This is a genomic window from Pseudomonas nitroreducens TX1 (assembly GCF_000313755.1).
Lineage (GTDB): Bacteria > Pseudomonadota > Gammaproteobacteria > Pseudomonadales > Pseudomonadaceae > Pseudomonas > Pseudomonas nitroreducens_A.
Map to the genome: position 1 here is coordinate 56,172 of NZ_AMZB01000121.1, position 220,246 is coordinate 276,417.

The 220,246-nt window shown below is 58.4% G+C and carries 262 protein-coding genes and 1 pseudogene (2 of these 263 only partly in view); 47 read left to right on the plus strand and 216 right to left on the minus strand.

Going from position 1 to position 220,246, the window contains the following annotated elements; translation table 11 throughout:
• The 5 genes from C167_RS0118615 to C167_RS0118635 all read right to left on the minus strand — a co-directional run.
• Window positions 1-979, minus strand: partial view of a ParB/RepB/Spo0J family partition protein gene (locus C167_RS0118615; RefSeq protein ID WP_017519804.1) — the 5' portion only. The gene continues 155 nt to the left of window position 1, outside the view; the window shows 979 of its 1,134 coding nt (coding positions 1-979); it begins with the start codon at window positions 977-979; its stop codon lies off the left edge, out of view.
• Window positions 979-1,881, minus strand: a complete 903-nt coding sequence (locus C167_RS0118620; protein WP_017519805.1) for a ParA family protein — start codon at window positions 1,879-1,881, stop codon at window positions 979-981. Before C167_RS0118620 ends, C167_RS0118615 begins: the two co-directional genes overlap by 1 nt.
• A gap of 175 nt (window positions 1,882-2,056) precedes the next feature.
• Window positions 2,057-3,466 carry a hypothetical protein gene (locus C167_RS0118625; RefSeq protein ID WP_017519806.1) on the minus strand — a complete coding sequence of 470 codons (1,410 nt, stop codon included), beginning with the start codon at window positions 3,464-3,466 and terminating at the stop codon, window positions 2,057-2,059.
• A 124-nt stretch (window positions 3,467-3,590) separates the two neighbouring features.
• Complete coding sequence (locus C167_RS0118630; RefSeq protein ID WP_024763846.1) at window positions 3,591-4,448, minus strand: ParB/RepB/Spo0J family partition protein; 858 nt, start codon at window positions 4,446-4,448, stop codon at window positions 3,591-3,593.
• 62 nt (window positions 4,449-4,510) lie between these two features.
• Entirely contained in the window at window positions 4,511-5,176 is a 666-nt protein-coding gene (locus tag C167_RS0118635; protein WP_024763845.1) for a hypothetical protein, read from the minus strand.
• A gap of 142 nt (window positions 5,177-5,318) precedes the next feature.
• Here C167_RS0118635 and C167_RS0118640 point away from each other — a divergent pair, with 142 nt between their 5' ends.
• Genes C167_RS0118640 through C167_RS0118665 form a run of 6 tightly spaced genes read left to right on the plus strand, consistent with a single transcriptional unit; the run spans window position 5,319 to window position 15,666 of the window.
• Window positions 5,319-5,705, plus strand: a complete 387-nt coding sequence (locus C167_RS0118640; protein WP_017519810.1) for a response regulator — start codon at window positions 5,319-5,321, stop codon at window positions 5,703-5,705.
• Window positions 5,695-6,183, plus strand: a complete 489-nt coding sequence (locus tag C167_RS0118645) for a chemotaxis protein CheW (RefSeq protein ID WP_017519811.1) — start codon at window positions 5,695-5,697, stop codon at window positions 6,181-6,183. The genes C167_RS0118640 and C167_RS0118645 overlap by 11 nt, the downstream gene beginning before the upstream one ends.
• A gap of 11 nt (window positions 6,184-6,194) precedes the next feature.
• Window positions 6,195-8,195 carry a methyl-accepting chemotaxis protein gene (locus C167_RS0118650; protein WP_017519812.1) on the plus strand — a complete coding sequence of 667 codons (2,001 nt, stop codon included), beginning with the start codon at window positions 6,195-6,197 and terminating at the stop codon, window positions 8,193-8,195.
• On the plus strand, window positions 8,192-8,977 hold the full coding sequence (locus C167_RS0118655; protein WP_017519813.1) for a CheR family methyltransferase: 786 nt from the start codon (window positions 8,192-8,194) through the stop codon (window positions 8,975-8,977). Before C167_RS0118650 ends, C167_RS0118655 begins: the two co-directional genes overlap by 4 nt.
• Before the next feature lie 3 nt (window positions 8,978-8,980).
• On the plus strand, window positions 8,981-14,740 hold the full coding sequence (locus tag C167_RS0118660; RefSeq protein ID WP_017519814.1) for a response regulator: 5,760 nt from the start codon (window positions 8,981-8,983) through the stop codon (window positions 14,738-14,740).
• Window positions 14,737-15,666 (plus strand): chemotaxis protein CheB, encoded by a 930-nt coding sequence (locus C167_RS0118665; protein ID WP_017519815.1) that lies wholly within the window; start codon window positions 14,737-14,739, stop codon window positions 15,664-15,666. The genes C167_RS0118660 and C167_RS0118665 overlap by 4 nt, the downstream gene beginning before the upstream one ends.
• 35 nt (window positions 15,667-15,701) lie before the next feature.
• Here the strand turns inward: C167_RS0118665 and recA are convergent, their stop codons facing one another.
• The 4 genes from recA to C167_RS0118685 form a co-directional block, all read right to left on the minus strand.
• Window positions 15,702-16,739 carry a recombinase RecA gene (gene recA, locus C167_RS0118670; RefSeq protein ID WP_017519816.1) on the minus strand — a complete coding sequence of 346 codons (1,038 nt, stop codon included), beginning with the start codon at window positions 16,737-16,739 and terminating at the stop codon, window positions 15,702-15,704.
• A gap of 47 nt (window positions 16,740-16,786) precedes the next feature.
• On the minus strand, window positions 16,787-17,083 hold the full coding sequence (locus C167_RS0118675; protein WP_017519817.1) for a hypothetical protein: 297 nt from the start codon (window positions 17,081-17,083) through the stop codon (window positions 16,787-16,789).
• Window positions 17,084-17,147: 64 nt separating this feature from the next.
• Window positions 17,148-18,143: a TraU family protein gene (locus C167_RS0118680; protein ID WP_268744095.1), complete on the minus strand. Its 996-nt coding sequence runs from the start codon at window positions 18,141-18,143 to the stop codon at window positions 17,148-17,150.
• 53 nt (window positions 18,144-18,196) lie between these two features.
• Window positions 18,197-18,742, minus strand: coding sequence for a hypothetical protein (locus C167_RS0118685; RefSeq protein WP_017519819.1), 546 nt, complete (start codon window positions 18,740-18,742; stop codon window positions 18,197-18,199).
• A gap of 119 nt (window positions 18,743-18,861) precedes the next feature.
• Between C167_RS0118685 and C167_RS0118690 the strand changes: the two genes are divergently transcribed.
• On the plus strand, window positions 18,862-19,335 hold the full coding sequence (locus tag C167_RS0118690; protein ID WP_017519820.1) for a hypothetical protein: 474 nt from the start codon (window positions 18,862-18,864) through the stop codon (window positions 19,333-19,335).
• Here the strand turns inward: C167_RS0118690 and C167_RS0118695 are convergent.
• The 16 genes from C167_RS0118695 to C167_RS0118775 all read right to left on the minus strand — a co-directional run bounded on the left by C167_RS0118695 (window position 19,302) and on the right by C167_RS0118775 (window position 34,126).
• Window positions 19,302-19,655, minus strand: a complete 354-nt coding sequence (locus C167_RS0118695) for a hypothetical protein (protein WP_017519821.1) — start codon at window positions 19,653-19,655, stop codon at window positions 19,302-19,304. The genes C167_RS0118690 and C167_RS0118695 overlap by 34 nt on opposite strands.
• Window positions 19,652-21,217: a sigma factor-like helix-turn-helix DNA-binding protein gene (locus C167_RS0118700; protein ID WP_017519822.1), complete on the minus strand. Its 1,566-nt coding sequence runs from the start codon at window positions 21,215-21,217 to the stop codon at window positions 19,652-19,654. Before C167_RS0118700 ends, C167_RS0118695 begins: the two co-directional genes overlap by 4 nt.
• Window positions 21,218-21,241: 24 nt before the next feature.
• Entirely contained in the window at window positions 21,242-22,348 is a 1,107-nt protein-coding gene (gene dnaN, locus C167_RS0118705; RefSeq protein ID WP_017519823.1) for a DNA polymerase III subunit beta, read from the minus strand.
• A 172-nt stretch (window positions 22,349-22,520) separates the two neighbouring features.
• Entirely contained in the window at window positions 22,521-23,510 is a 990-nt protein-coding gene (locus tag C167_RS0118710; protein WP_017519824.1) for a hypothetical protein, read from the minus strand.
• Window positions 23,507-24,259, minus strand: a complete 753-nt coding sequence (locus C167_RS0118715) for a hypothetical protein (RefSeq protein ID WP_017519825.1) — start codon at window positions 24,257-24,259, stop codon at window positions 23,507-23,509. Before C167_RS0118715 ends, C167_RS0118710 begins: the two co-directional genes overlap by 4 nt.
• Window positions 24,249-25,658, minus strand: a complete 1,410-nt coding sequence (locus C167_RS0118720) for a hypothetical protein (RefSeq protein ID WP_017519826.1) — start codon at window positions 25,656-25,658, stop codon at window positions 24,249-24,251. The genes C167_RS0118715 and C167_RS0118720 overlap by 11 nt, the downstream gene beginning before the upstream one ends.
• A 475-nt stretch (window positions 25,659-26,133) precedes the next feature.
• Window positions 26,134-26,925, minus strand: a complete 792-nt coding sequence (locus C167_RS0118725) for a PRTRC system ThiF family protein (RefSeq protein WP_017519827.1) — start codon at window positions 26,923-26,925, stop codon at window positions 26,134-26,136.
• 3 nt (window positions 26,926-26,928) lie between these two features.
• The gene (locus C167_RS0118730; protein WP_017519828.1) at window positions 26,929-27,624 is read right to left on the minus strand and encodes a PRTRC system protein B; all 696 of its coding nucleotides are present in this window, start codon (window positions 27,622-27,624) and stop codon (window positions 26,929-26,931) included.
• Window positions 27,614-29,014 (minus strand): hypothetical protein, encoded by a 1,401-nt coding sequence (locus tag C167_RS0118735; protein WP_024763844.1) that lies wholly within the window; start codon window positions 29,012-29,014, stop codon window positions 27,614-27,616. Before C167_RS0118735 ends, C167_RS0118730 begins: the two co-directional genes overlap by 11 nt.
• A gap of 102 nt (window positions 29,015-29,116) precedes the next feature.
• Complete coding sequence (locus C167_RS0118740) at window positions 29,117-29,329, minus strand: PRTRC system protein C (protein ID WP_017519830.1); 213 nt, start codon at window positions 29,327-29,329, stop codon at window positions 29,117-29,119.
• 10 nt (window positions 29,330-29,339) lie between these two features.
• Window positions 29,340-29,843, minus strand: a complete 504-nt coding sequence (locus C167_RS0118745; RefSeq protein ID WP_017519831.1) for a PRTRC system protein E — start codon at window positions 29,841-29,843, stop codon at window positions 29,340-29,342.
• A 32-nt stretch (window positions 29,844-29,875) separates the two neighbouring features.
• Window positions 29,876-31,714, minus strand: a complete 1,839-nt coding sequence (locus C167_RS0118750; protein WP_017519832.1) for a PRTRC system ParB family protein — start codon at window positions 31,712-31,714, stop codon at window positions 29,876-29,878.
• 159 nt (window positions 31,715-31,873) lie between these two features.
• Window positions 31,874-32,275, minus strand: coding sequence for a hypothetical protein (locus C167_RS0118755; RefSeq protein WP_024763843.1), 402 nt, complete (start codon window positions 32,273-32,275; stop codon window positions 31,874-31,876).
• Between the two features lie 392 nt (window positions 32,276-32,667).
• Complete coding sequence (locus tag C167_RS0118765) at window positions 32,668-33,132, minus strand: hypothetical protein (RefSeq protein ID WP_024763842.1); 465 nt, start codon at window positions 33,130-33,132, stop codon at window positions 32,668-32,670.
• A gap of 8 nt (window positions 33,133-33,140) precedes the next feature.
• Window positions 33,141-33,494, minus strand: coding sequence for a hypothetical protein (locus tag C167_RS0118770; RefSeq protein ID WP_017519836.1), 354 nt, complete (start codon window positions 33,492-33,494; stop codon window positions 33,141-33,143).
• Window positions 33,491-34,126: a hypothetical protein gene (locus C167_RS0118775; RefSeq protein ID WP_017519837.1), complete on the minus strand. Its 636-nt coding sequence runs from the start codon at window positions 34,124-34,126 to the stop codon at window positions 33,491-33,493. The genes C167_RS0118770 and C167_RS0118775 overlap by 4 nt, the downstream gene beginning before the upstream one ends.
• 194 nt (window positions 34,127-34,320) lie before the next feature.
• Between C167_RS0118775 and C167_RS0118780 the strand changes: the two genes are divergently transcribed.
• Entirely contained in the window at window positions 34,321-34,599 is a 279-nt protein-coding gene (locus C167_RS0118780; RefSeq protein WP_017519838.1) for a hypothetical protein, read from the plus strand.
• Window positions 34,600-34,921: 322 nt separating this feature from the next.
• Here the strand turns inward: C167_RS0118780 and C167_RS0118790 are convergent, their stop codons facing one another.
• From C167_RS0118790 to C167_RS0118805, 3 genes are all read right to left on the minus strand, one after another.
• A complete protein-coding gene (locus C167_RS0118790; RefSeq protein WP_017519840.1) occupies window positions 34,922-35,317 on the minus strand; it encodes a hypothetical protein in 396 nt (131 codons plus the stop codon).
• 892 nt (window positions 35,318-36,209) lie between these two features.
• Window positions 36,210-36,893: a hypothetical protein gene (locus tag C167_RS0118800; RefSeq protein ID WP_017519841.1), complete on the minus strand. Its 684-nt coding sequence runs from the start codon at window positions 36,891-36,893 to the stop codon at window positions 36,210-36,212.
• 252 nt (window positions 36,894-37,145) lie between these two features.
• Window positions 37,146-38,324, minus strand: coding sequence for a replication protein (locus C167_RS0118805; protein WP_235154332.1), 1,179 nt, complete (start codon window positions 38,322-38,324; stop codon window positions 37,146-37,148).
• 44 nt (window positions 38,325-38,368) lie between these two features.
• On the opposite strand from C167_RS0118805, the gene C167_RS0118810 reads away from it, so the two are divergent.
• Window positions 38,369-38,725: a histone-like nucleoid-structuring protein, MvaT/MvaU family gene (locus tag C167_RS0118810; protein ID WP_017519843.1), complete on the plus strand. Its 357-nt coding sequence runs from the start codon at window positions 38,369-38,371 to the stop codon at window positions 38,723-38,725.
• 47 nt (window positions 38,726-38,772) lie between these two features.
• Here the strand turns inward: C167_RS0118810 and C167_RS0118815 are convergent, their stop codons facing one another.
• Window positions 38,773-39,216, minus strand: coding sequence for a hypothetical protein (locus C167_RS0118815; RefSeq protein WP_017519844.1), 444 nt, complete (start codon window positions 39,214-39,216; stop codon window positions 38,773-38,775).
• Between the two features lie 158 nt (window positions 39,217-39,374).
• On the opposite strand from C167_RS0118815, the gene csrA reads away from it, so the two are divergent.
• Window positions 39,375-39,551: a carbon storage regulator CsrA gene (gene csrA, locus C167_RS0118820; RefSeq protein ID WP_017519845.1), complete on the plus strand. Its 177-nt coding sequence runs from the start codon at window positions 39,375-39,377 to the stop codon at window positions 39,549-39,551.
• A gap of 172 nt (window positions 39,552-39,723) precedes the next feature.
• A complete protein-coding gene (locus C167_RS35165; protein WP_235154333.1) occupies window positions 39,724-39,873 on the plus strand; it encodes a hypothetical protein in 150 nt (49 codons plus the stop codon).
• A gap of 23 nt (window positions 39,874-39,896) precedes the next feature.
• Here the strand turns inward: C167_RS35165 and C167_RS34570 are convergent, their stop codons facing one another.
• The 20 genes from C167_RS34570 to C167_RS0118925 all read right to left on the minus strand — a co-directional run bounded on the left by C167_RS34570 (window position 39,897) and on the right by C167_RS0118925 (window position 52,161).
• Entirely contained in the window at window positions 39,897-40,400 is a 504-nt protein-coding gene (locus tag C167_RS34570) for a hypothetical protein (protein ID WP_128082515.1), read from the minus strand.
• 85 nt (window positions 40,401-40,485) lie between these two features.
• Complete coding sequence (locus C167_RS0118835) at window positions 40,486-40,929, minus strand: hypothetical protein (RefSeq protein ID WP_017519848.1); 444 nt, start codon at window positions 40,927-40,929, stop codon at window positions 40,486-40,488.
• Window positions 40,926-41,597: a hypothetical protein gene (locus C167_RS0118840; protein WP_200860164.1), complete on the minus strand. Its 672-nt coding sequence runs from the start codon at window positions 41,595-41,597 to the stop codon at window positions 40,926-40,928. Before C167_RS0118840 ends, C167_RS0118835 begins: the two co-directional genes overlap by 4 nt.
• Window positions 41,598-41,642: 45 nt before the next feature.
• Entirely contained in the window at window positions 41,643-41,888 is a 246-nt protein-coding gene (locus C167_RS0118845) for a hypothetical protein (RefSeq protein ID WP_017519850.1), read from the minus strand.
• 42 nt (window positions 41,889-41,930) lie between these two features.
• Window positions 41,931-42,851 (minus strand): recombination-associated protein RdgC, encoded by a 921-nt coding sequence (gene rdgC / locus C167_RS0118850; RefSeq protein ID WP_017519851.1) that lies wholly within the window; start codon window positions 42,849-42,851, stop codon window positions 41,931-41,933.
• A gap of 103 nt (window positions 42,852-42,954) precedes the next feature.
• The gene (locus tag C167_RS0118855) at window positions 42,955-43,182 is read right to left on the minus strand and encodes a hypothetical protein (protein WP_024763838.1); all 228 of its coding nucleotides are present in this window, start codon (window positions 43,180-43,182) and stop codon (window positions 42,955-42,957) included.
• 11 nt (window positions 43,183-43,193) lie between these two features.
• A complete protein-coding gene (locus C167_RS0118860; RefSeq protein ID WP_017519853.1) occupies window positions 43,194-43,397 on the minus strand; it encodes a hypothetical protein in 204 nt (67 codons plus the stop codon).
• Window positions 43,398-43,452: 55 nt separating this feature from the next.
• Window positions 43,453-43,860, minus strand: a complete 408-nt coding sequence (locus C167_RS0118865; protein WP_017519854.1) for a helix-turn-helix domain-containing protein — start codon at window positions 43,858-43,860, stop codon at window positions 43,453-43,455.
• Window positions 43,857-44,315 carry a hypothetical protein gene (locus C167_RS0118870; RefSeq protein ID WP_017519855.1) on the minus strand — a complete coding sequence of 153 codons (459 nt, stop codon included), beginning with the start codon at window positions 44,313-44,315 and terminating at the stop codon, window positions 43,857-43,859. Before C167_RS0118870 ends, C167_RS0118865 begins: the two co-directional genes overlap by 4 nt.
• Window positions 44,312-45,019, minus strand: a complete 708-nt coding sequence (locus tag C167_RS0118875; protein ID WP_017519856.1) for a hypothetical protein — start codon at window positions 45,017-45,019, stop codon at window positions 44,312-44,314. Before C167_RS0118875 ends, C167_RS0118870 begins: the two co-directional genes overlap by 4 nt.
• Before the next feature lie 145 nt (window positions 45,020-45,164).
• The gene (locus C167_RS0118880; protein WP_024763836.1) at window positions 45,165-45,566 is read right to left on the minus strand and encodes a hypothetical protein; all 402 of its coding nucleotides are present in this window, start codon (window positions 45,564-45,566) and stop codon (window positions 45,165-45,167) included.
• 92 nt (window positions 45,567-45,658) lie between these two features.
• Window positions 45,659-46,039 carry a WGR domain-containing protein gene (locus C167_RS33850; protein ID WP_081596695.1) on the minus strand — a complete coding sequence of 127 codons (381 nt, stop codon included), beginning with the start codon at window positions 46,037-46,039 and terminating at the stop codon, window positions 45,659-45,661.
• 137 nt (window positions 46,040-46,176) lie between these two features.
• The gene (locus C167_RS0118885) at window positions 46,177-46,419 is read right to left on the minus strand and encodes a hypothetical protein (protein WP_017519858.1); all 243 of its coding nucleotides are present in this window, start codon (window positions 46,417-46,419) and stop codon (window positions 46,177-46,179) included.
• A gap of 144 nt (window positions 46,420-46,563) precedes the next feature.
• Window positions 46,564-47,019, minus strand: a complete 456-nt coding sequence (locus C167_RS0118890; protein WP_017519859.1) for a hypothetical protein — start codon at window positions 47,017-47,019, stop codon at window positions 46,564-46,566.
• 71 nt (window positions 47,020-47,090) lie between these two features.
• Window positions 47,091-47,483, minus strand: coding sequence for a response regulator (locus C167_RS0118895; protein ID WP_017519860.1), 393 nt, complete (start codon window positions 47,481-47,483; stop codon window positions 47,091-47,093).
• Window positions 47,484-47,789: 306 nt separating this feature from the next.
• On the minus strand, window positions 47,790-48,110 hold the full coding sequence (locus tag C167_RS0118900) for a hypothetical protein (RefSeq protein WP_017519861.1): 321 nt from the start codon (window positions 48,108-48,110) through the stop codon (window positions 47,790-47,792).
• 525 nt (window positions 48,111-48,635) lie between these two features.
• The gene (locus C167_RS0118910) at window positions 48,636-49,748 is read right to left on the minus strand and encodes a tetratricopeptide repeat protein (RefSeq protein WP_017519863.1); all 1,113 of its coding nucleotides are present in this window, start codon (window positions 49,746-49,748) and stop codon (window positions 48,636-48,638) included.
• Between the two features lie 97 nt (window positions 49,749-49,845).
• On the minus strand, window positions 49,846-50,142 hold the full coding sequence (locus tag C167_RS32720) for a hypothetical protein (protein WP_235154334.1): 297 nt from the start codon (window positions 50,140-50,142) through the stop codon (window positions 49,846-49,848).
• A 601-nt stretch (window positions 50,143-50,743) separates the two neighbouring features.
• Window positions 50,744-51,364: a TetR family transcriptional regulator gene (locus C167_RS0118920; RefSeq protein ID WP_017519865.1), complete on the minus strand. Its 621-nt coding sequence runs from the start codon at window positions 51,362-51,364 to the stop codon at window positions 50,744-50,746.
• An 11-nt stretch (window positions 51,365-51,375) separates the two neighbouring features.
• Entirely contained in the window at window positions 51,376-52,161 is a 786-nt protein-coding gene (locus C167_RS0118925; protein WP_017519866.1) for an IclR family transcriptional regulator, read from the minus strand.
• A gap of 213 nt (window positions 52,162-52,374) precedes the next feature.
• On the opposite strand from C167_RS0118925, the gene C167_RS0118930 reads away from it, so the two are divergent.
• The 4 genes from C167_RS0118930 (at window position 52,375) to C167_RS0118945 (ending at window position 58,694) form a co-directional block, all read left to right on the plus strand.
• The gene (locus C167_RS0118930) at window positions 52,375-53,523 is read left to right on the plus strand and encodes an efflux RND transporter periplasmic adaptor subunit (RefSeq protein WP_017519867.1); all 1,149 of its coding nucleotides are present in this window, start codon (window positions 52,375-52,377) and stop codon (window positions 53,521-53,523) included.
• Between the two features lie 14 nt (window positions 53,524-53,537).
• Entirely contained in the window at window positions 53,538-56,678 is a 3,141-nt protein-coding gene (tbtB, locus tag C167_RS0118935; RefSeq protein WP_017519868.1) for a multidrug efflux RND transporter permease subunit TbtB, read from the plus strand.
• Window positions 56,675-58,105, plus strand: coding sequence for a multidrug efflux RND transporter outer membrane channel subunit TbtM (gene tbtM, locus C167_RS0118940; RefSeq protein ID WP_017519869.1), 1,431 nt, complete (start codon window positions 56,675-56,677; stop codon window positions 58,103-58,105). Before tbtB ends, tbtM begins: the two co-directional genes overlap by 4 nt.
• 70 nt (window positions 58,106-58,175) lie before the next feature.
• Entirely contained in the window at window positions 58,176-58,694 is a 519-nt protein-coding gene (locus tag C167_RS0118945; RefSeq protein ID WP_017519870.1) for an acyloxyacyl hydrolase, read from the plus strand.
• Window positions 58,695-59,025: 331 nt separating this feature from the next.
• On the opposite strand, the gene C167_RS0118950 is transcribed toward C167_RS0118945, so the two are convergent.
• The 4 genes from C167_RS0118950 to C167_RS0118970 all read right to left on the minus strand — a co-directional run bounded on the left by C167_RS0118950 (window position 59,026) and on the right by C167_RS0118970 (window position 65,499).
• Complete coding sequence (locus C167_RS0118950) at window positions 59,026-60,330, minus strand: HEPN/Toprim-associated domain-containing protein (protein WP_017519871.1); 1,305 nt, start codon at window positions 60,328-60,330, stop codon at window positions 59,026-59,028.
• A gap of 34 nt (window positions 60,331-60,364) precedes the next feature.
• Complete coding sequence (locus C167_RS0118955; RefSeq protein ID WP_017519872.1) at window positions 60,365-63,343, minus strand: TrlF family AAA-like ATPase; 2,979 nt, start codon at window positions 63,341-63,343, stop codon at window positions 60,365-60,367.
• 666 nt (window positions 63,344-64,009) lie between these two features.
• Window positions 64,010-65,044 (minus strand): serine/threonine-protein kinase, encoded by a 1,035-nt coding sequence (locus C167_RS0118965; RefSeq protein WP_017519874.1) that lies wholly within the window; start codon window positions 65,042-65,044, stop codon window positions 64,010-64,012.
• Window positions 65,041-65,499 carry a hypothetical protein gene (locus C167_RS0118970; RefSeq protein WP_017519875.1) on the minus strand — a complete coding sequence of 153 codons (459 nt, stop codon included), beginning with the start codon at window positions 65,497-65,499 and terminating at the stop codon, window positions 65,041-65,043. Before C167_RS0118970 ends, C167_RS0118965 begins: the two co-directional genes overlap by 4 nt.
• A gap of 297 nt (window positions 65,500-65,796) precedes the next feature.
• Between C167_RS0118970 and C167_RS0118975 the strand changes: the two genes are divergently transcribed.
• Complete coding sequence (locus C167_RS0118975; RefSeq protein WP_017519876.1) at window positions 65,797-67,233, plus strand: IS1182 family transposase; 1,437 nt, start codon at window positions 65,797-65,799, stop codon at window positions 67,231-67,233.
• Between the two features lie 909 nt (window positions 67,234-68,142).
• On the opposite strand, the gene C167_RS0118980 is transcribed toward C167_RS0118975, so the two are convergent.
• Window positions 68,143-69,876, minus strand: coding sequence for a peptidoglycan D,D-transpeptidase FtsI family protein (locus C167_RS0118980; protein ID WP_017519877.1), 1,734 nt, complete (start codon window positions 69,874-69,876; stop codon window positions 68,143-68,145).
• Window positions 69,877-70,183: 307 nt separating this feature from the next.
• Here C167_RS0118980 and C167_RS35170 point away from each other — a divergent pair, with 307 nt between their 5' ends.
• The gene (locus tag C167_RS35170) at window positions 70,184-70,513 is read left to right on the plus strand and encodes a four-helix bundle copper-binding protein (protein ID WP_015475640.1); all 330 of its coding nucleotides are present in this window, start codon (window positions 70,184-70,186) and stop codon (window positions 70,511-70,513) included.
• Window positions 70,514-70,556: 43 nt separating this feature from the next.
• On the opposite strand, the gene C167_RS0118985 is transcribed toward C167_RS35170, so the two are convergent.
• Window positions 70,557-70,967 (minus strand): DUF1330 domain-containing protein, encoded by a 411-nt coding sequence (locus tag C167_RS0118985; protein ID WP_015475641.1) that lies wholly within the window; start codon window positions 70,965-70,967, stop codon window positions 70,557-70,559.
• Between the two features lie 117 nt (window positions 70,968-71,084).
• The gene (gene nhaA, locus C167_RS0118990) at window positions 71,085-72,443 is read right to left on the minus strand and encodes a Na+/H+ antiporter NhaA (protein ID WP_015475642.1); all 1,359 of its coding nucleotides are present in this window, start codon (window positions 72,441-72,443) and stop codon (window positions 71,085-71,087) included.
• Window positions 72,444-72,734: 291 nt separating this feature from the next.
• On the opposite strand from nhaA, the gene C167_RS0118995 reads away from it, so the two are divergent.
• Window positions 72,735-74,708 (plus strand): BCCT family transporter, encoded by a 1,974-nt coding sequence (locus tag C167_RS0118995; RefSeq protein WP_015475643.1) that lies wholly within the window; start codon window positions 72,735-72,737, stop codon window positions 74,706-74,708.
• Window positions 74,709-74,727: 19 nt separating this feature from the next.
• Here C167_RS0118995 and C167_RS0119000 read toward each other — a convergent pair whose 3' ends face one another.
• The 5 genes and pseudogenes from C167_RS0119000 to C167_RS35480 form a co-directional block, all read right to left on the minus strand.
• Complete coding sequence (locus C167_RS0119000; protein ID WP_017519880.1) at window positions 74,728-75,135, minus strand: DUF1850 domain-containing protein; 408 nt, start codon at window positions 75,133-75,135, stop codon at window positions 74,728-74,730.
• Complete coding sequence (locus C167_RS0119005) at window positions 75,132-77,159, minus strand: TRAP transporter permease (RefSeq protein ID WP_015475645.1); 2,028 nt, start codon at window positions 77,157-77,159, stop codon at window positions 75,132-75,134. The genes C167_RS0119000 and C167_RS0119005 overlap by 4 nt, the downstream gene beginning before the upstream one ends.
• A 48-nt stretch (window positions 77,160-77,207) precedes the next feature.
• Window positions 77,208-78,161: a TAXI family TRAP transporter solute-binding subunit gene (locus tag C167_RS0119010; RefSeq protein WP_017519881.1), complete on the minus strand. Its 954-nt coding sequence runs from the start codon at window positions 78,159-78,161 to the stop codon at window positions 77,208-77,210.
• A gap of 113 nt (window positions 78,162-78,274) precedes the next feature.
• Window positions 78,275-79,630, minus strand: coding sequence for a chloride channel protein (locus tag C167_RS0119015; RefSeq protein WP_017519882.1), 1,356 nt, complete (start codon window positions 79,628-79,630; stop codon window positions 78,275-78,277).
• Window positions 79,631-79,742: 112 nt separating this feature from the next.
• A pseudogene (locus tag C167_RS35480) lies at window positions 79,743-80,898 on the minus strand (IS3 family transposase).
• A gap of 137 nt (window positions 80,899-81,035) precedes the next feature.
• Between C167_RS35480 and C167_RS0119035 the strand changes: the two are divergent.
• On the plus strand, window positions 81,036-81,926 hold the full coding sequence (locus C167_RS0119035; RefSeq protein WP_015475651.1) for a LysR family transcriptional regulator: 891 nt from the start codon (window positions 81,036-81,038) through the stop codon (window positions 81,924-81,926).
• 132 nt (window positions 81,927-82,058) lie between these two features.
• Here C167_RS0119035 and C167_RS32730 read toward each other — a convergent pair whose 3' ends face one another.
• The 14 genes from C167_RS32730 to C167_RS0119105 all read right to left on the minus strand — a co-directional run bounded on the left by C167_RS32730 (window position 82,059) and on the right by C167_RS0119105 (window position 90,816).
• A complete protein-coding gene (locus tag C167_RS32730; protein WP_017519884.1) occupies window positions 82,059-82,397 on the minus strand; it encodes a hypothetical protein in 339 nt (112 codons plus the stop codon).
• A 108-nt stretch (window positions 82,398-82,505) separates the two neighbouring features.
• The gene (locus C167_RS0119045; protein WP_017519885.1) at window positions 82,506-82,742 is read right to left on the minus strand and encodes a YheU family protein; all 237 of its coding nucleotides are present in this window, start codon (window positions 82,740-82,742) and stop codon (window positions 82,506-82,508) included.
• Window positions 82,743-82,751: 9 nt separating this feature from the next.
• Window positions 82,752-82,955, minus strand: a complete 204-nt coding sequence (locus tag C167_RS0119050; protein WP_017519886.1) for a hypothetical protein — start codon at window positions 82,953-82,955, stop codon at window positions 82,752-82,754.
• Window positions 82,956-83,032: 77 nt separating this feature from the next.
• Window positions 83,033-84,097: a hypothetical protein gene (locus C167_RS0119055; protein WP_017519887.1), complete on the minus strand. Its 1,065-nt coding sequence runs from the start codon at window positions 84,095-84,097 to the stop codon at window positions 83,033-83,035.
• Window positions 84,097-84,429, minus strand: a complete 333-nt coding sequence (locus tag C167_RS0119060; protein ID WP_017519888.1) for a hypothetical protein — start codon at window positions 84,427-84,429, stop codon at window positions 84,097-84,099. The genes C167_RS0119055 and C167_RS0119060 overlap by 1 nt, the downstream gene beginning before the upstream one ends.
• Before the next feature lie 81 nt (window positions 84,430-84,510).
• Window positions 84,511-85,149: a hypothetical protein gene (locus tag C167_RS0119065; protein ID WP_017519889.1), complete on the minus strand. Its 639-nt coding sequence runs from the start codon at window positions 85,147-85,149 to the stop codon at window positions 84,511-84,513.
• Between the two features lie 352 nt (window positions 85,150-85,501).
• On the minus strand, window positions 85,502-85,819 hold the full coding sequence (locus C167_RS0119070; RefSeq protein ID WP_017519890.1) for a helix-turn-helix domain-containing protein: 318 nt from the start codon (window positions 85,817-85,819) through the stop codon (window positions 85,502-85,504).
• Between the two features lie 211 nt (window positions 85,820-86,030).
• Window positions 86,031-86,249: a hypothetical protein gene (locus tag C167_RS0119075; protein ID WP_235154336.1), complete on the minus strand. Its 219-nt coding sequence runs from the start codon at window positions 86,247-86,249 to the stop codon at window positions 86,031-86,033.
• Window positions 86,250-86,334: 85 nt separating this feature from the next.
• Window positions 86,335-87,249, minus strand: a complete 915-nt coding sequence (locus C167_RS0119080; RefSeq protein WP_024764819.1) for a hypothetical protein — start codon at window positions 87,247-87,249, stop codon at window positions 86,335-86,337.
• The gene (locus tag C167_RS0119085) at window positions 87,237-88,298 is read right to left on the minus strand and encodes a type IV toxin-antitoxin system AbiEi family antitoxin (RefSeq protein WP_100227293.1); all 1,062 of its coding nucleotides are present in this window, start codon (window positions 88,296-88,298) and stop codon (window positions 87,237-87,239) included. The genes C167_RS0119080 and C167_RS0119085 overlap by 13 nt, the downstream gene beginning before the upstream one ends.
• 256 nt (window positions 88,299-88,554) lie before the next feature.
• Window positions 88,555-88,983, minus strand: coding sequence for a hypothetical protein (locus C167_RS0119090; protein ID WP_017519894.1), 429 nt, complete (start codon window positions 88,981-88,983; stop codon window positions 88,555-88,557).
• Window positions 88,984-89,023: 40 nt separating this feature from the next.
• The gene (locus C167_RS0119095) at window positions 89,024-89,497 is read right to left on the minus strand and encodes a hypothetical protein (protein ID WP_017519895.1); all 474 of its coding nucleotides are present in this window, start codon (window positions 89,495-89,497) and stop codon (window positions 89,024-89,026) included.
• Between the two features lie 80 nt (window positions 89,498-89,577).
• Window positions 89,578-89,919: a hypothetical protein gene (locus tag C167_RS0119100; protein ID WP_017519896.1), complete on the minus strand. Its 342-nt coding sequence runs from the start codon at window positions 89,917-89,919 to the stop codon at window positions 89,578-89,580.
• Window positions 89,920-90,375: 456 nt separating this feature from the next.
• Window positions 90,376-90,816, minus strand: a complete 441-nt coding sequence (locus tag C167_RS0119105) for a hypothetical protein (RefSeq protein WP_017519897.1) — start codon at window positions 90,814-90,816, stop codon at window positions 90,376-90,378.
• Window positions 90,817-90,984: 168 nt separating this feature from the next.
• Here C167_RS0119105 and C167_RS0119110 point away from each other — a divergent pair, with 168 nt between their 5' ends.
• Window positions 90,985-91,254 (plus strand): hypothetical protein, encoded by a 270-nt coding sequence (locus C167_RS0119110; protein ID WP_200860165.1) that lies wholly within the window; start codon window positions 90,985-90,987, stop codon window positions 91,252-91,254.
• Between the two features lie 109 nt (window positions 91,255-91,363).
• Here the strand turns inward: C167_RS0119110 and C167_RS0119115 are convergent, their stop codons facing one another.
• From C167_RS0119115 to C167_RS0119125, 3 genes are all read right to left on the minus strand, one after another.
• Window positions 91,364-91,891, minus strand: a complete 528-nt coding sequence (locus tag C167_RS0119115; RefSeq protein ID WP_017519899.1) for a hypothetical protein — start codon at window positions 91,889-91,891, stop codon at window positions 91,364-91,366.
• A gap of 491 nt (window positions 91,892-92,382) precedes the next feature.
• Entirely contained in the window at window positions 92,383-92,583 is a 201-nt protein-coding gene (locus C167_RS0119120) for a hypothetical protein (protein ID WP_128082531.1), read from the minus strand.
• Between the two features lie 306 nt (window positions 92,584-92,889).
• Entirely contained in the window at window positions 92,890-93,450 is a 561-nt protein-coding gene (locus tag C167_RS0119125) for a hypothetical protein (RefSeq protein WP_017519901.1), read from the minus strand.
• Between the two features lie 148 nt (window positions 93,451-93,598).
• On the opposite strand from C167_RS0119125, the gene C167_RS33865 reads away from it, so the two are divergent.
• Complete coding sequence (locus C167_RS33865; protein ID WP_017519902.1) at window positions 93,599-94,315, plus strand: YcbK family protein; 717 nt, start codon at window positions 93,599-93,601, stop codon at window positions 94,313-94,315.
• Window positions 94,316-95,020: 705 nt separating this feature from the next.
• Here the strand turns inward: C167_RS33865 and C167_RS0119145 are convergent.
• The 3 genes from C167_RS0119145 to C167_RS35180 all read right to left on the minus strand — a co-directional run bounded on the left by C167_RS0119145 (window position 95,021) and on the right by C167_RS35180 (window position 96,664).
• A complete protein-coding gene (locus C167_RS0119145; protein ID WP_017519905.1) occupies window positions 95,021-95,680 on the minus strand; it encodes an OmpA family protein in 660 nt (219 codons plus the stop codon).
• A 134-nt stretch (window positions 95,681-95,814) separates the two neighbouring features.
• On the minus strand, window positions 95,815-96,165 hold the full coding sequence (locus C167_RS35175) for a hypothetical protein (protein ID WP_235154337.1): 351 nt from the start codon (window positions 96,163-96,165) through the stop codon (window positions 95,815-95,817).
• Entirely contained in the window at window positions 96,155-96,664 is a 510-nt protein-coding gene (locus C167_RS35180) for a hypothetical protein (protein ID WP_235154338.1), read from the minus strand. The genes C167_RS35175 and C167_RS35180 overlap by 11 nt, the downstream gene beginning before the upstream one ends.
• Before the next feature lie 10 nt (window positions 96,665-96,674).
• On the opposite strand from C167_RS35180, the gene C167_RS0119155 reads away from it, so the two are divergent.
• Entirely contained in the window at window positions 96,675-97,073 is a 399-nt protein-coding gene (locus C167_RS0119155; protein WP_200860166.1) for a hypothetical protein, read from the plus strand.
• Between the two features lie 389 nt (window positions 97,074-97,462).
• Here C167_RS0119155 and C167_RS0119165 read toward each other — a convergent pair whose 3' ends face one another.
• The 7 genes from C167_RS0119165 to C167_RS0119195 all read right to left on the minus strand — a co-directional run bounded on the left by C167_RS0119165 (window position 97,463) and on the right by C167_RS0119195 (window position 102,139).
• On the minus strand, window positions 97,463-97,741 hold the full coding sequence (locus tag C167_RS0119165) for a hypothetical protein (RefSeq protein ID WP_017519908.1): 279 nt from the start codon (window positions 97,739-97,741) through the stop codon (window positions 97,463-97,465).
• Between the two features lie 55 nt (window positions 97,742-97,796).
• On the minus strand, window positions 97,797-98,543 hold the full coding sequence (locus tag C167_RS0119170; protein WP_017519909.1) for a hypothetical protein: 747 nt from the start codon (window positions 98,541-98,543) through the stop codon (window positions 97,797-97,799).
• Window positions 98,544-98,761: 218 nt separating this feature from the next.
• The gene (locus tag C167_RS0119175) at window positions 98,762-98,959 is read right to left on the minus strand and encodes a hypothetical protein (RefSeq protein ID WP_017519910.1); all 198 of its coding nucleotides are present in this window, start codon (window positions 98,957-98,959) and stop codon (window positions 98,762-98,764) included.
• A 72-nt stretch (window positions 98,960-99,031) separates the two neighbouring features.
• The gene (locus C167_RS0119180) at window positions 99,032-99,532 is read right to left on the minus strand and encodes a hypothetical protein (protein ID WP_017519911.1); all 501 of its coding nucleotides are present in this window, start codon (window positions 99,530-99,532) and stop codon (window positions 99,032-99,034) included.
• 389 nt (window positions 99,533-99,921) lie between these two features.
• Window positions 99,922-100,254 carry a hypothetical protein gene (locus tag C167_RS0119185; RefSeq protein WP_200860167.1) on the minus strand — a complete coding sequence of 111 codons (333 nt, stop codon included), beginning with the start codon at window positions 100,252-100,254 and terminating at the stop codon, window positions 99,922-99,924.
• Between the two features lie 102 nt (window positions 100,255-100,356).
• Complete coding sequence (locus C167_RS0119190; protein WP_017519913.1) at window positions 100,357-100,953, minus strand: glutathione binding-like protein; 597 nt, start codon at window positions 100,951-100,953, stop codon at window positions 100,357-100,359.
• An 88-nt stretch (window positions 100,954-101,041) separates the two neighbouring features.
• Window positions 101,042-102,139 carry a hypothetical protein gene (locus C167_RS0119195; RefSeq protein ID WP_100227289.1) on the minus strand — a complete coding sequence of 366 codons (1,098 nt, stop codon included), beginning with the start codon at window positions 102,137-102,139 and terminating at the stop codon, window positions 101,042-101,044.
• A 151-nt stretch (window positions 102,140-102,290) separates the two neighbouring features.
• On the opposite strand from C167_RS0119195, the gene C167_RS35385 reads away from it, so the two are divergent.
• Window positions 102,291-103,067 (plus strand): cold shock domain-containing protein, encoded by a 777-nt coding sequence (locus C167_RS35385; protein ID WP_017519915.1) that lies wholly within the window; start codon window positions 102,291-102,293, stop codon window positions 103,065-103,067.
• A gap of 8 nt (window positions 103,068-103,075) precedes the next feature.
• On the opposite strand, the gene C167_RS0119205 is transcribed toward C167_RS35385, so the two are convergent.
• From C167_RS0119205 to C167_RS0119285, 16 genes are all read right to left on the minus strand, one after another.
• Window positions 103,076-104,257, minus strand: a complete 1,182-nt coding sequence (locus C167_RS0119205; RefSeq protein ID WP_017519916.1) for a phosphoadenosine phosphosulfate reductase family protein — start codon at window positions 104,255-104,257, stop codon at window positions 103,076-103,078.
• A 77-nt stretch (window positions 104,258-104,334) separates the two neighbouring features.
• Window positions 104,335-104,934 (minus strand): hypothetical protein, encoded by a 600-nt coding sequence (locus C167_RS0119210; RefSeq protein WP_017519917.1) that lies wholly within the window; start codon window positions 104,932-104,934, stop codon window positions 104,335-104,337.
• Window positions 104,935-105,067: 133 nt separating this feature from the next.
• Entirely contained in the window at window positions 105,068-105,823 is a 756-nt protein-coding gene (locus C167_RS0119215; protein ID WP_017519918.1) for a hypothetical protein, read from the minus strand.
• An 88-nt stretch (window positions 105,824-105,911) separates the two neighbouring features.
• A complete protein-coding gene (locus C167_RS32740; protein ID WP_017519919.1) occupies window positions 105,912-106,313 on the minus strand; it encodes a hypothetical protein in 402 nt (133 codons plus the stop codon).
• 15 nt (window positions 106,314-106,328) lie between these two features.
• Window positions 106,329-106,616, minus strand: a complete 288-nt coding sequence (locus tag C167_RS0119225; protein WP_017519920.1) for a hypothetical protein — start codon at window positions 106,614-106,616, stop codon at window positions 106,329-106,331.
• Between the two features lie 61 nt (window positions 106,617-106,677).
• Window positions 106,678-106,917 carry a hypothetical protein gene (locus tag C167_RS0119230; RefSeq protein ID WP_017519921.1) on the minus strand — a complete coding sequence of 80 codons (240 nt, stop codon included), beginning with the start codon at window positions 106,915-106,917 and terminating at the stop codon, window positions 106,678-106,680.
• Complete coding sequence (locus C167_RS0119235) at window positions 106,914-107,510, minus strand: hypothetical protein (protein ID WP_017519922.1); 597 nt, start codon at window positions 107,508-107,510, stop codon at window positions 106,914-106,916. Before C167_RS0119235 ends, C167_RS0119230 begins: the two co-directional genes overlap by 4 nt.
• Window positions 107,511-107,594: 84 nt before the next feature.
• Window positions 107,595-107,828, minus strand: coding sequence for a hypothetical protein (locus C167_RS33870; RefSeq protein ID WP_081596696.1), 234 nt, complete (start codon window positions 107,826-107,828; stop codon window positions 107,595-107,597).
• Between the two features lie 459 nt (window positions 107,829-108,287).
• The gene (locus C167_RS0119250) at window positions 108,288-108,503 is read right to left on the minus strand and encodes a hypothetical protein (RefSeq protein ID WP_017519925.1); all 216 of its coding nucleotides are present in this window, start codon (window positions 108,501-108,503) and stop codon (window positions 108,288-108,290) included.
• 136 nt (window positions 108,504-108,639) lie between these two features.
• Window positions 108,640-108,831: a hypothetical protein gene (locus C167_RS0119255; protein ID WP_017519926.1), complete on the minus strand. Its 192-nt coding sequence runs from the start codon at window positions 108,829-108,831 to the stop codon at window positions 108,640-108,642.
• Window positions 108,832-108,997: 166 nt separating this feature from the next.
• A complete protein-coding gene (locus C167_RS0119260; protein WP_017519927.1) occupies window positions 108,998-110,356 on the minus strand; it encodes a hypothetical protein in 1,359 nt (452 codons plus the stop codon).
• Window positions 110,357-110,546: 190 nt separating this feature from the next.
• A complete protein-coding gene (locus C167_RS0119265) occupies window positions 110,547-111,260 on the minus strand; it encodes a hypothetical protein (RefSeq protein ID WP_017519928.1) in 714 nt (237 codons plus the stop codon).
• Window positions 111,261-111,340: 80 nt separating this feature from the next.
• Window positions 111,341-111,781 carry a DUF6283 family protein gene (locus C167_RS32745; RefSeq protein ID WP_037006226.1) on the minus strand — a complete coding sequence of 147 codons (441 nt, stop codon included), beginning with the start codon at window positions 111,779-111,781 and terminating at the stop codon, window positions 111,341-111,343.
• 282 nt (window positions 111,782-112,063) lie between these two features.
• Window positions 112,064-113,065: a nucleoid-associated protein YejK gene (yejK, locus tag C167_RS0119275; RefSeq protein ID WP_017519930.1), complete on the minus strand. Its 1,002-nt coding sequence runs from the start codon at window positions 113,063-113,065 to the stop codon at window positions 112,064-112,066.
• A 103-nt stretch (window positions 113,066-113,168) separates the two neighbouring features.
• Window positions 113,169-113,915: a hypothetical protein gene (locus C167_RS0119280; protein WP_017519931.1), complete on the minus strand. Its 747-nt coding sequence runs from the start codon at window positions 113,913-113,915 to the stop codon at window positions 113,169-113,171.
• 133 nt (window positions 113,916-114,048) lie between these two features.
• Window positions 114,049-114,498, minus strand: a complete 450-nt coding sequence (locus C167_RS0119285; protein ID WP_017519932.1) for a hypothetical protein — start codon at window positions 114,496-114,498, stop codon at window positions 114,049-114,051.
• Between the two features lie 163 nt (window positions 114,499-114,661).
• Between C167_RS0119285 and C167_RS0119290 the strand changes: the two genes are divergently transcribed.
• Window positions 114,662-114,964, plus strand: a complete 303-nt coding sequence (locus tag C167_RS0119290) for a hypothetical protein (protein ID WP_017519933.1) — start codon at window positions 114,662-114,664, stop codon at window positions 114,962-114,964.
• Window positions 114,965-115,023: 59 nt separating this feature from the next.
• On the opposite strand, the gene C167_RS32750 is transcribed toward C167_RS0119290, so the two are convergent.
• From C167_RS32750 to C167_RS0119355, 12 genes are all read right to left on the minus strand, one after another.
• The gene (locus C167_RS32750) at window positions 115,024-115,668 is read right to left on the minus strand and encodes a hypothetical protein (RefSeq protein WP_017519934.1); all 645 of its coding nucleotides are present in this window, start codon (window positions 115,666-115,668) and stop codon (window positions 115,024-115,026) included.
• Between the two features lie 96 nt (window positions 115,669-115,764).
• A complete protein-coding gene (locus C167_RS0119300) occupies window positions 115,765-116,418 on the minus strand; it encodes a hypothetical protein (protein ID WP_026079149.1) in 654 nt (217 codons plus the stop codon).
• A 351-nt stretch (window positions 116,419-116,769) separates the two neighbouring features.
• The gene (locus tag C167_RS0119310) at window positions 116,770-117,639 is read right to left on the minus strand and encodes a hypothetical protein (RefSeq protein WP_017519938.1); all 870 of its coding nucleotides are present in this window, start codon (window positions 117,637-117,639) and stop codon (window positions 116,770-116,772) included.
• Between the two features lie 184 nt (window positions 117,640-117,823).
• Window positions 117,824-118,162: a hypothetical protein gene (locus C167_RS0119315; RefSeq protein WP_017519939.1), complete on the minus strand. Its 339-nt coding sequence runs from the start codon at window positions 118,160-118,162 to the stop codon at window positions 117,824-117,826.
• 90 nt (window positions 118,163-118,252) lie between these two features.
• Window positions 118,253-120,148, minus strand: coding sequence for an AAA family ATPase (locus C167_RS0119320; protein ID WP_017519940.1), 1,896 nt, complete (start codon window positions 120,146-120,148; stop codon window positions 118,253-118,255).
• Between the two features lie 103 nt (window positions 120,149-120,251).
• Window positions 120,252-120,938, minus strand: a complete 687-nt coding sequence (locus C167_RS0119325; protein ID WP_017519941.1) for a hypothetical protein — start codon at window positions 120,936-120,938, stop codon at window positions 120,252-120,254.
• 94 nt (window positions 120,939-121,032) lie between these two features.
• The gene (locus C167_RS0119330) at window positions 121,033-121,527 is read right to left on the minus strand and encodes a hypothetical protein (protein ID WP_017519942.1); all 495 of its coding nucleotides are present in this window, start codon (window positions 121,525-121,527) and stop codon (window positions 121,033-121,035) included.
• 173 nt (window positions 121,528-121,700) lie between these two features.
• Window positions 121,701-122,021 (minus strand): Arc family DNA-binding protein, encoded by a 321-nt coding sequence (locus C167_RS0119335; RefSeq protein ID WP_017519943.1) that lies wholly within the window; start codon window positions 122,019-122,021, stop codon window positions 121,701-121,703.
• 146 nt (window positions 122,022-122,167) lie between these two features.
• Complete coding sequence (locus C167_RS0119340; protein WP_017519944.1) at window positions 122,168-122,557, minus strand: hypothetical protein; 390 nt, start codon at window positions 122,555-122,557, stop codon at window positions 122,168-122,170.
• A 24-nt stretch (window positions 122,558-122,581) separates the two neighbouring features.
• Window positions 122,582-124,399 carry a phosphoadenosine phosphosulfate reductase family protein gene (locus C167_RS0119345; RefSeq protein ID WP_017519945.1) on the minus strand — a complete coding sequence of 606 codons (1,818 nt, stop codon included), beginning with the start codon at window positions 124,397-124,399 and terminating at the stop codon, window positions 122,582-122,584.
• Between the two features lie 138 nt (window positions 124,400-124,537).
• Complete coding sequence (locus tag C167_RS0119350; protein ID WP_017519946.1) at window positions 124,538-125,032, minus strand: hypothetical protein; 495 nt, start codon at window positions 125,030-125,032, stop codon at window positions 124,538-124,540.
• A gap of 47 nt (window positions 125,033-125,079) precedes the next feature.
• A complete protein-coding gene (locus C167_RS0119355) occupies window positions 125,080-125,739 on the minus strand; it encodes a hypothetical protein (RefSeq protein ID WP_017519947.1) in 660 nt (219 codons plus the stop codon).
• Window positions 125,740-125,911: 172 nt separating this feature from the next.
• Here C167_RS0119355 and C167_RS0119360 point away from each other — a divergent pair, with 172 nt between their 5' ends.
• Window positions 125,912-126,478 carry a hypothetical protein gene (locus C167_RS0119360; RefSeq protein WP_017519948.1) on the plus strand — a complete coding sequence of 189 codons (567 nt, stop codon included), beginning with the start codon at window positions 125,912-125,914 and terminating at the stop codon, window positions 126,476-126,478.
• A gap of 256 nt (window positions 126,479-126,734) precedes the next feature.
• Here the strand turns inward: C167_RS0119360 and C167_RS0119365 are convergent, their stop codons facing one another.
• From C167_RS0119365 to C167_RS34575, 21 genes are all read right to left on the minus strand, one after another.
• On the minus strand, window positions 126,735-127,142 hold the full coding sequence (locus tag C167_RS0119365; RefSeq protein WP_200860168.1) for a hypothetical protein: 408 nt from the start codon (window positions 127,140-127,142) through the stop codon (window positions 126,735-126,737).
• Window positions 127,139-127,402 (minus strand): hypothetical protein, encoded by a 264-nt coding sequence (locus C167_RS0119370; RefSeq protein ID WP_017519950.1) that lies wholly within the window; start codon window positions 127,400-127,402, stop codon window positions 127,139-127,141. The genes C167_RS0119365 and C167_RS0119370 overlap by 4 nt, the downstream gene beginning before the upstream one ends.
• 119 nt (window positions 127,403-127,521) lie before the next feature.
• Window positions 127,522-127,833, minus strand: a complete 312-nt coding sequence (locus C167_RS0119375; protein WP_017519951.1) for a hypothetical protein — start codon at window positions 127,831-127,833, stop codon at window positions 127,522-127,524.
• A 16-nt stretch (window positions 127,834-127,849) separates the two neighbouring features.
• Window positions 127,850-128,464 carry a YkgJ family cysteine cluster protein gene (locus C167_RS0119380; RefSeq protein WP_037006249.1) on the minus strand — a complete coding sequence of 205 codons (615 nt, stop codon included), beginning with the start codon at window positions 128,462-128,464 and terminating at the stop codon, window positions 127,850-127,852.
• A gap of 40 nt (window positions 128,465-128,504) precedes the next feature.
• A complete protein-coding gene (locus C167_RS0119385) occupies window positions 128,505-128,744 on the minus strand; it encodes a hypothetical protein (RefSeq protein ID WP_017519953.1) in 240 nt (79 codons plus the stop codon).
• A gap of 193 nt (window positions 128,745-128,937) precedes the next feature.
• Window positions 128,938-129,354, minus strand: a complete 417-nt coding sequence (locus C167_RS0119390) for a hypothetical protein (protein ID WP_017519954.1) — start codon at window positions 129,352-129,354, stop codon at window positions 128,938-128,940.
• Between the two features lie 272 nt (window positions 129,355-129,626).
• Entirely contained in the window at window positions 129,627-130,664 is a 1,038-nt protein-coding gene (locus tag C167_RS0119395; protein WP_235154339.1) for a hypothetical protein, read from the minus strand.
• Entirely contained in the window at window positions 130,661-131,074 is a 414-nt protein-coding gene (locus C167_RS0119400; RefSeq protein ID WP_017519956.1) for a hypothetical protein, read from the minus strand. Before C167_RS0119400 ends, C167_RS0119395 begins: the two co-directional genes overlap by 4 nt.
• A 91-nt stretch (window positions 131,075-131,165) precedes the next feature.
• Window positions 131,166-131,789, minus strand: a complete 624-nt coding sequence (locus C167_RS0119405) for a hypothetical protein (protein WP_017519957.1) — start codon at window positions 131,787-131,789, stop codon at window positions 131,166-131,168.
• A gap of 196 nt (window positions 131,790-131,985) precedes the next feature.
• Window positions 131,986-132,720: a hypothetical protein gene (locus tag C167_RS32755; RefSeq protein ID WP_037006229.1), complete on the minus strand. Its 735-nt coding sequence runs from the start codon at window positions 132,718-132,720 to the stop codon at window positions 131,986-131,988.
• A gap of 10 nt (window positions 132,721-132,730) precedes the next feature.
• Window positions 132,731-133,336: a hypothetical protein gene (locus C167_RS0119415; RefSeq protein WP_017519959.1), complete on the minus strand. Its 606-nt coding sequence runs from the start codon at window positions 133,334-133,336 to the stop codon at window positions 132,731-132,733.
• Window positions 133,337-133,381: 45 nt separating this feature from the next.
• Window positions 133,382-134,359: a hypothetical protein gene (locus C167_RS0119420; RefSeq protein ID WP_017519960.1), complete on the minus strand. Its 978-nt coding sequence runs from the start codon at window positions 134,357-134,359 to the stop codon at window positions 133,382-133,384.
• Between the two features lie 92 nt (window positions 134,360-134,451).
• Window positions 134,452-135,075, minus strand: coding sequence for a hypothetical protein (locus tag C167_RS0119425; protein ID WP_017519961.1), 624 nt, complete (start codon window positions 135,073-135,075; stop codon window positions 134,452-134,454).
• Window positions 135,076-135,150: 75 nt separating this feature from the next.
• On the minus strand, window positions 135,151-135,414 hold the full coding sequence (locus tag C167_RS0119430) for a hypothetical protein (RefSeq protein WP_235154340.1): 264 nt from the start codon (window positions 135,412-135,414) through the stop codon (window positions 135,151-135,153).
• Between the two features lie 83 nt (window positions 135,415-135,497).
• A complete protein-coding gene (locus tag C167_RS34885; protein WP_017519963.1) occupies window positions 135,498-135,662 on the minus strand; it encodes a hypothetical protein in 165 nt (54 codons plus the stop codon).
• 129 nt (window positions 135,663-135,791) lie between these two features.
• Window positions 135,792-136,286, minus strand: coding sequence for a hypothetical protein (locus C167_RS0119440; protein WP_017519964.1), 495 nt, complete (start codon window positions 136,284-136,286; stop codon window positions 135,792-135,794).
• Window positions 136,287-136,297: 11 nt separating this feature from the next.
• Window positions 136,298-136,798 carry a hypothetical protein gene (locus C167_RS0119445; protein ID WP_017519965.1) on the minus strand — a complete coding sequence of 167 codons (501 nt, stop codon included), beginning with the start codon at window positions 136,796-136,798 and terminating at the stop codon, window positions 136,298-136,300.
• Between the two features lie 347 nt (window positions 136,799-137,145).
• Window positions 137,146-137,376 carry a hypothetical protein gene (locus tag C167_RS0119450; protein WP_017519966.1) on the minus strand — a complete coding sequence of 77 codons (231 nt, stop codon included), beginning with the start codon at window positions 137,374-137,376 and terminating at the stop codon, window positions 137,146-137,148.
• A 177-nt stretch (window positions 137,377-137,553) separates the two neighbouring features.
• On the minus strand, window positions 137,554-138,261 hold the full coding sequence (locus C167_RS0119455) for a hypothetical protein (RefSeq protein WP_017519967.1): 708 nt from the start codon (window positions 138,259-138,261) through the stop codon (window positions 137,554-137,556).
• A 143-nt stretch (window positions 138,262-138,404) separates the two neighbouring features.
• Complete coding sequence (locus C167_RS0119460; RefSeq protein ID WP_017519968.1) at window positions 138,405-138,770, minus strand: hypothetical protein; 366 nt, start codon at window positions 138,768-138,770, stop codon at window positions 138,405-138,407.
• 55 nt (window positions 138,771-138,825) lie between these two features.
• Window positions 138,826-139,059: a hypothetical protein gene (locus C167_RS34575; RefSeq protein WP_017519969.1), complete on the minus strand. Its 234-nt coding sequence runs from the start codon at window positions 139,057-139,059 to the stop codon at window positions 138,826-138,828.
• Window positions 139,060-139,277: 218 nt separating this feature from the next.
• Between C167_RS34575 and C167_RS0119470 the strand changes: the two genes are divergently transcribed.
• On the plus strand, window positions 139,278-139,979 hold the full coding sequence (locus C167_RS0119470) for an ERCC4 domain-containing protein (protein ID WP_017519970.1): 702 nt from the start codon (window positions 139,278-139,280) through the stop codon (window positions 139,977-139,979).
• Window positions 139,980-140,044: 65 nt separating this feature from the next.
• Here the strand turns inward: C167_RS0119470 and C167_RS0119475 are convergent, their stop codons facing one another.
• The 16 genes from C167_RS0119475 to C167_RS0119550 form a co-directional block, all read right to left on the minus strand.
• Window positions 140,045-140,224, minus strand: a complete 180-nt coding sequence (locus tag C167_RS0119475) for a hypothetical protein (RefSeq protein ID WP_017519971.1) — start codon at window positions 140,222-140,224, stop codon at window positions 140,045-140,047.
• Between the two features lie 196 nt (window positions 140,225-140,420).
• Window positions 140,421-140,768: a hypothetical protein gene (locus C167_RS0119480; protein ID WP_017519972.1), complete on the minus strand. Its 348-nt coding sequence runs from the start codon at window positions 140,766-140,768 to the stop codon at window positions 140,421-140,423.
• The gene (locus tag C167_RS33355; protein ID WP_017519973.1) at window positions 140,765-141,172 is read right to left on the minus strand and encodes a hypothetical protein; all 408 of its coding nucleotides are present in this window, start codon (window positions 141,170-141,172) and stop codon (window positions 140,765-140,767) included. Before C167_RS33355 ends, C167_RS0119480 begins: the two co-directional genes overlap by 4 nt.
• A 15-nt stretch (window positions 141,173-141,187) precedes the next feature.
• Window positions 141,188-141,559: a hypothetical protein gene (locus C167_RS0119490; RefSeq protein WP_017519974.1), complete on the minus strand. Its 372-nt coding sequence runs from the start codon at window positions 141,557-141,559 to the stop codon at window positions 141,188-141,190.
• Window positions 141,560-141,688: 129 nt separating this feature from the next.
• A complete protein-coding gene (locus C167_RS0119495) occupies window positions 141,689-141,982 on the minus strand; it encodes a hypothetical protein (RefSeq protein ID WP_017519975.1) in 294 nt (97 codons plus the stop codon).
• 46 nt (window positions 141,983-142,028) lie between these two features.
• Window positions 142,029-142,220, minus strand: a complete 192-nt coding sequence (locus C167_RS0119500) for a hypothetical protein (protein ID WP_017519976.1) — start codon at window positions 142,218-142,220, stop codon at window positions 142,029-142,031.
• Window positions 142,221-142,223: 3 nt separating this feature from the next.
• Window positions 142,224-142,514, minus strand: a complete 291-nt coding sequence (locus tag C167_RS0119505) for a hypothetical protein (protein ID WP_017519977.1) — start codon at window positions 142,512-142,514, stop codon at window positions 142,224-142,226.
• Between the two features lie 126 nt (window positions 142,515-142,640).
• On the minus strand, window positions 142,641-143,966 hold the full coding sequence (locus C167_RS34890; protein WP_017519978.1) for a hypothetical protein: 1,326 nt from the start codon (window positions 143,964-143,966) through the stop codon (window positions 142,641-142,643).
• 47 nt (window positions 143,967-144,013) lie between these two features.
• Window positions 144,014-144,538 (minus strand): hypothetical protein, encoded by a 525-nt coding sequence (locus tag C167_RS32770; RefSeq protein ID WP_017519979.1) that lies wholly within the window; start codon window positions 144,536-144,538, stop codon window positions 144,014-144,016.
• A gap of 87 nt (window positions 144,539-144,625) precedes the next feature.
• Window positions 144,626-144,970, minus strand: a complete 345-nt coding sequence (locus tag C167_RS0119520; protein ID WP_017519980.1) for a hypothetical protein — start codon at window positions 144,968-144,970, stop codon at window positions 144,626-144,628.
• 25 nt (window positions 144,971-144,995) lie between these two features.
• Complete coding sequence (locus C167_RS0119525) at window positions 144,996-145,757, minus strand: GIN domain-containing protein (RefSeq protein ID WP_017519981.1); 762 nt, start codon at window positions 145,755-145,757, stop codon at window positions 144,996-144,998.
• 57 nt (window positions 145,758-145,814) lie between these two features.
• Window positions 145,815-146,090: a hypothetical protein gene (locus C167_RS34895; protein ID WP_017519982.1), complete on the minus strand. Its 276-nt coding sequence runs from the start codon at window positions 146,088-146,090 to the stop codon at window positions 145,815-145,817.
• 429 nt (window positions 146,091-146,519) lie between these two features.
• The gene (locus C167_RS32775) at window positions 146,520-146,996 is read right to left on the minus strand and encodes a hypothetical protein (protein WP_017519983.1); all 477 of its coding nucleotides are present in this window, start codon (window positions 146,994-146,996) and stop codon (window positions 146,520-146,522) included.
• A gap of 87 nt (window positions 146,997-147,083) precedes the next feature.
• Window positions 147,084-147,473: a hypothetical protein gene (locus C167_RS0119540; protein ID WP_017519984.1), complete on the minus strand. Its 390-nt coding sequence runs from the start codon at window positions 147,471-147,473 to the stop codon at window positions 147,084-147,086.
• A gap of 9 nt (window positions 147,474-147,482) precedes the next feature.
• Window positions 147,483-148,304, minus strand: a complete 822-nt coding sequence (locus C167_RS0119545; RefSeq protein WP_017519985.1) for a DUF6094 domain-containing protein — start codon at window positions 148,302-148,304, stop codon at window positions 147,483-147,485.
• Between the two features lie 94 nt (window positions 148,305-148,398).
• Complete coding sequence (locus C167_RS0119550) at window positions 148,399-148,632, minus strand: hypothetical protein (RefSeq protein WP_017519986.1); 234 nt, start codon at window positions 148,630-148,632, stop codon at window positions 148,399-148,401.
• 187 nt (window positions 148,633-148,819) lie between these two features.
• Here C167_RS0119550 and C167_RS0119555 point away from each other — a divergent pair, with 187 nt between their 5' ends.
• Window positions 148,820-149,644, plus strand: coding sequence for a hypothetical protein (locus tag C167_RS0119555; RefSeq protein ID WP_017519987.1), 825 nt, complete (start codon window positions 148,820-148,822; stop codon window positions 149,642-149,644).
• Window positions 149,645-149,784: 140 nt separating this feature from the next.
• Here C167_RS0119555 and C167_RS0119565 read toward each other — a convergent pair whose 3' ends face one another.
• The 4 genes from C167_RS0119565 to C167_RS0119580 all read right to left on the minus strand — a co-directional run bounded on the left by C167_RS0119565 (window position 149,785) and on the right by C167_RS0119580 (window position 151,840).
• Window positions 149,785-150,024 (minus strand): hypothetical protein, encoded by a 240-nt coding sequence (locus tag C167_RS0119565; protein WP_017519989.1) that lies wholly within the window; start codon window positions 150,022-150,024, stop codon window positions 149,785-149,787.
• Window positions 150,021-150,218 carry a hypothetical protein gene (locus tag C167_RS0119570; protein ID WP_017519990.1) on the minus strand — a complete coding sequence of 66 codons (198 nt, stop codon included), beginning with the start codon at window positions 150,216-150,218 and terminating at the stop codon, window positions 150,021-150,023. Before C167_RS0119570 ends, C167_RS0119565 begins: the two co-directional genes overlap by 4 nt.
• Window positions 150,219-150,299: 81 nt before the next feature.
• Entirely contained in the window at window positions 150,300-151,298 is a 999-nt protein-coding gene (locus C167_RS0119575) for a ParB/RepB/Spo0J family partition protein (protein ID WP_017519991.1), read from the minus strand.
• Between the two features lie 185 nt (window positions 151,299-151,483).
• Window positions 151,484-151,840, minus strand: a complete 357-nt coding sequence (locus tag C167_RS0119580) for a hypothetical protein (protein WP_017519992.1) — start codon at window positions 151,838-151,840, stop codon at window positions 151,484-151,486.
• A 485-nt stretch (window positions 151,841-152,325) separates the two neighbouring features.
• On the opposite strand from C167_RS0119580, the gene C167_RS0119585 reads away from it, so the two are divergent.
• Complete coding sequence (locus C167_RS0119585) at window positions 152,326-152,991, plus strand: hypothetical protein (RefSeq protein WP_017519993.1); 666 nt, start codon at window positions 152,326-152,328, stop codon at window positions 152,989-152,991.
• A gap of 204 nt (window positions 152,992-153,195) precedes the next feature.
• Here C167_RS0119585 and C167_RS0119590 read toward each other — a convergent pair whose 3' ends face one another.
• The 8 genes from C167_RS0119590 to C167_RS0119625 form a co-directional block, all read right to left on the minus strand.
• Window positions 153,196-153,402 (minus strand): hypothetical protein, encoded by a 207-nt coding sequence (locus C167_RS0119590; protein ID WP_017519994.1) that lies wholly within the window; start codon window positions 153,400-153,402, stop codon window positions 153,196-153,198.
• A 79-nt stretch (window positions 153,403-153,481) separates the two neighbouring features.
• Window positions 153,482-154,330, minus strand: coding sequence for a hypothetical protein (locus C167_RS33360; protein ID WP_017519995.1), 849 nt, complete (start codon window positions 154,328-154,330; stop codon window positions 153,482-153,484).
• 5 nt (window positions 154,331-154,335) lie between these two features.
• Window positions 154,336-154,755, minus strand: a complete 420-nt coding sequence (locus C167_RS0119600) for a hypothetical protein (protein WP_017519996.1) — start codon at window positions 154,753-154,755, stop codon at window positions 154,336-154,338.
• A 74-nt stretch (window positions 154,756-154,829) separates the two neighbouring features.
• On the minus strand, window positions 154,830-155,993 hold the full coding sequence (locus tag C167_RS0119605; protein WP_017519997.1) for a hypothetical protein: 1,164 nt from the start codon (window positions 155,991-155,993) through the stop codon (window positions 154,830-154,832).
• Window positions 155,994-156,128: 135 nt separating this feature from the next.
• A complete protein-coding gene (locus C167_RS0119610) occupies window positions 156,129-156,380 on the minus strand; it encodes a hypothetical protein (protein WP_017519998.1) in 252 nt (83 codons plus the stop codon).
• Complete coding sequence (locus C167_RS0119615) at window positions 156,368-156,727, minus strand: hypothetical protein (RefSeq protein ID WP_017519999.1); 360 nt, start codon at window positions 156,725-156,727, stop codon at window positions 156,368-156,370. The genes C167_RS0119610 and C167_RS0119615 overlap by 13 nt, the downstream gene beginning before the upstream one ends.
• A 46-nt stretch (window positions 156,728-156,773) precedes the next feature.
• Window positions 156,774-157,508 (minus strand): hypothetical protein, encoded by a 735-nt coding sequence (locus C167_RS33365; RefSeq protein WP_157791856.1) that lies wholly within the window; start codon window positions 157,506-157,508, stop codon window positions 156,774-156,776.
• A 293-nt stretch (window positions 157,509-157,801) separates the two neighbouring features.
• A complete protein-coding gene (locus C167_RS0119625) occupies window positions 157,802-158,263 on the minus strand; it encodes a hypothetical protein (protein ID WP_017520001.1) in 462 nt (153 codons plus the stop codon).
• A 316-nt stretch (window positions 158,264-158,579) separates the two neighbouring features.
• Between C167_RS0119625 and C167_RS34580 the strand changes: the two genes are divergently transcribed.
• Window positions 158,580-160,694 (plus strand): hypothetical protein, encoded by a 2,115-nt coding sequence (locus tag C167_RS34580; protein ID WP_157791857.1) that lies wholly within the window; start codon window positions 158,580-158,582, stop codon window positions 160,692-160,694.
• A 144-nt stretch (window positions 160,695-160,838) separates the two neighbouring features.
• Here C167_RS34580 and C167_RS32790 read toward each other — a convergent pair whose 3' ends face one another.
• The 8 genes from C167_RS32790 to C167_RS0119670 all read right to left on the minus strand — a co-directional run bounded on the left by C167_RS32790 (window position 160,839) and on the right by C167_RS0119670 (window position 165,912).
• On the minus strand, window positions 160,839-161,393 hold the full coding sequence (locus tag C167_RS32790; RefSeq protein ID WP_017520003.1) for a hypothetical protein: 555 nt from the start codon (window positions 161,391-161,393) through the stop codon (window positions 160,839-160,841).
• Window positions 161,394-161,678: 285 nt separating this feature from the next.
• On the minus strand, window positions 161,679-162,515 hold the full coding sequence (locus C167_RS0119640; RefSeq protein WP_017520004.1) for a hypothetical protein: 837 nt from the start codon (window positions 162,513-162,515) through the stop codon (window positions 161,679-161,681).
• Window positions 162,516-162,590: 75 nt separating this feature from the next.
• Entirely contained in the window at window positions 162,591-162,827 is a 237-nt protein-coding gene (locus tag C167_RS0119645) for a hypothetical protein (protein ID WP_017520005.1), read from the minus strand.
• Between the two features lie 47 nt (window positions 162,828-162,874).
• A complete protein-coding gene (locus C167_RS0119650; RefSeq protein ID WP_017520006.1) occupies window positions 162,875-163,636 on the minus strand; it encodes a hypothetical protein in 762 nt (253 codons plus the stop codon).
• A 72-nt stretch (window positions 163,637-163,708) separates the two neighbouring features.
• A complete protein-coding gene (locus tag C167_RS0119655; protein ID WP_017520007.1) occupies window positions 163,709-164,137 on the minus strand; it encodes a hypothetical protein in 429 nt (142 codons plus the stop codon).
• 13 nt (window positions 164,138-164,150) lie between these two features.
• Window positions 164,151-164,441, minus strand: a complete 291-nt coding sequence (locus C167_RS0119660) for a hypothetical protein (RefSeq protein WP_017520008.1) — start codon at window positions 164,439-164,441, stop codon at window positions 164,151-164,153.
• 64 nt (window positions 164,442-164,505) lie between these two features.
• Complete coding sequence (locus tag C167_RS0119665; protein WP_017520009.1) at window positions 164,506-165,279, minus strand: hypothetical protein; 774 nt, start codon at window positions 165,277-165,279, stop codon at window positions 164,506-164,508.
• 126 nt (window positions 165,280-165,405) lie between these two features.
• Complete coding sequence (locus tag C167_RS0119670) at window positions 165,406-165,912, minus strand: hypothetical protein (protein WP_017520010.1); 507 nt, start codon at window positions 165,910-165,912, stop codon at window positions 165,406-165,408.
• Between the two features lie 132 nt (window positions 165,913-166,044).
• On the opposite strand from C167_RS0119670, the gene C167_RS0119675 reads away from it, so the two are divergent.
• Entirely contained in the window at window positions 166,045-166,860 is an 816-nt protein-coding gene (locus tag C167_RS0119675) for a hypothetical protein (RefSeq protein ID WP_017520011.1), read from the plus strand.
• On the opposite strand, the gene C167_RS0119680 is transcribed toward C167_RS0119675, so the two are convergent.
• A complete protein-coding gene (locus C167_RS0119680) occupies window positions 166,840-167,964 on the minus strand; it encodes a hypothetical protein (protein WP_017520012.1) in 1,125 nt (374 codons plus the stop codon). The genes C167_RS0119675 and C167_RS0119680 overlap by 21 nt on opposite strands.
• Window positions 167,965-168,178: 214 nt before the next feature.
• Here C167_RS0119680 and C167_RS0119685 point away from each other — a divergent pair, with 214 nt between their 5' ends.
• The gene (locus tag C167_RS0119685) at window positions 168,179-169,714 is read left to right on the plus strand and encodes a sensor domain-containing diguanylate cyclase (protein WP_017520013.1); all 1,536 of its coding nucleotides are present in this window, start codon (window positions 168,179-168,181) and stop codon (window positions 169,712-169,714) included.
• Between the two features lie 48 nt (window positions 169,715-169,762).
• On the opposite strand, the gene C167_RS0119690 is transcribed toward C167_RS0119685, so the two are convergent.
• Genes C167_RS0119690 through C167_RS0119710 form a run of 5 tightly spaced genes read right to left on the minus strand, consistent with a single transcriptional unit; the run spans window position 169,763 to window position 173,886 of the window.
• Window positions 169,763-170,989 carry a hypothetical protein gene (locus tag C167_RS0119690; protein WP_017520014.1) on the minus strand — a complete coding sequence of 409 codons (1,227 nt, stop codon included), beginning with the start codon at window positions 170,987-170,989 and terminating at the stop codon, window positions 169,763-169,765.
• A 13-nt stretch (window positions 170,990-171,002) separates the two neighbouring features.
• Window positions 171,003-171,503: a hypothetical protein gene (locus C167_RS0119695; RefSeq protein WP_017520015.1), complete on the minus strand. Its 501-nt coding sequence runs from the start codon at window positions 171,501-171,503 to the stop codon at window positions 171,003-171,005.
• Window positions 171,496-171,813, minus strand: a complete 318-nt coding sequence (locus C167_RS0119700; protein WP_017520016.1) for a hypothetical protein — start codon at window positions 171,811-171,813, stop codon at window positions 171,496-171,498. The genes C167_RS0119695 and C167_RS0119700 overlap by 8 nt, the downstream gene beginning before the upstream one ends.
• Window positions 171,806-173,176 (minus strand): hypothetical protein, encoded by a 1,371-nt coding sequence (locus C167_RS0119705; protein WP_017520017.1) that lies wholly within the window; start codon window positions 173,174-173,176, stop codon window positions 171,806-171,808. Before C167_RS0119705 ends, C167_RS0119700 begins: the two co-directional genes overlap by 8 nt.
• Window positions 173,158-173,886 (minus strand): hypothetical protein, encoded by a 729-nt coding sequence (locus C167_RS0119710; protein WP_017520018.1) that lies wholly within the window; start codon window positions 173,884-173,886, stop codon window positions 173,158-173,160. The genes C167_RS0119705 and C167_RS0119710 overlap by 19 nt, the downstream gene beginning before the upstream one ends.
• 414 nt (window positions 173,887-174,300) lie before the next feature.
• On the opposite strand from C167_RS0119710, the gene C167_RS0119715 reads away from it, so the two are divergent.
• Window positions 174,301-174,654, plus strand: coding sequence for a hypothetical protein (locus tag C167_RS0119715; protein WP_200860169.1), 354 nt, complete (start codon window positions 174,301-174,303; stop codon window positions 174,652-174,654).
• Window positions 174,655-175,258: 604 nt separating this feature from the next.
• Here C167_RS0119715 and C167_RS0119720 read toward each other — a convergent pair.
• Entirely contained in the window at window positions 175,259-175,714 is a 456-nt protein-coding gene (locus C167_RS0119720; protein ID WP_017520020.1) for a hypothetical protein, read from the minus strand.
• A gap of 512 nt (window positions 175,715-176,226) precedes the next feature.
• On the opposite strand from C167_RS0119720, the gene C167_RS0119725 reads away from it, so the two are divergent.
• Genes C167_RS0119725 through C167_RS33370 form a run of 3 tightly spaced genes read left to right on the plus strand, consistent with a single transcriptional unit; the run spans window position 176,227 to window position 178,865 of the window.
• Window positions 176,227-177,246, plus strand: a complete 1,020-nt coding sequence (locus tag C167_RS0119725; RefSeq protein WP_017520021.1) for a hypothetical protein — start codon at window positions 176,227-176,229, stop codon at window positions 177,244-177,246.
• 10 nt (window positions 177,247-177,256) lie between these two features.
• Entirely contained in the window at window positions 177,257-178,306 is a 1,050-nt protein-coding gene (locus C167_RS0119730) for a ParM/StbA family protein (protein WP_026079154.1), read from the plus strand.
• Window positions 178,307-178,313: 7 nt separating this feature from the next.
• Window positions 178,314-178,865 carry a hypothetical protein gene (locus C167_RS33370; RefSeq protein ID WP_017520023.1) on the plus strand — a complete coding sequence of 184 codons (552 nt, stop codon included), beginning with the start codon at window positions 178,314-178,316 and terminating at the stop codon, window positions 178,863-178,865.
• Between the two features lie 80 nt (window positions 178,866-178,945).
• Here the strand turns inward: C167_RS33370 and C167_RS0119740 are convergent, their stop codons facing one another.
• The 27 genes from C167_RS0119740 to C167_RS0119865 form a co-directional block, all read right to left on the minus strand.
• A complete protein-coding gene (locus tag C167_RS0119740; protein WP_017520024.1) occupies window positions 178,946-179,380 on the minus strand; it encodes a hypothetical protein in 435 nt (144 codons plus the stop codon).
• 57 nt (window positions 179,381-179,437) lie between these two features.
• Complete coding sequence (locus C167_RS0119745; RefSeq protein ID WP_026079155.1) at window positions 179,438-179,986, minus strand: hypothetical protein; 549 nt, start codon at window positions 179,984-179,986, stop codon at window positions 179,438-179,440.
• On the minus strand, window positions 179,983-180,945 hold the full coding sequence (locus C167_RS0119750; RefSeq protein ID WP_017520026.1) for a hypothetical protein: 963 nt from the start codon (window positions 180,943-180,945) through the stop codon (window positions 179,983-179,985). Before C167_RS0119750 ends, C167_RS0119745 begins: the two co-directional genes overlap by 4 nt.
• Window positions 180,946-181,050: 105 nt before the next feature.
• Window positions 181,051-183,063, minus strand: coding sequence for a hypothetical protein (locus C167_RS34585; protein WP_157791858.1), 2,013 nt, complete (start codon window positions 183,061-183,063; stop codon window positions 181,051-181,053).
• Window positions 183,056-184,453: a hypothetical protein gene (locus C167_RS0119755; RefSeq protein ID WP_017520027.1), complete on the minus strand. Its 1,398-nt coding sequence runs from the start codon at window positions 184,451-184,453 to the stop codon at window positions 183,056-183,058. Before C167_RS0119755 ends, C167_RS34585 begins: the two co-directional genes overlap by 8 nt.
• On the minus strand, window positions 184,450-185,343 hold the full coding sequence (locus C167_RS0119760) for a TlpA family protein disulfide reductase (RefSeq protein ID WP_017520028.1): 894 nt from the start codon (window positions 185,341-185,343) through the stop codon (window positions 184,450-184,452). Before C167_RS0119760 ends, C167_RS0119755 begins: the two co-directional genes overlap by 4 nt.
• An 8-nt stretch (window positions 185,344-185,351) precedes the next feature.
• Window positions 185,352-186,155: a sel1 repeat family protein gene (locus C167_RS0119765; RefSeq protein WP_017520029.1), complete on the minus strand. Its 804-nt coding sequence runs from the start codon at window positions 186,153-186,155 to the stop codon at window positions 185,352-185,354.
• Window positions 186,127-186,837, minus strand: a complete 711-nt coding sequence (locus C167_RS0119770; protein WP_017520030.1) for a transglycosylase SLT domain-containing protein — start codon at window positions 186,835-186,837, stop codon at window positions 186,127-186,129. Before C167_RS0119770 ends, C167_RS0119765 begins: the two co-directional genes overlap by 29 nt.
• Complete coding sequence (locus C167_RS34590) at window positions 186,834-187,493, minus strand: hypothetical protein (protein ID WP_157791859.1); 660 nt, start codon at window positions 187,491-187,493, stop codon at window positions 186,834-186,836. Before C167_RS34590 ends, C167_RS0119770 begins: the two co-directional genes overlap by 4 nt.
• Window positions 187,474-188,754: a hypothetical protein gene (locus C167_RS0119780; protein ID WP_017520032.1), complete on the minus strand. Its 1,281-nt coding sequence runs from the start codon at window positions 188,752-188,754 to the stop codon at window positions 187,474-187,476. The genes C167_RS34590 and C167_RS0119780 overlap by 20 nt, the downstream gene beginning before the upstream one ends.
• A gap of 1 nt (window position 188,755) precedes the next feature.
• The gene (locus tag C167_RS0119785) at window positions 188,756-189,133 is read right to left on the minus strand and encodes a hypothetical protein (protein WP_017520033.1); all 378 of its coding nucleotides are present in this window, start codon (window positions 189,131-189,133) and stop codon (window positions 188,756-188,758) included.
• Window positions 189,114-192,059 (minus strand): VirB4 family type IV secretion system protein, encoded by a 2,946-nt coding sequence (locus C167_RS0119790; protein WP_017520034.1) that lies wholly within the window; start codon window positions 192,057-192,059, stop codon window positions 189,114-189,116. Before C167_RS0119790 ends, C167_RS0119785 begins: the two co-directional genes overlap by 20 nt.
• Window positions 192,052-192,531: a hypothetical protein gene (locus C167_RS0119795; protein ID WP_017520035.1), complete on the minus strand. Its 480-nt coding sequence runs from the start codon at window positions 192,529-192,531 to the stop codon at window positions 192,052-192,054. Before C167_RS0119795 ends, C167_RS0119790 begins: the two co-directional genes overlap by 8 nt.
• Complete coding sequence (locus C167_RS0119800) at window positions 192,519-192,842, minus strand: TraV family lipoprotein (RefSeq protein ID WP_017520036.1); 324 nt, start codon at window positions 192,840-192,842, stop codon at window positions 192,519-192,521. Before C167_RS0119800 ends, C167_RS0119795 begins: the two co-directional genes overlap by 13 nt.
• 9 nt (window positions 192,843-192,851) lie before the next feature.
• Complete coding sequence (locus tag C167_RS0119805) at window positions 192,852-194,363, minus strand: hypothetical protein (protein ID WP_017520037.1); 1,512 nt, start codon at window positions 194,361-194,363, stop codon at window positions 192,852-192,854.
• Window positions 194,360-195,157, minus strand: a complete 798-nt coding sequence (locus tag C167_RS0119810; RefSeq protein WP_017520038.1) for a hypothetical protein — start codon at window positions 195,155-195,157, stop codon at window positions 194,360-194,362. The genes C167_RS0119805 and C167_RS0119810 overlap by 4 nt, the downstream gene beginning before the upstream one ends.
• Window positions 195,154-195,786, minus strand: a complete 633-nt coding sequence (locus tag C167_RS0119815; RefSeq protein WP_017520039.1) for a hypothetical protein — start codon at window positions 195,784-195,786, stop codon at window positions 195,154-195,156. The genes C167_RS0119810 and C167_RS0119815 overlap by 4 nt, the downstream gene beginning before the upstream one ends.
• 1 nt (window position 195,787) lies before the next feature.
• Complete coding sequence (locus C167_RS0119820) at window positions 195,788-196,165, minus strand: hypothetical protein (RefSeq protein WP_017520040.1); 378 nt, start codon at window positions 196,163-196,165, stop codon at window positions 195,788-195,790.
• A 2-nt stretch (window positions 196,166-196,167) separates the two neighbouring features.
• Window positions 196,168-196,548 (minus strand): hypothetical protein, encoded by a 381-nt coding sequence (locus tag C167_RS0119825; protein WP_017520041.1) that lies wholly within the window; start codon window positions 196,546-196,548, stop codon window positions 196,168-196,170.
• Window positions 196,549-196,551: 3 nt separating this feature from the next.
• The gene (locus C167_RS0119830; RefSeq protein WP_017520042.1) at window positions 196,552-196,902 is read right to left on the minus strand and encodes a hypothetical protein; all 351 of its coding nucleotides are present in this window, start codon (window positions 196,900-196,902) and stop codon (window positions 196,552-196,554) included.
• Between the two features lie 101 nt (window positions 196,903-197,003).
• The gene (locus C167_RS0119835) at window positions 197,004-197,345 is read right to left on the minus strand and encodes a hypothetical protein (protein ID WP_017520043.1); all 342 of its coding nucleotides are present in this window, start codon (window positions 197,343-197,345) and stop codon (window positions 197,004-197,006) included.
• A gap of 36 nt (window positions 197,346-197,381) precedes the next feature.
• The gene (locus C167_RS0119840) at window positions 197,382-199,193 is read right to left on the minus strand and encodes a type IV secretory system conjugative DNA transfer family protein (protein WP_017520044.1); all 1,812 of its coding nucleotides are present in this window, start codon (window positions 199,191-199,193) and stop codon (window positions 197,382-197,384) included.
• Window positions 199,168-201,378: a helix-hairpin-helix domain-containing protein gene (locus C167_RS0119845; RefSeq protein WP_235154341.1), complete on the minus strand. Its 2,211-nt coding sequence runs from the start codon at window positions 201,376-201,378 to the stop codon at window positions 199,168-199,170. Before C167_RS0119845 ends, C167_RS0119840 begins: the two co-directional genes overlap by 26 nt.
• A 2-nt stretch (window positions 201,379-201,380) precedes the next feature.
• On the minus strand, window positions 201,381-201,872 hold the full coding sequence (locus C167_RS0119850) for a hypothetical protein (RefSeq protein ID WP_017520046.1): 492 nt from the start codon (window positions 201,870-201,872) through the stop codon (window positions 201,381-201,383).
• 147 nt (window positions 201,873-202,019) lie between these two features.
• Window positions 202,020-202,295, minus strand: coding sequence for an HU family DNA-binding protein (locus tag C167_RS0119855; protein ID WP_017520047.1), 276 nt, complete (start codon window positions 202,293-202,295; stop codon window positions 202,020-202,022).
• Window positions 202,296-202,408: 113 nt separating this feature from the next.
• Complete coding sequence (locus tag C167_RS0119860; RefSeq protein WP_017520048.1) at window positions 202,409-202,729, minus strand: hypothetical protein; 321 nt, start codon at window positions 202,727-202,729, stop codon at window positions 202,409-202,411.
• Between the two features lie 49 nt (window positions 202,730-202,778).
• Window positions 202,779-203,126: a hypothetical protein gene (locus tag C167_RS0119865; protein WP_017520049.1), complete on the minus strand. Its 348-nt coding sequence runs from the start codon at window positions 203,124-203,126 to the stop codon at window positions 202,779-202,781.
• A gap of 156 nt (window positions 203,127-203,282) precedes the next feature.
• On the opposite strand from C167_RS0119865, the gene C167_RS0119870 reads away from it, so the two are divergent.
• The 4 genes from C167_RS0119870 to C167_RS33375 all read left to right on the plus strand — a co-directional run bounded on the left by C167_RS0119870 (window position 203,283) and on the right by C167_RS33375 (window position 206,318).
• Window positions 203,283-203,708, plus strand: a complete 426-nt coding sequence (locus tag C167_RS0119870) for a TraR/DksA family transcriptional regulator (RefSeq protein ID WP_017520050.1) — start codon at window positions 203,283-203,285, stop codon at window positions 203,706-203,708.
• A 123-nt stretch (window positions 203,709-203,831) separates the two neighbouring features.
• Window positions 203,832-204,395: a hypothetical protein gene (locus C167_RS0119875; RefSeq protein ID WP_017520051.1), complete on the plus strand. Its 564-nt coding sequence runs from the start codon at window positions 203,832-203,834 to the stop codon at window positions 204,393-204,395.
• 275 nt (window positions 204,396-204,670) lie between these two features.
• A complete protein-coding gene (locus C167_RS0119880) occupies window positions 204,671-205,495 on the plus strand; it encodes an MBL fold metallo-hydrolase (RefSeq protein ID WP_235154342.1) in 825 nt (274 codons plus the stop codon).
• Window positions 205,496-205,583: 88 nt separating this feature from the next.
• Window positions 205,584-206,318: a cold-shock protein gene (locus C167_RS33375; protein WP_017520053.1), complete on the plus strand. Its 735-nt coding sequence runs from the start codon at window positions 205,584-205,586 to the stop codon at window positions 206,316-206,318.
• Window positions 206,319-206,360: 42 nt separating this feature from the next.
• Here C167_RS33375 and C167_RS0119890 read toward each other — a convergent pair whose 3' ends face one another.
• The gene (locus tag C167_RS0119890) at window positions 206,361-207,014 is read right to left on the minus strand and encodes a hypothetical protein (protein WP_017520054.1); all 654 of its coding nucleotides are present in this window, start codon (window positions 207,012-207,014) and stop codon (window positions 206,361-206,363) included.
• 154 nt (window positions 207,015-207,168) lie between these two features.
• On the opposite strand from C167_RS0119890, the gene C167_RS0119895 reads away from it, so the two are divergent.
• Window positions 207,169-208,371 (plus strand): GNAT family N-acetyltransferase, encoded by a 1,203-nt coding sequence (locus tag C167_RS0119895; protein WP_017520055.1) that lies wholly within the window; start codon window positions 207,169-207,171, stop codon window positions 208,369-208,371.
• 31 nt (window positions 208,372-208,402) lie between these two features.
• Window positions 208,403-209,479, plus strand: coding sequence for a hypothetical protein (locus C167_RS0119900; RefSeq protein ID WP_235154343.1), 1,077 nt, complete (start codon window positions 208,403-208,405; stop codon window positions 209,477-209,479).
• A gap of 15 nt (window positions 209,480-209,494) precedes the next feature.
• Here C167_RS0119900 and C167_RS0119905 read toward each other — a convergent pair whose 3' ends face one another.
• The 4 genes from C167_RS0119905 to C167_RS32805 form a co-directional block, all read right to left on the minus strand.
• Entirely contained in the window at window positions 209,495-210,247 is a 753-nt protein-coding gene (locus C167_RS0119905) for a hypothetical protein (protein WP_017520057.1), read from the minus strand.
• A gap of 45 nt (window positions 210,248-210,292) precedes the next feature.
• Window positions 210,293-210,823 (minus strand): hypothetical protein, encoded by a 531-nt coding sequence (locus C167_RS0119910; RefSeq protein WP_017520058.1) that lies wholly within the window; start codon window positions 210,821-210,823, stop codon window positions 210,293-210,295.
• A gap of 133 nt (window positions 210,824-210,956) precedes the next feature.
• Window positions 210,957-211,496, minus strand: a complete 540-nt coding sequence (locus tag C167_RS0119915; RefSeq protein WP_017520059.1) for an OB-fold protein — start codon at window positions 211,494-211,496, stop codon at window positions 210,957-210,959.
• A gap of 599 nt (window positions 211,497-212,095) precedes the next feature.
• Window positions 212,096-212,356 (minus strand): hypothetical protein, encoded by a 261-nt coding sequence (locus tag C167_RS32805; RefSeq protein WP_017520060.1) that lies wholly within the window; start codon window positions 212,354-212,356, stop codon window positions 212,096-212,098.
• 187 nt (window positions 212,357-212,543) lie between these two features.
• Between C167_RS32805 and C167_RS0119925 the strand changes: the two genes are divergently transcribed.
• From C167_RS0119925 to C167_RS0119950, 6 genes are all read left to right on the plus strand, one after another.
• The gene (locus C167_RS0119925; RefSeq protein ID WP_017520061.1) at window positions 212,544-213,464 is read left to right on the plus strand and encodes a hypothetical protein; all 921 of its coding nucleotides are present in this window, start codon (window positions 212,544-212,546) and stop codon (window positions 213,462-213,464) included.
• Complete coding sequence (locus C167_RS0119930; RefSeq protein ID WP_157791860.1) at window positions 213,461-214,129, plus strand: XRE family transcriptional regulator; 669 nt, start codon at window positions 213,461-213,463, stop codon at window positions 214,127-214,129. The genes C167_RS0119925 and C167_RS0119930 overlap by 4 nt, the downstream gene beginning before the upstream one ends.
• Before the next feature lie 189 nt (window positions 214,130-214,318).
• Complete coding sequence (locus C167_RS32810; RefSeq protein ID WP_017520063.1) at window positions 214,319-214,834, plus strand: hypothetical protein; 516 nt, start codon at window positions 214,319-214,321, stop codon at window positions 214,832-214,834.
• 76 nt (window positions 214,835-214,910) lie between these two features.
• Window positions 214,911-215,660, plus strand: a complete 750-nt coding sequence (locus tag C167_RS0119940) for a hypothetical protein (protein ID WP_017520064.1) — start codon at window positions 214,911-214,913, stop codon at window positions 215,658-215,660.
• A 66-nt stretch (window positions 215,661-215,726) separates the two neighbouring features.
• Entirely contained in the window at window positions 215,727-216,266 is a 540-nt protein-coding gene (locus C167_RS0119945; protein WP_017520065.1) for a hypothetical protein, read from the plus strand.
• Window positions 216,267-216,460: 194 nt separating this feature from the next.
• Window positions 216,461-217,267: a hypothetical protein gene (locus C167_RS0119950; protein WP_128082541.1), complete on the plus strand. Its 807-nt coding sequence runs from the start codon at window positions 216,461-216,463 to the stop codon at window positions 217,265-217,267.
• 7 nt (window positions 217,268-217,274) lie between these two features.
• Here the strand turns inward: C167_RS0119950 and C167_RS0119955 are convergent, their stop codons facing one another.
• From C167_RS0119955 to C167_RS0119970, 4 genes are all read right to left on the minus strand, one after another.
• Window positions 217,275-217,850 (minus strand): hypothetical protein, encoded by a 576-nt coding sequence (locus C167_RS0119955; protein ID WP_017520067.1) that lies wholly within the window; start codon window positions 217,848-217,850, stop codon window positions 217,275-217,277.
• Between the two features lie 141 nt (window positions 217,851-217,991).
• The gene (locus C167_RS0119960; RefSeq protein ID WP_017520068.1) at window positions 217,992-218,237 is read right to left on the minus strand and encodes a hypothetical protein; all 246 of its coding nucleotides are present in this window, start codon (window positions 218,235-218,237) and stop codon (window positions 217,992-217,994) included.
• A 343-nt stretch (window positions 218,238-218,580) separates the two neighbouring features.
• The gene (locus tag C167_RS0119965) at window positions 218,581-219,489 is read right to left on the minus strand and encodes a hypothetical protein (protein WP_017520069.1); all 909 of its coding nucleotides are present in this window, start codon (window positions 219,487-219,489) and stop codon (window positions 218,581-218,583) included.
• 222 nt (window positions 219,490-219,711) lie between these two features.
• A protein-coding gene (locus C167_RS0119970; RefSeq protein WP_017520070.1) for a hypothetical protein crosses the window boundary here: on the minus strand, window positions 219,712-220,246 show its 3' portion. Its footprint extends 149 nt past the window's final position; the window shows 535 of its 684 coding nt (coding positions 150-684); the start codon falls outside the window, past its right edge; its stop codon occupies window positions 219,712-219,714.

A 220,246-nucleotide genomic window follows, 5' to 3' on the forward strand; every position in this document is an offset into this window, starting at 1 on the left:
TGTCGTCCAAGGCCACGCGGATTCCAATTACCTGCCGGTCCGCGGTGATGGGGGTATACCCCTTCCCGTTTGCCTTTTTGGCAGCTGCAGGGGCCGGAGCTGCTTGAGCCCCATTTATCGGCTGGCTTTGGGGCGCTTGTGGTGGCTGATGACCGCTGCCATTGACCGGCACATCTTTCCCTGCCGGTTTAGCATGCGAAACCGGGACTTGATCGGGAGACGCAGGCGGAGGTGGGGGAACTTCCGCCCCCTTCCCTGCCTCTTTACCACCTACTGGCTTACCCTTCGCTAGCCGAACGGCATCACGCACCAATTGACGGCTGATCGATCCTTCCGCATTAGCTTTTTCGATGAAAGCGTTGAAGGTCTCCGGCTGGAGAGTCTTCAACTGCTTCATTTCGCGCAATACCTCCGGGTCCGAAGTAATCCCAAACTTGATGAGGTCAACCAGCTCCCCTGGCAGATCCGCAAAGCCCAAATGGATCGATACATAGGACTCGCTTCGGCCGAGATATTTGGCGATGGCCTGGTTGCTCAAATGCTCACCCGCTGCCTTTGCTTCTGCTTTAGCGTCAGCAATTGCACGGCCCATCTCGTAAGGATTCAGACCTTGGCGCTGATCGTTTTCGATAACTTGGGCGAGAATGCCCTTGGCCTTCGAACGTTGCTTTGCATCGACGATTGCCTTTAGTTTGAAGCCCGGACGAAGCACCGCAGCAGCGTAGCGCCGGCCACCCATTTTTAGTGGGTACTTTCCAGTGTTTGGGTCTTTGGGCCCAACAATGATCGCTGTTTGCTGCCCTTCTTCGTCAAAGCTAGCAGCGAGTTCCTCAATGTCTTTGAAGTCCTTTCGGACCTGAGGTTTGACCTCAATCTGGTCAACGGTCAGCAGAATGACCTGATTTTCTTGCGAGGCATCAGCGAGATCGGTGAGATCCTTCAACCGCTGCAGGCTCGACATATCAAGGCTTTTGACCATTAGTTAATCCCCACTTTTTTCGCGCGTGCTTTGCTCTTGGTTGCGAGCGCTTTGGTTGGCGTCTTGGCAACCGGAGTGGTCACAGCCGGCTTCACTTCTACCCCCGCCAGGTGTGCCATTTCCTCCATCAATTTTCTCATCTCTTTGCCTGCTTCACGGTCAGCCCCCGCGCGCCGCAACGTCCAAACGGGGCGGCACTGCTTCAACGCTTTGTCGATAGCCCCTTTGATGGAAAGGCTGCTCTGAAGGATCTTAGGCCCAACGACCTTACGAAGGTCCTCAAGGGACTCTCGGTGATCTTCCAGCCGAGTATTGAATTTGTTGCAGATGATCCCGGTTGGAGAGATTCGGGTGCCCATCTGCGGGCCAACCATGTCGAAGGTCTCGATCAGCGAGATCACACCATCAACGGCAAAAGCTGCCAGTTCTACCGGGACAAAAATGTGATCGGAGATTACGGAGGCCGCAATCATCCGAACTCCGTTAGTCGGCGGCGTGTCGATGATTATGTAGTCGTAGTCTTCTGCCAGCTTCTGGATGTGCTTGGCGAAGTTCGGCACTACAGACAAGCCCATTTGCTCTACCGAGCTCAGTGCGTCGTCCTTGTTAAGGGCGTAGATCAGGTCAATGCCGAGCTCAGTTTTGAGCGGCTGAAGATCTGGCAGCTCTTCCTGGAACAGGTAGGCACTACGGAGGCCACCGACACGTCCATCGCGAGAGAAACGGCTCGAGAAGTTACCCTGAGCATCGAGGTCGATCCCCAGCACTCGATAACCCTCTTCAACCAGGTACAACGCCCAATGGAAATCAATGGTTGTTTTGCCAACGCCGCCCTTCTGGTTCGTTACCGAGTGAACGTCGGCGGGTTGCTTTCTCTTCTTAAACGGGACGACGACGGCCATTTGTGGCTCCTTATCTGAGATGGGAACCACTCTAACCGCATTGCTACCCAATTCAAGTCAAAATGTCTGCTTTGCGAAAATAAATCTATTGGGAAGCTGCAATGCAAAAGGGGAAGGATTCTCACCCCTCCCCTTTCGCTTGATTTCGCATGCTAAACCAGCTTCTGGTTAACCCCTACATCGCCACCTCTTGTGGATGCACAGTGGCGTGGTTGGTATTGGTTGTACGGTTTAGGAAATCCACGCGTCGAGCGGCGGCCAGCTTGTCGTAGAACCGACCCATGTAGAGGTAGAAAGAACCATCCTTGTGAACCGGCTCGTAGTCATTGATCCCATAAGCCTCCAGATAGCGCTGAAACTTCTTCCAGCTCCCCTCGTCCTTGTAGACGTATAGGACGTCGTAGATCATCCGAGATTTTGGTGCTACTACGATTGGAGCCGGGCTCTGAACTGCGGTTGTCACCGGTCCACCTGCAAGCATTGCACTGCCGGTGTCGGAGCCCCGCTGAATTACAACTGGCGAAATCCTCGGTTCGAACTTGCTGACCGTGGCGATCGCCTCTTGTTTGACTGGGGCAGCAAAGGGTTTAGCAAGTGGTTTTTGTTGGGGTGGATCTGCCTTCACAAAGGTGGTGGGTTTCTCGCCATAAGAGCCAGCGTACACTGCACGGCCAGTCACTACTGGCGCAACTACGCTAGCCTTGATGATCTCAGAGCCAGCGGTAATCCCAGCGACCTCAGTCCGCGCCCTGGTGGTGATCTCGGTTTTTTCCTTAGCCAGCCTCGCCTTGATTTCAGCGATTCGGGCTTCAGTCTTGGCATCAGTACCGGGTTCATTGGCGCTAGCAACCGCAATTGGAGCTTGTAGCTGCTTAGATAGCTCGGCCAACCTCTGATGTTCTTTCTGGGCCTGAGCGAGGCTCGCTTCCAGACCAGCAAGCTGTCCCTTCACTTCCGAGATTCGGGCGTTGATCTCCTCAACGGTCAGTGCTGCCTTGCGCTCAGCTTCGGCATTCGCCACGGCCATAGCGAATCGTTGCTTTTCCAACGTACGTGCACTTTCCGCTTTCTCGGCCGCTGCTTTGGCTTGCAGAGTGGCGGTGTTGGTCCTCAATTGTTCGATTTCAGCCGCTGCCCGTGTTTCTGCTTCGAGGACAGCCCGATCACGGTCGTTCTCAATGATGGACTGACGGATTGTTGCCTTGGACTTCTCTTCTGCTACGCGAGCTTGTGAAGCCTGGGTTGCAGCTTGAAATTCCTGCATGCGACCGGCTTCAGTAGACGGGGCATGGCCGGAGTTGATGTCCTGCTCATATGCAGTAGTAGACAGCGATGCTTCAAGGGCCTTCTTCTGGCGTTCAAGCGAGTCGATCTGATCTTTGAATTCGTTCAGCCGCCGCATGTAGAGGATCTGAGACTCGGTGTACTTCTGCCCACCAAGGCTGTCCTGCATGCGCTGATCGTATTGAGACGTTGGCTCGATCGTCGCCAGCTCTGCCGGCTCATGTGTAGAGCTGCAGCCGGACAACACCGCGGCCAAGGCTATGGCCAGCAGGGTAGGAACCGGAAATGGTCGGTTTAGCATGCGAAATTTACCTTGAGGCCCAATGCACCCCGCGAGCAACGCGGTCAAAAGAAGGCAGGGCCATGAAAATGGCTTTCTGACTAAATAGTGGGAGGGGAGTGCTCAATATCGGGAGTGAGGCCAATCACTCGTCGACTTTGATCCCAAGGCGCTCGATGAGGCCTACAAACTGGTCGTCGCCAGTCATGATGAATCCCATCTGCCAGTTGCCACTCGGTGTCTTCTTGATAACGCAGGGATAGCCGGTGTGTTCTGAGATGAGCCGGGTAAGACGCTCAATATCAGCGTCCTGACGTGGAAGCCCTACCTTGGGTTTGGGCTTACTGAGGTGGCGGGAAACCTCATCCTCGATCCGCTTAACGCTCCAGCCAAGTCGGACAGCCTGGGTGGCAATCTGGCGCTGTAGGGCTTTGGCCTCAAGCGAGCAGAGCGGACGGGCCTGGGTAGCGGTGAGCTTTCCGTGAATCAGGAAATCCTTGACTGTGAAATCGAGGGAAAGCAGGCGGATGTAGTTGGACACATGGGACCGGCTTTTACCCAACTCCTTGCCGATCAGGTCATGCGAAAGGCCGGTCTCTTGGATGTCCGCGTAGGATTGGGCTTCTTCGATAGGGTTCAGTTGAACCCTCTGGAGATTCTCAACCGCGCAGATGAAGCGGGCTTGGTCATGCGTGTAGTCGCCGATAATGCAGCGGAGACGCGGAATCATCTTGAGTTGGGCGGATCTCCAGCGCCGCTCGCCACAGATGATGTAGAACCCGCCTTGAGCGCGAGGGCACAGTACCAGCGGGATGGCGTTACCGCCTCCTTTCACCATGCTGTCGCCAAGCTCTTCCAACTCAGCAGGATGGAAGCTGCGACGGGTTTGCCAAACCCCAGGGTGCATGAGGTCTACATCAACATCCCGGTGCTCAACCGGGACCAAGTTGATCCCTAAGCACTCTGATGTTTCTGGAGTGATTCTGGCCTCAGATTGATACACGTGAAACCCCTCGCGTCTGCGTGAAACATGATACACGAGGGATAACATCCTGCACCTGTTTTTCAATCCCCCAAGGATCGGGATGCCCGAATCGTCTCTTCCGATATCAGGCCCCAGGGGTGCTCGGTTGGCCGGAAGGAAATCACAAGCCCAGGCGTTTCCCCTCGCTCAGTGTAGGGCAGAGGCTGGGCAATATGCTTTTGATCGTCATCTGGAAGAAACCCGTTGGATACGAAGGCATCAATAACGGGTTTGCAAGCAGCTGTGACGCTCTCATGGTCAAGTAAGCGGGCTTCGCCGGTGATGTAGATCTCCTCGACGAGTAGGGGGTAGCCCGCTGTTCGCCGCCACTCGTCGTAGATCTCCCGATTCTCATACATCAGGGCTTCGATGCGCTTGAACCATGTCGCCTTGAGCCTGGTGGCTTTTGCATCGTGAAGCCTGAGCATGGTGTTGAGGGAAAGCAACTTTGCCCCCGGGAATGAAACGGTCAGCACACGGTTATCCCTGTCGAGTATCAGTGAGTCGCGCCTCCCGTCTTGGTTCGCATGCTGAACTCGCTTGAGCCGCTCTGCAGCCTTGCTTGGTTTCCGCTCGGTAGCTGGTGGCTGATCCGCTACATCTTTCGATGGCAGGGAAGGGGAGTGGGCTCCCTGAAGTTGACGCGCGATGCGTTCTTGAAATTTTGGGTCTTGAGCAAATGCAGCTCGATGATTTGATCTGCGCATGGGTCCTCCTATTGGCCAGAGGACCATAACCGCGATGCTTGAAATACCTAGTTGGCCGGCATCCAGGCGCAATTGGAACCCACCTCCCTGAAAGGGGGCACCTCCTGACCACTATTAGGACAAGAATCAGGAGTTGTTCCGTATGACCAATATTCGATCCGTCTGCATCGTCGACGACTCCCCAGGCATGCGAAAGATGGGGGCCAGCTTTCTGCAGAAGGCGGACGTAGAGGTCCACCTGGCGAAAGATGGTTATGAGGCGCTGCACGTAATCCGAGAGGCACGCCCAGACGCCTGCTTCATCGACATCGAGATGCCAAATCTGGATGGGCTGAAGCTCGTCTCAATTCTTCGCGCTTCGCCGCTGTTCAAGAGCATGCCGATCGCCGTGCTCTCCAGTGCTAGCTCCCCATTTGACGTTCAGAAAGGGCTATTGGCGGGGGCCGATCGCTATCTGACGAAGCCTTTCACTGGAGACAAGATCGCCCAGGCGCTGGCTGATATGGAAGCGATCATCGATGAGCAATGACATCAACAGCGGGCGGTATCGCTGCATCGGATACCGGATCGGAAGCACCTACTGCTTGAGCCCTTCGCTTGCGGTGAACGCCATCACTCAGGTCCCAGATAGCCCCACGCAAGTCCCTGGAACCAAACCTTGGCTGTTCGGTGCAACCAAGATGGACGGAGACATCATCCCTTTCGTGAACATCGCCAGGTTCCTCTCAATCCCCCAGCAGGGTGGGGTAGGGGAGTCGGACAAGCCAGTGGCGTTGATCGTTCGCGGGGGAGCTGACGTCGGGGATGTTGGAGTGATCGTGGACCAGGTGGTGGGTTTTATCCCATCTGGAGAGCTGGAAGACGCACCCAACTCCGAACTGAAGATTCCTCCTGGCCTTGGGGCCTGCCTAGTCGGTGTAGTTGCGGACTCCGAGAGAGCCTGGGCTGTTATCGACATTCAGGCCCTGATAGCTGACCCCAAAATGCAATCGATTGACCTCACTTGAGAAAGGACCGCATGAGCAACAATTTTTCCTTCGTTCCCCTTACTGCGGTCCTTCTGATCGCAACCGGTGGCGCGGCTGGGTGGACGGGGTACAGCCTTCTCCAGGACAGCAAAGCCGACTCCTTCTACATGTCCGAAAGCTACGAGTTGAGAGCGGCAGCCATGCAGACGATCTATCTGTCCGATAAGGCAGCGGTCGATGGTTCATTTGCCACGCAACTGTCTGATGCCGAAAGTCAGGTAGAACGAGCCTTAATGCATCTTCGCAATGGCGATCCTGTGAAGGGGATTCCAGGTGCCCCTGAGTCTGTTCTTCGCAGTCTCGAAGCACTGAGCGTGTCGTGGGATGGCATTGCCCCGTCGATCGCCAAGCTTCTCAGTGGTCAGTCCGGAACTGAAGCATTCAGTCGCGCGGCCAAGGACGCCAAGGTCTCCATCCAGAAGGCCATCGACAGTGGCAGGGCGGCGGAGACATTGTTGGCTGGCTTGAATGCCTCCACACAACAAAAAGGACAACTTACCCAGGCCCTCAATGATCTTGAGGCGGATGTTGCGGGGGTGGTCTCTGCGACGGTTGTTGATTCGGCGGCACTGCAGGGTGCTGAGGCCGGGGTTAGCAAATATCTGGGCGCACTCACTGCATTCGGAAACTCGTTGCCTCGTGACAAGACAATGATGGACGAGTTGGTTAAGAGCTACCGCGGCGCAACCGCTGCCCAAGGGCTCATTGATCAAGCAAGCCGGCTCTCCACTGGTTCGGCCCAGAATCTTCCGCATGCGAAAGAAATCTGGCAGGCCCGGGACAAGATTGTGTCTTCCACCGACGCACTTTTGGCATCTGTGAAGGCATTGCCTGATTCGCGGGCAATCACACCGTTGACTGTTGCAATCCTGGGCTCGATGACGATCGCCCTAGCCATCCTCAGCATGCTCCTGGTTACCCGCGTTTCCGTGTCGCGTGCACAAGCCGTGGAAAATCGCGGAAGCACCATTGAAGGAAGCCAGCGAGAGCGTTCGAAAGAGCTGAGCTTGCTGTTGGCTGAAATCGAACGGGTAGGGCGGGGCGAGCTCGACCTGGAGCTGACCGATGACCGCGACTCGACAAAGGACATCGCCCAGCGCCTGAACACTGTGTTCTCACGTTTCCACGAGATCTTCACTGAGACCAGTGAAACGGTAATGGGCCTGGCCGCAGCCACTGAGCAAACCATCACCACGGCTCGGAACGTCGATCGTAACCGTGATGAACAGTTCCAGGCGATCGAGCACATCAGCTCGCTGATCGCAGAGATGGGTACCTTCATCAATCTTATCCAACAGCTTATGGGCGACACCCAGCGAGTTGCCAATGGCGTTGCCCATAAAGTCCATGCCGGAAGTGACTCGGTGAATGGGGTGCACGAAGGCATCCTTGTACAGACCCAGCACCTCAATCAGATTCAGCATCGCAACAAACACCTGATTGAGCGCTTCCAGATGCTAGAGCGCATCAGCGAATTCGTGAAACTGGTGGCCACGAAGTCTCAGATCGTTGCCTACAACGCTTACCTACTGGCGGATCAGATCGAAGGTAATTCTGAGATTTCGCGTGCGATGGCGAAGAGCGGTGAGGCTGTCCAAGACCTCAGCATTCAATCCCAAGCAGTTGTCACCGAAATCGCCCAGCTACTCAAAGACATGAACGAAGCCGCACGCGATACCCAAGTCGCCGTGGATATTTCGCTCAATGAGATGCAAAGCCTTCAGCACCGATCTAACGCCGCCCTTGCATCGCTGAAGGATATCCAGGTGATCACTGAGAGTCTGACCACCAATGTCGATGATGTGAATCAACGAACTACAAACCTACTCGCGCAGTCGGCCGAGGTTGCCGACACGATGGGGTCGATTCGCCACTACGCAACCGAGAACTCGGCCGCAAGTGAGCAAACGGCATCGGCCATGAACAACCTGAACCGCCAAGCGCAGAGCCTGCACACCGGCATTCAGGCCTTCTACAGCAAGCGCGCATGAACACACTCGATGATCTTGATGAGGAGATGGCCAGCTCTTGGATGAAGATCATCGAGGAGCGCTTTGCCATTGAAATTGCAGAACACCGCCAGGCTGCTTTCGCCAGGGCCCTCTCCAGTTTCGCATGCGAAACTGGAGAGACACTGGAGGGTCTCCTGGGGCTCTTTGTCAGCGGTAGGTTGGATGAGGCTCAGCGGTTCCAGATCCTTCATTTGGCAACCAACCACGAAACACGGTTCTTCCGGTACCCACCATCGCTGGAAGCTATACGTGAAGTTTGCTCCGGGATTCGTCATGCCCCGAGAGTTCTTTCTGTTGGGTGCTCCACTGGGGAAGAGCCCTACAGCATCGCTTGCACTTTGCTGCGAGCAGGTCGGGCAGCGTTCCAGGTGCACGGCTCCGATGTATCTCACCCATGCATTGAAACAGCGCGCCGGGGCATCTACCGCAGTCACCCGGACCTACGGAGCGATGTCTGCATCCCGCGGGGAGAGAACACCATCAAGTTCCATTCCTGGTTTCGCGACATGGTCACCTTCGAGCAGCACAACATCCTCTCGGATAGGCCAGTCGGCTTCTCGAATCCGGACCTGATCATCACGCAGAACATGCTCATCTACTACCGCGTGGAAACGCGCCACCTCATTTTGCAGAAGCTGGCAGCCATGCTGCCGGTGGGGGGCCATCTGCTTACGGGGCCAGCCGAAGACGGTAACTGGAACCCGATCGGGCTCAAACGCCTGCCCAATCATCTGCTCAATCTCTTCGTAAAGGTTGCCTAGGTAATGCCGAAGAATGTTCACGCTGCACATCTGTCTTGGATTCGGCCCCCGGTCATCCGGAGCGTTGAGATAGCAAAGGCGTCCATCGACAGCTACTTCAAAAAACACGCCGACCTCCAAAACCCTCCAGCAGGTGCCCAGCCTGAGTGGTTTGCGAATCAGAAAAAAGCGATGGAGGAGGCGTTCCAGGTCGTCGGTGAGCATGCTCGGCTCATCCATTCGGCACTGACGGTCTGTGGTAGCACTGGCGGTTCTGCTTTGTCGCTTGAGATACAGGTGGTTTGTACCGGCATTCAAGAGGGACTGATCCAAGAGGAGCGTGCCTCTGCAGCAGTCCTTGCCATGATGTCCGGCATGGTGATGCTGCCGAACTACCTCAAGATGGTCATTGATGGAGCGCCTGATGCACCAGGCATCTTGGCGAAGCAGATCAACGAGATTCGTGAGATTCGTGGCGTTCCCTTGTTGGTGGAAGATAGCCTCCCGCCGACCATGCACTCCTTCGAGTTTGTTGTTCCCCCGCATAAGAGTCTCACCGTAAGCGACAACCAGCAGCAGGAAGTCTTCTCATCCTCATCCCGTCGCTTCCAGTCGGCGTTCAGTTCGTACATTGGGACGCAGAACAAAGGTGCTCTGGCCGACATGCGCCAGGTCCTGCGTGAATTGCAGGAGGTCTCCCATAAGCCGGAGGTAGGCGACTTTTGGTGGGTTGGGGAATGCCTCCTCGACGCGCTTTCCATTGGTGGTCTGCGGAGCGGTGGAAACACGGTTTCTCAAATCCGCATGCTCTCGGTAGCTGTCCAGAAGATTGGCCTGGGAGGTGAGGAGGCCGCCTTAGAGGTGCTGGGGGCTGAACGATTCAAGTCTCTTCTCTATGTCCTCAGCCTCTCGACCAAGACTGCGCCCAGCATCGAGGCAGTGATGCGCGTATTCAAAATCGGAAAGTCGGTAGACGCCGAGGCGCTTGCAAAGCTGCAGAATCGGCTCGAAGCCGCCGAGGCCACGACCATCGCCGATGTGGTAACAGAGCTGAAGCCCTTGCTTGATACCGCAATGGTGTCGTTGGGGCGGGCTCTCTCGGCGAAGTCGGATGACGCCTTCAAGATTCAGTTGGAGGCGTACAGCGGAGCCATGCGCTCTACCGCCAACGTGTTCTACATGGTTGGCGAGGACGAGCTGGCAGGAGTTGCGAACAAGGCAGTATCTGTTACTACAGGAGCCGCGACTGTTGCTGCTATCAGCTCAGCGATGGTCGAGGATCTGAAGTCTTACATTTTGTTCCTGGATGAGCGTATCAACCTCATCAACGAGAACGACGCCACCAAGGCATTGAACATCGAAGGTGTCAGTGCAGACGTCTTGGACACCCTTGTTGCTGAGTCCTTGGTCGAGGTCGTCAAGACTCGACGCTCGGTGTCGCTCCATGTTGAAAGCGGCATGGGGCAGGATGAACTCAAGGATGGGTTGGAGTCGCTGGTGAATACTGCCGCGGCTCTAAAGTTCTCCGGCGCAGAACATGTCGGTGGATTGCTGACAGCAGTGTGCTCCGGCTTGGTTGGTCTGCTAGAAGATGGCGAGCTGACCTACAGCCCTGAACTGGATCTGCTAGCAAAGGCCTTGGTGGCGATTGAACTCTACCTGGAAGCCATCCATGCGAAGTTGGAACCTGACCCCGACTATCTGAGGAAAGCCGGTGATGCACTCCGCGAAAGGGGAATTGATTTCACCGAGGTAGTTCCTGTGACCTCCAACGAGTTGCTTCTGAAGTTCGAAGCGGCCCAGGGTGTACAGACCGAGGAGGAAGATCCATTCCTTACTGAACTGTTCGAGCTGCGAAACGTCTTCGAGGACAGCTACACCAGCCTTGATCTTCGCAGTCGGCAACGAATGGACGAGTTGTACAGGTCTGCCGATCGCCTAGCTATGGCTGCGCGTATGCACGGTCACGAATCGTTTGGACGGATCGCAACCGCCGTTGCTGCCTATACGAAAGACGTGACCAACCGCTCGATGAAGGAGGAGTTCGATTACACCCAGGAGCATTTGCTCCTTCGCTCCGGGGTCGAAATGTGCATCCGTTGCATGGATGAATACTCCCTCCGGAACAAGGTATCCCTCTTTGTGAAGGATACGGCTGATGCTCTCTTGGCGAAGGGTGATCCTGAAATGACTCTGAGCACTCGTCCCCAGGACGAGCAGGGAGGTGAGGGAGCCACTGCAGAGGCGCCGATAGAGACCAAGCCCGAGTCGGTCCCTGATCCGGAGCACGCCCCCGGCCTCATGACAACTGAGCCGGATGCTGTGATTCTCACCCATGAAGACCCGCTGCGTGAGATGCCCGAGGGTGTGGACCCTGTTCTGATTGACCTCTTCAAGCAAGAGTTCAGGGAGCAGCAGTCTGCGATGCTCGGTTACCTGCAGAGTGGACGAAAGGACATCAACGAAGCGTTCTGTCGCATTGCCCACTCACTGAACGGGATATCTGCAAGCGCAGAGTGCCGGCCGCTAGTGAGTGTTTTCGCCGCTCTCGAATCGAAGCTGTTCCAACTCCGTAGCCAGGAGGTGAACCTACTCGACAGCGATGTCACTGCACTGATCGACACCCTTACTGAGGTTGACCAGTTCCAGCAGGGATTCCCCTGGAAAACTGAAACACCGGCGCTTCATGCCTGGCTTTCGGTTGTGGACGGATTAGGCAGCGAGACCAGTGAGGCGGAGTTTGTTGACCTGGTGGCCGAGCCTAAGCGGGACCACGAATCTGTAGCAGCAAGTGCCCCTTCTGAAGCACCAATTGTCGCTGCCGAGGAAGCGACGCCGGTTTCGCATGCTAAACCGGGACCGGTTTCGCAGCCGTCGACCCCACGAATTACTCCCGCGCTGAACGCCACTCTGCCCGCGATTGAATACAGCATGGAGATGGCTGAGTTCTACACAGAGGAGGCTGAAGAGGTTCTACCGCAGCTGCAGGTGAACGTTGAACGGTGGATGGGCCGAATGGATGACCCTGAGTTGGTCTCCACCATCAAGCGGCAGATGCACACCCTGAAGGGCGCCGCTGGCATGGCCGAAGCAGCCTCGATCAGGTCCATCACCCACAACATGGAGAGCCTGTTCGAAAGCCTCGCGCTCAACATCATCCCTGCGTCTGCAGACTGCTCCAAGCTCGTGGAGTACGTGCTGGTTGCCCTTGAACAGATGACGAGCAGCATGCGTCGGTCTGTCGGATATGAGGTCCCGACCGCGCTAATTCGTTGCGTAGAAGCAGCAGTACAACAGAACCGGGTCGACCTGGCCTTGCTCAATGAGGATGGCCTGGACGGCGAGGCAGAAGAAGGTCCGGTCGAGCACATTCCTGAGGTATTGGCAGAAACCACGCCTGAAGCTGTCTTCGAGACTCACCCAGCTGGTGAGATTCCCACAGATAGTCCGGCCGAAGAACAGTCGGTGGTTACTGCGTCGCCTACAGTGCAGGCCGATGGGGAGGGGAGTAGCCAGCACAAGAAGACTCGCCGCAGGTCGCGCGGTAAGGGCGGCGAGAAGCGCCATGCAGCGCGTATTGCGGCACAGCAGGTGGTGGACAGTGGTGCGGGCCAGATTGAGGGTGATGAAGTCCGGTATGAGTCAACCACCATCGCTCCTATGGCCGATCACCCTGAAGAGGTGATCGCCGAGGAAGTCTTGATTGAAGTCGAGGCGCCGGTGATCGTGCAGGCGGACTCCGCCGAGGTTGTCTGCGACCAGGGTGAGAATCAAGTCGAAGTCACGAAAGAGCCGCTGCAAAGCAGCCTGCGTGATTCTGTCGTGGGGATCACCATGGAGTCGGAACCGCTCAAGCCAGTTAAGAGCTCCGTCATCCGCGAGATCATTTTCAAGGCCTACGACTCGATCCACGGAGCTGACGACAAACGCCGGAATAGAGCATCGGAGAAAATCAAAGTGGACCAGCGCTTGCTGGACACCGCGGTTGAACAATCGAACGAACTGACGGCGGCTCGTTACCGCCAACAGTCGTTGCACTCCGACATGATGATGCTTTCCCGTGTCATCCGGGAGAAGCTCGAGGCCCAGCAACTCAACCATACGAAATTCACAAGTGCTCTTCGGGTCTATATCAACCAACCCGTGCCGGCGGATATGGCTCATCAGACAGCTACGGAGTTCAACCTCGAGCGGTTCAATGACTTGTCTGCGTTGAACGTGACTATGGGGGCGCAACTCGCCCAAACCATCCAAGACGTTGAGGAGATGTTCGCCCAGGGCAAGCAGATCAAGGACTCGTATCGACAGCAGGGGGCCCTGATTAAGGGCCTTCAGCGAGATCTTCTCGACAGCCGCCTGGTCCCGTTCCAGAACCTACGGCCAGCACTTACCTCTCTCATTGAACGTGAGTCGAGCAAGCTCGGGAAAAAGGTAAGGACCGAGTTCAGCGGTGTGGAAGTAATCGTCGACAAGGTGATGCTCGACGCTATCCGTGATCCCCTCGTCCACCTGCTCAACAACGCACTGGATCACGGCATTGAGTCTGAAGACCAACGTGTTGCCCTGGGTAAGCCTGGGCAGGGTCGCCTTGAAGTCAACGTGTTCCGCCGAGCTAAGAACATCGTCATCAACGTCAAAGACGACGGGAAAGGAATCGACACCTCGGTTATCAAGGCCAAGGCAATCGAAAAGGGCATCATCAGCAAAGACGACAAGCTGACCGAGTCAGACATCCTCCGTCTGATCACACACAACGGATTCTCTACAGCTACCAAAGTTTCCCAGCTGTCGGGACGCGGCGTAGGTATGGATATCGTTGCCACCACTGTCGAGGGTTTGGGCGGTCGACTCATCATCGAAAGCACCCTGGGGCGGGGCACAACTTTCACCCTGGAGATGCCTTTCACCATCGGCTCGAACCGGGCAATCCTTTGCAGGACTGGTTCCCAGTGGTTCGCAATCCCCAGTTACTCGATGTCCCAAATCATCAACTGCAAGCGAAATGAGCTTGATCAGCAGCGCGCTCAGAAGGGCCAGGCGGTGATTGAGCATGAAGGCAAGGTCTTCGAGGTGGTGCATCTGGCAGACCTTCTCGCAATGCCTGAGATGCGTGCGAGCCACGAAACGGAGCAGGACGTGCTCGTGATCCTTTGCCAGCAAGGGGAGACGCGTATCGCGGTAGAGGTTGACGGGACCGACTCGATGCCCGAGATCCACATCCGGAAATTGGACGGCATCCTCGCCAAGGTCCGAGGCATCATCGGTGAGACTGAAATGCACGATGGCTCCCCGGTGTTCGTCATCGACGTGGCGGAGATGGTCCGACTCAACCTCAAACGGACCGATACGGGTTACAAGCTGCGCCAGAATCGCGTGAAGACAGTCAAACGCGACTTCAAGCCGGTCTGCCTCGTGGTCGACGATGCAACGAGCTATCGCAAGCTCCTCACCAAGCACTTCGAGGGACGGGGATATACCGTAGTAACCGCGCGCGATGGCCAGGATGCGCTCGACATGCTGCCGCTGGAACGCCTGCCTGAGATTGTGATGGTCGACATGGAAATGCCTCGCATGAACGGCCTGGAACTCACCAAGGCGCTTCGATCTCGTGCTGAGTTCAAAGAGGTGCCGATCATCATGCTCACCACCCGCACCAACCTTGAGGAGGAAGCCTTGCGCGCCGGCGTAAACGTGTATCTAAACAAGCCATGTGACAGCGTAGCCCTGGACGATGCCGTCAATGAAGTCCGCCCTGATCACGTCCAGCGAGGAGCAGCAGCATGAGGGTCGGGCTGGTAAGCACGAGTAACGTTCAGGTAGCGCTCATCAAAGAAGTGCTCGGTCCCATCGTCGGAGACATCACGGTCTACGATCTGAGCCATGCCGAGAGCGGGGACTTGGCTGCAACTTCTGTGCATGCACTTATCGTGGATTTCAGCGACTCCGGCATCCTTGCATCTGAGGATGTGCTCGAAATGGTGAGTCGCGAGGAGCCAGTGTGCGTGCTCAATGAACGTGAGCTGTACACCATGAGCCCACCAGAGCGTCAGGCCTGGTGCAACAAGATCGTGGAAGAGTTGAAGAAGAGCCTCCCGGACTTGGCAGATGGTCTGGAGGCCAACAAGGCAGAGATCGACTCCCGTAGCGCGAATGATACGTGGGTGATCGGTTGCAGTTCGGGAGGCCCAAAGGCCATTCGTGACTTTCTCTCGGAGCTACCGGCTTTGCCGGTGAGCATCTTCCTGGTTCAGCATCTGACCGAATCCGCGTTCAACACCTATGTTCACCGTGTAAGGGAATGCACTACGAGTTGGGGTGTTGTGCCAGCCGAGAATGGTGCCAAGGTGTGCGCCGGAGTTATCTACGTGGTTCCTCGTGACCAGACGGTTGAGATCAGGGGGGGGACGATCCAGCTGAGGCCGGTGAAACCGAATACCTACAGTCCCTCAATCAACTCCGTCGTCCGGTCTGTCTACAGCTCAATCCCTGGCAAGCTGGGGGTTATCATCCTCACGGGCATGGGGGATGACGGCGCATCGGCCATCCGAGATCTGAAAGGGAAGGTCAAGGTGGTGATGGCGCAGGATGCTGAGTCCAGCCAGGCGCGGTCCATGCCCGATGCAGCCCGGGAGACTGGAGGGGTTTCCTTCTCCGGCAAACCATCTGATCTGGCTCGGCAGATGAGCGGCATGTACGGCATCGGCGCGTAAAGCGAAAGGCCGCCCGAGGGCGGCCTTCTATTGGATCAGGCGACGTCCTGGTCACTCTCAGGTTCTTCTTGCCCCTGTGGCACAACGGTCTGGATCTTCTGCTCGAGGATCTTGGCTTCGATTTCTTCACAGATCGCCGGGTTGTCCACCAGGTACTGGCAGGCATTTGCTTTGCCTTGGCCGATCTTATTGTCTTGGTAGCTGTACCAGGCACCGGCCTTTTCGATCACCGCCGCGGCCACGCCGAGGTCGACAATCTCACCGTGTTTGTGGATTCCCTTCCCGTAGAGGATCTGGAACTCTGCCTGACGGAAAGGCGGTGCGACCTTGTTCTTCACGACCTTGACGCGGGTTTCGCTGCCGACCACCTCGTCTCCTTCCTTCACCGCGCCGGTACGGCGGATGTCCAGGCGGACGGAGGAGTAGAACTTCAACGCGTTACCGCCGGTGGTGGTTTCCGGGTTGCCGAACATCACGCCGATCTTCATGCGGATCTGGTTGATGAAGATGACCAGGCAGTTGGCGTTCTTGATGTTGCCGGTGATCTTGCGCAGAGCTTGGCTCATAAGGCGCGCCTGCAGACCGACGTGTTGGTCGCCCATGTCACCTTCGATTTCGGCCTTCGGCACCAGCGCGGCCACGGAATCGACGATGATGACGTCCACGGCATTAGAGCGTACCAGCATGTCGGTGATTTCCAGGGCCTGCTCCCCGGTATCCGGCTGCGAGACAAGCAGGTCATCAACTTTTACGCCGAGTTTGCCGGCATAGTCCGGGTCCAGTGCGTGCTCAGCGTCGACGAATGCGCAGGTTGCGCCAGCCTTCTGGGCTTGGGCGATGACCGACAGGGTCAGGGTGGTCTTACCCGAGGACTCCGGGCCATAGATCTCGACGATACGCCCCCGTGGCAGGCCACCGATGCCAAGCGCAATGTCCAGGCCCATAGAGCCGGTAGAGATTGCCGGGATGGATTGACGCTCCTGATCACCCATCCGCATGACGGCGCCTTTGCCGAACTGACGTTCGATCTGACTCAGTGCTGCTTGAAGTGCTTTTCCGCGGTTGTCGTTCATGGTTTCAACTCCGTAGGTTGATAGACGCGATGTGCGTGAGTTCACTTTCACTTGAGTTGGTGCGTGCCAGAACCCAGCACTTCTCGAACGGCCTTGGCTTGGTCTCCAAGGCACTTGTCGAAGGACTGGTCCAGCAGTTGGGAGGCGCCAGGATTAGCTCGGCTGATGAGGTCGCGCAGGAAGTCTTCCTGCAGGTCCTGATCCGAGGGGAACGTCCTCTGATCGAAGTCGGCGCGTATGATGGTGGCAACCCCGAGCTTCGTGGTCACCTGGATGGTTTGCGGATCGAGTCGAGTGGCGAACTGCCGAAGGAGCGGAGAGGTGGTGATTTGGAAACTGTCCATAGAATGGCCCTCGGTAAACACAGGGCCAAGCTATGTGCAGTTGAGGAGTGACAGAACCCGCTGATTACACGCTGCAGATTTTTGGGGTACACCAACCCATGATGTCCTCGTAGTCCTTGCAGCAGACGACAGGTGTCCACCATACGAATGCATACATCTCCTCCAAGGACACTGGATAGAGCCGCATCGCGGTATCGAGGAGTTGGCTTCCAGCCTTAAAACCGACAGTGGGCCAGGGCTTCGTTTGCTGCAGCTTTCCTACCGACAGAGCTGCGCTGAACGGGAAGGTACCGATCGTGAACCCGCTGAGGTGGATCGCGCGATAGGCCGCAATCCCGGCAGCGATGGAGGCATTATCGTTGTGAGATGCCATCTGGCGTGGATAGAGGCCACCCCACTGGCCGATGCAGACCTCCATACCTGGTACGGAAAACGACCCTGTCAGAGGGTTGCAGACGACGCCGGCGATCGCCTCCGCGGCCACTATGTCACGACAACCGGTGTTCCAGGTGGGATCAAACTCCGTGCTGTAGAGCAGCTTAGGGAAACAGTTCGGGAGAGCACCATTGAAGGCGCTGACCGCTTTCGACACGACCGGGTTTGCGGCTGCACCGCACATGTCGAATTTGGACGAGAGCGAGATGTTGTGCCTTCGGGCCGCTTTCACACCGCAAAGCTTGCACGACTGCCCACCCATCGCGACATCGATTGCCCAGTCTGGCAATTGCCAAATCCGTACGGCCATTGTCGTATAGGAATTTCGATCGGTACCCACGCTGAAGGGACCTCCGACAGGCTGGCCAATAACGCTATCGCCCCCGCCTTTTATGACCTCAACCAGAGCCACTGGTTGGTAGTGCGAGACGATGAGATGGTCCGGGCAGAAATGGCAGCAGGGGCCGAAGATCTTGTACTCCAGCGTCACCGGGTCGACGATGATGAGCGAAGCGATACTGGCGCTCATGGCCGCGGCTTCGGCTGATCTCACCCCAAAGCCCAGGGCAGCTGCAGCACTCGCTGTTGCTGACATCTTCACGAAACGCCTACGAGAGACTTCCAATTCAATCCACCTGAAGAGTGAGGGTTTGCCCTAATAGTCGCGAGCGAGTGCCCTCAGTTGACACTCCAGCACATGTCGGGGAACGCAACGCTCACCATCGGCAACTGCCCCTCTGGTTGGAACTGATCCTCTCCGGATGGTGACATGACGTTTACTGTGGCTTCGCCTTCCTGGACGTTGACCATCACCATCACGTGCTCGCTGTCGTTCCCGGGCTTCCGTCCAGTGATGTAGACCCCCTCACGCGATACGTAGGCTGTTAGCCTGGCTCGCAGGCGATCCGCGCCAAATTGGCCGGCGGCGGGAGCTACGGCCACCATTGCCCCAGAAACCTGAAGGGCCAGGTCATGACGTACTTCAAAAGTGAGTTCGCCGACCCTGGCCTGGCCTTTTGTACTCCAAGCTTCACCGGTGAACTCATAGGAGCAGTACCCGGATTCCCCGAAGTGAGTGGTCTGGCTCAGCCGAGATTTGAACTGCTCGATCGCCAGCTTTTCTGCGTCTTCGGGGTGGGTGCTTCGTGGGACTCGCACCTTCATCATCCCATTGAGGTTCACAGGTACTTCGATCGTTTGGAAAGCATCATCGTGGTCAAGCATTGGAATAGCTCCTGTGTCAGATGATGCGATTGTCAGCATTCGCAATGGTGCCACCAGCACACCCACGAAATAGGGCACAGCCGCGCGACTATTTGGGTAAGGAACTCGAGGAACAGAATTTGGAAACCCAGATCATCAGTATCATCGGCTCTGTCCTTTTGCTTGGTGCGATCGCAGCCCTTTGGATAGGTAGGCTCAACAGCGCCGCGGGAAAGGCACCCGGCTTGGATGATGGGCATGGTGCCCAGGCCGGAGCGGAGGAGGGGATGCACCCGGAGCCGGTCCGAACAATGAAAATCGAGATGATCCCCCATTCATCGCCAGCCGAAACGCCTCGTCAGCCGGCAAAGACCGAGGAGGTGGCCGTTGTACCAGAGCCGGTGGTCTCGGAGATCCTTGAGGTGACCGAAGTCCTACCTCAGGAAGATTGCGCCGATGCGGCCCTCAACCTGCAGCTGGCTGATCAGTTGAAGGTTGTTGGCGATTTCGAGGGTGTGGCGGAGTACGCCAAACTCGTTCTCGAGATGAAGACGTCTTCAGCACGGCAACGAGCCCGTGCTCAAAGCCTGTTGAGACGAGAGATGGCCCGCTGAAAATTATGAACAGCAGCTGCCGTACGCGCATGTTGAGACGTCGGGTGAACAACGTACCCTTGTTCGTCCGTCACATCGAATCCAGGCTTATTGCGCCATAGGCAGTGCTGTTTCGAAACCTGCACGAGCTGATCTGTGATCTCTAGGGTTGAATGTCCGCCGGCGGCGGCCTTTTCCCTGATCAGTCGAGCATTTTGGCTAGTGCTCCTGAGTGTGAGGAACACTTCCCCTGTATCCATCACATCAGCACCAATGAAGGTGCCGAGCACACCGAAGGCCTCGATCTCAGCCCCGTAAATCGGGAGGGTCATGTGGATCATGCCAGCAGCTCCAGCAGAGCGCCTGCAAACCGGCTGTCCTTCAGCTTCTTCAGCGCCTCATTTTCGATCTGACGAACTCGCTCCTTGGATACGCCCATCTTTTCAGAGAGGGTAGCCAGGGTCTGGGCTTCCCCGCCGCCAATACCGAAGCGTGCGGTAACCACCTGCAGTTCACGCTCAGTGAGCACATCTCCCAGGACATCAGCCATGTAGGCTGCGGTGTTCTCTTCAATGACTTCGTCAGCGAAGCAGTTGTTCTGGTCGGCCAGGTGCTCGTGCATCCCTTCGGCTTCTGAACTCCCGCTCTCCTGGAAGGTGGAGTCCAGCGACACCGGCTTACCGGAGCCCACGAAGAACAGCAGATTCTCGACGTCGTCCAGGGACAGGCCGGTCATTTTGCTGAGGCGCGCTTTCGATGCGTTCGGATGCTCCTTCAGGGCCGCGTTCAGTTTGCTCAACGCCCCATGCGATCCTTCAGGCAGACGGATCAGCTCCTGCTGAGTAAGGTCCCGCAGGATGGTTTGGCGTATCCAGGTCATGCCCAGGGTTGAGAATTTGAAGCCCTTTTCCGGGGCATAGCGATAGATGCTCCGTACCAGTCCCAGTTGGGCAGCCGAGCGGACTTGCTCCAGATCATTTGCAAACCGATATCCGGAAACGACCTGATCCACCAAGCGGATGTTGGCACTCGCGAAGAATCCAACAGACTCGTGCACGACACGTTCGGCCGAGTTGAACTCTTCGAGGGCGGCCAGGAGATCTTCGGCGGGGATGTCAGCTGTCGAAGCCGCCGAGTAGATCAGGCGCTGCTGGTCGACAATGGCCTGGCGCAGACGCCGGAGTTCTTTCTGAGGATAGAGGCGGAGCTCGTAACCACCAGAAAGCATCAGCGAGGGCATGAGCTTTGGCGAGGTCCATTTGCCGTTGATGATCCGACTCACCGACCGACGCGGAATTCGCACCTCATCGGAGATGTACTTGACCAGGTCTTTGCACAGACCGGAGATGTCTTTGCACTTCGCGCGGAACTCGCAGGCCGCCCGATTGAGAACCAGGTCGTATGGGAGGATTTCCAGGACCTTCCTCTGCAGGTCAGCACGCACGGCCGCCACGAACAGATTGTCTTCCAGGCCTGGCTCAGCGAACGCTTTCAGTTCGGCGATCAGGGTCTGGATTGTGTTGAGTTTCTTGCGGAGCAGAGAGGCGAACTCAGCATCAGGTATAGCGCCCGCACGGACCCACGCTCCGTCCTGGAGGATCATCGCCGCAGCTTTGTCCACGCTCTCGTTTTCACCGATTGCGTTCCAAATGTCCGAGACCAACCCCTGCAGGATGCTGGTGTCATTCGAGATCGCCTTGAGGACCCCGAATTGGCCGAGGATGATGCGATACCCCAAGGCTTGCTCCTGGGCCAGGGACAAGAGCGATTTGGCCCCCTCCAATACCGGCATTGCCGGTAGTGTGGAGGGGAGCAGGAAGCCCTTGCTGGGCTCCTGCAGGTCGTTGGTCCGAGATGTGTCGGGTACGTCCTCGGGTGCTGCGGTGCGGTCGATGGTCATCATGGCTGGCCCCTTCAAGAGTCCGCCTCAAAGGCGGACTGGCATGAGAATGAATTTCTGATGGGGACAGTCTTTGGCCATCACCAGCGTGCCAGAAGCATTGCCGCTATAGAAAAATTGGAGTTCGTTCGTTTCGACCGCCCGAAAAGTCTCCTGGGCGTACTTGCTGTTCAGGCCCACCTCGAACGGATCACTGGAGAAGTCGCAGGGGAGCAGGTCCTCGGCCTCCTCGACCTCCGAGACACCGTTGGAGACGGACAGAACCTCAACCGACTGCTGGCCAAATTTCAGCTTCACGGCTTGGGACTTCCCATCCGAAAGCAGGCTGACGCGAGCCACGGCGCTGGTAATTGCATCCCGGCTCATTTTGATGGGCGTTCCTTGCTCTGCTCGGGTGATCAGGTCGGCGTAGTTGGGGAACTTCCCGTCGATGAGTCGAGATGTGAGGACTCCGTGCGGCCCGATGAAAGCTACGAGATTGCCCGAGTGCTGAATCTCGATTTCCCCCTGGGAGGCGAATGTGGCCACGTCTTCGAGGCACGCAACCGGGAGTGTGAACTTGAGGGTGTTTTCGGTAGGGACCTTAATCTCGGCTGTTCCCATCCGATGCCCATCGGTCCCGACCAGAGTCAGCTTCCCTTCGCCGACATCGAACAACATCCCATTGAGGTAGGTCCGCACGTCACGTCGGGCGACACAGAAGGCAATGCGCCGGATACCGTCCCGTAACGCCTGAGCGTCGATGGTCAGCGCCCGTTGGGTCTGATCCTCCGGTAGGAGTGCTTGTGGAAAGTTGGAAGCCGGGAGGGTAGCGATGCTGAAACGAGAACGACCGCAGGTGACTGTTGCCTTGTCCTCACCTACGGTCACGGTCACTTCCCGGTCAGGAGGAAGGGAGCAGACGATCTGCTCGAACTTTTTGGCAGAGATACAGATGTCCCCTGCAGCGAGCACATTGACCTCAAGGTAGTGGAGAGTCATGTGCTGTTGCCCATTATGGGCGGTTACATCGAGCTGGCCTGCCTGTGCCGAGAGCAGCAGATTTCCGGCTATGTCGCTGGCCTTATCAGATGCGATTCGACCACTCTGCTTGAGGACGTTGGCAAGACTTTCAACGCGGGCAGTGAACTTCATGGGTGGCTCCAGGCTTGTGAATATGCCTCTATTGGAGCCTCGTCTGAGTGGTGACAGAACCAGTGGAAAGCTTGGGCTTTGGTTACTTTTTGTTCAGCTAGTGTGCGTAGCGCTGGGTCCTTGCGTTGGCAAACTTATCCTCCGAGTTACACACAGATTCGGTTGATAACCATCATTTCGCGTATCGCAGGAAATCCGCAAAACTGCTGGCTACTTCGGTCCTGTTTCCCTTGAAGCTCGCTTTCTGAGTGAAGCGCGAAGCCTCAACGAGCATCGACGCGACCATGCTCTTGTTGCCGATATTCCGGTAATACCTGGCGAGCACCAGGTAGGCCTTCAGCCGCGCTTTGTCGGTGCTGAACTGATAGAAGTCGTCAGGTGTTGGGTAGTACCCCTCGATGACTTGGCCCACCAGATTGAACAGCTTCAGGTTGTCCGCCGAAGTGACACCCGGTATCTCGCTACTTGCTTTGGCAAGGAAGTCCCTTGCGTCAAGCTTCAGCCCATTCGAAAGGTAGGAGATAACCATGTCGCTGGCCGGTTCAGTCCCGGTCGAGGGGTCTTTGGCGAAATAGTCCAACAGGTGATTCTGCAGTGCGGTCGAACGCTCCAAGTCACCTTGGTTGAGCAGCACCTGCAGTCGGATTAGCAGAGCGTCCATGTAAGCACGCTCATTGTCCTTGCTCAGGGCATCCATTGTCTGAGCCAACGCTCGGTCGTTCTTTGCCTCGGACGAAACTTGAACGAGCTGGGACAGCGAGAAATCTCGCGCATCTCGGTCTTCGATTTGGCTGATTGAGGTGAGGGCCTGGTCAAATCGCCCCGCCTTGGCCTCTTGGACGGCCTCTGAGGCCTGTTCCCAGTAAAACCCTTGGGCTGTACAAGCGAATCGCTCAGCGTCGTTCTGGAGGGCTCTGAGAGCTTCCGGCTCATTTGTCCCGGCTATGCGAACTGCCGCAGTGGCCTTCCAAATTGCTTCATCGCGGGTTGGACCACCAGGAGTCTTGGTCAGGTGGGCTGAGATGAGATCAGCGAGGCAAGCGTCGTCTGCTGTTTGGTAGCAGTATGCATGTGGCCTATCTGTTATCCACGTCGGCTGTTCAACGGCGCACCCACCAAGCATCACGAAGGTGATGGCAAGGCCGAGTGGCTTCCCGATCACGCGGACAGCTCGACCTGATGTGCAATGAGTCCGGTTTCGCATGCTAAATCGTATGACGCCTGGGCAAAGGTTGAAGGCTTCCCCCGTGTTACAAGCGAGAAGACATGTGTTGCTACGCCGCATGCACTTTTGGCGAAGTCAGCAGCGTTGGAGGCAAGCGGGATGATTCGAAGCGGGATGTAGCGACTTGCTGCGTACTCTGCGGCCTGGGAGGCTAAACCTTGCTCAGCCGACACGATGATCTCGTCGGGCAGTCTCACGTTGAAAATGTGGTCGAGGACGTCTCGCAACTCACCAGCGCTGCACGCCTCAGCGCCGCTTGCTCCGACCAGAAGAACTTTCCGAAGCGGGTCCTCCGACTGAAGTCGTCGAGCGATGTCTTTGATGGCCATTTCCACCAGGCCAACTGGGCTTGAGCAGCTGGGGTGTAGGATCAAGGGCACCAGTGCTTCCTTGTTCTGGACCAGTTGCATCCATAGTCCGGCTCGGACCATCGATACCTTGATGTCCTCCCAATCCGGGCGACGAACACCTTGTGTGACTCCGGCCGTTTCCAGTAGAAAATCGTCGCGGTCATCAATGCTCAGGATGTAGCGCCGGTAACCCTCGTCAATGCCCCTGAACTTCTCCGCCTCTATGAAGTGCATCAGCGACAGGTAGGTCTCTACCTGCGCGCCGGCCTCGTTCAGGTATCCCTTGAACGACCTGAACTCATAAGGATCGAGGCTCGGTGGAGTGTCAGGTGTCATTGATCATGCCCTTCAAGCGGAGAAGTCGATCCCGGAGCCCGATGATTCCAGGGGCTGTCGGGTACTGCTGTTCCATATCCTCCGCGTGTTTAAGGTGAGGTTCCAGCCGAAATGGGGGGCTGGAATCCCCGGAGACCCGTTGCTCCAGGTGTTGTAGCCAGAGGTCCTTCTCCCCTGCAGTGAGGGCATCAACCTGGTAGCGCCCAAGCATTCTCCCGCCAAGCTCGCGCAAGCGGCGGTCAGTACCCTTGATCAACATGGAAGGCCACGCGTTGAAGTCAGTCGCGTGGAGTTGACGCATCAGGGCCAAGTCTTCAATGGGAAACTCACCGGCCCATAGCCGGAAGTCTGCATCGACGGGTTGCGGTCGGAGTTGCAGGACAGGTTCCTCCCTCAACCTTCCGACGAGGTGGTTGGAGTTGGAGAGCAGCTTGATGTTCTGCTTCACGACCGAGATGTCGATCCCAAGGCGTTTCGCGTCAACTGGTCGAATGGCGCTGATCGGCGCAACAAATGGGATTCGATTCAGGCTGATGTGAAACAACGGGGCCGCTCGATCCCCTTTATTGTTCCTGGCCAGGTTCTGCAGGTTGACCGTTGACTCCGAACATAGCTTGGAAAGATCGCGCTCGAGGTCCACCATGCAAATCAGGTCCGGGTAACTCACATCGGCCGCCACGGGCATAGCGAGGATTGCTCCACGCTTATCCGGTAGAGAGGGATGCACCATAACCACCGGCTTCACACTCTTAAGGTCCCAGACCTCCCCCTCATCCATCCCCATCATTGACTTGATCTGCGCTGGTGAGCTGACCGTCAAGGCGTGGTTTGCGAGCTTCGGGCTGGCCTCTAGGATCGACCCGAGCAGCTCTTTGACCCGAAACGCTCTGTTCTCAGGCCCAAGACCGGCTTCCCACATCAGGAAGTTGTACAAGCCATCGATGCCCTCCTTCAGGCCGTCAGTGGGCCACGGCAACTCGTCTGGACGGATCAGCTGTATTGCACGCAGCAGAACGTCCAGGTCGAGGAAATGGGAGTTGGCCGGCAGCGCCAAGCACGGATGGGGGAGCAGGTTCCGGTAAAAAGTCGAGCGGATGTAAGGGTCATGCCGGGTGGATGAGCCAAACCCTACATGGAGGGTGTGAGGGCGGGTGAAAATCTGAATGGCGCTCCTGGCCCATTCCAGTTCGCTACAGCCTTGATCAAACGGCCACAGCGCCAGGTCGGAGTCCAGCATTGAGACTGGATCGAGAAATAGGTCATCTCGCAGCCGAATATTCGTGGTGGAGCAGAGGGCCTCACCCTCCAGCGGGAGGAGCGCTGAGTCAAAGCGCAAGACCTGTCCTTCGGACGGAGAGCGGCCGGCAGTGAGCGTGTCGTAGAAATGGATGGCTGGCATTAAGATTCTTCACCTGGTTCATCCCAATAGTGGGGACCAAGTGCCCTTCCAACCGGTGGCGAGGTTTACTTCTGGATTTCGGGTTTCCTGAGATGCCCGATGGCTGGAACGACGGAGACGGCTCGATATACTCGTCACACGTATTCTTCGAGGTAAAAACCGTTGGACGGGACCGGTTCCATTGCATTGGTGTGCCTGCAAGGCCGGGTTCATCTCGTCCAGGTGCAGAGTGGCGAGGGCCAATGTTGCAGTTCAACCTCGATCTGCGGAACTGAACTGGCGGGCTTTCCTCCTTTCGCCCGAGTCGCACCGGAGGATGTACCTCACCTCCATACCTTCACCATCTGCTCGGCCTGCGCGTCGGCCTACTTGAAGGCGGGGTATCGTGAACGGCTTCTCTCCACGTTACCGACTCAGCCACCCGAGCTTGGTGCTCAGGTGGCAGTTGAGAGCCTCGCGGTGGCTCGGAACCAACTCACACTGTTTTGAGGGTTCCACGTTTGGGGATCGGCTGCGGGAACGGATAGGTCATCTGCTCACCGGAAGCGAGGTTCAGGACAAGCCAGTGCTTCTCGGTCTGTCCATAGCGCAGCAGTTCCCACACGATTCCCATCCCTGCCGTGGTAACAGAACGGTTGACCAGACAGTCCTGAGTGCGGATAGCGTCCGCTGCTGAACAGGACTTGGTGTGATCGTCCTCCAGACTGGGGATTTCCGGGTAGGCGTCCAGTACGTTGGGGTAGGTTTTCCGCATTGCTGCACTGATGCCGCCGAAGACAACCTGCCCATGCCGGTGGGCGTTACCAAGATCAAGCCACATGCAGTTGTGCTTCACGCTCTGGCACGCACCAATGGCCACGCGGGCAGAGGGCAGGTCCACTGCGGAAATGATCAGGTCCGCTTTGCTAATGGCGGCAGTGGTCTGAGGGGAGGGGAACCGGAACGGAAGCCCTTCCCATCCCATCCCAAGCATCAGGTTGTAGCGGTTGGCGAGGCAGACAGCTTTGAACTGGTCGAGGTCGCATGGCCAGAAGCGCTGGCGAACGAGGTTCGCCTCACGCACCACGGAGTCATCAATGATGGTGACGTGCAGCCCGTGCTGATGGCCAAGGGAAACCATTGCGTGATGGAACTGCGCAAGGCAGTCCACAACCTCACTACCGTTGCCACCGGCACCGATGACGACGATACGCGGCGCTGAACTGCGCCAAGCCTCGGGGGTCTTGAAGGTGATCGCCTGTGCAGCAAACTTCTCAGCAGCAGCCATGACTCACGCCTCCCCGCCAATAGCGGCTTTCAGGGTCAGATGGTCGTGGTTGGCCAGTGCTGCTTTGAGGCGCTGATCGGGGAACTTCCTCGCGTTCTTCGAGGCGAGGGTGCGGTAGAACTGGACCAGTTCGCTGAAGTCTTTGATTTTGGTCAGCGGGATCACGCCACCGCCGTGGGTGTTGGTGCTTTCCAGCACAAAGCGCTGCCATACCGGGATGTTCTCGATGAGAACCTCCCTAGGAAGTTTGACGTTACCTGAGCAGAAGCTGCCGTTGGCGTAGGTGTTCCCGAAAGGGGCGTAGTAAAGCTCCGTTTCAGCCGTTGGACGGGCTTTGCCCTTGTACGAGAAGCAGCGGAACGATCCGTTACCTGCGATGTACACAAGGCCCGGAATGGGGGCTTTGATCAGCTCGTTGTTGAACGGGACTTCGATTACCTGGGGAGCGGTGTACCAGACAAGACGGTTGCGCCCCTTCACCAGAAGATTCGGTGGGATGAACTCGCAGTTGGGTTCTTCCTCGCGCAGCAGATCAATCAGCACCTCTTTGTCGAGGCTGGAGAACGCACGGCCAGCACCGAGGGTAAAGTTCTTCCCACCATCCAGAGGGATCACGGCATGGGAAGTAATATCGAGGCGCTTGGTTTCCTTGTGATGGTGGATGAGCATCGCACGGCATTCGACTTTTTCACTGAGCATGTTCAAGGTCCTCAAGAGACTTGGTGATTCGCTGGAGCAGCGCAAAGCACTGCTGCGTTTTCACCAGTATCGGTCGGGTCTGCCGTGACAGAAGCTCCTGATCGAGCGGGAACGAAATGTAGATGTCACACAGACCTTGGACGCGCTCGTCGAAACTGTTGAGAGCTTGAGACTCAAGGCTTTGGTACTCGTCTTTGACGAAGACCACCAGTGTTTCAAACAGGCCGCATCCTTCCTCGGCGGAACCAGTCAGCTCATGTTCGCTGGTGGCGCGGTCCTTGTTGTCAGCGTGATGGAGACAAACTTCGAATGCGTCCTTGATGACGGACAGGACGGAACTGAACTTGCTACCAGCGGAGATTGAATCCCCAATTTGGGCAATCAGTTCTCTCATTTCCTCGCTCGGGTTGGACCCTTGATCGTGGTTCAGGGTGAAGTGAGTGTCTTGGGTTAGCTGATCCATCTCTTTGAGCAGATACGCAGCTTCCGCCACGATTTCTTCGTCGCGGTCATCGTCATCTTCAAATCCCAAAGCCCAGGTCTCAAAGGGCAACTGAGCGACGGGAGTCTCCATCAGATAGCTCGTCAGTTCGTCAGGCGTGGAGTTCCGGACGCGATCTTTCAATTCACCGTAAGCGTCGGCGTAACCATTAAGGTCATAGCTGTGGACACCCATGAAAGTTGATGGGGTGTGGAAGTGAATGAGGAAGGAAGACATCGCGTCCAGCGCTTTGAACAGGAAGACTCGGACCTCCTGAAAATCCAAGCAATCTGTCGGGGGAAGGGGCAAATCAAAACGATGCAGCATCTTCGCACTGACGTTGAAGCTTTCCCCATAGACCTCCATAGCCAGCCATTTCTGCATCTCAGGGCAGTCAGCGCTGGTCACATCGATGAGGGTTTGCTCGACCTTTTGAATGAGGTGGTAGGCGCAGTCCGGCCCCATCTTCACTAAGTCGGCAACAGCATCAGCCGTGAACAGCCCTGCTTCAATGCAGGCCATTGCTTTCTGCGCAGCGGGTTGAAGCTCGTAAGCAGGGGTGCCCAGCAGTTTCGACCGTCGCTTTACGCCACGGATCAAGCCAGTCTTCGAGAAGGACAGCCGAGACTCAACGGCTTCGACGACCTCTTGCGTAACCAGGTGCAGCCCATAGTCGTTGGGGTACGCGGTCAGCCAATCGAGTGCGTCGTCACCGATGATGCCGCCCTCGTACGCATCGAGGCAGAAAGCGGCGTGGTTCTTGCGATCAACCAGATGACCGTACTCGCCAAAGGCGAGGCCATGTGCCTCCCGCACGGCCATAGAGACCTGCGGGAGAGCAAGTGGGGTCATCGCGGAACGGGGAAATTGATAGTTCCGGGGGAGGTAGGAGAGTTCAGGAGCGCCCATAGCCGCCTCAGCTGATCGTTGTTCAGGTCGTGATCGGGGTTTGTCGGCGCGGAGCGGGCGGTTTTGTCACCGTCCGCCCATGCCTTGAGGGTAGCGAGGGCGTCAGCCCTTGGCTCCGAAGCTGGCTTCACGGAACTCGTAGACATGGCGGTCGCCCTCGATAATGGGTTCAACGATCTTCGCGCCCATCAGACGCGGGTATTGGCGAGCGAAGTGTTTGAGCACTTCGGTGGGTTCCATGCTGGGATCAGGATCGTCAAGATCGAGGCCGGCATAGCGGAAAACACGGTCGAGGGTCAGGATGGCGATGGTCATGGGGCGGTCCTCAGAATTTGCCAGCGAGAGAGGCGAATGCACCGTTTTCAACGGGGGCGACGGGTGCCGCCTCGGCTGCGGGGGCACTGTCCGCACCGCCGTTCAGTTCGTCGTCTTCCACGTCATCATCACCTTGCGATGCAGCGCTCGCGGGAGGCTGCACAGGCTTCGCAGCGGACTTGCTGGGCTTGGCAGCCTCCACGGCTGCAGCACTCAACTTGCGGATTTCATCCAGCGCGCTCAGGCCGGTATTGACCACTTCGGCATGGGCCGACACGCGGGCATACAGGGCTGTTTCCACTTCCTCGGGAGTACCCGACAGGACCATCGGTTTGGCGATGGCAGCGCGCAGCTTCTTCTCTGCGGGGGAGGCGCTTTCGGGCGTGACGCCAATGTTGGCACTGAGGGTGACTTTGATCCGGCCTCCTTCGAGGCCAGCGATGTCGATGTTCAGGTGCTTGCTGCTGTCGGTCAGGGCTTGGCTGACTGCGGTAAAGAAGGTGGCGGTAGTCATTGGGTTTCTCCTTGTTTGCGATGGGGAAAGTTTCAGCCTTTGGTGCGCGTGCCAGAACCGTCCTGTGCAGAAATTTCAAACGCTTCGGGGAGATACCCGGCCCAAGAAAAATCCTTGAATGCCAGTACCGCTTTGATGAGGTCGTCAGTCTTCTCCGCAGCCAGTTTGGTGAAGGCTTTGTCACCCTTGACCTCGTTGTAGTGGGCCTCGAAGCCAGAGCGCTTGCAGTCTTCGATGATCCCGGCCTTCACCAGCGATTTCAGATAGCTCTCGCTCATCTGGAAGTGTTCAACGGGCTTCATGCCTTCGTGTTTGATGTAGGCGATGGATTGGCTACCCGAGAGGGAACGCTCGAAGGCGTCTGCGTTGTCGTTGCGGAATGGGGTGACGGAAGCGAGGTTGGTCAGCAACTCCAGCAGTTCGGATTCGTCCTGCTCTGCGAGCTTCACCTCGACCTTGCAACGGTCGCTATCGGAGACGAAATCACCGATGCCGAGACGTTTCTTGATGCGGGTCGTCAGTTCGCTGGGCAGGGAGCTGCGCATCTCCAGGTACATGCTGACAATGGCGATGGACAAGGCCAGTTTGCGATTGCCTTGAACTGCCTTGCAGGCCATCTGGCCGTAGAGGTTGAATGCCTCACGGCGGATCGACTTTTTCAGTGCCTGCGGTTGCGCAGGTTTGGAGGCCCCTTTGCCCGCTGCCGGTTTCTGAGCGGGGGACGACGGGGTGCGTCCAGACTCAGGATTGGTCCCGGTTTGTCCAGCCTCGTTGCCGGTTTGCTCAGTCGCAGCCTGCTGTCCAGTCGCCTCAGCCAGCGCGGCTTGATAGGCGGTCTGCATCTGCTTGTTGCAGTTGCGGTCGAAGCAGTACCCGCCCGACACCGCACCTTCCTGCCCAGCACTGGTGCTGACGACAGCGCCATACTTCTCGCAGGACAGGCACGCGCCGAGTTGATGCTCACCGACACCGTTCGTGCCTTTTGCCTCCAAACGAACGTATCCATCCTTGGGCAGAGTCAGATCGGTGTGGACGACGCCATAATCTGCCTTCGCCTCGATGATCTTCACTTGAATCAGGTCGCTGGTCTTCTGATTCCAGCATGTTGCGTTCTGGCACTTGGCCCCGCTTACTGCGGTTTCGAACAGGTCGATGTAGGCCGCAGAGTTGTGCGGGCAGGCTGCGCAGTCCTTGGTATCGAAGCGAGCGGTCGAGATGTCGCGGGAGATGGCGAACAAGCGATCTTGAGTTTCTTTCACCGTCAGATTCTGTTCGATGATCCGCGCCAAGATCGGAGCCTGATCGCTGTCTTCCAGACGGCAGAGAAGCTCGGCGTGGCCGATCTTGATCTGACCCTGCAACAGTGCTTCTTCAACCTCCGCACAAGCGCGGGAGAGCAGGATGCGACCATCGAGACGGGTCCGCGACCATCCGAGTAACTTCATAACCTCGGCGTGGTCATTGCCGCAGTCAGCCAGCACCACCATCGCGTGTTTACCCTCCTCGATGGGGGTCAGGTCAGCACGCTGCATGTTCTCGATGGCGGCGATAATGCGCGCCTCGGCATCGGTCAGATTGCGGATGATCGCCGGGATGGTTGGGATTTCCAGGTCTACGGTGCATTGCCACCGGGTGTTGCCCGCAACAACCTCGAAGTCGAAGTCGGGGTCGTCAATCGGGCGAACGATGATCGGCTGCTGCACGCCGTGCTGACGGATGCTTTCTTTGATCTGGAGGTACAGAGCAGTGTGGCGGCCCTTGCGGGGGTCAACACTAGGATTGCGGCGGACGCGGGCAACTACAACGTGCTGCATGGCCGCTTGTGCGGTGGCGGCGTCTTGGGTGGGCAGTTGCTGGATCACGGCGTTCATGTTGGATGCCTCTGTGTGTTTGCGATGGGCAAACTTTCAGGGGCATCGGGGTGTGCCAGAACCGGCTGATAGAGTTTTTTCTGACCCACCTACCCACTAAGGTGGAGACAGCAGAGGGAGATTCAGAACCTATCCTGTGGCGCGAATGGACCTGCCCAGTTAGGCCTTCCGACGCATGAAATCGGGAAGTACCACGCCAGCGAACACGTTTTCATCCAGAAGGGGGAAGTCATCGTGTCGTTTACGGACGTGAGCGCCCCACTTGTTAATTCCGGCGATCTGGCCAGCGCTGAGGGACCAGTAGCGGTGCAGGCTGAACAGCATACTTTCCAGGAACTCTCTACGTTCAACGCTTGTGTACTGAACAGCCTCTTTGAGCCAGTGCTCGAATCCGATGCACAGCTTCACGTTTGCCGGACTGAGAACCGTATTGTCGGCTGACGCATTTCGCATTGCGCCAGCAACCATTTTCTCCACGTCCTCGCTTATCGCTCCTGTGGCTTTGTACTCGTCATGGGCCTGTTTCAGAGTTTTCGAGACCGCAAACTTGAAATCAGTCATCAGCTCACAACGGAAGCGAACGTACTGCACTACAGCATCAAGGGGGGGAGGGGAGGGCGCGAGGTTGCGGTTCGCGCTTTCGACTCAGCCCCGTCATTCGGGCCCGAGTTCTGAGAGGGAGTGGGTGCAGAAGCAGGATCAGCTGCAGCAGGCTCATCGGCAACCACGAGCAGGGCGAGACTGGTGACATCAAGCAAGCGTTCTTCTGGCTGGCCGAGGTGCTTCTTTGCGCAACTTGGCCCAGTGTAGGCCTCGGTGCCGTCTCCATCGGCAATGACGATGCCTTGCTCGCTGTGCAAAGGCCTGTGGCAGAAGACACAGGTAGCGTCAGAAGGGAGGAAATCGCGTCGCAGGTAGCTCCAGGTCATCTCACTCCCTCCTTCCCTAGTGGGTTACGGCTGCAACTTGATCAAAACAGTCCACTTGCCGTCAATAACCATTGGCTTGGTCTTGTTAGGGGCCAACCGAAGCATCTCGGACAAGGACCTGTTCGCCAGATTAACCTCCTGGTTGGTGCCGCATTTCAGGGCGGCACCATTCGTGATGGAGGACAGGGTGGTGACCATCCCCACAACTTCCAGAGGCTGTTCAGCTCCTTCATTAGGGAGCGAACGCATCTTGAGGACCAGGCCAGTCTTGTATTCGCCATCGCGGCAGATCACGCGCTTGGTGGCCGGATCAACGAATGCAGCGCTGTAGCGGTGGGCGTCTCGGAGATCCATTTCGTGGATCTGTCCGTCCAACGGAACAAGAAACGACTCTGGCTCGTTCGTGCCGACAATGACGGAGACTTGGGCCTGGCTCGCCGCGGCCGCGCCGGAGAAAGCGAGCAGCAGGGGAAGAAGACACTTGATCACGTTGGGCCTCACAGGTTCTGGGCAAAGGTAAGTGTGATGAGCCGCCAGGCTGCTTGTTCCATGAAGGATTCATGGTCGAGTTGCTGCTTGGGGGTTGGCTGCAGGTCCTCTGTTGCCAGAATCAGTTCATCGACCTGGCCCTTGCTGGCGGTGGGGTCCAGGCCATAGCCATCCTTGAGGATGCGGTAGAGAAACTCCTCTTTGCCCTCTTGATAGGCCACAGCCATGAACGGGGGGTGCAGACTCTCGTAGTAGCCCAGGATGTACTCCAGCAGCTCCTTGGCCGTCAGCGTGCTGAATGGGCATGCGATTCCGCGTTCACCACTGAAGATTAAGACTGACTGCGTAATCGGCGTGGTCATAGCGCCTCCGCGGAGACTGTCACGCGGATCGGTTCGATGGAGCCAAAGTCATACTCGATGGTTTCACCACTCACGCCGGCAAACCGTACGTTGAGCCGATCCAAGCGGATCAGTGGGTTGGTGCTGCTGTTGAGGTCGACCTGAGGTACGTACATCCGATCAACGCCCAGGCAGAAGCTGATGGTGTTCTCTTTGATCTGAGGGCTTGCTGCTCGGATGAAGAAACCCTCGGGGTAATGGAAGATCTCGCCTGTCTTCACCAGTCCATTGGTTTCCGCCCCCAACAACCAGGTGCGTTCTTTCTGGAAGTCCTTCATCACGACCTCATGGCCGTTGTTGGAGGGCAGAACCACGTCCAGAACCTGGCCATGGCTGGAATCGGAGCCACTGTGGAGATTTACCTTCAGCCGGAAGCCGGTCATCTGCTTGATGCCGGTCGGGTTGTAAGGTTCGCCATCCCGCCAGAAGTTGGGGCATTCCACGGACGGGCCGTCCGTACGTTCAACAACCTGGACTGTGCCCGAGTGGACCTTGGATTCGTAGCTGTAGGAGGTCTCCTGCAGATCCTTGTTCGCGCAGCCGGAGACGGCTACAGCGAGGGCCGCAACAGGGATGAGCATGATGATTCGCATTGGGGGTCCTTTACGGGTGCCAGGTTCCTGGAAGGTCTGGGGCACGGTTGGTGTTGACCAGTAGTCTGCCCAATTCTAACGACGCTCCTTCGGGATTCACGCCAAAGTGAGGGGCTGAAATTCCGCCCCGAGTGTTGGCTTGTACCAGCTGCCAACGCTGGCAGAGTCATGCCTTTCAGGTTGGAGCGATCGGTATGAGTGTGATGCGAGAGATGGCCTGGCTGACGACGATGTCCGTGCCGGCGTTGAGCGGGGAGGAGAAGTTCGTCCGGCTCTCAGGTTTGCCTGAGAGTCGGAGAAAGGAGGCCTGGAAAGCGATCACCGCTGAAAGACCTGCGCTTGCCGAGCTGCTTCGCTCTCCCGATCTGCAAGCGATGGTCGCCTTCTTTGACGCTGAGATTTTCGTCGACTCTGACGTTGTACCAAGCCTGCCTTCGGAGCCATTGAAAGGCCGTGCACGTGCAGAGGCTTAGAAGGGCCGTTCTAGCTCCTCTCTGAGGGTTTCAAAGCGCTGGCGTCGCTCCTCAATCGAGATGGGGGCCAGGGCCTCATCACTGACAGGGAATAACGACCCATAGTCCAGTTGGGCCGCTGTTGGGGGCTCCGGAAGAGCTACCTCCGGGGTATCCCCGAACTGGCTCATCAGCAGCTGGATCGCCGCTTGAAGCTCAGCTTGTCCCTTCTTTGATCGGCACCCGACCAACTGATGGCAAAGGTTGTCGATCGACTGTCTGATCTCGTCAGGGCCTGGTTTCTCGTCTGTGAGCCACTGCCGAGCCTGCTCTAGAGCATTCATCACGCAGAAGCCTGCTTTGGCCGGCCCAGGATCGCCCGGATCTCCTGGAGCGCCTTGGCCTTCTGCTCCTTGGTGAGAGGTGGGCCTGGCGGAACGTCAGGGCTGAGCGGTGAAAGATCGATCTTGTGCGAAGAGCAATGGCTCTCCTGGTGGGCCTGTGTAGGCGGTACCAGAGGCGCCTGTTCCTGATAGAGATCGAACATGTCGCCGCCGGCGTCGACATAGCCCTCAATGAGCTCACCAAGGGCAGCTTTCCCGTCTTCAGGGTCTACTGAGGAATCCCTATCGATTTTTCCCAGCAGCTTACTGTGGGCGTCCTGGATCTCGGCGAGGCCTCTGGGCGTTTCGAGCCAGGCCTTGGCCCGGGAAGCGAGGGATGCTTGGGTGGCGGTCATGGATTCAACTCCTCCTGATTTGGTGTGTGAATTCCCGCACGCTCCAAGTTGTGCCACTACCCTCTGCACAAAGGAAAATAATAGGAAAAAGGAAAAGAAAAGGAGGCTGGTATAAAGTCTATATATATCAATAGGATATGTTCATAATCGTGGAGCAAACCCAACTAGATTCGTGGGCCAAACCTGACTGTGCGCGGGGAAAGGTCCATCAGATCGTGGAGTAATCCTCCACTGTATGGATTGAAACCGTGAAGCAAACCTGACTACTGCCCTTCTCAACGTGGAGCATTCCTCAGTAGCCCGATGCACAAGTCCTGACTGCTCCTGATCAGAGAACGCACAGAAAACCCTCCGGTGGAGCAAACCTGACTACAACCGTGAGCCATACCTCACTACTGGATAGCGCTGTGAGTGGGTCATGGGTGGGCCCGGAGAAATGGTCCAGAGTCAGATTCGTGAACGGAAATTCGGGGGAGTACAGGCGAGGGAATGAGATGTGCGGAGAGGCCTATCAGGAAGATCGTTCCTGGATCAACCTGAGGATCGCCACCCAACAATCGTGAGGCAAACCTGAGTAGGAATGGTTTGGCTCAGTCTGGGCTGCGGGAGGATTTCAGCGGTCCCTTGCGGGAAATAATGGGGTATTCCTCAGTAACAGCTGAGCAATTCTTGCACTTGGGAACTGAAGCCGCTGAACGACTTTGGCTTTAACGTGGAGCAAACCCTACTACCTAGAAGCAGGCTGCAGGTGTCGATTTGGGGGTGATGTTCAGCAGCGTAGAGCCTCCACTGGTGGGACGGACTTTATTCTCATAGCGCGCCTGCCAAGATGATCACGCGCAACGTGGAGCATTCCTCACTACGTTTTCGAGCGAGATACCAGGCGGCCGAGTCAGACTGCAGCGGCCAAAGGGGTCGATCCGTTGGACCAGTCGGTAACGTGATTCAATCCTGACCTTAGGGCACCAGGTGCAAGGATTACTGGCCGAATGGAGCCTCGGCCAATATCTACGGCCGGCAGTTTGGCGAGCATTCGACGGAGAATCTTGCGGACGCCTGGCGTGCCAAGTCTCCGGCGGGACTCCCGCCAATTCACCTCGGATATTGTCCGGTCCTCGCACATGGACATGACGGCGCTGCGGGCATGTTCGAGCACCTTTTTAGCTTCCGGGACCTCGAGCGCCAGCTCGAAGACTGCAACACGGCAGGCCGTATCCAAACAGAGCCAGCCGGCCTCGTTGATCAGTTTCTCAATGCTGCAGGTAGGATGCGTTGGGCTCATCTCACGATGATCCCACCGGTCGTACATGTAGTTGTGATGCGGAGCTGCGTATAGGGCTGAGGGGAAGTCGCTGTCGACTCTGCCGAACACGTAACCTGGGCCTGTGTAGGCCACTACCTGGTAGTAGTCGAGAGCCCTCTCGATTACGAAGCTGATTGCCCTTCTGATGCTGGCCGCGGTGACCTCATTGACCATCCCCAGTTGCGCCCTGAGCTTCACCCGATTGATTGGGCGAAGAGTGCCTTCCTGTTGGGCACCGGCGATGGTTTTGGCTGCGGACGGTTGATCGGACATGCTTGCGGGCTCCTGGCTGACATCAGGAATGATCCATGACCTGAGTTGGTGCCAGAACCCTGTCCGGGAAGTTTGAGCATCGTGTGCCATTCCTCACTACCAGAAATCGGGCGCAAGGTGGCAGAGCGGTGAGAAGAGGGCAGGCTGAGTGCTGGGGGGACGACAGGGGGAGGAAATGGTGGGACGATCCTCTGTAGCCCCAGTGGGGCCTACTGGGTGGTACCGGCGGGTCTTCCCGCCGGCGGGGGATATTCAGCGAGCGCGTTGAGCGAGTCTCTGGACCTCACGACGTGCCTCCGCCTGGTGTCCCTTGACGATCGTGGTAACGAACTCGTTCGTTGGCCAGACGCGGTATTTGTAGTCCGCGGCGCCTTTACCCTTCGGCAAGCGAACCTTGGTGTGCTCATAGCGCTGGATAGCCTTCTCTTTCACCAACTGCTCGAGAGCAATGTTCATAGCACGAAAGTCTTCAGGCATACGCTTTGAAAGGCCTCGCGCCGTTCCAGAGAGAAACTCTACCAGGGAGAACGAGAACGGGTGATTTGGTGAGGCATTTCGCCATTTGAACGAAAGCATTCTGAATAGGGCCCGGGCCAAGCCGTTAGTTAAACTCATCGACGTGGCGTATTGGTAGAGCCGGAAATCACCTTTAGCGATGCTTTGGGAGATCAACGGATGCAGTACCGCCTTGCAAAGAACTGCGCTTTCCGGGTCTTCACCAGGACCTGGCTCTTTGTATGCGGCGCTTCTTTTGTTTCTGCTTCGAACCGCTAGGAAAGGGAGGTAATTGGAGGATATGTCGATTTCCTCCCCATCGCTGGTGCGGGTTTGAATCAGAATCCACGAAGCGCTTAGTATAGCCAGCGCCTCCCGAAGTTCAGCGTATGTGTAGGTGTGCTTTTGGCTCTGGAGTTCTTTCTGTAGCTCGTAGAGCGTGAATTGCACAGAACACTCATCTTCATTGAACTTGGGACTTCCTTGAGTTGAGAATTTGCGGAGGGCCTCCTCCACAAATTCCTCCCTCGCTCCGGGGAAAACCCCGACGTGCTCAGGCTCTTGGGAAAGCTTGCCCTTGACCTTGAGGCGTTTCGACATTGCTACGGCATGGATTTCAACCCTGAACGGCTCTCCATTGATGGTGCCTTCTTTGACCATCTTCATTTCCTTAATGGAGTGGACAGTTTTTCCAGACCAGGCAAATCGAGGCAACGCGTCGTAGATATTGACCAAATTTCCTAGGTCGCTGTCATCAAGGGTGATCTGATATGCAGAGAACAAAGGAAGGGAGGATGGGACCAGAGAAACTGGTTCTTTACGACCTGATCCCCTGTTTCGGATTTTATTTATCCTGGCAGTTACACCGGTCTCTGTTCGTGACAGCGATTGCGAATTACAATCCAAACCAGTGAGCAAGTCGTTGTGCGAATCCATTACGTCCATTTCGGCATGCCATTAACAACAACTGGAAGGGGAAGATGATGGTTTCGAAGGTCCAGCAAGTCGCAGACATCGACGCACAAATCGCCGAGCTGCAAAAACAACGTGAAGAGATCATCAGCAGCCCGGGCTACCAGGCCGAAGCGGAATTCAGCGGCAAGCTTCGCGAGCTGATGGGTTCTTACGATAAAAGCCTTCGCGACGTGATTAAGCTGCTCGATCCCGAAGCGCGCGCTGAAAAGCCGGTGCGTACGCATAAGCGTGTGCGTACCCTGAAACGCTACAAGAACCCGCACACTGGCGAGGTTGTTGAAACGAAGGGCGGCAACCACCGCACCCTCAAGGCCTGGAAAGACCAATACGGGGCAGAAGCCGTAAACAGCTGGATCGAGTAACTCAGCTGATCTGGAAGGGGCCTTGATGGCCCCTTTTTCATGCCTGATCACTTTGCAGCCCGATCAATCAATGCCAGAACGCGGTAGCTGCAGTCCGACACCCCATCCGGGGAAGACAGCGCGCGATCGACTACTGCCTTGAACTCACTGGCAAAGGGACGGGGCTTATCGAGCATGCGAGAGATCTCGATGTACTGCTCGGCGGTGATCTCTACTTTCTCAGCACAGATGTGGTATTCGCCCTCGATGGTGACCCCGGCCAGTTCCTTCGCAGATGCATCCAGGTCAAACTGGCCTGGGGCGCTGAGGTACCGTTTCTGAATGCGTGCTTTGGTGATCTCATCGCTCGACACGCTGGCATCACTGCTGCCTTTAGGGCTGACCTGTGGAGTGGATTGGCCATGGAAGGTGACTGCTGCAGCGCCAGCTCCGAGGGTCGCGACGAAGCCGACAAAGAGTGTCAGTCGTTTGAGAGAGAGAACCTGCTTCACATACTAATCCGGCCATTGGTGATGGCCCGAGATTAACCAGCGTGGAGGTGTTTCCAAGCCAAAGTGGGGGGCTGAAATCCCGACGGGCGACTTGGATGGAATAGAGGGAAGCGCCTCGATATGGTGATTGAAGGATCAACCACCCAAGGAAGCGCAAGATGCTCATTCTGACCCGCACCGCCGGCGAGTCCATCAACATTGGAGACGACATCATTGTCACGGTTGTCGCGAACAAACAGGGTCACATCCGGATCGGTATCGACGCCCCAAAGGATGTGCCCGTACACCGCGAAGAGATCTACCGACGGATTCAGGCCAAAAATGTTGCCTCGTAACCTTTTCCGGCCAGCTCTCCTTGGTGGCATATTCCTGGTTGGCGGGTGCTCCTCAGCCTGGATTGCGAACCCGAGCCCGACCACCCGTAACCTCGTTGATGATCTGAAGCTCGAGGGCTATGTCTGCAAGGCGCTCCGGACGTCGATCGAGTGCCGGCAGGAGAAGCCCTACATGAAGAAAGCCCCGAAGGTGTGCACATCGAGCACCGGTTGTGTTGAGCAGCCCGGCGAGATGGTCACCAACGTGTATTCCATCGAGCAGGACGACTATGGAATCCCGGGGGTCATTCAATGGGTCGAGACGAAGCCCATAGAAAAATGATGAAGCCCAACAAAAAGCCCGACCTAGAGTCGGGCTTTTTCTATCGTGCAGGCTGCGAGTTCAGCAATTCGTGTGTCAGCTGAGACCTCCTCTTCATGCCAGTCCCCGCTTTCCGTGCCGACGGCCTTCAAGATCGCCAGTGTGAGCGGAGTGCCTGTCGACCTCATGCTTATGGCGATCGCCTTGGGACCCTGCTCCTCGCTGCTATTTGACCGGTTGAACACCATGCGGAGGGAGTCGGCTACGTCCCCCTGCACAATGGCGCCGATGTAGCTCCGGCCCAACTCCTTGGAGAGGATGTTGAACGCGGGGATGGCCACCGCGGACCTCCAGTCAGCAGCACCACGATGCTCACGATGAAGGTTCTGCCTGCGATGCTTGGCCAGGCTGAGCCGGGACTCAATTCGCCCGCCTGATGCCTTGGACGCGGACTCAAGACGGCTGATTTGCGAATCGAGCTGAAGTTCGTGGGATGTCCGGCGTTCAACACTTTCGTTGAAGCGGCTGATCAAGAGTGTGAAATTCACCTTCCCCTCTCTGCCGCGCGGATAGGAAGCGCGGCAACTGCTGTGCGGGCCCGTCAGATGATCAAGCACGCATCGTTTGTTGGTGTTACTTGGCGGTGTGATCCGTGGACTTGATGAACGCGATCAGGCCCGGGAGGTCCTCACCCATGGCATAGACGTCTCGCTTCAGGCCGGCCATCTGGAAACGCCCGTAGACCTTCTCGCCGGCGGGCATTTTCAAGGGGTTGGTGAGGGTAGCCATGGCGGTGACGTTCACTTTCTGAGGTTCCTTCTCCAGGACACACTCCCCGGCCTGCTCAAGAGCGGTCGCAGCGGCCTGGAAATACGATTGGAAAGCCTGTTTCCCGCCACCCTTCATAGCCACTGCACTGGCCTCGTAGAGCAGGTACAGAGATTCCGGCGACTTGCAGAGTACGGCTTCTACTCGAAGGTTGGAGGTGACCGGGGTCTTGAACTCGATGACCTCAGCCGCACTGGCCAGGAGCGGGGTCAGGGTGAGGAATGCGGTAGCAACCGCGCGGGAGATCATAGGAAGTCAAATCCGCTGGTAGATAGGAAGGCGACGTAGCAGCCACTGTGGCAGCGATAGATCGTGGGTGAGTACCCGAGATCCCTTGCCTGCTCTGCTGCTTTGAAAGGGCTAACAGTGGGCTCCAGCTCGATGAGTTCGGCTTTCCCCTCGGCCTGATGCCAGAGCTTGAAATAGACCTTGCCAGGCTTGTCAGCCGCGGTGTTGCTGGACATCAGCATGACCAGGGCTGCGCGCGGAAACCGCTCGATCGGTCCCGACATCGCGTATTCGGCAGAGAAGTTCTGGATAGATTCGACTTGTTGGTAGGTCAGATCGCCGAAGGCATACTCGACCAGTTCATTGATCGTGGTTGTCGGCGGCAGGTACACGAAGGTGACCTCACACTCTGCGGCGGGAGTTGCTGATGGCTTGCAAGCCATGAACTTCGCGCCCACCTGCAGGGGGAAGACCGCCATCCCGGGCTGAGTGCGTTCCAGTGGCCGGAGCCATAGCGAAGTGGAAACGCCCTCTCGTTCGAGCGTCAGGACTACCTCTGAGGCTTCGCGCTCCTCCACTTCGGTAACCACCACGCCGGCGTAATTCAGCAGGACCTGAATCCCTTGAACCACCTGCAGGTAGCCGGGCAAATCGCCATGACTGCGCTCGCGTCGGAGGGCATCAAGCATTGGCAGAGACCCAAGGCTAGGTACAAAGGCCTGTGTCATCGTGAATCAGTCCTCATCATTGGTCAGGGCCCTGCGGGCTGTTAGCGTGATTACCGGGTCCTTCGACGTGGCTTCGATGTCAGCCAGGGCTTTCCGGAGACTACTGATCCTGGATTCGTCAACGTCGCTTCGGGCGTCTATAGCAGCAACGTGGCTCGCGCTGAGGAGCTCAAGGACCTTACCGATTGGAAGTGTGTCGGGAAGCTCGTCGGTACCGAGTTGGGTCAGGGTGAATTGCTTTGCGTTGAACATGGGGAGTCCTCTAGAAGTGCCCGCCGAAGCGGGCAGTCTAGATCAGATGCCTTCCGGCACTTGGAGCCCGCCCAGGGCCGCGAACAGCGCCGGCAGGAAGTCAGCGAAGGTCAACATCATCAGGGTGAAGGTGGCGTCCAGCTGGGCCATTGCATCGTCGCCACCATCCTTCAGAGCCTGTTCCTGGAGCAGGTCCTCGAAACGGATTCGGCTGATGGCGAGCTTCTCATCGAGCACGAAGCTCAGCTTGTCCGACCACGCCAGGGCGAGCTGGGTTACAAGCTTGCCGGCAGTCAGGTGCAGCTGGATCTCTTCGCTCGTCAGGTCCTGATCTTTGCACTTCACCGAGCCACCCTCTTCATGGGTGTCGCGGAGCGTACAGTCGGCCAAGACTTGGAAGTCGCCTGGGGCTTCCTGGGCTTTCACCCACTCGGTGAGGGTCGCGCTCGGTGCAACCATGACGGTGACCGGGCGAACCGGGAGGGAGCCGATCGCCTCACGCAAGGTCGAGAGCAGGTCCTCTGCTTTTTTGGCAGAGGAGGTGGCGACCAGGATCAGGCCCAGGCTCGGCGCGATGGCGGCATGGGTGGTGGAGCGGCGAATGAAGGCACGTGGCAGCAGGGTCTGAACAATTTCGTCTTTGAGCTGATCGCGCTCCTTCTTGTAGACCTTCCGTTGCTGCTGCGTGGAGATCTCCTCGATCTTGTCCTTCAGGGCGTCGCGGACAACGCTGCCCGGAAGAATGCGTTCTTCCTTGAGGGTGGAGATCAGGAAGAAGCCTTGGCTTGCGTGCACCAACGGCGCGTCGGGGCCCTTGCCCAGGGGAGCTGTGAAACCGTAGGTAGTCAGTTCTTGGCTGGCACAGGGGCGGGCCGGTTTGCTCTTCAGGGCTTCTTCGAGGGACTCAGCGTTGAGCTGCAGATCCTGGGTGATGTGGTACGTGAGGAGTTGCTTGAACCACATGTGGCTGCCTCGTAATCAGGGGAGGCAGCCAGAGTAACGGCGCATGCGGCGGGTTCAACTCGATGCAGGGGGCTGGAATTCATTGCGAGAGAGGGGGGCTCAGTCAGAGCTTCAACGCGTCCAGCTTGGCCTCTGCGAGTGTCGGATGACGATCGATCCGGCCTGTATGGAGCTTCAGCACCCAATGGGGGTGAGATACACCACCGCCCTGGGTTGCAAGACTCGTTTGGTCGACGAAATGGATGGTAGCGACGCTGGGACCGTCTTTGGTGACCTGGTAGCTAGGCTTCCCGTTGATGTCCCAATCCTTCATAAACGTGATTCGAGCCATTTAGATGCCTATCAGTGAACGGTGATAGGAGTGGACATCGATTCGTCATCGATCTGAATGGCCTCAAAGCGCATGCCGAATTTGGCCTGAGGATCTTCGACGGCCTGCACGAGGCGGCTAGACATGTGGGATTTCGCGAAATCCATCATGGCTGCGCTGATGTCGCTGTGTTGGTACTGCTTAGACGGGCCGTTCGGGACGCTGAGGATGATCATGTCGTTGTTTCCTGGTTGATTCGATTGCCGCCGGCGGAGTGCCTTCGGGATGACGTCATTTTGCTCGGACGCGTGCGTGCCAGAAGGGGGCCTGCAGCTGAAGGGCCAGACCGATCATTGCGACCGGTAGCCAGGCGGGTGGTCGCTTTGCCTCCCAGGTCCTAACAGTCCTCACGTGAACGCCGAGATGATTGGCCAGGTCGGCTTGCTCTATGCCCAGCTGCGCCCGGGCAGCTACCAAGTCATTTGCTGAAATCGCGGGGACAGGTTGCTTAAGCACCAGTGTCGTAGGGATGCCGAGGCACACCAGTGGTAGCCAACTTGGCTGTTTTCCCTTCTCCCAGTCGATCACCGTGGAGCGGTGGACCCCCAGGAGGTCGCCGACGTCATCCTGCCTCAAGTGGAACACTTCCCTGAGTTCAGCCAGGTCGATGGTTTTCGCTACTCCGGACGGGGCTTTCATGCTGCAGCTCCCAGCACCTGGATCGCCGTCGCGCGCAAGTACATCAGCAGATCTGGAGATCGAGCCCAGTCTCTGACTGGCAAGAACCAGTCCCGACTGATTCGAATGGCCGGCTCGAAGAGGCCATTGGCTTCAGGGACCATCACCGGTGTTGACGAGTTGGCACGGAGCAGGACTTTCAATGGACAAGAGGTGCCGTCCAGGAAAAGGCCTAGTGATATCCCAACATCGGGCATGAAAGCACCGGAGCGAGGCTCATGGTAGGTCTGGACAACCACCTGGCCATCCAGGAACGCGGAGTGCATGCAGAACCCGCTGTCCAGGAACTGGTCTTGAATGACCTCGCCGGCAACCTCGACCAGGTTCGAGGTAACACGACCATAGTGGAGATCCGGATGGTTGCTCGACATCAGGTGCTGGATCACCTGGTGATTGAGCGACTGGTCAATGTTCATTTGGTGGCCTCGCCCAGAACCGAACAAACGCCCCGGAGCACCGCCTTGCCGATAAGGTTCGGTGTGCCGCCGGCGATGCGCCCTTCGCGTTGAAGGCGCTTCACTTTTCGAGCAATGAACGCGATCTGGGCGGCCTCATCAGCATCCGGCAGACCGGGGGTACGCGGGAGATCCATCAGCTTGAAAGACCAGTTCGAATCCAGCTTTCTGCCTTCGTAAACGCTTACCTGGAAGGTCGAGCCCTCCAGGCTGATTTGGACCTTGAACTCGTCGTCTGCAGTCAGTCGCCCAGAAGACAGCTGAACCTTCAACTTCTCCAGCCGGGCGGCCAGTTGGCCGGCCAGGACATCCTTGACGTACTCCGGCGCTCTCTCTGGGAGACGGGAGATCGGGGCATAGCGGAAGCCCGGCCGGCGGAGACCTTGGCGGCCGTCCTCACTCTCATAGAGCTCGGTGTGCCCAGTCCTGATCGCGAAGTCGACCAGGTTGCGCCAGGTCGTGATGCCCTGCGAGAGGACTCGATCGTCGACCACCATGTCCGAGAGCTCGGCAGCAGCGCTGCGCTTCGGGGCGCCCGGCAGCTGATCCTCGTCGTTATCGGTGACCTTGGACGCGGTGCTGTTCACCGAGACCCGGCCTGGCTGCTGGAAGCTGAAATCCAGGGCCATTTGCGGGGCCTGGAAGGTAGAACGTTGAGTTTTCATGCTTACGCACTCCTCTGAAGATGACTCCATTGGAAATGCGCTTTACGCGTGCCAGAACCGGCCCACGAAAGAATCAGGTTGTCGTGGGTGTGAGGAGAGGGAGGAGGGCCGACGAGCTCCTTGCGATCGCCGGCAGGAGATCAGGTCAGTTGCAGGAAGGGACCGGCACGGTGCTGAGGAATTCAAGCTTCTTCAGCGCGAGCACCGCTTCGTCAGAGGTAGCAGGGTTCGCATACGCGGCGATGAAGCTCTTGATGACCGCTATCAGGAGCAATCCTGTTCCCTCGCAGCGCAGGGTCGACATAAGGCAGAACTGTTCAAGGGGAACCGATCCAAGACGATCGAGGAGATCTTCGCCGACGGCGCCGGCCAGATCCTCGATCAGGATGCGAAGGATGTGGTCTGGACCCGCTTCGCTGTGGTCGGAGGCTTGCTCGGGCAGGTCTGAGAAAGATAGGAAGCGGCCTGAGCCGTGGCCGTGGGGGAGGTTGCGGAGCGCATTGAGGTGGGTGTCGATGCGCTCATCGAGGGTCGAGCCTCTGGTCATGTGGGATCTCTGCATTCGCGATCTTTAAAGGCTATCAGTCGGAATGAAGGGGTTGTAGCGAAAGCGGGGGGCGCCGCTGAGGTGCGGAGCCGCTACAGCAGCAGACTCATCGGATTCAGTGTGATGACAGGCGCGGGAATGGCGGACAGTAGGGCGTGGCGTTGGCGTTTGGCTTCGAGTGCAGCGAGGGAGTTGGCAGGGTTAGGAGCTATGGGGGATGCAGGAACCGGAGACGAAGATCCAGCAAGGTAGTAGCCGCGCTTGAGCCTCTTATTGCATGCCTTTTCAAATACGGTATGGGCCTCTGTGTAGGAGGTTGCAGGCTGAACCACCGCGCGTTTGCCTGACGTACCAGAGCGACCGTAGTGAGAGAGGACTTCCCAAGTGTTGCCAGTGGCGACCAGGCTGAGGGTGTAGAACTTGTCGGAGTTTCCAGACTGGTACAGGTAGTTGCGGGTGATGCTGCTGGACATGGCATTTCCTCTGTTCGGAGTACACAGGATCAGCCAGGTAGTGGAGTGACAGAAGCGGTGGAAATGCTGTTTCGTGAGGCCCCGGCTGCTATGCCGCCAGATCGGATCTGGTGCATGCAGCCGGTGTGCGGAAGGGCTTAGGCGGCTTGGGTTACCGCCGAGCCGGCCAGGGTTTTGCGATGAGCCTGGCTGAGGCGAGTAGCCCAAGTGACCAGCATCACCAGGAGGAAGAACGCCAGCCACAGGCTGCCGATGCAGAACCACTCGATGGGGGAGAGCGGGCCACCTTTACCGAACATCAGGGTGGTGGTCAGAGCGCAGGCCACAACGAGCAGGGTCATGGCGATGTAGGCGGTACGGAGAAACGCTTCAGAGATCATGTTGGTAGCTCCTTCGCTATCCTGGTGGAACCGATCTGTGTCGTAGCCCGGCAAAGTGCACCGGCTATGTTGGCTGTATAACCGCCAGTTTCGGGCTTTCAAGGACCGAGAAATGAAAAGCCCCGCCGAGGCGGGGCTTGTTGATCAGCTGCAGAGACGATCGACGTCGAAGAGCGGGTTCACTCGGGAGAGCAGCGTGTCCATCTGTCCTTCGGTGTATCCGGCCTTCAGGTAGCTGATCGTGGCCGTCAGGGTCTGGTGTAGGAGGATGTAGGCGAACATCAAATCATTGTAGCTGGGGCATTTGGTTGCAGGCTTTTCAATGGCGACCTCCCACTTGGGGACGTCGTGGACGCTCCAGAGAACCTCATCGATAAGGCAGCTGGCACCTGCTTCGGTGATCAGGACCTGTCGCCCGTTCATCTTGGCAACCTCTTGGCCATTCCAGTCGACGATGGACTCGGTGCCTTCTTCGATCGTGGTGACGCCGTCAGTTCTGGAGATCTCACAAGGAACAATCGCAGTGAGCGTGTCCAGTGTTCCGATGAGGGGGTCGCCAGAAACTGGATGGTAGGCGTAGAGGCGAGGGGTCTTAGACATTTGGTGGCTCCGTCTTTGCTGGAAAGTGGAGCCATTTTTCGGTCAGTTCGAGCGTGCCACCACCGTGTAGCTCACAGCGCCGGCGTGAAGTTCGGACAGTGTTTCCTTACCGCTCCAACCAGGTCCTCCTGATTGAACGGCTTGGTGATGTAGTCGGTCGCACCGTTCTTCTTTCCCAGGGCGATATCGAACAGACCGTCCTTGGAAGACAACATCACGATTGGAACCGCCTTAAAGGCGTCTCGGCTACGGATCAGTTGAGAGGTCTGGTAGCCGTTGAGTCGCGGCATGAGAACGTCGATGAAGAACAGATCAGGCTTGAAGTCCAAGGCCCGGGCCAGACACTCGAAGCCATCCACCGCGCAGAGCACTTCGCAGCCGGCCTTCTGGAGCATGACCTCACCGGTTTTCCGGATAGTCCGGGAATCGTCAACTAGCATGACGCGCAGGGGGGAGTTGCTCATACGGTTCCTCTGAAATCGTGCCTTCGATGGCAAGACCGGCGAATAGTCGCCGGTCTGATACCTGGATTCCAGCGAAGTTGGCTTGCTACTTTCCCAGCTGGCGGCCAGGGAGGGTCGCCTGAGCAATAGGCATTGCTTCGCTCATCGAAGGCAGGCCGGAATACCTGGTTCCGTCCGCACAGCAGGTCTCCCAGTGCAGCGGCGCCTGGCCTGCACGGCTCGGTGCAGCACTGCTCCAGATCCGAGCTCCCGACTCATGTTGATAGATGCCCGGTCGAGTACGCTTCCATCCCTGAATGGCCTTGCTCACGAGTTCACCTCCGACTGCAGCGGGAGGCCAGTAGCCTGGTGCATGATCACTTTGCGTTTTGTACCAGCCTCCAGGCGATAGATCTCAACTTGCCCAGCGGCGATGGCGTCCCGCAAATCCTGCTCTTCCCGCGGAGTGACTTCAGCAGTCAGGTGGGCCGCGACCACTTTGTGCAGTTTTCCATCTGCCATCAGGGTGAAGGTCGGACCTGGGCAGATCTTTGCGAAGCTTGCCGAGTGGCTTTGTGCCTGGTGCTTCCAGCCGAAGAGCACACCGTCCACGGTGTCAGAGAGCTTCGGGCGCTGAGTCTTGGTCATTGGATTGCCTCGTTGTTGAAGATTCGAGGCGTATTGGAATTCTCATCCTCGCGTGCCAGAAGCAGGAAAATGAGCCCGCCTTTTTGAGTTGTATCAGGCGTTTAGATGGCGACAATCGGAGCCTGACCATTACAAAGCCCCCTCGATATGACGCCACTCACCCAGATCAAGATCGCCCGCGGCTTGTTCAAGGCCCCTCGCCAACTCACTGAGATTGATCGAGCTGCACTGGCAGCAATCAGTCGGTTGGGAGGTGTTGTATCGGATGCAAGGGCACTTGGGGAGCTGGTGGGTTCAAGCGAAGCGAACCCCAGAAATCAGCGAATGCAGGGTGGCAGGATGATCAAGCGGCTCGAAGGGATGGGGTTCTTGGAGCGCCAGACTCAGACCGGTGACGCAGAACACTACGCATTGACCGAGTCAGGAAAGTCGGTTGCCTGGTCATCCGCGAGCTTCGGTCCGGAGCATCAGGCACTCCTTGCGTGAACCCATGCCCGCCGGCCTGGCGGGCGTTGACCATCCCCATCAGCCTTGGTCGACAACCTCTCCCATCTCCTGGATGCACTGATCCAGCTTCCCGGGATTCTTCCGATCAGACATCGTTCTCACACCTGCCAAGGCAGTGACCTCCGTTTGGGCCTTTGAATGCCCGTGATTGGCAGCAACCGAGAACCAGCAGTACGCCTCGAACTGAGGGTCGATGGCGGGGACTTTTCCCAGTGAGTAGCTGAGCCCGAGTTTGTACATGGCCTCAACATCCCCCGACATCGCACGTTGCTTGAGAGTCTCTGCTCGGGACTCGGTGGAATCTGCCACCTGTTGCACCGGAGAGACGACTTTGTCGACTACAGGGGATTTCGAAGAAGCCGCTACGGCCGCACTAAGGGCCAGATTCAGTGCTTTCACTGATTCAGCATCACCGGTGGCGGCCGCTTCTTTAAGCAACGCGAGCCCGCGGCTGGGGTCGTTCAGGCCTGGCTGGTAAGTGTTGTTGAGCAGTAAGGCAAACTCCCGCTTTGCGCGGACACTCGATGTGGAGGCCTTCTCCATCAACCCAGTGCCATACGGGATGTCCTTGCTGACCCCCTTGCCCAGAAGGTAGTCCCAGGCAAGAACACGGGTGGACTCTGCATGTCCTAGGCCGGAAGCCGTGGTGAGATATGCGACTGCAATCTCGGGATTCGCCGGCACCCCCTCACCGTTCTGGTAGACCTTGGCCAGTTTGTAGAGGGCATCCATGTTCCCGCGGAATGCGCTTTGCTCCAGGAGCTCGATCATGCTCCCTGTATCGCCGGTGGAGCCCACCCTTTCTGCTTCGGCCAATGCCTCTAGCCCAGCATTGGGCGTAGGCGTGTCTGCAACCCGAATCTCAGGCCCGGTGGCAATAGGGGTTGGTTTCGCGCCGGCGGGGAAAACCTGAACCTCTGGCTCCTGCGGCTGAGCTTGCTCCTCGCTCGGCGCGGGGATTCGCTCAAGGCCGGCCACCTTTTGCGTCGTCCGATGCTGCAGCGGGTACGCCTGAAGCGGTTCGCGCGCGAGGGGCTCGTCGAAGGGGTTGCCCGGTCGATGAGCGTCAGTGCTGCAACCAGCTGCGAGCAGAGACAGTAGGAAGGTAGCGGGGATACGGAAGAGCTTCATTGAGAGGGGTCCTGGCCGAATCCGCGAAAGGATTGCAGATTCGCCAGGTGGACCCAACCGAAAGCCGGGCCCGGGTTTCCGATGTAGGAGGGCACATTCAGGGTTTGAGCAATGCCAGGTCTTCTTGGGTATGCGGGGTACCGCCGTAGTTCAGGCGGCGGTACAGCTCTTTCAGGACGGTCTCATCCTCCTGATAGTTCAGCTCGATGCAGGGGAAGATGATGTTGTCGAATCGACGGCGTTTATCTGCAGGGCTCAAGTCGCGATAGAAGATCCCGCCGAAGATGAAGATTTCGCCAGAGATGAAGCGAGCAATTGCTGTGATTCGCTGCTGCCTGCGCAATTGCACTGACTTGACCACCCGATTGCATTCCTCCTGACCAAGTATTTGCATTCGTGCAGACCACCGCTTGCATGCGGCTTAACCAGTTACACCTTTGTAACGACCGGCTGCAATCGACCCAAAGCTGCCGCTCGCCCGGGCGAACAATCGGCCAAAAGCGGTCATCAGGTGCTCACGAATGCAGGGCTGATTGATTTTATGCAACTGGCCACTAAACTTGGGACTAGCCCACCATGAGGTAGAGATTCAAAACTGAGTGAAGCTAATTGCTTAACTGCCGTCGCGCTCCGATGTAGTGCACGCTGGAAACTCATTGATATATTACCTCACCGTAGTTAGCAACGAGCATCGCAGATTCATAGACAGTAATGCTGAGCTGCAGGCGCAGGTGTCGTGAAGACGCACGTACTCAATATCGATGCAATGTTGCTGCTACAAAAATGCAGTGGCAAGGCAGATCCAGTTGCGACCAAGCTGGTGCTGTTTGCAGCTCTTTGCGCGAGCTTGCGTGCGCCAGACAGTTTCGCTGCATAACATGCCCTTTCGAGATGCGCCGCCGACAGACCTCAATTACGTTGAACACTCTATATAGTTCAAGACGTGCCTGGCGGCAGGTAAGAACTCCGCTCCCTCATGAGTTCGGGCAATTTCCTCATGCCACAGACACTTTTAACAAATGCTCAGGTGGCGACTTGATCAGACATAGCAGTGATTCGAGCACAGAACGTATTAGCGACTCTTTGTTCTCTGGCTGTTGCAGACATTCATACAAAAGACCGCTGATAGCGCTCTGAAATAGCGCCTCGACCATTTCAAGATTTATGTCTGGAGAAATTTCGCCATTTCTAGAAGCGGACTCGAGGATGGCCGCAATTTGCCGCATGAACTGCTTGCGCAGCCGCGTTAAGCCGTCCCGAATGATTCCGCATTCGCCTGTAGGTCCTTGAAGGAACATGATGCTCGAGAGCTTTCGAGCCGTGTCGTCGCCAACCGTATTCAGCAGAACGCGCGCCAGCCACGTCCATGCGTTGTCAAGGCAGGCATTGCGAGGCACCGGCTGTCGAAGCGGAATCGATAACTCGTCGAACAGCGCGTTCAAGATGGCGTGCTTGTCTTTGAAATGCCAATAGACCGCACCGCGTGTGACGCCCGCCATCTTGGCCACCGTCGCCAACGCGGCGTTATCGACCCCTTCATCCCAGAACACTTCATTGGCAGCCATGAGAATCTTGCGTCGGGTCAGCTCCGCTTCAGCGGCGGTTCGTCTGGCCATGCTTTCGCCTCTCAGGATGTATGCGTGGCGCGCCGACCGATCGCCCGCTCGACGCTCTGCTGGCAGCGATGCAGCGCCTGTTGAAATAGCTCACGACGAGTCACTAGCCGCGCTGTCGGTCCGACGATTGCGATCGAGTACCGACCCAAATAGGTTTCCAGCGTGATCGCAAACGAGCTGAGTCCCTCAATCAGCTCGCCATGTTCTTCGGCAACGGCGCCCTCAGCGATCTGGTCGAGCTGCTCAAGCAGCGTAATCCGGTCAGGCGTGCATGGAGTCACGATCGGCAGCGGGTCGGGCAGCAGCTGTTGCCGCCACTCATCGGCCAGGACCGCCAGCAGCGCCTTGCCGCTCGCAGTCGCGTAGGCCGGCGCCTTGATACCAATGGGAAACACGACACGTAGCTCACGCTCGGCCACGACGCGGTCGACCACGTAGGCTTTAGCGCCGACCAGCGTGCTGACGCAAACCGACTCGCCCAACTGCTCGGAGAGCTCGAGCATGTAGGGCTTGAGCAACGTGATGATGTCTGTCTGGGTCTGGCTGATCAGCTGCCCGAGTGCCGGCCCCAGGCGGAAGCCGCCACTGGCGCCAAGGGTCTCGACCAGGTACTCGGCCTCCAGCGCGGTGATGATGCGCTGCACCGTGGAGCGGGGCAGGTCGACGATCTGCGCGATGGCGGCCAGGCTCAGTCCCTGGGGGTTGTCGCCCAGGGCCCGCATGATCGCTCCTGCGCGGGCGATTACCTGGATACCGTTGTGCCGGCCGGCTTCAGCGGCCTGGTCTGTCTGTGTCATGGCGTCCTCTTAATGTACTGCGCCCACTTGGGTTGGGGGCATTTTCCAGCAGCCTCGCAAGGGTGAACAGGCATTCTTGAACGTTGCGGACCAGAGTTGCCAGTGCTTTGTTTAGGCCTGTTACATATTCCGAGCTGCCTCTACTGAATCGCATAGTGATACACTGGACCGCTATATGGTACAGACTTTGTGCATTTGAGGGAGAGGCAACAGGTGAATCACCGAAAAGCTAAATCGCGCGTATGGCATTCCATTCCGCTGGCGGCACTGCTGCTGGCCGGCTGCGTGGAGTCGGACAAGCCGCAAACCGCGGCGCCGCCGCCGGAAGTGGGGGTCTATCGGGTCGAGGCACAGGCGTTGACGCTGACCACCGATCTGCCTGGGCGCACCAGCGCCTACCGCATCGCCGAGGTCAGGCCGCAGGTAACCGGTATCCTCCAGCAGCGCCTGTTCACCGAAGGCACGGAAGTCAAGAAGGGCCAGCAGCTGTACCAAATCGATCCGCGCACCTACGAGGCGCGACTGGCGCGCGCCGAGGCCAACCTGACCACTGCCGAGAACCTGGCCCAGCGCTATGAACGGTTGCTTAAGACCAGCGCGGTTAGCCGCCAGCAATACGATGACGCCATGGCTGCGTGGAAGCAGGCTCAGGCCGAGGTGCAGGTCGCGCGCATTGACGTGCAGTACACCAAGGTGCTGGCGCCGATCTCCGGGCGCATCGGCCGCTCGGCCGTCACCGAGGGCGCGCTGGTCACCAATGGCCAGGTGCAGGAGCTGGCGACCGTTACCCAGCTCGATCCGATCTACGTCGACGTCAACCAGCCAATCACCAAGCTGCTCGGCCTGCGTCGCGCATTGGAATCAGGTCGTCTGCAAAGTTCTGGAGATAACCAGGCCGAGGTCAGTCTGACGCTAGACGATGGTAGCGCCTACCGGCTGCCGGGCACCCTGAAGTTCTCCGAGGTCAGTGTCGACCCGACCACCGGCTCGGTGGCCCTGCGCGCCGAGTTCCCCAATCCGGACCGCAAGTTGTTGCCGGGCATGTTCGTGCATGCGCTGCTCAAGGAAGGCACCCAGCAGGATGCGCTGCTGGTGCCGCAGCAGGCTGTGAGCCGCGATACACGCGGCGTTCCCAGCGTCTGGGTGGTCAAGCAGGACAACAGCGTCGAGAAGCGCGAAGTCGAGACCCTGCGCACCGTCGGTAATGCTTGGCTGATCGGCAAGGGCCTCGCCGACGGCGAACGTGTGATCACCGAAGGCACCCAGCACGCCCGCAGTGGCGTCACGGTAAAGCCAGTGGAGGCCAGCAACGTCCATCTGGTTACCGAGTTTGGCGAGCCCACTGCTGCCACAGCCCACTGAGGAGCTAGACGTTCATGTCCCGTTTTTTCATCGACCGGCCGATCTTCGCCTGGGTGCTGGCCATTGTCGCCATGCTCGCCGGCGCGTTGTCGCTGGTGAAGATGCCCATCAGCCAGTATCCCAACATCGCCGCCCCGGCCGTCGCCATCGCTGTGTCCTATCCCGGCGCCTCGGCGCAGACCGTGCAGGACACCGTGGTGCAGGTGATCGAGCAGCAACTCAGCGGCCTCGACGGCTTCCGCTACATGTCCGCCGAAAGCGCCTCCGACGGCAGCATGACCATCATCGTGACCTTCGAGCAGGGCACCGACCCGGATATCGCCCAGGTCCAGGTGCAGAACAAACTGCAGCTGGCTACACCCAGGCTGCCTGAGGAAGTGCAGCGCCAAGGGCTGCGCGTGGTGAAGTACCAGAAGAACTTCTTCCTGATCATCGGGCTGGCGGACAGCACCGGCAAGATGAGCAACTTCGACCTCGGCAACGTGATCGCTTCGCAGTTGCAGGACCCGATTTCGCGCATCGACGGCGTGGGTGACTACATGCTGTTCGGCTCACCCAATGCCATGCGCATCTGGCTTGATCCGGCCAAGCTCAACAGTTACCACCTGACCCCAGGCGATGTTGCCGACGCCATCCGCGAGCAGAACGTACAGGTCTCCTCCGGCCAGCTCGGCGGTTTGCCGACCCGCACCGGTGTGCAGCTCAACGCCACGGTGCTGGGTAAGACTCGCATGACCACTCCTGCCGAATTCGAGGAGATTCTGGTCAAGGTCAAAACCGACGGCTCGCAAATCCGCGTCAAGGATGTGGCCCAGGTCGCGCTAGGTGCCGACAACTTCTCTATCTCGAGTACCCATAACGGCAAGCCTTCGGCCGGCCTGGCCTTGCGTCTGGCCTCCGGCGGCAACCTGCTCGAGACCGTTGAAGCCGTGAAGGCCGAGATGGAGAAGCAGAAAGCCTATCTGCCCGAAGGCATCGAAGTGTTCTACCCCTACGACACCACCCCCGTGGTAGAAGCCTCCATCAGCTCGGTAGTGCATACCATCGTCGAGGCGGTCGCCCTCGTCTTTCTGGTGATGTACCTATTCCTGCAGAACTTCCGCGCCACCCTGATTCCGACCCTGGCGGTGCCTGTCGTACTACTTGGCGCCTTCGCGCTGCTGCCTTATTTCGGACTCAGCATCAACGTGCTGACCATGTACGCGATGGTGCTGGCCATCGGCTTGCTGGTGGATGACGCCATCGTGGTGGTGGAAAACGTCGAGCGCTTGATGCATGAGGAAGGGCTGACGCCACTGGAAGCCACGCGCAAATCCATGGGGCAGATCCAGGGTGCGCTGGTGGGCATCGGCCTGGTGCTGTCAGCGGTATTCGTGCCCATGGCCTTCTTCGGCGGTTCGGCGGGGATCATCTACAAGCAGTTCGCCGTGACCATCGTGCTCTGCATGAGCCTCTCGGTGCTGGTGGCGCTGATTTTCACCCCGGCGCTGTGCGCCACCATTCTGAAGAAGCCCAAGGGCGATGCCCACCACGAGAAAAAAGGCTTTTTCGGCTGGTTCAACCGTACCTTCGACCACGGCACCAACCGCTTCGAGCGCGGTGTCGGCGGCATGCTAAAACATCGCGGCCGCTACCTGCTGGCCTTTATGTTGATCACCGCCGGCACTGGCTACCTATTTACCCAGATTCCCAAGGCGTTCCTGCCCAACGAGGATCAGGGGTTGATGATGGTGGAGGTGCGGATGCCGGTGAATTCCTCCGCCGAACGCACTCAGGCAGTCCTGCAGGAAGTAAGCGATTACTTAGGTAGTGAAGAAGATCATCTGATCGACCATGTACTGAGCATCAATGGCTTCAACTTTGCCGGACGCGGCCAGAACTCGGGCCTGACGCTGCTCATGCTCAAGGACTGGAGTGTGCGCCAAGGCGACGGGGAGGATGTCTTTAGCCTGGCCGAGCGCGCCAACGCCCGCTTCGCCCAGATCAAGGACGCCACTGTAATGGCCTTTGTGCCGCCGGCAATTCTGGAAATGGGTAACGCCATGGGCTTCAACCTGTTCCTCCAGGACAATTCTGGCGTGGGCCACGCAGCGTTGATGGACGCGCGCAACCAGTTCCTGCAACTGGCCAACGGGCATCCACATCTGCGTGCGGTCCGCCCTAACGGCAAGGATGACGAGCCGCAATTTCAGCTCAACATCGACGACGAGAAGGCCCGCGCCCTGCAGGTCAGCATCGCCTCGATCAACGAGACCATGAGCGCCGCCTGGGGCTCGATGTATGTCAACGACTTCATCGACCAGGGACGCGTCAAGCGCGTGTACATCCAGGGCCAGGACGATTCGCGCATTTCTCCGGAAGACTTCGGCAAGTGGTACGTGCGCAACGCCCTGGGCGAGATGGTGCCGTTCTCGGCCTTCGCCACCGGCGAGTGGGTATTCGGCTCGCCCAAGCTGGAACGCTACGGTGGTATCTCCTCGGTGGAAATCCTCGGTGAGCCGGCGCCCGGCTATAGCACCGGCGACGCCATGGTCGCCATCGCCGAGATTATGAAGGAACTGCCCCCGGGCATTGGCCTGAGCTACACCGGCCTGTCCTACGAGGAAATCCAGACCGGTGACCAGGCGCCCATGCTTTATGCGCTGACTGTGCTAATCGTGTTCCTCTGCCTGGCTGCACTTTATGAAAGCTGGTCGGTACCGGTGTCGGTGATGATGGTGGTTCCGCTGGGCATTCTCGGCGCGGTACTTGCCACGCTGATGCGTGAACTGAACGCCGACGTCTACTTCCAGATTGGCCTGATGACCACGGTCGGCCTGTCGGCGAAGAACGCCATCCTCATCGTCGAGTTCGCCAAGGATTTGTATGAGAAGGAAGGCATGCCGCTGGTCGATGCTGCCGTTCATGCGGCCAGGCTGCGGCTGCGGCCGATCGTCATGACGTCCTTGGCATTCACCTTTGGCGTACTGCCTATGGCTCTGGCCAGTGGCGCGGGTGCCGGCAGCCAGCACTCGATCGCCACCGGTGTGGTCGGCGGAATGGTCACCGCCACCGTGCTCGCCGTGTTCTTCGTGCCGCTGTTCTACGTCGTAGTGGTCAAGTTGTTTGAAGGACGCAAGAAGGCTCAGGCCGATGGCGAAGGAGAATCCGCATGAGACTCAAGCATCTGACCGTCGCGATGACGCTGGCGCTGTCCGGCTGCAGCCTGATTCCTGACTACCAGCGCCCGGACATGCCGGTGCAGGCGCAGTGGCCGGAAGGCGCGGCCTATGAACAGGGCGCAGCGGCGAGCACCACTACCGCCGAGCTGGGCTGGAGGGAGTTCTTCGTCGATCCGACGCTTCAACGCCTGATCGGCATCTCGCTGGAGAACAACCGAGACCTGCGCCAGGCGGCACTGAACGTCGAAGCCTTCCGCGCGCAGTATCGCATCAGCCGTTCCGATCTATTCCCAAGCATCGGCATCGACGGCAGCGGCCAGCGCCAGCGTCTGCCGGCCGACCTGTCGAATACCGGCGAGGCGGATATCGCCAGCCAGTACGGTGTAACGCTTGGCGTCAGTGCCTACGAGCTGGACTTATTCGGACGCCTGCGCAGCTTGGAGGAAGGCGCGTTGGCGCGCTACCTGGCAACCGAGGAGGTGCAACGCAGCGTGCAGATCGGACTGGTCAGCGAGGTCGCGATGGCCTACCTGACCTGGCGCACCGATCAGGGCCTGCTGGAGCTGACCCACGACACGCTCTACAGCTATGGCAAAAGCCTGAGCCTGGTGCAGGCCGCCCACGACGTTGGCACGGCATCGGCATTGGATGTGCGTCAGGCCCGCAGCCTGGTGGAGCAGGCGCGCGTGCAGTTCGCCCGCTATTCGCGCCTGGTCGCGCAAGATGCCAACCTGCTGCGTCTGTTGCTCGGCACCGAGCTGCCGGCCGATATCACGGATGAACCCGGCAGTGATCGCATGTTCGCAGAATTGCCGGTGGGCATGCCGGCCGACCTGCTGCTACGCCGCCCGGATATCATCGCAGCCGAGTTTCGCCTGCATGCGGCCAACGCCAACATTGGCGCAGCACGCGCGGCGTTCTTCCCGAGCATCCGCCTGACAGCCGCCGCCGGCACCCTGAGCGGTGAGCTAAATGGCCTGTTCGAGGGCGGTTCGGGCACCTGGAGTTTCATGCCACAGATCAACATCCCGATCTTCACCGCCGGCCGGCTCAAGGCCAACCTCGATTACGCCGAGGTGCAGAAGGACATCAACATCGCCGAGTACGAACAGACCATCCAGACCGCATTCCGCGAAGTCGCCGATGGCCTGGCCGCACGCGGCACCTTCGAAGAACAGCTGCAGGCCCAGGCCGACCTGACCACTACCACCCAGGAATACCTGGAACTGGCGCAGCAGCGCTATGACGAGGGTGTCGACAACTACTTGGCCGTGCTCGATGCGCAACGCGAACTGTTCTCTGCCCAGCAACAGCTGCTCAGCGACCGACTGCTGCAGCTCAACAGCGAGGTGCAGCTGTTCCGAGCGCTCGGCGGCGGATGGACGGAGAACATCGCGCACAGCGACGAGTCCGCGCAATAAAAAGGCGGTCGGCGTTACGCCGGCCGCTATGACACCGTTTGATTGTTTTGGAAGTCAGAGGAGAAAAAGCATGAAAATCCGCTTCGCACTGTCGTTGGCAATCGCACTTCTTACCGGCACAGCCACCGCTGGCGCCGCCGAGTTTTCTGGCGCGCTCGGCATGACCGGTCAAGGTGACATGAGCTACCGCGCCGGCCTGGCGTTCGACTGGGACAAAACCTGGCTGAACAGCGGTACCGGCCAGCTGACCGGCTACTGGGACGCCGCCTACACCTACTGGGAAGGCGGTGACGATTACGCGGGCGCGCACTCGCTGTCCTTCGCCCCGGTGTTCGTCTATGAGTTCAGCGGCTTCAAATACACGCCCTTCTTCGAAGCCGGGATTGGCGTGGCATTCTTCTCCAAGACCGATGTCGGCGAGCAGCAATTGGGGTCCTCGTTCAACTTCGAAGACCGCATCGGCGCCGGCCTGAAGCTGCCGCACGAGCAAAAGGTCGGCATACGCGCCATCCATTATTCCAATGCCGGCATCAAACAGCCGAACGACGGAATCGAATCCTACTCATTGTTCTACAACAAAGCCTTCTGATATCTGGGGCTTCTGCGCCGGACGGAGTCGCAACGTGGTAATCACCTTGCCGCAATTGTCCCTTATACCTAGTACGTTGTGTCGCAGCGATTTCGTCTGCGCGCTGCCCTCTGTGTTGTTCCCCCGCAATTACTGATCATTCGTGACCTGTCGCACCGCCGCAAACTGCTGGTGAGCTCGTCTACAACTTAGAGGCGGTAACCTGATGGACTACGGAATATCGTCCAGTCGCAATTGGCAGCACATCAATGAGATCCGAACTCAGAAAAATGCCTGCCGCATGGTGCCGGCGGTGGAAGGGCGCTATCCGGCCAGGAGCAGACAGGGCTATTTACTCTGAATGCTGCACAAAAGGATGCATTTGTTCAGCCATCTGGCTGCACTGGCGTAACAGTGCGTTTAGCACGATTCGCAGCTTGCTCACGTCGTACTCGTTGGTGGAGATGGCCTCCGCACTCGCTTCGTAGAACGCATCGGCATAACTTTCCTTGAAGTCGAGTGAGCCTTGATAGATATCCAATTTATCTTTGTAGTTCGTCCAAGTTACTTGCGGTAGTTTGCGGCCTTTCAATCGCAAGTCCAGGTAGCATTCGATCGCTGCAGCTCTGCCATTGATATCCGCGTTGGAGACCCCGCCGGGCCCTCGTGCGGGAAAACTGCGTAGCTCCTCTAGGTCAGGAAGTACCATTGCGCACATGTTCACAGGGAAGTTGAAACGCTGCAGGCTGCGGAACGCATCGTACCCTTCTGCATCGTTGTCGAAGAGAAACACAACTCGGTTGTGGACATCGATTTTGACGAGCCCTTCAGCGAACTTGGCTAGGTTGCCCGTACCAGAGAAAGGGTGCCGATCTGCCACCTCCATGAACCTGAAGAAGTCCTGAACCTCTGGGAGAAGGAGCGTAATAGCGCGTTTCAGGATGTAGGTGTCAGATGATCCTTCCGTTGCGATTAAGTACGTTTGGGTGCGACGTGCGCCGGCGACAAAATCATTGTTCTGTGCCCAGCCTGCACTGACGAAGTTACCGTAGTCCCAGACGACCTCAAGGTCTAAATTTTCTGGGTTCTCGGCAAGAACTCTTAGCGTTGAATAAGGGCTGAGAAATCCGAGCAGATTGCCAAAATGACTCCGCTCAGAGTACCCACCGGTGTCTCGATATAGAGCACCCGCTGGCAGTTGCTCAATGGCGGGCTCGTTCGAGAATAGTCCACGTTTTTCCCCGTGCTCCTCGTCGTAGTTTGGGTTGTACTCGTCGCTAAGGCTGCTCACGGAATAGGTTCGTATGAAGGCTACGAACTGATCGAAATCTAGCAGTGCAGATGTGCTAATTCCCTCAGGATCATCCGTCTCGTGTTCCAGCAATACGAGGCGATCGTATTCAGTCTCGACCGCTGTGAGCGTATAACCGAGCAGCTCAAGTCTCGGAACGAGCGACCTAAGAGAACGACAAAAGCATATTTCGCACTGAGAAACGTCCTCGTCGGGATGTTGCTCGTAATACTCATAGCTGATGTTTCTATGACGTCGACGCTGACGATCTGACTCCTGGAAGAGCATCCCATGGTCGACGCCCATATAAGTAGTGTTGTAGGTGAGTTCAATGTCGCCCACGGTTAACGTGATGGGTGTACTCATTGGGATTCCTAATGATGCTCCACTGGGCTCGACTCTATCTGTCGATTCGAACCCTTAGCCTTCTGGCTCGCTCTTGGAAAGCTGTCGCGCCTCCTTCAAGAATTTCGCATACAGATTGCCGAATCTCCTCGTTTTCCAGTCCGCCTGACATGTAGCTGATCGGAGGCAGGCCACCATCTGCATTGGGACCTGACGTAGCCACGATGATCTGATCGGCGTCGGTATTGATGACCAAGTTTGCGTTATGGGTGACCATGATCACCTGGCGTTTTGCCTTCGCAGCGATGAAAAGCGACACCAACTCATCGAACACCGACTTGGGGTCTAAGTTTTCTTCAGGCTGGTCGATGATCAGGGGGCGATCGTCCGCATCATCTAGCGCTAGATACAGGAGCAAAAGGACGATGCCCCGCGTTCCTGGAGAGAGCTTTCGGATATCGACGCCGTCGTATGAAATTTCATAGCGAACGGTCAGGTGATCTGTCCCAAAAAGCCAATGTGCGAACTGCTTCGACCAGGCACGAAATTCGGCTTGCTGGGACTGTACATAAGGCGCATGTGTCAGGAGATCCTTGCTGTACTTTTCCATGAAGGATGTCATCGCCTCCTGTACTTCTGGCGCCGAGCCAGTTTCCCACGCTGCCTTTAACTCTTGGACGGCTGCTTTGATCAGTGATCCGCGGCCATAGAACGGACCAGTTTTCCGTCTATCAAGCAGTTCCTCCTCGGCGATTGTTCCCCAGCTCTCAACATCGGCTATTCGGCGAACCGAGAAACTGAGTTTTTTGAGGGTGCCGGACGATGCTGCGAGCCTGGCCATCAATGGCTCATACAGGCTGGCCAGCGCGTTCTGCTCGTTAATAATGGCGTCGAAAACTCGTCCGTAAGTGTCATTGCGCTCAGCTTGCAAGGCCTTGCGACGGGTCTCGGCTCCAACTGCATCAGTGAGGCGTGATTCGAGTGCCTGAAGTGCAGTGCTTTCCTGCGCAATGCGTGCTGCTAACGTCGTGTACTGATTCCGCACGATGTTGTCGGCACTGAACAGCGCCTCAAGGCGCGTCATCTCAGCCGCGATGGGCGCTAGCGGGAGCTTAGAGAGGTCAGTAGCGTCATGAATCAGAGGGACATTCGGATCGCCAGGCGGCGGTGGAATGCCGTGTAGCTTGCGTACTTCTTCGTCGGCCCACTTGATGTATGAAGCAAGGCCTTCATCGACGTTGCCCTTATACACCAGCAAGAAATCGTCCCACTGCTGATCGCTTAATCCGCTATTCGAATGGCGCTCCCGGGCTTGGCGAAGCATCTCTGGTGCACGTGCCGCGCGCATGCTTCGAACTTCGTCCTGTAGCGCTTCATAGGTGCGACGTTGATTGCCGAAAGACTGGATCTTGGTACGAAGGCTTTGAGCCAACTGGCTGAGTTGGGTGTGGCGATTAACGTGAGTTTCAGTACCTTTGACGACCAGCTTTGCCAGGTCAGTGTTGTAATCAGCGATCAGCTTCTTCTTCTGAGCGACTTGGGTAGTCAGAGCAGCTACGAGGCCTTCCTTTTCAAGCTCGGTGGCAATTCGACTTGAGATGTCTTCTAGGGCGCCGGCTTCGCGCTCACGAGCCTGCTGGAATCGAGCAGTGAGCTGATCTCGAAGCTCTGCGAAATCAATGGCACCATCGCGGTCGTTTGGCGAGTGTGAGTCAAAAATAACCCGCTCGATTTCCTCTACAAGACCATCAGAAACACCTTTAGCTGAGCAGAGCTCTTCGACGAACTGCTGAGACAGATAACGTGCCCGGGGAAATGACAAATGCCCATTCGCATCCCTGCCATCGAGGGTGCGCGTAATCGTTGCTCCACCGCCCCAGGTCAGCGTCGTCGAAGCATCGCCGAGTAGTTGGCGCGCGCGGGCAAGAAATGATGGGCTGATGGCTTCATCAGCACTCCATCCGAATGGCGAAATCGCCTCACAACCTGCGGCAATTATGTCTGCTAAGGCAGTCTTACCCGATCCACGTGCGCCAATGATTGCTACGAGCCCAGGGTTCAGCGGTATGTCCGGTGTTTGTAGCCAGTCTGCATCATTGATTCTGACGTGAGAGATGACCTGGGAGGGCATGGCCGTGCGGGGAGGTATTTCTCCGACATAGGCGCGGCCTTCGGGATCAATGCAGGCCTGGCGAAGAGTATCGAACTCCAACCCGCCTTTGATCCACGAAAAACGGTTGTCGACAGGTTGCCCTACCGATTGCTGGTCATGGGAGTCGCTCCCATGCAGGCAGGGTTTGCAGCCGTCATATCGACTACGCAAGTCAGTTGCGGTCGTACCAGGTCGCTGGCCAAGCCAGAACTCTCGCTGAGTTGGGCTGCTCGAGAAAATGATGTGGGCGAACTTCTCGATTTCCTGGCGAACCGTTGCATCGGCAGCCTGGCGCAACCCGGACGTGCCATCACCAGACCCGCCAGCTACCGCGATGAGAATATTTTTCTTTGCCCATTCACTTTCGTAAAAGACCTTTCTCAGCAGGTTGAAATTGACTTTGAACTGTGTTGCGCCGTGCCGCAGAGCTGCCTCATCGTCAATGATCGACTGGTCTGCGCGCTTGCCGAGCTTGATCAGCTCATCGCGTGTGCAGTCAAAATTGTCGTTGAAAGCTGGAAACTGAAGCCGCTTAAGAAGGCGCTTGACCTCAGACAAATGCGCCGGGTCTTCCGGGCTTACTAAAAGGTGGATGTTCACGAACCCCGACTTTGCAGCTACATCGAGGCGCAGCTCGATGTTGGGGAAAATCAGCTTCACACCCGGCAAACGGCCTGCGGCTTTGTGTCTGAGAATTTCTTCGTAGGTGTCCGTAACGTAGTAGTCAGTTACGGCGATTGCTTCGATCTGTGGCGTTAGCCTCTCGAGGCTTGAGAGGTAAGCTTCCCAAGGATCGGCAGACCCAAACTGATTGTTGAGCACGGTGCCAGGCGCATGAATATGTGGCTCCCACCGATGCCACTCTGAACCCCGACTAATCATCTGAAGTCCCCACGACCATAGTTTCCATACCCTGAGCGCGAAACGCGCTATCCGCTTTAACCCAATGCTGCATAGTCAGCTACGAATCGGAGCTGCTTGAGCAGGAGGTTTCAATAGTATGGCAAGGTGCCACTTTCTCCTGATGCTGTCCATGACAAGGATGGATCTGATGGTCGGGGCGGCTGAGACCGCTGGGGGATACGGTGGTCTGGCAAAAAACCAATCAATTATCTATGCCGAGATAATTCCCGCGATCCGTGGCCTGCTTGAGGAAAGTGAATCGCCCCAGGTTTTCTAGACACTTTCCAGGCTCTTGTTCCTAGACGCCTTGATCATGCCCAGAAGCTCTAGGCCTTCACGGTAGGCAATTGAGCAACGAGTAGTTTTGGCGTTCTCTTCTTCGATGAGGGATTTTGAAGCTGGGCTTATGCGTCGTCGATTGAGGCGCACATGCAAGGGGATCAGCTGATAAGCCCTACGCACCGCGCTTACGGAGGGCTCTAGAAGGGTCAGCGGCTATGGTAGATGATTTTCGAATCACCCATGAGGTCATCCACGCTCACCAGCGGAACGGACGAGCGAGCGCGGCCAGCACTGGTCTGGCTACGTCCTGTGGATATCTGGGATCTAGTCAGATACCCGTCAACACCCTTTTTGCCTGTCGACTTACCAGTCTGATGACATGAGGATTTCATGGATTCGCTCCGGGGTTGGGTTGGCGTCGCAGAGATTGGCTTTCCTGCGAAACGCTCCGCCAGCCGTCTTTTTCTGGGCTCTACACTGGCCATTATCGGACACCTCTACCAAAAGGGTCGTTCCGTCCGACGAAATGCTTTCCCAGCGTTGTGTATGACCGTCTACAGATAAACGCCAATCCAGGCCTATATCTTCTATGGACGACAGGTTATTCAATAAGTCTATTACTGATTGATAGCGTGAGTTGGGATCAAATCTCAAGCAATTCTTGATAATGGTCTTGAGTTTTTTCGGAACATGCAGAGGGAGCTGCGACAAATCCGGGTAGGTTCCTCTGCGCTGAGCAGCCGCCAATTCAGCACCATTCCCGAATGCACGTCTCTGATTTTCAAGGGAATCCAAACCAGCTAGTAAACGGTACAGGGTCAAGCCGGCCTGGTAGATGTCTGCACTATTATTGAAGTCACGTGTGTGGGCACTCTCGGGCGGTAGATGGTAGCGGTATGTCGCCTCAGGCGTAGCGAATCCATCTTCATCCATGTTCTTGGCGAAGCCGAAGTCAGACAGTAGGGCCTCATCACTGTCGGAGATCAGGATGTTGTCAGGCTTGATGTCGAAGTGGAGCAGCCCTTTGGAGTGTATGTTGTTCAGCCCGCTCAGGAAATGGATTGAGTAGCGAATGAGCTGCCTGCAGGTTAGCCCTTGTGCCTCAGCAACCTGGTGCAGCGATCCGTTCCGGTAGTAAGGCATGGCCATGTAGATGTGCTGCGCATCCTTGCAGGCGTACAGTACCTGCACCACATTCGGATGCGTGCTTTTGTAGAGCAGTTGCGCCTCAAGCAGGTACATCTCTTCATTGAAGCCGTCAGTTTTGACCTGCTTCACCACAAGCTCGGCATCCAGATGCTCGTCATGGACGACGTACACTTCGGAATTCTCTCCATTCTCGCCAATACGCTCCTTCCTCTGGAACGAAACCTGGGCCGTCTGGTATGGAATGATCATTTGGCGGCTCCTATGGCTACGAGAATGGCCTCTCGAACAGCCTGTGCCTTCCCTGCCGGCCAGCCTTCCACTCCCTCAAGCTCAGTCTCGCACTTCACGATCGAGTTAAACTCATCAGAGGTGATACCCAGTCGCGCACTGATGCTTGTCTTTCGTCCCACGAAATAGTTTTTGATGCTGCTGCTTGCGAACGACTCCATGAACACGGCCTCTAGGTAAAACCGGTCAGCGTCTTGGTTCTGCGAGTTACCCTCTGCGACCCGAATTCCCGCCGCGTCGACTTGGTACTCCCGGAGGATGTCGAGGATGCTGTGGCGAGCGAATTTGAGCTGCTCTGGCTTGTTCAAAATCTGAGGAATGATCAAGAACTCGACGTTCAAAATTTGCTTGGCTTCATCATCGTAGATGACGAACGTAGCCTTTTTGGGCTCAGCGCGGATTCCAAGTGATCGCATGGCGTTCCCTGCAGCTAGTGGAGGTTTCTGGAATACATTTCTGGCCGCACACTAGCATTACAATGTCAGCCATCACCATCCCCTAAAGTAGCCTCCGACTGCGCAATGCCTGGCACTGCGAGATAACCTCAGCGTGCTTTTGACTTCACGGCTAAAGGGTTGCCCTTGATTATGTAGCCACTCGACGACCGCTTATGGCCGGTTGCTGCCCCTGGGGAAAGGCCGCTACCGACCCAGGCTGTGTGAAAACGTCGTTCTCGCCTAGAGTTGCTGGAGTAACGTCAGCGGGGGCGGCGTATGAAGCGATTCATCGAAGAGGTGAGCCGAGCACAAGTCAGCTTGCTTCCCGAATGCCTGGATGACTTCGTCGCCGAAGACAACCCAATCCGCGTGGTCGAAGCCTTCGTCGAGCAACTCGATCTGGTGGCCCTGGAGTTCGATGGGGTCACTCCTGCCGTAACCGGGCGACCGTCCTATCACCCCGCCGTGATGTTGAAGGTCTACATCTACGGTTACCTCAACCGCATTCAATCCAGCCGTCGCCTGGAGCGCGAATGCCAGCGCAACCTCGAGCTGATGTGGCTGACCGGGCGACTGGCTCCGGACTTCAAAACCATTGCCGACTTCCGGCGTGACAACGGCAAAGCCATTCGCAATGTCTGCCGGCAGTTCGTCGTGCTGTGTCGCCAACTCGATTTGTTCTCCCAGTCGCTCGTGGCCATCGACGGCAGCAAGTTCAAAGCGGTCAACAACCGTGATCGCAACTTCACCCACGGCAAGTTGCGCGCTCGGATGGAGCAGATTGAAAAAAGCATCGACCGTTATCTGGCCGCGATGGACACCACTGACCGAACTCAATCCGATGTCGCCGAAGCCAAAGCCGGCCGCCTCCAAGAAAAAATCGAGAAACTCCGCCAGCAGATGCAGGCGCTCAAGGAGATGGAGCAGCAGCTACGTGAAGCACCGGATGGGCAAGTCTCGCTCACCGATCCGGATGCACGCTCAATGGCCACCAGCGGCAAAGGTACCGGCGTAGTCGGCTACAACGTGCAGACGGCGGTCGACACCCGGAACCACCTGATCGTTGCGCACGAAGTCACCAACGTCGGCCATGACCGTGCGGCGCTCGCCTCGATGGCCGAGCAGGCTCGAGAGGCCACCGGGTCTGAACACCTTAACGTCGTTGCAGACCGAGGCTACTTCAGCGGGGTGGAAATCCTCGCGTGCGAGCAGGCGGGAATTACTCCCTTCGTGCCCAAGCCGATGACCTCCAGCAGCAAGGCTGAAGGGCGTTTTGGTAAACAGGACTTCGTCTACATAGCCGCTGATGATGAGTACCAATGTCCTGCTGGGCAGCGTGCAATCAAGCGCTTCTCGACGGTGGAAGATGGCCTCGAGCTGGATGCTTACTGGAGTTCTGCCTGCCCGAGCTGCCCGATACGTAGCAGCTGCACCACGAGCAGTTATCGCCGACTCAAACGCTGGCGGCACGAGGCGGTACTGGAGGCCATGCAGCAGCGGCTGGATCGCGAACCAGAGATGATGAGCGTGCGCCGCCAGACCGTGGAGCACCCGTTTGGCACGCTCAAATATTGGATGGGCGCGACGCACTTCCTGACCCGAACACTGCCCCGAGTCAGCACGGAAATGAGCCTGCATGTGCTGGCCTACAACCTCAAGCGGCTGATGAGCATCTTTGGCGTCACCGGTGCGATGGAGGTACTGCGGGCCTGAGGTCTGCCATTTTCCTATGTCTCCCCACCACAAACTGCCGTAGATCGCCGCAGAAGGCACTGGCAGCGGTTAACAGCCTGTGGTCGATCCAGTCGCACGCTCCTTCGTGACCCAATCCCATATGCGGCTCTGGTGTACGCACTTCGTAGTTTTCACACAGCCTGGACCCAAAGCGGACATCATGGCAAGGAAAGGCAGGAAGCCATTCTCTCCATCACCCCCTTCGCTGCGCGGCTGCTTCTGCCGGGAACTGCTTACCGCGATAGCGTATGCTCGCAGGAGGGGTAACGATCATGGAGTGAATTATGAGTAGACGCTACCCGTCGCTCAGAGTCCCGTTAGGTGCAGTGTTTCCCTTCATGCTGATGTCAGTCGATCGCATCTACGCCGTAAGCGTGCTGATCATCTATGGCGTATGCGGGACTGTTCTACCCGATACTGACCAATTCAATTGCGCCTCCAAGGCATCATTTGGCTGTCACGGCCGTTGTCTCGATTGGACTAAGGGCAATTGTCCATGCGAATGGTGATACTGAATTGTTCGGGCCGTGAAAATCTGGGATTATCGGGATGTCACCATTGTGGCTGCTCTGCCTGAACCCCATCTCCTGCTGAGCATCCGAATGATGAATGTTTCCTTTAAGTACCCGGCTTCGGCCGGGTTTCTTTTTTTGTTGGCCAGTTTCAGTTGGGACCTGCCAAACTCCGCGGTTATGGTCTTGGCCACGCTTGAGCGCTGCTATCATCTTCGCGGGTAAAGCAGAAGCTATCCCCTAGCAAATGGCTGAGGATGCCAGAGCGGCAGTAGCTCTTAACCTTTCATTGAATGCTTCCGATCCGATGAGGGAGCGAGCAGATGTGCTCGAACCAGATCGGAAGAGGTTCAGTGAAATGCTTTCGGCCCTCATTTCAACCGGACGCCAGTGCTCGAGAATCCTCTGTCGCCTCGTGCAACGGCGGCTGCGGAAGGTTATCGGGCGCAACCTCGAGAATGCGCAGGGCCCCACTCATCACACGACTGAAAACCGGCGCGGCAACCTTGCCGCCGAAGTAGCCGTCGCGGCTGGGCTCGTCGATCATCACTGAGATGGCGATGCGCGGAGCGCTGACCGGGCCGAAGCCGACGAACATCGAGCGGTAGGCGTTTTCCCGGTAGCCGCGCGCACCGGTGGCGGCCTTGCGCGCTGTGCCGCTCTTGCCGGCCACGTGATAGCCGGGCACCCGGGCGCGATGGATGCCGTGGGGCGATTCGACCACCTGTTCGAGCATGGCCGTCACGGTGTGCGCGACCTTTTCCGGAATGACCTGCTCGGGGCGCGGCGCGCGCTCGCGGCGCACCAGCGACAGGGGCATCATGCTCCCGCCATTGGCCAGGGTGGCATAGGCGTGGGCCAGCTGCACGGCGGTTATCGACAGGCCGTAACCGTACGAAAGCGTGGCCGTCTCCGCTGGCCGCCAGCGCGGATAGGCTGGCAGGTTGCCGACGCGCTCGCCGGGGAAGCCCAGACCAGTGTACTGGCCCAGGCCCATCCGTTGCATCACGTCGTGGATGGCTTGGCCGCCGATGTCGAACGCCACCTTGCTCATGCCGACGTTGCTGGAGTTGATGAGGATGCCGGTGAGGTCGAGTATGCGGCCCTCGCTGCGGGTCACGTCGCGAATGGTGTAGTGGCCGATGCGTAGGCTGCCGGGCCACACTTCGACCTGGTCAGACGGCCGCCAGCGGCCGCTTTCCAGGGCGGCGCACATGGAAATGGGCTTGACGGTGGAGCCTGGCTCGAACACGTCGGTCAGCGCGCGGTTGCGGATGGCCGCGGGATCCAGGCCCTGGCGGTTGTTCGGGTTGAAGCTGGGCTGGTTGGCCATCGCCAGCAACTCACCGGTACGCACGTCGATCATCACCAGGCTGCCGGCCTTGGCGCCGAACTGGTCCAGCGCCCGCCTCAGTTCGCGGTTGGCGAGGTATTGCAGGCGCAGGTCCAGCGACAACGCCAGGTCCTTGCCGGGCTTGGCGTTGCGCACGACCTGCAGGTTCTTCACCACGCGCCCGTACAGGTCCTTGAGCACCAGGCGTCGGCCGGGCACCCCGGACAGCCAACTGTCGAAGGCATATTCCACGCCCTCCTGGCCGTGGCCGTCGATATCGGTGAAGCCGACCACCTGGGACGTCGTATCGCTGGCCGGGTAGAAGCGCCGATACTCTTCCCGCGCATAGACGCCCGGCACCTTGCGCGCCAGGATGGCCTGCCCGACCACCGGCGGCAGGCCCCGCTCCAGGTAGAAGAACTCGCGTTCGCTGTTGGCCTGCAGGCGCGCCGCGAAGGCCGCAGGCGTTTGGCCCAGGGCATTGGCGAGTTCCGCCCAGCGCTCGGGGGCCGCGGCCAGTTCCCTGCCGTTGGCCCAGAGGGTGAGCATCGGCGTGCTCACCGCCAGGGGCTCTCCCCGGCGGTCGGTGATCTCGCCGCGATGGGCGGGAATCTTCAGATAACGCAGGCTACGCGCATCGCCATGGGCCTGCAGGAACTCGCGCTGATGCAATTGCAGTTCGAGCAGGCGCCAGCAGAGCACGGCCGAAAGAAGGCCGAAGAGCAGGATGACCAGGCGCAGGCGCCAGGGGTGGCTGAGGCTGGGTGGAATGTTCATTGGGCGACGCTGTCCGGGCGTTTCACTGGGCTATCTGTCGACCTGGGGCGCTGAAAGGGGGGCAATGTACCACGTCATCCGGACTGGCCTGCTTCGGGCGTTCGGCCCGCGAGGCTGACGGTCGTTGTGCGTTGGGCCGAGCGCCGGCTGGCAGGCTCTGTCGTTACGCATGGTCACTCGGGCGGTCGACCGAAATCCTGAACCCCACTGTCAGCAGTCGGTCGACCGGATTGTCGCCGTATCCAGCACGATTAAACGGGCGGTTCAGCGATTACTTCAAACACGACAACGAAGCGAGGATCAACCCATGCAGACTCAAGACTACGAGGCCTGTTTGCAGGCGTGCACAGACTGCGCCGTCGCTTGTGAGCGATGTGCCAGTGCATGCCTGGGCGAAGAAAATGTGCGGTCGATGGCTCGATGCATCGAGCTGGATCGCGATTGTGCCGATACTTGCCGTCTCGCCGCATTGCTCATGGCCAGAAACAGCTCGTTGGCCAAAGACGCCTGCCGGCTCTGTGCATGGATTTGCAGGGCATGTGGCGAGGAGTGCGGCAAGCACGAGCATGAGCATTGCCACCAGTGCGCGGCGGCTTGCCGACTCTGCGCCGAGGCTTGCGAGCGGATGGCAGCCTGAAGTCTCGGGCACCGGTAGCGGATGCAATCGGTGCCTTGGGGGCTCAGGCCTCGCGTTCGGTGCTGGCGATGAGTCGCGAGTCGGCCAGGGCGGCTGTGCGATGCACCGTTGCCGCACGATATTCGCTATCGGCCAGCATGCTCAGGAACGCTTCCCTCGAGGGGTAGCGCACCAGCAGAATTTCGTCCCATCGCTCGTCATCCGGAGCGATGAGCGCCACATGGGCGTCTGCCAGCAGCCGAACCGATCCGCCGACTGCGGCGACTTTCGCCCCGGCGACGCGGGCATAGCGGGCATAGGCCTCGCGGCCGGTGCAGGGGGACGCTCCCTCATCTGGCGGATAGTCGGCTTCGGTCCGGTAACGCAGCAGATTGAGCATCAGTATCGGCTTGCCGGCCGGCATTTCCTCGGTGAACCGGGCAAGTTGTTCGCGGCTTGGATTCAGGCTGGGCATGGCGTCGCTCCGGAAGGGGTGGGGATGACGTTGCTGCCGAGCGAGTTGGGTGGTCAAGGCCTATGCATGTGCTGAATGGCGCCGGATGACCCTGAGGCGGATCCTGGATCGGATCGTTCACTTCGCGCGCGCAGGCTCCCTTCCCTTGTCCTGACGCATGACGAAAGCCCCCCAGGCCAGCCCCAGCGCCGCGGCGAAGGTGGAGCCGATCAGTACGCCGAGCTTCGCGGGGCCGAGCAGACTGGGCTCGGAGAAGCCGAGCATGGCGATGAAGATCGACATGGTGAAGCCGATACCCGCGAGCAGCCCGATCAGGATGACGCCTCGCCAGGTGACCCCGCTCGGCAACGCACACCAGCCCAGGCGCACCATCAACCAGGTGATGCTGATGATGCCGAGTGGTTTCCCGACGATGAGCGCGGTGGCCACGCCCAGCAGGACCCAATGCGGCGCCTCGGCAGCCAGGTCGATGCCCTGGAGGCTGACCCCGGCGTTGGCAAGGGCGAACAGGGGCATGATGCCGTAGGCGACCCAGGGATGCAGGGCCTGCTGAACGCGTACCACGGGCGGGACCAGTTCGCGTTGTGCATGGCGCAGGCTCTTCAGGGGTGGCATCAGGTCGCTTGCGTCCTGTTCCGGCGATTGAGCCCGGCCGATCAGTTCGCCGGTAATGCGCGAAACACGCTCCAGGGGGCGCTCCCGCATCGGCATGCTGTACACCGGTGTCATCAGGCCGAGCACCACGCCAGCCAGGCTGGGATGCGCCCCGGTCATGAGCAGGCCGGCCCAGGTCACCGCACCCGGAAGCACATAGGCGTAGGCGGTTCCGACGCCGATCTTCTGCAGGCCGAGCACGAGCAGGATGCCCACTGCCGCGATGGCGAAGCCACTGTAGTCGAGGCCTCCAGAGTAGAAGACGGCGATGATCAGGACCGCGATGATGTCGTCGATGACGGCCAGCGCCAGCAGGAACACCCTGACGTTGGCGGGGATGGATTTGCCCAGCAACGCCAGCACGCCCACCGCGAAGGCGATGTCGGTGGCCGTCGGTATGGCCCAGCCCGAGTGCGCGGCGGGGGTGTGGTTTATCGCCAGGTAGATCGCTGCCGGCGCCAGGACACCACCAACAGCCGCTATCATGGGTAATGCCGCCTGGCGCAGGTTGGCCAGGGCACCCTCATGGATTTCCCGGCGGATTTCCATGCCGACGACCAGGAAGAACACGGTCATCAACCCATCGTTTATCCAGAAGTGGAGCGAACGCGAGAACGTGAAGGAGCCGATTCCGATGGACAGCGGAGCGTGCCATAGGGCGTCGTAGCTATGAGCGGCCGGGGAGTTCGCCCACAGCAGGGCGATGACGGCTGCGACCAGCAGGACGGCGCCACTGACGGCTTCGATATGCAGGAAACGTTCAAGGTTGGCGAAGGCGCGTTCGGCCATTCGCTGGGCACGGGGCAGGGGATTCTGTTGCATGCGCACAAGCTCTCCGCGCGGCGGCCCGACCTGCGCATTGACCTGTCTCGCCACCCTTGCAGCAGACACCCGGAGCGCAAGTCTACAGGACCCTTTCGCGGTCAGTGAAGTACCAGCGCTTCACGTTCGCACCGTTGCGTAAGCGTCATCACGCTGGCTGGAGTGTCAGGATTCGCTCGGCGAAAAAAGCGCCCATTTCCCATTTGCGGTAGGGATAGCAGGCCATGCTTGTTACCCTTGATAGGTTTTCCGCTGTGCTTCGGCACACAGATTCAAAGGAGAAAACCCGCAATGAATGCCCCATCCAAGCCAAGGAGTACCCTGAATCCACCGGTGTTCTACAGCAGTGCAGTGCTTATCCTGGTACTGGTGCTCTATGCCTCCGTTTTCCAGGAGCAGGCACAAGCGTTGTTCAACGACGTGCAGCAATGGATCATCACCAATGCCAGTTGGTTCTACATCCTCGCGGTGGCGCTGATCCTGATCAGCGTCGTGTTCCTGGCGGTCAGTCGCTATGGCGATATCAAGCTCGGCCCCGACCACAGCGAGCCGGAGTACCGAAGCAGCAGTTGGTTCGCCATGCTGTTTTCCGCCGGCATGGGCATCGGCCTGATGTTCTTCGGCGTCGCCGAGCCGGTTATGCATTTCACCACGCCGCCGGTGGGTGAACCGGGCACGGTAGCCGCCGCGCGCGAAGCGATGAAGATCACCTTCTTCCACTGGGGCCTGCATGCCTGGGCGATCTATGCGATGGTCGGGCTGATCCTGGCTTACTTCAGCTTCCGCAAGGGCTTGCCGCTCACGCTGCGCTCGGCGCTCTATCCGCTGATCGGCGAGCGCATCCATGGGCCCATCGGCCATGCCGTGGACATTTTCGCCATCCTCGGCACCGTGTTCGGCGTCGCCACTTCGCTGGGCTATGGCGTGTTGCAGATCAACAGTGGTTTCCACCATCTGTTCGGTTTGCCGGTGAACCCCTCCGTGCAGATCGTCCTGATCGCCATTACCTGCGGCCTGGCCACGCTTTCGGTGGCCAGCGGCCTGGATAAGGGAATCCGCATTCTTTCGGAGCTCAACCTGGGATTGGCGGCGGTGCTGCTGCTCTTCGTGCTGTTGCTGGGCCCCACGGTCTTCCTGCTGCAGACCTACGTACAGAATACCGGCGCCTACCTGTCCGATATCGTCTACAAGACGTTCAATCTCTACGCCTACCAGCCCACGGACTGGATCGGTGGTTGGACTCTGCTGTACTGGGGCTGGTGGTTGTCCTGGTCGCCTTTCGTGGGTCTGTTCATCGCGCGCATCTCGCGTGGCCGGACGATTCGCGAGTTCGTCTGCGGCGTGCTGTTCGTGCCGGCCGGTTTCACCCTGTTGTGGATGACGGTGTTCGGTGACTCGGCGATCCACATGATCCTCACCGATGGCGTGCAGGACCTGGCGGCGATAGTCGACCAGGACAGCTCACTGGCGCTGTTCGCCTTCCTCGAGCATTTCCCGCTGTCGAGCGTGGTGTCCATGGTCGCGGTACTGATGGTGGTGGTGTTCTTCGTCACTTCCGCCGATTCCGGTGCCCTGGTGGTGGACATGCTGGCCTCGTCCGGGCATGACCACTCGCCGCTGTGGCAGCGCATCTTCTGGTCGGTGAGCATCGGCGTGGTGGCGATTGCGCTGCTGCTGGCCAACGGACTGAAGGCACTGCAGACCGCGACCATCGCCAGTGCGTTGCCGTTCTCCATCATCCTCCTGGCGTCGATCTGGGGATTGTTCCGTGCGTTGCACCTGGACGCAACCCGCCGGGGCCTGCGCAACCAGGCACTGCCGTCGCCGCGCCAGGCGCCCCATGCCCATGGCGGCTGGCAGCGGCGTCTGCGCAACATCGCCATGTTGCCGCGGCGTGCCCACGTGACGCGCTTCATCGCCGAGGTGGCGAGGCCGGCGTGCGAGGAGGTCGCCGTCGAATTGCGCAAGCAGGGCTACGAGGTAACGGTGAGCGAACGCGAAGACGGCCGTGTGAGCCTGGAGCTGGACCACGCCGGCGAAGGCCGCTTCCTCTACGAAGTGCGACCGCGCGCGTTCACCACACCCAGTTTCGTCATGCGTGACACCGAGGAGAGCAGCGATGCGCGCAAATACTTCCGTGCCGAGGTGCATCTGCGCGAGGGTGGCCAGGACTACGACATCATGGGCTGGAGCCGCGATGACGTGATCAGCGACATTCTCGATCAGTACGAAAGGCACCTGCACTACCTGCACGTCGTCGGCTGAATGAGCGCGATTCGCTGCGCTAGAGGGGCCGGGACGTTTCGGTGGTCGTCTCGCAGGCCCAGAAATCCATGGCCGGGGTCTTCGTCGTCGGTGGCCCCAGCCAGTGCGCCAGCGCCTGGCATCCGTGTTCGGTGCACAGTTGGTAGTCGCCGGCCTCGGGCGTGCGCCCGGCGTGCAGCGGTTGCAACGGTGGAAGGTGGCGCCGGTAGTGCCAGGCGCCGTCGCGCAGGACCGCACCGTCCGGAATTTCCATGCCGGCGCCGTTGCCGCGCACTCTCGCCTCGCCCAGCAGCAGGCCGGCAGAGGTTACCTGGTAGTCCTCCTCCCAGCGGATCTTCTCGATGCTGTGCTGCCAGGCCAGGGTAAAGTGCTGCAGCGGCAGGCTGGCCCAGACCACCACGGCCAGCCCCAGGCACAGGCCGGTCATGCCGGCTGCCCGGCCGCGCCGCGATGGCGCCACAGGTGCCAGCCGAGCACCGCCGCGCCCAGGGCGAAGCCGGCTTCGTCGCTGATCGGCAGGGCGAGGATCAGCAACAGGCCGGCGGCGAACGCCAGGCCGCGCTCCCACCATGGCATGGGTGCACTGAGGTGGCCGATGGAGGCCATGCCCCAGAGCACCACCGCGAAGATCGCCTTGACCAGCATGTAGAGCGTGGCCGCCCAACTGTCGCCCTGCATCATCAGCGCCGGGTCGTAGACCGCCATGAAGGGCACGACGAAGCCGGCCAGGGCGATGCGCACCGCCCAGAAGCTGATCTTCAGCCCCTTCTCCTGGGCGATGGGGGCGGCGGCGAAGCAGGCCAGGGCCACCGGCGGGGTGAGGTCGGCGAGGATGCCGAAATAGAACACGAACATGTGCGAGACGATCAGCGGCACGCCCAGCTCCAGCAGGGCCGGGGCCGCGATGGAACTGGTGATGATGTAGTTGGGGATGGTCGGGATGCCCATGCCCAGCACCAGGCAGGTGAGCATGGTCAGCACCAGTGAGAGAAACAGGTTGTCGCGACCCAGGTCGAGGATGTAGCCGGCGAAGGTGGTGGCTACCCCGGTCAGCGAGATGACGCCGATGATCACCCCGACCAGGGTGCAGGCGATGCCCACCGGCACAGCATGGCGGGCGCCTTCGGCCAGGGCCATGACGCAGGCCCGCAGGGTGGCGTGGCCGCCGCGGATGAAGAAGCAGGCCAGTGCCAGGGCGGCGATGACCAGGAAGACGATGCCGATACCCAGGCGGAAGAACCCCGAGCAGAGCACCCCTAGCGCCACCCAGAAGGCGATGCGCAGCCAGGTGTTGCCGGCGCGCAGGATGATCGCCGAGCCGAGGATGACAATGGCAGTCAGCGCTAGGCCGACCATGCCCGAGTACAGCGGGGTACGCCCGGAAAACAGCAGGGCGATCAGCACCAGCAGCGGGATCAGCAGGAACCAGCGCTGGCGCAGCGCGCCCCAGGCGCTTGGGCATTGCTCCGGCGGCAGGCCGTGCAAATGGCTGCGCCGGGCCTCCAGGTGGACCATCCAGTACACCGAGCCGAAATACAGCAGGGCCGGGATCAGCGCCGCCTTGGCCACCTCTGCGTAGGGCACGTTGATGGTCTCGGCCATGATGAAGGCCACCGCCCCCATCACCGGGGGCATGATCTGGCTGCCCATGCTGGAGGTGGCTTCGACGCCGCCAGCGAAGGCCGGCGAGTAACCGAAGCGTTTCATCAGCGGAATGGTGAACTGCCCGGTGGTGACCACATTAGCCACCCCGGAGCCGGTGATGGTACCCATCAGCGCCGAGGAGAACACCGAGACCTTGGCCGGTCCGCCGCTGCGGTGGCCGAACAGGCCCATGGCGAAGTCGGTGAACAGGCGGATCATCCCGGCCTGTTCGAGGAAGGCGCCGAATAGGATGAACAGATAGATGTAGGTGGCCGACACATAGGTGGGCGTGCCGTACAGGCCCTCCGTGCCGAAGGATAGCTGGTTGACGATTTGGTCGAAGCCATAGCCGCGGTGCGCCAGGTCGCCCGGCAGGTACTGGCCGAGCAGACCGTAGACGAGGAACAGGGCGCAGATGATCGGCAGGGCGATGCCCATGACGCGCCGGGCGGCCTCGAACACCAGCACGATCAGTACCAGGCCGATGAGCATGTCGCCGTGGGTCAGTTCGCCGGAGCGCTGGATCAGGTCGGCCTCGAAGAACCACTGGTAGGCCGCCGTGGCCATGCCCCCCAGGCCCAGCAGCCAGGCTAGCGGCTGCCAGGGACGGCCATGGCCGCGCGCCGGGTAGCACAGGTAGACCACCAGCAGCAGGAAGCCCACGTGCACCGCGCGCAGGACCTGGGTGGAGATCAGCGGAAAGGCCGCGGTGGCGACCTGGAAGATCGAAAAGGCCAGGGCGACGGCGAACAGGCTGGTGGGCCAGCGCTCGGTGTCGGCATGCAGGCCGTGGGCGGTATCGCTCATTCGGGGTCTCCTGCGGTGGCCGGCCCCGGCGTGGGGCCGGCCCATGGCTCAGGGAAGCAGACCTTTTTCCTTGTAGAAGCGCTCGGCGCCGGGGTGCAGCGGAATCGGCAGGTTCTTCGCCGCCTTGTCCAGGCTGATGTCCTTGGCCGCCGCATGGGCGGTGACCAGGCGCGGCAGGTTATCGAACAACTGCTTGGTCATCTGGTAGGCCAACTCGTCACTCACCCCTTCATGGGTTACCAGGATATTGACGATGGCGGCGGTGGGCACGTCGGCGTCCTGGCCGTCGTAGGTCTTGGCCGGGATGGTCGCCGGCAGGTAGGCGTTGTTGCCGATCTTCGCCACCACCTCGGCGGGGATCGCCACGAAGCTCACCGGCATGGTCGAGGCCAGGTCGCGGATCGATGCCTGGCCCAGGCCCGAGGACTGCAGGGTGGCGTCGAGCTGGCGGTTCTTGATCAGCTCCACCGACTCGGCGAAGGGCAGGTACTCGACCTTGCCCATGTCCTCGTAGCTCAGCCCGGCGGCCTTGAAGATCGCACGGGCGTTCAGCTCGGTGCCGGACTTGGGCGCGCCGACGGAGATACGCTTGCCCTTGAGGTCGGCCAGGGAGGTGATCCCCGACTCCTTGCTGGCGACGATTTGGATGTAGTTGGGGTAGGTGCCGGCGATGGCCCGCAGCTTCTTCAGCGGCATCTTGAAGCCGGCGTCGGCCTCGCCCTTCCAGGCGTCGGCCACCGAGTCGCCAAGGGCGAAGGCCAGTTCGCCGCGGCCGGCCTGCAGCAGGTTGAGGTTCTCCACCGAGGCCTTGGTGGCCTGCACCGAGGTCTTGCTGCCCTCGATGCCGTGGCTGTAGATCTGCGACAGGCCGACGCCCACGGGGTAGTACACACCGCTGGTGCCGCCGGTGAGGATGTTGATGAAGACAGGGGCGGCCTGGGCGGTGGCGCAGACGGCGAGGAAGGCGGCGCCGGCCAGCGCCAGGCGGGTGCGTCGGATCATGGCTGGGTCTCCAGGTTCTTGTTCTTGTGCCTGAATGACTAACCGTAGAACGCTTGCGCCCGGCTTGCCCAGGTTTTTAGCCGAAAGTCTAAGAGCGCGCGACTGCTTTTAGCTCAGGGTTTATTTGGTGCCAGCTTGTCGAGGATCTGCCGCGCCAGGGCGTGGTACAGCGAGACCGGTGCGATCCAGCCGGAGACGGTGGCGGCCATGACCGTGGCCGCCAGCATGGGGATGAGCAGGTCGGGGCTGTGGGAGAGTTCCAGGACGATCACCGAGGCGGTCAGCGGCGAGCGCGTCACCCCGGCGAGGTAGGCGCCCATGCCCAGCAGCGCGCAGGTCTGCGGGTTGACGTCGGGCAACTGGGCCAGCAGCGGGGCGAAGGCCGCGCCTATGCTCAGCGAGGGCGAGAACAGGCCGCCGGGGATGCCGGCGAGGTAGGACACCACGTTGGCCAGGAACTTCCACAGCAGGAAGCTCTGCTCGGTCATCGGCTGGCCCTCCAGCAGGGCGCGGGTCTCCTCGTAGCCGGTGCCGAACACGTGGTTGCCCGAGGCCAGCCCCAGCAGCGCCAGCAGCAGCCCGCAGGCACCGGCGAAGCGCACCGGGAAGCGCTCGCGCAGGCGGCACATGCGGCCCAGCCAGCCGACCCGGGTGGGCAGCACCAGCTTGACGTAGAGCCCGCCCAGCAGGCCGCCGAGCAGCGCGCAGGCCGGCACCTCGCTCCAGCCCCAGCCCGCCGGCAGGCTGCCGCCGATCTCGCCGAAGTAGGAGTAGTGGCCCATCAGCCCGAGGGTGACGGCGCCGCCGATCAGCACCGCGGTCAGCACCAGGCCGCTGAAGCGCTGTTCGAAGGTGCGGCTGAGCTCCTCGATGGCGAACACGATGCCGGCCAGCGGCGTGTTGAAGGCCGCGGCGATGCCGGCCGCGCCGCCGGCGAGGATCAGCCCGGCGATGGTGCGCCGGCCGTGCAGCCCCAGGCGCCGGCCGAAGGCGTAGATGACCGCGGCGCCGACGTGCACCGTGGGCCCTTCGCGGCCCACCGAGCCGCCCACCAGCAGCGCGCCCGGGGTGAAGACCATGCGCACGGCGGCCACCGGCAGCGCCAGCACCTGGGCGCGGAAGCGCCGCGAAGGCGACTCCAGCGCGGCGATCACCTGGGGAATGCCGCTGCCCTTGGCCTCGACGAACCAGCGCTGGGTGACCCAGGCCAGCAGGGCGAAACCCGCGGGGGTGACCAGCAGCGGCAGCCAGGGGGCGACGCCGAGCGTGCGCTTGAACAGGGCGAAGGACTGGTCCGCCAGCCAGGCGAAGGCCAGCGCCACCAGGCCTACCAGCAGAGCCCCGACCCAGAACGCCAGATGTTGTCGCCAGAGCCGCCAGCGAGAATGGTAGAAGCGCCGTGCACGGCTGACGTTTGGCTCGCTGTCGGCAAGGTTGCGGGAGGGCAGATTTGCTGACTGGTCGGACATGATTGATTTCTGGTTGCGGAAGGGAGGATGAATCTTTGTCTTCGCCAGATTTGGGCGTCGGTGGCCAGTGGAATAGTACCAGTGGTCTGTCCCGGAACTGGTGGACAAGTAGTTAAGAGCTACTGCTCGCATTTCGCCGCTCAAACTCCATCGGACTGAGATAACCCAACGTCGAGTGGCGACGGCGGTGATTGTAAAAGCGGATGTAGTCGAACAGGTCGGTTTTCGCCTCCTGGTAGCTGGCGTAGCGAGTCAGGTACACCCGCTCGGCCTTCAGCGAACGGAAGAAGCTCTCCATCGCGGCGTTGTCCCAGCAGTCCCCGGACGTGAATGGCTGGGCACGATTCGATGTCGCCGAAGCAAGGCCTGGTAGTCGTACGCGCAGTATTGGCTGCCACGATCCGAGTGCAGCAGCACTTCTTCTTTCGGCTGTCGGCGTGCAACGGCCATCTCCAGAGCAGCATGCACCAGGGCCTGCTGCATGCGGTGGTGCATCGCCCAACCGACGACAGCGCGTGAATAGAGATCGAGCACGACGGCCAGATACAGCCAGCCTTGGGCCGTCCGCACGTAGGTCATGTCCGAGACCCAGTGCCGATTGGCGCGATCCGAGGCGAACTGGCGATCCAGGTGGTTCGGGGCAATCGGCAGAGCATGACGACTGCTGGAAACCAGCCGCCAACGCTTGCGCGAACGAACACGCAGGCCGGCTTCGCGCATCAGTCGAGCGACTCGGTGTCGACCACACGCATGCCCCATGGCCGCCAACTCGGCCTTGATTCGGCGATGGCCATAGATCCCATTCACCTCGTGGTGGATGGTGCGGATCTCCTGGCTCAGACGCCGATTCGCCATCTCTCTCGCCGAGGGAGGCCGCTGCTGCCAGGCATAGAAACCGCTGCGGGATACCTGCAGCAGCCGGCACATCGGCGCTACGGGATAGCGACCGGCCAACGCCTCGATGGCGCGGAACTTCACTTCGTGGGCTGCGAGAAGATGGCGAGCGCCTTTTTTAAAACATCGCGCTCCATGGTGACTTGAGCCAGTTGCTGGCGTAGGCGACGCAGCTCCGCGCTCTCGCCCCGCTGCTTGCCATTGCCCGGAAAGGCATCCTCACCTTGCTGCTCGTACTGGCGCTTCCAATTGCCCAGCAGGCTTTCAGCGATGCCGAGCGTCTCGGCTACATGACGAAGCGGCGTACCGGCAAGCACCTGGTCTACCGCCTCGCGTTTGAAAGATTCGGGAAAACGTCGTCTGGTCTGGGTCATGAACACTCCTTGCGGTGGACATTATCCACCTTAAGTCAGTGTCCACTCAGCCCGGGACAGACCAGAGTGAGGCTTTGACTAGCTAATGAATGCTGAAAGCCGCTATAACCTCTGCTACTGAATAAGAGGATGGAAGCATGCCTCGGCATAATTTCAACGACCTGCAAGCCTTCGTGACGGTGGCGCGCGAGGGCAGTTTTACCCGTGCAGCAGCACACCTGGGCATAACCCAATCTGCGGTGAGTCAGGTTGTGTCGGCGTTGGAGGCACGGCTGCAGATTCGTCTGCTCACACGCACCACCCGCAGTGTTTCGCTGACGGCGGCGGGTGAACGGCTCATGGACGCCATCGGCCACCGTTTCGATGAGATCGAAGCCGAGCTGGATGCCCTGACCGAGCTGCGCGACAAGCCGGCGGGCAAGGTTCGTATCACTTGTGGCGACAACATCATCAAGACGACCTTGCTGCCCAAGCTGATCCCCCTTCTGGCGGCCTATCCAGACATCAAGCTCGAATTCGATATCAACTACGGTTTCCGAGATATCGTGGCTGACCGTTTCGATGCCGGCGTGAGCTTCAGCGGTACGGTGGCGCAAGACATGATTGCCATGCCCATCGGCGGCGATCTGCGCATGGCCGTGGTGGCCGCCCCCAGCTATTTCGCCGAGCACCCCATACCCAGGCATCCTAACGACCTGGCTGCGCATAGGTGCATCGATATCCGCTTTCCCACCTACGGCGGAGTGGATGCCTGGGAGTTCGAGCGCAAAGGCAAGAAACTGAGGGTGAGGGTCGACGGGCAGCTGGTGTTCAACACCACCACCCACATCGCCGACGCCGCCGTCGCAGGCTTGGGCATCGCCTACCTGCCCGAAGATGAGTTTGACCCTCACCTTGAAGAGGGCCGGTTGATTCGAGTGCTGGAAGACTGGTGCGAGCCGTTTTCCGGCTATAACCTCTACTACCCCAGCCGCAGGCAACCTTCGCCGGCCTTCGCTCTTGTACTCGAGGCGTTGCGATTGACGTAGTAGGTGGAAAACAACGGGATCGGTTCCATTTTGCCCGTTATGTCCGCTTCTGGCCGTTCTCTGCCGGCCGCCTCTTCGGTGTACAGGTCAAGTCGGATGCAAACGGTGGTCAGCACGAATGCAATTGACTGATCAACGGCAATGCAATTGGGTGGTCAAGTGCGATGCAATTACGCACTGCCCATCGATCAGCCATCCGGACATACGGGTGTCGTTGCCATCATTGTCAAAATCCCGTCCATTGACGACGTAGTAGCCCGTTCCAAGGCCAAGAAAGATGCCTTCGATGTACTTGATCTGTTGCTCAAGGGTCCAACAGAGATCGCGTTGCCAGGGCGGCAGAACCAGATTCAGGAGTTCGCGTTCCTTCTCAACTGTCGCTCGGGCAGGGGTGCCCTCCCACAAGGCGCTGATCGAGTAGGAGCGCTGCACCCCCTCAAGAATCGGTACGGGAAGTACGGGATGGTTCATAGAGCCCTCCAGGCTGGACTGAATTCTTGAAGCGTGTTGCTGCTTTGATGAGCTCATGTTCCAGCTTGGGCCTCCGTGCCACCAGCACTCCTGGCCAATTTCACTGCCCTAAGTCCAGGCGCTGAGTACCTCTTGGGGCACTTCCGCTCGCAAGGTCAAAATGCAGTGTTGTTCAGCTATGTCGTAGAACACTACTGCTTCGCCCTTGATAAGGGCTTGGCGTACGCGTTCGACCTTCACCTCTTCCGGGGTCTCGTCACCCCCATCGGTGCCGTCCCGGCTGACGAAATCCCGCATCAAGTTGTCCAGCGTCTCGGGCTGCAGCTGGTCGTAGGGAATCAGCATACGAAGCCCTCAGCCGATCTGGCGCGCGCCATCGGTGCGAAGCACCAGGCCGCGACTGCATGGGTAGGTGAAGTGGTCGTCGGGCCAGCGCACTGAGACGCGCTCCCCTTGGCAGCCTTCCATTCGGCAGCGGTGGACCGCGCCGGTGGCCACGCCTGCTTCGGCTCCGGCCTGGTCGTAAACGAGTTGCTGGGTACGCGTGGGGTTGCTCATAGGATCACCTCTGATGACCTTGGTGGCCGATGAGGTGATTGTGGCCGCCCCTGGCTAGTGCCAGAAGCGGCGAGGGATCAGTTCCGGGTGACGCAGTGATTGATGAAGCTGCGGATCATGTCGCGTTCGGGGCGGGCGTCGATCAAGAATCCGTAGAAGGACTCTGCGCGCTGCGGATGGAACCCGAAGCCAATCTGCTCTGCAGCCTGAAGGTCCCACAGCATCGTGGAGTCGGGGACGAAGCTCGCCATCAGGAAATCGCCGCTGATCTTCGGTGCTGACTGGAGCTTAGGAATCGTGTGGAACTGACTGTTGAGCTTCAGCGTGAAGCTACGCGCGGTGTTCAGGATGTTCTGGTTGTTCTCCCCGGCATCATAGAGAGCTGTGACCTTGATGCCGCTCGGGCCCGAACAGCTGAAGAGGAGTTTGCCAGTCCCGTTCCAGGTCTCCTGCTCACCTTTGAGGTAGACCGCCCCCTGCTTACCTTCGATGACCCAGTTGGGGGGAAGAAGGCCATTGTTGACCAGGGCCAGGCTGGTTGCTTCCGACACCGACAGCAGTTGCATCTTTCCGCCACCCACCTGTGCCATCTTCTCGAACAGCAGCGGACTCACACCCACACGAATCAAGTAACTCGTGATTGCAGCGCTAACGACCTGGCCGACATCGAGATCGGAAGAGGATGCGGTCTTCCTGAAGAACCGGTGCACTCCGATTTGTGCTTTTTGATCCGCAAATCGGAAGTGGCCACCGCCAAACGAAAGCACACAGGCGCTGTAGCAGACACCTGGGAGCGGCTTGCCGTACTCCCCGCTGTATTTCCCGATCGATGTGTTGACCCCACGTCGCCTGAGGGTGTCGCCCAACTCCATGGCGGCCACAAGATCGCCGCCGGCAGAGTCAAAGGCGAGCATGGGGACCTTCGGTCCGGCGCGGTCCAGGGCCTGGGTTACCTCTTTGGTAGTGCTGGTGGTGATCTCCCCGGAAAGGTAGATCTCCGCCGGCGCGGCAGTACCGTCGGGATAGGTGCTTTGCAGAACCTGAATTTTGGCCTGGGACGCTAGGGTTATCCCGGCCAGGGCCAGTCCAAGCGCCAGCGAGATTGCATTCCTGAGCCGGGAACGATCTGCACTCGACAGCATTACAGGTCGAACCGCTTAAACACGATCTTGCCCGTAGGGGTCTCTTGTACGAGATCGCCGTTCTTCTGGACAAGGAAGCGGATGATCCGCTTTCCGTCTTTGTCGATCGCGGTAACCGAGTCGTTTTCATTGCTCCAGCTGGCGACTGCCACGTCCTGGCCGTCGGCGCTGATGTTCTTTTCCTGAATGACCGCGATGCCGACAGTTCTACCCTTACCGTCTTGGGTCTCCATAGTTGCCTTGTAGGCGCCGACAATAGAGTTATCGCAGCCGGCAAGCAGAGCGAGAAGGATGGCGAGGGCGGATCGCTTCGAAACGGTGGAGGTGAGCATCGACTCTTCCAGAGTGAAGGGGAATCACTCAGAAGCTACCGAGTTGCTGGATCTATGCCAGCCAAAGCGAGGCCCGGAAATTCAGGCCTTTGGCTTGCGGCGGGACTTGGTAGTCTCAGGCTGTGGGATGTCCTGCAGTCCAGCCTTCACCATTCGACGGTACTGGTCGCGCTTCGGCGGGGGAGCCAAGGGCATGATATCCGGAGCTGCGATACCCTCACGCTGGGCCAGCCGGGACACGGTCTCGGCGTACGCCTCCTGGTAGTTACGGGTCCCGATACTCACCCTGATCTTGGCGTTGCCATCAGAGGTTTGGTTTGTGGCCCAGTGAGCACGATAGGGGGGCGTCTGAGAGACAATCAGAGAGATGCAGGCAGCCGGTTTATTGATCCCAGCGGCACTGTGGTTACCTGGAACGATGCCAAGCATCTTCTCGATGTTGTCCCGCCATTCCATCGCCGCCTGCAGAGCTTGCTCCAAGGTCATCTCGGAGGTCGGTTTGAAGGTCTGGTAGTAGTCCCGACGACTCTCCTTGGCTCCTTGCTGAATCATGGGCCGGTAACCAACGATCTCTTTCTGCTGGTTCCGGAGAACTACGATGCGGCGCATGCGGAAGCGGGAGTCATCGATCCAACGACGTTGCCTGGTCAATTTGGGGCTTGCCAGGTCCAACGAATTGGCGGTCTCGGGGGAAGACGGACGGGTGGCAGAGAGGGGCACGGACAATGTTCCTTATCTATGGCCCTCAAATCAGCGCTGGGCCTTCCGAAGCCCGGCTATGTTCGCAAACATTCAGCCCGAATCAACTCCAATTGTCGGGCCGTAATTTCAGTCATATCCCCTGATGATTTGGAAAGGGTAGGGTGCGGCTGGCCCTCGCCGGCGAGCGGCCATACGCATGGAAGCGTCTACTCCGCCACTTTGAGCCAAACGGGTCCATGCCTGTTGGCTCAACAGGCGTGAGAAGGCTCAGGAATATCCATTGCGGCAATACGACCATCGCCGTACAAGCTGGCGGAGGTATGCGCCTGATGAAGGCGATCAAGGAAGCCGGCTCACCTAGCACGGTTGCTTAGGAACTGCTGGATTTTCCCCTGATGCGCTGGCGCTGAGCGCCTTGGTCATAGCGGACGAAGTCGTCCAGACTCTCCATTCGCGGTGCAAACAACTGCTCCAAGTCGTTGAGACGCCCCAAAACCATTGCCACGCGGACCACGCTGTCGAATGCCACGCTGCGCCCAGCTTCAAGGTTGGACAAGGTGCCGACACCAATGCCGGCGCGGGCGGCCACCTCGGACTGCTTCATCTGCTGAGACAGTCGCTCTTGGCGTAGGCGAGTGCAGATCCGCTTGACGACTTCATCCGGCTTGGCAAGGTTTAAATTCAGCATTTCGAGGCTTAAACCATAATATCTGACTTAAGAATCGGAATTATAGAGTTATCGCGGCGCCTGGGAAGCCTCGCGCCCTATGGATTCCGAATTTGCCGCGAGCATTTCCGAGAAATAAAGCCTGTCACAGATGCTCGTAATCGTACTCATCGACGCATAACAGTAGGTCACCAGGCGGGCCAGCCAACGTGTATCAGGGGCGGTTAACACTTTATCCTTCAAACAAACGATCAAACCCTGCAGGGGCCTCCCCGAACGCTTCGCGTAACAAGTGGCGAGTCTCCTCCAGTGCATCAAGCAGTTCATATCCCGCTTCCTTGTGAACGCCACCGCTAAGGGTGGCGCCTCCAATCAAGCCCATTGCGAACGCGAACTGCAGATCAGCCGCTGGCTTGTCGCGACGGTGAACTGCAGCTTTGATGTCGTCCAAGGTGCTCAGAAGGACCCTGGAGAAGGCCACTGCATTAGCTTTGCTAGTCATTGCGAATCAGAGTCCCTGCCAGGTCTCGGGAGGATCACGCGTTGCCCGACCAGTAGCCGGTCTTTACTTCGATCAGATCGAGCAGCCTCTCAATCAAACCGGCGGCGTACAGCTGGTCGTTCATCATTTCGTCTTCATCGCCGGTGCTATGGAATCGGGCGTAGGCAACGGGGCCAACCTTGAGGTGGCCCTCGGCATGCTGATCATTGCAGAAGCGTAGGCGCAGGGCCGATAGGCCCTCGCTCATCGCTTCTTTATGTAGCCCCGACCTGATCCGCTCTGCAAACATCTCGGCAACCTGGTCCAGGGTGCCCGCGTACCTGACAACGTGAATGAGGTCCGCGGCGTCCTTCGGCTCCTGTCTTTGATCCATGGCCAGAGCTTTCAGGATGACGAAGGAGGGGACGTCGGCAAAACGGATGCGCTCAGTTGAAATCCCTTGGCCATCCAGCAGTTCCGCTGTGACGCTAATCTCCTGGTACCAGTCGGCCGTGATCCCGGCATATCTGATGCACATCGCAGAGACTTCTTCACCATTGATGCTGACTGCACGCCCTGGACGGTCAGCCCCCGCATCGCGAAGGAGCTCGACAACAACTTCAGTGTGTTGATTTACCCTTCGCTTCCAGCGCCAGGATGCGGGGTTCCCATCTCCGTTGGTTACCCTTTCGAATCCCCGAGCTTTCAGCTGTTTGGCAAGGGATGCGTACTCATCACCGTTGGCCAGGACCTCGAGATTGATCACCACATCCACATCCGATGTTCCTGCGTGAGCGGGAACTTCCGGAGGTGCCTCGGGCGTTAGGTACCTCGGAACCAGGCCGCCGACTAGCCGCAAGGTGTCTTTGAGGTTCCCGAAGGCGGAAAGAACGGTCAGCAGTGTCCTCTCACATGAGTGGGTGACATCCGGGCTGTAGCCGCCAGCTGTCTTAGGTTTTACATCGCCCATGTGGACTCCATTTTCTCCCGGATGTACTGGGCCAGCTCCTTGTTCCGTCCCCGCCCATCAAGCAGGTCGAGGTAGAGGATAAAGGGGCTTGCCAAATTGCAATGATCATCGAAGGGTTGAGCGAACAAGAGCGTCGAGGGCTCCCGTTCAACTATTTGAACGTTGGCTCCCTTGCTAGTGGGCTTAAGTCCTAACGCTCCCATGTAATTACCACCCCATTGGGGGGGAACGATCACATCTACCATGTCAGCCTCGGTGAGCAGCGGAGCGTAGGCATTTGCTGCTGCGGTACCGGAAAGCACGTAACCGTGCGCGAGTCCTACCTCCTCGAGCTGATGCGAAATTTCTTGCAGTAAATTCTTTCGGTTCTCAACGAAGAGGTAGCCCTTGGTTTTGATCTCTGATCGCTGGGTCCAGTTTTCAGCCCAGGCATCGAGCAGCTTGCCAGGCTCAACCAGTCGCCGGCGCAGGGTGCGACCGCCACCCATCGAATCGCACCACTCTCTTCGCTCGAGTTCCTTCAGGACGACCGAACAGGTGTACGGTGATGTTTGCGCCATCTCCGCGAGTTCAGCGCCAGTCAGCCATTGGTGAGCGTGCATGAGCAGTGCATGCACTACGCCTTCGCGCGCATCAGTGAAGAGCGAAATGGTCTCTGGCCTTGAAGGACCCTTTGAGGGGTGAGCGATGTTGATGAGCCAGCCTTTCGAGCGAAGGTAGAGACTGCCGCTCTTCTCGAAGTAGGCGATCCCCCGTTCTTTGAGCGATTGCTTGGCACCTGGGCTCAGGGTTTCAGCTGCGACAAGCCTGATATGGTCCTGGTCGTGAGTGGTTTTGGTTGCTTCATCTAGCACCCAGACAGCACGCTGAATGTCACGGGGATACGCGTTGCGCACCACCTCTACAGCTACTTGGACTGATCCCTCCATACTTTTTAAACTGAGCAGGGCGTCAGGGGCTCCTTTGGACGGCGAGAGGCCATTCACCGGTTCAACCTCGGCGACACCCTCCAGCGCATCGTTTAGGGCGGCGGTGAGCAGCTCGATCATCTCGGCTTCGAACTGGACCGCACTAAGCGTGGCAGATCCTGGATGCATGGTTCTTTATCTTCCAGAGGTAGGTTAGCTGGCCAGCAAAACATGCTGAATGCGCTTTAGTTTAGCTGATTTCGCTAGTTTAGCTGGTCAGCTAATGAAGCTAGTACAGCTTTATCTTAGGTCAAAACGCTAGTTTAGCTGGCCAGCTAATCTAGCCATATTGCCTAAACTAAATCAAAAAGCAGGTATTCGCAGGCTTGGCGAACGGTCAGAGATGAGCGCTCACCCCGCACAGATAGGTCTCTAGCTCGATACATTGGGACTGAATAGTTCCCACCAAATGGTGCAATTGATTGGCGAGGTCCCGGCGGCGATCGGGTGAAACGTTCTGCCCATCACCATATAGCCCTTTGACGATGGTCTTGAGGGTGTCCAGCTGCTCGTCCTCAACCACGTAGGCAGTCGTACTCTCGAGCCGCGGGGAGAAGAGTTCGCGCCAGTGGGTGATGTAGCCGGTCACATCCCACGCAGACGCACAGGTAGTTTTCCAGCTCCCCTCGCAGTCCTCCGATGGGGGATACCACCGCACTACTGCCTGAGTGCCATCCTTGTATAGCCCTTGTACGGGTTCGGACCGCAGGGTGAAATCATCGTGGTTGATCGCCACCGGTGGGTGGCTGATGCTCGTCCAGGCCATCGTGTATTCCTCGTTGTAACCCCGGCGCGCCCGGGAAAAGTTATGCGCGGCGACGGGTACCAGAAGCCAATTTCTCAAGCGCCTGAAGCAGTTGCTCGGCATCGTCCGCACGGATCTGTACGACATCGGCCCCGCCGGCGAGACCCTGGCGGAGTTGGCGTCGTACCTCGGACTTCAGGAGTTTCGTCACGACAGCTTTAGTCCCGATCGCCTGGCCCCCCGCCCGGACCTTCTTCGGCCGGGCCTGGACTGCGGCCTCCTCAAGGACAGCGAGTACGTCTCTTCCAGACTCCTCTGCGATACGCAGTGCCCGGAGAGAGGCTTCGAGCGAAGCCTTTCGGTTTGCTACCAGGTCTACAAGCTGTTGCGGCGCCTTCGCGAACTCCAGCAGCGAGCGAACATGGCGTATCGGCCTCCCGACAATCGCAGCGATCTCGATATCCATGCAGCCGGCTTGATGGAGGCCCTCGTACACCGTGGCGGCCAGGTAGGGGCGCATGCCAGCCAAGGCCATGCGGAACTCCGCAAGAACGGGGGCGGGGACTGTCGCGCCAGCGCAGACGGCGTCACGCACTGCTTGATATGGCAGTCCCTTCACAGTTCACCCTCCAAGGGGAGGATTTGGACTTCGTGGGCTTCGAAGTGAACGAGGTAGGTGTAGTCCTCGTCGGTATCCGAGCTGGTGTCGAAGGTGGCCAGGAAATCGGCTTCCGCGTACCGCCGATGTTGCGGGACGAGAATCGGATAGTGGCCCATGCCAGTGCGGGTATCGCGGACACCAACGACCAGGTGCTGGTCGAGCCTGGAGAGCTTCTCACCTTCTTGCAGCATGCGGCCAATCACTTCCCTGATTTCAGCCGGTAGCCCGGACAAGTCGAGTTTGCTGAGTTCTTCGAGGTGATCGAGAAGGGGCTGAGTCTGGGTTGGGTGAAACATGGATTCGCTCCTCATGAATGATGGAGCTGATGATCAGGGGTACCGGGGCGTGCCAGAACCACCACTGGAAAATGTTGTTCAAGCGCGCGAGAGGGCTAGATGTGGTGTGTGCTGTTGATTCCAGGTGCTGACTTGGTCAGCGCCTGGAAGGAGGGAGGGGCAACTCTCAATCGGTGGTAGGGGGTTGCTGGCGCTGGGAGCGTGGGCGGATCGGATTTCTAACCGGCTCAGGAGCCGGGTCAGCTGTCGTAGGCTCCTGCGCTGAAATGCTGTCCTGGGCAGCAATCCGGACCATCAGGTGATCGGTGATGAGGCCGAAATAGCTGGCGTGTAACTCCAAGGGGTGAACTACTCGATTCAAGACCTACTCCGTGTCTCTGATCTCCAGTGGGACGACGATACAGCATTTGGGGTATCGGTCCCCTTGGAATTGGGGAAGTGTTAATCGCCCAAAGGTCAACTTGCCGACTGAGGGCTGGCAACCTTTCCGAGTTTTTCCATGAAGTCCTCGACCGCCATGTCCTGCAGCTTGGAGATGCGATCGCGAAGGATCGACCAGCGCTCTTCCTCTTCCATGGCCATGTACTCGGCGCGGTAGCGACAGCCGTCCAGGATCAGCTCCGTCGCCTGCGTCTGATTGACGACAAACACCACCTTGCCGTCGAGTTTCAGGTTCTCGCGAGCAAAGACCTCCGAGATGGAGTCACTGGGGTCGAGAGATGCATAGAAGCGACCGCGGAGGAAGTCCCCCTGGAAGGTTTGCTGGCCCAGGAGGGGGCGCGCAGCATTCATCAGGATCTGGCCCGGAACCAGCTCCGGGATTTCCTTGAGGCCCGTGCAGACTGCGACGGGAGCTTTGGCCAGGTAGGTCAGGAGTTGGGATTCTTGGTACTGCATAGCGCGACACCTCATCTGTGTTGGTTGCCGCTATGGTCCCGGATCGAGTGTGTGACAGAAGCCTGAAGCGGAATTTCCGCCCACTGACTTGGCGTGCATCTCGCCGGGGGTTCGGTAACGTGGATTGCCTCATTGCTGAAGCCAGGTACCTGGCAAAGAGAGGCCCTCTTGATCCGTCGACTCGCCGTCATGGCTACCCTGTCCGCTGCCGCAACGCTGACTGCCGCCTGTAGCTCCGTTATCGAACAAGAATCCAACCTGAATGGCCTTGCATCCGCTCAGCCGGTGGCGCTCTCTGCCAGCCAATCCCGAGCTCTGGCCTTTGACGACTGCAACTACATCGTTGACCATCTCAAGGTCCCGCAGAGCGCCGGGACCAAGTCACGCGCGATGTCTTACTGCCTCGGGGTTGATATCGCAAAGTACGGGATGAACTGACCCCAGCAACGTCCGCAAAAGAAAAACCCCGCGTCCTGAGAAGGATCGCGGGGTTTTTTGTTGGCTCCATCTCCTGAAACCAGCTGACCTGAAAAGGCCAGCTGGGACGTCAAGCAGCCGAAGCGTACTTGGCATCCACCTGTTGAAACTGGTCCAGCATCTCGCTGTAACTGATCTCGCCGCGGTTGTGCTGCGTGATGAGTTCCAGGCGATCGCACCCCTTCATCCACTCGACCGTCGAAGCAACTTGATCGAGAGTCTCTGGTGGTGCAACTGTCCGGAACCCTGAGTCGAATGCGTCAGAGACAGCTTCGTCCAGGGTCTGAAACGTAAAGTGGGAAACCCAGCCGTTGGCCATAAAAACCTGGTAGCGGAATTTCCCGGGTGAGGATGCGTCTGGGAGGAAGATCGCCCACTGGTTCCCGGACCAGTGCTTGACCGTCAACCCTACTCCTACCCGGTCCAGTTCGCTGAATACAGCGGTCAGCGCTTCATGGCGAGATAGGCTTTCCCGGACCATTTCTCGGACATTGGCGGATAGACCTGACTGATCTGCATCAAGCGGTTGCCCGTCGCCCAGAAGCAGGCGGACGGACTCGGCTTGGTCCCTCATGCGAGTGCGATGATTGGTACTCATGGGTGCTCTCCAGGGAGGCACTCATGCCCAGGGCAGGAAGTGCCCCGAGTTGGGATAGAAATGCGCCGGCGGGTGCCAGGGCGCTCGAACCACTCGATGTGGTGTGCAGCACCTGGCTTGCCAGGTTATCTCCGTCCCTCAGAACTTAATTGCTAGACGTGACCGGCCAGAAAAGCGCACGGCATCAACTGGGCGGCCTAAAAGTCGCCCGGAAGGTCTTTCACAAGAGGGAATGAGCGCTCCGGTTGGATGACCAGTTCACTCTGAAGTGCATGTGACACCGAAAGGCGCGCATGCGGAGGATGGAGCCAGCGGTGTCTCCCCGGGTTCCAGTAGAAGTTCTACCAGCGACCGAGGCCAGGTGAACAGCCCAGAGGTCTGGAACCGTACGCCTGGTGCTCAAAGTCCAAGGACTCAAGCATGTAACGCGGATCTTGTATCACTGGCGGATGGCCGGAGCAACCCAAAAGGCCAGGATGAAAACCGCGAGATCAAACCCGAGTAACGGTGATGAACTCGCTATGTTGGTCGCGTTGGGCGCGGCCGAAAACCCAGCCGTCCTCAAGGCTGGCCAAGTCATCCCAGTCGAGCGGGATCAAATGGGCATTCCAGCCTGCCGCCAGATCGGTTGTGTAGTGGAGCATTCCGTTCGCGTCCTGCCGGATCACCAGTTGCTCATCGTCTTTCGGCAAGGAAAACCGGCGTGAGCCGTGAGCACAGCTCGAGCACTCCCCCTGATTTGTGCAGCACGCGAACTGGCCGTTCCATGCGGCCAACATAGTGTTCTGAGACTCTCGCAAGGTGGGAAAACTGCGTGGGCGAAGAGCACAACGGGGAGTGGGGTCAATGCAGTCGATGCGGAGCCGGTTGCGGCCCTGGCCGTCAGGGCCACGGGGATCAAAGGGTGGTGCCTCGAGGTAAATCGGCATTTTGATATCCAGCTGAGGAAGAGAACATGTGGCGATGAGGAGGCCCCCGTGGGGGCCAAACGACGGCACTCACATGCCGATCGGTGCTTCATGGGGGCTGCGGTCCAGGTGCATCGCCAGCTGCATGGACGCGATTTCAACGATCTCGGCCGGGGACAATGGTTCTGAAGCGATTGCCATTGCAGGACGCAGAACACGGATGCCGGTCTTCGCTTCCCACTCAATCGCGATGAAGTGGACACCAGGAACCTGGTTCAGGGGTGGGGCGATCTGCCAGGTCTTGGTTGTTCTTGCGTAGCCTGCGAGGTAGCCGAGCAGATTTCCGCGAGCCTCCAAGGTCTGCTGATCGAGGGAGGAATCGAAGGAGGAAACAGCGGCCAGGTACTGATCAGCTGGATGCACACCTGGGTGTTTGCCATTGGCCTCGGCGATGATGCCCTTGCCGGTCTGTGCTGAGCGGTACAGCTCCTGTGAGGCTGCGCCGATGAGACGGACGCCCGACACCAAATTCATCGAGTAGAACCAGCACCGCACCGTATCGATGTGGGGCTGATCCTCGGTGACCTTCCAGCCGGACTTATCCAGCCCTGCCTCGATGCGCTTGCGCATTGCTTCTCTGACTTTGTCCATGTTTCCTGAGCCTGTGGTGCTGAATCGGACCTCCATCATCTGTGGATCAGGGCGTGACACCAGCCAGGGGAAAAGCGAGGCCCACTTTGAGTTGTACCCAGCTGATCGGTCGCTATCGTAGGCTCCAACATTAGGAGCTCACGTACCGATGGCACTCCCGCCGACGATCATCAGCCGCCGCACCTTCCTTGCAGGCCTGCTTGCCGCCCCCGCGGTGCTCGCCGCCGGCCAGGTATGGGGAAGCGCCAATGCCGGCAGGCGGTACGACTGGCGCGTCGTTGCGCTGAACCGTGATCGTTGGCTTGACCTCGAACGCCCCGACAGCAAAGAGAAGTCAACTTTTTGCTATTTCCGGCAAGGCCAGGGGTGGGATGTGCAGGGGTACCAGCAGGCTTGCGGCCTCCTGCGGGATGTGAGGTACAAGTCCACTGTCCGGATGAGCCCGAAGCTGCTCGACCTCATGTTCCTCATCCAGGTTTGGCTGCGGGTGAACAAGCTGCCTTACAAGATACTGGTGAACAGCGGCTACAGGACGCCACAGCACAACTCCTCTTTGGAGGGAGCAGCAAAGCAATCCCTTCACATTCAGGCGATGGCCGCCGATATTCGGATTCCGGGGCTCAGTGTCGACAACCTCGGCAGGCTGGCGCAGGCGATTGGCGTAGGAGGAGTCGGCTTCTACCCCGGTAAGGGCTTCATCCACGTCGACGTCGGCAAGGTCAGAACCTGGCGCGTTGCCCAGCTGGATGAGCGAGAGCTTCACCCGTGGGCGGTTGAGCAACTGGACTCTTCCACAGACGCATTGTGGCTGGCCCAGTTGGCCCCTGAATGGCCTGATCTTCTTGAAACCGGAATGCTGGCCTAATCCTCACCCCAGAATGACGGGCGACCGTATGCAGCGGAGCCTACGAACACGATTTCTGAATGCCTTGTACCCAGTCTGAAATCGACTCCTGGAGCTCGTAGTTGCAGATGAAATAATGCTCCTTCTCAAGGTCTCCAGCAGCCCAGCAATAGTCATCATTGGCCCACCATTTAAGGCTCGCTGGCGACCTCAGACCTTGGAGGTCGAACGAAGCGCGTCCGTCGGGCATGAACAGAATTGACTTCGTCCGAGACTGATTTGGGGTTGGGTCGATAAACTGACCGTTTGGCTGCTGCCACACGGCATGATGTTGAGCTATGTACTGCCCCTCGGTGTTCCAAAGTGCCCATCCAAAGATGGCCTCCCCGCCGTGTTTCGCTTGCAAGTCAAGGCAGTTGTACCAGCAATGCAGTTCCTGGTATCCCGGCTCTGGGGCAACAGGTACCTGGTGGACATGCAGATCCTCCATGTAGTCGTTGGGATCTACACCTTTCGGGGGAACTACTGGCGCCTTAAACCGCAGAAAATCTACGAATGTTTGGAGCTGGGGATCGTCGAGTGCTGGTACGGTTGGGAGCTGAACTGGGGGCATAGGGAAGGGAGTTTCTCTGGTAGGGTTCAGTGAGCATCAGGGCCAAACTTTGGCCCGGCATGCCCAGCTTACAGCACCAACAAGGCCCTGCTCATTTTAGCGGGGAGAGCGGTTTAGATGCTGATCCGGATCTCGACTCGGCGGTTCGCCTGACGGCCAGATTCCGAGGTGTTGTCTGCGATGGGCTGGGAATCGGCAACGCCGCGGACTTCGATCCGGTCCCTAGAAATCCCATTCGCAAAGAGGTACTGCGCCACACTCTCGGCGCGGCCGTAACTCAGTCGCATGTTGCTCGGGTGAGCACCTACGTTGTCGGTGTGGCCGGTGATAACAGCGCGTTGCTCCGGATGTTCGCGCAGTGCGCCAGCAAGGCTGGCCAGACCGCTGAACGCTTGCATCTGCAGATCGGCAGAGCCCGACCTGAAGGTGATGTCTAACGGCGCCTTCACGACCAAAGCTTGGGTGCCGTGGGCCTGGTCAGTCACCTGCTCAACGGTCAGTCCAGTCCCCTGCAGCTTTCTTTGCAACTCGGCATGCCGGCGGTCCAGGAGGTATCCGCTGCCACCGCCGACGCCTGCCCCAATGGCAGCACCGATGAGTGCTGCTCGGCCGTCTCCAAGTGCCGCCCCGATCAGGCCGCCGGCGACGGTACCGACCACAGCACCGACGGCTGTCCGGTCGATCTGATTCTCGCCAGTAGCTGGATTGGTCGTGCAGCCAACGAGGCCGATCAGGGCTGCAGCGAGGCAAAGGGTCTTGATGATCTGGAACATGATGGAGCTCCTCGAAAGTGGAGCCTCATCTTCTTTCTGCTGCCTTCGTGCCAGAAGCGGGGCTAAGACTTTGCTGCTGCATCCGCCGTCAACTGATTTGCCTGCACATACTCCGCACGGGCTTGGGTGTGCTGTTATCGACGCGGAGGGAAAGGCCAGTCGCAGTCGAAGTTGGTTTCGTCGATGGGCTTTGCCTGGGGCGAGAAGAAGTCATCCTGCCTGTCGGCATGAACCAGGGCTGCATCCAGGCGCGGCAGAGTCTTGGAGAAGCGGGTGGCGCTCGTACCATCGATGGAGTGTGCGCCAGCGGCAGAGCAGAGCATGATGCGTTTGGCCGAGTTCACTCGCCCGACATGGAAATGGCAGTTCCTACGCCGCGCCAGCACGCCCCATGCGTTACAGGTCTTCAGCTTCCAATCAGTTGACCCGCCCAGGAACAGCCCGCAGCTGGGGCTAAGAAATTCTCGGACATCATCAGGTTCCACGCCGTCTTGTACCGCGATGAGAGTCAGAGTCGGAATTCCGGAAACGCTCCTTCCACCTAAGCGAAAACTCAAGAGACGCCATGCCCCCACAAACGATGTCAGGGAGGACCACGAAGTCCGCATCAGCACCTAGCAGATCCACTGCTTTACCAAAGGCCACTTCATCGAAAGGTCGTCCCTGCTGGAAGGCCGACCAAGCGGCGTTGTCGAGGCAGAATTTCATGCCTTCCGTGCGTAATGCACCAGCCGGGCTCACCAAAAGCCGCCACCCAGCCTCCCTCATTGCAGCGAGGTTCTGCTTGGTGCCGGTGCGCGACGCATAGGAAACCATCTCCTTACGCATTACCGGCAGTCGCTCCTCACACTCGGGTTCCATATCGGCGCTGCCGTCCATGTTGTAGTAGTCGCTGTAGGCGAGCTTGGCCTGGGCGTAGCCGACACGGGTACCGTCGAGGTAAGGCTTCATCCAGCTGGGCGGCGTGTAGACGGCTTCTTGCATGATGATCTCCATGAGCGAATTTCATGCACATGGTGCCTCCGCTAAATTGTGCCACCAGCCGGGTATCATCGAATTTTCACCTACCGAGGAAGGCTCTCAAATGCGCTATGGGAACAGCACGATGACCACGTATTACGAGGGGTGCGAAGGTGCACAGACCGAGCCATGCGTCGTAGTTTTCCGAGATTCCGAACTGGTGATCGAGTACCTGCGCGCCGGGTCGCCGTCAACCTATCGAGGTGTACTTGAGGGAGACCAGTACCAGCTCCGGTACTGGCCCCAAAGTGAGGGTTTCGATGCTCAGGCTTCGCTATGCCGGCCAGACTCGGATCTCATGGATGGAGAGTGGAGTGAGGTGGAAAACGGGGTTCGTTCCAGTGGCACCTGGGAAATCGAACTGCGGGAGTGAAGGGCCGTATTCAGCGGCCCGAGCCGTGCCTTCTACGCCAGTCTTCAATAATGCGGGGTGGAATCTGGGCGAACTCCGCAAGATCCTCGATCGTGAGAGGGCGGGTGAAGCGTTTGTCCCTCCACGACTCGCTTGGCGTACTTACTGTGGCCTGCTGTGGCCTTAGCCAGTTGAGGGCTTGTGCGGCATTCTGGAATGCATGCCGGCCCGTGTAGCCCAGGGCGGGGCCAATGACGATGCTACGGATCTCAACACGATCTCTGGGTGGGATGGTGTCCAACAGCGCGATCAACGGGCCGGCGGGCCTGCAGATGCTCGGGAGACGCCCTGTCCTCCGAAACTGGGCGTACATGTGGGGGTTCCGAGCAAGCAAACGGAGGGCATCACGATCAACCATTGAGGGATGCCCCTGCTACCGGGGGAATGCCGGCAAGAACTTCGAACGTTCCTTCATGCGAGTAGACGTTGACGCTACGGCCCGTCGGGAAGGGCTCCCCCTCAAGGACAACCGCGCAGCGCCAGTTTCCACCAGAAGTGTTCAGGGTGTTCATGACGCGCCCCCGGACGACCGTCTTGAGGTGTTCCGTGGCGAGAGGGGTGAACACAACCTCGTCCATCGGTTTGACGGGACAGAGGGTCGTTACGGTGAGGCTAAGGGCAAGTTGCATGGCATGGCTCCTTTGGATTGGAGCCATGATCGTTGCGAAGGGAGCGTGCCAGAAGCTACGCCATCTCAACCGTCCAGCGCAGGTGATCCGGAATGCTGGCGATGAAAGTTTGCGCAGCTTCTGATGCCAGCCACTCCCGATGCTCGGATACCAAATTCTCCAGTTGCTCCACGTTGGTGGTTTGGATGTTGAACCAGGTATCCCAGGTGGCAGGGTCATGCGAAGCGCTTGAATTGGCCGACCCGCAATCATTACAACTCAGATTGAGCAAGGTGTAGTCGCCGTCCACTGCGTAGGTTCGGTCCCCAATCGTGATCCGCGCAGTAGGGTAGTAGCTGAGGACGGTACCGACCATTGCGACCAGCGCCGCCAGCTCGTTGAAGGCAGTGACCAGCTGGCTGGGCTTGGGGTTCGCCAACTGATTGAGCTCCAAGAAGCTATCTCGGGCCATGTTGATCAGGGATGCCGTAATGCCGGTTTCAATCGCTACGGGGTCGAAGTGTGCTGGCACCGGGGCTGCGAGCCATGCGTTCAGTATCTCAAGCTCTTCAAGCACATCTTCGTGTCCTAGGTCAGCGTCGCATGGGTAGAGGGGGTTTTCGAAGTCGAGCGAGTTTTCACGGGCTTTGATCTGGAAGAGAACCACCTGGCCAATATGCCGGTGGAATACCAGCGCATGGCCGAAGACTTCTACATAGCTCCCGATAGGCATAGTACGCAGAGTAGCCCCTACCTGTGCCTGCCTTTGAAGAAGGGTATTCCAGGCCAGGTTATAGTCGGATTTGAGTTCAGCACTGAGCATTCGTAGGACTCCAGGTGGTTTGAGACTGGCCAGGCACGGTGCCCGGTGTTGCCAAAATTTGGGGCCGCAGCGCTCGCCGACTATCAGGGGGAGGGCTTCTGAGGCTGAAACCATTTTTATCCGGAGTGGTGCGTGCCAGAAGCACGATGAGCGCTTGGGTTTGGATGCGAAAAGGGGGCCTCAAGAGGCCCCCTTTGGGTGGTTTCGCGAGAGCTGTCTTAGCCTTCTTTGCGCTCGCCCTGAGCACGGTCGTCAAAGGCAGACATGCCGCCGGCGAGGAAGGCGCAGATGAGAGCTGCAACGGATGCCGCAACGATGATTGGACCTTCTGCCCAGTGCCCGTAATTGACGGTGAAGAACTGCAGGCCGGCTGCGAGAAGTACGAAAACGATGACGGTCAGAATACGCAGAATCATGGTGGTGCTCCTGTTTGATTTCCACCAGTCTCAGTGGCGATCAGTTGTGCCAGAAGCACCCCAAAGAGAAATTCAGGCTGCGGGTATTGCAGAGTGGTCGAGGAGACCGGCGTGGTGAATGCCCGGTGTACCGAGTGATGCCGCCAATAGTGCGTTTGCCTGCCGCGAGGTGTTCACCCACCAGGCCAGAGCTGTCAGCATCACGCTATGTGCGCTGACATTGGTTTCTGAGCTGATTTCTGCAATCCGCTTCCGGATATAGGGCGTGTACCGGAGCATGAAACTGATTTTGTCGGAAGGAACTCCCGGCTCATCCGTGACCAGTGGGACCTCTTCGAGCACTGCTTTGACCGCAACTTCTTTCAAAGGGCCGGCGATCAGCTTGAGGACTGCAGTGGTCTGGGCCTGATGGTCCAGCCAGCGCTCCAGGCCCATGACGCATTCGCCATTGAGGCTTCGCTTGTGCAGATTAGCGAGCGTGGAAAGGCCTTCATGGCAATCGCTGTTTAGCCGCACAGTTACCTTCGGTGCGCTCCGGGAGTTGAAGTCCGTCTCGGTGTTCAGGTCGTCCATAGAAACTCCTACATCAGTGGTTCCACGGCCAGTCGAGGCCGCAGACGTACATTGTGCCCAGCAATGTTGCAGATTGCCCGCAAAATGCCGGAACTGAGATTCTGCGTTGCCTGGCCGGCCATAGAGCGTTGATCGCCGGTCTAGGCTGCGTCGGCAATTACCTCTTGAATTGCCTGGGCTACGCGCTTCTCTACGAAACCGATCTTAGGCAATTGATCCCAGATGTCCTGTAGAAATTGGATGCGGGTGTTTACCAGCGAAGGCTCGGCATTTCGTTTCGTGCGCAGGTGCAGGTAGAGACAGGTGCGGATATCGCTTTCACTTGAGCTCCCTGGCACCAGGTTGGCGAGGGCTGCTTCAAGTTCGTTGCGTGGGATCGGGACCACGGCTTAGGCCGCCGTGATCTGGTGGTTCTCCACGCGGAATCGGTCCGCTACGTTGCCGCGACCAGGGATGCGGATCAGTTCCCATGTTTCGGACTGATCGGGTTTGGTCGCCTGGCTGTCCGGAGTGTGGCAGCGTCCCAGGTAGTTATGGCGTGCTCCCAGAAACTCCGCAGTGACGGAGTCGGCGGTGCGCCGGGTGATGTGTCGAACCTGAACAGTTTCGCCTGCGAGGTTCAGGGACGGGCCGTGCTGGGCCAGATAGGCTTCGAGTTGGGTCACAGGATCATTCCAGAAAATCAGATGAGGGAAGTCTTCCGATTGCAGGCCGAGATTCAAGCCAAGACCGTGGGCTGAAAACCCTGCAGCACTGGCCAGCGGGCCAATCAGGAAGGGGAAAACAAAGCGGCCTCAATCGAGGCCGCAGGCGGAGCAGATGGTTCAGGCCAGCTTCTGTTCCTGTTCGGTGAGGCTGGCAATGAAGGCGGGGCGGCTGAACATGCGCTCGCAATAGCCGGCCAGTCCGCGCACCTTGGTGAGGTTGATGCCGGACGATTTCACTCGCCACAGCAGAGGGGCGAGGGTGCAGTCTGCAATCGACAGGGTGTCCGACATGAAGAACTGCTTCTGCTCAAAGAGAGGGGCCAGTTCCAGCAGGGTGCTGGCCAGCTCCTTGCGGGCTTCGATGCTGCCGGCTTGGGCGGCATCCAGCAGCGGGTACAGTTCGCGGTGAATGCGGCGCGCGAGCATACGAGCATTGGCGCGGGCGGTGGTGTTTGTCGGCAGCAGTGCCGGGTGCGGATGACGTTCTTCCAGGTACTCCGCAACCATGTCTACTTCGTGCAGCGCGAGGTCGCGCTCAGCCAGCGCCGGTGCTTGCATAGTGGAACCGAACTGAGACATCAGGCGAGCGTTTGCCGGTACGGCAACGTCTAAGATGCGAGCGTCAATGGCCTTCTCCGCCAGTACGAGGCGGACGATGTGGGAACGGTAGCAAGTGCTGTCGGAGAAGATGGTCAGGGTGTTGACGATGCTCATGGTGTGCCCTCGGTGTTTGATTCGATGGGCATAGGATCAGGCTGGAAAAGGTGTGCCAGAAGCACCACTCACCCTTATTTCTGCGTTATTACGGGGCAGCGAGACTAGGTCGTTGCCCCTTACACAGATTCACGAAGCTCCGGATCAAGGACGCTGAGTTCCGGGCATCCACCTCAAACCCGGCCCGAACTTCGGTGCCAGATTTGCTGTATTGGATTCCGATTGATTGAGCACCGACAAGACCGCGCAGCTGCTCGGGGTTGGGCCTGAAGGTGAAGCTCACAAATCCATTACGTGTTCTGGAGAATGGGACACGAAACCAGTCGCCCACCTGCTTCCCGTCGGCCACAATCGTGGCTTCGTTTAGGGCCTGAGCAAGACTCGGGGAATACCAGGCTTTGAACATGGCCGTCAGCTCCACGCCATCCCCTTCAGCGCACGCCAGCGCTAGCTTGCCGGTCCCCTGAATCTTTTCCTGCTCCCCAACAAGCGCAACGGCGCCGGCAACGTCTGTGACCTGCCATTGCGCAGGTAGCGTGCCAGCGTTGATCAGCCCAAGATCGAATGCTACGACTGGGGTCAGGTAAGCCATGCTTCCGTTGTCTGCGGACACCATCCGCTCCATCACGCTGACGCTGATCCCCAGCGAGGTCAGGTGGTTGGCAATCATCGTGGAGACGACTTGACCTGTTTGCAGATCGTTGGCCTGATCGCCTCCCGAGCTGATGAACTGATGCAGACCCAGCTTCGAATCCGGTTCCAGGAAACGGAAGCGCCCACCGGCAAAGGCGAAGGGGCAGGCACTCTCACAACGTCCCGGCAGGCGGGTAGTACCTTGGCCCTGCCGACCCACTCTCGTTGAAAAACCTCGCTCTCGAATCAGCTGGCCCAGCTCCATTGCGGCCAGTAGATCGCCGCCAGGGGAGTCGAAGAAGACCATTCCGACACCAGCGCTATGCAGACGCCCCAGTTCCTTGAACCGGGCGACTGTCTCGCGCTCGATGTAGCCAGAGATGAACACCTCCGGATAGCTGCCAGGGTCGTCAATGCGGCTGACCGTGGCCGGAGCAAAACGATGGCCATCTCGCCTGGTGCTCTCGGTGGCGGCGACTGCGTGGATAGCGAAGGTTGCAAGCAGGAGGATGAGGATGCGATTCATGGTTTTGTCTGACCGTTCGAGATGCATCCAGACTGCCGCTGTAGGGGGCGTGCCAGAAGCCCGCAGATCCTTGCACAGACCGGGCTGCTCGGAGCATCAAACCCATGCTCTGGAAAACGAAGTACGCGAAGTCGCGGTAGTATTGCCGCCTGATATTCGGGACGGAACGCGTTTCAAGATGGAAGTACAAGGACAGGGGCAGGTGAAGGGGCGCATCTCTGGTGTGGTCAGAAGTTTCATGGCCGGTAAGGGTTTCGGTTTCATCCAAGGAGAAGACGGGCGCGACTATTTCGTGCACATCAAGAGTGTCGCCGGCGGCGAGCCGCTGGTAGATGGGCAGTCCGTTGAATTCGAAGGTTCGCCCAGCCCTAAGGGGTACCGCGCAACGAATGTCACGCCAGGGGAGCTGCCTCCGCCTCCGGGGCAGGCCTACGAGTCACCCCACAACTTCATCTGGTCCAAAGATTCCCAGGCCCGAGGTTTCGACACGATCTTCTTCCTGGGAACCGGCTGGGCAGAGTCGAATGATCCCAACCGTGCGCGGGAGATGCTCAAGCAAGCAAGCGAAGCGCGTGGCGGTAATGCGGTGCTCGACGTCCGCATGGAGAAGTTCAGCCGGCAACAGGGCTGTTCCAATTACTACTACACAGTTCACAGGTACCACGGCACCTATGCCAATGTTCAGCGGATCATCACGACCACTGACCAGGGGCTGATCGCACAGTCACTGAAGTGGCAGGAAGATTTCAATGTGTGGATCGACCAGCTCAACGGGAAGGCGGCCGAGGAGGAGCCGCAGGGCAGCACCAGCCTGATTCCTCCCGGTGCGATTGAGCATGGGGCCAAGATGCTGTGGAGCTGGACCATGACGATCGGGAAGATCTTGGGCCTGGCCCTGGTCTTCTTCTGGAAACAAGGGCTCAAGCTGCTGCGCAAGCAACAGCCCAAGGACTAGCCCTGACCTCAAAAGGGCCAGGCGTGCTGCGACGGGTCGATCTGCTTTACGGGGATCAACAGGCCCGAAGGAAGCTCTTCGTCATCGACGTCCAGTGATCTGGACCGGCCCTTGGAAGCGGCCTTGGCCATCAATTCCTCGTACCGAGCGATAATGCCGTGCGGGTCCCGGTAGTTAATTTCCAAACCCAGCGCGTCAGCGACGGTGCCGCGGACTTCCGCCAGCAACTCAGCTTCCGCTACTGTCGGAACTGCCACAGGCCAACCCTTCACATACCGCAAATGCTTGGGCAGGCGAGCTTCCGCAATCTGGCGGATCTCTGCCTTGCGCTTGGCATCCTCAAGCCCCTGAAGCATCTCTTCGCCCAGCAGATCCGGACGGACGTCGCCCAGCCACTTCCCCGATTGGAAAGAGAATGTCGAGGTGATTTCCAGATCGACCATCTCGCGATAAATCGCATGGTTGTCTTCGCACTGCGTTGAGGACATCAGATCCCGGGCCGAGGCAAGGACGCAGAATGAACAGCTCACCCGCGTCATTCCGTACTCGGTGTACGCTTCGTGCCTGGCCAGGCCATATGACTCAATGAACGGGATCACTTCGGCCCGTTTCATGTCGATAATGGCGTTCCAGGTTGCACCTTCCCTTCCTCTGGACACGATTTTGCTGTCCGGTTTGCTCACCGGCTGCTTAGCTCGGTTGGCACTCTCTTCACGGCGCACACCAACAACGTTGACCACGTCTTGATTGGGAAACCGTCTCTTGAGCGCGCTCGATATGGGGTTTGTTTTCTTTTCTGAGGTACAGAAGCGAAGACTGGCCGTGGACCACGGAAGAATTACCTGAACGCATTCCAGGCTCTGGTAGCGCGCGACATTCCTCCGCCAGCGTGTCAGCCAACGATCCATCATGTCGCCGTTGCCGCCACGTACGACTAGCAGTTCCCACCCGAGAAATTCGGCCATTTCTTGACACTTGGGTAGGCTCTGGAGCCACTCAACGCGACCGAGGTCAGCATGGACGGCCAGGCGTGGGCCGGTATGTCCAATCGAGTTCAGATGCTCATGAACGGCCAGTAGGCATGCCTGACTGTCCTGACCTCCACTGACACCCACGGCGACGGCCGCGTTCGCGGAAAGGAGGCGCTCGATGTCGGGGGTGGTGGAGATGAATCGGGGTTGGAAGGTCATCGCCTTTGATCCTGGCTTCGATGTGATGAAGCCAGGATCGCCGCGTTTGAGTTGTGCCAGAAGCGGTAGAGTCAGACCTATTCGTCGTTGGCCATCCGGATATCGGAGAGGTCGCGTACTGCGATGATCTCCCCCAAGGCATCCATCAGCACCAGCTGGAACTTGGTCAGTACCAGGGTGCCCTTGGTTACAGCTCGGTACCAGTTCGATTCGTCATCAGCGCGATGCACGAAGCCGTACTCTGAGGGGGCCACACTGAATCGGCCGCACTCACTGATGGTGGGGTTGCGGATCTCGAAGTCTTCATGGACGAAGAACAGGTCTTCAACGTTGCCAAAGGCCTTGAAGGTCACCTCGACAAGGGTCGGGTTGTTCAGCTGGTCGGCAACCCAGGCCTCGCCGTCGAACTCCCAACCTCGGGGGTCAATACAACTCATCTCTTCGACTGCGATCCGGCCGTCATCATCGACGGAGGCAGCATAGATCTCGCCACCCACCATGAAGTTGATCTCCTTGATCGCTGGGTCATGGGGGCAGGCCAGCAGGATGCCGCACCCCGGCTTCGGAGCCAGGATGGCAACATTGGCGTCCCAGAAGGTCTGGAAGCCAAGATTTTCAGCCGTGAGGGTTCTGAGGGGGGCGCTAGGGGCGCTGTTTTGCGCTCTGAGGAAGGGCATGGGTAGATCCTGTCTGTGTGTCGGTCTAAACAGGATCAGCGCAACTTGGGCGTGCCAGAAGCCTTAGGCGACCATTTCGAAGTGGTGCTGACGGTCAATTCAAAGTACAGGCGCAGAATTTGCTCGACCGTGGTTATTGCTTCCGCCTTTGCAGTGGGGACTCGCAGAGATGAATGGCCGGCATGCGTTCAGGCAGACGATCTCGCACCTTGCGCTGTGCGCGCCAAACCTCAGCGACTGTTTTGAGCCCGTAACCCACTTCGTGCTCAATCAGGTGCTGGGCTACACGCTCGCGTCGGGCCTCCTCGCTCGGAATCGACGCCGCAATTAGGTCTGAGTCGTATTTGACCATTGCCAAGTCGAACCACGTGCAGAGGCTGAATTCGAAGCCTACATCAACCGCGCGGCCCGTCGGGAGCGCTTCGTCCCAGGCGATGCGCCGGTTTTCCCACTCTTCCTCGCTGATAGAGTCAGGTTTGTCGGTGCTGTTCTGATAAACGTAACGGCTGAAGCCTACTGACTCTATGAGGTCGGAAAAGGCGTCGTGGTTGCGCCAGTAGGTCAACATCAGGACATCGCCTTGATGTGGGATTACAGAGACTGAACAGGTGAAGTCCCAATCGAGGGTCTTGAGCGTGTCCTCTGGGTTCTGACGGGCCTCGTCGAACCGGCTACAAACGGCCGCGGCTGACCAGTGATCCCGGTCCTCGTCGATCGGCGTGAAGTTTTCAGCCAGGTCGCGGCCGAATACGATTTTTCGAGCCAGTACCCTAGCCACAGCTGCCTGCCCGGCACGTACAAAGTCTGGACGCAAGCGGACCAGAGCAGCCAGCACCTGCTCAAGAGTGGCATTTCGCTTAATCCGGCCGTGATGAATCTTGGTGCTCATTGGCGCCTCCCGATGTGGATGCGCCTATGTTGGGGACGGTACAAGTGTGCCACCAGCCAAAGCCCTGGGCTGAATTCCTTGCCCTCCATCAGGCCAACAAGTGCACCAGGAGCGCCAGGACGGGAGTGAGCATGACTACCGCCACCAATGTCGCGAGCATGCAGGTCAGGCGCCAGCCCCGTATCCCAGAGGCCTTGATGAGTGCATGCCCTCGGGACTGCTGGAGTTTGGCGCTGGAGGTAAGGACCGCTGAGCGAAAGAGCATGGTCAGCACAAGAATTAGCCCATGGTGGATCACCAGGAAGGCAACTCCTGCAGCGGGGGTTTCAGATGCCAGGCCGGCGGCAGCGAGGAGGGCAAGAAGCTGCGGGAGGCGGTCCAATAGCGTGCCCAACTCCAGTTTCACGGCGACAGCGCAGGCCTGGTGCGCCATGTGCTCGATGTAGTTCCAGAAGGTCAGCGATGAGATGGCCAAGACTATGATCAGCATGGTTGCGCTCCAGACTCAGGCCAGTACCAGGACGCGACCTTGATCGACCGCGAAGTCGACGATCTTGCGCCCGTGGCCTGAGAGTGACATGACCGCCCATACCTCTGCATTCGGTCTTCCGATAACTCGGGTCTTGGGCGAGGCCATCGCAATGTACTCAGCCCGCTTGGTTTTGAAGGTCGCGAATAGGCCAAGTTCGCCTTCGCGGCGGATATTGGAGACTGAAAAGCTCCGGTGACCCACGGTTAGGGTGTTGGACGATTCCAGAATCTGCTCGAGCTGTGTCTGGCTTGCATGGGGCATGTTGATGTCTCGGAGAGGGGAGGCCGTCTACTGCGGTTCTCCCGTGGGTCAGAACTAGAGGTCAGCTCGCCAGCGCCAGGACGTTCGCCGGCATTGTCTTCAGCAGTGACTTGCCACTCAGGTTTTTTCCGTAGTTGCAGCGGACGAAGACACCCTTCGGGGAATCCCAGAAGCGCACGACGGTGGCCTTGTTACCTGGGAGACTGTCGGCGTAGAAGATGCGCGTTTGAACTGCCAGCCCGCGCCGAAGGAGGGTGACGTCCAGCTCCGGAAGTTGCAGGTCTGGGTAGAGTCGGGTCATGCTGCTGCTTCCTCCGTGGTACCCACAAAGGCCGCCCAGGTGGCATGTGAGGGGCTTTTGACGTTGACTGGGTGCCCTTCTCGACTGAATGGGTAGAGTTTGCCGGGCACCAGCTTGTAGCGACTGAGGGTGATCGTGCCCTTGGTGGTGGAGATGCTGGTGCACCACCAAACCTGATGACCATCGAATCGTGGCATCAGGTCTTCGGTGTCGTGTCCAGGGATCAACACTGCAATGCCCGGCGCAACACGGTTGTCCTTCCGGACCTCGCTCGACGACGTGGCAACCAGCGGGGCCTTGAAAGGCGTCCAGTTGAATGCCTTCTCCCAAACGCGGTGGAAGGTTCCGCCTGCAAGGCAGGCCATCGAGTAATGCTGATCAGAGAAGGGGCGGAAGACGCCTACCGAGCTGTTCACCTGCAGGCGCTGCAGTGCAGCGACTTCGTCCAGGCTGAAAAGCATCTTCCCCTTGATGGCGATTTCCATCGCACTGTGGAGCAGCGTGGAGCGATCGCGGTCGCCGACGGACTTTCCGATACCGCGATGTGCAGCACGCAGGAAGGCCAGGCCGGCACTGATATCTTGCTGAGACATGTTGATCCCCTCGTTTGGATTGAGGGAATCTTCAGGGTGAACTGCCTGTGCCAGAACCGGGCAGCGCCGAATATCCTGCTTGTCCTACTGATGATTCAGCAGGTCGATCTGCGGATTGTTCAGGTCGTGATTTGGGGTGCGAAGTGGATGGCCGAGCTGGCGCTTAATCTCGGCCAGCCACGCCTTGTAAGGGGTATTGGATCTCTTCCCCCAAGGGTAAGCCTCGGCCAGAGCCTGCCGAAGTTCTTTCATGTCGTCCCGGCCTACGCGGCGGATGACATCTGCGACGATCGGTGCTGCCTTATCTGCCCATGACATGGTTTCACTCTCCAAGTGGCATCGTAGGCGTGTGAAAAGAAACTAGGACTAGATGGAGAATTTCCGCCACGTAAGGGGTTCAGAGTGGGGAGGATTGGCCACCAGGACGGTTGAGCCGTCAGGCCGGCTGATTCGGAACTCGGAGACCTGTGGATGGTAGAGCAGCCCCGACTCAAACAGCTTCTGACATTCCTGCTTGGCCGCTTCAAGGCATAAGGGTGATTTATTAATTTGGAACCAGTGAGTGCTCATGGTCCCCAACTCATCCGCGCCGCGATGGCAGGCAAAAAAGTCTGTACCTGACTTCAGGTCCACCTCAGTTCTCACGAGAAACTCCTGATTTCGCAATTTCGTTGATGTCATCGGCAAGGTCGACTGGCGCTGACCTTCAGCATGAAGCCCTCATCGAGCATCCATTGCTGGTGAGGGATGACCACATAGCTGCTGGTCATGGCTTTCCTACTTCAGCGCTTTGTTCAGTCCGTCACGTAGGCAGCGAGCCTGATCCTCATAAAGATCAGAGCGGTCGAGAACTTGTCCGCAGGCATTCGTAATTTGCCAGAAGCAGTCGCCCGTTTCTATTTCGTCGACTAACAGCTCCAGCATCAAGCTGTTGTCTACTTTCACGCTGTAAGAAAGCTCGAAATTTTCTGCTTTGTCCTGTTCGATGACCATTGGTGGTTTCCTCTCAAGAGCCCCAGGCCCTGGTTTACCGGCTACTCGGCATGTGGTCGCCGGTTGTGTTGGTTCTGGTATCAGGATCGGGCCGATCGTACGTAATCCATTGTCATGCATGGACACGGACCGTCGGCTACTCAACGCACACATCGAACCACTGTTCGCACTTGTCGCAATGCGTCTGTCCGGTGGCGAAAAGGTAATCGCCGCCAGGCTCGAAGATCGCGCCAGAATGCGTGTCGTCATTTCCGCAGTAAGGGCAGACCAGCTCGACGGCCGGCATTTCTATCGTCACTTTGCGGCGCTCGGCGGCTTGTTCGCTCATCAGCTCAGCTCCAGCCGGCGACGCCGGCGCTTGGATGGAGGCCCCTCGGACTTGCGGGGCGGGTTCATGTCCGTCGTAATGCCGGCGCGGCAGCCAGCTCCAGGCTGCCAGGCCCTAGGCGCTGGCTAACTTGATTTGGTGCGCGCGAGCGTCGCCAGGCCGGCAGCTACGCTGCCAAGCCGAGAGAAACCATCTTGATAGCGTTCTCGAATTGCTCTTCGATGCGCTGCAGGTCGTCAGCCACCGAGCGGTCGAGGCGCTCCTCCACGAACCGCGGAAGGAAGAGACTGTAGGGCTTGCCGGGCTTCTTCGGACGCATGATCTGATTCGACTTGACGGTGATGATCAGGCCTCGCCAAGCCTCTCGGTTGAGATGGATCTCCAGGCGTTTTTTCTTGGTGAAGCCCGATACGCCCACTACCAGTTGGCCACACGCACTCTTACAGAGCAGCGAGCCGAAGGTTTTGGCGTTTGCCCCCTTCCCTGGGAGGAAGTCAACAACCTCAAGCTCGCAGTGCGCTTCCAGCTTGAGCTTGATCTGGTCCTTACTGGTACCGTCAAACCAGTGCGCAGAGCGCTTCTTCAGGATCGTCCCTTCGAGACCCTTTTCCAGCTGCTCGACGTAGTGGGCGATCGCATCCAGCAGCGAGTAAAGCAGCTTCGTCTCGATCATGGAGATTGCGCTGTGGGCCAGGGCTGCGACCTGATCAGTCAACTCGCCGAATCGAGTCTCGTACGGAATCTCGCAACGGCCGCCCTTCTTGACGGACGAAAGCGGGATCTGGTCCCAGAGCTTGATGATCGGGCGGCAACCCAAGTCGAACTGTCCGCCCTGGATTACCGAGTTCAGCATGCCATTGCCAACCTCACGGGGCAGAATCTTGCCGTCGCACTCGACCAGCAACTCCCCATGCGCCTGGCCAGTGCGGAGCTGGCTGAGGCCTGCGATCAGCTCACTGAAGTCCTCCGCGGGAATCGGGGTGCCAGCGCGAGTAGTCAGCGTCGCGTCTTCGTTTTCAACGGTGACGTTAACGAACATCCCGTCCGCTTTGATCTGCGAGAAGATGCCGCCGGCCCAGTCCCATTCGGACAGGTTCGTGTGATGGGGCAGGCTGCAGCGCATGTAGCTGAATTCAGGGATCAGCCCCGAATGGACCTTGTTGACGCTGCTTTCGGAGAACCCTGCGCGCGGGTCTTTGGAGATGATCCGCCAGAGCAGTTCGCTCGATTCAGGGTTCAGGCTGGTGAGCGCACCAGACACGGCAGCTTTTGCCCGGTCGCCGGTGAGTTGGCGGCTAGCCAGCTGGTTGAGAAGTTCCCATGTCCCATCACCGAACTCCGACAATCCGAACTCGCTCGCCCGGGACGGGCGGATTCCGTACGTGATGAATGGGTTGAGCATGTAAATCATGGTCCGCTGGAAGGCCTCACTCTCGACGTTGGTCTTGAGGAGCGCCAGCTTGTCGTTGGTTCCAGGGGTGTTCGCGATCTGCTCTAGGGCATGGAAGATTGCGGTGCTCAGCACGTTTGGGATCTCCGGGGTGGTCACTTGGGGTTTACCGGAGGCTGATCTGAGGTTCCAGCCAAGTCCGGTGGCTGGAGTCCATTTTGTAAATCCCAGGGCGTGACAGAAGCAGGCGAGCAAGTGGTTTGAATTGCCCGGCCGAATGATTCGGCCGGGGCGGATGCTGGGGGTTGAGCCTGCTGGTTGGCCGTTATGCAGCTTTGCGCTTACCCGGATTCTTCCATTGAATGGCCGCAGGAATCCGAACGTCGAAATCGAATCCCGGCTTCACGCTCCGCCTTACGGTGTCACCTCGGGCATCTGCAACCTGGTGAGCGTATGCTTCGGCTTTCTGCCGCTCGAGGAGCGAGAAGTAAGCGCTTTCCATGATGTTGGAGTTCAACCAGTCGGTGCAGTGCATGGACGTTCCACCGTGGTTGTTGCTCAACCCGAAGGTCATAACGACATACATCGGCTCGCCGGCGGGGCGGAATATCTGACCATCAATGATGATGCGATCAGTTGCCCACTCCTGTAGGTAATCGGTTACGCCTTGCTTCCCCAGGTAAGCGCTGACGTAGATGCCTTGGCAGGATTCGCTCAGCATGGCGCTGTCTGTGATCAGCGAGATTTTTTGCTCGGGCATGCGGTACTTGGCGTTCGGGCCGTCCTTCGAATGCCGATCGCGAGCGCAACAGTAAATGGCTGAGTCAGTCCACAGGCGCCCCTCGAACCAGCGGTACTCCACCGGATGATGATCAGGCCGTTCGGTGTTGCGGCACACAATGCCGACTGGAGCATGATCAGCGTCGATATGTCGGATGCCGACTGTTACCAGGCCGTCATTCTCCCGTACGGTGCGCGCTTTGCGGCAGCGTGCTGGGACAATGGAGTGCAAGTAGCTGAATGCGAAGGTGATGTCCATGAAATGGCTCCTTGTGTCGTTGGAGCCATATTCAGGCTGGCGCCGGTGTGACAGAACCAGCGTAGGGGAGTTGCGTCAGCTCAGGAATAATTGTCCCGGCAGGGCTTCAGAACCGGGTCTTCGGGGTCAACACCATTCGCTATTGCCATCTCTGCATAACTCTTGAACAGATCGACTCCACCGTCAGACACCTTGGACATGTCGATTTTCCCGGCGATCAGGTTCATCCGCACCTTCAGGTTGTGCGCCGAACCTCGGAGGAGGAACCCCGCACAAACAGTCGGTTTACTGCTGCCCGTCGTGTGGCAACCAAAAGTCCGATCGCTCATGTCATACGCGGTGGGGGCTGAAAGACGAAAAGCTTCTGCAGGGAACACGCCCACTGCATCACGACGCCAGGGGCAGTCTTTGCAGGGGACCTTGCAGGCATGCTTACGGTCGCTTTTGACAGTGACCACCTGGTGGTTCCAGTCCGCATACCTTGCATCCAGAACTTCCGGTTTTGAGGTAGTGCGAGTCATAGAGACACCGGGCGATTGGTAGGTAGCGTGGAGGCCGAAGCCCCGCTCAGCAGTGAAAATGTTGCGGTCACCGGCTGGAAGTCAGGAGCAAAGGCTACTGGAAGGGCGCTGGCCAGCCAAGATGCCACGATGGCAGCGCCACTGAGCAAAGCTATGAGGAGGACGGGTATGAGCATGGAGGGAACCCTGACTTAGATTCCCTCCAGTATCTGCTTGGGGTGGTGTGCCGGAAGCCTGAAGTTACGCCCGGCCGTAAGGGGGATGGGGCCGTTGGCCCCAAAGTCAGGCCTTGATTTTGTCGAGCTGAGTCTTCAGCTGGGTCGGGATGTTGCGGATGATCAACACATCTCGCTCCTGGTCCCACTCCACCTTGGACCCCAGGTGGTGGGCTTCGAAGGAGATTGCCAGTCCGTCCGCCCTGCCGGTGAAGCGCTGGAATTGCTTGATCGTTTTCTTGTCCGGCGGAATCTCCGGTGCCAGGCCGTAATCCTTGTTTCGGATGTAGTCGTAGAAGGCCTTCGGCCGCTGCTCGTCGATCAGCTCGGAGAGGGCGTCCAGGGCCATCGGCTCGCCCAGCTTGGCTTGCGATTGCGCGTAGTCCACGAGTGTGTCGGTTTTCCAGCGGGCTTCGTTTTCAGGCAGATCCTCGCTCTCGACGTAGTCCGAGAAGGCCTTCAGCAATGTGCGAGTTTCGCTCGGTGCGTCGGCCCCCTCCTGACAGCCCAGGAATTCGCGGAAGTAGTCGAAGCTGCGGCCGGTCTTCTTGATGAAGGAGATGTACTGGCGCGACTTGGGGTTCTTCTGGAACTCGGAAAGGTTGATACGCGCTGCAAGTTGCAACTGGCCAACGTCCAGGTGTCGAATTGCCGTGACGTCCAGGCCCTCTGTGAGAGCTACACCGTCGCGCTGATGCAGCAGGGCAATGACAAGGTAGTCGGTCATTCCTTGCTGGAGATGCACGAAGAGGACGTGGCCACCAGTGGTTACGACGCTCTCGTTCATGAGCTGAACCAAATGCTCAACGGCCTCATGGCTGAACGCGACGAAATCTCGGCCTCCGTCGAGGTACCCAGTCAGCCATTCACGGAACGGATAGGCGCCGGAAGGCTCGTGGAAGAAGCCCCAGCCCTTGCCGGCCTTGCCGTTGTAGGCGTCGAGGAGATCAGCAACCAGGTTGTCGGTCGCCTCGCTCTGGCCCAGCAATTCATCTCGGGTCTGTAGCGACGCGGGGTTGCCGTCGGGTTTCTTGTCCACGAAGTGGACGATGCTGCATTTGATCGGCATGGGTGCCTCTTGATCAGTTCTGAGGGGCGGTTGTAGTGGGGATGACGCGTGAAGGTGCCGGCCAGATCCTAACGGGCGGATTCTGACCGGCTACCTGGGGGCGTCAGAAGTCGAAGTTGATTTCGCACACACGCTTGGCGGTAAACCGAGCGCTGATCTGGTCGAATGCGAATTGGTTCGTCGGGATACTCAGCAGGCAGATGCTGTCGCGGAGTTCGTGTACTGAACAGATGCTGCGTTCCTCCAGCACGGCGGTGGTTGGCTCCTCTGCCTGGTTGGACACCAAAATCAGCCCCGACGATTCGAGTCGAATTTCAGGGGAGGCCTTGCAGATTGCTCCCTCGACCTCCAAAAGCAGCTTGGGCAGAACAGCAGTCCTCAGTTCAGGATGTGCGATCAGTTGGGTGAACAACGTGAACACCCCAGGGCGTTTAGGCCATCCGTGGTTGAACAGTTCGCCAGCGAGATAGACCTCCTGGCTGATTGCATCCAGGGCAACAACGAGGTCAAGGTCGCGGTATTCCGTATCAACAAAGAAGCCCTCGGCGCACAAAAGCACTTCAGGGCAGGGCGTGTCGGAAGCGCGTCTGGTCACCAGGACCTTGAAAGGGAAAGCCTGATTTCTGGAGCCGAACTCCTCGTCGATGAATTCATTGGGGCCAATACCAATGTAGGCATCCAGGCCTAACCAGCAGCTTGCCCTCAGTGTTGCCAGGCCCCTGTACCCGCTGTCAAAAACTGCTTGTGGCGAAAACGCCTCCTGCAACTTCTTTACCGCTGTGTCGGCAGACTCCTCGCCGGCGAGCAGGTAGGGGTATCCATCGAGCAGCTTGGGTGAAAAGTTGACCATCGCCTGATTCCTTTTCGGCTGGAAGGTGAGTGAAGTTTGCTCGGTCCTGGGGGGGCGACGCGGCCAAAGTGGACTGCTGAAATCCCTGAACCAAGGCGAGATTTTTCGTGGGCTGTGAGGGTGGGCTTGAAACCTAGACGGCAGTGATGTCCAGGCGGCGCAACAGGTTCACCTGGTCTGCTCGGAATACGACAACCTCGAAGCTGCCGTCCTCATAGGTGGCGAAGATTCCGTCGTGGCCGAGATCACGGAGCCGTTCCTGAATCTCGGGGCCGAAGTGGCCGTCGGTGTCCGCCGCCTTGCGGATGAGCGCCTCTGCTTCCGCTTTCGGGAAAATGGTCAGGACCAGAGGCACCGCAGGGTTGTCCAGGTCGTAGTCGTTCTCGATCGTTGCTGTGCAACGGAATGGGTTCTGCCAGGACAATTGGACTTCCCACACTGAGCCGCCGGGGCCGGCATATTGGGTGGCGCATGCCTTGTCGGCGAAGTACAGGCCCGATCCGAAGCTTCCGCGTCTCGCAGGCCTGAGCTGTGTGGTTGAGGAGGTAGTGCCGCGGTAATACAGGTCAGCTAGGTGGGTCATGCTGGGCTCCTTGTTGAGCCAACATGTTCCGACGGGATCTGGTGTGCCACGACCACCCTACGGGTTGAAAAACTTGCGAGTAGCCGGTTCTGGCACGCGGCCATGGGTTGGATAGTTACCCCATCACGTGGTCACTTCCGACCCTGCCGCTTGGAGCACCAACATGCAGAACAACAACTCCACCACTAGCCACGAACAACGCTACAGCGAACTGCTGGGATCGATCTCCTGGGAGTTCGACAACCCGCCTCCTTCGTTCGCCGAGATGAAGGCTCATGTCCAGGGCCTGCTTGAAGATGACGGGGAGCCAGCTTCGGTGGCCCGAAGCTTCAAGGATTTCAACGCCTTCTTTGCGTGGTTCGACGCTGTCACAGCGTTCGACCAGATGGATGCTGAGGAGTCCGCGGAAGATCTCCGCGTGCTGCTCGAAGTGGTGTATGAGTCGATCTGCTCTGAGAACTCCTGATCCAGAAAGAGGAAACCCGACATGCAACGGCGATGCATGTCGGGTTTTTTATTGCCTGGTCACTCCTTCGGCTCTTCATCCCCAAGGGCGGAGCCTTGGGGCTTGGGACCGCAAGTTTCCCCTTCACCACTGGTAACGAAATCGCTTTCAGCCGCCGGCAGGAGCTGGTTGGTCTCTTCAGCGTACTGGCGGATAGCTTGGTTTACATCGAGGTCAGCTGAAGCGAACAGCCTTCCACCCAGTTGCCAGCCTGGGTAAGCAACAACGCCCCCCACGAAAGCGATGACCAGCGACGTGAAAACGATCCCTCCAAACTCAGCGAAACGCCTGCCAAATCTGGCAGTGATGCTGGATGACGGTAGGAGGGCAGCGGCAGCCTTCCGTTTGAGTGCACGCTGTTCTTGAAGCGCCTGCCGAAGGCGCTCACACAGCTTTAGAGCCTCACCCTCGTCGTTGAACCAGGCGATGTTGGTGTACCCATTCTTCAGGTAGAACAAGGGGCCGCCATCAGTTGGAATCCCCTGATCTTGTGCAACTTCGAAGTGGGCTTCACCACCGAAGCTAGTGGCAACCCTGAAGCAGAGACCTTCGGCATGTATTTCGATGTGGTCTTCTGCAACATCGATTCGGATGTCTTCCGCTTGGCTGAGTACCCGTTTGCCTCTGATGTAGTCCATTCGATTGCCCTGGATGTCGGAAAGCACCCAGTCTCCCGAAGCACATGCGGGGTTCAAGTCAAACACCTGTGCTGCTTTTCCAATGCGGGCAAGTAAAACCCCGCCGGAGCGGGGTTGTTGTGATCAGCTCACTTTCTTCGTGTAGTCCTGATAGCTGAAGCTCTGGACCTGTTTGAGTTGCAACTCCAGGTGAGAGATCAGCTCGGCCTTAGCACGATCAAATTGCTGCTCATGGCCTTCTTGGCGTGAAGGTACCATGTAGCCATCGATCAGGCGTTTGGCTTTCTCATGGTCGTAGCGGTTCAAGGGCACCTGGGTAGGGGAGGCCGGTTGCTGGATTGCGGTGGCCACTCCCCGGTGGAGTTTCCACTCTGCTTCAGCTTCGGCAACCATGCGGTGGGCGTGATCGGCCGGCCTGGACTGACGGAATACCGGGTTATCCAGCCAGCGCTCCATTTCTGCCCGATGTTCGTCCAGGTCTTCTGCTGACAACCCCTGATAGTCGCTTTGGAAAAACCAGTTGACGTCATTCAGAGCACATTCGTCGCGCCAGTCATGCGTACTGAACACATGAACCTCACCCTCGTAGTCGGCGACAAACAGGAACTCACCTTGTCCCAGGTCCGCCATGGTACCCAGCGGCATGTTCATTAGGATCTCGGCAACCTTGAAGCCAACCATCTGCATACGCTCGTAAGCGAGCCGTTCATCTTCATGCGAAGAGTAGCGGTTGATCATGCGATTGAGTTCGAGGGAGTTCGGGTTGTTGGTGGTCATGCTGAGGTCCTTCGGTATGGATTCGATGGACCTCAGCATCAGCGCGAACCAGGCGTGACAGAACCGTGCTGGAGAAGAATCCTTCGATCAGGCTGATCCGTGCTCTAGATCTACCAGGGCCTCAGGGAACGCGATGATGTGCTCATGGGCAAAGCTCTCGACCCTGATTTTCCCAAACGAGGCGCCCAGCTGGCGTCCGAGTTCGAAAACCTCGATAAGGTTTCGAGCCTGAACGCCGACGCAGTAGCGATCAGGGTCAACGAGGCTGGGTGCTGCGCTGTCCCGCAGCCCCAGGGAATCAAGGCGCTGGAGCAGGCCTCGAGCGATGTCGTTCCCTGGCATGAGCACTGTTCAGGCTTCCTGCACCGCAGTGGCGCGCACCGGCGCACCCGGCAGGTAGTGCTCCGGTCCTATCGCTGCAGGAGCAATACGCTGAAGTGCCCACCCATCTACGAACAACCAACCATCCCTTTCCTCGAAAGCGCCAGCCAGCAGCGATTCCCGGTAACGAACCGCGTACGAGTCGACTTCAGCGCTGGTGGGTACCGCAGGTAGGCCTTTGCCTTCCCGGGTTTGGGCTTCCTTTTGGGCCTGTGCCAGCCTGATGTGAGCAGCGGAGCGGCGCATGCGGTACCGGAGCGGGTCTGTCTGATCTTCAATGCCTGGATCGATGGCAGTCAGTTTGACCTCGTCGCTCATGCCCGAGATTGCGATCTCGATGTAAGCCCTCCAGTGCTCTGCATGGTGTCGACATTCAAGGTCAAGTTGTGCGCTTGTAGTTATTCGGCCTGCACCGGGGGCGTAATGGGCAATGAGGCATGCCTGCGACTCGTCAGCCCTCATGGGGTGGTGCCAATAGCGCCAGCGGAACCCCAGTTCATGCCAGCCAGGCTGAGACACGATCAGCTCCAGGGCGCTGACACGCTCCAGCACGCACCAAGGTGTCTGTTCGATCAGTACGGCATCAATCTTGGTGCCTCCCAGTTGGGCCTCCAAAGGAAACGGACTGTCCAGGGGAGCCATGGCCTTGTCAGACTCTACGATCGAATACCAGGGGTATGAGCAAGCAATCGGGGGAGGAAGCACCAACGGCTGCTTGCCTTCCAGTAAGCGCTTGTAGAGCGCGGACTTGGCAGGGAGGTAATTCGCCTGGCCGCCGGCCTCGGTAACGACTTCGAGATATCGCTTCCAAACCGGGCAGTCGGTTGCGGGGTTTGACATTGTGAACTCCGGAGACAGGTCAGTTCTTGGATGGTAACGGCCTACCGCTGCTCAACCAGTTCAAACCCTACTGCCGCTTTCCCGAGTGGTCTGTCCTAATTGATTGCCCCCGTGACGGATCACCTGCCGCCAATTTCAAGAGGTAATGGATGAGAGCTATAGCGGACGTTTTGAGTTCGGTAGCTCATTGAGGTGCCACTGTACCGAGGTGGTAGGTCTGGCCCACCTTGCGCTGAACCATGTCCATCGCTTCTTCGGCTGTCAGCATGGGGAGGGAGGTGTCACGGTAGACGACGTGGACGCCACGCCCGACCAACGTAGCGGTGCGTCGCTCCGTATTTACCCAAATGCGACAGGCCTCGATCGGGAACCCGCCGGCGGCCCGCCCCATCATAGCGAAGATGCTCTTGGCGCAGTCTTCAGGCGAGGTGAAGTCAAACACCCGTGGGATTGGTGTCGACTCGGAAGAGGCGATGACTACGGTGGATTGTCCGAACAGCAGATGGGCGTATTGAAGGTTCATGGCGGCGCTCCTGTTTGGCGTAGGAGTAGCATCCGATGCCTGCGGGCGTGCCAGAACCCGGGCAGGGAGGATTCCTTACCCGGTGATGGATCAGGCTACTGCCTTGGCGGGAAGGGCCGCAGTAGGTTGCTCAGACGCCAACCCGAGTACCTGGTACACGACGTCGCCGCTGATGGTCTCCTGCTCCAGTAGGACAGCGATCAGTCGATCCAGCGCTTCGCGGTTGGATGCCATGATCTCTAGCGCCCGTTGATACTCGACTTTCAGGATCGAATCGGCTTTGTCGGTGATGTCACGGGTGTCCAGTTCAATCCCTTGATCGCGGAGAGCGCTCAGGCTCAGCAGGCTGTCGTTGCCGGCCATTCCGTAGCTATGCACCATGGCTAGGGCAATACGAGTTGCCTCCTGCAGGTCGCCGGCGGCACCGGTGGAGACCATATCAAGGACCTCTTGCTCAGCAGCACGTCCCCCCAGCGCCATAGCAATCTGGGCCTGAAGCTCGGACTTCAAATGCAACTGCTTGTCCTCGGACGGCAGTATGACGGTCACACCCTGGGCCGGGCCGCGCGGCAGGATCGTGATCTTTTCAACGCGGCCAGCGCCAAGAATCGCGCCTACCAGTGCATGACCAGCTTCATGAACGGCCACCCGCTTCCTGTCCTGTGCACTAGATGCCGTGCGGACCTCGATCGCCTCGCCCATTCGCTGGATCTCGATAGCCTCGATCGCATGGCGCATCTCGACCTCCTGGGCACCCTCCCTCGCAGCCAGCAGCGCCGCATTGTTGGAGATGAAGGCGATTGCCGCCGGCGAAAGCCCCATGCTGTTCTGTGCAAGGCTGATGTAGTCCACATCCTGGGCGGGCTTGGTCCGTCCGAGGTAGAGCCTGAAAAGCTCGGTTCGGTCTTCAAGGGGGGGAAGTCCTACATAGATGGTGCGGTCGATCCGGCCTTCACGGCGCAGCGCTTTGTCGAGTGCGTCAGCGTTGTTGGTCGCGGCGATGAGCATCACGCCGGCAGCCTCGCTGAAACCATCCAGTTCGGTGAGAAACTGATTGAGGATTCTGTTGTTCTCCCCGTCAGCAACCCTGGCTTGTGAGACGCGCGCGCCCAGGCCGTCTATTTCATCGACGAAAATGAGGCAGGGTGCTTTTCGCCGGGCCTCACGGAATAGTGCCCGCACCTTCTGAATGCCTACCCCGTAGAACATGCTGCTGAACTGGCTACCGTTGGTTTCGATGAAGTTCGCGCCACATTCATTGGCCAGGGCCTTGGCCAGAAGGGTTTTACCGACGCCAGGCGGGCCGAGGAACAGCACGCCCTTCGGGGGCCGGGCATTCAGGCCTGCAAAATCCTTGGGCGCTCGCAGCCAGGCGGTCATGTCCATCAGCGTCCGCTTTGCTTCCTCGCATCCGACTACGTCATCGAATCGGATCTTCTTGTTGGCTTTGCGCTTTCGGGCCGGAAGTCGCGTACTCAACATAGGCCAGAACATGCAGGCGAAGAAGACGAGGATCGTCAGCTGCACTGCGGTCGTCAGAGAGGCGGACGCATCGATCTCGGTCGGAAGTTCGAGCTCCTGGAGTGAGAAGGGGGGCGTCCTTTGGTCGAGGCTCACGTTCATCAGCAGGCGCGTGATCACGTAGAAGCCGTCCGTCACGACGTAGGTGCCATTGTCCTTCGTCGTGACATACAACTCTCTTCGGCCTAGGTCGATCTCCTGCACTTTCCCTTCCCGTACGTCGCTCAGCAACCTGTCCCAGGGCATGGGGTTCCTGGTCCAACGAGATGGGTCTTTGGCTATCTGGGCCATGATCGTGGCTGAGGTACCCTCTGCCGCAGGCAGGGCTGGTGGGGCATTGAGGTGGTAGTGGTAGGCCAGGAAGGCGCCGAAGGCCGCGAGCGTGATACCGCAACCAGCGAGCGACTGCCGTACCGACGATTTGCGCAGGGCGCGGCGAACGCGCTGGATGATCGTTTCTTTCATGGATTACCTACGAATTCAGGCCGGGAGATGGCCGCGCTGCGCGCAACTGAACATGGACGGGTGGGTCGTTCAAGCCAAACCCACCCGTTGGTTACCTAGAGGGTCAGAACCCCATGCCGAGCTGCTCCGAAAGATCGGATCGGGGACGTTGGGCAGTTGGTTGAGTTGCTGCCTCTTCCTGCAGAGGTGCATCACGCACGTATACGGGTTCTGCCTGCAGGCCCAGTTCAACCCTGAGTTTCTGAACTGCCAGATATGCCACGATGTAGGGGCGAGTTTGCGGGCCGTGCATGCCACGGGTGCTCAGGTCCAGGCCGCAAGACCCTTTAGCGTCGGCCATCAGGTACCTGGTACCGGACTTGATCACTTGCACGAACCCTCGGGCGTAGTTGTCAGCCGCGAATGCGGTCAGGCGATCCACCTCGGAGAATCGGCTGGAGAGGTCCTCGAAGATGACCTGCAGACGTCGTTCAGCTTCGCGCAGTTCATCCCGCTTTGGGTCCACCCCGGCCCATTCCAGGATCGCTGCCCAAGTGCCGGATTGGGTGCGGGGCAGGTGGACACCAGTCACATGACTAAAGACGGCCTTACCGACGTTGTTTAAGCCGTTGGCGAGTGCAGAGAGGCCGTAGGCATTCCGGTTCAGAATCGACTCGGCGAAGAGACGGTGGTAGTCGCTGACCCGCGGGGGATGGCCTGTGCGCGAGGCCAGTTCTTGGGCGTAGAAGGCGGCGATGCCGTCGACAGTTTGCAGGTCATGAGTGGTTGGGAGTTGGAGAGCGGCGGCCATATGTTGGTCCTGATTGTGTTCGGATTGAACACAGGATCAGGCGCTTCGCCGCGTGCCAGAACCGTGGGACGGACCCACGGCTTGGCGATTTGTCTTACAGCCGCTTAACGGTCAGATCCAGCTGCAGCTCCGGACCTTTGTCCCCATGACGCTCGAGAGTGGCCTTGCCATTCTGATCGACGATGACGGTGCTGGCCAGACTGTATTTGGCGTAATGCGGGAGGTTGAGCTCAACCCCATCGGTTTTGACCTTGTTCTCAGACAGCGGCTCGGTGTACAGGCCATTGACAGCCAGTTGGACCTTGCCGGTCGAGAGCACGTGGGGGGTTACATCAGCGGTGAATCCGAGGTGGTGGACCTCTTTTTCAACCTTGGTACCCTTCGAACTGACGGTCGCTTTGCCGTCATATTCCTTGGGTTGAGTCTTGCTGAAGTGCGCCGTCTGACCCGAGCCGACTTCTTGGGTCTGAGTGCTGAGGACCTGGCCATCTTTGGTGAGCACAGCCTGGATCTGCAGGCGGTCGGCGGCGTGAGCAGTTGCCGCAACGCTGAGCGCTGCAGCCAGGAAGAGCGAGGAAACTTTGTTCATTGAATCTCCAAATTGAGGTTTGTTCCTGCCGTGCAGGAGGAGCTGTTCAAGGCTCCTAAAAGGCCTAATCGGCATGAACATGGTCGGACTTTAACGGTCTCGAAAATTTTGTATAGGCCCGGCCGGTGTCGGCCCTTTCACTCAGTTCTGCACCAGAAGCGGGAGGGTGGAACTCAGTTCGCCTCGGCAACTCGCCCTTGCTGGACTGTCGGATCGATCAGAACCACGAGGGCAGACTGCTGCTTCAGGTCCAGCATTCGGAATCGAGCGATCAGGCGCTGCTCGTCCGAAGTCAGCTCCCCGGAAGGCTGCATCAGCGGCATGGATTTGGGAGATTCGAGGCTCAGCTCCAGCCTGGAGATAATCTCCGAGTTCATGCTGCGATGACTCCCTTTGGCGGCTTCGGCCACGCGCTCACGCATCCCGTCAGGCAGGCGAAGCACGAATTTGTCGGCGGTGCGGGAGGGGGCGAGGGGGTCTCGGAGTTTGTTCACTGAATTTCCTTTGCTCTGTCCACAGTCAAGCTCCTGAGTCACCTCAGTGCTCGCTCATGGGGTTGGTAGTCTATCGGCGGATGCCGGGCATGCGAGTCAAACAGGGCCTCTGGTTTTCCAACCCGCGCTGTTGGACCTCGCCGCCGCTATTCCCTGATCGGATTGGTCGCATTTTCGTCTCGAATCGCCCGGCACAAGTCCAACAGCGCTTCGCGCACTTTCGGGGAGCGACCACCCCCGGAGAATGGGACGCAGAACTCCACGTCTGCCATGTCGCCGTCGTCACTGATCACCGCGACGCAGACGTCGGAGTCCCCGTCCAGGATCAACCGCAGTCGGCCCTTGCCCATGTCCTCTCGGCGCTCGAAGAATTCACCCAAGGGGAGGGGAGGTCCCTTTTCATCGCTCTGCTGCTTCAGCAGCTCGCGTGCCGCCTCGATGACCTGGCCGCCAAAGAGTGTGTCTGCGAAGCGCCCGCCGTCCTCGGTGATCATGTCCGCGGCCTCTTCGATAGCCAGGCTGGTAATCAGTGCCATTGGTTCGTCCTCGATATTGGGGAATTACAGGAATAAGGCCAGCTGGCCGACCAGGGCTGCGCGCCGCTCTTCTTCTTTTTGCTGAAATTTGGTCTGTAGGGTTTCAACCAGCGCGTGCGGGTCATGGAGGATCGGCAAGAGCCCATGGTTCCAAGCCTGATTCCCCACTCGCATGATTCGATCCCACTCGCTGAGGCTGCCCTTGTACAGGGTCACCGTGCCGAGGCCGACCAGGTAATGGACCACTCCTGCCGGGTTATCCAGGACGCTTACTCTCTCCAGCGCGTAGTCCCGGTCGAACTCCCAGAACAGGGCAGCGCCTTCCTCGTCGATTTCGAACTCTTCGCCGGTGTTGGCGTGGGCCAGGATGGTCCCGTCGCCCATTACAACGGTCGACTCACAGTCAGCTACCGCAGCATCGACGTCTCGGAAGCCTCGCCAGGCCGAGTAATACTCCTCGTCGGCGAACGGGACTTCGGCGCGGAAGGACACGTCTTTTTCGGTGAACGTCGGGATCGAATCCAGGGCAGGAATCTCGTAGCGTTTGCCCTGCTCGTAGATCTCCTTCCAGGTGCGAATGGCCATGAAGCTTTTTTGGTACTGGTACCTGCCCCAGAGAAGGTCAAGGGCGATGATCTGGCGCTCGTTGAACACCTCAAAGCGTGGGGCAATACCCAGCCTCCTGGCAGCAGTTTCCTCGCGAACCTGAATGGTCAGGATCAACCGAAGCAGATCCAACGTGTATTGGGGACTGTAGGCGTTGGGAAGTATCTTGATTGTTCCTTTCGACTCATCAACCGTGCGGGCTAGCCAGCAGCGCGCCGACGGATCGAAGTGGCGCGCACGCATGTAGGCTCGCAATTCCAGCAGCGGTTTCATGAAGGCGTTCTTCCCGCCTTCGGCCTGCACCATGTTCTCGGCGCTGGTGTCTCGGACCCCAATTCGAGTGCAAACCCAACATCCTGTACGGGCGCTGCACGGGGCTCGGTTCTGCTCGCGTCCAGAGATATAGGCCGTGACCATGCAATCTCCACCGTTGGCCTCACGGTAGATTTCGACCAGCTCGTCAAAGTCTGAGTAGGCCTCGATCTTCCCCGACCGCACGTGGCCGATATAGGTGAAGACGTCGAAGGTGGTCCAGTCAGCAATGGGGCTAAGGACCAGTTGACCGTCATCCATTACGTCGACTGCTTCGGTGGCACTCTCACCACGCTCCTTCATCTTCGCAGAGCGTGCAGCGCTCTCTTCGTATCGGGTACCAATGATGCTGAAGAGGTTGGCGTCTTTGGCTTTCACGCCGTCTTTCTCGGCTACCCAATCGCGCACCTTGCGCTTGATTCGGTTCAGTGCCGAAACCTTCATCATCATGGAGCATTTCGTGTTTGCTCCAACCGACATGATCGTTCGCCCGGCGAGTACAGAGACGAGATAATCGTTGGACAAACTAGGGGTAGCCAACCAGACGCGGGTATCGATTCCAGTGGCCTTGCCGTATGCCTCGATGGCCTTGAGCTGGCCTTTGTTGTAAATCTCCAGCACAGGGTTCTCGACCCCCGTATTGGAGTGGACCACATGCAACGTGGGCACGGCGAACCCTTCTTCTTTCAGCTCGCGCAGGGCAGTGAAGGTGAGGTTCAAGCAGCACGAAGAATCCTTCCCTCCCGAGTAGGCGAGGCAGGGATGACGACCCTCTCGAACCTGTTGCTTGATGGCTTCAACCGCAGCCTTCACCTTATCGTCGAAGGTGAGGTCCATTACGGGTACGAGAGCCGGTGCAGGCTCCGCGACGTCGAAGAGGCCGGCCTGGATAGACTGGGACAGCTTGGTCTGGGCGGTGGTCATGGCTTGGTGCTCACTGCACTGAAATCTGGAATGGGCTCAGTTTCCAAGCAGTCGCCGCGTGCCAGAACCCGGCAGGTAAAATGATCGCCGGAGCGCATCCTCTCCCACAAAGACGTCGCGCCAGCTAGTTGGATGACTTCAGTCCAGGAAGCGCCGGATCTGCGCCCACTCGTGATGCTTCTCCCTTGGCAAAGTCAGGTCCTGAGCTTCGGACTGAATCAGCTTGCCGTCGCGCATCACCAGGTCCATGCGACCGGCCAGCGCCTCAAGCAGTACATCGTGGAGGTTGCGCAGGTGAAGCGCCTCGTCCTCATCCCCATGAAGCACCGCTTTTTCACAGAGGCGCACGAAGAGCATCGCGCTGGCGACCAGTGAGAGGGCCTCCAGGCTGATCTCAAGGTCCTGCTGGCATCCGTAGCATGCCGCCACGACTTGCTGCTGATCCGGCAGCACCATGGCCACCGCTCCGTTGGTGTACTCCCTCAGCTCCCACATTCCGCCGGCGAAGCGGCCTCCCATCACGCTGTTCATCACGGTGTAGAGGTTGTTCGCGTAGTTCGCGCTTTGGCGACCGATCTTCAGGTGCAGAAAGTCGGAGGCCTGTTCGTTGGGGATGATCCGGTAATTGGACATGTCGATTCCTTGGTGAAGAGTGGCCCGGGCCGACCAGGGCCTTGCCGTCAGAACACGATCTGATGGGTCCCGATGCGCTTGGCCGAGACGACAAAGCAGGAAGCGTGGTTTTTGCTGAGGGGGTCAGGGTCTACGCCGGCGGATACACACAGCTTGCGAAGCGCTGCCTCGACGGCAATCCGCTCGTCCAGGGCGAGGATGTGCAGGACCTCGTTTTGGCTCTTCGAGGTGAGCCTGCAGGTGACCGCGTAGAGGTCCCCGAAACTGTCGATGACCTCGACGTCACAGCCATCGACATCCAGCCCGTTCACGACCGGCCTGAAGGACGCATTGAGGTCAGCTGCCAGCTTCTCGATGTAGCTTTGGTCTCCGCTGGTGACCACCACTGCCTGTTGATCATCACCAGAGGGAGCTAAGCAGAGCTCCCAGGTCACTCCCAGCCATTCACCGGCCTCGGAAGCCTTGTCATAGAAGGGATAGTGTTCCGCCGGCAGCTGATCGACTTTCGCCAGCTCATAGACCAGGACGTGCTCGTCGTCGGAGTAGACCGCCAGGCCGGGGGCCAGGCCAACGTCGTGCTGGATGCTCTCCAGCAGCTCCAGGTCCTGGGCGGGGTGGAGCATGCGGTGAATGATGTTGCTTGAGGCGAGATCATCACCCATTGCCAGCTTGAAGGCTTTGCGGGTGAAGGCTTGGTTGTAGGACATGATGGACCTGCGCGGTTGGCTTGATGGGCCTATTACATCTGGGCAGGTGGTGTGCCAGAACCGGTCGGGAAATGGGAACCACGCTTTGGATGGAGCCCGGTCCGCTGTCGAAATAGCCTCTTGTACAACGGCTGGTGCGCGGTGTACCGGCCAAGCGCGTTTGGGGGCCGAGATGGCGAAACCAGAAGTTGACTGGTTGGTGACAGTAAATGGCGTGGAAGTGGGGAAGGTGAACCACGAAGTGATGGAGGCAATCCGTCAGGCTGTGCGAAATAACCGGGGCACGTACCTCGCCCAACTGGCAGAGTTGTTCAAGGCGTCGATGCGGATCGCGATGCAGACCTGCAAGCTTGGCCCCGCCGTGACCCTGATGCAGGTGGCGTTTGTGACGATGGCTTCTCCGCTCCAGCTCGACCTGCTCTTTCTGAACCAGGCCCCCCACTTTGTAGTCGCAACCTTCGTCACTCTTGGCTACATGACTTCGGGGGTGGCAATTCTCGGGATGCTTGCGTTTGGCAATCAGTTCGGGTTCCAGGACCAACGAACCGTTCGAGAGATCCGTGCTGTGCGGCGTTACCTGGGCGTTCCTGCGGATGGCGAAGTGCTGCTGGAGCCGGTACCGCGACATCCTGAACCGCCAGCACGGGACTGGAAACAGATCATCCGTGATCGGGTACAGGTAGCGGTAAAGCGCGTTCTGCAGGCTGGGTTGAAGCGACGGGCGGCGGAGGAGGGATGAGGGCCGCGATGGGCCGGGTGTCCACCTGGCCCATGTCATCCCTAGGCATCAGGAAATCCTGACCAGGTATCCGGTCAGGGCGTTGTCGATGCAGGTTGTCTGTGTGTTGCCGGCGGCCAGAAAACACCCAGCCTTTCCATCTGGAGCTGCAGTAGGACCCAGCTTGACCCGGAGGAATCCATCACCGAATTCCGGACGAAACCGCTGCACCCAATCGCTACGGTCCTGGTCAGTGAGTTTTGGCCCCAGGGCCAGGTCAGAACAGCAGTTCACCACTTTCTCCTAATAGCTGGGCAAATTGTCTGGCTTCCAGGAGTTCGGCCTCAGACCAAGCGACCATACCTACAACCTCGCATTGCTCGATCGGTGCAATCGCACCTGCAATTCCGGTGAGGCTGAGGTGGGTTGCATCTGCGCGGACGCACCATTGCAACCTGGTGCCATCCCTTTCCCGGCAGGAATCGAACAGGATCTCCGCGATGAAGTCGTTACCGAAGTCGGGCTTTTTCTCGACCCGCCGCATGTAGCCGGAAACTCGATACCTGCCGGGTTCGGTTCCAAAGCTGTTGGTACCGTAGTGGACTATCGCGCCCACTTCGGGGGCAAGGATTGCTGTTGTTTGAGGCATGGAAGCGGCTCTATTGAAGATTTCCGCCATGCTCACGTGGAACTGATCGTGACACCACCCGCGCCTGCGAGCTTACTCAGGAGAGCTTGGATCGACTCCCTGGCAGTGTCTTCAGCCTGTTCCAGCGCATCCTTGTGGCCCTGCTGGTACGCCGAGCGCAGGTTCTTCGCGTTGAACTCCGGGTCAGACCGTAATCCACGGATCGAGTTGCATAGGTCCTTACTGAAGGCCTCGAGCAGGGCGAGTACCTCGGGCGTGGGTGACGCTGGCGACTGACGAAGATGCTCGCTTTCCATGGCAATCCTCTCGGGAGCACGACAGGCAATGGTCGGTAGGCGGGGCTCTGCCCCACCTACCTATTTCAAGCTGTGATGGCGCCGTTGAAAAGCGAAAACGGGGGGCTAAATTCCCGCGATCAGGCCGCTTCGGTTGGCCGTTGCGCGTGAAGATGCTTGATAGTGGCGCTCTTTCGGGGTGTGAGAGCACGAATACGGGTCGAGAGGGCATCGCCCTTGTCGACGTTGTAGGTCGCAGCGAACGCGAAGGAGACCATCCCGGTCAGGCCGATGTATTCGAGGATCTGCGCTGGCGCGTTGTACCCCAGGACACCGAAGCCGATTGCTGTTCCAGTCAACAGGAAAGAAAGGATGTCGACCTTCGAACGTTGAACCTTGAGGTCTTCAAGGGATGCGGAAGGCTTGGTCGGTGTGGTTGGGGTTGCGTCCATTCAGTGGCTCAGTCCGTCAGGGGGATGGGAAGAAGTACCGGATATCCTCGAGCCCGGCTTTGTGCATCTCGGCCATGTAACTGAACCAGAAATCCTGAAGATTTAGGTTCACCGCTGCCGAAAATTCTGGCGGTACCCTGGTATCGCACATGACGCTGGTGCCAGAGATGGAGAAGTACAGCCTGCAGGCCATAGGGCGGATCGCGTAGATCGAGCAACTACTGTCCTTCAGGAACGGGCAGGGCTGGCGGAAATACTGCTTCGCCAGCGTTTCCGTGTCATCAGCAGCTTCCGTCGGTGAAGGGGCGCGCTTGCGGCCGGTGGCTTCAGCAATGATGTCGGCCTCGATCTCATTGATCGCAACCGAGATGTGGCAGCAGTGGCTGCAGGACTTCTGGCAAGCCGCGTGGGGTGCAATTGCGCTAGCAATGCGATCGCCGAGCTTGCGGAGCCGGATGTACTTTGCCTTGAGACTTCCCTTCTGTTCCCCGATCTCAGCCGCCATCTCGCCCACGTTGGTGATCCACGGAGCATCCTGGGCGATACGGAAAGCATTTTCTTGAGCAACAGCTTCTAGGAGCTCGCGTTTCGGCAAGGTGCTCAGGTCGATCGCGGGAATCAGGTCGGTCATGGCCAGGCTGAACAGGGTACAGGGGACGGCAATCATACCCTCAGTGCTGCTGACTTCCAGAGGGGACCGAGCACTGCTCGAGGTACTTTTCAGGCGGAATCCCAGTGAGTGCGGAGAAGGTCGTTTCGATGACCACCAGCTGCCGCCTCCAGCTCGCCAATGAGAATTCCAGGTCATGCAGGCCCGGGGTCCGCATTAGAGCCGCCTGGTCAAGTTCAATGAAGGTGAGCACCCGTTCCCTGGAGCGGAGAAGCTTTTCGATCTGATTCAAGTCTTGCATTGCGGGTTCGTTCCCTGGTGAAGAGGCTCCGAGTGTTGGAGGTGCTGAAAATCCAGCAGGAAACGGGCCAGCGGTTTTTGGCCCGTTGTTGGGTGGCGGTGAGCGGTCCCTGATTATTGGGGTTGAAGCATGGCGCGCTTGTCTGCCACTACCTACAGCAGAACAGGGCACGCTGCCGTGATAGGTCTGGCCGTCATTTGAAGACGTCCTCAGGGTTCCCAGCGATGATTGGTAGCACGCTGCCCTCCTGACGCACCTTGGCAATGGCGAGATCTTCATAGCCCCAGATGTTGGAACGGTCGCTGATCCGCTGCGGGCCCAGGGAGGAGATCCAGATTTGCCGGCCGGTCATGACGTAGTCGCGCATGTCCTCGACCAACTGTCGGAGCGTGCCCCCGTGCGTGAAGCCTCTCCAGGCATTCCCGAAGGTGGCGGGGTGGGTATACACCCGAGCTTTGGAGTAGTGATCGTGGAACCACACCTTGCCCCGGTGATCCAGCTCCAGCCTGGCGGTGGTGTCGGATTTCTGGTCGTAGAAGAAGCGCCGGCCGTGCCGGGCGATCACTTGGATAAGTTGGTTTGCATGCTCCACGCGTTCGGCCTTGCTCATCTGTTCACCTCCTGTGGTGGGATTTGGGAGGTGACATCGTCAGCTTGGGGATAGCATGCCACCAGCATTTAGCCGATGAAGACTATGCCTATGGTGTGGGCATTCAAGCGAAGTCGGGGGGCTGTGTTTCTAAGTGGATAGCCGGCCAGCCGTAGTTTGAGGTCGGGACGCGGACACTTCAGTTTACTTTCTTCCAGCCATTAAAAAGCCCGCTTCCAAGACGCGGGCTTTTGCTTTGAGACTCCATCCACTCCTCACTCGGCTGTGGTGTCTCAGGCTGTAGGTTTCTTCTGCTCGGCCACGATGCGATCGAGGTCGCTGTACATGCGATCCAGGGCCCGCATTTCGTGTTCCCAGTAGGAGCGGTCGTCACGATCAGGGGCCAAGCTCACTGGCTCGAGCTCAATGAGACGCTCAAACGCGGCGCGCCAGCTTCGACGATGACTCAGCAGGTTGTCCGGAATCACCAGCACCCCATTCTTGATCTGGGACGCGAGATAGAGTGCGTTGGAGCCGACGGGCACTACCTGGCGGCCGTAATCCGTGAGAGTGCAGAACGAGGCATGATTGCCGCGACCGCACTTCGCCACAGGCTCCACACCTTGAATGGCCTCTGAGTCGGTTTCGCTGAGCTGGTACTGCAGTTGAGCCACTGAGTCACGAAGCTCCCGGATCTCCATTTCCATCCCGCCACACTGCAGGCGGAGGTCCGTATTCTCTTTCGCCACGGCGTCCCGCAAGTCGTCCGCCGGCAGGCAGTAGACGGTACGGGCTTCGTACCCCTTGGCTTGAGATCGCTCAGCCTCCTCTTTACTGCAGTCCTCCCAGGGTTCATCAGCGTCTTCGCGCCACTGGTGGATCGGCTGGGAGGAAGGCGTGCCGATGAGCGCCAGCAGCTCGGCTTCGCGTTGGTTCCAGAATGCCCGGTCGCTGTCATAGCGGTAGTCGGAGGTGGAAAGCTTCAGCTCTGCAGCGTAAACGGCCTTGGCGGCGTCTTCGTAGCGCACGTATTGGCCAGTGCTGGCGGCCGTAACCCCAGTGCCTCCTTCCACCAGGTCGAAGCGCTGGATGAGATCCAGGCTCGACGGGGCATCGTGGGCGAGCAGGTCGCCCGGACGTTCGGCGAAGGTGAGCAGATGCACGATCGCATGGTTGAACTCGTGATCGATGTCCGCGTCTTCACATTGGGTACCAGCGCTCAGGCACTCCTGCAGCATCTCAACCACTTCCTGACGCACTTTCGGGGACCACGCTCTCGAATCGGCCGCGAAGCGATTCGGTTTCGACTGGGTTGGTGCAATGGTGGTCATGCTGTGTGCTCCGCGACCTGGGCGAAGTGCTCTTCAGTCAAGACAACCGCCTGGACCTTTTCGATCAGGTAGAAGTCCGGTGGGCAGTGGCGCCGCGCCCACTCCTGCAATGGTTTCAGGAGCTCGCCCAGTTCGGCTTTGGCTTCTTCGCAGGGCTCGGGATAGCCGTCCACGTGCTCGCCGCAATCGCTACCCTCGGCCTCCTCCTGCATGTGCATCAGCAGGTCATCTACGTCGGGGAGAAAGCCAGCCGGGTCCGGATAGGACTTCTCGCCGCGGTAGACGGTCGCTCCCACCTTCAGGTGCTTATTGCCCTTGATGACGGCCGCAAGGGTCTGGTCGCTCCAGTCCTCACTATCGGTGCTCCAGGTTTCTTCGCCATCGCGGGGGTCACGGTACTTGTCAGTCATGGTCGATCAGATCTCCTTGGGAAGCTCGCCTGGCCAGTAGAACACCTGGACTAGCCGCGCCCTGTTCAAGTCTTAGGTCCTAAATTCAGGTTCAGCGCTGCAAGTTGTCGATCTCTTGCACGCCGAACTCCACCAGCTTGTTCTGGAGAGTCCTGGGCGCTACTTCACCGAGCTCATCCGGGTTGAAGATGGCAACGGCGAAGCCCTTGTCGCGAAGCATGCCAACGGTCTGGTGCGTGGTTTGAAGGCGTTCCGCAACCTGGATGCTGACGTGTTTGTTGTCGACCACCGCCGGGGTGTCGCCGGTGATGCCGCCATTGCCGATCATCGTGTCGATCGCATGGCTGAGTTGGGCTCCGAGCTGGCTCTCGGTAACGCGGGGGCTGCCACGCTCGCCGTCGTTGACGTCGACCGTGCCGCTGATCACAGCGATGAACTGGAGCTGGCGCACACCGGGGACGCCCTCCGGCACAGACACGGCGGCCGGCATGCTGGTGCTGGCGGAAATGGACACCAGGGTGTCATCGAGCAGGGACTGGATCTCGCCGTGGACCCATTGCCAGTAGCCGGAGATGGTCGCGTCGGCGCCTATGGCGGTGATCCAGTCCTCGCGGGTGAAGGTCGGATGCTGACCGCCCCCGGCCGGGCTGTATTTTGCCTGGAGCTGGTCGACGGTCAGGTTAATGTCCTGATTGGAGATGTTGTGCAGTTGCATGGAAGAGTGCCTCACCGGTTGTTGATGAGGCACATCTTCTGAGCGGCACAACGGTGCCAGAACCAGGGGAAGCAAATTCAGTTCAGGCCCGATTTTCCAGGCTAGAGATGGACGGGTAAGCCATAGGACGCCGGCACGAAATGACTCGACGATTGAGCTAATCACCGGCTGACCGGTTGATCAATTCACACGCTGATCAGCCAGGCGTTTTGGACATCCCGGCTGGGTAATACAGCCATTTTTGATGGGGCGCCGCGACCTGCTGAATGAGGATGCGAGTCCGTCGCTTGTCTAAAACTTTGACGGCGCCGAAGTGTTTTTGCGAAGGCTCCCGGAACCACAGTTGTTGGCCCTTGTGAATCTCGCGCATGCTCAGCGGCTTCTCGCCGGTTGATAGCAGTCCCGACAGCCTGTTCAAGCCTTCCTGGCTGGCCCTGATTTGGCGCAGGTCAATGTTGAACTTCATGCACTGGTCATGAAGCGCGGCCCTGATCTTCTCACCTTCTCCACTGGCATGGATGCGGTCGAGGATGGCGTAGAACTCCTGGTTGTGCACTGAACCATCGTAGCGGCGGCCCAGAATGACCTGGACAAAATGGCCAAACTCATGCGCCACGGTGTGAGCGAGGATGTTCAGCAGGGTCAACTCACCGCCGTAGTAGCCGCGCTCATGGAGTTCTCGGGAGGTGAGCCAATTACACATCGTCTCAGGATCAGACTTGCTGACCACCATTTGCTTGCCGTAAGTAATCGTCATGCTGGCGTCATTGGCAGTCGCACGCCGATGTTTGAGGTATGTGTGCTTACCGCTACCTACACGAAAATCCAGATCAGCCGAGGGGTTGTGCTTGGTTGCCCAACCTCTTCGGGGCTTCCACAGAACTTCATCTGTGACCGTGCACATTGCATTGGCGACAATACGGGGATTCATGCACGGATTCCTAGAACTCGATGCGTGTAGGAGCATCGACCAGTTTGAATCGGTACGAAATGACAGGGCCGCGCTCGATGCCTCCCCAGGCCACGATCTGCTCTGAGGGCTGGTCCGGCACTACCAACGTCCGCATAAGCAGAGTGAGTTCTTTCGCAGCATCCAGCAGCCACAGAGGCACGTAGTCCGGTTGAGGTCGGACAGCATCGACAAAGAGTAGGTAGGCGCGGTGAAGCTCGACGCTGTATGCGAGGCCGACATACTTTTGCCCGATCAGCCAGTGCATGCACACCAACTCGTAGCGCTCACTGTCCGCGCCGATACCATCCCCGAGGGCGTGCCGATACTCGGTCAGCATCGTCTCAGCTTCCGTCTGCGCGTCAGCCATCGGACTTTTGCCCTTGCCGCTGGAAGTGATGTTTCGCCGTTGGATGTCGGCGTCGAGATCCTCAGCGACTTTGATCCCCCATTCCACCCACTCCCGGCGCTGCCAGTAGCAGGGCTCATCATCAACCGGCGGCCTGACTTCGTACTGACGGCCGCGGTTAACTGAGCGCATTGCGCCGATCAGCTCCTTCACTTTCTCCCGCGAAACAAGCACCAGGTCGTTGCTCATTGTCCAAGTCTCCTTAGGGAGTGACTAGGATAACGACCGGCCGGGCTAACATCGGCCCAAAACGGGGGGCTCTGTTGCCGCGGCGGCTTGATTACGTGCGGAGGCCCGCCGCTTCGGGTCGGGAATGTCCCTCCATCCATTGGGCAGAAGGCAGCGCAAATCGTATCCAAGGACGAACAGACCAGCTTCGAATGCGTGGCACCGTTCGCCAATGTCCAGCTCCGATCCGCCGTACCAATTCGTTTCCTGAAGCACGGCCCGAATGATCCAGCCGAGGATCAGCTGGCGCTGGGCCCAAAGATGCGGTCTTTGATAGCTCAACTGGGGCGTGCCCTTGTAGCCCAAGCCGAGTAGTGCAGGGTTGCGGATATGCCGGAGGTGCTCGGCCTTCACATCTTCTAGGCCTGGTCCCCAAGCGAAGCACCGGTGGTTGGTACTGCCGACGCCCTCGCCTTCTGCCCGGTAGAGGTGATAGAGCATCGCGATCGCTGCACCGACACGGCCGTCATAGATCGGGGAACCATCCGGGCAAAGCAAGGCGTACACCTTCGTCAAGCCGGAGTTGAACATGTAGAAGACATTCATGCTCAGATCTCTTAGCTTCTGTTTGCCGGCAGGGTTCAGTAGTGCAGCACGAACAATGAGGTGCTCCACCAGCTTGTTCTTTAGCTGCAGCTCCTCCAGAACCTTCTTTGAGGTCTCGACGTTCCCCCAATCAAGAATCGCGGAGCAGACTTCTAGTGCTTTCAGGTCGTTCCCGGCTTGAACTGCAGCGCGAAGATCAGCTCGGTACCCTTTGAGCAGGGCGGAGACTGTTGCCCAATCTCCTTTCCATTGGTACTTCGCCGTGACCGCTTCAATCCCTTGGACGCTCTCGTCAATTTCCTGAGGGACGAAGGAGCTCCGCTGAAATTTCAGGTGCGCCTGAATGGTGGGGAGAGTCTTGATCAGCCAGGTGACGAATTGCTCGATGTCAGGCTGGGCGAGGAAGTCTGTTTGGTTGAAGTCCGATCGCCGTTTCATGTCCGCTCCTTGGATGAGAACCGGGGAGGGTACTCCCAAGCATGTCCTCCGGCGAGGGGCTTACGCCGTCGAAAGCCCCCACTTCGAATTGACTACGACGCCAGCGGCTGGCGCATTCGGCTCCAGTCGATGTGTTCGCCCTGGGCGTAGGCCTCTTTGATGCCCTCCACTGTGTAGGTGCAGTAGCCTTCAGCGAGGGTGTCTCGAACCTGAGCCTGGACACCTTCAGGGCCTACCGGTCCTTTGCTGGTTCTAAGCTCGGCCTGGCCGTCGTACATGGGACACTGCGATACAAGCGCCAGCGCGGCCGCCGGCGAAATACCATCCGCCTTCTGGCCAGACACAATGCTCAATACCGCCTGGTCGCGGAAGATGCAGACCGCGCTCCGAGAACTGAGGAGCAATTCAAACGCCCGCATTTTCGCGCGGGAGGTCTGCATCTCAGACGATCCTCCATGCTCGAGCTTCGCAGTGGACACGGCACGGCGGTATTCCAGGGCCGAGAGGCCAGAGAAGAGAAACTCGGCGGCAATCGCATAGCCGGCCGCCAGGCGCGGGTTCCGGTCGCAGGTCTTGTAGGAGAGTAGAAGCACCGCCCGGTAGCCGCGCCGCGGAGAGGTGATTTCGCAGATTTCGGCACGTACCCGGAAGTCGCGGGTCATGCCGAGCTCATGGTAGAGGTGGAAGCCGGTGTTGATGTTCAGCTGGTTGATCATGGTGGATGGGCCCTGTGCCTCTTGAAGTTGAGGCTATCGTCAGGTCCATCTAGGCGTGCCACCACCAGCCGGCAGTCAATACCACTCTGTGGTGCCGTCCTTCTGCCGGCGCTCGCCGGAGTGTGCTTCTCGGTGCCAACCTTCGGGGCGGGTTTCGTAATCGTCCCAGTCGTCCAGGGCGCATAACGTGGCCATCCGGTCGCTATAGCACCAGCGACGGGAATAACTCTGACGGGTGAGGTCGGCAATGATCGCGTAGGTAAACATGAACTTCATGACACCGGCGACCCGACCGCAAGGGAAGCGCTTCGCTTCGAGCAGGAAGCCAGTGGCTTTCATCCCCTCGATCTCGGCATCGGTAGGAGGCGGCAGGATGGTGGGGTGACTCCCCAGCACGTTTGTTGGCTGTACTCTCATTGAAGTCAGAGACCCAAACCGAGCGCCCGGCGCGCTACCTGCAGGCCACACCCGGTCTCCGCGCGATACTTCCGGATGGCCTGAATCGCTTGTCCGGCCTCAATTAGCTTCTTGCACTCGTCCATCAGGGCGGCGGGGATTGTCATTCCATTGGGGCCGATGGTGTCCATGTTGTAGTCCTCAATCTGGAGTTGGTTTCGACCTTGAATGGCCGTCAGAGGATTTGAAAGCTCGGTGGAGTGTGCCACCAGCGCCGATGGCAGGTATCCGCAAGAGATGCGCTGGAAAAAGTCAGGCCTTTAGGCGGCCTCGGCGTCGGTGATGTCTTTGCACTTCCGAGCAGCTACTGCCAGCTTGCGCTCGATGCTGGCGCCGTTGGAGTCGGCCCAGTCCTTGAAGCTGAGTTCAGGGTCAAGGCGACCCATGACCTTCGCAGCGGCCGCGCAGGCCTTCAGTGATTTCTCGTACGCAGGGAGAGGGATGCACTGTAGATCTTCCTGGCCGGCACGAAACACACTCAAGCGGGAGGTGCGCCGAGGGGAATCTTCCTGCTCACGTTCGCTGACTACACGGCAGCGGCGGGCGGCGTCGGCAAGCGCTCGTTCGATGCTATAGCCGGTGGAGCCTTCCTCCCAGTCCTTGAAGGCCAGGGTCGGGTCGATCCGCTTGAAGGCATCCAAGGCCGAAGAGCAGGCTTCAACGCTCAATTCGAAGTCATCGGCGGAAACGCACGTGATATCAGCTGCGCCCGTACTGACTTCGATGCGGCGAGCTTTCGCAACTTTACGGACCATTTAGTTCCCTCTTACTCGACCTGGGTCGCTTGGTTGGTGAAAACCAAAGCCTCGGTGGTCACAAGGCGTTCTGCTTCCTGATAATGATCACCGGCCAGGCGGTACTCGGCACAGATCGACGCGAGCTCTTCGAGCTTGGTCCCATCCCCTAGCACCCCCGTGTTTTGCCAGGAAAGTAGCTCCCCCGCCAATTGGCGCACGTGCAGCTTCGCCATGTCCATGGCTCGCCGGCGGCTCTCTTGATAGAGGGATTCGCACAGGTCATTGAGAATGATCTCGCTCTCCAGACGTGCGAACTTACGGCCGTTGAAAACCGCCAGAATATCGTCTGAGCTGGGCATCGTTCCCTTGTTGATGTTTACCAAGCACATACCGGAAATGCCGGCAGTCCCGTTCAGAAATGCCACCTTAGCGAGGATATCGCAGCCCTCGTAAACCTCGGTGAGCATCGTGTAGGCGAAGCGGTGGCCCACCAGTGGGGCCTTAATCGAGTGGAAAATGCTGATGTGCATGCCTTTCTCCTTGATGGGCCATGCCAGGCCCGGATTATCGCCTACGGGGTGCCTTGAACGCCTGTGCTTTCTGGTCAAACTCATCGCATGCAGCTGCATCCGCAGGGGAGTAGGGATACTCATCCCACCCGCCTGGATTGGCCCCGTTCCAACTTTCTTCCGCTGCTTCGAGTGTCAAGTGACCGGTGGAGACCCAGTTGAAGTCCTCACCGTATTCCACATCCCACTCCGGGTCGAAGTCATCATCGTCAGTATCGACCTCCCAGAATTCGTAGAAGGCGCGGTTCCATGTGCCGTCTTTTGACTGCCATCTTTTTCCGGTTGAACGACATAGGGCAGGCTCCGGGTCATAGGGTACGGTGGACTTGGAACGCCGGCGCGGCCAGCTTTTGGCCTTCCGGGACGGGAGTGGCAGACAAGTCGCCCCGGTTGCAACTGATCTTCACCAGTGCTCCAACCTGATCCTGGGCATAGACCGAGTGCCCAGACGACATAGCGGCCACGAAGCGCATGTTGCCGGTGAGCAGGCGATAACCGAGGGCGGTGAGCTGTTCGAGGTGGGAGGGCTTGGCACTCATGGGATTCTCCTGGCAAGTTCTCGTTTCTGATGTGGCCATGTTCGAGCCGTACCGTATGTGCCACCACCAGGCCCAAGATGGATTTTTCGTCTGGAGCTGGTTGGGTTTTCAGGCTTGAGGTGCGAAGTTGAAGCGGGAGGAGCGCCGCCCGCTGTTTCGGCGGACGACGCTGCAGGCTCAGATGAGGACTTCGTGGATGCCGTTGTGAGTGCAGGCCTCGGCTTTGTAGCCGGCGGCAAGGAGTGCTTTAACCAGAGCGCTTGCGTTGGAAGGGGTGTTCACCTGAATCGTCGCTCGCTTGACGGCGGTTTGCACCCTCACTTTTTGCAGCGTAATGCCCAGCACCTTGCAGGCCGATTCGATGCACTGCGGGAACTCAGGACTCTGAGCGGGCTTGTCGATCAGCTTGGTAGCTTCTGCGATCTGGTATTGCTTGACGGCGCCGTCGAAGTCCACCGGTGTATCGAACGGCACGTTGTAGAGTTCGAGCGGAACGTGCCCCGCCCAGGTGGATTCGAAAGCATTCGGGACGTCCTCTCCGAAGACACTCCAGACGACAGCCAGGCAGTAGCCGTGAAGGGGATCAGCAACACAGAAAGACGGGTAGGTCACCACGGCGTCGGTGAAGGCCTGCCGAGTTGCAGACTTTTTCGGCAGGGTCACAAGCCAGTAGCCATTTCCGGCATCCTGAGTTGAGAGGCGCAGTCGGATAACCTCCGGCCAGATGTCATTGAGCTGGGTGAGCGGGCTGAATGATCTGCCGCGATAACGGATTTCGCCTTCCCAGAAGTCGAAGGGGGCCCAGTCTTGATCTTCACTGAAGTTGCCCAGCGCCAGCGCGACGTAGAAGTTGAGAAGGTTTCCCCTAAGAGCCACGGTTTTCATGGGTGCATCCAAGTTCGTTGAGATGCACCCATGATCAGAGCCGATCGGGTGTGCCAGAACCAGGTCATCTGGTCTGTTGGCAAAAAGGGTGGCGCGGTTTCTGAGGTCCGAATATCCGGTATCAACCAGGGCGCCGATGGCCGTTAGACGACTTCAGCAACCAGATACTGAGATTCGGATTCGAATAGGCCAACGACAATATCACGCCCTTCCCGAGCCATCCGGTGGGCATCGATGTAGTAGCCGAAGCGCTGAGCCATGCCCGGGTTTTGGGACCATGACCTCGTAATTACATCAGCGCCTTCGCTGCAGTCGACCAGAAACTCATCGGTGTCGGGCTGGTGTACGAGGAACCCCAGGAATGGCGAGCCAGTTGGTATACCGAGTTCGTCCCGGATGTCATCAAGAGTCCGCTCTACGAGGCCCAACTCAGCGGCCGCTTTGTGCTTCGCCGCGATTGACTGGGCTACGCGTTCTTCCAGGGTGCCGCGGTTCTTGGCTTGTCCCATCAGATTCACTCCTTGTCTCTGAGATGTATTTGAGCTTGCGGGGTCGAGCCCGCAGTCACTTCGCTGCCTTATCGATCGCGAAGCCTTCCCTCACCCACGTATAGATTCGGTACAGGGAAGAGGGGACAAAGTAGGTGACGAGGGCTATGGCCGCCACGATGACCCACCCCCCAGGTTTGATGCGCATGAAACCTTCCGTTTCGATGGCAACCCAAAGCACCCAGCATGCGGCTACTACGATCCCCAGAATAAGGCAGACTCGGCGCACCCCTTCAGGTAGTCGTTTCATTATCCAATCCTCGTCCTTGATTTTTCCTTCGGGTGTCGCCGCCCTATAGGGACCGGGTTGGGCTCGTGTTTCAGATTCTAACTGAGTTGTCGGACCTGCACCCTAGCCCTACCAAACCAACCCCTCTCGGCTCTGGGAGTCGGAATGGCCACTCTGCCTGGCGGTTGAGCTGGTTGCCGGTATATTGAGACTCAAAGCCTACTGATTCAGGTAATGCAATGGTCAAGATCTACGTCGACGCGCGCGAAATCGCCTCGCGCATCCCAGATGCCCTGCGTGAGCTGGGGGCAGAGGTGGAGATCGTAAACTTGGAGGTGGGCGACTACGTCCTGAGTGCAGACCTGGTCGTGGAAAGAAAGACTGCCTCAGACTTTTGCATCAGCGTCACGGATGGCAGGTTCATCAACCAATCCTCAAAAATGGACCTGAACTTCAAGCGCAAGCTCTGGCTGATCGAAGGGGATGTTTTTGCGGTGCGAAGCAAGATCGCGCCCGAAGCTCTGGAGGGAGCCCTGAGCTACCTCGCCGTTGTCCTGCAACAAACGGTGCTTTGGTACAAGGGCAGCAACAGGGCCGCGGCGATGATCTACAGGCTCGCCAAGCATGAGCAAGACGGCCTGGGATACATCCCGGCAGCGCGCAAGGGCAAAGTACCCGCCGGCGTCGGCCAGTCTCTGTTCACCCTGGAAGGACTCAACGGCTGTGGCCCGGTCGCCGCGCGCAAATTGCTCGATCACTTCCGCTCCGTGCATGCGGTAATGAACGCCTCGGTTGAGGAGCTGTGCGCAGTGAAGGGCATCGGCCCAAAGAAGGCCCAGGCCATACACGACGGGATTCACTTCCAGGTTCCGGAGGGCGAGTCGATTGAGGACCAACCATCGTTGCTGGCCGATCCCCCGGCCACCGAGCCACTGGTCTGATGAGGTCCTGACCCCGAAAGCAAAAGGCCCCGCATCGCGGGGCCTTTCTTTTGGGGCAGTTGGAATTACACGTCTTCCCCGGTGACGAAACCCGTGAAGAACTCCAGCCACAGCCCGGCGTTGTCGTCGCCCAGCACCAGGGGATAGTGCTCGGGGTTCTCCGCATGCGAATTGCGATATTTGGCAGCGAAAGCCTCAAGGTCCTGCTTCATCTCTTCTACAAACTGGTCGAGGCTCTGTGCCATGTTGGTACCTGTTGTCCTTCGGGAGTCATCGCCAGGTTCAGCTGGCGCTGGGGTGCATGGGAGAGTGGCCTGCTGACACCTGCCGGCGCGATGTGCCGCCGCTGCGAGGGCGCGTCTTGCGCTGTCCCAGCCTCATCCTGAGGCCGTATCCGCGGTCGGGGCTACCGGGTTCCGGTCAAGCCACTCTCTCATGCAATCAGTTCTGTGGGGCAGAGTTGGTTTGTTGTTCGATCTCCTTTAAGAATTCCTTGGCCATTGCAATAGAGTCCTCTGCCGCAACTCCAGCGGTCACCCCCTCATGAAGGTGCCTCCTACCTTGGTTTGATTTTGCCATTGCCGAATTAGACCGGGTAGCCTCGATCAGGGCTTGTTCCGCCTCCTGCACAGCAGCTTTGGCGTTACTTTCCTGTCTCGTGCCCAATGTCTCTTCCGCTGCTTGCTCGGCACGTTTGAGGACCTTGCGCGCGCGCTCCGCTAGATCATCCGTAGGTTCGTGAAACGGTTGCCCTCTGAGTGAGCGTGCTCTCTCAATAATGTCGGTCACTCAGGTGCTCCTACGAATAGCGGCAGGCTCAGCTGCCAGTTGTCCAGCGCCTCTTCGAAGATCTTCGCTGCTTCCTCGTCGTCGGAGTCACAGCCGCGGCCGGCACCCAGCGCCTCGGCGTTCATCTGCTTCAAAGCTTCCTCGCCGGCGTTGGTACCGCTCATCCTGTCGAGCGCCAGCCAGGCCTCAAGGTCCTGATCAGCAAGGTACCGGTAGGGGGCGACCACCAGGCCGCAGGAGAAGGTGAAATCCTCGTTCTGGATCAGCGCGCGGCAGTTACGATCGTCGCCCAAGGCCATGCCCAGGTCGCAGACCTGAGCGACACAGCAAAGCCCGCAGCCGTTGCAGGGATCACCCTCCACCGGTTTATCCAGGACCACGGCCTCGATCAGTTGCCAGCGCATCGGCGATTCGAATCCTCAGTGCGGGAACCATAGGGAGAAGATGACCATTATGGGCAAAATCCCGAAAGTGGTGGATGTCATCGACACTGCATCGACGTCCTTGGGAAGCTGGGTCAAATTCAATCCGTCTTTTACGACTACAAGGCAAAAGGCATTCAGCAGGACCAGGACGGCCAAGACCAGGCCGCCGGCAGCAACCCACCGGAACTGTGCCTCCCCAAGGCTGACTCCCCGGCTATAGGCGACAGTGCCTTCGAGGACGGGAGGATCGAACGCTTGGAAGTCACCAGTCAAAGCGAGCGTGACCAACGCGAAACAGCAGAAGGCCGAGATCAGCAGTCCTGAGATGGCCAGGCCGAGAGCCGGGGCAGAAACGGGTAGCTTCATCTTGAACAACCTTGAGGTTGCAGTGTGTGGGGGCATGGGAGAGTGGCCGGCACTGCCAGGCACTCTCCGATACCCCCCGGAAGGGGTAACGGGCCTGCTGCGGGGAACCCGGCAGGCGCGGGTGATGATTTAGCTGGGAATGGCCTGCAGCTCGTTGAGCTTGGCCACCTCCTTGTCGATCGACTTTCCGTTCTTCTTCCGCCAGGCAATTTTCATCTTGTAGAGATCGATCAAGCCGGCGTGGGTGCAGCGGTAGTAGTCGCCGGAATCATCGGAGCCGCATTTTTCGAGATGGCCCAGGGCGACCCGTTCCTCGACGATTCCGTCCAGATCGCTGAACCGAGCGGCCTCCATCGGTGCGACGTGTAGTGGACGCTCCAGGCTGGCCAGCCAGAGGACCTTTTCAGCGTTGAATTTGGCCATTAATCGTCTCCTGGGCCTGAGGGTTATGCCGGGGTGCAGTGGAGCGTCACCACTTCTCGACCAGTTCGCCGTTCACTGCGATGCGCCAGGTGTAGCGCTGGCCATGACTCTCATGGTCGGGAGAGCAGCTGTAGGTGACGCTACCGTTCCGGTTCAAGCTGCGTGGTTTGGTCATGCGTCCACAGATCGGGCACTCGAGGGACGGATAGTCGTTCTTGGTTTCAACCGCAGTGGTCATCGCTTACTCCGTATCAGCCAGAGGGGTTGGCTCTTTCGCTTCGGCCAGCCACTGACGGAGGGTACCGACGAAGACGCCGGGCTTGTCTTCCTCCTGCCAGGGCTTGTCGAGCAGGTCGCCTACAACTTCGACGCACTCGTCGATCTCGTCTTCTTCAACTTCATGGATGTCGCGGTGCAGCTGGCGCGCTTCCGTCTCGTCGCCGGCGGCGTAGTAACAGGTGTCGTTGATCAGGTAACAGCGTAGGGCCAGGGTCTTCACGACCGGCTGACCATCCAGCGTCAGTTGTTCCATCTTGGTTCTCCCTTTGGTCGCCCCTCTTGGAGCGCAGCAGACTCTCTGTGGCGTATCACTGAAGCCCGGTGATGATTGCTCGGGCTCCGCCGTGCCAGAACCAGCCCGGAGGCGAAGCGGCGCAGTTCATGCCTTGCCGTTCGTAGCTGCAGCCTTGAGCAGGTCTTCTGCGAGCAGGTACAGAACAGACTCTGCAATGCCGCTGGCACCGGTCCTCGATGCTGCATAGCCCGCACCATTGACCTGATGCTGGATAACGATGCGTTCGCCGGTGCGTTCGATGAGCCAGTTTTGCGGGAGCTCTCCGCGGCGGGAGGCCATTGCGGCTACGGCTGCATCTCGTTCTCGTTGATACGAGTCGGCAAGCGTTTTGTTTGCCATCGCCAGGCGTTCAAGATTGGTAGCCCGGATCTCCAGCGCCGAGGTATCGACCTTGTACTGATCGGCGGTTACCAACTCCACCACAACGTCATCGGTGGTGGTCACGCGCTCACCCTGCAGGCGCTCTACTGCCTTGGTGTCGAGTTGGATGTCGTTGTCGCCGTACTCGGAACCGTCGATGCCGCCCAGCAGGAGCGAGGCCACAACTTCGGGTTTGGGTGCATCCTTCATCGCGTCAACGCGGGACTGATCCGCTGCCGGAATGGTCTTGTCGAGCAAGATGTCCTGAGACTTCGCCCAGGTGTACTCGATATAACCATCGGTCGTACGACACTCGATCATCCCGAAGCTGACGATCGGGTTGCGCGTATGCCTGGCCAGGGGGATACCCGCATTGATGAGCAGCTCCCTGGTCGGTTCGTGGTAGTTCAGCAGGCTGCTACAGCCGGTGGGCTCGTTATCGGGATGCTTGATACGGACTGTGAGTTTCTGGGGTCTGCCGGCGTGCGCAATGGCCTCGAGGTCGGGGATTCTGGCCCGGGCTTCGTCACGGGTTGCATCGGCCTGTGCTTCCGTCAGTGCGCTTGCCAGCATCCGAATGCACTGCTCCTCGTCTGCAATGAGGGCCATCTCTTCAAACAGCGTGCGAGCCATCGCGATGTTGCGGTCAGCGTCGTCGCAGGGCTGCTCTTCACCACACTCACGCTGGTACTGCGCATACTCCTTGGCATTGCACTTGGGGCAGGGAATGTCGCCGCCCTTGAGCAGGGGGCCGCCTGGCTCGTCGCAGCTGTCCTCGTCCCACAGATAACCCTCGTGGCACTGGGCGTCCGGGTAGACTGCGCCAAAATGAGTGCCACGATATTCGCAACCGAGCTCCGGCTTGGGTTTCGCAAGCGTGGGGGCATCCAACATATGGAGCCGCGCCAGCGCTTCGGCGACGTTGGGACCGTGGTCGTAATGCACGACGCCACCAATAGCGATCTCCACGTCGTTCATGGCCGGGCTGAACTTCACGGGTACCACCGTCTTCTGAATGTCTTCTTGAGGGGGCGGGGCGGTGTTGGTCATCTTGGTTTCCTGGGTTTCGGGGCGAACAGAAGGTGCTCCAAGTTCGATCACTCGAACTGGAGTGCCTCAAGCGGAAGGAGACCAACGAGAACGCCCATGCCTTCGTGAGCTGCTCCGCTGGGGTGGTAATTCGAGTTGTTCTTGGTTCGGGCGTCCTGCTGCCCGGCTTGGTAGCCGTTGACGTAGGTGCTGCGCAGAAGCTCGTAGATCGCTGTGCGAACTTGGTCGCTAGCCTGAGAGTCACTGCAGACGGGCCGGCGCTTCTTCGCGAACGTGTTCCAGAGACTGATCAGGCCAGGCTCGGTGAAGGTCGAGACAGACTTTTTGCAGCTTGGGCAGGCGGCCTTGAGGAATTTGCCGAGGCTATTGCTCTCATGGGTGACAACAGGAGGGCACTGTTCACCACAGCGGCACAGGTTGTAGGTCTGCGTAGCGGTGAGAACCGCGATCTCTGCCTGTGCTGCGGACAGCTCCTGCTCGGCCTTGTGAAGACGAGCTTCCAGGTCGGCAAGGGTGGTCTGGGTGGTGGCAGACTCCGGGGAGGGGGAGGCTTGTTCCTGCTTTTTACTCATCTGGTCGGTTCCTGTGACTGAGGTTGATGTGGTCTGGTGCTGCGTGACCACATCTTCGTCTCGTCTAGCTGTGCCAGAAGCCCAGCCTCAACTGGCTAACGGAGTGCTCTGCCGACCCAGCGCGAACCACTGTTGAGCGACGTCGTAGGATTCGCCGTCAACTCCGTGGCGATCCCAGAGCTGATGGAAGTCCGTCTTGGCCGGCATCGCTTGTGCAGCCAGTGCTGCCGCGTTGATCGTCGACTCAGCCACACCCAGGGAGGCGACGTTGCCGGTGTACTCAGCACACAATTGCGCGAGCTGGCGCACCTTCCCGCCAGGGAGCAGGATGGAGGTCTCTTTCCAGGAAAGAAGCTCGGCCGCACACTCGCTCAGGTGCAGCTTGGCGAATTGGTTGGCACGTTCACGAGCATCGAGAAGTTGAGAGTTCATGGTGCTGTTCCTTGTTGGCCGCGGATTACTTGAATTTGATCTTGCCGGAGCCGGCTACACGGTGATCGCGCTGTGCCGGGTTGCCGTAGATCACGATGTCGCCGGAGCCTGCCACGCGTGCACGTGCCGATTGGCTGGCGGATGCTTTGATGTCGCCAGAACCTGCGACGCTGAGGTCTACCGCTGCTGCTGCTAGGTCACGCGCATCGACATCGCCGGAGCCGGCGATGTCGACTTCCAGGTTGTGGACGGTGCCTTGCACAGTCACGTCTCCCGAGCCCTTGACGCTGACCTCGAACTCTTCCTGCTGCAGGCCATACAGGCTGATGTCGCCGCTGCCTTTGACACGGACCTGGGGCGCAATAGGCAGACTGATAGCCACCAGAACGCGACCTGCACTGGTGGAGTTGCTGCCGACATTGATGGAGCCCTTAGGCCCATTGAATTGGATGTGAATCCCGCCGACGTGGATGTCTCGGCCAACCACGATGTTGCCGTTGCCGGAGACATTGATGTTCCCGCCGCCGGCAATGATCACGTTACCTTCCCGCTCGATGATCAGTTTGTCGCCCGAGATGCTGGTCAGAACTCGCTCCACCGCCTCATTCGTTTCACCGGCCACTACCAGTCGCGGGGTCTCGTCTCGAAAGAAAACGACATCTACAGCGCCCTTGATGTCGAGTTTCTTCACCTGAGCAATCGGCCGCGAGTCCTTTACGTAGTCCTTGGCGCGGTCCCATTCGGTCCCCTTGGCTTCGGGTGCAAATTCGGTGAGAGAGTTGGTCATTACGAGGTCCTTCTACGTCTCTATCGGCGCTGTGGCTTGAGTTGGTAGCGAAGATGATCAGGCCGATGCGGGTGTGCCAGAAGCGTTGACGTCGTGGTCGAGCAACAGGATTGCCCCTTCCTCGGGGCACTCGTCGTGGTAGGCGTACAGGCCTGTCTCTGGGAAATCGGCGTCCTGCTCATGGGGTTCGATCACCAGGGTCTGCTCAAGCTGGTCAGGGGTACCGTCTGGAGCCAAGAACTCCAGTGCGTTCTGCAGCTGGTAGCCGTTCATTACCAGGCTTGGTCCTTGGAACAGCTCAGCATCCATGTCGTCTGCATCGAACGCGGCCATGCCCTGGGTTGGCAGTGGCTGAGCCGGTTCATGGTCGACCAGGAGAATGGCGATATCGTGGGGGTGTCTCTCGTGGCGCGTACAGACCTGACTCTGTGCAGCGAAATTCCTGCTTGGCGTCGTGCAACTCGATCACCAGACGGTGGGACAACTGCTCCGGAGTGCTGCCCGGGGCCAGAAACTCCAGAGCGTTCCGGAGTTCGTATCCGTTGATTGATAGGCCAAAGGCCTGCAGTCGCGGTGTTGCCACGGCCTGGGCCCCGGCTTTCGAAGGTGACGGGATGAACGACATGTTGGCTCCACTTGTTTGGGGGGGGGGCGCTGCGGTGCCACGTGCGACCCGGTTCGCGCTGAGGATGATTTTCTCAACGCTGAAATTCGGGTACCAACCAAACCAGCCCCCTGCGATCCCGGGGGTTGGGTGATCGGTCAGAACTTGCAGGGGACGTCGACCAGCACTCCGGCGCTGATGTGGTTGAGGGTGTCGAGGTAGTTCTCGCCCATCCAACCGCCGATGCAGCTGTTGAAAGCATCTCCGTCGAAGTCGAACGGCTCGGCCTCGGAAATGGTTCCATCTCGACTGAGCCCCAGACCGATGAGGTCGCCGTTATCGGTGAGGTAGGCGTAGTGGTAATCGTCAAGGCGCAGGGCCTTGTCTGGATTGCCAGTGAGGATGCGGCGGTATTCCGCGAGACAGCTCTTGAAGGTGTAAACCTGTACTTTGAGCTCGCGAAAAATCTGGACCACCTGCTCGCTGGTCAGGCCGAGGTCCTCGTCTCCATTCTTGAACCACCAGCGCTCGAATGCGGCTTCATCGGCGAAGTCGTGGATTACTTGGAGGTAGAGGTCCAGAGTCTCGAGAACGCCGACTTTGGCTTTTACCAGGGGATCAGTTGTGATGGTCATAGTGGGCTCCTTTATTCGATGGAGCCCAGCGTAGAGGTAGAGGGGGCGTGCCAGAACCAAGTAGAGAGCAATCGGAGCTGATGCCCATCAGCGCCTGGTAAACAGAAGTTTGAGCTGGCGCTTGATCCTTCCCAAGATTCCGATCTGACCAGTGCAGCGATTCCACTGGCCCTGACCCAGATACGTTTCGAGCACCAACTGCGGGTCAGCCCGCACCCGGAAGAGAAATGCACTGATGGTGCGGCAGTGGTGGCATACCCCGTGGCCATCAATCATCACCACGTTGGGCAGCACCTGGTTCCAGCTTCCCCTGAAGTCCTGACTTCGGATTTCGCCCTGGCAGCAGCTACATTGCGGCCGCACCGTCCTGAGTTCGAATCCTGACGGGAATGTGAAGGGAAGATGGTCAGCGATCACCTCTCCCGCCTGGAACTCGGCAATCATCTCCTGCAGCTTGTCCTGGGAAACCTTGGTCATCACCAATCCTCACGCTGCCAGCATGTCGAGTTGCTCCGGCTTGGCGTAGCGGCCGGGAGCGATGCGGCGGGCTGTCATCTGGCACACCTTGCGCACCTGGGCCTTCCAGTTCGGATTTTCGGTAGGGCGGCGATCTGCGACGTAGGAGTAGATTTGCTCCAGGGACGCTTCACCGTCGAACAGGTCAAGCGCATCAGCGACGATGGCGCGCCAGGTCGCCGGGCCCTGCTTCATTGCCTCGTGGATGTCCTTGGGCAGGCTCTGCAGGTACGCCAGTTCGTGATAGAGGCTAAGGCCGACCATCAGCCGCTGCTGGTCCTTGGTGAAGGTCACGAATGCCAGGGGGTACTTGAGCCCGTCGTAGAGATTCCGAGGCAGCATTTCCTGCTGAATGGCCCAAAGCTCGTTGTAGCGGCACACGCGCGCCGCGGTCTGTAGGAAGTAACAGGGCAGAACGAAGCCCACTTGGCCGTCATCCATCAGCATGCCGTGCACGCGATCGAGCAGGCGCTCGATGAACTTGGTCTGGAAGGGTGGGTTGCCCAGCACCAGAGTGGGCCGCTCCTCGACCTCGATGTCGAAGAAGTCGCCGGTGACCACTCTCCGGCCAGTCAGCTCGCGTGCTTGCTGGGCCAGGCTCGGGTCGATCTCAATCCCCATTGCAGGGACATGAGCCGGGATTGCCTGGAGGAACCGGCCAGGCCCACAGGTCGGTTCTACCACGAAGTCGGTACCGGTGAGGTGGCTGAAGTTTTTCCGGACGATTGCTGCTGCGGCCCAGGCGGGCGTCGGATACTGGCCGAGGGCGATCTGGGTGATGTCGTTGCTCATGGGGTGAGTCCTGGTCCGTGATTTTCTGGACTCAGGATCAGGGCAGGTCACCAGTGCCACCACCAGGCTAGTGAGCGCCGGGGTGACAAAGTGGTCATGACAGCAGGATACCCAACTGCAAGCGGAACGAGATCAGCAACCAGACGACGACGAAAAATGCAAGCGCCAAGCCGGTCCAGCTGAAGGCCAGGTACCCAATTTCCCAGCTTGGCCGCATGCGCTTCGCCAGCCGGAACGTCAGTACAGCCAGGACCATCGCACACCCGTTCAGCCCAAGGTTCCACCACGCTCCATCCGTCGAGAGTAGGAATTTGATGAAGTCCAACATGTAGCACCCAATGCGTTTGATGGGAGCTGAGGCTGCGGCCACCCGCTTCGGGGTTCAACCCAAAATGCAGGGCCGGAATTCGAGCGTGGGGACTCCATGCAGCGTCAGAGAAAATTAGACCCGCGCTTTGGGAGGGGGGACATGACACCATTGGATACTCTCGTCGTCTCTTTGTGGGAGACATCAGATGCCGTATATCCGGGTGAAAACAGCGATCACCAGCGAGGCCGATTTCCTCAGCTTCATCCGAAATAGCCCTCGGCATGGAACCGTCGTAGCGCTCTGCTCTGGGGCAATCGGTGTCATCCAGAACCGCCTGCACTCTGCGGTCCGCCGGCGCGATCAGAGTGCACAGCGGAAACTCCACACTCAGCTAGAAGTGCTCAGAAGCGAGATGCATGTGCGGGTCGAAATCCGTACTGATCGATCCCTTGCCCTTGGCGTGCTACTGCACTCTGGTGCTGATGTCCTCGCGGAGGTCCACGCGCTTCAGCGCCAGCGATACCTAACAGAGTTCTCGAAGCTCAGGACGGATATTCTCAGTGCCGTTGGCTCTATCCGGTGTCAGTTCTGGGAGGCAGGGGTGTATGGCCATGACTTTCCGACCTGGGCAAATCAGCGCGACCACACCGACACTCAACTGCTCCAAGCCATCCAGGTTGCGAAGCTCCGAGCCTATGACGCTGTAGTTGCGATGAATCGCGAGATTGAAACGACCGGTAAAGGGAAGCGCAGTTGGGAACTCAAAACCACCTGGGAGCAGCAGCGGAGCGAGGTCAAGCTGCTCTCAGAGCTGCAGTTCAGGTCCGCGCTCTACAAGTGCATTCGAGACCGGCTCGGGGCGGAGTACATGGTTGATCTGGAATGTTGGGTTTCTGAGTACACCCGGATTCCATTCCTGCGGAAGCTGCGCGACAAGGCCATCTCTTCAAACCCTAAGCTGCAGCTCCAATTGAGGCCGACCCGTCGGCCTATCCAGCATCAGTCCCCTCAGGCTTACTCCACAGCTTAGGGCTGGGCGACCATCACGGCACCCACGATCACGGCCACACCGATTGTGGGGAGGTCATTATCGGGGAGATGCCCCACGGGAAGTTCGGAAGCCTTCGGCTGTTCTGCCACAACGGTGGTTCCTGGAGTGGGGAGGGGTTACTAGCTCAATGCGGCCTGGAGGGCGGCGACGGCCTCTTCGTACAGTTCTTTCCGCCAGTATCGACCAGAGTAGTGCTTGCGCTGCCTGACCCTTGCCATGCCCAGCTCGTAGCCGCGGAGAGTCTCACTGACGGTAACGAAGCCTTTGTGCCCGCCCTGGCCGACAGCGGTGATGATCACCCCAAAGGATTCATCAGCTTCGGCCGACCAACCTTCAGGGAGGGTGATGGGTAAGTTCATTTCCGGTCTCCGGCATTAGCGATAATTCGCAGGCAGTGTTTACAGGTCACCTCATCGTTATTCAAGGTGACTTTCCGCATGTATCCGCACTTGGTGCCACGCAGGCCCCAGGTGTGATAAGCCTTGGCGATGGCCACCGGCATCGCTCGCTCCGGATCAAAGCTGTAGGCATGGACTTTTGAGGCCTGGGCCATAAGTGGATTCCTTTCTGAGGGGATGGAGTCTGAATAGCGCCCCCAGTCCTCTGGGGGCGGTTGTCTCATGCTGGCGCTTGATCAGCCAACTTTAACTGCTGGCGCAGTGTCGCCCTGGGACGATTTGAACACGGCGCGCAGGTTGGCCAGAGCCTTTGCCAGTTCCGGGAGATCCAGGTCAGCGCTGGTCAGGGTCAGTTCCAGCTTCACGCTCTCCGGAGCGCTAGCCATGAACGGCAGAACCTTCTCCAGCTGATCGGCCAGCTGTGCCAGAACCGGGGCAGCGACGCTGATGTCCTTGCGGCCGTACAGAGCAGACGTCGCGGCGAGGGTCTTCGGGGTGATCTTGTCGGAACCGTTGCGCTGCGCCTGGGCGAGTTGCTCCTGCATGTGCACGACGGTGTCCTGGCCTGTGGCCTTGCAGTGGCGCTCAGCGTTTAGGGCGGTAGTCACCGAAGCCTGCCCATTGGCGACCATCTCTTGCACCTCCGGAGCAACCTTGAGGAGGTCCAGCATCTTGCGCACGTGGGGTTCTTTGCGGCGGATTGCCTTGGCTACGCCCGCCACTGTGAAGCCGTGATCTTCGATCAGCTCGCGGTAGGTGTTGGCGAGGTCAAGCGGAGAGACCTGTACCTGTTGGTTGCTTACCAGCTGGCGCACCAGTTCGTTGGCGCGGCCACCTTCAACCTGGTTGACCCACACGCGCTTGATATCGGCGCCTTCAGAGATTGCCAGGGTCAGACCTGCGTAGCGGGTGAAGCCGGTCACCACGCGCAGCTTGCCGTTCTCAGCGACGACACCCATCGGCTCGACGTAATCGCCGGCGGCGTAGGAGTCGGCGAAACCACGCACCGCCTCTTGGTCGAACTCGCTGCGGATGGCTTCGTCGATGTTACACACCAGGAGGCCGCAGGGCATTTCGAAGGCATTGTTGCGCTTCGGCTCCAGGTCCAGTCCCAGCTGCCCGCTGGTGATCATCTTTTTGGCCGTGTCGTGAATGCTGCGCAGAGAGTTGCAGCCAGCCAGGGCGGTCATGGCGATATCGGAGATCATGTTGCTGGCGATGGTCTTGGTGGTCATGGCGGTGTCGCTCCTGTTCGGTTGATGTGGTCAGTTTCGGAGCGACCGACGCGTGCCAGAACCGGCGCCGGATGATTTTTTGGTGGGCTAATTTCTCCTGCGATCACACTCTTTCACCCCCAAACGTAGGGGCCGGAAATGCAGAAGGCCCGCGCGGTGGCGGGCCTTCGTGGAGCGTGCTGTGGTCAGCGCAGGAACAGGCGGCGGGCGTAGCTCTGATCGATGCTCTTGTTGACCGCGGCCAAGAAGGCCGGAATTTTCTCCGCGATCTGCTCACTGCTCATGCCCTCCGGCACGTTCAGCCAATCGGTGCTGAGGACGTTGTCACCCTCGCTGATGTAGTTTCCTACCAGCTGGAAGCCGGACGAGCGCGGTTCCAGGCTCAGCGATGCGGTCTTGGTGCCAACGATGGTTTCCACGTCCAGACGGGCCACCACGCAGCAAATCTCCATGTCCAGTTGGCTGGCAGCTGCCCAGCCATTTGCTACCAGGTTGGCGGCGATGACTTGCTTGGCGGCGAAGTATTTAGGGGTGAATTGCATGGCGGCTTCTCTCTGTCGAGTGGTTCGGTTGCGATGTGGCCATCGTCTCCTGAGCCTTCGCGTGCCAGAATCATCCAAGCGAAATACATCCCCCCGGAACACCTAAGATGCCCCCAGCCTGTGTCGAGACCTGATTTCTTGAACTGCCAGCCTGGGGGCCAGCTGGGCGCATTCGGTCAGGTCTGGGAGAGGCATGCGGTGCGCTCCGTTGACTCCGTGCATGAGCTGCAGATGATCAGTACCGAAGCTATGAATCCAACACTGACCGCCCTGGAGCAAACTGAATGGCAGCTCTGATATGTCCGCAGCTTTGCATGGCATCTTGATCGGCCCAAGGCCAAGCGTTTGAGTCCTGGCAAGGCGGAATGACGAATGCCCACTGCAGCGAATCCCCTTTGCAAGGTCCCCGAACCGCCCTTCAGTTCTTGAAGCGCCTGCATTGCGGCGTATAGCATGTCGCCACCATCTCACCGAAGGGACTCGACATGCTCAAACAAGGACTCGCCCTGCTCATCTCCTTGATCGCGCTCCACGCATACGCAGACGGTCCCACTCGTGAAATGCAGAAGCACTGCGATGCGGAAGGGGAGGTGTATGCCTTCTACGCACTGGCGCGTTCTACCGGCGTGTCCAAGGAAAGCTCTCTTGAAGGACTGAACAGCGGCAATTTCACCCAGGACCAGGTGACCTTGCGCAAAGAGGCCATCGCATCTGCATATGGCGAGCAAAATTACGCCAACCCCACGGTGATCAAGAGGCTTGCGGTAGATTTTTGTCTTCGCTGGCAATCTGAAGCCGCAGCTCGTGGCATGAACCTCGATCAGACTTCTGGAACGTTGAAGACTGCAATCCAATCCAGGGCTGTGGCACCCAGTGAGTACACTAAGACGCTGTGCGATTTAAAGGCCAGCCGCGCCTCCATGGCGGCTCAAGGGCGTGAGAAGCTTGTCCCGGCTGATCAGTGGTTCCGTGCGATCGATGCGCAATCTATTTCTGACTCGCAGAAGGTACTTATGCGGGAAGGTGTGATTGCCGCTTACGAGACCTTCCCTGATCTAGACCCCGACGCTCTGAAGCAAGTGATCAACGCCAAGTGCCTGGCTGAAAACCAGATCAACGATGAGAATAAGGCTCTGTCACAGAAGCAGTGATCGTCGGGCACATCCTTCAGCCTTTGAGAGCCGCCGTGAGGCGGCTTTCTCGTTCCTGCCGGAGCGATCAGGCAACGCCTAGGAAGAAATGCTACTGCCACCTGGGAGTGGTGTAGGGATTCTTCCTCTGAAGGCTTCTGTGCTGCTGGGGAAGCTCAGTGTCAAATCATCCAGCCAGAAGCGGAGCGAGCATGTCGCTACTCTTTACTTCGGCTCACCTGCCTTTGCGGCCAATGCATCGCTTTTGCAAAGTTCGGCCAACTTGTGTCGTTCCGCGCGGCTGAGGAACACCGATTTCAGCCCGATCAGTCCATTCGCCTCGATCGTGATGCCGCCAGTATGGCCAAGTGCCGGAAGGCCTACGCGCACTTTCCCAGCTTGGAATGCTGCTTCAACTGCTTTGTAGAACATGGGTTCGATTTCCTAATCGTTAGTTTTGAGCTACCAGGTGGACGGCCCAGCCTGCTTGGGGTGTTGGGAACGCCTGGTGTCAGGTCGTAGGCCATGTCCCTAAGGTCTGTTTCAGGAACTGAACGAAGTGAGTGTCGTGCAGATACTCCAGATCCGATTCCCAGTCCTGAATTGCAGCCTGGAAGTTCCCAGGCTTGCGCTTGGCGTTGCGACACAGTGCGGCGATGGTATTTGCCATCTTGAGGAGTCGCACCAGGCCGCCCGGCCCGCCCCATTCCCGAAGATAGGCCTCAGAGAAGGGCGTCTTGTTCAGATCCGACTTCAGCAGCTGATCCAGTATACGAATGCGTGTGTGGCTGGGCTCGCCATTCTGGCCTACGTGATAGCCGTGGTGGGCCAGCATGCCGGCAGTAACCCACTCCACATCGAATAGCGCGCCGAGACCCACAGGAGCGTCAGTGCGCGGCCACTTCAGATAGTCGAGAAGGTAGGCCCGCCAGTCCGCAGCGACAGGTTCAATCGCTACCTGGATCTTCTCCAGAGTATCGAGTGTGATGACCAGCTTCGTGGCCTCGAGGCGCTTGTAGACGGCTGGACTGATCAGCAGCCGGCGAACCCGTTCTTCGTCATAGGGCGCCTTGTCTCGCATGTACTTGCCATCGGCCTTGAAGGTCACCGGCAAGAACAGGATGAAATAGCGCCGGAGGAGGTTGATCTCGTTTGCGTTGCTGCAGAGGGTGCAAAGGTTGTTCAACGCTCCCCAATCGCCGGCTTTCACCTGCTTCAGAATCTGATCAAAATGCGCCTCCATAAGGACAGAAGCGGCGTGCGCACCGTCCTTCAGGCAGCCGACATTCTTCACCATCTGAAAGGCCCTGAGGTCGTTGCTCAGGCCCTTACCCGGGTTCAACCCTGGGAGCGTGCTCATGACTACTACCGCCGTGGCGCGGATTTCTTCCGGCCGCGCCAGATGAGGAAAGGGCTGAGCAGGGATAATGCGAGGGTCACCAGGACGAGCGCGCCAATTGCTGGCTTCCCGCCCTTGATGTGGTAATCGTCAACGCTGTAGGAGAACGGGAATGTGTCCTGCGGCATGCGGATGTACACAGACCCGAGAGAGTTGGGTTGTAGCGACCAGGAGCGATCGAGGTTCATCTCAAGACGTCCCTTTACGCGGCAGCCGTCCTCGGCCGGAAGGTTGAGCACCTCACACGCGCCCTTGTCTTTGACCAAGACAAGTGCATTGTCGTAGACCTGCAATGTCTTACCAACTTCCGCTGCACACCAGACGACTAGCAACGGCCAAAACAGCGAAAACGCTACGGTGATGGGGCCCGTTTTCAATTTCCACACTCCGGATTCTTTGGACCAATGATAAGGCGACCATCACAGCCTGGAAATGAAACGGGGGCCGAGGCCCCCGTCATTCACCCCCGGATGTCTGCCGGGAAGTATTGGGGCAACTGGCACCCAGGTTCGCCGGCGATACAGATGGAGCTGCCCTTGTCCATGTAATCCTCGTGGGTGCCTGCACCTATGAAGGCCGAGCCATCACCATGGCAGTTCGCGCCGTCGATACCCTCGTCTGCGCAGTAGGCCGGTTGGCCTTCCCATTGGAAGATCACGATCTTGTCTGGACCGTAGTTGCCCGCCCGGGTGAGCTGAGCCGGCCGGCTGGCCGAGCCTGCGGTGTGCCCATCGCCTACAGCCTGGTCATCGGATTGCAGTCCGTGGCTTTGCTGTTGCGTAGTAGGTGCCTGGGGTTGAGCAGCTTTTTCCTTCGCGGCAACGTAGGCTTCGAGATTGGTCATTGACTCATCATCGGCCTTATTGAACTGATCGTCATACCCGCGCAGGTACTCTTCTGTCGAGATGGCAGCACCATTGCGGCCGTTCGCCGTGGTGCTGGTGCTGGCACTCTTGTCGACCCCCATGAAATCGCTATTTGCATAGGGATCAGCTGGGGTTGGCTGAGGGGTGCCCGCCTGATCGCGCTGCTTCGCACGCTCACGCTCTTCTGCAACGGCCAGCATCGTTTTGAACCGGCCCTTCATTCTCTGGACAGATTCGGTACCTCCACGACCAGACTTCTCGAAAAGTGCGTACAAGTGCACCTGGTCGCTCAGGTCCTCAAGCATGTCGTAGGAATGCTTGCCATCAGTGATCTGCATACCCAACACGCCGTTCACTACGGCCCAGGACTTGAGGAAGCGTTTCGGGATCACGGTGAATACGATTCGAAGCTGCAGGCCATCGCCTACGTCTGCTACTGCCTCAACAACGGACAAGCCGGTCGCCATCGATGCGCGGACCAACTGAGGATCGGTGGCGTAGCGAATCTCAACATTGGATAGCAGTTTGTTGTCATCCAGTGCGTCCTCCAACTCCATGGATGTGTCGACACCGGTGGCGCGCCAAGCATTGGCGATGCGCTCATCGTCCTGTCCTCTGTACCCAGTGAATGGGATCAAATCTTCGGGAGTGACCTCCTCAACAGCGTCGAGGGCGTTGTTCCCGAACAGGTAAAAGGGGGTGTAGATCGCCATGGAACAGATGGTCAGGAAAAGCCAGACCTGGAACAGCTTGCGCATGCGGTCGTCCTTGATCGTTGAGGTTTGCGTGGGCGGAGCATATCTGAGAGCGGTGGCGTAGTGCCATCCAGACCTTAGGCGACCAGGCGCCGCGGCAGGTTAAATCGCAAGCTCTGGTGATTCTGGGCGCTGATGTTATGGGTGGAACATGCGAGCTGCGGACCGCAGGCGCTGGGCCGCACGGGTCGGGTGGTCACCGACGGCGCTCCACTCTCGATGCCACCAGGCGATGATCTCTCCGGCGGCTTTAGCGGTCGGCGCCGATGTTACGGCCTGTACCTCTGCCGTGACCGCTTGCCACCAGCTCGATCCCTCAGTGTCTTTAACGTCAGGGTCTATCGCCGCCCGGTAGATGGCTTTGACTTGCTCAAGGGTCAGTTCGGGCATTTGGTCTCCTCCAGTTGAGCCTGCAGGTACTGCACCATCGGCAGTTCGTGTTTGCCGTACCTGTCGTACTCGGCCAGGCGGGCGGAGATGAAGCCGGAGAGGGCCTCCTGCCACTCTTTGCAGCTGACTGAATACGCATACTCCTCGTAGAACCGAAAGATATCCCGGTGCTGGGTATGACCATAGGTGCGACTGATGTCACGGGCGACATCAGGAGCCGTGCCGAGGTCGACCAGTCCAGTCTCGAGGTCCGCCGGGAAGATGGTTTGCCGAACCCAACTCAGCGCATTGAAGAAGTGCGGGCCGATCCGGAGAGTGTGCTGAGTCTGTTTTACCTGTGGGGTCATCTTCTGGGTCCTGTTTCCGGGGCTGGTTTACGCCGGTTGCTGGCGCTCAGTACGCCGAATGGATCTGGCCTTCGTTGGCGTGTACGTCCAGGGGGACAATGGACAGAGGCGGGTAGGGAGCTTTCTTAGCCTCAAGCGCCCTCCGAACCGGAGCCGTGTCGCCCACGCCGTAGTTCAGCCAGCAACTTTGCGCACTGTTGCGGCTGTAGGCGATCTGGAAGTCGCACTGCACCAGGAAATTGCCGATGTACGAGGTCTTGTTCGGGCTAAGCCTGAAGGGTGCCGAGAACTTGGGCGAGGTGTAGGTGGAATACCTTTCCTCGGTGTAGGTCACCGGGCCTGATTTACAGGTCGAGGAAGAGGTGGAGTAGTAACTGTCAGAGCGCTTGCCGTCCGATGAGCCCGAGTAAGTGCATTCGTTCCGATACTCTCCAGACGGCACCTGCTCGTCATGACTGAAATACTGCAATTCGAACTGATAGAGCTCGTAGTCCCGCGGCGTCAGCGGCAGCACAAAAGTGCCGTCGTTCTTGAAGCCGTTTCGGATGGTGATCTCTACCGCGTGGGTCTTGGTTGCCGCATCTCGGAAGCGAAGGGTCAGGCGCTGCCCATGCGGATCATCGAGCTTCCCGTCGAAGCCAGCCGTGCCAACGGCGTAAGTTGGGGGATCACTCTCGCGGAGCTGGTACCAGCTGGAGATATTGTCCTGAGCGGTGCTGGTGCAACCTGACACCAGCAATGCGGCTGCGGCCGCTGCATAACCACGAAGAACGTTGGTCATGAAAGTCCCTATGCATTCTTGGATGGACGAACCGCATCGCCGCGGCGTGGCCGGCAGGGCGATGCAACTATCGAGGGTCGTACCACAGCGCGCTAACCGATCCTGAAGGATTCCAGGCCCGTTCCACCCTAGGAATGGAGCCTCGCGCCGGGCCGTGAGCCAGGTGAGGGACAAGCGCCCCTGCTCCTTGGGCATTGTCCAACGGCTATCGCGCCGATACAGCTGAGACAAGCAAATGGCCATTAGTTCCCGACCCGCCCATGCTACAACCCTCCAGCACTGTCAGGGGGCGTCTATGCGGCTTGCTGGCGCTTGGCATTGCGAGCAGCGATGCGCTGCTGGATACGCTCCCGGGCGGCCAGCATTTCCTCTCCGGTGGTCGGCAGAGACAGCTTGATCTGGTTGATCCGGTGCAGCTCGTGATCGTGCATCCAGTCCATCACCGACTCGAGAGTGCCGACGTCCTGGTATGTGCGTGCACCGCCCAGGCCCAGGACACCGCGGCAGCCGTAACGCTGGCGCTCTTCTGCTACTTCGGTGATGGCTCGCATCTCGGTCAGCATATCGTCGAAGGTCCGGCGCGCTCTCATGTGCTCGCGGATCTCCATACTGCAGACAGCCAGTAACGGGTCATCCAAGGCGACCACGGCATCCGGAAGCAGGTCGGGCGGACACATGGGCAGGCTAGGCCAGAGGCTGGCGGCCGGCGCGCTGAAGTCGAGGGAGAACTGGGCGGGTGTGGCGATCGACTGCATGTGAGAGCTTCCTGAAGTGTTAGAGGTAGTCTCAGTCGGGATCGACCGTGCCAGAAGCGCGGGGTAGTTGATTCTCAGGTACCAGGATTAGGGCTGAATACCCGTTCTGATCCGCAACTTGGATGGGAGCCAGCTCATTTGGCTGGCCCAGCACCAGGGTGCTATTCTCCTGCCCTACGACATCTCCCCAGTCGTGCGGTCGGCCTGCGAAGCCTTAGGCAAGGGGATTGATAGCAAATCTGCACCATGCCTACCCCTTTGCCGAATGGTACGGGCGGGCAGCCGACCCCGCATATCGTGCCGCCGGTGAAACGCCATGTCTTTCGAAGACAAGTTCTCGTTATCCGTAGACGATTTCGAATCAAAACGCTACACGAAAGTCGCCAAATTTATCGCGAGCAACTGGCCTCTTAAAGAGAAAATTAAACTCTCAAAGGCTCAGGAGATTCTTGCTGTAACGCTCGGTTATGAAGACTTTCATGACGCCCAGAAGTCAGCATTAGCTCAACTCCCTTCCGATGTAATTCGTTTGACATATGGGGCAAATAATCGGCTCAGGAAGTTCTTGGATTTGGACTATTACGGCACCGAAGAATTCCTGCAGTCATGGCCTTTGCATTTGCTCGGGCGTTGGAATATGGCCGGCAAGCCATGCATGTTGGGTAAAGAAACGATCGAGGTCGCAATTGAGCACTTCACTGATGGTTTTTCTAGTGACTTGCGTGTATCCCAAGACTTTCATGTTAAAACCACCCCGTGCGCCCTATCATTAATCGCGATTGAACTGAAGAATGCATCGGACTCTGACCTTCTGATGCCATTGAAAGAATTGCTTTCAAGCCAGAGCCAGCAGGCTGTGTTTGATTGCGCGATGAAGTTTTTCTTTAGTGAATTCCTGTGGCGCAATGATGAACTAATACGTAGCGGCTCTGGTATGAGCATGGAAGATGTTAGAGCGCTCCCAAGGGATCGTTCATCTTTTCCTGATCTATATTCTGCTCTAGAGAGTCTTTACACCGTTTGGCTGAACGAACCGGCTGTGAATAGGTTCTTCAGGGACAAATCAGAATCCGGTTTCTATTTCGATGATCCGCACCCTGGCCGACTGAGTGATGCGAAGGTGAGCATTATTCCCCATGAGTCGGGAAGTTATGAGGTTCGTTTGCAGCGAATTCCGCTTGATGATTCACCGTTCAAATCTTTCAGGTGGACTGCACGTTCTTTAGATACCTCAGGATTGTCTCTGGCTGAAGCTGAGGGCGGCTTTGTGGTGGGTGCTAAAGAAAACTGGGTTGGCTCCGAATTGATTGAGGCCACTGAAGACTGTGGAGTGGAGGCTGTGTACGCCTATCTCAAGGCTGCTGCTGACTCTTCAGTTGAAGAAGGGAATAAAAAGAGGCTGACGCCAACCAGAATTGGCACAGGATTTATATTTGAATGGTCCAACCTGCTTACAATCAATTATCTTGAGCGAAATGATCGATGTGAGCCAGGTCGAGGTTTGGATTTGATTTCAGCGGTAATCAAGGATTTGAAGCGGCGTTACAAGCGCGACATGCATGTTTGTGGGGTGGTCGATCCTTATCAATTCCGTGATTCGGCTCGCAGGATTAAAAGCCTCGAAGATAGCAGAATTAAAACGGCTAACAAAATTTGCCAGCATCTGAAGCGGAATATTGGGTTTGGCCCTGGCGTAAGTTGGGTATTCTTTACGCCTGGCATAGATCAGCGTGAACCCAAAGAATACTACTTCGAATCTGTAGTTTCGGGATTCAAAAGTCATGTCGAAACCACCAAAGCTGATGACGGACCCTTTATGATGGTTTGGCACCTATGGCTTGCTCCAGACTTCTCCAGGGTTCAAGCTGGTCTGGATCAGAAGCCATGGATCAACCATGACAAAGTAGATTTTCAAGCATTGAAAGAAGTGCTTGCTGAGGAGTTCCAATTCGGACCTAAAGTCCGGATTCGAGTCGCCAATGACACTATTGACCAGGTCACTGTGCATAAGCGCCAGTTCTCAGGCAATGAAGCGTCGACGCGTTGCTCGGATTTCGCCAGGGTACTCCTTGAAGAAGCACACACACAGACTGGTGATGTAATCGATATTCGTAAGCGGTGGAGCTCTCTCCACGCGATGCCCGAACGCCGAGCATCTCCACCCCCGATGCTCATACCCATTGTCATCGAAGCGGATGATTTCGAGGATGCGCTTTTCTGGGTAGCGCAATCCAAGGGAGTCTTGGGTATTCGATCAGTAGACTTTAGCCTTGCCTTTACCAAAGAGATGACTGCTAAGGATCACGAGGGGACCCTGACAAAGGGCTTGCATCAGATCCTTGCGGCCCAGTTCGGGATTGCTTACCAACCTTTCACACTCCTCGACGAAGGTGCATCGGACACGAAACCGGAGTGGGTTAAGCACAATTGAGTCGCACAGGCACCCGACTCATTAGGGCAGGGTGCCCCTGTTCTCTGGTGGCGGTGGACGCCACGCTAGGGTGGGCCAGCTCCGAATCTCGGGGATGGATTCGGAGCCTCACGCGGTAGCCGCGGCCCGATCAGTGTTCCTTACTCAACACTCCCAGTCAGCAGCCATGGCGGCGAGGCCCACATGCCCTTGCTTGGCCTGGTATTCAGCGAGCACTGCGGAACCTGCTGCCTCCGGGGCGAGGCGATCGCTCCATGCCCCCATCAAGGCGCGAGGTTGGCTGTAAGAAACCACGCCGGCGTCTTCCAACGATCCGCCCAGCTGCTCCGCGATGTACTGATCCACCGCGAGCAGCCACTTGGTGTAGGGAAGTTCCAGTGGCTTCACTGGGGGCAGCCAATCGGCCTGAACGCTCCCGATGAATCCTTTGTTGAAGTTCTCGTAGTAGGCCTCGGTGAAGTGTTCGTGTGCGATGTTGTATTGGTCCGCTAGGTGCGGAACAAACTGCAGAACAAGAGGGGCGTGGGGGCCGTAGTGGCGGAGCTTGAGCACATCATTGGATGCCAGGTCGTGGACCGCATCGATGGCCGCCTGCTTGGCTTGTTCGGCCAACTCCTCGCACCCTTCAGTGCGTGCGAGGACGATGTACTTGCCCCACAGGAGGCGAGCGGTGAGGGCTTCTTCGAAGGCTGGGTTCATGGGATGGCTCCAGGACAATTCGTTGTCGATGGAGCCATCTTCTGGTGGACTTGGGCGTGCCAGAACCACCACCACCACGGGGGCCGGCACCTGGGGTACTTGCCGTCTACGGGCGATCAAGTCGTGTCGTAGGGGCCGAATTCCAGGCTGGAGCTGTTCGCCATCAGGCCGGTTTGTCGGGGCGGTGGCCGTGTTGCGCCATTGCGCCCCGAAAAAAGGAACCGAACTCGAACTCCGGGTCGGCGCCGATCTTCGGGTGCGAATTCGGAGCCAACCTTACGCAGTTCAGAACGGAATGTCGGTCAGAACGGCGTCGCACATGGCAAGGATGACCTCGTACGCTGAGGAGTAGCTTGGGACTCGATGCCAGCTGGCGCTGACGGTGGCCACGTTGGTGATGGGCGTGCCGACGTGTCCGCGGAGTTGCACCTCGATGGTGTTGTACCACCACTCTCCCCGCGCCCAGGCATAGACCTCCACCGGACCGGCCTGGAATGCACCGTGGTCGTTCGAGCTTTGTTCCCCAGCGTCGGGCTTGAAAGTCACGTCGAAGATTCCGCCCTGGTACACCACCCGGAAAGCCTTGGAGTCGTCGCGGCTCACGACGCGCAGCAGGCCCCGGGCTTCGTCACTGACCAGTTTCAGCCAGTCGGCAGGGCCACGATGCTGGTTTCGATCATCCGCTTCCCCTGAACTGCCTGCTCTTACCGCCTGCAGCGGCTCGGCATGAACAAGGTCAGGCGAAATTTCCATCAGGCGCTCGATCTGCGCCTTCCGCTCTCGGGTCATGTGCCGGCCCGCGAGCAGCTCCTTCGCAACAGCAATAGCGGTTCGCCCTTTGGGGTCGATGCGGCCTTTGTGGGACAGGAGGATAGACTCGGCTGATGCGCGGACCAGTGCCTCAGCGTCAGCGAGAAGTTCTTCGGGGGTCTTTGCAGTGCTGAAGAGTGCCTTTCCGGCTTCCAAACATTGGCTTTCGGTACGGAGGGCTGCTGGCGCGATGCCAAGGCGGCTGGCAATGGCCTTCCGGAAGGGCTCCTGGGAGGGCATCGAATCGAGTGGGACACCACAGGTGTCTTGGAACTGAAGGTGGGGTTTGAATCTGAGGATCTTGCCGGTCATCTGCGGCGGCTCCTATGAGGTGGAGCCGCCATTCTTTCGGCAGGAGGGTCGTGCCAGAACCAGATCGCCAGGCCCTCAGGCTTCGCTGTCTGGGACGTAGTTGGGACTCAGCTTCCTCCCCTCTGCTGTGGCCATCCAGTAGGGTGCGCGCGTTTCGCGCTCCACGAGCTTCATCCGGGCCAGGGCGATCATCGTGTCGACGTTGCACACGCGCTTGCCGTTGATCTCGACAGCTGAGCCGTGGGAGACGCGGGCTCCCCATCCCTGACTGAGCCAGAGCATCACTCTTTGCTGGGCTGGGCTGAGTTTCATAGAAGTCTCCATCACGACTGACTAAGCAACTGAGGATTGATTGGGGCTCACTCCGAGGCCCGCACCTTCTCTTTCTTCACCTTCTGCGACACTTCGCCAGCCACCCCAGCGGTCACCACGCCAGCGCCTGGCGCAATCTGGGTCACTGTGGAAGTGACAGTGGTGGAGATATTGCGGGTATAGGCGTCGATTGGCATGCCGGCGCGCATGTGAGCAGAAACCACCTGCGGGGTAAGGACCGTGCGGGTCACCGTGCTGCTGATGGTACGGAACAGGTTCCCCAGGGCGGAAACGATCGAGATGATGGTCAGCGCGGCGAAGGGGATGGACAGCCACATCACGCTCATCTTGAACAGGGCGTTCTGCGTGGCCAGGCCGTTGAGGGTGCGGCAGTAGAAGATCGTCGCAACCAGATAGCAACCGGCAAGGCCAGCAATGACTGCTGGGTCCCGAACATTGAGCGCGAATCGGGCGATTAGCAGGCCGTAGATCACCGCACTGGCGAGAACATCCGGCAGCAAGCACTTGAGGCCTTCCAGGGCTCTACCGATGTTGTAGATCACGAAGCCGATGACGATGATCCAGCCAATAACCGGAATGACGCCCAAGGCCATGACCAGGAACGATAGAAGGATGCCTCCGATGATGTCGTGGTGGAGATCGTTCTTGATCAGGAAGTACACGAAATACACGAAGGAGAGGAGGGCGATCGAGGCGATGGACGCTCCGGCGATTTCAGGTGGGAGGAAGAAGCTTGGGCCTCCTACCGCAAGCATCAGGGTCAGGCACAGGTATCCGCTTTTGTTCATTGAAAGTCATCCGTGAGGGGGAAGCGACGGTAGCGCTTGATCAGGGTGTTTGTTGGCGCTCGGTCGGCGATGCTAATAATTTGCCATCATCACTGTCGAGCAGCTGTTGCCGCCGGCCGTGTCATGGGGTCCGCCAAGTAAACGGCGGATGCGAGCGAAGCCAGACTCGGCCCTGATGTTCGGCTGAGACCGATGGGTAATCGCATTCACCTGGGCCAGCAGAGCTTTGCCTGCGTCGGTGAGCACATATGCGCTCATTGCCCCGTACTGAGGGGAACAGTGGCCAGACTCTTTCCGCACCAAGCCTCTGGTAGTGAACGTTTCACACGCCTGCGTCGCGGCGCGCCGGCGGGCGGGTAGATACGTCCAGCTGCGGCCGACCTTCCAAAGGGGAGACTCGTCGTCCCGGAGATAGCGAAGCGGTCCGAGTGAGCGCAGCACGATGAATTCGTGAAGGCTCAGTCGTCGAGTAGTGGTGGAGTGTGCTTGTTGGCTGTGCATGTACTGCTCCTGATCACTTCACCGGCTGTCCTTGGCCTGCCGCGGCTTTCGCCCGCGCGAGCTGGATGTGGGGTGCCACACGCTCGGCCTCGAGGTCCATGAAGATCACTTCGTCAGGCATCGACTTCACGTGGTTGATGATGTAGCGGCATGGCGACTTCTGGTTGATCACATCAAAAATCGACTGCCGATCCCTTCCCTCTACTTTCTTGAGGAGGCGCTTTCCAGTTCTCACAACTGCAGCGTCTGTCCTGTGGATGGTGGCGGCCAGGGCCAGATTGAGGATGATGTCGATGGGGCGCACAGGGAGCCTCTGGGATGGATTGCCGGATGCCCGGATGGTAACGGGCAGCCGGTATAGGTCAGGGTCAAATGGCGGGGCTGGAATCTGCGGGGCGGGCGGTCACAGCCGCTGCCAGATCTGGCTCTGCGAAGAACTCTGCGATGGCATCCTCACACTCGATGGCATGCGGTCCAGCCCAATCGCGCACCCAGTCAGGGGCAAGTCGGGCGAGGCGGAGTGTGTCCGACTCATCGCTGTCGTCAGTGAGGTGCAGCGCCAGGTCGCGGCCCATCGCCAGAATCTCCTCGGTCACGTCGATCTGGGTGGGGCCGGGGTCAACGGCAATTGCGTAGCCGTTCTGCCAGGCCTGGGGGTGGAAGATCACCAGAAGCCGACGTTCCGATGCTGGCGCTTGAACGCCGGCATCAACGCCCTGGTTCTCGGCTTGAGCCTCGGCATCAGCCTTCCAACGCCATAGCGACGGTACTTGCTCCAGCAGAAGGATCACTTCGCGGCCCTGGGACTGCTCGTTGTGGCTGTAAGCACTGCAGATCAGGTCGAGCACCTCCAGGTCCAGCGTCTCGGCCGCCGCGCATAGCTGATCGCTACTGTCGGTCACCAGGTGGGGATGCAGCTGCACAACCTCATCCAGGGAGCCAAGGTAGGCCTTGAGTGTGTCATCGGCTTCCAACCGCGGCGCGAGCTGGTTCATGTAGTGCTGGAGGGCCTTGCGCTTGGTCTCGAAGTACAATGGGCCAATCAGCGCGTCCATCACCGGCTCTCCCAATGGGTAGTCGGCGTAGACCAGACACCAGGGGTGGCCGTTCTGCTGCGCGGTGGATTCTTGAGCGTGGGTCATGGTTTTCTCCGGTGTGAGTTGATGGAGGCCATGATCAGTTGAGGTGAGGTGTGCCAGAACCGGGCGGGGGAGCCTGGGCCGTCAGGGTGACGCAGCACCCTGACGGCCTAGCCCAATCGACGTTGGTTAGAGGACTACACCTCGCAGCTGAGTGTTCAGGATCAGTTCCAGATCATCGCCATACAGCTGGCGCAGCGTGGCCTGGGTCTTGTCGGAGTAGGGAGCGAGAACTACGCGGAAGGTCTCGTCCACATCACCCTTGATGCGGAACAGCGTGTTGCTCTTCAGCAACCCCTTGGCCTTGTTGAACCACTCCACCTCGTCTGCCATTTGGGGCAGTACCTGTCCCAGGTACTCGTTGTCGTTGTCGATATCGATGCGGCCTGCGGCTTCGGTGTTGAGCTTGTAGCCCTGCTTCTTCAGCGCGCCAGCCAGCGCCTGCACCTGGCTTTCATCGAGACCGATCGACAGAGGGTGGTCCTCGCCGGGGTCCTGGATGGTGCCGAGACGCTTCCCGTTGAGATACACGATGCAGGACCAGGCGATGCCTTGGGGAACCTCCTGCATGTTGAGATCCCTCAGGCGGATTCGCGCCGCAGAGATCGCGTTCAGATTGCTGAGCATGGTTTCCATGGTGAGATGCCTCTGTGATTGATGGCATCCCAATCCTCATGGCCACTTTCGCGTGCCAGAATCACCCCCAAGCAATCGGCTGGAGGTGCTCTTCAAGGCACCTCCGCAGAACCTCAGGCAGGAGGAGTCCCCGTGTTGGAGCCCCAATCTGATTCGGCGAATCAGAACGTGTCACCCCATGACACGACAGACACTTCAGTCCTGATCGTGGGGGATAGAAACGACAGGGAGTGTGAGGTTGCCGTTCTCCTACTCACTCGGCGCGAAGTGGTGACATCGAGCGGGGCATCGCTGGAAATCACCTATAAGGCGATCAGCACCAACTTCCCCTTCAATGGGAAAGGTGGCCTTACCGCTGGCGTGAACAGGGTGAGCAATCCCCCCAAGGCATCCTTTGGTGGGGCGGATGGGCACGGCAGGAGGTTTATCCACGTGTCTCCGGATGCGCTCCAGGGGCACCGGGTTGGGACGTATCTCCTTTCCGCTGCCGCCCAGTTCCTACGCCAATTCCCAACCGCGGTGGTCAATTCAATCTCGCTGAGCGAAACAGAGGCCGAAGGCGACAACCTGATCCGAAGGAACAGGGGGTACGAACAGGTGGGGTTCGTATTTGACTACAGCGATCCCGAACATCGGACCGGGCGCTCACGCCCAATGACGGCCAGCGACCTGAAGGTGGTCCACACCTGGGAAAAGAACATGACGGAGATGAGGGTGCCCGAGTACATCAAGCACTTGCGGGCACAGGTCCAGCATCTCAAGGACGCCCAGTCCAACGCAGAAGGAGCGCGGGAACGACTAGCAGCTGAGCTGGCGGCCGCCCGGCAGTCCCCTCTCCTGTGGGGATTGCGCACCTTTGGGTCGAGTCCCAAGGCACTCTTTGGGGTTGCAGGGGTGCTGATCGCCCTCTGGGGCCTCTACGAGGCTCTAGGCGGCATGCCCGTTTGAACCGGCGTAACGGGCGGGGAAATCGTCGAACTCATCACCACGGGCCCGCGCAGGGGCTTGCTGGGTCATTTCCGCTCTTAGCAACAGGATCTTGCCGAACGCTGTGTTCTCGGCGTCATGGTACGAAGGCCATGTAGGTTCTGCCTCGGCCAACTCCATATCCAGGGATAGGACGAAGTTCACCAGCTCGAATCCGTTCCGGAGTTCATGGCGATCGCCAATCTCATGCCAGTCACCCAAGTCGATCACCAGCTTTGCCCCCTTGCGTTTGGGAATGGCGCTTCGATCTACCTGCTTGACCCTGCGCGTAATGGTCGCTTGATGGTAGGACGGGAGAGCGTCCAGAACCGAAGCCAGGGTCTGAATTCGAGCGAAGCGTGACTGCCAGGCCTCGCGAGACGCCTGAGCCTGCGCCCGGTCCCGCTCCGCTGCCCTGCGTTCGTACTCCGCCGGCGGCATCATCCCGCTCTGCACCTGTTTCAGCCAACGCTGGTCCTCCAAGGGCAGATAACCAGGCCGGGTGGAGAGCAGCACGGTCAACAACAGGGATTCTTGACCATGCTGCCCGAGGTGTGAGTAGAGGTCAGCGACGGATGTTGTTGGACACAGCACCCAATCGGGGGTCAGCGCTGAAATTTCGGTTCTGATCCTCCGGCAGGACTGTTGCGTGTCCTCCAGACATGAAACCAGAAGATCGGGCTTGAATTTCCCCGCCTGAAAGGTGTGCGGTAGCCGGGCCACACGGTAGGGGAGGGCGTCTGCCTTGAGGGATGGCGCGGTCAGCTTCATCCCGCCTGGGAACGTGAGGCTATAGCGGTTGCCAAGCTTGCTTCGAAGCACCTGGTCAAACGCTTTCGCCTCGACCTGAATCTGGCGAATCCAAGGCGCCACGGCAAAGCAGCGGTCGAAGTGATCGAACTGACGCTTGGTGTATGAGCCGCCGCGACCTGCGGGGATGATGAACCACCCGGCTTGTACGGCCTCAACCACCGCGCGGACTGATGCCGGGGTGGAGTTATCGCATTCGCCCCTACCGGCGAGCAGCCGACGTGCAGCCTGTAGGCATTCCGGGTTGGTCAGCGCTTCACGATTGATCTGATGCATTTCGGGTCCTCCGTCATGCCTGCATCCTCTCGCGTGTATCCGAGTGCCAGAACCATCCCCGACATTCCTTGAACTGCCAGCTGACGAAACCCGACATTCCGCCACGGCTTTGAGTCGCCTTTAGTCCGAATTGACGTCTCACTGCGGGTTCAGGCTCGGACCTTCGAATTCAGGGCACTCCCTGGACACTATTAGGGCGAGGAGACCCTCCCTGATGATCAGTTCCGTAAACCACGCCCTACAGACGTCCTGGTGGTTGCAGGTGCGGCCCAAGCCGACGCTTCGCCATCTAGATGTTTTCCGCCAGGTCCTCGCCAATGCGGCGCACGCCCTCTCTGACGTTGCCGGCGGCGCGGAATGTGAAGGCAGTGTTCGAGGGCTGCTCGCCGTAACCAATCGAGCGTCTTCGCTCTCTGACGCCGTAATCTCCGAGGTCGATTGCATGATGGAAGAGCTACAAACCATAAGCCGTAGAGCGAACGACACATTGGCCAAGGCCAAAGGTCCAGCAGCCCTTTTCGTTTCTGGCTATGGTGACCGGTCGCAGGATCTGGCTCGCGGGCTCCAGGCAATGGGGGCGAATGTGCTCGCGATGGGGGTAGGGATACAGATCAAACCCGAAGATCGGGAGTCAATTCGACGCTCAAGCATGATCCTGGTCGGCTCTGGGTTGCTTGGTGATCCCGAGGGCCTGGACTTCGTTGAGTCCCTCGTTGCAGCTTCAGAAGCAGATGCCTTAGTGGTGCTGGTTGCCGAGAGTGGGGCGCTATCCTTCGAGCAACGTCGGTTGGCCACGGTGCTGGGCCAGGTCCGAATCCTTTCTCAGGATGACGACATCCGACAACTCAGAAGCCTGTTCAGGAGTAGAAACCGAGATATCGAGATCGAGGGGTATCGGGTGCTGCTCCTCGATGACTCTAGAACCGACGCTTACGTCGCTCAGAAGATCATGACCGAGGCAGGGCTAGTGGTTGAGCACATCCAGCACCCAAGTCATGTGCTGGATGCGATCAGCAGGTTCCGACCGGACGTGCTTGTGAGTGACTTCCACATGCCGGACGCGAATGGTGACGTTGTAGCCTCAATCATCCGGCAGGATCGGGACGTGACCATCCCCATCATCTTCCTCAGCCGGGAATCGAATGCAGAGCGTCAGCTGCTGGCGCTGTCGAGAGGGGCTGATGGCTTCGTGCAGAAGCCATTGAAGCGCGACGCCTTCATCCGAGCCCTGAAGTCGATTGTCAGCCGATCGAAGGCTGTCGAGTCGAGGATGCGGCGTGATCCCCTGACGAACCTCCTGAACCACGGCCAATTCATGACGTCGGCCGGAGGTGTCCTCAGCGAAGGACGCCCAAGCTCCTTGGTCCTCATCGACATCGATCACTTCAAGACGGTCAACGACACCTTTGGGCACCCAATCGGTGATCGGGTCCTTGTGGGCCTGGCAGAGGTGCTGTCCGATTCGCTGCGTTCCGAGGACCACGTCGGCCGCATCGGAGGAGAGGAGTTTGCCATCGCGATGGTCGGTGCGAGCCAGGAACAGGCGAAGAACGTGGTGGACAGGCTGCGGACGGTTTTCACGTCGATTCAGTTCCAGGCCGAAGATGGGGCCCCGTTCAGTTGCTCGTTCAGCGCCGGCGTATCCGACCTTTGCAACTCGGTGAAAGAGTCGATCCGATTCGCTGACGAGGCTCTGTACAGCGCCAAACGCAATGGTCGGGACCGGGTGGAGGTTTCCCCCGGCCGCTGACCTCCAAAAGAAAAGCCCCGCATTGCGGGGCTTTTTTGTTTCCGACGATCAGGCCTGGAGTGTGGAGCTGCGAGTCGGGAATTCTCGAACGTTGTCGCGCATCGGTTGTGGCTCGACATCCAAGGCCGAAGTTTCGATCGCTACATCCTCATCGACGGGTTCAGCCTCGTGTATCAGTCCCAGAAGGGCTCGCTCCATCATTTCATCGGTATCGAACTCGGCGATTGGGAAGTCGAGGGGCATCTCGACTTTCTCCAGCAGGTGCTTGAGATCACCGTGCGTCAGGCAGGGCTGGATACGCATCAGTCTTACGAGCTGCAGGATAGTTTCCTTGTTCATCTCGGCCGCGGCGAGGCAACGAGACCAGACATTTTTGCGGATCATGCCAAGGCGAGCTGCTTTCAGGGTGGCCTCTGCTTCGCTGGCCGGGGCCAGGAATGCATGCCGACCATCGCCAAGCATCAGGAACTTCACCGCCAGGTCGTCGAAGCTCTGCAGGTCATCGAACGCCGCCTCACTTGAAGTGCCGCGAATGACATGCTCAGCCGCACTGCCGATCAGCAGCATGTGCATCCGCCAGTTGATGAACTGGCTGGTGGCGATCAGGTTCATGTCCGAGAAGATTTTCGCGGTTCGCGCATTGAGGTCGAGGTCAGCAAAGAACTCGCCATCGATCAGGCAGTTGCTGCCCTTGTAGGCAATGATCCGGCCAGCCTGATGCATGGCCAGGCGAGTGGTGTCGGCCATTGTCACTTGAAATGCCGGCCGTTGTGCTGGCGTCTGAGCAAAATTAGCAGGGAGTGCAAGCGATTTAGACATGCCAGAAATCGGATCGGTTTCGGGCTTTGCCTCCTGCTTGTTGGATGTTGCCCAGTACGCCATCCCGAGAATGGCGACGACCAATATGGCAGAGATGCTGTACCCGAGGTTGTCCAGGACAGTCCGATAAACCCCTGCTGCACCAACAAAGACTGCCAGACAACCCGACGCGGTTGCCCAAACGAAGGTCAGCCCGCGTGAAAACCCGTCGCTCATCGACTTGCCCAGACTGCCTTGCTCGGACTTGAGGATCGCAGCTACTAGGAAGCCGAACGCGATGACTGTGGAGAGGACGATGGCAGCCGTCGTTGCTGTCTCAACCAGCTCGCTCGGTCGGTCGTTATAGGTGAACAGCGCCACGACGTAGAGACCTACAACCAGGCACGACAGAAAGAACGGAGGCACCCAACCCGGCAGTAGCCGGGTGGCCTCCTTGAGATTGCTCATGCTGCTCATCGTCACTCCTCACTTACGCTTCTGCGGCGGCAGGGGTGGGTTTCTTGTCCGTGGTGGGGGCCGGCTTCTTCTGTTGCGAATTGCCTTTCGTAGCTGCAGGTTGCGGCTGCTTGGCGGCCCCGCCCTGACCTTGCGCTTGAGTTTGCGGGGTCCCCTGTTTCTTGCGCTTTTGCCTGGGCGACTTCGACTTGGCCTGTGCAGCCTGCGGATTCTTTTCCTTGGCTTCAGCTTTCTGAGCGGCACGGATGGCCTGGCGAGGAGCCGTGCGAGTCAGATCAAGGTCAATTCGAACTTCTCGCAGTTCAGCTTCGAATTGGCTGACCGCGCGTTCCAAGCGCTCGGATGCCTCATTGGCCCGGCGGCGGGTGTCGGGGCCAGCCATTTTCATCGCCAGAATCGAGGTATCAATGCGGGAGGCCTGGATTGCCAGCCCCACAAGGGTCGCAGTTCGTTCCCCGGTGATTCGAACTTCCTTGGTGGGAACCTTGATTTCAGTGCTGCGTGTGTCAGCCATTGTTATCACCTTGATTGCTTGGGCCAAAATAGCGGAGGAAGCCCCAGTGCGAAGTGCGCTGGATGCATGAGTTGAAAAATGCCTCGAGGTCGCGCGAGTGCTTGAGGTACGAAGCGGTGTCGTCAGGCACCAGCGCCCCCCACACGTCGACCCAGATCAGATGCCCCACTTTGTGCGGCAAGTAGCAGACCTCAACGTGCCGATACTCCGGAGTCCTGAGGAAGATCTTCCCGACCCACAGAATCAGGGTGACCAGGATGATCAGCGTGAGGATCTGTCTAACTGGGCTGCTAGCTTTCCCTTCAGCCATTGATTGTTTCCTGTGTGAGCGTGATTCGAACGCCTGTCCGTTTCAGGACGAGCTCAAGCGCCTCAGCTACTTCCAAACCCCCATTGATGAAGGTGTTCAGAAGGCGAACAGCTGTGGTGTCCAGAGAGACTCCAACACCTAGGCTCAGACTCCAGTCCAGCCAGTGCTTGGTTGAAATAGGGGAGAGGAGGGGAACCAGGGCGTGAATTTTCCTAATGCCAGCAACGTTGGGCGGAGACTCCATTGCGAACGCATGGCACATCCGCGCCAGGAACTGGCCGGAATTCATTCGATTGTCGATGAGGCTCGCGAACACAGCCGTTTTGCCTGCCTTGCGAAGAGCGTCGGGGTCATCCATGCCTTCGCCGAGCGGAATGATGGAAGTCACTATCCCGGCGGGTTCGCAGTTCCTGATCGTGGTGAGGCCGCCGTCGTAGCCCGCAACGTCACCATCAACCATGTGCGCGAGTTCGGTAACCCCTTCGCTGGCGAGATGGGCCGCTTGAGCCGCATTGACGGAGCTCTGGCCAATGGCAGTGCCCCAGAACCCCATGAACTGGATTGACCATCCGTCAAAGGTTCCCTCAACCGCAATTAGCGGACCTGCCTTTCTCATGCTGAACAGGTAAGGGATGTCCTTTTTCAGGCTGTCTGCGAATCGGTACTTCTTATTCCACTGATCACCCTTGCCGGTGGGAAGGCGACCCCAGAGACGTACGTCGCCGTCGGAGTGCGGCCAGTAACCAATCACTCGATTGTTCATCGCGCGTCGGTACTTGGAGTGGTCGTCTTCTTCGACCAGGACATAGCCTTTGGCAATGGCCACGTCTTTGGAAATTCCGCGCTCTTCGAGAAGGCTCATAACCTCCTCAGCTGTGGTATAGGCACCCAGGCGCATCGTGGCCATCTGTTCGTCAGTAAAGCCTCGGTCGCTCTGAAGATCCTGCAGAAGCTTCGGATGCTTGCGAGCCAGGAGCTGAGTCACTTGGATAATGGCGCGGCCGGGGGTGAGCGCGGCCGGGGTGCTGTGAACTACACCCTCGGGGTTGCTATTCGAGGGCGGTTCAACCCGAGCTAATTGGCACAGGCGCTCAACAATCTCCTTCCGGGAATATCCGGAGGCCTCCATTACATCCCATAGGGATGTCTGCTTTCCGCACTTGAGCTTGCGGGGGCAATGGATGAGGTGGGTGCCGGGTAGGTGGAAAGCCTCATGCTTATTGCAGGCGGGGCATTCCAGCCGATACGAGCCTGACGACTGCAGCTTCGTCGGCTTCAGATGGTCGAGCAGGCCTTCCGCTACCGCATCAATCTCGGGGTAGACCTTTTCGTGCAGAAACTCGGTTATTGATTGGCGTTGCATTCCGCCACTCCAGCCACCGATCGGATGAAATCGGTCGAGGCACCTACTTCAGCGGCAATCTCTTCCAGCTTGCGCTTCAACCCGCGGCGCACCTTCCATGTCTGCCTGTTGGAGAGGTTCAGAATCTCCGCGATGGATACGGAGCACTGGTTCTCGATGACGGCGAGGCGAAGGATGTGGTGTTCGCGTGATGTGAGGCGGTGGCGGATCTGCTCAATGTAGCGGTGGCAGGTCTGACCAGTCTCATCGGGAAGGAGGGTGCCGTCAGCAAGAAACTGAGGTGCGTACTCCAGCGCTTCAGAGAACTGAGCAGAGGCGAAGTGGTAGTCGGACTGCATCGAGTGCGAACGCGGCCCAAGGTCAGAAACGAGGTCGCCCATATTGATAGCTGTGCTACCGGGAATCTCCTCGAACACCGAGCCTATGCCTTCACAACGGATGTAAGCCAGGGCCGCCCCAATGATGAAGGTGGCACGGCGATGAGGTTCGACATCCTTGTGATGCTTGAGCGCGGACGCGACGGCCTTGTGCAAGCCGAGGTGCAGGATGGACAGGATCTCGTCGTCGCTCAGGCTGGCGCGCAGCTTGGAGCGGACTTCGGCAATCCACTGTTGTCGTGACTCGGGATGGCAGACGATCTTCCACGGATCGACCTGCAGGAACTCGTCATGAGTCATCCCGGTCAGCCAATTATTGCGCTGGGAGCGCATGGCCCCTCCCTCCGGCAAGAAATGCCGGTCCTAAGCGTCGCGGTGTCGGTCTCCGACACCGCAACAGTCTCCAATCGACACGTCGTCGACTGGCCCCCCCCTCAACTGGTGAGCGCAGCTTTTTTAGCCGTCGCCTTCACCCACTCCGATGGCCATCCGTAGATTGTCCCTCGGTAGTTCGACGCGATTTTATGGGTCAAGAAAAGGACAGGCAACCCAAAAAAATAGGCTGAAATCCCGCGAAATAGGCGGGTCCGAGCCTGATTTGGGGACAAGCACGCCTACTTTGTGTGAGGTGGGACAAAAGCGAAAAGTGGCGCAACGCCAGTATCCATCGGGGTTTTGACGCCTGGAAATCGACGGGACGTTCAACAAATGATTTGCTGGTACCTGGAAAACGGGGGATGTGGCGTTATGGTCATCGAACTAGCAAATTGGAGAACAAAACAGATGATCGGTGTGCTCAGCGACGCAATGGCAGCTGTCGTCGCCCATGACAACGCGAATTCGAAGCGTATGAGGGGGTGGGTTGCTGACCAGGTTGAGGGAATGCCGGCGCTGGTTTCCTTGGTTTACCAAGACAGCGGGGAGGTTCGGGGAGAAGTAGTTTGGTTGGACCGAACAGGAGTTGCAGACCTGGAACTGGTAGTCAGCTACCTCAACAATCGGATTGGGGCCGGCTCTCATACCATCGCTGCGCTGACTAATCTCTACTGCAGTGGCCGACCAATCGACGTCGTAGGGAAAGCTGCCCGCACCATGCACTGATTGCTACCTATATAAAGGGAGCTTGTTGATGCGGCGGTTGTCGTGGCATGAGTCGAATCCTACTGCAGTAGATTGACCACACGTCCTGGGCTACGGCCGCAGTTGTGTGCCAAGCCAGTCGCCCCTGTGTAGCTTTTCTGCTCGGACCTGTCCCAAGCCTAGATGCGTTAAAGCTCTCAGCGTAGCCCTTGAAGATCCTCTACAGGAACGGAGGCACTGGCGCTCGTGGAGGTCCAGAACGCAAACCTGGATAGCCTGTCGCGGGTGGAGTGCCGAGGAGAATCGGGGGCGGGTCAAGGACTTCAGGGTTGTGATCCGACGCCTCTTGCTCCGGGATCAGAACAAGCAGCTGGCCGAACCACGGATCACTGGGGAGCTACCCGCCTATCTCGCTCCAGGCACCAATCGCTGCGGCCCAATTGCTCCAGGCAGGCTGTCTCGACCCCTCAAGGTCCTGTAACGCATTCAACCGCAAGACTGCCCTCCAAGCTGTCCTGCTGATCGGAGCCAATCGAAAGGCAGTCATTTCCTCGGTACTCATATAGGTCCCTACGTTGGGTAGTACAGCCCTGGGCGCGAGGTGGCCCCACACAGTGGTGGTCGTTCAAGTCTGCTTAGGTTGCAACATCACTGTGACGGCCAGGTCGCTGCAAAGATCGGCCACTACCGCTGCGTAGGGTGACAGATGAGTGCAGGGGGGCAGGATGAGTGCAGCGGGGGTGTTTCTGCTGATCTCGTTCACCACTTCAATCAGCTGACTGCTCTTCAACACCTCGGTGATCTGGAATCGCTCCAGCCGCATCCCATCCAATAGCGGTAGTGCCCGGGGCAGCGATTGAAACCCGACACCCTCAAGAGTCCCGCCGATGAGCACCAGCGCGATCGGCTTCTGGCGATCTATCCCTGCTCGAAAATGATCGAGGGTTTGCTGATTCCAATACGGCCTTCTGTTTGCCTCATACCCGTCTGGAGGGAGCTTGGTTTTTGCGAGCTTGGCCAAGGTTTGCCGCGAAAGGCCTAGGTAGCGCGCCGATTGGGTCGTGTTGAGCCGGTTTTGCATTTTTAGTTCATCGAATCTCTGTTGATTTTGTAAAACCCAATGAAGACCGGAAATTCTTAACGATCCGGATAAATACATTAGACGGGGTTTTATGAAAAAATGCAGGAACGCAATCAGGGATGATCCTGGCGATTTCTATCGCAGCGCAGGCGATTCAGTTTACCAAATTTACCAAAAAGCCACGTCCTCGGTAGTGAAAGTGTGCCTTTGGTGTGTAAGTCATCATGGGCCGAGTCGTTCTGCGGCTGCATTCGGCGCAATGGGGGATTGAGGCGCCCCAGCGTGGCATATAGCGGCAGAAAGGGGGATTTCACGGGGAATTTAGAGGGTGTTGAAGATGTGCGGCACAGGAGCGTCAAGTGGCGTCCAACGGCGATTAGCGGGCGGCAAGGGGGAGGAAGAGGGATTCGAATGGCGCTAAAGGGGATTAAGGGGCCATCAACGGCAGATTCGGGTGTCCAGAAACCACCCAAAGTTACGAAATAAACGGAAACCAATAGTAGAGGTGGGTTTTGAAGAAGGAAGTGAGGGACGCCCTCTCTAAGGACTTCGTGCAGCAGCACGACAAAGCGTTGGCGACCCGAGAAGAGTCGCTCAGCTTTCTCGTGCGACAAGTCCGAACGATGGGGGTGGTGGCCAGCGATCTATTGATGAGCCTGGAGATCGAGCTGTCTCATTTTCCGATCACATATGCCGGCAAAACCTACTCCACGTTCTGGAAGTGGAGCCCAGCGAAAAAGGCCTGCGGATCTCTACGTCTCTACCTGAAGTGCAATGACTACGAGACTGGGAAATTGGCTAGCCGGCGAATGGTGATCCAACCAAGCACTCGAAGTGAAGTTGGCCCAATCCTTGAGGACCTCCTGGGAAAGCGGCGGGCTGGACAGTTCCTTCGTATGCTCGATGAGTTCCTTGGTTTCTCGGATCGAGCCAGTCGCTGGGCTCACCAACTCGCCGGAGCTGAGAGCATTCGGACGGAAGAATTTGGCTCAGTGATCAGTGCTTGGGTCGGGTTGCTGACTGAGAATGCAGAGCCTGCAGCAAACCGTCTCAATGCCCTGGTCGCCAGGTTCGTCGCAGTCGATGAAGAACTTCGGCATGCCGTTTTCGAGTTCAACGAGTCGAGTCAGCCTGTACGATACGGGTCGATCATCTGCAGGCCCGATGTGTCTCCTAGCGATCCGCTTGGGCCAGCTGAGCCGGTTTTTCGAGTCGTTACCTACTTCAATCGGGCGACTGGTAAACGGCAGACCACTCCGATCGCTGAGTACAAGCGCGGCCATATCCTCAGGGAGTTGAAAGCGTCACTGACCTCAAAGCTTGGAAGAGAGCCGGAACCTGCAGAAGTTGAAGCTGCGCTACAGGGGCAACGTCGGAGATCGACTTCCCCGTGGATAACCAGGGAGGTGATCTCCCACTGCTACCTCGGAAAGCACACCAGCAACATTCTTCGGCAACAGAAAAATATCGCAGCGTTTATGGAAGAGTGGCTCGTCCTTCGCGGGCAGTTCCAAGCGCTGTTGGAACCATGAGGGGATGTACATGACGATGAAAATCGAACAGCTGATTGCCATTGACCTGGGCAATGGTTCGACCTCCTACAAAGCAGGGAACGGTAAAGAGGGAGAGTTTCCTTCCCTAGTCGCGTCCTATACGGGGACTGGACTGGGTGGTGCCCTGAGCAAGGATGCGTTTCAAACGAAGAATGGCCGCAAGTACCTGGTCGGCGATGACTGCCGCGAGGAGGGGGCTCGTTCGCGAAGCACCGACTCGAGCTTCTACAAGTCTGATGAGATCCGAGTCCTGTTCCTGAAGGTCCTCAAGGATGTGGGGATCAAAAATCCGGTCATCGTTACTGGCCTCCCAACCGAGTTCGTGAACACGCACTCCGCTGACTTCGAACGTGATCTGAAGACTTGGGCCCGGGAGGATGGCTACCAACCCGAGATGGTGAAGGTTCTTCCTCAGTTCGCAGGGCCATGGTTCGACCCGGACCTCCTTGATGAGGAAGGCAAACCGATCGACACGAACCAAATGGGTAAGGGCCGGTGGGGGATCATTGATATCGGCTACGGCACCATTGATGGGGGCGGTTTCAATAACGGCCGGGTAAGCGATACACGTTACGGTGAGTCCAGCGGCGTCTCGGACATTCACAAGGATATTTACACCTCGCTCAGCAATCCGGAGCAACTGAATGACCTGATCTCGAAGAAGGGCGCGAAGCTGCCGAAGGGTTTCACCCTGGACAGCCAGATCAATGAGTACACGATGGATGTTTGGCTGCGTGAAGGGCACTTCATGTGGCGCGGCACCAGGATCGATATGGAGCCCATCAGCCTCCCAGCGTGCACTGCCTTTGCTGATCAGGTCATTCCACGCTTCATCAAGCACCTTTGGGGCTCGACCGATTTCTTGAGTGGGATGGTCGCGGCCGGTGGCGGGGCTACCATTCTGAGATCCCACATGAAGCGACACATCACCTGCCCCATCTACTGTGCCAAGGACCCGGACAAGTCTGTGGTCCGGGGTTACTACCGGTACATGATCCTTCAATACTTCAAAGAGCATGCTGTGGTCCGGCAAGGGTGACCGGTAGATGGAGAAGGTAGAGATTCGAGCTGCCCTTACGCCAGGTCACCATGACGCGCTGATCGAGGCCCTGGGGCAGCACAGCCGAAAGTCCGGGAATCAGATGGTGTTCAGCATCTCAGAGGCATGCCTGAGCCTCTGGCCGATCACACTGACGGACTACACGCCGCCGGCGCACACTGGCGAGCAGTTGGTGAAGGTCAAGATGACCCTTCGAAGCGATCACTACCCCGATCTCTACAAGCGCTACAAGAGCTTGGGGCAGGGCATCCGGGGAATCGTGTTCCTGAACATGCTGAACCGACACATGGCTCTCAGTATCGGGGCCCCTGAAGAGGTCGTGAAGGCCATGACCGACTACGCCAACGGGCGGCGATCAGTGTCTGACAGCAGCGAGACTGCATCACCTCTTGGCAAGCTCAGCGATAGCACTCCATCTCGGGTTGAGCCGAATGAGCCAGCTGCGGATCAGGAGCCAATGCAGCAGCCTGCGATTGTTGTGCCAGCTGAGCCAATGCTGGTCCCAGATCCGATGGCGGGTATGGACTTCGGCCTCTGAAATTGACCCAAAAAAGCAAAAGGCTATCCAGGGAGACCTGGATAGCCTTTTTTCTTTATCGGTCGTTGTGGCCTGTGGGGTTACCCCGGGAGGTGTACCCAGAAAAGACCATCAGCCCGAACCGAGAGGCGGAAGCTAGGCCGGTGCACAGCGAACCATGCTAGCGCGTAGTTAAAGAACCCGGCGTTGTCGGCAGAGATCGGTGGGTTGTTCCCATCAACGCTACAGAGAGTCATGTCGACCTGGGGCACAGCAGTCGTGCCGACCAAAAGAACGTCAAACGTCAGGGTTTCACGTGGCCTTGCAACTGCCGCGGAGGCAACCAGGTCTGCAAACGTCGCAATTGGTAGTGCCTGGAACGATGCGCCGACAGTGAGCTTGGCTACCATCCGGGATACGAAGGGATTGGAGGAAGGGGTCCATTCCTCGACCATTTCGTTAACCGAGAAAGCGTCGTCCTGCTGCAGGTAACTCGTATCAGTGTCGTAGTCGTCATGCATGTGGTTGCTGCGCATCGCTGTCACCAAAAAAATTGTTCATTGCCGGTAGTGGCACACACTCGGGACCGTACTCTATGCGGATCGAACCAACGCCTTCCGGTACACCTTCATGTTTGAGAACCAACCATCTGCAACCTTCCTGACTTCACCAACACAGAGTTCACCAGCTTGCGCCTGATGGATCTCTTCGTTGAATGTGCCAAAGACTGGCAGCGGATGGACGCCATGAAGCGCAAGGGTCTCACGGACAGTCTTCGCGGTTTCCTCGTCCAAGCCAGGCAGTATTTCGATGGCCTGAAAAATGGAGGCTTCTGTCTCGCTAGAGTCCACCGGTGCAGCAAAGGGGAGACTCATCTTCTGAACGACCCTTCCTGGGTATGCTTCCAGCACTTTTGGTTGAAGCTGAGCCACCTGGTTCACTCTGGAGATTACCGCCTCCGGAGTAATGGACCAGGGGCGAGGAGAAGAAACTTCTTCAGCAGGGGTGACTACCTCAACTGCGTAGGGAAGCAGAGCTCCGGCCGAACCATTCAGAGATCGGCGAACGAGGTTTCCCTGCAGGTCGAGGATGAAGGCAGCAAGCAGCTGTCCTCGATCCTCGAAGAAAAGTTCACCGATCAAAGAGCCGTCCCCTGCAGTGACTGCATTGCCTTTTTCATCTGCTCAATCGCTACCTGTTCTGCACTGCTGCCATGGTAAACAGCGGCCGGGAACTGAATGTATGGATTCCGTTGAAGGCCCTCGAGCTTGATGTCATCAAGGTCGGTGCCAAAGGTTTCTGCAACCCCACGAAGAATGTTTGCCCACCCGGCATCATTGCCAGCCTGCGGAAGCCAAGCTCTCACTACCACGTTGTCCGGGCTGACCAGGAAGATCATGGTCGGCCACCAGTCGTAGAACTCGGCCTTCTCACCATCGCCAGATCCGAAGCCCTTTGACTTCGCAACGTACAGAGCAGCTTTCCCCATGCCGTCTTCAGTGAAGAGGGTGTAGGGCTTGGTCCATTCCATGAAAGTCTTGCCTTGGTCAGACTCTGCTTTGAAACGGGCCGCCGGTGAGTAGAAATACCGATCGACACAGTTGATGAATCCCTGGCCACAATTTGCGCCGTCAAAGGTCATTCCAACGCCCAAGCTGCGCTCAGCTTTCTCCCTCGTCATGGCCGGCATGAGGCTGTAGTTGAGGTAGTTGTACTTGAGATGGAATCCATTCTGCTCCAGAGCTTTCTTCGTCTCGAAGAGGGCATTGCCCTCTCGGATTGCACGGTTGTGAGCATCCTCGATGCCAGTCGAGCCAGCGATAGTGGACTTAGCGTCGGAGTAAGAGTTCGAAACGACCCAAAGAGTCCAGTCCTTGGATTTCCAGTCATCGACCTCCCGAACCCGGAACTCATTGCCATACAGTGCTTCAGGGTTTTTGGCATGCACCATCTCGTAAACGAAAGACGCCGGCATTTCGAACTTCGGCGTGCCTTCGACAAAGCCGTTAGAGGCCAGGCCATTTCCACCAGTGGGTTTACTGTCCCCGCACGCCGCGAGGACGGAAAGACTGACAACGAGTGCAATCGGCATGAGCTTCATTTGAGTTGACCTCCTAGCTTCGGTTGCGGACCTTTATACCGGCTCAAATTCGGATTTCAACCAAGTAAAACGTCAGAAGGCCCCTTCCGGGGCCTTCTTCAATTCTCAGATGAGGTCGTCAAGTGAGGACCGTCCTGGCTTTGGAGTGCTTGAGCCCGGCGGTGGTGAAGGAGATCTCTTTGGTGTAGGAATCTGAATTGGCATCCTAGGAGCGCCGCGGGCTGCAGACTGTGATCCAGGTGAAACACCCGCCAGATTGTTCGTTGCTGCTGCATTCGATGCTTGGACCTTTGCGAGAGAAGCATTGCCGCCGCTTGCTCCTCCAGGGGAACTCGGAGCGCCTCCTGATGAAGCTCCTGCTGCCGCGCTGCTACCTGCACTGAGAACTTTACCCCCAAGCTTGATAAGCGACCCTGCCACCGCCAACCCCGTAGCAGCAATCCCAGTAGCGGCACCACCGGGGTTGAATCCACTCAGGCTCTTCACGTCATCCCACAGTAGAATTTTCGCAAAGATCAGTTCCACGACAGTAAGACCCATGAAGACAACATACTGTCCAGAACCTGCAGATATAAGAAGAGCTTGGTTTTCTGCATAGTTGCCCATGTTGTACCCCTGTAGTGCTTCGTTATTAACTGCAAGCATGGTGGAGGCCATGGTCAAACAAAGATCGTTGATAAACACCACGATAAAACAGAATGCAACGATCTTAACAGTGGTAAGTAGTACCCGAAGCGAAGTGAGGGCCGCGATAATGCAAACCAATGGGAAAGCAATTAGCATCAGTGCTGCCAACATGGCGCAACCATTGATCATCATCGGAATTTTATAAATTAGCATCCACTCCTTGAATCTCATCCCAATGTCTTGGAATTCCGTATAAGCGCTGTTCAATACACGATCGGTCAGATTGTTGTTTGACATTTCGTCGCCGTTGTAAATTTTTCCTCCATAAGTGGCGAGCGTGGAGCGCCCGGATTTCTTTTGGGCTGCTGCACTTTGTAGGTCGTCCAACATGATCATTGCTGCGTCGTTGCCATCTCGCATTAGTGAAGTGCGCTCAAAGGCAGGGGCATATTTACTTACTGCGGAATGGAAATTTCGCTGTGCTGTATCGATCATAAGGAACATGTCTTTACAGTTGCTCGGGTAGAAGTTTTGAATTCCACCGCTAGGAGGAGCTTCTTTGAAACCTTTGTTGAGATAATGTTGGTACTTTGAATCGGCCGCATTCAACAGAGCAGGTTCATTTCCTGAGTCAGTCTCAGGAAAAAGCTTTTTGGCCCAATATGTTTCGGACGGAACTTGATACCCGGCCGGCGGAGTTGTCTGGCCGTCGTAAGGGTTTTTGTCAACGGGGATTTTTTCCAACATCGCCAGCCCGCGCTGAGTCCCAGCTTTAACCTTTGACGCTCCGTCTCGATCAAGTAGCGTTGCATGTACAGGGTCACTTGCGTACTCAGGCTTATCGCCAGTGATCTTATCTACAAATGAACGAGAGTCCTCGAATTCAATTTCAGGGGCTCCGATACCCGTTGACCCAAAAAAGCCCACGTACCTACCAGCTTCCACCGCATTAGCGTCATCCCCATTAGCTTCAATGAATGCAGGCTGGCACTTTGCGAGATAGTCGGCGTACATGGGATAAACAGGACTATCTATGAATCGCTTCAGTGTATTTTGATCCGTGACATGATATGCCCTGGTAAATGCCTCCTTGTTGAGTTGCGAGCCATTGATAGAATCAAGATTCTTTTTGAAAACGGTGTAAATGTTTCCAATGATGGTAAGCGTCCACCCGGCACCGTTAGCCATCTTTACGCTTCCAGCGGCACCTGGAAACGAGAAGTTGTTGATCGACAGAAGAAGATAGATTAAGCAAGCCCCACCAATCCCCGCGACAGTAGAGCGGAGTTTGTCTTCAGGGGCTTGGAGCATCCGCACGCCAGACCATGCAATTGCAATTGTACCCAATATGCTGCCGGCGGTTATTGCTAGCACGTAGTGATAAGCTTCCCACATGCTGAGATAATGACCTACTAAGTCGGCAAAATTCCCATTCACCAACTTAAGAAAGTCGTAGTCCTTTATAGAATCAGCTACCTCTGCATTAGCCATTTGTCAGTGCCTTTGCAGTCTCCATGATCAATTTGCTTCTCTCCTGTTCATGCTTGATTTTGTTCTCAAGCATTTCATACTCCTTGCGAAGAGAAGAAAGAGCCATGTTGTATCGCACAGTATCACTTTCAGTGAACGCTTGCTCGTCGGGTTGATTTGAAAGGCCGGTCATTACGCCCATTTCCAGCTTGGAAATGATTTCGTCGAGCTCTTTCATCATCGCAAGGGTGGCGAGGTTTCTTTGAGACTGAGCGAACATGGCCGGATTCTTTCGGCCAAGATCACGCATCATTAGAAACTCAGGTTCAGTTACAACAACACCGGCGCGGTTTACTAGTTGCTTATAGGCGTCACTTTGGTCGAAAGCTTTAGGGTCTGCCTGATACACATTCGTGTAAAGGTCAAGATACTCGCCGGTGAGTTTCTTGGCCTCATCTTCAAGGCTGATTGTGCGTGGGATTACAGTTCTGGCATCTTCCTCAGTGCTGTAAGAGGGGAGGAGTCCAGAGAACTTTTTGATATCGTCACAACCCATCTCAGATGCAGCTAGAACCAAAGCGGTTTTACCGTCATCCGCACTACCGCCGCAGCTCTTGCTTGGAAGACCGGCAGTATTCGAGCCTGAGCCCGAACCATTGCCAGCACCAGTGGAGCCAGAGCCTGAGCCTCCGCCGCTGGATGAGCTGCTGCCAGAGCCTTTTACGCCAATTAGTCCCCCCGATTTCCCTGCAACACCGTTCATCAACGACGCTGCTCGACTGGAGAGCTTGTCTTTAGTCTCTTTCATTCGCGTGATCAGACTGCTGGTAATGCCGTCACCAGACATGCACTTCGATGACTTGTATCCTTCCTCGACAGTACAGTCCGCTTCCGCAACGACTTGAAGATTCTCCTCGTATGCTTTGTCTGCGCGCTGGCGAACACCGCTACAGGTAAGGTTCGAAAGATCGAGGCCGAATTGACCAACCGAGTTGAGTTCATCGATCACGGCTTTCACGGTTGGCTGGCTGTAGGCCAGGTACATGATGGCCATGGATGGAGCGGTTTGGATGAACTGCTCCACCATATTTCCGTACTGGCCCATCTGGCCATCGAGCACCGTACCAAGATTCAACCCATCACAGCCGACCCCAACCTGGGTGGAGCCGTAAGCACCAACAATGAACTGCTGTTTGTCTTGGAAAGGTGTGAAAGTGTCAAACCCTGTACTGCCGCCTCTGCCAGCCTTGTTAACGGCACTGCCGCTGACTTTCGCTCCGAACAAGCCAGTCACATCGTCCATGCGACGACCCCATGGCGAGTCTGAATTATCTTCAACTGCGAAGGCGTAAGAGAGGCTAGTGGAGAGGATGCAACCGATGAAGAAGGGAGTCAGTCTTTGCATTTTCATTTGGCATCCTTCTTCGCAACGGTGTTGCTTTTCACATAGGTCATGGCCATCAGGCGACCTTCGAGTTGGTTCAGTGTGCGATTTCCAACCAGCGTCTCTCGCCGGCTGACTCTCAAATTGTCGATCCAGGTAATCGGCCAGGCAGTGATCCCCATCTTGGTAACGTTATCCTGCTCTGCTTTAGTCAGCATCCGGCCGGTGAGACCCCGGCCAGTGACCTTTTCAGCGAAGACCTGAGAGTCGCGATCCAGCTGGAAAACTTTTACTTTCAACTTCGGGTACTTCTGGACAAGACGGCTGAGAGTGGCCAGCTGTCGATCACATACTGGGCATGTAGACTCAGTGAAAACGCTGATGCTCAGGGCATCCGTATCGATCGCCTTCACCGCTGTGGACTTTTCCACTGCCGCATCGAGACCTTGGATATTTTCCAGATCGCCTCGTTGCCACATCGCCATCTGGTAAAGATCTGCTGCTTGCTTGTACTGGCCCCAGGTCTGGTCCATGTAAGTTACGAGCTCATTTGCCGCTTGGGGGGTTTGCTCCAGCTGCAGCTTGATCACAGCACTCGGTGTGCCTGGCTGGAAGTTGAACTCGAGCCCACGGTTGTTCGTGATGCGCAGCGGCGCATTGGGGTTCTTCTTGGCGTTGCGATTGAGCTCGGTGCAGTTCTTCATCCACTCCATGTTCTGGCAGTCGAGGATATTCGGCAGCTTATCTAGGTCATCATTTTCCCGGTCGCGTGCCTTCTGGTTCACCTTGTCCAGGGCTGCGGTGAGGGCGTCGCTCAGGACATCCTGGCCGGAGGGAACGTTGGACATCACAGTGTTGGCGTTGAAGATGAGTCCGCCGGCGAGGAAGGCGAGCCCGATTTTGAGCTTCTGATTCATGGATGACCTCAGTTCAGGATCGATGTCAGATCGGCGAGCAGCGATGCAGGGTTGTTCAACACCCTGGGCTTACCGTCCTTGGGGATGAGGACCAGTGCAGGGGTGCTACGGACTCCGAACTCACTGGCGATTCGGCCTCCCAGATCGGGTTGAAAACCCTGGGTCGGCAGCTGGCTGGATTGTTGGTTGAAGACTTTCCTCGGGTCCCATGTTTCCTGATCGACGATCACGAAGAATTGTGTTTCGACCCGCTCTCCGAACCTGGCTTGTGCCTGATCCGCCAGATAGCGGATGTTCTTCACCGCATCCGAGCTGTCAGCCACGAAGGCTTTGATCGTTACGTCCGCTGCGACTTCGCGAAGTGGCTCAACAAAGCGGCCGATTTGCTTCTGCAGTGCTTCGGCCTGCCGTTTTGCGGCTTCCATGTCTTGTGGAACTGGGAGACCGCTCAATCCAGCGATTGAGGGGAGTACGCCAGGCGTTGATGCAGCCAGCGTTTTCTGAACCTGGATCAGCATGGCCTCGCTTCCCTTATGGCCACGCTTTGCTGCGGCTTCGAAGAAGGTCTTGGCGCGTTGCAGATGATCAGGTGTGTCGTTCGCCCGCATCATCATCATGCCAAGGTGGTACATAGCAGTGACGTTGCCGGCCTTGGCCTCGGGGAACAGGAGATCCCAGGCCTTCTGGTTCTCACCCTTGAGCATGAGCACAAGGCCCTCACCGACTCGCTGATCCTCTGAAGGACCTTTTTCAGCAGCGTGGATCGAGGCGCTGAGCAGCAGGCTACTTAGCAGCAACGGCAATACCCGCACGGGCTTTCTCCTTCTGGTAGATCGGCATGAACTTCGCCATGTAGGCGTCTCGATAGCGCTTGGTCTTCGAGTGGTAGTAGCCAACGGCTTGGAGGTCTGATCCGTACTGCTTCTTGAGCTCAGCGAGATGGCTGGCCGCATAGCTGAGGTTGAACGCTGGATCGAGCCATTGCTGAACGCTGCCCTTACCTTTTCCATGGAAGCGATAGCTGATCTGCGCAATCCCTAGGTCTGTGTTGAGCAGCCAGATCCTGCGCACTCGAAACTGGCAGTCCAGGACCTCCTTGCTGTCGTCGGTTCTCTGTTGCAGCGCCCGGAACCCCTGCAGCTGATGACTTCGCTGGTAGCTGGAAGCGAAGCTCTGTGCCGCGCGTTCTGTGGGAAAGAATCGGCGGATTGGCTTGGCGTCTTTCTCGGGGATGATCTTCACCAGCCAGGGTGCAGTAGTGAGCGCCCAAAGCGCGTTTACGGCCTGGTCTTTGGTGCTGAACCAAAAGCCTTCCCCATCGACGTTGAACACCCAAGGGCTCTTCTTGGACTCCTTCTGCACCAGGGCTCTGAAGACGATTCGATCAGCACCATATCTCTGGGCTACCGAGTCAATGAGCGTGTCGTAGTTGAAGTCATCTGCGGTGGCCAGTGAGGCCACAGACAACGTAATGGCGAAAAGGGCACCTCTCATCCGCGTACGTCCTCGATGGTGGTGAAGTGTCGTTTGCGCAACCACTCCAACGCCTTGCTTCGATCGCGGGCACATGCATCAAGACGGCGGAATGCCTCTGGGTGCGGATCGACAGAGGAGGTACCCAAGAACTTGTGGGTTAGCTCGTGATGGATGATGTAGCGAAGGACGAAGACGGGAGCCCCTTGGCCAGCAGTCTTCGAGAGAATCGGGTGGACAAGGAGGAACTCGTCACCATCCACCATCTCGATGCTGCCGGGTGCCACGTAGATCGTGTCATCGCAGACGCGATTCACTTTTTTGGCGACATCAGGCCAGGTTGGGTCCTTCAGGAGGGTCAAAACCTTCACGTACAGCAGAGCAGCATCTCGAGGGCCATCCGGAGAAAACTGCGCGAGCAGATCCTTCGCTGCCTTGAGGTCTTTCTTATGGAAGGCTTCGACACCCAGTTTCAGATCAGCCAGTTCCTTCGGCTGAAGATGCTGGATGTCGGTGACGGGTTCGGGGGACTCACACGCGCTGGGTATTCCCCAGCGCGGGCGGATTTCGATGGAGCCGCCAAAGTAGGCGCGATTAACTTCATCAGCCAGGCGCTCCAGATTGATCTGCTCATCTGGAGAAACCTGAAGCAGGACGTTAGATCGGGCCGCACCCATTCGTAGCACTCCAAAATTTATGGGCGACCTGACCATTCTTGTCTTGCAGGTCCAGACGATCGCCCACGATTGACACTCGATATCCATCAAGGAAGTCGCCTTGGCCAACCATGTCTTCACCGCCACCACGGACGATGAATGCATGAGCGACACAGGTAGAGCAGTTGCGAGCAGCTTCGGCGATAGCCTTCACGCAGATCCGCGGCCGAGCATTGGTAGCAGCAACAGGAGAAGCTTTTGCCCTCGGTTGTTGCGTCTTAGCCGTGGCCTTGGCCACGACACGATGCTGGACCGGGGTCGGCTTTGCCTGCTTGGCTTGCGCTTCTTTAAGGTCGGCCTCGACCTTGTTGAGCTTCTTCTCCAATGCAGCGATCTGTTCCGCTTGCGCGGCGACGTCGGCATTGGTTTTCGCCAAGGCCACCTGCTCCACAGGCGTTTCCTTTCCTGCTCCACTATCCGGGTTGGCTGGAGTGGTTCCAGTGAAAACGGGGGGCTGGTTTCCAGGGGCAGGTTCGGAGGATTTCGGCTCCTCGGAATGACTTGCAGTCGGAGCGGAACCGCCGAAGGGATTGGCCTGTTCCGTCTGTCCTGGAGTGAAGGGCTCAGAGGTTTCCGCTGCAAGATTCGGCGATGCACCAGCATGATCAGCCGGAGTGCTCAGTGGCTGATCTGCCCCGCCGAAAGCCGGCTGAGGGGAGGGCTGATCAGGTGCCGGTTGGAATGGCACGGAAGCTTCCGTCAGAGGTACTTGGTTGTGCTCCCCTGTTGCGCCAGGGCCGGCGAGAGGTAGCGCGAGATCGTCCTTCTGTACCGTCGCTGGCTCAGTCTCAGGCACCCCTGCTGGCTCCGTGCCGAATGCCATGCCTTCTTCGGTCGCGTTATTCGATTGCTGTGTAGCCTCTGTCTTTGCAGGCGCTGGTTTGTCGCTCGGGCTGTCCATCTGTCCCTTGGCGAAGATGACCACTGCAACCAGGAGGATGCCACCGATCAGTTTCTGCCCCTTGGTCAGCTTGTCTATCGGGTTGGTCTTCTTCGGAGGTTGAGCTGCCGTCTCCTCCGGGAGAGGCTCATTGGGTTCATCGATGTCGTCGAGTCCATCGGACCGAGGAGGTAGTTCGTCGTCGGCCCCGCCGAGTTCAATCGTTGGCTCGGCCGTGCGATCGGCCGCATCCTGGCCTTGTTTCTTGCGACCGAGATTCCCCACGCCGGCGGTGATCTTGCCCACGAGGTCCGTCAGGGAAGGTTTGTCTTCTTTGCTCATCTTATTGTCCCAATACCGGCAGATAGGTAGGTGCTTCTTCCGTCCAACGCCCGGGGGCAATCTGGACGCATTCCTTGTGGCTCGGAACAAGCATTCCGTTCTGAACCCGTGCGGGAATCTCGACCCCACACTCAATCATTGGAGGGTCCCAGGTGAAGCGGTCGCGCGCGCGCATCTTGCCCTTCAGGTCGGTGAGGACCTGAGTGACACCTTCTTCATAGGCGCGGCGTTCGAGTTCGGTCTGAGGGGTGTAAAGGGGCTTAATCGGTTTGGCTTGCTCTGCGACGATGCTTTCGCGCGGTTCGTACTTGGACGAACAGGCTGCGATAGAGGCGAATGCGGCCACAGCCGCCAGAGTTTTAAGCAGCTTGGTTGACATTGTATCGAGCACCATACGGGTGAGTTTTTGCCAGTTCGGTGATTGCTTTCTGCCGAGCCTTGGATTCGGAAATGGAGAGCTTCTTGACGATCTCCTGGGTCTTGCGCTCACGCATGGTGTAATCGTCTGGATGCGAAGACGCGATCCAGAGCGCCATGGGACTCGCGAACAGGCGGAATACGCCGCTGTAGTATTCGCTCTTGGTCGTCCGCATCCTGTAGAACACCTCGCTGTAGAGCGGCGGAAGGGATGCGAGCGAGCGCCACAGATCGATCTCTTCGTTCGTAAAGGCCAGATGCTGCTGCGCGACGTCGTAGTCGGACTGGGAGCAGGCCAGGAAGAAGTAGTGCGACGTGTTCTCGAGGATGCCGTCCTGCGAGTCTCCCGTCCCAGACGTTTCGGCGTTGATCAGCTTCACGAAGTCCTTGACGGTCTGGGAGATCAGAAGGCACCCCGCACCGTAACGACGGAGCTCCCGGTAGAAACTGGAGAGTGCCGATGCCGCGGTTGGATCAGACAGGGTTGCCCATGCTTCATCGACCGCAACGATCTTTTTCCGATTCCGATCGAGCTTAAATTTGCAGTAGAGGTCGATCTGACGGAACAGGGCCAGCGTGACAACCGGCAGTGCAGGCGACTTGGCCATCCGCTGTGTTTCGAGGACGGTGAAGTCGTTGTCCCACTGCACCTGCAGGAACCCATCGAACAGAGCAGCGAAAGGTCCCGAGCCGTAGTACAGCGTCAGTGCCTGTGCCAGTGTCTCGCCGCTCTGTTCAGTGAACTTCGTCCTGACCAGGTACGGAATGAAGTCGCGGAAACGAGGCTCGTCCTTCGGACGGGTTGCAATCCAGTCGGTGTAGAACTCGTTCAGCGCCTGGTACAGCAAAGGCACTGTCACCGGAGTGATAACGGAAGTTTTGGCCTGCTCCGAGGAGCTCGACGTGATCATCATCACCAACATGCGAGCGATGAAGAACATGTCCTCCAGAGACGGCATAACGGCTTGGCCGTTCTCATCGGTACCGATCCAGAAGGGATTGATGCAGATCGGGTTGATGGTTCTGCCGGTAATGGGCTCTTTGAAGGGCTCGGTCGCCAGACGGATGTAGTTCCCGTCTAGGACCAGACAAAGGCTCTCGTAGGAGTCGCCCTTGTCGATAATCCACACCTTCGGGCGGTACTTCACCCGCAACGCCATGAGGAGGTTGTTGAAGGTGAAGGACTTACCAGTTCCGGTTGAACCGCAGATCAGGCTGTGTGCCGTGTTGGTCATCTTGCCCCAGAGATCTAGGTAGATCGGCTGGCCGGCACGATTGTTCATCAGGATCGCCGGGTCGGCGCATCCTTGGTATTCCACGAAGAACGGGCAAAGGTGGCTGAGAGATTCAGTGAGGTGCGGTGTGTCTCGCCGGAACAGCTTCATGCTGCTCTGACGGAAGTTCAGCGGCATGCTGTTTCGAACGGCAGCGTCACCACGGTGAGCTTCCTTGTGGCCAACGCGCCAGAGTCGGTTCTCCAGCTGCATGGCCTGGTCGTCGACCTGGTGCTCCACAAACCCCATCAGGTTGATATGGAGAGAAACGTCGAAGAACTGCTCTCGGTTGGCCCCGTTTTCAGCGCTGATCTTTGACTTCACCTTCTCCAGGTCGATGCGTTGCTGAGCAAGAAGGTCCTTGTCGCCGATCTTCATCGCCTCCTTGCCCGACTGCATCCGCCCACGTGCCCACAGACGGCCCATCATCGCTACCGGAGAGGGTACGCTCCAGTTGATGGTGACCAGGGACTCGCTCTCGATACCGGACATAGCAACCTGCAGCATTCCAGGGAAGCTGCTCAGGGGTTTGCCCAACGCGGAGACAGGCCGAATGTAGTAGGGGACCCCGGAATCGTGGATGGTCCAGCCCTTTTCCTCAGTCTCTACCGATGCGAACAGTGGTGCGTCGTTCAGCGCCTCGCGATTGGGGACGGTGCTGGGGTTCTTCAGGCAGTCGAGTACCGGAAGGTCTGGGCGGTACCTGGGCGGTTCCACTTTGAACGACCTGACCGGATTGAATAGCTGGTACTGCAAGTTGATCAGGCCCTGTCCATTGAGGGAGGCGGGGGAGAACCCGAAAGCTGCCAGGGCTTGGCCAATCTCATGGCACAGCTGCCCGAATTTCTTCGCGTGCTTGGTGTATTCGCGATGCGCGAGTTTGTTCGCGTCAATCAGGCCCATCGAAGCGAGAGCACTTTTTGCGGTGTTATCAATGAACTTGCCGAACAGGTACTCGGGGCTCCAGAGCAGGACGAGGTAGAAGTCAGTGACGTAGGGATACCGGCCCTGGCTGACTTCGCGTTGGATTTCCTCCGTGACGTTGGACTTCACGTCCTCGTCTTCCTCAGCCCAGGGGTTACCGCCCAGCAATAACTGACGCACGTTCCCGCGGAGCTGCTCGTCATCGATCTCTGCGAGCGCGTCCTCACGCATTTTCTCGATAGTCTGATCCGAGAGCTTGGTGAAGAATCCATCGGGGGAGCCGGCTGCTTGAATCTGGCGATCGACGATGGAGTTAGCGATCTCTGCCGCAAACTCGTCGTCCTCCGCATTGATGTTCGCGCGGTAGATCCCGAGCACTTCACGGATATCGCGATGAGTGTGACGGATGAACTGACCAGCAGAGCCGGCTGGGTATTTGTTCAGAACGTCACCCAGGCCGCGGCTGAGTTGCCACAGGTCTGCGTTGTTAAGTAGCGAAGCATCCATCCCGCGCAGCTTCCAGATCTTCGCGAAACGGCCGTCGATGGTATGGAAGTAGCTGCCATGACGTTCATATAGGAACGCATCCGACAGCAGCTGAATCGGCATGCCGCCCTGGTATCCCCGGCGGGCCAATCCAGCCAACTCGGAGTCATAGAGATGCAGGTCGGTATGTTGGGGCTTAGCCATCAATGGCCCCCTTCAGCGTTGCAGTGATCACCCTGCTTTCTGGGTACACAGTCACGCGCGCGCCGCTCACACGAGTGAGGTACTCCGCGATGTCACGCAGGGAGTTCGGGTGAGTGTTGATCTTGATGACTTGGTTCTGATTAACCTGAGGGTCGAAGTGCGGGTCATACCCCGATGCTGCGGCCGAGAGGCGGACAATCTCGCCAAGAGTCAGGTCCTGGTGTTTGAACAGCTGCGCCCAAGGGATCTGATCCCCTTCAATCAGCTGGCGCTTGGTGGTGCTGTTCTTCTTCTTGAAGATTTCGCGGTACAGGGCCACATCCGGCTGGAATACCGTGAGGTCTTGGCCGGAGCCAAGGATCATCTTGGTGTGGTACTCGCGGATGGCGTCCTTGTACATCTGGGGGAATGCCTCGGCGAGAGCCGGCCCAGTAATCACCAGAAGAGCAAAGGCGACGGTTAGTTTGCCCACTCTGCTTCCTCCACGATGATGTAGTCCCAGCGACCGCCATGCTTGACCCCAGATTTGGAGTCGGCGTAAGGCACGACCCATACGGGTGCAACCACGTCCGGATTTCGGATCGGGAAGTAGGGCTCGCTGGAGCCCAGCTCAGGGCGAGCTCGAAGGCCTTGACGGAGCAGGGCGACGGTGTCGCGGCTGGCGCTGCCGTGCACGGCATCGTAGATCTGGTCCATCGACGCGCTGTTCTTGAAGGGCTCATCAGTAGAGCAACCAGTGAGGGTCAGAGCCGCTGCTGCCAGCAGGAGGAAGCGAAGATTCATGGTTGGTTCCTAGATGAGGGTGTCGTACATGCCAGGGTCGATCTCGAACGGCTCGGCGGGTTTGAGCACTCGGAACGTCTGATCGGTGACAAAGCGGAGCTTGATGCCGGGCTCGACGATCACTGTGTCCACCGCAGCGTTGGCTTCTCGCTCGAAGCGCTCGGAGATCTTCTTGAACATCCCTGCGATGCCCTCGTTTACGGCGGCTTTGGTGGAGTCACCTGTGAGCTGGCGAGTAACAGAGCTGGTGCCGTTCTCAACCGAGCTGTTGGTGGTGAACTCTGATTGGCTCAGCGTCGAGGCGTACGCGGCAGCAGCTGCTGCGGCAGACTGCAGGGCCAGGGTGCGGCCGGAAGCTTTATCGAGACGGCCATACACGTCTTGTTCGTTGTCACGGGTATCGACGATGTAACCAGTGGCCGGAACAGTCTGAGCACCGCCAGTCTCATCCCAGTAGGAGAGCTGCTCGATACGGATCGTTGCGCGACCAGTGTTCGAGCTGGAGTTGCGATTGCCCGAGCAGAGGCCCATCAGGTGGATGGTGCCCAAGTCGCGTTCAGCGCCGTTTGGGCCTTTGAAAATTCCACGTACAGGAAGGACCACCGGGCGCGCGGGGATCTTGCCTTCCTCAGAGGAGCCAGGTGCGTTGGCGCCGATAGGGCATGCCACGCCGTGCAAGGTCGTAACCTCGACGAAGGAGAAAGCTGGCACCTCGTAGGTTTCCGGCAGCGAAACGTTGACTGTTTCCGCAGCAGGCATCGGGTCAGGTCGCGGCTGGCGCCCTTGCATCTTCGCGAGAGTCGCGTCGGTGCTGTTGTAGGTGTTCACGCCCTGGCGTTGGATGCCATTCGTCTCGGGGGCGGACATGTTGGCGAAGAGGTGTTGCTCAGTGTCTGCAGTGGAACCAGCGCCGCCCCCGCTTTTCCCGGTGAACTGTTGCCCGTCGGCGTCCCCATTGTTGAGCAGGAAGTAGTTCGGGCCGTACCGGTTTGAGTTGGAGCTGGTAGCCGGGACCGCTGGCATCGGAGGGGCCATCGAGAAATCCTCGAGGTTCAATCCCCCATCCTTGGACTCCGGCGGCAGAGGCATCGCTGAACCGTGGTCCAGCTTGTTGACTCCGTTGTATACGCCGTCGACCTGATCCTTGCGCAGCTGAGCGATTTCCTCGCTGAGGGCTCGGATCTCGGTGTTCGACTTTTGCTCTGCATTGCGTTGATCAGTGGCGAACTTATCTTTTAGCGCTTGGCGGTCTTCTTCGCCGCGCTTGATCTTGTCCTCGAGGGTCTCGATCTTCTTCGCGAACTGAGTCAGGGCCGCATCTTTGTCCTGGATGGTGATCGAGTTGATCTTGTCACCGCCCAACTCAACGGCTTGCGGTTTGTCAACCGAAGCGGACCCTTTCGTTTCACTCGGGCCACCCATGAAGTTCATTGCAACCGCGAGCGCGCCGACGCCTGCAACTATGTACAGACCACGCTGCTTGGTAATGACATTCTTCTTTTGATCGTTGTCGGCGCTCACTGGACTTTCTCCGAGACGATAAACAGAAGACCGCGGTGCGACTCACCATAGACTTCAGTGATGTATTCCGGGGAGGGACCGAGGATTCGGGAGGAGGGCAGCATCGAAACTTGGCGCGCAATACCAAGGGCTTCTTTTACAGCCTTGTTGCCATAGTCGATTTGATCGATGGCTACTTTGGTCGCTGTGCGGCCGTTGTTGATTACCTCGTAAGTAGTGCCGATGTACTTAGGGCCAACGACTTGAGAGCGAAGTTTGAATTCCAGAGAGCCCTGACGAAATACAACACGATCAGCCTCGGAAAGTCGGGAAAAATCCTGCTCGCGATACCCGGAAGGCAACTTCCCGTCATACAAGTAGTTCATCAGGCCCTTCACTCGACCTTTCGAGTCACGCGCCATAGCAGAACGATCTGGGATTGGTTGTCCGCTGATCGTTACTTGACTGTCCGCACAGCCAGGCCGAGTGATGAGCTTGAGGATGTAGGTCTGCTTGGACGGGCCATCTACGTAGGCAAGCCCCGTGTAGAGAGGGTCTGTCGCCTGAAAAGCCAGCTTGTTCTTGATCGGGGATGGGTAAAAATCCATCCCTTGAGTTACTTCTAGGTAAATACCATCCAGATAAGGCTCCGGGAACAGAACCTCAGCACGCTGGGTGTCGTTTGAAATGAAAACCTCAACCGGCGTGTTGTTGTACACGACGGTCCGTGGGTTCCGGTTGCATTTTTCGTCTGCAGCAAACGCAGTCGTTGTAACTGCAGCGATGATAGCCGCAGCTATGAGTCGCTTCTTCAATCCGAAATCTCCTGGATGTCGAAGTCATCAGCCACTACAGCCCACTCATAGTATTTAGAGGGTTTGACCGGCTTGATGAGGATCTTCACATTGTACTTAGTCTTCCGGAAGACCTGGTTCAAAGTGGCCCTGTTGCGTTCCGCTTTGAAGGAGACAATGTAACCCTGGGGGCTAACTTCGACTTGATAAGGAGAAGATTTTGTGAATACCTGGGTGATCTGTTGTTCGACAGACTGATTCGCAACAATTTTCAGTTCGTCTTCTTTCAGAGCTCGCAGTCGAGGCGACATCATGCGCAGCGACTCCTCAGCGTTGGTACGTGCCGACTGCGGAGTGAAGTTGTAATAATTGTCCAGGAAGACCGCAACGAAAGCGATGATATGGCGCTGTGGGATTTGACGCTCGCTGATAAAGACTCCCTCTGAGTTCGGGAATCCATACATGACGCGTTCGCTCTGCAGAATCCGATTCGTTTCCTGAAGGGATCGATTCATGTTGATCAAAACAACGATAACAACCGCCAACACGGCTGCCACAGCAATGAGCGTAATGATTGCTCGCCCAGCTCGGAGTTCACTTGCGCCGAGAAGGTTGAATAGTTTCAGCGGTGGGCCGTATTGCTCGCTCATGTCAGGGCTCGTATCGATTGCAGTAGGAAGGGGCGGGGATCAATCCGAACTCGATCCAGATTCGTGCGCTTAGGCGTCCCAGCTTTCCGATCGCTTTCTGAACGGCCGGAAATTCGCTGGTCATGACGTAGAGGTCGCCAACTAGGGTGGAGGCCTTCAGGGCCAAAAAGCCCTGAGGCTGATTCCGGGTTAGGCGCTTGAAGAGCCACAGGCAGAAGAAAGCGATCGCGAATGCCCAGAGGTTTTCGCCGGTTGTCTTGCTGACGATCACCAGCGGGAACATGAACGCCAGCAAGTCCTCCTGAGTCAGGCCGCCGAAGTTCACCGGGGAGGTAGCAAAGGCATAAGTCGATGACTCACCTGTGACTCTCAAGTGCATCGTTACTTGCTCCCAGAAGCACCGGTCATGTCGAAACCGGCCAGGTTGCCCGCCTTGATGACGATGGTTTCCCCGAACAGGCAGATCAGAACCACCAGGACGAACACCCACCAACCACGCGCACCGGCGAAGAGGACGGAGATCAGCAGCATTCCCAGGCCCGCCCACAGGCCGTAGCTCGCGATCAGTCGCCACCAACCCAGGAAGCTGTTGTTCGACTGCTTGGCGATTTCCTTGTCGGGAGCGAAGTCGCCGTCGAATGCCGCCATGGCAATCTCGGGCATCGCCACCATGAAGGCGGCAACCGCCAGGGCGAGGACCGCCAACGCGAAGCGTTTCAGATCCTCCGTTTTCAGTTGCGGCGCGAGGCCAGTCATTTGCATTGGTCAGTCTCCGACTCGAGTTGGTGTGAAAAACAGGCCATCGGGGGTAACGGAGTGATACCGGAGGCGTTTTTGCTCCGGCTGAAGCACTACGTTGATGGTCTCTTCCACGGGCCTGACCTGGCTGAGCATCCTTACGAGATCAAGTCCGGGAAGTGGGGCGCTGGCTTCGGCCTTTTTCAGTTCGTCCTGAGCCATGCGAAGGTTTTGCGCAGCGAGGGACAGGTGCTCAATGGCACGCTGGTATCGCGGGTCGCGCTGATCGATTACGTACGGGTCGGAGTCAGCAGCTGCGTACTGGGCTGTCATAGCCAGCAGGCAACCAACTCCCAAAGCCCAAGCGTGAACATTCATAAAGGGCCCTCCTTTCCCCAATAGTGGAAAGTGAGTGCCCCTTTTCTTGGGCTCCGGGTACGGCCGGTGTTGCACCGGCCATCAGCAGGGGAGGGTTGGGGTCAGGAAGGACGCTTTTCTTGGAAAATTTGGCTCAGCCAGCGTCTGGTCCGATGGAACTGAGCAAGGACTACCTTGCCCAGGAAGCCGAACAGCTGAACGGTAACCAGCGACAGAACGATCTGGATGTAGTTGAACACCGTGCGAATGAAGGCGTTGATGATCAGTGACGTCAGCCCCCTGGTGGGCTGAAACGCCAACCCAAGCGTGATGATCACCCCGCCAATTGCCAGATATGCAGGCCAGCCGATTCGCTGGACGTGGAACTGAGTGATGTCCAGGAACCAACTCCAGATGACGGTGAAGTCCCAATCCCAGTTCCGAAGCTTGTCTTGCCAGTTCATTGGCTCACCTCATTGGTCGAGTTTCGCATGCTAAATTCAGCCTCCAGTCATCCGGTTCAGCATCGCCTTGTTCTTCTCGTGGAAGCGTTGCCAGGCATTCACGCCCGATTTAGCCCGGCGTGGACGGCGGACCAGGCGCATGTCTTTGAAGTGCACGTTCGGGAAGGTGTTGCGAACAAGCGGCATCCGAACGCGATACGTGCCGGACTTCGCCACGATGATCCCGTCGCCCTGGTCCAGGGATGCGAAGTCCTCCGGTTGCAAGATGTCCTCTCGCGTGGCCTTGAATCCGGTACTGGAGCTGGAGCCTTCCGAATCGTTTGTGTAGAGGCCGGACTGCTCCGAGGCGTAGCTTTGCCCTGTGCTGCTGCCCGACGACTCCTGGACGAAGCGTTTGATCATGGTGCCCGCCAGCTTCACGGCGAACTCCCTTGTCTGGGCGTCCCTGATGTCGCAGTAGAGGTGCGTCCAGCAGTTGCCCAGCACCATCTCCACGAAGGCAGGAGAGATGTTCTGCAGGAAGCCGACACCCTGGAAGGCGATGATGATCGGGACGTTGGCCGATCGCGCGAGCTGGAACAGCGAAACCTGACTCTCGTCCATGAACGAAGGGTATTCGTCGAAGATCGCCGGGCACATCATCAACGGTTTTTCTTTGGAGAGCTGGATCTCACCGATCGCCCGGGCCAGGTCCGAGATGAACAGCTTGCCGAACAACTCCACGCCGTCTTTGTCAGCTAGCGACGACATGGACAGCACAACGACCTTGTTCTGAAGGATCGCTTCCTTGAGATCGACATCGGGGCTGTAGGTGTTGACGATGCTGGAGTATTCGCTGTGTGCAAATGCCGAGAGCTTGGAGACCAGACCCTGCAGAAGTTGCTTGTAGCCCTTCAGGTTCCAGGCCTCATTCTGCTCATCGAACCAGAAGCGCAGGTAGCTGTGCAGCCACTCCACGCCGTCGTTGTGATAGATCGAGTCGGAGGTCCGAATGCCGCGTATGAAACTGAGAAGGAGGTCGAAGTCACTCAAGACCGCGATGATGTCCTTGATGTGGAACACCGGTTCCCCGGGCTGCAGCTTCAAGGCGAGGACTGCGGCGGTCAGCGAGTAGCGCGCGATGTCAGTCCAGAACTCTTCCTTCGAGTTGGCTTGGAGCTTCATCGCGGTGGAGATTGTGGCGCGCACACCGCCCGAGAAGAACGGGTTGTAGGAGTGCGACATCTCCGGGAACTCGAAGTTGATGATCTGGAGCTCATCAAGCCGGCCGGCGGCCTCCATCATTCCGTAGATCGAGCCAGAGAAATCAGAGTCTGATTTCGCTTCGATTAGCAGAAGGCCTGCCCCTTTTTTTATCTGTTGTTGGATGATTGCCAACAGCAATTCCGTCTTGCCGGTCCCGGTCGCAGCCAGCAGCGCTACATGGCGCGTCATGATGTCATCGGACAGCATGAAGGGGATCATCGAGGGGTAAGTCTCGATCAGCTCGCGCCGGATATCGTCGGCCGTAGCAATGCCCTTGGAGGTGGTTATCGCGTCCACGCGGTCCTTCCACTCAGTCCAAGGGATGGTCTTACCCAAGAACGTTGAGCGCCGGAAATCGCAGTCCGGGATTGGAGCCTCGGTATAGCCAGCATCCCAAACGTCGGTGGTCGATGACTCCGCTTCCTTCCTGTCCAGCATGAGCGACCAGATTGCACAGCCAGCGGCGATGGCGATCGTCAGTGGCAGCGGCATGAACGGGATTGCGGCCCCTACCAACGGCAAGCTGATCGCAATGTTCCGCCGGCGCTGGATCTCCGCGTGTTCCGCGGCGAGCGCTTCAAGTCGTGCTGATTTGATCGACATCTGGGTTCATCCGTTTGATGAGAAGGGACCGCGCCATCGTTGGCTCACGCTCCGTGTATCCAGTGAGCAGTCCATCGAGGGCGCCCACGATCAGAAGAGTGGTCCTGGCGCTATTGAGGAGAGTGGAGAGGAGGGTGGAGTTGATCAGCGCTTGCTGACCTTCCCTGACAACCAGGACAACGACCTCATAGACCCGGCCACGGAACAGCTTCGGTGTCATCACTGCCCCCTGAAACACGTCCAGGCGCTGCGCCAGGTTCAGCCGGAACTGGTTCCCAAGGCGGTCTACTGCATCGAGCCGCTCAGGGTTGAGGTCTGCTGCCGTGAAGACCGAGAACGGAGGATGGTTCGTACTTGCTACTGACTGCCGGACTACGAACGGCAGTCCCTTGAACAACCCTTTTCCGTGAAACTCAACCAGCCGCTCCTCACCGGTGAACTCTCGGGCAATGGCGGCCGCCATCGGCCCCAGAAGGTCTTCGCCGGCGCTTCCGCGTGCTGAAGGTGCAACCACCCTAATGTCCTGCAGCGGATCAATCTCAAGCTGCTGCGCGAACTCCCTCAGAACTAGCGGCAGGGTTTCGTTAAGGAGGTCAGTCGGCACCGGGAGCCACGAAATTGCCTGGCACGGATCGAAGCTCTCACTGTTGGCTTTGAGTGTGCCGCTCCATATTCGGCGCGAGGCTTCGCGCTGATGTGTCCGCGCTGAAAGCCAGAAGCTGGCCTGGAACGTGCGCGATGGGCCGGCTTGTGCCAACTCTGAGAACGGTTGGCCAATGGAGTGTGCGGGTAGGTCTTTCACTGCACCCAGCATGTAGACCCTACTGGTCTCTGGCACTGCGCGGAGGATGTTCACCATCTCCTCAACGCCCAGGGAATCAGCGCCAGCAATGATCAGCACGTCGGCGTTGATCGGCCGCTTGCCGTGCTGCGCCGGGACGCCCGTCTTCGGGTCGATACCGATCAGGGCTGAGTAAGTGAAAACGACCGTGTCGTCGGTGATAAGGCGACTGACCTCGTCGGCCATCTCGCTGGTATAGGCGGAGTACACAGCGTCGGCGCCGAACCCAGACAGGAAGAGGTCCAGACCTCGAATCACTGCCATCTGGTCGTCGAGGGTTTCGCACTGGACCAGTGCGAACCGCTCGCTCAACAATGAGCGAAGCCCGGCGGACAAGCTTTTGGTCGCTTGTGCGTCGAGTTCCAGCGGTTTTAGCAGCTTTGCGGCCATCTTGTCCGTCGGGACCAGATCCTCAAGGTCCGAGCAGCCAAGGCCTGCCCATTTCTGCACCAAGGTGGCAAGCGACTTCTCCGCGTCATGAAGGCTGAGCAGCTGGAGCTGTCCATTGCTGGCGTGCACGACCTTGGCCATCGCCAAATCAGTCACCGCCTGGGCGATGAGAGGCCTGATCTCGTCCTTCGTCAGCCGCAGCATCTTCATTACCGCCTCGATCAGCGGGCGGCCCTCAACGTAGCTGTGTCCAAGCCAGGCTTCGCGGCGTAGTACGCCAATCACTGCACCCTTCACCGCCGATACGGTGTTGCTGGTCACCCCGAAGCGTTTGGCCAGGTTCTGTGCTGAAGAGAAGAGGATGTCCTCGAAATGGACGTAGAGGAGGTAGGGGTCCTCCTTCAGCACCTCACTGAGGTTCGCTGTATAGCCCAGCCGCCGCTGCAGCGTAGCCAGCTTGGCCGGGGGGATACCTTCGACATCGATGTGGGCGAGAGCGAGTTGCTCGCTGCGCTGTGTTGCCCAGGCCTGGCCGAGGGCTTGGGCCTCCGGAACCGAGATGCCGGCCTCAACGAGTCGGGTAGGCGACTGGTCCAGTATTGGAATCAGGTTTTCGCCGAAATGCTGAACTGCCTTGCTTGTAACGCTGCGGGGAACCTTGGTCAGATCGCTGAGATATCCAACCAAGGACTCGACCTTGGCCGGTGGCATGGAGGTGAACTGGCTGACATCGAAATCAGCCCCGTCCAGGTCAGGAACTCGTTTCCCGTAGAGGATGTAGTCCTCATAGAGGATGGCGTTGCCGAAGTTGCCAGTACCGGTGAATGAGGTGTTGTCGTCCCGTCTGAACGTGCATACCGACCACGGGCCGGCGGGGTCACGGAAAACAATATCGACGAGAGTGCCGCGTTCGCGGTTGAGGGACTCAGCCCCATTATCCTGCTGTGGTGTCATGCTCATCCGCTTGGTTGTGCGCGGCCGCTGTTCATGGTCCGCACGCTCTTATGGACGCCGTTGAAGCTTCGCGCGATCTGGTTCGCCAGGTCCGTGCGGATGGCAGCTGCATCACTCACCAGCCCTGGGTAAAGGCGCGTCAGCCCAACGAAAATGTCGAAGTCCACCAGCAGATCCACCGCCGGCAGTACCTGCTCAGCGATTACCAGGGACTCGTCATATGCTGGGACTGCATCCATCCCGTTGAACAATCCAGTCGGGTCGGTGAAGAGGAAAGGACGGAGCTGCCGCAGGACCTGGTTCCTGGCGTGCTCAATCTTGGGCAGCAGTTGGCCTTCGGCCACGCGAACCTCTTGCTTTCCTTTGCAGCCGAAAAGCATGCCCGAGGCCTTGGCCAGGAAGTGGGGGAGGGAGGTGTTAATCGTCGCGGGCCAGGTACTCCCATCGACCAAGAACGCCTTCGCTTCCGGAGTGTGGATTTGGGTGGGTTTCATGTCTTGGTTCCTTTTCCGAATAGTTGGTTAGGAGTGGCCCTTTTTCGTGGGTCACCGACAAATTGGGTCGACAGGATTATCGTTGGTCCAACGATTCATCAGGCAATAAAAAACCCCGCCGTGGCGGGGTTTTGCGTAGCCGTTGTATTAGCCGTTCACAGAATCCTTCAGTCCTTTTCCAGGGGTGAAGCCCGGAATTTTTTTGGCGGAAATCTCGATAGCCTTGCCGGTTTGAGGGTTACGGCCGGTGCGAGCGGAACGCTCTTTGACGCCGAAGGAGCCGAAGCCGACGAGGGCCACAGTGTCGCCTGCCTTCAAAGCACCGGTGACGGTTTCGATGAGCGCATCGACTGCTTTGCCGGCTACCGACTTCGGAATGTCAGCGTGTTGGGCTACAGCTACGATCAGGTCCTGCTTGTTCACTGTCTCAACTCCAGATTGGATTAGGGAGGTAGGCAGTATAACGACCGATCGCAGTAGTCCAACTCAAACTGAGTATGGAATGTTCGGCCTGTTGCTCGCAGGCCGAAGTTTGATCAGAGCAGGCTAGATCCAAGGGCGCCAGCCAGGAAGCCAACACCAATCAGCGGCAGGATATTCGCGATGGTTTTCGAGCCAGCGCGATGGAATAGATATCCCGCCACCCACGTCATGGGCGAAATGAGGTAGGCAGCGACGAGTTGAACCGAGGTCAGGCGGATCGACAGAGCTGCATCACTCGCAGGAACTGTCCCAATCATGGCGGCCAGTGCCAAGGCAGCGACACTCAAGCACAGCAGAACTGCCAACATGGCGTTCTCGCTGTATTGGAATGGGCCTACATGGATTTCGGTGGCGCTTTTGAAGGTTTCAGACATCGCGCATTCCTCCTGACTCACGACACAAGGGTAGCAGCACCTGTTAGAGCTAGACAGGGGGATGAAGCTCCAGAATTTGCTCTTCGGCGGTCCTGAGCACTTCGAAGACCTCATCCGAGCAGCCGTGGGCGCTAAGACCTTCCATCGCACGGGCGAATGCCTTTGCGTGTGCCTCGGCAAGCTCCACAGAGTCAAAGGCGGCCTGGATCTGCGGATCAGTTGCCACAGGTGCGAGCGCTACAAGCCCATTGGCGTAAAGACGGCTTTCCCAGTGACTCGGTTCGACGCCGGCGGCGCGGAAGTAGATGAAGCTGAGTTGATCGGCCAGGGTGTACGCGGCGGCGCCATAGCGCTGGTCGAACGCCTCCCGTCCGTTGGGGGGGGTTTGAAAGTTCATTGCTCTCTCCTGTGGTTCGTGTCGAGAACAACTTAACGGCGGTGTATTTCACTTCAAGTGACCGGACATTGCGGATTTCAACGGGTGGTTCCCACTTGAACGAAAAAGGTCGCTCGTTAGGATGGGCCTATTCACCAATCCTTTCGGGTTCCGAAAATGACACAAGTGACCATCACACAAGAGCAACTGTTGGCCATGCCTGCCTCGGACTACATGTCTGCTCCGCAACTCGCTTTTTTCAAGGTCCTCCTCCTGAATCGAAAAGCGAAGCTCCAGGAACTGTTAAGCGATCGTGCCGAAACTCTTCGCGGGGAGTCGGACAATCGCCTGCCTGACATCGCGGACACCGCGAGCGTGGAGGAACAGCGTTCAATGGAGCTGCGAATGCTTCAACGCTACCAGTCTGAACTGAAGGAGATTGGTGGCGCGTTGGAGCGGATCGAGGAGGAGAGCTATGGATGGTGCGAACAAACGGGTGCGGAGATCTCGCTGCAGCGCCTGCTGGTCGCGCCAACCGCAAGCCTCTGCGTCGACGCACAGGAAACGCTCGAGCGCCGTTCTCAACACCAACGCGTTGCCTAACCTCAGGTTTTGGGGGGAGCTCCCCCCAACATCTACCGCTCCACACCTATCTCCTGCACTACTCAAATCACGCTCTAAACTCAGTCCTATCTCGGCGATAAGTCTCCAATCAGGAGCTGCTGCATGGACGCAGGTCTTCGCGTTCCCCTGTGGGTCTCTGGCCTCTTGTATCTTGCGGCCCTCGGCATCGCTTTGTTCTGTTTCAGTGCCGGGCTGCGTTCCGTGTATCTCCTTGGGGCCTCAACACCGAATGGTTGGGCTCTGGGGGTCGGACTCTGGTTCATCACCAACCACACCCTCCAGTTGCTCATCATTCGACGTCGGCGAAGGTATAGCGACGGGCGTGAGTTTGGCGTCGACCTGGTCAACTGCAGCATGCTCTTGCTGGCATTCGCAGCCCTCAATTTCCTTGAATCGCCGCTTCCTCTCGGCCAGGTGTGGGTTGTGTACCTGGTTTTCCTTGGCTTGCCCCTGGTTGCTGTGATCAATCGAGTCGGGAGGGGAATAACGTGGCGCGGGCTTCAATGGGTGATCAGCGCTTTGGTTGTTGTTTCCCTCGGCGTGGACTACTTCAGATTCGGGTTGCTGGTGCGCCTGTTCGCCCCTGATGTCACGAACGCAGTGCTGCTTGTGTCCATGTTCCTGCTCCTATGGGCGCGTCACTACCGCGTGCAAATCGATCCCTAGACGAGGGGTGAGGTATGCGAGCTTTTGCACTGCTGGCCTGCATTTGTGTCTTAGCGGGCTGCACACACGAGCCACTGAGCCGTGGGTTACCAGTTCAAAATCAGAAGTGGGGATCAGAACCCAAAATTCAGTTCCTGGGTGTTGGAGGGTGGCTGATTCACTGGCGTGGGGAAGGGGTGCTGCTGGCGCCTTCGTTCAGCAACCCCGCAAGCTTTGGGCTCCTTGGGATACCGCCAGCCCATGTGATCGCGAACAACGAGCGTATCGATCGCCTCATGCCCCCGGCTGACGACGTCACAATGCTCCTAGTTGGCCACGCGCACTACGACCACCTACTGGACGTGCCGCGTGTTCGAGAGAAGCACACCCCGCACGCAACCGTGTACGGTTCGGAGACTGTGAAGCACATTCTGGCCGCGGCGAAGACTGCGGACGGTCAGAAAATCTTCCCGCCGGGTTCAGTGGTTGTCCCGGCGATGGACCAGATTGCTGATCACCGAAGGCCCGACCTGCCGGGCACCTGGTTCTACTCCGGGGGTGGCACCCTAAAAGACGGCGATCGCCATTCGCCTATCCCTCCCGGCACGACACGGGCCATGCCCATCACCAGCATGCATGCCGGCCACCTGTTCAGGCACAACTTCATAGGCGGGGAGTATTGTTGCAAGGACCTCGACCAACTCCCCACTGGGATACTGGACTGGAAGCTGGGGCAGGTAACCATTTCCTGGCTGATAGATTTGCTGGGGGAAGATGGCAAGCCCGTGTACAGGCAGTACTACCAGGACTCAGCTGCAGAACCAACATTCGGGTATCCACCACTGATCGCAGATTCTAAGCCAATCGACGTTGTTGTGATCTGCGGCGGAGGATGGAATCAAGTGGACTACTATCCGACTGGACTCCTCAAGGTGACAAAGCCACGTTTAGTGATTCTGGGTCACTGGGAGAACTTTTTTGGCAACGACCCCGCTACTCCAGCGCGCACGATCCCGTTCCTCAACTACGACGGTCTCCTTGAGCAATTGAAGCCGTACAACTTTGTGGTGCCAGAGCCGATGTCGGATGTCTTGCTCCCGCCACCTCTAGTCGCGGACTGACCACTCAAGATCCGATCTGAATGCGAGAAGCTTTGACTTATGCTCCGGACCGTTACAATCCCTACCGTGACGACTGGAGATCGTGGCCATGAGTAAGGATTTGAACACTGCTGAGGAGATGACCGGCTACGTGAAGCGTTTCGACGCTGAGCGCGGATTTGGCTTCGTTGACGGAGCCGATGGCAAGTCTTACTTCCTACACATCAGCGAGGTTCGCGGTGGTGAGATACCTGATGCTGGTCAGCAGGTGCATTTCACTCCTACCGCCACTGAGAAGGGCCCCGCTGCTATGGCAGCGAGCCTCGGCCAGGCTCCGTCGAAGTATTACGTCGACCTCACGAACTTCATCGTCTCGTCTACCGACGTCCTTCCTGGTGGTGATATCGAGATCATCGGCGGCGTGCATTGCCCTCTCATCGGCTCGTTCATGTCCGCCGGCGATGCCGAGCGGGAGCTTGTGAACTGCGCCAAGGCGCGGGGGGCGAATGCGATCATCAACTTCCGCATCCAACGATCGAGCCAGCCCAGCCGGGACAACCCGAACTATCTGCAGACTGTCTACTCCGCATCAGGAGAACCGGTGTATGCCCAGCGAGTAGCGTTCTCCGCGGACCCGGATCTTCTCGAACGCGAGTACGCGCGAGTCAATGCCATGCTGGCTGAATTCGCTCGCCAAGAAGAACGCGACCAGACCCCGATTGTCGGCCGGGTGAGCAAGGGCACGTTGGGAGAGATCTGGGACTCCGCCGTGATTCCTTCGCTGAGACTGGGAGGGAAAGCCTTGGAGTGGGGCTGGAAACGGCTTCAATCCCGCCGCACTTAACCAGAAAGGCCGGCTAATTGCCGGCCTTTTCCGTTTAGGCGTTCACAGGATTGCGAGCTTAGCGAGTAGGACCTTGACCTCGCTGTAACCATACTCCTGCAGGAAATCATCGTACGTTGTGGGGTACCGGATGACGGCCTGGGCGTAATACTTGAGGGGCACCGCCACATCTTTGGCATTCAGGTACTCCCGATCTATGAAGTGGTTGAGCACAAGCATGTGGTCAAAAAATGCCTCAAAGGCATCGCGGATGAATTCCTGCTGCTTGCTGAAGCCCAATCCTTTTTGCGCCACCGCAAGTGCTGGCCGGAGTTCATTCCAATGCACGACATAGGGGTTTCCAGCGTAAGTGAAGGTACGGCCTGACCAGTCCATCATTCGCATGGCTGCTCGCGCCAGGGGGTCAGAGAAGACCTCGTTGATCATGTCATGCGATGCCGCGAGCTGGCGCTGTCGGTGATCCTCCTTCCGCTGCTTGACCGACTCCTCTGCAGTTCGTAGGCCTCGAAATAGCCCAACAATCGCAATTAATGCAGCCGTAAGACCGCCCGCAAGATCGAACCATTCCTTCAGCGTGGTCGGCCCGAACGGTGGCGGTGCCTTCGCAGTTTCTTCTGCGAAGGCTTGCGCCATCGGCGCAAGCGTCATCAGTACGTAGGTCCAGAAGACGTAGAGCCTCTTCCTTGGGGCAACCATGATGAGACACCTCTGAATGGTGGTGGCACATTCACGGTAGTTGGCGAGAGAGGAGTGTGCACATTGGCGTCTGGACGTCCTCTTTGAAATCCGCCGGCGGACGTTAGACTCGCCTATCCCCAACCATCCTTTCGATTGACTTAGAGGTGCTCTGTTGAAGGGCGAATTCTCGAGTGATGACCTGAAGCAGCTGTTCGCGCTGCTCTCGGAGAAGCATCCCGAAGGCGGTACAGTGCCTTCACCTCGCAGTAGGTGCACAGAGGTCGAACAGAGACTCCTCGATAACGACTCGATCGAGCGGTCCGACTTCCAGGACCTGGTTACAGCCACTGATCGCCGAGCCTGGGGACAAGCCGGGCACTATGCGCCAGCGCTAGCGGCCTACTTTAGAATCAGCGAAGCGAGCCTGTGCCGGAAGCCCCAACACGTCGATGACCAGGTGTTCCTGTTTCAGGGCTTCTGTGCTGCAGACGCTGTCGCACTCCTGATCTACATGGAGAGCCTGGGCTTCCGGGTCTTCCCCGAACGATTGGTTGCCAAGCTGAAGAAGCGGCTCATCAATAAACCGGTGATGACCGAGTCCGAGTACCGGATCTGGACTTATGAGCAGTCCCGTGAGCGTCAGAAGCAGGTCATCAAGTCCAGCGCGATTGTTCGGCCAGGCTTTCCTGAAACGAAAAGCCACAAGGATCAGGCTGGTAACCGGGTGACCCTGGCTCTACAGGGTGAAGAAGCGCTGTACCTTGAGGTGCGTGGTGCCCGGCATCGCGAGGTAAAGAACGACTTCAAGGTCTGCGAATACTGTGGGTTCGGATATCTCGCCAGCAGCCGGAGTGACCGGGTTGCCCATCGTAGTATCCACCGGGCCACTGAGCGGGTACTTGATCCGCCCCCCAACAGACTGTTCGCCGGCAAACTCACAGCCGGGTTCGCAGGCGAGGAAGTCGGCCCCCAGCAACCGCAGTGGATGCATCGGGAGGTATTCAGGCGCGCAGCCCGTTTTCGGGAGGACTTCGGTTACGACTTCATTCAGTGGCCGGGGAATGGAACTGCGAAGGCCTCTGTCGACTGGCGTGGTTACCTCATCCCGGCGGGGCAGAACGGCACCATTGCTGGTGCCTGTGCCTTCAGTCGGCGACCTGAGGCCGATCAGTACGGCAGCGAATGGGCACTGGCTTGGATCTGGCTGGCGCCTTCCTACCGCCGGCAGGGCCTTGTGCGCGCTCGATGGCCCAAATTCCTGGAGCTGTTCGGTGATTTTTGGATTGAACGCCCGTTGTCTTCCGAGATGGAAGCGTTCGTCAGGGTGCATGGCAGCGAGCTACAGAAGCGCTGGTTGAAGGAAAACGGTGCGTGAGCCTATCGCTCGCACCTCGAGGAGTTTGTTCGTGACCACCATCAAAGCAGTGGATCGTCGTGATCCGATGGTCTTCCCGGCCGAGGACTATGCGCTCGCCTGGGTAGCGTGCCTTGCCGGCTATTTGCCTGGCCTGAAATACCGTAGCCGGGAAGCTCTTCTCCGGCTCTCCGGTTGGCCTCATTGGAACGACATGGTTGCGGCTTGTAATCCGGCCAAGCACTGTGTCACCGAGGATATCGGGAGGAACCCGGCCCAAAGGCTAGCAAGCCTCGCTGAGCACCGCGCCATCCTCATCCATGAGTTCGGTGTGAAGCCAGCTTTCGCCAACACGTTCTTGTGGGCGAACCCCCTGGGGTCGTATGACCTGGTTCCGCTGCGGGCTGCAGCTGAAGGCGCGCTGTACCGTGAGGGAGAGCGGCCGTCCGACAAGCTGAGTGAGATTCTTCAGCGGCTAGATTCAGAGAACCTGGCGCTGATCCCGGGGACTGAGGACAACATCATCCGGGCGTTCACCTACACCTGCGACCGGGTCTACTTGGCCATGTTCGAACACCTGGGTTGGGCACTGAAACTGGACGACGGGAGCGATTTCGGCATCCCTCCGGGCCTGCCTATCTCACGCCTAGGGGATATTCAGGACCCGGAGCTAGGCGCCGTTCCCGTCTTCCTCACTGGAATGACGCCTGATCCGTACCTGCCGTCAGACGAAACAACGAATGCTATCTACAACTGGATCACTTCGCCCACGGGCGGCAAGCAGACCACCGCTGTGGTTCTGTTCCGGCAACCTCAACTCCAGGTGATCGACAAGATCGAGACCTCGATCTTCGGCAGCTTCATTGAAGGCCATAGCGCGTTTCATCTCACTTTAGCCGCTACATCCAAGTCGCTTGGGAGTGTGGTGGGTGACGTAGTGCCGGGCGAGAGCCTGCCGGTGCCTGAGCACCAAGATCGTGGGTTCGAGTTGGCTATGCGCTTTGTACGGGCAATGGAGCGCTATTGTGATTTCCCTGAACTGCACATGGACGGCATCGCTCAGCCGGTGGTGCTGGCCGGTGGTACCGGCTGGGGTTGCCTGAAGCTTCCGGTGCGAGCTATCGACTGAGGAGCCAGGAAGCGGCTACCGACTTTTCCTATTCCGCCAGTGCCCAGCAGGGCTGAAACAAGCCAGCGCCTCGTCATTGAGGATCAGCACCAGGTCATAGACAGTGAAGGCACCGACCAGCTGCAGTTCCAACTGCAGTTGGTCATCAGCCTGGGCTTGAGATATTGGCTGTTCACCCCAGTTGTCATAGACCAGCAGCCAGTTCCGATCGTAGGTGCTGAATCCTGCCTTCAGAATGCTCTCCATCTTTTGGCCAACAAAATGAGCCATCGCCTTAGCCCAAGCGACGGCGCCATCGCCGGCGAAGCCATCTCCTCCCTGAAGATGGCGAAGGCTTTCATCCTTTTCTAGCCGAATCTCCTCCTCGAGGATCTGCTTTAACTGCTTGGCGGGCAGTTGAGGGGAGCCGGGAATCTCCTTCCTTGCCCAGGCAATAGAAGGCGCCTCCGGGGTCCTTGCACGAAGCACTTCAAGGCTGGCGGCCGTCGGCGACACTGCCTCGACGATCTCCACGCCGATCGTTTCTACCGGGGTCTCGATCACGATGTCGGGCCGATCGCTGTGAATGATCTCGGCGGGGAAGGCCAGAGGAAGGTCGCGGCCGCACTTCAACGCCCCCAAGATGCAGTGGATTTCCGTATGGTCGTGGTTTCGCTGCTCGTGCCTCAGCGGAACCGTCGTGTCTATCGAGTTGAGGGCTAAAACGCGATCGGCCAACTCGGAAGGGAGTGTGACGAGGAGATAGGGCTTTGGCCGTAACGAGGGCATGCTGGTCCACCTAGAGCTCAGCTTGGACCCATTATTACCCGTGAATCAGTGCGCCGGCAGGGGCTGGCGCGCCAGCGGGAAAGTTTGCTCCACCAGGAGAATGTCCCCGAACGGACGGATCGACTCCCAAAGCGTGCAAATGGTGTCCTCGGGCATCTGCTGGAAACCGGGCCACTCGCGGTGCGGGTCGAAGACACCAATCTCGAACTCTGGGTGCTTGAAAGCTACTGCCCAATGCCAGGCGTCCGCCCCGCTGGGGGACTTGTGGCGTACCTTCAGAACACAGAGACCGGTGAAATCTGACCAGCCTTTCCAACGGCGAGTTGCTGTGATCAGGCCCGCGGTGGCCAGTGCCATCCTCATCTCCCCAGAACTGGTGGAGAAGGGCACGCGACAACCGCGGCGTACTCCAAGTCCTTGGGAAATGAAGTGCTCGCGGGCTTGGGCGTATGTCTTTCCCCAAACCATCGCCAGGCATGCAATGCCACAACCGAAGCGGTCGGTCTGCATGATCTTCTGTACACCACAGCGGGTCTGCCAGTGTTCATCAGCAGGTTCCTGCAGGTCCCTTTCCATCGGTTCTGCTCGATGCCAATACTGGCCACGATGGTACGGGGAGAGCAGCGCGATGCTGGCTCAAAGCGAGACGTTAGTTTCCACCAATCCGCGAAGGGCACGAGAGTAAACGATGAGACGGTTACTCTGGCGATTACTGCTGGCGCTGTTTGGGCGTGTCTACTTGAAGCACCAGGCACTGGTCTGCCCCAACGAAATAGTTGCCTTGTTTACCGGTCACCCTGCACTGCAGCAGAGCCTCCTGCCCCTTCCGGATCTGCGCAGCTGTGTCAGTAGGAGGTACAAGTACGGGGTTTCCGTCTTTACCCTCAGCAAACTGAGCCTCAAACAAGCTGGCAAGAACCTCTTGGGGGGTGTACAGCTCCTTCCGCAGCCCGTTGAGATGGACTACAGGCTGTTGCGAGCGGCGGTCCTTGCTCAGGTTCGTGACAATCCCAGCAACCACGATGTACTTGCCCTTGAACTCCTTGTCGGCCGCGAACTCATTGCTTCCGTATGCTGAATATAGATTGATGGCTTCAACGACAGGTGGGTTCCGCATAGCCTTGAGAGTCTCAAGACGGGCCCTGACTGCAGGATCGACATTGCCGAACGTGTCAGTAATTTCGTCGGCAACGGTGGCGCCGGAGGCAAGCAGCGAAGTCAGGAGCAGCGACAGGGCGAAGCGGTTCATGCGAAATCCCTTTGCAGGTTGGTGCTGGGTCGCCACCGGGGGAAGGCGACCATGTTGGGCAGCGACTGTAACCACAGCGGCCATTTTTCGGAATAGCTGTGACCGATCAATCCCGAGCCACCTGGGATGTCTTCCATGAATCTGGCATTGGAGCTGCTGGTGTATGCGTCTCAACAGGTTCGGCGCTACTGTCTGTGTTTGACGCGATACCCCAAACAGCCTTGGCACCTGGTCGAGGCGCTTATGGATCTGAATAGGAGAAGGGGCACCACATGGTTACTCACTTCAGCGTGGCCACCGGCGAAGTGGCTTGCGGCCGGAACAACCACTACGTCTCGGGAACGCGGGACAAGCTGCGTGTGAGCTGCAGGAACTGCCGGAGCACCGAAGTATTCAAAACCCACTCTGACGCCCAGGCTGATTCTGGGGGGGGCACGTCGGGGGCTACATACAAGTGGCGTCATGCGTGGGCAGTGGCCGTCCAGACCCGCCGGCCTCATGATCGCCTGCCTCGTGGTATCAAGCCGGTGGTTCTCCCGGTTCTTCAGTAAGGCGTTCATCGCTGGCAGGCTATTGGCGAATCGTCCCACCCGGGACGGCTATGGCCCCGTGGCCGGAGAGGGATAGATCTCCCGCGACCGAGTCGGGACTTTATCGCAATGCAGTTCTGTGATGCATCCGGCGCGGTTGATCACCTCACGAACCTGGTCTTCAGTGGCAGGCTGATCGTCGTCCAGCCACCAGTCAGGTCCATCCTTGCTGATCCAGGTGTCTCCGGCGCTCCACGTGATTGGTCCGAGAGACCCAGCGGCCCTGCAGAAGACATAGTCAGCGTGGAGCAGTTCCAGCGGATCATTCATGAGCGCTCGCTCCTTGAACCGACGCTGAGATTCGGTAATCTGCACCTGAGCGCTGGCCAGCGCTCGCACGCCCACCCTGGGCGAAGGCCGGTTTAGGCCATGGCTTAAAGGATTTCATGCGGAAGCATTGCCCTCCCGGCAGTGTGTCTAGTGGGCGTGGCACAAGATTGCCGTCAAGGAGCATGCTTTGACTACTTCCAATCGCTTCCCCTCCGGCGCCTCCACCGAACAGGTCAAGAAGGACGCCAAGAAACTCGCCAAGGCCAACTCGATACCACTCCATGAAGCGCTCGATCGGGCTGCTGCGGAACATGGGGCACCGGTGCCGTGGAATCGAGTTCAGGAGTACCTGGCAAGCCAGGACAATGAAGAATTGCTGGCGCGATTCCCCCTCCCTCTGTCCGCCGGCGGTGATTTTCTCGTGTCGATAACCGTGCAGCGCCCGCTGATCTCGGTGACCGGTGTTGTAGCAGTCGGGAAGTCGATCAGTGCAATGCTCATTGCCGAGCAGTTCCTGGCGCAAACCCGCGGCCGGGTTCATCTCGTGTCGGCTTACGATCTCCCGGCTGACAACGGCCAGGTCGCATCCGAATCATCGTGGGGGCATGTCTGGAACAGGCTCAAGTCCGAATATGGGAATCGTTGCCTCCAAGTATCGAGTATCAGGCGCCCAGGTGAACATCTCCCGGCAGAGGCACTCGATCTGACATCGACTCGCCCTGACCGGGGGGATCTGGTGATCGTCGATGAGCGTAACTACGGGGCACGTGGGCAGAGCTTCGAGGAGATCGCTTCGGTGGCTCGGATGTGGCGAGTCGGAGTCGTTCTCTGCAAGATTGGTGGTCCTTGGATTGGCGAGATCACCCGTGAGCCTGCCGATGGGGGACCCTTCACCGTTCACGTCGAGTGCTTCCGCGCGCCGCGCACCGAAGAGACGACTCTGCTGGTCACCGAGGTCCTGACCAGAAAGCAGAGTAGCTGTCGGGTAGTGCCTGGGGCTGATTTAGGCTCGCCCGCCAGGCGATTCCGATTCGACCGGAGCACGCTGCAGAAGATTGAGGCTTTGCCTGTCACCCGGTCTCAGACCAACACCAGGAGTACCCATTGAAAAACCCTAAGGATGAAAGCCACATGGCTCGCGACATGGCTTCTGCGTCGAATCAGGGGATCGAGGCCTTCGGTGCGCGCCTCAAGCTGGCCATGAACGGGGTATCGCCGCGAGCCTTTGCTCAGCAATGCGAGATGTCTGAGGGCGCACTGTGGAGCTACCTCCGCGGTAGCACCTTCCCAACTTTGGATCGCCTCGATCGTCTGGCCAAGGCCTGCGGACGCTCCCCTGCCTGGCTCGCCTTTGGTGCGGACGCCCCGGTAGGCCATGCCGAGAGCGATCTTGCCTTTGTCCCGATCTACGAGAGCACTTGTGCTGGAGGTCATGGGTCATGGCGCGCACGTGCCAAGCAGATAGGGGCTCTTCCTCTGCTGACGTCGGAGCTGAAACGGAAAGGGGTCGCAGCCACCGACCTGTCTGTTGTGTCGTTGCCGGTGGAAACGGTGGTTTTCAACCATTCCCTCGCGGCACTCCAAGGGGACGGGCGCTACGTTCTGGACTTCGATGGCCAACTCTGCACCCGACGTCTGCAGCGTCAGTTTGACGGCTCCGTGCTCATCCTGGGGGAGGAGCATGGATTCAAAGACATGCTGGTCCCCCGGCACCATGTTGACCAGATCGCAGTCGCCGGCCCATGCATTTGGGCTGACACCTGGCTGGTCTAGTGATCCGTACTGGCGTGTTTCCAGGAGAAAACCCAACACTGGTTCAACGCGGTGTGTCGGATTGCATCCGGGCCCGCAGCCAGTGGAGTTAGGTGGTCAAGGCCGATGGTGGTTTGGCCTGGGAAGCTAGCTTCTGTATCACCCCGGGAGCCGGGGTTCGATTCCAGTATTCAGCAATGGAGCCTGTTGATGGGTGAGCACGAGAAGGAAAGGATGTCCGGCTGGGAGCGATCTCTAGTCGAGGTGATCGAGGCTGAGCTTGCGCATCTGCGCGAGCTCGATGCTGATCAGAGCGGCGATGTTGAGCCCGGTGACGTGGGTAGGGTGCTGAGCAGAATCGGTGCCCTGACAGATCTTGCCGAGGTCGATGGGCTGGCGCTGGGGGATGGTGCTAAAGCTAAGCTGGCGCATCTGGACGCTGAAGCGCTGCAGGTCATGAGGGACCGGACTGCGCGCACCCACTCCCAAGGACCGGCCGGTGAGGGGCAGCTAGCGGCCGCCAAGGCCCTCTTCGACGCAATTCTCTTGAACCTGCCTGCCCTCGCCGCCGGCGAGGAAACCGGTTTTGCCATCACGATTTCGAAGCAGGCCTACGAGGACCTGAACCGTCATTGCGGTGATCTCGATGGGTTTAGCCTGATATTGAGCCTGGTCCGGGTCCAGGACAGTCGCGCGATGCAACTCGCCGGCGACCTCAGAAAGTAGACCCCGGCTGTTGGGGGCTGCACATGGGAACGCTGCGGTAGCCTGTATTCATGCGTCGGACTGGGATGAAAGAGCAATGAAACTGAAGTTGATTGTCGAAAAGGAAGCATTGCGCGCGGAGGCCCTGTTGGCGGACTACTTGGGGCTGTCAGCTGGCAGCATCGATCTCGCAGACTTCGAGGTCGATTACATGAAACGCGCTACTCCGGAGCTGAAGCGCTGCGTCCGACTGATCCAGGACCTGGCTGTCTCCGAGGTTTCAAAAACCGTTGCGCACAATCTGGGTGAGGCCGTCGATACCCTGGCCATGTTGGTGCGGGCACCACAGATGGCACGCCCCATCCGTATCTTGTGGGATCTGGAGGAGGGCATTCGCCGCACCCCGGTGAACGTGGTGCGCCACCTGATGGCGGTAGCAGGAGCAGTTGCCCTTGGAGTGTGGGGGACTGTCGAGAAAGGAGGGGCCGTCGACCTCGGCCTGGGGGTGGGGGCACTGCTGTTGATGCTGTCGTTCGCCTGCAGCTTGAGCCACGTCCGTGATCCTGGCCATGGGGTGGTGATCGGCCTCTTTGCTACCTGCACCATCGGCGCAGTCGTCCTGTTCGCGAAGGGTGTGCTGATCGCCTTCCTAGTGTTCGCAGTGGCTGCAGCAGGTTTCTTCCTCCGCGACTTCGCACAGTGGGTTGGTAGTGCAAAGCCCGCACTAGGAACCCATCACCACCACGAGCCCGTTGGTGCGGGGGATTTCACCTTCGAGGAGATGTACGACATGAGTGGCGCTCCCGGCCCGTCGCTCACTGGGTACGATAAGGGCGACAACGAGTGATAGGGGGCCGCAGCCACGTTCGTGACCATGTGAAGCCTCTACCGAAGGCATAGGAGCAAGTACAGGATGAATGGAGTCAACCGAGGTATTCAACTGCGCAGACTGATCATCTGCGTGATGACAAGTGCGGTGCTAGGTGCACCAGGCCTGGCGGTCGCCGGGAAGCTGGGCAAAGCAGTAGGTTCTGTCGCCGGCAGTGCAGGTGGGGAGGCGGTGGGAGGTGTCTCTGGCGAGGTCCTTAGGCAGACGCTGGCTGCCAAGGGGATTTCTGAGGACGAATTCTTTGCCATGGCGTTCGAGCGTGGCATCCCCCGCATAAAGAAAGATCTGCCGATGATGGTTGATCAGGACACTCAATACTACGACGTGACAGGAAGCGGGAGAGAGTGGGGGTACTGGTATCGGTACCTGCGTTACAGCTCGCTGGATTTTGACCCTGCCGAGTTCAAAAAAGAGATGAGTCCAGAGATCATCGCGCAAGTGTGTTCCAAGCCCCAAATGATCCGCCCCTTCATGGAGATGGGAGGCGGGTATCAGTACAACTTTGTAGGCCGGGATGGAAAGTTGATCACATCCATCCTGGTAAGACTTCAGGACTGCAGCTGAGTCCCGATTTACCTACAACTCAGTTGCTCGGGGGCTTCTAACGGTCCTTGTGTATAAAACACTGCCAGAAATCCGCATGCTTCTGGGCCGATAGAGGCCTATTGCCACATTCTCCCGGCACACCTCCATTCCCTCGCCTACCATTTGATGGTGAGACGCTCTGCAAACAAGACGAACAAATGGAGGTGGTCGTTATGGCGAATTACCTGAGACTGGGGCGCATCGCCCTTTTTGCCGCTGCTGTTGGCCTCGGTGGGTGTGCTTCTCCTCAGCTGCCAAAACTTGATGTTGATTCCATTGATACAGAGCTAGACGCTTATTCGTGCCCAGCCAAACTGCCCCCTAAAGAGCTGCAGGACTGTCTGGAAGCCTACCATCCAAAAATAGACACACAGGCCAGCCGTGAGCTGCGCCTCCTTCGAGCGTATCTTCTCTTGGATAGCACTGCGCACTATGGCGCAAGGCGTTTCACCGCGTACTCCGACGCCCCGGCCGACGACGCCAATCAGTTGATGGGGGCGATCGCATCATCTGTTGAAGGATTGACCGTGCTTGAAAGCGAACGGACGGAGCCTGCAGGGGATAGTGGAAGCCTCTTTCGGAGCAAGGTCAGCTATAAGGTCGATAAGGTAGACGTCTTTCTCCGCATCGTGACCACTGTCGATGCGGCAACGAAGCCGGTTGTACGGGGGGTGACAGGAATGCTCTTCCTCAATAGCACCGTGGACCGCATCAAGAAAGGCGCCAAGCTAGTTCGAGATCTGGGGGTGGACAAACTCTATGCATCCGCTTACCGGGATGGAATGGTCCAGCTCCGATATCTTCAAATGGCTAATGTCCCTTACGATACAGCGCGAGCTGAAATTCTCGCCCGCCTGAACACATCCTGTTTGGCACTCGCTGCTCTGGCAAAACGTACCGAGCACTCCTGTGGCAAGACGGTGGTGGCAGCAGGGGCTGCTGCAGGAGCGGCTGCTACGCCTGTTGGGGTAGCACTTTAGACCTTGGTCATGGTGTGGGTGGCGCGAAAGCGGGGATCGTCTTTGCTGCCCACTCGTATCTGGCCTGGTCCACTTTAATTTGGCCTTGGGCGTGCTCACCAACGACGCCCAGGACCAGGTCGAAGATGGTGTCCTCGCCCTGGACCATCCTGAATGTGAATCCGTACTCGATCCCATCAGCCGTCGCGGCGGTGTACCTCTCGTGTTCCAAGCTGGGCACGGCCGCCGGCAGTAGTGCTTGAAGCGAAGCCGCGATCTGGCGAATCGATTCCTGACAGTTCCCATGAGTGAGTTCGATCGGTGGGAGCCCGTCATTGGTATGGCCGAGTACGCGCCAGCGGACCCCGCCGTACTCCCCGATCGAGCAGCTGCAGGCCCCGTCCTCGCGCAGTAGCGCGGAAGTGAGAATCTTCGACTCGTGGTGAGCGAGCATCACGAACGTGTCGCCGCTGTTCTCAGTTTCGATCAGGTGCAGAGGAGGCCCCTCCAACTGCAACTCATCGTAGTTCGCGACCTGAGCCAAGAGCTGCTCGCTCTGGCGAGTATCGAGCGGGTAGAGCGCCTCGCAATCGTCGTACCGCACACGCAAGCATCGCTGGACTTCGAATCGAGTGAAGGTCAATGGCTTTTAAGTCATGGACAGGTTGGTGGCCATCGTGGGTTTCCTCAATGAGTCCTTGTGGATGGGCTCATTTTCGGCGCCGCTGGAGTGTGCCAACAGCCCTTAACCTCGGACCGCAGCTGAAGCTAGCAAGAAAGCAAACATCAGAGCGACCGACTCGACCACGATGCAGAGCGAGGTCATGAACGCTGTGCTGGTGAACATGGCCAGGCCGATGAATCCCCCCTCGGCTTGAGCGATGGGGATCTGTTTGAGCACCATCTGGATAACCGAAAAAGCGAAGACCACTGCACCGGCGAAGAGCAACGTGGCCTGGAAAGCAAAGGCAGTACGGGTGTCGTTATTCATGGTGCGTCCTCTAGGCTAGTGGTGACTCCGAATCAGCAGAGCATGAGGGCGCAATTCGTTTCAAGCGAAGTACCTGCAGGTACTGCCGGTGGCTCCGATCCCCGGGCCCTGGCACGAGCAGCGCAATTCCCCCCTAATTGCATTCGTGCTGACCATCGCTTGCTTACGGGCTAACCAGTCCTACTGTAGTCACGACCGGCTGCAATCGATCTTAGCGCAAGCGCTCAATCGTATTGCAGCATGCTTAATTCTGACGCTGTATGAAGCTGCCCAGCTGACGCAATCAGCAGGATTATTGTCGTTGTGAACGCAGTCTGACCCGTGTGGGGAGATCTGCCTGATGCTATGAGTCCAGGTCAGACGATAGCTTGCGGATGAAGTCCCGGATCTCGTTTTCGTCGATTTTGTCATTCATCCCTTTGCAGAGTTTCTCATGGGCGCTGAAGTCATACTTGGGGTGGCCGTTCTGTATGTTGATGATTACTGTCTTGTTAGGGTCATCGCCCTTGGCGGCTTCTTTCGTGATTTCATCGGTGAACAGTTCCAAACCCTCGAAGTCGGGTTTCGCTGTTGTTTTGCCTTGTAAAAGCGCTTCGAAAAGCGATCGTACATACGCGTTGTAGTTCTGATAGTGACGGTTGACGAAGATTGCATCCGGGTTGTCGCCCGTAAGGGATGGAATCGCGTGGCCTATCCACTGGGAGTACGCTCTGGTAGGAGTACCGTGCACGTGAGCATAGCTGTCGCCGAAAGCATGAATCAGAAATCCCAATTGCCAGTCAGGCACGTTGGAGCCAGGTGCGACTGCTTCGACGATCTTCTGCTTGAGCCGGGCACGTCGAATTTCCACCCTGCGCGCGTCGCCGCCGTGCAATGAATGCAGCCCATCAACAACCTGGTGGCGGTATGACCAGAACCCAGGAATGACACCATATACCGAGACGGGCACAGCATTCAGCGACCAGAGCAGTTCGTCTGGTGTTTGGGCGTAGCAGGAAATATTTTCAATTTTCTCGTTGTCGTACCCGGCTAGGTACGCCACATAGCCGGCGGTGTAGAAATGCCCGTCCTTGTCGTAGAAGGAGCTGTAGGCACCCGAAGTTGTCGGCGACAACCGGTTTGATTCGTTGCTCGGCTCAGCCCGCACCACAATCATTCTGTGAATCTCAGGCGGTGCCGTCGAGCATCCGGACTGCAGTGCAAAACCGAACAGCACGAGAAAACATTTTCCCAGCGGGCGAAGTTGATTCATTACGGCGCTTCCTTGCATTGGGATGTGGGGAGATTCAGAAACACCTTAGCTCAGGTTGGTGGCAAATGGCCCCTATCCCCGGACCGGATAGAGCAGCGCTGGAGGAGCGCGTCCATATTCCGTGCGCCTACTCTTGGGGCCATGCCGAGATAAAGGGAAAATCAGGACATTCGTTCTGTAAATGATGGATTTAGAAAGACTTTTAATGCGACAGGAATGCCCTCAGTCCACAGTGACAGCAAAATTGTCGCAGTCCGTCTGCTGCTGGATGTCCGGTGCGCCTGGCTCTATGCTCAGCACGCTGGCGTCATCGAGGACGCTCTGCAGATCGACACCCGCATGAAGGTGTTCATGCCAGTAACCGTCACTGCAAAGCAGTATGCGGACATCCCGAGGGAGGTCTGTCGTCAGCCAGTCCGGAGGGCAAAAACGCCTGGCGTTCAGGGAGCGGGTCAGCAGATGCCGAGATTCCTGAATCCCCGAGGTTGCCCCCGGCCAGATGGTCTGGTCCTGGACATTATGCGGGCGGGTCAGCCAGTCGATGGCCTCACCGTGTCGCTGGATACCTAATAAACAATCGCCAACATGCACGATATGCAGCAACTGATGCTGCAGGTCGATTAGTGCACAGCAATAGCTGGCGATGGCGTGCAGGTGATGATGGCGTAACAGCTGCTGTTCGGCGCGCATGATGCTGATCAGGCCAGCGGGGTCAAGCTGCTGCGTCGCTCCCATCGCGGCGGCGATTACGGAACGT

Coding starts and splice junctions, on each gene's coding strand:
- C167_RS0118620 (WP_017519805.1), bottom strand. CDS start 1,881: ATGGCCGTCGTCGTCCCGTTTAAGAAGAGAAAGCAACCCGCCGACGTT.
- C167_RS0118625 (WP_017519806.1), bottom strand. CDS start 3,466: ATGCTAAACCGACCATTTCCGGTTCCTACCCTGCTGGCCATAGCCTTG.
- C167_RS0118635 (WP_024763845.1), bottom strand. CDS start 5,176: ATGCGCAGATCAAATCATCGAGCTGCATTTGCTCAAGACCCAAAATTT.
- C167_RS0118640 (WP_017519810.1), top strand. CDS start 5,319: ATGACCAATATTCGATCCGTCTGCATCGTCGACGACTCCCCAGGCATG.
- C167_RS0118645 (WP_017519811.1), top strand. CDS start 5,695: ATGAGCAATGACATCAACAGCGGGCGGTATCGCTGCATCGGATACCGG.
- C167_RS0118650 (WP_017519812.1), top strand. CDS start 6,195: ATGAGCAACAATTTTTCCTTCGTTCCCCTTACTGCGGTCCTTCTGATC.
- C167_RS0118655 (WP_017519813.1), top strand. CDS start 8,192: ATGAACACACTCGATGATCTTGATGAGGAGATGGCCAGCTCTTGGATG.
- C167_RS0118660 (WP_017519814.1), top strand. CDS start 8,981: ATGCCGAAGAATGTTCACGCTGCACATCTGTCTTGGATTCGGCCCCCG.
- C167_RS0118665 (WP_017519815.1), top strand. CDS start 14,737: ATGAGGGTCGGGCTGGTAAGCACGAGTAACGTTCAGGTAGCGCTCATC.
- recA (WP_017519816.1), bottom strand. CDS start 16,739: ATGAACGACAACCGCGGAAAAGCACTTCAAGCAGCACTGAGTCAGATC.
- C167_RS0118675 (WP_017519817.1), bottom strand. CDS start 17,083: ATGGACAGTTTCCAAATCACCACCTCTCCGCTCCTTCGGCAGTTCGCC.
- C167_RS0118685 (WP_017519819.1), bottom strand. CDS start 18,742: ATGCTTGACCACGATGATGCTTTCCAAACGATCGAAGTACCTGTGAAC.
- C167_RS0118695 (WP_017519821.1), bottom strand. CDS start 19,655: ATGATCCACATGACCCTCCCGATTTACGGGGCTGAGATCGAGGCCTTC.
- C167_RS0118700 (WP_017519822.1), bottom strand. CDS start 21,217: ATGATGACCATCGACCGCACCGCAGCACCCGAGGACGTACCCGACACA.
- dnaN (WP_017519823.1), bottom strand. CDS start 22,348: ATGAAGTTCACTGCCCGCGTTGAAAGTCTTGCCAACGTCCTCAAGCAG.
- C167_RS0118715 (WP_017519825.1), bottom strand. CDS start 24,259: ATGACACCTGACACTCCACCGAGCCTCGATCCTTATGAGTTCAGGTCG.
- C167_RS0118720 (WP_017519826.1), bottom strand. CDS start 25,658: ATGCCAGCCATCCATTTCTACGACACGCTCACTGCCGGCCGCTCTCCG.
- C167_RS0118725 (WP_017519827.1), bottom strand. CDS start 26,925: ATGGCTGCTGCTGAGAAGTTTGCTGCACAGGCGATCACCTTCAAGACC.
- C167_RS0118730 (WP_017519828.1), bottom strand. CDS start 27,624: ATGCTCAGTGAAAAAGTCGAATGCCGTGCGATGCTCATCCACCATCAC.
- C167_RS0118735 (WP_024763844.1), bottom strand. CDS start 29,014: ATGGGCGCTCCTGAACTCTCCTACCTCCCCCGGAACTATCAATTTCCC.
- C167_RS0118740 (WP_017519830.1), bottom strand. CDS start 29,329: ATGACCATCGCCATCCTGACCCTCGACCGTGTTTTCCGCTATGCCGGC.
- C167_RS0118745 (WP_017519831.1), bottom strand. CDS start 29,843: ATGACTACCGCCACCTTCTTTACCGCAGTCAGCCAAGCCCTGACCGAC.
- C167_RS0118750 (WP_017519832.1), bottom strand. CDS start 31,714: ATGAACGCCGTGATCCAGCAACTGCCCACCCAAGACGCCGCCACCGCA.
- C167_RS0118755 (WP_024763843.1), bottom strand. CDS start 32,275: ATGACTGATTTCAAGTTTGCGGTCTCGAAAACTCTGAAACAGGCCCAT.
- C167_RS0118770 (WP_017519836.1), bottom strand. CDS start 33,494: ATGACCACGCCGATTACGCAGTCAGTCTTAATCTTCAGTGGTGAACGC.
- C167_RS0118775 (WP_017519837.1), bottom strand. CDS start 34,126: ATGCGAATCATCATGCTCATCCCTGTTGCGGCCCTCGCTGTAGCCGTC.
- C167_RS0118780 (WP_017519838.1), top strand. CDS start 34,321: ATGAGTGTGATGCGAGAGATGGCCTGGCTGACGACGATGTCCGTGCCG.
- C167_RS0118790 (WP_017519840.1), bottom strand. CDS start 35,317: ATGACCGCCACCCAAGCATCCCTCGCTTCCCGGGCCAAGGCCTGGCTC.
- C167_RS0118800 (WP_017519841.1), bottom strand. CDS start 36,893: ATGTCCGATCAACCGTCCGCAGCCAAAACCATCGCCGGTGCCCAACAG.
- C167_RS0118805 (WP_235154332.1), bottom strand. CDS start 38,324: ATGGATTCGCACAACGACTTGCTCACTGGTTTGGATTGTAATTCGCAA.
- C167_RS0118810 (WP_017519843.1), top strand. CDS start 38,369: ATGATGGTTTCGAAGGTCCAGCAAGTCGCAGACATCGACGCACAAATC.
- csrA (WP_017519845.1), top strand. CDS start 39,375: ATGCTCATTCTGACCCGCACCGCCGGCGAGTCCATCAACATTGGAGAC.
- C167_RS35165 (WP_235154333.1), top strand. CDS start 39,724: ATGAAGAAAGCCCCGAAGGTGTGCACATCGAGCACCGGTTGTGTTGAG.
- C167_RS0118835 (WP_017519848.1), bottom strand. CDS start 40,929: ATGATCTCCCGCGCGGTTGCTACCGCATTCCTCACCCTGACCCCGCTC.
- C167_RS0118840 (WP_200860164.1), bottom strand. CDS start 41,597: ATGCTTGATGCCCTCCGACGCGAGCGCAGTCATGGCGATTTGCCCGGC.
- C167_RS0118845 (WP_017519850.1), bottom strand. CDS start 41,888: ATGTTCAACGCAAAGCAATTCACCCTGACCCAACTCGGTACCGACGAG.
- rdgC (WP_017519851.1), bottom strand. CDS start 42,851: ATGTGGTTCAAGCAACTCCTCACGTACCACATCACCCAGGATCTGCAG.
- C167_RS0118855 (WP_024763838.1), bottom strand. CDS start 43,182: ATGGCTCGAATCACGTTTATGAAGGATTGGGACATCAACGGGAAGCCT.
- C167_RS0118860 (WP_017519853.1), bottom strand. CDS start 43,397: ATGATCATCCTCAGCGTCCCGAACGGCCCGTCTAAGCAGTACCAACAC.
- C167_RS0118865 (WP_017519854.1), bottom strand. CDS start 43,860: ATGAAAGCCCCGTCCGGAGTAGCGAAAACCATCGACCTGGCTGAACTC.
- C167_RS0118870 (WP_017519855.1), bottom strand. CDS start 44,315: ATGAACATTGACCAGTCGCTCAATCACCAGGTGATCCAGCACCTGATG.
- C167_RS0118875 (WP_017519856.1), bottom strand. CDS start 45,019: ATGAAAACTCAACGTTCTACCTTCCAGGCCCCGCAAATGGCCCTGGAT.
- C167_RS0118880 (WP_024763836.1), bottom strand. CDS start 45,566: ATGACCAGAGGCTCGACCCTCGATGAGCGCATCGACACCCACCTCAAT.
- C167_RS33850 (WP_081596695.1), bottom strand. CDS start 46,039: ATGTCCAGCAGCATCACCCGCAACTACCTGTACCAGTCTGGAAACTCC.
- C167_RS0118885 (WP_017519858.1), bottom strand. CDS start 46,419: ATGATCTCTGAAGCGTTTCTCCGTACCGCCTACATCGCCATGACCCTG.
- C167_RS0118890 (WP_017519859.1), bottom strand. CDS start 47,019: ATGTCTAAGACCCCTCGCCTCTACGCCTACCATCCAGTTTCTGGCGAC.
- C167_RS0118895 (WP_017519860.1), bottom strand. CDS start 47,483: ATGAGCAACTCCCCCCTGCGCGTCATGCTAGTTGACGATTCCCGGACT.
- C167_RS0118900 (WP_017519861.1), bottom strand. CDS start 48,110: ATGACCAAGACTCAGCGCCCGAAGCTCTCTGACACCGTGGACGGTGTG.
- C167_RS0118910 (WP_017519863.1), bottom strand. CDS start 49,748: ATGAAGCTCTTCCGTATCCCCGCTACCTTCCTACTGTCTCTGCTCGCA.
- C167_RS32720 (WP_235154334.1), bottom strand. CDS start 50,142: ATGCAAATACTTGGTCAGGAGGAATGCAATCGGGTGGTCAAGTCAGTG.
- C167_RS0118920 (WP_017519865.1), bottom strand. CDS start 51,364: ATGGCCAGACGAACCGCCGCTGAAGCGGAGCTGACCCGACGCAAGATT.
- C167_RS0118925 (WP_017519866.1), bottom strand. CDS start 52,161: ATGACACAGACAGACCAGGCCGCTGAAGCCGGCCGGCACAACGGTATC.
- tbtB (WP_017519868.1), top strand. CDS start 53,538: ATGTCCCGTTTTTTCATCGACCGGCCGATCTTCGCCTGGGTGCTGGCC.
- tbtM (WP_017519869.1), top strand. CDS start 56,675: ATGAGACTCAAGCATCTGACCGTCGCGATGACGCTGGCGCTGTCCGGC.
- C167_RS0118945 (WP_017519870.1), top strand. CDS start 58,176: ATGAAAATCCGCTTCGCACTGTCGTTGGCAATCGCACTTCTTACCGGC.
- C167_RS0118950 (WP_017519871.1), bottom strand. CDS start 60,330: ATGAGTACACCCATCACGTTAACCGTGGGCGACATTGAACTCACCTAC.
- C167_RS0118955 (WP_017519872.1), bottom strand. CDS start 63,343: ATGATTAGTCGGGGTTCAGAGTGGCATCGGTGGGAGCCACATATTCAT.
- C167_RS0118965 (WP_017519874.1), bottom strand. CDS start 65,044: ATGATCATTCCATACCAGACGGCCCAGGTTTCGTTCCAGAGGAAGGAG.
- C167_RS0118970 (WP_017519875.1), bottom strand. CDS start 65,499: ATGCGATCACTTGGAATCCGCGCTGAGCCCAAAAAGGCTACGTTCGTC.
- C167_RS0118975 (WP_017519876.1), top strand. CDS start 65,797: ATGAAGCGATTCATCGAAGAGGTGAGCCGAGCACAAGTCAGCTTGCTT.
- C167_RS0118980 (WP_017519877.1), bottom strand. CDS start 69,876: ATGAACATTCCACCCAGCCTCAGCCACCCCTGGCGCCTGCGCCTGGTC.
- C167_RS35170 (WP_015475640.1), top strand. CDS start 70,184: ATGCAGACTCAAGACTACGAGGCCTGTTTGCAGGCGTGCACAGACTGC.
- C167_RS0118985 (WP_015475641.1), bottom strand. CDS start 70,967: ATGCCCAGCCTGAATCCAAGCCGCGAACAACTTGCCCGGTTCACCGAG.
- nhaA (WP_015475642.1), bottom strand. CDS start 72,443: ATGCAACAGAATCCCCTGCCCCGTGCCCAGCGAATGGCCGAACGCGCC.
- C167_RS0118995 (WP_015475643.1), top strand. CDS start 72,735: ATGAATGCCCCATCCAAGCCAAGGAGTACCCTGAATCCACCGGTGTTC.
- C167_RS0119000 (WP_017519880.1), bottom strand. CDS start 75,135: ATGACCGGCCTGTGCCTGGGGCTGGCCGTGGTGGTCTGGGCCAGCCTG.
- C167_RS0119005 (WP_015475645.1), bottom strand. CDS start 77,159: ATGAGCGATACCGCCCACGGCCTGCATGCCGACACCGAGCGCTGGCCC.
- C167_RS0119010 (WP_017519881.1), bottom strand. CDS start 78,161: ATGATCCGACGCACCCGCCTGGCGCTGGCCGGCGCCGCCTTCCTCGCC.
- C167_RS0119015 (WP_017519882.1), bottom strand. CDS start 79,630: ATGTCCGACCAGTCAGCAAATCTGCCCTCCCGCAACCTTGCCGACAGC.
- C167_RS0119035 (WP_015475651.1), top strand. CDS start 81,036: ATGCCTCGGCATAATTTCAACGACCTGCAAGCCTTCGTGACGGTGGCG.
- C167_RS32730 (WP_017519884.1), bottom strand. CDS start 82,397: ATGAACCATCCCGTACTTCCCGTACCGATTCTTGAGGGGGTGCAGCGC.
- C167_RS0119045 (WP_017519885.1), bottom strand. CDS start 82,742: ATGCTGATTCCCTACGACCAGCTGCAGCCCGAGACGCTGGACAACTTG.
- C167_RS0119050 (WP_017519886.1), bottom strand. CDS start 82,955: ATGAGCAACCCCACGCGTACCCAGCAACTCGTTTACGACCAGGCCGGA.
- C167_RS0119055 (WP_017519887.1), bottom strand. CDS start 84,097: ATGCTGTCGAGTGCAGATCGTTCCCGGCTCAGGAATGCAATCTCGCTG.
- C167_RS0119060 (WP_017519888.1), bottom strand. CDS start 84,429: ATGCTCACCTCCACCGTTTCGAAGCGATCCGCCCTCGCCATCCTTCTC.
- C167_RS0119070 (WP_017519890.1), bottom strand. CDS start 85,819: ATGCTGAATTTAAACCTTGCCAAGCCGGATGAAGTCGTCAAGCGGATC.
- C167_RS0119080 (WP_024764819.1), bottom strand. CDS start 87,249: ATGGGCGATGTAAAACCTAAGACAGCTGGCGGCTACAGCCCGGATGTC.
- C167_RS0119085 (WP_100227293.1), bottom strand. CDS start 88,298: ATGATCGAGCTGCTCACCGCCGCCCTAAACGATGCGCTGGAGGGTGTC.
- C167_RS0119090 (WP_017519894.1), bottom strand. CDS start 88,983: ATGGCCTGGACGAGCATCAGCCACCCACCGGTGGCGATCAACCACGAT.
- C167_RS0119095 (WP_017519895.1), bottom strand. CDS start 89,497: ATGGCCTTGGCTGGCATGCGCCCCTACCTGGCCGCCACGGTGTACGAG.
- C167_RS0119100 (WP_017519896.1), bottom strand. CDS start 89,919: ATGTTTCACCCAACCCAGACTCAGCCCCTTCTCGATCACCTCGAAGAA.
- C167_RS0119105 (WP_017519897.1), bottom strand. CDS start 90,816: ATGCAGTACCAAGAATCCCAACTCCTGACCTACCTGGCCAAAGCTCCC.
- C167_RS0119115 (WP_017519899.1), bottom strand. CDS start 91,891: ATGAGTACCAATCATCGCACTCGCATGAGGGACCAAGCCGAGTCCGTC.
- C167_RS0119125 (WP_017519901.1), bottom strand. CDS start 93,450: ATGGACAAAGTCAGAGAAGCAATGCGCAAGCGCATCGAGGCAGGGCTG.
- C167_RS33865 (WP_017519902.1), top strand. CDS start 93,599: ATGGCACTCCCGCCGACGATCATCAGCCGCCGCACCTTCCTTGCAGGC.
- C167_RS0119145 (WP_017519905.1), bottom strand. CDS start 95,680: ATGTTCCAGATCATCAAGACCCTTTGCCTCGCTGCAGCCCTGATCGGC.
- C167_RS35180 (WP_235154338.1), bottom strand. CDS start 96,664: ATGCAAGAAGCCGTCTACACGCCGCCCAGCTGGATGAAGCCTTACCTC.
- C167_RS0119155 (WP_200860166.1), top strand. CDS start 96,675: ATGAGCGAATTTCATGCACATGGTGCCTCCGCTAAATTGTGCCACCAG.
- C167_RS0119165 (WP_017519908.1), bottom strand. CDS start 97,741: ATGCAACTTGCCCTTAGCCTCACCGTAACGACCCTCTGTCCCGTCAAA.
- C167_RS0119170 (WP_017519909.1), bottom strand. CDS start 98,543: ATGCTCAGTGCTGAACTCAAATCCGACTATAACCTGGCCTGGAATACC.
- C167_RS0119175 (WP_017519910.1), bottom strand. CDS start 98,959: ATGATTCTGCGTATTCTGACCGTCATCGTTTTCGTACTTCTCGCAGCC.
- C167_RS0119180 (WP_017519911.1), bottom strand. CDS start 99,532: ATGGACGACCTGAACACCGAGACGGACTTCAACTCCCGGAGCGCACCG.
- C167_RS0119190 (WP_017519913.1), bottom strand. CDS start 100,953: ATGAGCATCGTCAACACCCTGACCATCTTCTCCGACAGCACTTGCTAC.
- C167_RS0119195 (WP_100227289.1), bottom strand. CDS start 102,139: ATGCATCTCGAACGGTCAGACAAAACCATGAATCGCATCCTCATCCTC.
- C167_RS35385 (WP_017519915.1), top strand. CDS start 102,291: ATGGAAGTACAAGGACAGGGGCAGGTGAAGGGGCGCATCTCTGGTGTG.
- C167_RS0119205 (WP_017519916.1), bottom strand. CDS start 104,257: ATGACCTTCCAACCCCGATTCATCTCCACCACCCCCGACATCGAGCGC.
- C167_RS0119210 (WP_017519917.1), bottom strand. CDS start 104,934: ATGCCCTTCCTCAGAGCGCAAAACAGCGCCCCTAGCGCCCCCCTCAGA.
- C167_RS0119215 (WP_017519918.1), bottom strand. CDS start 105,823: ATGAGCACCAAGATTCATCACGGCCGGATTAAGCGAAATGCCACTCTT.
- C167_RS32740 (WP_017519919.1), bottom strand. CDS start 106,313: ATGCTGATCATAGTCTTGGCCATCTCATCGCTGACCTTCTGGAACTAC.
- C167_RS0119225 (WP_017519920.1), bottom strand. CDS start 106,616: ATGCCCCATGCAAGCCAGACACAGCTCGAGCAGATTCTGGAATCGTCC.
- C167_RS0119230 (WP_017519921.1), bottom strand. CDS start 106,917: ATGACCCGACTCTACCCAGACCTGCAACTTCCGGAGCTGGACGTCACC.
- C167_RS0119235 (WP_017519922.1), bottom strand. CDS start 107,510: ATGTCTCAGCAAGATATCAGTGCCGGCCTGGCCTTCCTGCGTGCTGCA.
- C167_RS33870 (WP_081596696.1), bottom strand. CDS start 107,828: ATGTCATGGGCAGATAAGGCAGCACCGATCGTCGCAGATGTCATCCGC.
- C167_RS0119250 (WP_017519925.1), bottom strand. CDS start 108,503: ATGGTCATCGAACAGGACAAAGCAGAAAATTTCGAGCTTTCTTACAGC.
- C167_RS0119255 (WP_017519926.1), bottom strand. CDS start 108,831: ATGAGCGAACAAGCCGCCGAGCGCCGCAAAGTGACGATAGAAATGCCG.
- C167_RS0119265 (WP_017519928.1), bottom strand. CDS start 111,260: ATGGACATCACCTTCGCATTCAGCTACTTGCACTCCATTGTCCCAGCA.
- C167_RS32745 (WP_037006226.1), bottom strand. CDS start 111,781: ATGACTCGCACTACCTCAAAACCGGAAGTTCTGGATGCAAGGTATGCG.
- yejK (WP_017519930.1), bottom strand. CDS start 113,065: ATGCCGATCAAATGCAGCATCGTCCACTTCGTGGACAAGAAACCCGAC.
- C167_RS0119280 (WP_017519931.1), bottom strand. CDS start 113,915: ATGGTCAACTTTTCACCCAAGCTGCTCGATGGATACCCCTACCTGCTC.
- C167_RS0119285 (WP_017519932.1), bottom strand. CDS start 114,498: ATGACCCACCTAGCTGACCTGTATTACCGCGGCACTACCTCCTCAACC.
- C167_RS0119290 (WP_017519933.1), top strand. CDS start 114,662: ATGCAGAACAACAACTCCACCACTAGCCACGAACAACGCTACAGCGAA.
- C167_RS0119300 (WP_026079149.1), bottom strand. CDS start 116,418: ATGACCACCAACAACCCGAACTCCCTCGAACTCAATCGCATGATCAAC.
- C167_RS0119310 (WP_017519938.1), bottom strand. CDS start 117,639: ATGTCAAACCCCGCAACCGACTGCCCGGTTTGGAAGCGATATCTCGAA.
- C167_RS0119315 (WP_017519939.1), bottom strand. CDS start 118,162: ATGAACCTTCAATACGCCCATCTGCTGTTCGGACAATCCACCGTAGTC.
- C167_RS0119320 (WP_017519940.1), bottom strand. CDS start 120,148: ATGAAAGAAACGATCATCCAGCGCGTTCGCCGCGCCCTGCGCAAATCG.
- C167_RS0119325 (WP_017519941.1), bottom strand. CDS start 120,938: ATGGCCGCCGCTCTCCAACTCCCAACCACTCATGACCTGCAAACTGTC.
- C167_RS0119330 (WP_017519942.1), bottom strand. CDS start 121,527: ATGAACAAAGTTTCCTCGCTCTTCCTGGCTGCAGCGCTCAGCGTTGCG.
- C167_RS0119340 (WP_017519944.1), bottom strand. CDS start 122,557: ATGGCACTGATTACCAGCCTGGCTATCGAAGAGGCCGCGGACATGATC.
- C167_RS0119345 (WP_017519945.1), bottom strand. CDS start 124,399: ATGACCACCGCCCAGACCAAGCTGTCCCAGTCTATCCAGGCCGGCCTC.
- C167_RS0119350 (WP_017519946.1), bottom strand. CDS start 125,032: ATGTCCAATTACCGGATCATCCCCAACGAACAGGCCTCCGACTTTCTG.
- C167_RS0119355 (WP_017519947.1), bottom strand. CDS start 125,739: ATGTCCTACAACCAAGCCTTCACCCGCAAAGCCTTCAAGCTGGCAATG.
- C167_RS0119360 (WP_017519948.1), top strand. CDS start 125,912: ATGGCGAAACCAGAAGTTGACTGGTTGGTGACAGTAAATGGCGTGGAA.
- C167_RS0119370 (WP_017519950.1), bottom strand. CDS start 127,402: ATGGAAAGCGAGCATCTTCGTCAGTCGCCAGCGTCACCCACGCCCGAG.
- C167_RS0119375 (WP_017519951.1), bottom strand. CDS start 127,833: ATGGACGCAACCCCAACCACACCGACCAAGCCTTCCGCATCCCTTGAA.
- C167_RS0119380 (WP_037006249.1), bottom strand. CDS start 128,464: ATGACCGACCTGATTCCCGCGATCGACCTGAGCACCTTGCCGAAACGC.
- C167_RS0119385 (WP_017519953.1), bottom strand. CDS start 128,744: ATGCAAGACTTGAATCAGATCGAAAAGCTTCTCCGCTCCAGGGAACGG.
- C167_RS0119390 (WP_017519954.1), bottom strand. CDS start 129,354: ATGAGCAAGGCCGAACGCGTGGAGCATGCAAACCAACTTATCCAAGTG.
- C167_RS0119395 (WP_235154339.1), bottom strand. CDS start 130,664: ATGACCACCATTGCACCAACCCAGTCGAAACCGAATCGCTTCGCGGCC.
- C167_RS0119400 (WP_017519956.1), bottom strand. CDS start 131,074: ATGACTGACAAGTACCGTGACCCCCGCGATGGCGAAGAAACCTGGAGC.
- C167_RS0119405 (WP_017519957.1), bottom strand. CDS start 131,789: ATGCAACTGCACAACATCTCCAATCAGGACATTAACCTGACCGTCGAC.
- C167_RS32755 (WP_037006229.1), bottom strand. CDS start 132,720: ATGAATCCCCGTATTGTCGCCAATGCAATGTGCACGGTCACAGATGAA.
- C167_RS0119415 (WP_017519959.1), bottom strand. CDS start 133,336: ATGAGCAACGACCTGGTGCTTGTTTCGCGGGAGAAAGTGAAGGAGCTG.
- C167_RS0119420 (WP_017519960.1), bottom strand. CDS start 134,359: ATGAAACGGCGATCGGACTTCAACCAAACAGACTTCCTCGCCCAGCCT.
- C167_RS0119425 (WP_017519961.1), bottom strand. CDS start 135,075: ATGATCAACCAGCTGAACATCAACACCGGCTTCCACCTCTACCATGAG.
- C167_RS0119430 (WP_235154340.1), bottom strand. CDS start 135,414: ATGAAAGCCACTGGCTTCCTGCTCGAAGCGAAGCGCTTCCCTTGCGGT.
- C167_RS34885 (WP_017519963.1), bottom strand. CDS start 135,662: ATGGACACCATCGGCCCCAATGGAATGACAATCCCCGCCGCCCTGATG.
- C167_RS0119440 (WP_017519964.1), bottom strand. CDS start 136,286: ATGGTCCGTAAAGTTGCGAAAGCTCGCCGCATCGAAGTCAGTACGGGC.
- C167_RS0119445 (WP_017519965.1), bottom strand. CDS start 136,798: ATGCACATCAGCATTTTCCACTCGATTAAGGCCCCACTGGTGGGCCAC.
- C167_RS0119450 (WP_017519966.1), bottom strand. CDS start 137,376: ATGAGTGCCAAGCCCTCCCACCTCGAACAGCTCACCGCCCTCGGTTAT.
- C167_RS0119455 (WP_017519967.1), bottom strand. CDS start 138,261: ATGAAAACCGTGGCTCTTAGGGGAAACCTTCTCAACTTCTACGTCGCG.
- C167_RS0119460 (WP_017519968.1), bottom strand. CDS start 138,770: ATGGGACAAGCCAAGAACCGCGGCACCCTGGAAGAACGCGTAGCCCAG.
- C167_RS34575 (WP_017519969.1), bottom strand. CDS start 139,059: ATGAAACGACTACCTGAAGGGGTGCGCCGAGTCTGCCTTATTCTGGGG.
- C167_RS0119470 (WP_017519970.1), top strand. CDS start 139,278: ATGGTCAAGATCTACGTCGACGCGCGCGAAATCGCCTCGCGCATCCCA.
- C167_RS0119475 (WP_017519971.1), bottom strand. CDS start 140,224: ATGGCACAGAGCCTCGACCAGTTTGTAGAAGAGATGAAGCAGGACCTT.
- C167_RS33355 (WP_017519973.1), bottom strand. CDS start 141,172: ATGCGCTGGCAACTGATCGAGGCCGTGGTCCTGGATAAACCGGTGGAG.
- C167_RS0119490 (WP_017519974.1), bottom strand. CDS start 141,559: ATGAAGCTACCCGTTTCTGCCCCGGCTCTCGGCCTGGCCATCTCAGGA.
- C167_RS0119495 (WP_017519975.1), bottom strand. CDS start 141,982: ATGGCCAAATTCAACGCTGAAAAGGTCCTCTGGCTGGCCAGCCTGGAG.
- C167_RS0119500 (WP_017519976.1), bottom strand. CDS start 142,220: ATGACCACTGCGGTTGAAACCAAGAACGACTATCCGTCCCTCGAGTGC.
- C167_RS0119505 (WP_017519977.1), bottom strand. CDS start 142,514: ATGGAACAACTGACGCTGGATGGTCAGCCGGTCGTGAAGACCCTGGCC.
- C167_RS34890 (WP_017519978.1), bottom strand. CDS start 143,966: ATGACCAACACCGCCCCGCCCCCTCAAGAAGACATTCAGAAGACGGTG.
- C167_RS32770 (WP_017519979.1), bottom strand. CDS start 144,538: ATGAGTAAAAAGCAGGAACAAGCCTCCCCCTCCCCGGAGTCTGCCACC.
- C167_RS0119520 (WP_017519980.1), bottom strand. CDS start 144,970: ATGAACTCTCAACTTCTCGATGCTCGTGAACGTGCCAACCAATTCGCC.
- C167_RS0119525 (WP_017519981.1), bottom strand. CDS start 145,757: ATGACCAACTCTCTCACCGAATTTGCACCCGAAGCCAAGGGGACCGAA.
- C167_RS34895 (WP_017519982.1), bottom strand. CDS start 146,090: ATGGCCGCGTTCGATGCAGACGACATGGATGCTGAGCTGTTCCAAGGA.
- C167_RS32775 (WP_017519983.1), bottom strand. CDS start 146,996: ATGACCATCACAACTGATCCCCTGGTAAAAGCCAAAGTCGGCGTTCTC.
- C167_RS0119540 (WP_017519984.1), bottom strand. CDS start 147,473: ATGACCAAGGTTTCCCAGGACAAGCTGCAGGAGATGATTGCCGAGTTC.
- C167_RS0119545 (WP_017519985.1), bottom strand. CDS start 148,304: ATGAGCAACGACATCACCCAGATCGCCCTCGGCCAGTATCCGACGCCC.
- C167_RS0119550 (WP_017519986.1), bottom strand. CDS start 148,632: ATGTTGGACTTCATCAAATTCCTACTCTCGACGGATGGAGCGTGGTGG.
- C167_RS0119555 (WP_017519987.1), top strand. CDS start 148,820: ATGCCGTATATCCGGGTGAAAACAGCGATCACCAGCGAGGCCGATTTC.
- C167_RS0119565 (WP_017519989.1), bottom strand. CDS start 150,024: ATGAACTTACCCATCACCCTCCCTGAAGGTTGGTCGGCCGAAGCTGAT.
- C167_RS0119570 (WP_017519990.1), bottom strand. CDS start 150,218: ATGGCCCAGGCCTCAAAAGTCCATGCCTACAGCTTTGATCCGGAGCGA.
- C167_RS0119575 (WP_017519991.1), bottom strand. CDS start 151,298: ATGACCACCAAGACCATCGCCAGCAACATGATCTCCGATATCGCCATG.
- C167_RS0119580 (WP_017519992.1), bottom strand. CDS start 151,840: ATGCAATTCACCCCTAAATACTTCGCCGCCAAGCAAGTCATCGCCGCC.
- C167_RS0119585 (WP_017519993.1), top strand. CDS start 152,326: ATGCTCAAACAAGGACTCGCCCTGCTCATCTCCTTGATCGCGCTCCAC.
- C167_RS0119590 (WP_017519994.1), bottom strand. CDS start 153,402: ATGTTCTACAAAGCAGTTGAAGCAGCATTCCAAGCTGGGAAAGTGCGC.
- C167_RS33360 (WP_017519995.1), bottom strand. CDS start 154,330: ATGAGCACGCTCCCAGGGTTGAACCCGGGTAAGGGCCTGAGCAACGAC.
- C167_RS0119605 (WP_017519997.1), bottom strand. CDS start 155,993: ATGCGCAAGCTGTTCCAGGTCTGGCTTTTCCTGACCATCTGTTCCATG.
- C167_RS0119610 (WP_017519998.1), bottom strand. CDS start 156,380: ATGCCCGAACTGACCCTTGAGCAAGTCAAAGCCATCTACCGGGCGGCG.
- C167_RS0119615 (WP_017519999.1), bottom strand. CDS start 156,727: ATGACCCCACAGGTAAAACAGACTCAGCACACTCTCCGGATCGGCCCG.
- C167_RS33365 (WP_157791856.1), bottom strand. CDS start 157,508: ATGACCAACGTTCTTCGTGGTTATGCAGCGGCCGCAGCCGCATTGCTG.
- C167_RS0119625 (WP_017520001.1), bottom strand. CDS start 158,263: ATGCAGTCGATCGCCACACCCGCCCAGTTCTCCCTCGACTTCAGCGCG.
- C167_RS34580 (WP_157791857.1), top strand. CDS start 158,580: ATGTCTTTCGAAGACAAGTTCTCGTTATCCGTAGACGATTTCGAATCA.
- C167_RS32790 (WP_017520003.1), bottom strand. CDS start 161,393: ATGAACCCAGCCTTCGAAGAAGCCCTCACCGCTCGCCTCCTGTGGGGC.
- C167_RS0119640 (WP_017520004.1), bottom strand. CDS start 162,515: ATGACCGGCAAGATCCTCAGATTCAAACCCCACCTTCAGTTCCAAGAC.
- C167_RS0119645 (WP_017520005.1), bottom strand. CDS start 162,827: ATGAAACTCAGCCCAGCCCAGCAAAGAGTGATGCTCTGGCTCAGTCAG.
- C167_RS0119650 (WP_017520006.1), bottom strand. CDS start 163,636: ATGAACAAAAGCGGATACCTGTGCCTGACCCTGATGCTTGCGGTAGGA.
- C167_RS0119655 (WP_017520007.1), bottom strand. CDS start 164,137: ATGCACAGCCAACAAGCACACTCCACCACTACTCGACGACTGAGCCTT.
- C167_RS0119665 (WP_017520009.1), bottom strand. CDS start 165,279: ATGACCCACGCTCAAGAATCCACCGCGCAGCAGAACGGCCACCCCTGG.
- C167_RS0119670 (WP_017520010.1), bottom strand. CDS start 165,912: ATGGAAACCATGCTCAGCAATCTGAACGCGATCTCTGCGGCGCGAATC.
- C167_RS0119680 (WP_017520012.1), bottom strand. CDS start 167,964: ATGCATCAGATCAATCGTGAAGCGCTGACCAACCCGGAATGCCTACAG.
- C167_RS0119685 (WP_017520013.1), top strand. CDS start 168,179: ATGATCAGTTCCGTAAACCACGCCCTACAGACGTCCTGGTGGTTGCAG.
- C167_RS0119690 (WP_017520014.1), bottom strand. CDS start 170,989: ATGAGCAGCATGAGCAATCTCAAGGAGGCCACCCGGCTACTGCCGGGT.
- C167_RS0119695 (WP_017520015.1), bottom strand. CDS start 171,503: ATGGCTGACACACGCAGCACTGAAATCAAGGTTCCCACCAAGGAAGTT.
- C167_RS0119700 (WP_017520016.1), bottom strand. CDS start 171,813: ATGGCTGAAGGGAAAGCTAGCAGCCCAGTTAGACAGATCCTCACGCTG.
- C167_RS0119705 (WP_017520017.1), bottom strand. CDS start 173,176: ATGCAACGCCAATCAATAACCGAGTTTCTGCACGAAAAGGTCTACCCC.
- C167_RS0119710 (WP_017520018.1), bottom strand. CDS start 173,886: ATGCGCTCCCAGCGCAATAATTGGCTGACCGGGATGACTCATGACGAG.
- C167_RS0119715 (WP_200860169.1), top strand. CDS start 174,301: ATGGTCATCGAACTAGCAAATTGGAGAACAAAACAGATGATCGGTGTG.
- C167_RS0119720 (WP_017520020.1), bottom strand. CDS start 175,714: ATGCAAAACCGGCTCAACACGACCCAATCGGCGCGCTACCTAGGCCTT.
- C167_RS0119730 (WP_026079154.1), top strand. CDS start 177,257: ATGACGATGAAAATCGAACAGCTGATTGCCATTGACCTGGGCAATGGT.
- C167_RS33370 (WP_017520023.1), top strand. CDS start 178,314: ATGGAGAAGGTAGAGATTCGAGCTGCCCTTACGCCAGGTCACCATGAC.
- C167_RS0119740 (WP_017520024.1), bottom strand. CDS start 179,380: ATGCGCAGCAACCACATGCATGACGACTACGACACTGATACGAGTTAC.
- C167_RS0119750 (WP_017520026.1), bottom strand. CDS start 180,945: ATGAAGCTCATGCCGATTGCACTCGTTGTCAGTCTTTCCGTCCTCGCG.
- C167_RS34585 (WP_157791858.1), bottom strand. CDS start 183,063: ATGGCTAATGCAGAGGTAGCTGATTCTATAAAGGACTACGACTTTCTT.
- C167_RS0119755 (WP_017520027.1), bottom strand. CDS start 184,453: ATGAAAATGCAAAGACTGACTCCCTTCTTCATCGGTTGCATCCTCTCC.
- C167_RS0119760 (WP_017520028.1), bottom strand. CDS start 185,343: ATGAATCAGAAGCTCAAAATCGGGCTCGCCTTCCTCGCCGGCGGACTC.
- C167_RS0119770 (WP_017520030.1), bottom strand. CDS start 186,837: ATGAGAGGTGCCCTTTTCGCCATTACGTTGTCTGTGGCCTCACTGGCC.
- C167_RS34590 (WP_157791859.1), bottom strand. CDS start 187,493: ATGGGTGCGGCCCGATCTAACGTCCTGCTTCAGGTTTCTCCAGATGAG.
- C167_RS0119780 (WP_017520032.1), bottom strand. CDS start 188,754: ATGAGCAAAGAAGACAAACCTTCCCTGACGGACCTCGTGGGCAAGATC.
- C167_RS0119785 (WP_017520033.1), bottom strand. CDS start 189,133: ATGTCAACCAAGCTGCTTAAAACTCTGGCGGCTGTGGCCGCATTCGCC.
- C167_RS0119790 (WP_017520034.1), bottom strand. CDS start 192,059: ATGGCTAAGCCCCAACATACCGACCTGCATCTCTATGACTCCGAGTTG.
- C167_RS0119800 (WP_017520036.1), bottom strand. CDS start 192,842: ATGAATCTTCGCTTCCTCCTGCTGGCAGCAGCGGCTCTGACCCTCACT.
- C167_RS0119815 (WP_017520039.1), bottom strand. CDS start 195,786: ATGAGCGAGCAATACGGCCCACCGCTGAAACTATTCAACCTTCTCGGC.
- C167_RS0119820 (WP_017520040.1), bottom strand. CDS start 196,165: ATGCACTTGAGAGTCACAGGTGAGTCATCGACTTATGCCTTTGCTACC.
- C167_RS0119825 (WP_017520041.1), bottom strand. CDS start 196,548: ATGCAAATGACTGGCCTCGCGCCGCAACTGAAAACGGAGGATCTGAAA.
- C167_RS0119830 (WP_017520042.1), bottom strand. CDS start 196,902: ATGAATGTTCACGCTTGGGCTTTGGGAGTTGGTTGCCTGCTGGCTATG.
- C167_RS0119835 (WP_017520043.1), bottom strand. CDS start 197,345: ATGAACTGGCAAGACAAGCTTCGGAACTGGGATTGGGACTTCACCGTC.
- C167_RS0119840 (WP_017520044.1), bottom strand. CDS start 199,193: ATGTCGATCAAATCAGCACGACTTGAAGCGCTCGCCGCGGAACACGCG.
- C167_RS0119845 (WP_235154341.1), bottom strand. CDS start 201,378: ATGACACCACAGCAGGATAATGGGGCTGAGTCCCTCAACCGCGAACGC.
- C167_RS0119850 (WP_017520046.1), bottom strand. CDS start 201,872: ATGAAACCCACCCAAATCCACACTCCGGAAGCGAAGGCGTTCTTGGTC.
- C167_RS0119860 (WP_017520048.1), bottom strand. CDS start 202,729: ATGTCTGAAACCTTCAAAAGCGCCACCGAAATCCATGTAGGCCCATTC.
- C167_RS0119865 (WP_017520049.1), bottom strand. CDS start 203,126: ATGAACTTTCAAACCCCCCCCAACGGACGGGAGGCGTTCGACCAGCGC.
- C167_RS0119870 (WP_017520050.1), top strand. CDS start 203,283: ATGACACAAGTGACCATCACACAAGAGCAACTGTTGGCCATGCCTGCC.
- C167_RS0119875 (WP_017520051.1), top strand. CDS start 203,832: ATGGACGCAGGTCTTCGCGTTCCCCTGTGGGTCTCTGGCCTCTTGTAT.
- C167_RS0119880 (WP_235154342.1), top strand. CDS start 204,671: ATGCCCCCGGCTGACGACGTCACAATGCTCCTAGTTGGCCACGCGCAC.
- C167_RS33375 (WP_017520053.1), top strand. CDS start 205,584: ATGAGTAAGGATTTGAACACTGCTGAGGAGATGACCGGCTACGTGAAG.
- C167_RS0119890 (WP_017520054.1), bottom strand. CDS start 207,014: ATGGTTGCCCCAAGGAAGAGGCTCTACGTCTTCTGGACCTACGTACTG.
- C167_RS0119905 (WP_017520057.1), bottom strand. CDS start 210,247: ATGCCCTCGTTACGGCCAAAGCCCTATCTCCTCGTCACACTCCCTTCC.
- C167_RS0119910 (WP_017520058.1), bottom strand. CDS start 210,823: ATGGAAAGGGACCTGCAGGAACCTGCTGATGAACACTGGCAGACCCGC.
- C167_RS0119915 (WP_017520059.1), bottom strand. CDS start 211,496: ATGAACCGCTTCGCCCTGTCGCTGCTCCTGACTTCGCTGCTTGCCTCC.
- C167_RS32805 (WP_017520060.1), bottom strand. CDS start 212,356: ATGAATGATCCGCTGGAACTGCTCCACGCTGACTATGTCTTCTGCAGG.
- C167_RS32810 (WP_017520063.1), top strand. CDS start 214,319: ATGGGTGAGCACGAGAAGGAAAGGATGTCCGGCTGGGAGCGATCTCTA.
- C167_RS0119940 (WP_017520064.1), top strand. CDS start 214,911: ATGAAACTGAAGTTGATTGTCGAAAAGGAAGCATTGCGCGCGGAGGCC.
- C167_RS0119945 (WP_017520065.1), top strand. CDS start 215,727: ATGAATGGAGTCAACCGAGGTATTCAACTGCGCAGACTGATCATCTGC.
- C167_RS0119950 (WP_128082541.1), top strand. CDS start 216,461: ATGGCGAATTACCTGAGACTGGGGCGCATCGCCCTTTTTGCCGCTGCT.
- C167_RS0119960 (WP_017520068.1), bottom strand. CDS start 218,237: ATGAATAACGACACCCGTACTGCCTTTGCTTTCCAGGCCACGTTGCTC.
- C167_RS0119965 (WP_017520069.1), bottom strand. CDS start 219,489: ATGAATCAACTTCGCCCGCTGGGAAAATGTTTTCTCGTGCTGTTCGGT.